Annotated in this window: 240 protein-coding genes, 1 other RNA gene, 1 pseudogene, 4 riboswitches and 1 other annotated feature (2 of these 247 running past the window's edge); of the genes and pseudogenes, 193 read left to right on the top strand and 49 right to left on the bottom strand. The window is 47.5% G+C overall.

Annotated elements, in window-relative coordinates:
- The 15 genes from ftsZ to HP567_RS21605 form a co-directional block, all read left to right on the top strand.
- Nucleotides 1-540, top strand: the end of a protein-coding gene (gene ftsZ, locus HP567_RS21675; RefSeq protein WP_106783052.1) for a cell division protein FtsZ. It extends 609 nt beyond the left edge of the window; 540 of the gene's 1149 nt are visible here — the last part of the coding sequence; its start codon lies beyond the left edge, outside the window; it ends in the stop codon at nt 538-540.
- Nucleotides 541-775: 235 nt separating this feature from the next.
- Nucleotides 776-1741: a sigma-E processing peptidase SpoIIGA gene (gene spoIIGA, locus HP567_RS21670; protein WP_173608203.1), complete on the top strand. Its 966-nt coding sequence runs from the start codon at nt 776-778 to the stop codon at nt 1739-1741.
- Nucleotides 1742-1743: 2 nt separating this feature from the next.
- Nucleotides 1744-2466 (top strand): RNA polymerase sporulation sigma factor SigE, encoded by a 723-nt coding sequence (gene sigE / locus HP567_RS21665; protein WP_007717727.1) that lies wholly within the window; start codon nt 1744-1746, stop codon nt 2464-2466.
- A gap of 149 nt (nt 2467-2615) precedes the next feature.
- Entirely contained in the window at nt 2616-3395 is a 780-nt protein-coding gene (gene sigG, locus HP567_RS21660) for an RNA polymerase sporulation sigma factor SigG (RefSeq protein ID WP_007717728.1), read from the top strand.
- Nucleotides 3396-3555: 160 nt separating this feature from the next.
- Complete coding sequence (locus HP567_RS21655) at nt 3556-3834, top strand: YlmC/YmxH family sporulation protein (RefSeq protein WP_015892085.1); 279 nt, start codon at nt 3556-3558, stop codon at nt 3832-3834.
- An 82-nt stretch (nt 3835-3916) separates the two neighbouring features.
- Entirely contained in the window at nt 3917-4747 is an 831-nt protein-coding gene (pgeF, locus tag HP567_RS21650) for a peptidoglycan editing factor PgeF (RefSeq protein ID WP_173608202.1), read from the top strand.
- A gap of 20 nt (nt 4748-4767) precedes the next feature.
- Nucleotides 4768-5466 carry a YggS family pyridoxal phosphate-dependent enzyme gene (locus tag HP567_RS21645; protein WP_087348010.1) on the top strand — a complete coding sequence of 233 codons (699 nt, stop codon included), beginning with the start codon at nt 4768-4770 and terminating at the stop codon, nt 5464-5466.
- Nucleotides 5467-5508: 42 nt separating this feature from the next.
- The gene (locus HP567_RS21640; protein ID WP_173605318.1) at nt 5509-5937 is read left to right on the top strand and encodes a cell division protein SepF; all 429 of its coding nucleotides are present in this window, start codon (nt 5509-5511) and stop codon (nt 5935-5937) included.
- Nucleotides 5938-5968: 31 nt separating this feature from the next.
- Complete coding sequence (locus HP567_RS21635) at nt 5969-6235, top strand: YggT family protein (protein WP_173608201.1); 267 nt, start codon at nt 5969-5971, stop codon at nt 6233-6235.
- A gap of 12 nt (nt 6236-6247) precedes the next feature.
- Nucleotides 6248-7021: a YlmH family RNA-binding protein gene (locus HP567_RS21630; protein WP_173608200.1), complete on the top strand. Its 774-nt coding sequence runs from the start codon at nt 6248-6250 to the stop codon at nt 7019-7021.
- A gap of 100 nt (nt 7022-7121) precedes the next feature.
- Nucleotides 7122-7613, top strand: a complete 492-nt coding sequence (locus HP567_RS21625; RefSeq protein ID WP_007717747.1) for a DivIVA domain-containing protein — start codon at nt 7122-7124, stop codon at nt 7611-7613.
- A 90-nt stretch (nt 7614-7703) separates the two neighbouring features.
- Nucleotides 7704-7970 (top strand) — a binding site (T-box leader).
- Nucleotides 7971-8015: 45 nt separating this feature from the next.
- Nucleotides 8016-10793 (top strand): isoleucine--tRNA ligase, encoded by a 2778-nt coding sequence (gene ileS / locus HP567_RS21620; protein WP_173608199.1) that lies wholly within the window; start codon nt 8016-8018, stop codon nt 10791-10793.
- Nucleotides 10794-10897: 104 nt separating this feature from the next.
- Nucleotides 10898-11671 carry a TraR/DksA C4-type zinc finger protein gene (locus tag HP567_RS21615; protein ID WP_173608198.1) on the top strand — a complete coding sequence of 258 codons (774 nt, stop codon included), beginning with the start codon at nt 10898-10900 and terminating at the stop codon, nt 11669-11671.
- Nucleotides 11658-12809 carry a mandelate racemase/muconate lactonizing enzyme family protein gene (locus tag HP567_RS21610; RefSeq protein WP_173608197.1) on the top strand — a complete coding sequence of 384 codons (1152 nt, stop codon included), beginning with the start codon at nt 11658-11660 and terminating at the stop codon, nt 12807-12809. Before HP567_RS21615 ends, HP567_RS21610 begins: the two co-directional genes overlap by 14 nt.
- 15 nt (nt 12810-12824) lie before the next feature.
- Nucleotides 12825-14198 carry an MFS transporter gene (locus HP567_RS21605; protein ID WP_173608196.1) on the top strand — a complete coding sequence of 458 codons (1374 nt, stop codon included), beginning with the start codon at nt 12825-12827 and terminating at the stop codon, nt 14196-14198.
- A gap of 74 nt (nt 14199-14272) precedes the next feature.
- Here the strand turns inward: HP567_RS21605 and HP567_RS21600 are convergent, their stop codons facing one another.
- Nucleotides 14273-14746, bottom strand: a complete 474-nt coding sequence (locus HP567_RS21600; RefSeq protein ID WP_173608195.1) for an NUDIX domain-containing protein — start codon at nt 14744-14746, stop codon at nt 14273-14275.
- A gap of 14 nt (nt 14747-14760) precedes the next feature.
- Nucleotides 14761-15690 carry an NAD(P)/FAD-dependent oxidoreductase gene (locus tag HP567_RS21595; protein WP_173608194.1) on the bottom strand — a complete coding sequence of 310 codons (930 nt, stop codon included), beginning with the start codon at nt 15688-15690 and terminating at the stop codon, nt 14761-14763.
- Between the two features lie 235 nt (nt 15691-15925).
- On the opposite strand from HP567_RS21595, the gene HP567_RS21590 reads away from it, so the two are divergent.
- From HP567_RS21590 to ppsA, 3 genes are all read left to right on the top strand, one after another.
- Nucleotides 15926-17284: an LCP family protein gene (locus HP567_RS21590; protein ID WP_173608193.1), complete on the top strand. Its 1359-nt coding sequence runs from the start codon at nt 15926-15928 to the stop codon at nt 17282-17284.
- Between the two features lie 84 nt (nt 17285-17368).
- Nucleotides 17369-17965 (top strand): Hsp20/alpha crystallin family protein, encoded by a 597-nt coding sequence (locus tag HP567_RS21585; protein WP_173608192.1) that lies wholly within the window; start codon nt 17369-17371, stop codon nt 17963-17965.
- A 210-nt stretch (nt 17966-18175) separates the two neighbouring features.
- Nucleotides 18176-20791, top strand: coding sequence for a phosphoenolpyruvate synthase (gene ppsA, locus HP567_RS21580; protein ID WP_173608191.1), 2616 nt, complete (start codon nt 18176-18178; stop codon nt 20789-20791).
- 85 nt (nt 20792-20876) lie between these two features.
- Here ppsA and HP567_RS21575 read toward each other — a convergent pair whose 3' ends face one another.
- From HP567_RS21575 to HP567_RS21550, 6 genes are read right to left on the bottom strand one after another with little or no spacing between them, the layout of a single operon-like run.
- Complete coding sequence (locus HP567_RS21575; protein ID WP_007717765.1) at nt 20877-21092, bottom strand: spore germination protein; 216 nt, start codon at nt 21090-21092, stop codon at nt 20877-20879.
- Between the two features lie 3 nt (nt 21093-21095).
- Entirely contained in the window at nt 21096-21488 is a 393-nt protein-coding gene (locus tag HP567_RS21570) for a spore germination protein GerPE (RefSeq protein WP_173608190.1), read from the bottom strand.
- Between the two features lie 14 nt (nt 21489-21502).
- Entirely contained in the window at nt 21503-21694 is a 192-nt protein-coding gene (locus tag HP567_RS21565) for a spore gernimation protein (RefSeq protein ID WP_173608189.1), read from the bottom strand.
- Complete coding sequence (locus HP567_RS21560; RefSeq protein WP_173608188.1) at nt 21691-22305, bottom strand: spore germination protein GerPC; 615 nt, start codon at nt 22303-22305, stop codon at nt 21691-21693. Before HP567_RS21560 ends, HP567_RS21565 begins: the two co-directional genes overlap by 4 nt.
- A gap of 47 nt (nt 22306-22352) precedes the next feature.
- On the bottom strand, nt 22353-22595 hold the full coding sequence (locus HP567_RS21555) for a spore germination protein GerPB (RefSeq protein ID WP_173608187.1): 243 nt from the start codon (nt 22593-22595) through the stop codon (nt 22353-22355).
- Nucleotides 22592-22843: a spore germination protein gene (locus HP567_RS21550; protein ID WP_173608186.1), complete on the bottom strand. Its 252-nt coding sequence runs from the start codon at nt 22841-22843 to the stop codon at nt 22592-22594. Before HP567_RS21550 ends, HP567_RS21555 begins: the two co-directional genes overlap by 4 nt.
- A 147-nt stretch (nt 22844-22990) precedes the next feature.
- Between HP567_RS21550 and HP567_RS21545 the strand changes: the two genes are divergently transcribed.
- Nucleotides 22991-23188 (top strand): hypothetical protein, encoded by a 198-nt coding sequence (locus HP567_RS21545; RefSeq protein ID WP_173608185.1) that lies wholly within the window; start codon nt 22991-22993, stop codon nt 23186-23188.
- Nucleotides 23189-23197: 9 nt separating this feature from the next.
- Here the strand turns inward: HP567_RS21545 and shc are convergent, their stop codons facing one another.
- Complete coding sequence (gene shc / locus HP567_RS21540; RefSeq protein ID WP_173608184.1) at nt 23198-25180, bottom strand: squalene--hopene cyclase; 1983 nt, start codon at nt 25178-25180, stop codon at nt 23198-23200.
- On the opposite strand from shc, the gene HP567_RS21535 reads away from it, so the two are divergent.
- The 4 genes from HP567_RS21535 (at nt 25153) to HP567_RS21520 (ending at nt 31532) form a co-directional block, all read left to right on the top strand.
- Nucleotides 25153-26286, top strand: coding sequence for a DUF2515 domain-containing protein (locus tag HP567_RS21535; RefSeq protein WP_173608183.1), 1134 nt, complete (start codon nt 25153-25155; stop codon nt 26284-26286). The two genes, shc and HP567_RS21535, sit on opposite strands and share 28 nt — an antisense overlap.
- Nucleotides 26287-26368: 82 nt before the next feature.
- Nucleotides 26369-28624: a type IA DNA topoisomerase gene (locus tag HP567_RS21530; protein ID WP_173608182.1), complete on the top strand. Its 2256-nt coding sequence runs from the start codon at nt 26369-26371 to the stop codon at nt 28622-28624.
- 809 nt (nt 28625-29433) lie between these two features.
- Nucleotides 29434-30324: a GNAT family N-acetyltransferase gene (locus tag HP567_RS21525; RefSeq protein ID WP_173608181.1), complete on the top strand. Its 891-nt coding sequence runs from the start codon at nt 29434-29436 to the stop codon at nt 30322-30324.
- A gap of 11 nt (nt 30325-30335) precedes the next feature.
- Nucleotides 30336-31532, top strand: coding sequence for an MFS transporter (locus HP567_RS21520; RefSeq protein WP_173608180.1), 1197 nt, complete (start codon nt 30336-30338; stop codon nt 31530-31532).
- Nucleotides 31533-31818: 286 nt separating this feature from the next.
- Here HP567_RS21520 and HP567_RS21515 read toward each other — a convergent pair whose 3' ends face one another.
- A complete protein-coding gene (locus HP567_RS21515) occupies nt 31819-32607 on the bottom strand; it encodes a nucleotidyltransferase domain-containing protein (RefSeq protein WP_173608179.1) in 789 nt (262 codons plus the stop codon).
- A gap of 345 nt (nt 32608-32952) precedes the next feature.
- On the opposite strand from HP567_RS21515, the gene HP567_RS21510 reads away from it, so the two are divergent.
- The 4 genes from HP567_RS21510 to HP567_RS21495 all read left to right on the top strand — a co-directional run bounded on the left by HP567_RS21510 (nt 32953) and on the right by HP567_RS21495 (nt 35430).
- On the top strand, nt 32953-33618 hold the full coding sequence (locus tag HP567_RS21510) for a PspA/IM30 family protein (RefSeq protein ID WP_173608178.1): 666 nt from the start codon (nt 32953-32955) through the stop codon (nt 33616-33618).
- Nucleotides 33619-33684: 66 nt separating this feature from the next.
- Nucleotides 33685-34089 (top strand): DUF350 domain-containing protein, encoded by a 405-nt coding sequence (locus HP567_RS21505; RefSeq protein ID WP_016740756.1) that lies wholly within the window; start codon nt 33685-33687, stop codon nt 34087-34089.
- Between the two features lie 25 nt (nt 34090-34114).
- Nucleotides 34115-34621 carry a DUF4178 domain-containing protein gene (locus tag HP567_RS21500; RefSeq protein WP_173608177.1) on the top strand — a complete coding sequence of 169 codons (507 nt, stop codon included), beginning with the start codon at nt 34115-34117 and terminating at the stop codon, nt 34619-34621.
- Between the two features lie 17 nt (nt 34622-34638).
- Nucleotides 34639-35430 carry a DUF4247 domain-containing protein gene (locus tag HP567_RS21495; protein WP_173608176.1) on the top strand — a complete coding sequence of 264 codons (792 nt, stop codon included), beginning with the start codon at nt 34639-34641 and terminating at the stop codon, nt 35428-35430.
- Nucleotides 35431-35506: 76 nt separating this feature from the next.
- On the opposite strand, the gene HP567_RS21490 is transcribed toward HP567_RS21495, so the two are convergent.
- Entirely contained in the window at nt 35507-38440 is a 2934-nt protein-coding gene (locus HP567_RS21490) for a collagenase (protein WP_217366859.1), read from the bottom strand.
- A gap of 337 nt (nt 38441-38777) precedes the next feature.
- Between HP567_RS21490 and HP567_RS21485 the strand changes: the two genes are divergently transcribed.
- The 18 genes from HP567_RS21485 (at nt 38778) to pyrE (ending at nt 63390) form a co-directional block, all read left to right on the top strand.
- Nucleotides 38778-39398: a DUF4912 domain-containing protein gene (locus HP567_RS21485; protein ID WP_173608175.1), complete on the top strand. Its 621-nt coding sequence runs from the start codon at nt 38778-38780 to the stop codon at nt 39396-39398.
- A gap of 10 nt (nt 39399-39408) precedes the next feature.
- The gene (locus HP567_RS21480) at nt 39409-42246 is read left to right on the top strand and encodes a 1,4-alpha-glucan branching protein domain-containing protein (protein WP_173608174.1); all 2838 of its coding nucleotides are present in this window, start codon (nt 39409-39411) and stop codon (nt 42244-42246) included.
- 30 nt (nt 42247-42276) lie between these two features.
- Entirely contained in the window at nt 42277-44682 is a 2406-nt protein-coding gene (locus HP567_RS21475) for a sugar phosphate nucleotidyltransferase (protein ID WP_173608173.1), read from the top strand.
- Nucleotides 44683-44700: 18 nt separating this feature from the next.
- Entirely contained in the window at nt 44701-46662 is a 1962-nt protein-coding gene (locus HP567_RS21470; protein ID WP_173608172.1) for a glycoside hydrolase family 15 protein, read from the top strand.
- A 19-nt stretch (nt 46663-46681) separates the two neighbouring features.
- Nucleotides 46682-48106, top strand: coding sequence for a phosphoglucomutase/phosphomannomutase family protein (locus HP567_RS21465; protein ID WP_173608171.1), 1425 nt, complete (start codon nt 46682-46684; stop codon nt 48104-48106).
- Nucleotides 48107-48950: 844 nt separating this feature from the next.
- On the top strand, nt 48951-49592 hold the full coding sequence (locus tag HP567_RS21460) for a serine/threonine-protein kinase (RefSeq protein WP_173608170.1): 642 nt from the start codon (nt 48951-48953) through the stop codon (nt 49590-49592).
- Between the two features lie 77 nt (nt 49593-49669).
- Complete coding sequence (lspA, locus tag HP567_RS21455) at nt 49670-50119, top strand: signal peptidase II (RefSeq protein ID WP_173608169.1); 450 nt, start codon at nt 49670-49672, stop codon at nt 50117-50119.
- 45 nt (nt 50120-50164) lie between these two features.
- A complete protein-coding gene (locus HP567_RS21450) occupies nt 50165-51094 on the top strand; it encodes an RluA family pseudouridine synthase (protein WP_173608168.1) in 930 nt (309 codons plus the stop codon).
- Nucleotides 51095-51114: 20 nt separating this feature from the next.
- On the top strand, nt 51115-51516 hold the full coding sequence (locus HP567_RS21445) for a VOC family protein (RefSeq protein ID WP_173608167.1): 402 nt from the start codon (nt 51115-51117) through the stop codon (nt 51514-51516).
- A gap of 99 nt (nt 51517-51615) precedes the next feature.
- Complete coding sequence (locus HP567_RS21440; RefSeq protein ID WP_173608166.1) at nt 51616-52977, top strand: PD40 domain-containing protein; 1362 nt, start codon at nt 51616-51618, stop codon at nt 52975-52977.
- A 224-nt stretch (nt 52978-53201) separates the two neighbouring features.
- Entirely contained in the window at nt 53202-53741 is a 540-nt protein-coding gene (gene pyrR, locus HP567_RS21435; RefSeq protein WP_007728461.1) for a bifunctional pyr operon transcriptional regulator/uracil phosphoribosyltransferase PyrR, read from the top strand.
- A gap of 165 nt (nt 53742-53906) precedes the next feature.
- A complete protein-coding gene (locus HP567_RS21430) occupies nt 53907-55256 on the top strand; it encodes a solute carrier family 23 protein (protein WP_173608165.1) in 1350 nt (449 codons plus the stop codon).
- A gap of 177 nt (nt 55257-55433) precedes the next feature.
- Complete coding sequence (locus HP567_RS21425) at nt 55434-56375, top strand: aspartate carbamoyltransferase catalytic subunit (RefSeq protein ID WP_173608383.1); 942 nt, start codon at nt 55434-55436, stop codon at nt 56373-56375.
- Nucleotides 56342-57622, top strand: coding sequence for a dihydroorotase (locus HP567_RS21420; RefSeq protein WP_173608164.1), 1281 nt, complete (start codon nt 56342-56344; stop codon nt 57620-57622). The genes HP567_RS21425 and HP567_RS21420 overlap by 34 nt, the downstream gene beginning before the upstream one ends.
- 55 nt (nt 57623-57677) lie before the next feature.
- The gene (locus HP567_RS21415; RefSeq protein WP_173608163.1) at nt 57678-58775 is read left to right on the top strand and encodes a carbamoyl phosphate synthase small subunit; all 1098 of its coding nucleotides are present in this window, start codon (nt 57678-57680) and stop codon (nt 58773-58775) included.
- On the top strand, nt 58759-61971 hold the full coding sequence (gene carB, locus HP567_RS21410; RefSeq protein WP_173608162.1) for a carbamoyl-phosphate synthase large subunit: 3213 nt from the start codon (nt 58759-58761) through the stop codon (nt 61969-61971). Before HP567_RS21415 ends, carB begins: the two co-directional genes overlap by 17 nt.
- A gap of 15 nt (nt 61972-61986) precedes the next feature.
- Nucleotides 61987-62724, top strand: a complete 738-nt coding sequence (gene pyrF / locus HP567_RS21405; protein WP_304502564.1) for an orotidine-5'-phosphate decarboxylase — start codon at nt 61987-61989, stop codon at nt 62722-62724.
- A 27-nt stretch (nt 62725-62751) separates the two neighbouring features.
- Nucleotides 62752-63390: an orotate phosphoribosyltransferase gene (gene pyrE / locus HP567_RS21400; RefSeq protein ID WP_087349934.1), complete on the top strand. Its 639-nt coding sequence runs from the start codon at nt 62752-62754 to the stop codon at nt 63388-63390.
- A gap of 32 nt (nt 63391-63422) precedes the next feature.
- On the opposite strand, the gene HP567_RS21395 is transcribed toward pyrE, so the two are convergent.
- Nucleotides 63423-64139, bottom strand: coding sequence for a hypothetical protein (locus HP567_RS21395; RefSeq protein WP_229088089.1), 717 nt, complete (start codon nt 64137-64139; stop codon nt 63423-63425).
- 367 nt (nt 64140-64506) lie between these two features.
- Between HP567_RS21395 and HP567_RS21390 the strand changes: the two genes are divergently transcribed.
- The 12 genes from HP567_RS21390 (at nt 64507) to HP567_RS21335 (ending at nt 74859) form a co-directional block, all read left to right on the top strand.
- A complete protein-coding gene (locus HP567_RS21390) occupies nt 64507-64983 on the top strand; it encodes a GNAT family N-acetyltransferase (RefSeq protein ID WP_173608161.1) in 477 nt (158 codons plus the stop codon).
- 54 nt (nt 64984-65037) lie between these two features.
- A complete protein-coding gene (locus tag HP567_RS21385) occupies nt 65038-65553 on the top strand; it encodes a phage tail protein (protein ID WP_173608160.1) in 516 nt (171 codons plus the stop codon).
- A 27-nt stretch (nt 65554-65580) separates the two neighbouring features.
- Nucleotides 65581-66090 carry a phage tail protein gene (locus HP567_RS21380; protein WP_173608159.1) on the top strand — a complete coding sequence of 170 codons (510 nt, stop codon included), beginning with the start codon at nt 65581-65583 and terminating at the stop codon, nt 66088-66090.
- Nucleotides 66091-66105: 15 nt separating this feature from the next.
- Nucleotides 66106-66630, top strand: coding sequence for a phage tail protein (locus HP567_RS21375; protein WP_173608158.1), 525 nt, complete (start codon nt 66106-66108; stop codon nt 66628-66630).
- Between the two features lie 183 nt (nt 66631-66813).
- Complete coding sequence (locus HP567_RS21370) at nt 66814-67992, top strand: ATP-binding protein (protein ID WP_173608157.1); 1179 nt, start codon at nt 66814-66816, stop codon at nt 67990-67992.
- 135 nt (nt 67993-68127) lie between these two features.
- Nucleotides 68128-68748 (top strand): arylformamidase, encoded by a 621-nt coding sequence (kynB, locus tag HP567_RS21365; RefSeq protein ID WP_173608156.1) that lies wholly within the window; start codon nt 68128-68130, stop codon nt 68746-68748.
- A gap of 98 nt (nt 68749-68846) precedes the next feature.
- Entirely contained in the window at nt 68847-70346 is a 1500-nt protein-coding gene (zwf, locus tag HP567_RS21360) for a glucose-6-phosphate dehydrogenase (protein WP_173608155.1), read from the top strand.
- 23 nt (nt 70347-70369) lie between these two features.
- On the top strand, nt 70370-71359 hold the full coding sequence (locus tag HP567_RS21355) for a Gfo/Idh/MocA family protein (protein WP_173608154.1): 990 nt from the start codon (nt 70370-70372) through the stop codon (nt 71357-71359).
- A gap of 21 nt (nt 71360-71380) precedes the next feature.
- Nucleotides 71381-72022 (top strand): cyclase family protein, encoded by a 642-nt coding sequence (locus HP567_RS21350; RefSeq protein ID WP_173608153.1) that lies wholly within the window; start codon nt 71381-71383, stop codon nt 72020-72022.
- Nucleotides 72023-72039: 17 nt separating this feature from the next.
- Nucleotides 72040-72603, top strand: a complete 564-nt coding sequence (locus tag HP567_RS21345) for a DinB family protein (protein WP_173608152.1) — start codon at nt 72040-72042, stop codon at nt 72601-72603.
- Nucleotides 72604-72628: 25 nt separating this feature from the next.
- A riboswitch (cobalamin riboswitch) is annotated at nt 72629-72834 on the top strand.
- Nucleotides 72835-72990: 156 nt separating this feature from the next.
- On the top strand, nt 72991-73128 hold the full coding sequence (locus HP567_RS21340; RefSeq protein WP_173607641.1) for a hypothetical protein: 138 nt from the start codon (nt 72991-72993) through the stop codon (nt 73126-73128).
- Nucleotides 73129-73223: 95 nt separating this feature from the next.
- Nucleotides 73224-73330: riboswitch (SAM riboswitch) on the top strand.
- Nucleotides 73331-73394: 64 nt separating this feature from the next.
- A riboswitch (SAM riboswitch) is annotated at nt 73395-73506 on the top strand.
- A gap of 87 nt (nt 73507-73593) precedes the next feature.
- Nucleotides 73594-74859 (top strand): homoserine dehydrogenase, encoded by a 1266-nt coding sequence (locus HP567_RS21335; protein WP_173608151.1) that lies wholly within the window; start codon nt 73594-73596, stop codon nt 74857-74859.
- A 62-nt stretch (nt 74860-74921) separates the two neighbouring features.
- Here HP567_RS21335 and HP567_RS21330 read toward each other — a convergent pair whose 3' ends face one another.
- Entirely contained in the window at nt 74922-76091 is a 1170-nt protein-coding gene (locus HP567_RS21330; protein WP_173608150.1) for a CapA family protein, read from the bottom strand.
- A gap of 78 nt (nt 76092-76169) precedes the next feature.
- Here HP567_RS21330 and HP567_RS21325 point away from each other — a divergent pair, with 78 nt between their 5' ends.
- Both HP567_RS21325 and HP567_RS21320 read left to right on the top strand, forming a co-directional pair.
- Nucleotides 76170-76985: a VOC family protein gene (locus tag HP567_RS21325; RefSeq protein WP_173608149.1), complete on the top strand. Its 816-nt coding sequence runs from the start codon at nt 76170-76172 to the stop codon at nt 76983-76985.
- Between the two features lie 25 nt (nt 76986-77010).
- Entirely contained in the window at nt 77011-77418 is a 408-nt protein-coding gene (locus tag HP567_RS21320; protein WP_173608148.1) for an NUDIX hydrolase, read from the top strand.
- Nucleotides 77419-77453: 35 nt separating this feature from the next.
- Here HP567_RS21320 and HP567_RS21315 read toward each other — a convergent pair whose 3' ends face one another.
- Together HP567_RS21315 and HP567_RS21310 are read right to left on the bottom strand one after the other, a co-directional pair.
- A complete protein-coding gene (locus HP567_RS21315) occupies nt 77454-77933 on the bottom strand; it encodes a CcdC family protein (protein ID WP_015892012.1) in 480 nt (159 codons plus the stop codon).
- A 97-nt stretch (nt 77934-78030) separates the two neighbouring features.
- Nucleotides 78031-79230: an MFS transporter gene (locus HP567_RS21310; protein WP_173608147.1), complete on the bottom strand. Its 1200-nt coding sequence runs from the start codon at nt 79228-79230 to the stop codon at nt 78031-78033.
- Between the two features lie 193 nt (nt 79231-79423).
- Between HP567_RS21310 and HP567_RS21305 the strand changes: the two genes are divergently transcribed.
- Nucleotides 79424-80104, top strand: coding sequence for a CPBP family intramembrane glutamic endopeptidase (locus HP567_RS21305; RefSeq protein ID WP_173608146.1), 681 nt, complete (start codon nt 79424-79426; stop codon nt 80102-80104).
- Nucleotides 80105-80128: 24 nt separating this feature from the next.
- Nucleotides 80129-80680: an RNA 2'-phosphotransferase gene (locus tag HP567_RS21300; protein WP_173608145.1), complete on the top strand. Its 552-nt coding sequence runs from the start codon at nt 80129-80131 to the stop codon at nt 80678-80680.
- Here the strand turns inward: HP567_RS21300 and HP567_RS21295 are convergent.
- A complete protein-coding gene (locus tag HP567_RS21295; RefSeq protein ID WP_173608144.1) occupies nt 80677-81210 on the bottom strand; it encodes a DUF309 domain-containing protein in 534 nt (177 codons plus the stop codon). The two genes, HP567_RS21300 and HP567_RS21295, sit on opposite strands and share 4 nt — an antisense overlap.
- A 91-nt stretch (nt 81211-81301) precedes the next feature.
- Here HP567_RS21295 and HP567_RS21290 point away from each other — a divergent pair, with 91 nt between their 5' ends.
- Nucleotides 81302-81553 (top strand): hypothetical protein, encoded by a 252-nt coding sequence (locus tag HP567_RS21290; protein WP_173608143.1) that lies wholly within the window; start codon nt 81302-81304, stop codon nt 81551-81553.
- Between the two features lie 50 nt (nt 81554-81603).
- On the opposite strand, the gene HP567_RS21285 is transcribed toward HP567_RS21290, so the two are convergent.
- Nucleotides 81604-81774, bottom strand: coding sequence for a YjzC family protein (locus HP567_RS21285; RefSeq protein WP_007728413.1), 171 nt, complete (start codon nt 81772-81774; stop codon nt 81604-81606).
- A gap of 281 nt (nt 81775-82055) precedes the next feature.
- Between HP567_RS21285 and HP567_RS21280 the strand changes: the two genes are divergently transcribed.
- The 5 genes from HP567_RS21280 to ssrS all read left to right on the top strand — a co-directional run bounded on the left by HP567_RS21280 (nt 82056) and on the right by ssrS (nt 85125).
- Nucleotides 82056-82307: a hypothetical protein gene (locus HP567_RS21280; RefSeq protein ID WP_173608142.1), complete on the top strand. Its 252-nt coding sequence runs from the start codon at nt 82056-82058 to the stop codon at nt 82305-82307.
- Nucleotides 82308-82403: 96 nt separating this feature from the next.
- Nucleotides 82404-82754: a DUF4870 domain-containing protein gene (locus HP567_RS21275; protein ID WP_007728403.1), complete on the top strand. Its 351-nt coding sequence runs from the start codon at nt 82404-82406 to the stop codon at nt 82752-82754.
- Nucleotides 82755-82885: 131 nt separating this feature from the next.
- Nucleotides 82886-84061, top strand: a complete 1176-nt coding sequence (locus tag HP567_RS21270; RefSeq protein WP_173608141.1) for a CaiB/BaiF CoA transferase family protein — start codon at nt 82886-82888, stop codon at nt 84059-84061.
- A 17-nt stretch (nt 84062-84078) separates the two neighbouring features.
- The gene (locus tag HP567_RS21265; protein ID WP_173608140.1) at nt 84079-84849 is read left to right on the top strand and encodes an enoyl-CoA hydratase/isomerase family protein; all 771 of its coding nucleotides are present in this window, start codon (nt 84079-84081) and stop codon (nt 84847-84849) included.
- 85 nt (nt 84850-84934) lie between these two features.
- Nucleotides 84935-85125: non-coding RNA, 6S RNA (gene ssrS / locus HP567_RS21260), on the top strand.
- Nucleotides 85126-85215: 90 nt separating this feature from the next.
- Here the strand turns inward: ssrS and HP567_RS21255 are convergent.
- From HP567_RS21255 to HP567_RS21245, 3 genes are read right to left on the bottom strand one after another with little or no spacing between them, the layout of a single operon-like run.
- Nucleotides 85216-85659 (bottom strand): hypothetical protein, encoded by a 444-nt coding sequence (locus HP567_RS21255; RefSeq protein ID WP_173608139.1) that lies wholly within the window; start codon nt 85657-85659, stop codon nt 85216-85218.
- Nucleotides 85660-85691: 32 nt separating this feature from the next.
- Nucleotides 85692-86033: a DUF2512 family protein gene (locus HP567_RS21250; RefSeq protein WP_047068205.1), complete on the bottom strand. Its 342-nt coding sequence runs from the start codon at nt 86031-86033 to the stop codon at nt 85692-85694.
- Nucleotides 86034-86069: 36 nt separating this feature from the next.
- Nucleotides 86070-87809: an Rqc2 family fibronectin-binding protein gene (locus HP567_RS21245; protein WP_173608138.1), complete on the bottom strand. Its 1740-nt coding sequence runs from the start codon at nt 87807-87809 to the stop codon at nt 86070-86072.
- Nucleotides 87810-87988: 179 nt separating this feature from the next.
- Between HP567_RS21245 and HP567_RS21240 the strand changes: the two genes are divergently transcribed.
- The 15 genes from HP567_RS21240 (at nt 87989) to HP567_RS21170 (ending at nt 103001) form a co-directional block, all read left to right on the top strand.
- The gene (locus HP567_RS21240) at nt 87989-88876 is read left to right on the top strand and encodes a YicC/YloC family endoribonuclease (protein ID WP_173608137.1); all 888 of its coding nucleotides are present in this window, start codon (nt 87989-87991) and stop codon (nt 88874-88876) included.
- A 24-nt stretch (nt 88877-88900) separates the two neighbouring features.
- Nucleotides 88901-89161 (top strand): extracellular matrix/biofilm regulator RemA, encoded by a 261-nt coding sequence (gene remA, locus HP567_RS21235; RefSeq protein ID WP_015891999.1) that lies wholly within the window; start codon nt 88901-88903, stop codon nt 89159-89161.
- Between the two features lie 16 nt (nt 89162-89177).
- A complete protein-coding gene (gmk, locus tag HP567_RS21230; RefSeq protein WP_047068199.1) occupies nt 89178-89798 on the top strand; it encodes a guanylate kinase in 621 nt (206 codons plus the stop codon).
- Nucleotides 89799-89802: 4 nt separating this feature from the next.
- Nucleotides 89803-90009, top strand: coding sequence for a DNA-directed RNA polymerase subunit omega (gene rpoZ, locus HP567_RS21225; RefSeq protein WP_106653312.1), 207 nt, complete (start codon nt 89803-89805; stop codon nt 90007-90009).
- 75 nt (nt 90010-90084) lie between these two features.
- Entirely contained in the window at nt 90085-91332 is a 1248-nt protein-coding gene (gene coaBC, locus HP567_RS21220) for a bifunctional phosphopantothenoylcysteine decarboxylase/phosphopantothenate--cysteine ligase CoaBC (protein WP_173608136.1), read from the top strand.
- On the top strand, nt 91329-93764 hold the full coding sequence (gene priA / locus HP567_RS21215) for a primosomal protein N' (RefSeq protein ID WP_173608135.1): 2436 nt from the start codon (nt 91329-91331) through the stop codon (nt 93762-93764). The genes coaBC and priA overlap by 4 nt, the downstream gene beginning before the upstream one ends.
- 16 nt (nt 93765-93780) lie before the next feature.
- The gene (gene def / locus HP567_RS21210; RefSeq protein WP_173608134.1) at nt 93781-94257 is read left to right on the top strand and encodes a peptide deformylase; all 477 of its coding nucleotides are present in this window, start codon (nt 93781-93783) and stop codon (nt 94255-94257) included.
- Nucleotides 94258-94261: 4 nt separating this feature from the next.
- The gene (gene fmt / locus HP567_RS21205; RefSeq protein ID WP_173608133.1) at nt 94262-95212 is read left to right on the top strand and encodes a methionyl-tRNA formyltransferase; all 951 of its coding nucleotides are present in this window, start codon (nt 94262-94264) and stop codon (nt 95210-95212) included.
- A gap of 3 nt (nt 95213-95215) precedes the next feature.
- On the top strand, nt 95216-96562 hold the full coding sequence (gene rsmB, locus HP567_RS21200; protein WP_173608132.1) for a 16S rRNA (cytosine(967)-C(5))-methyltransferase RsmB: 1347 nt from the start codon (nt 95216-95218) through the stop codon (nt 96560-96562).
- A 211-nt stretch (nt 96563-96773) separates the two neighbouring features.
- Nucleotides 96774-97844, top strand: a complete 1071-nt coding sequence (rlmN, locus tag HP567_RS21195) for a 23S rRNA (adenine(2503)-C(2))-methyltransferase RlmN (RefSeq protein ID WP_173608131.1) — start codon at nt 96774-96776, stop codon at nt 97842-97844.
- Between the two features lie 4 nt (nt 97845-97848).
- Entirely contained in the window at nt 97849-98604 is a 756-nt protein-coding gene (locus HP567_RS21190; RefSeq protein ID WP_173608130.1) for a Stp1/IreP family PP2C-type Ser/Thr phosphatase, read from the top strand.
- A gap of 5 nt (nt 98605-98609) precedes the next feature.
- Nucleotides 98610-100592, top strand: coding sequence for a Stk1 family PASTA domain-containing Ser/Thr kinase (gene pknB / locus HP567_RS21185; protein ID WP_173608129.1), 1983 nt, complete (start codon nt 98610-98612; stop codon nt 100590-100592).
- Between the two features lie 18 nt (nt 100593-100610).
- Nucleotides 100611-101501, top strand: coding sequence for a ribosome small subunit-dependent GTPase A (rsgA, locus tag HP567_RS21180; protein WP_173608128.1), 891 nt, complete (start codon nt 100611-100613; stop codon nt 101499-101501).
- Nucleotides 101495-102145, top strand: coding sequence for a ribulose-phosphate 3-epimerase (gene rpe, locus HP567_RS21175; protein WP_015891988.1), 651 nt, complete (start codon nt 101495-101497; stop codon nt 102143-102145). The genes rsgA and rpe overlap by 7 nt, the downstream gene beginning before the upstream one ends.
- A 391-nt stretch (nt 102146-102536) precedes the next feature.
- Nucleotides 102537-103001: a protease complex subunit PrcB family protein gene (locus HP567_RS21170; protein ID WP_173608127.1), complete on the top strand. Its 465-nt coding sequence runs from the start codon at nt 102537-102539 to the stop codon at nt 102999-103001.
- 146 nt (nt 103002-103147) lie between these two features.
- Here the strand turns inward: HP567_RS21170 and HP567_RS21165 are convergent, their stop codons facing one another.
- Both HP567_RS21165 and HP567_RS21160 read right to left on the bottom strand, forming a co-directional pair.
- Nucleotides 103148-103570, bottom strand: a complete 423-nt coding sequence (locus HP567_RS21165; protein WP_173608126.1) for an RDD family protein — start codon at nt 103568-103570, stop codon at nt 103148-103150.
- A gap of 128 nt (nt 103571-103698) precedes the next feature.
- A complete protein-coding gene (locus HP567_RS21160; protein ID WP_173608125.1) occupies nt 103699-104832 on the bottom strand; it encodes a M20 family metallopeptidase in 1134 nt (377 codons plus the stop codon).
- Nucleotides 104833-105076: 244 nt separating this feature from the next.
- Between HP567_RS21160 and HP567_RS21155 the strand changes: the two genes are divergently transcribed.
- From HP567_RS21155 to spoVM, 6 genes are all read left to right on the top strand, one after another.
- Nucleotides 105077-105883, top strand: a complete 807-nt coding sequence (locus tag HP567_RS21155) for a transporter substrate-binding domain-containing protein (RefSeq protein WP_173608124.1) — start codon at nt 105077-105079, stop codon at nt 105881-105883.
- A 53-nt stretch (nt 105884-105936) separates the two neighbouring features.
- Nucleotides 105937-106596 (top strand): amino acid ABC transporter permease, encoded by a 660-nt coding sequence (locus tag HP567_RS21150; protein WP_173608123.1) that lies wholly within the window; start codon nt 105937-105939, stop codon nt 106594-106596.
- Complete coding sequence (locus HP567_RS21145; protein ID WP_069849464.1) at nt 106589-107311, top strand: amino acid ABC transporter ATP-binding protein; 723 nt, start codon at nt 106589-106591, stop codon at nt 107309-107311. Before HP567_RS21150 ends, HP567_RS21145 begins: the two co-directional genes overlap by 8 nt.
- Nucleotides 107312-107439: 128 nt before the next feature.
- Entirely contained in the window at nt 107440-108000 is a 561-nt protein-coding gene (thiT, locus tag HP567_RS21140) for an energy-coupled thiamine transporter ThiT (RefSeq protein WP_173608122.1), read from the top strand.
- 191 nt (nt 108001-108191) lie between these two features.
- A complete protein-coding gene (locus HP567_RS21135; protein ID WP_007728365.1) occupies nt 108192-108365 on the top strand; it encodes a hypothetical protein in 174 nt (57 codons plus the stop codon).
- A gap of 23 nt (nt 108366-108388) precedes the next feature.
- Nucleotides 108389-108472: a stage V sporulation protein SpoVM gene (gene spoVM, locus HP567_RS21130; RefSeq protein WP_005831022.1), complete on the top strand. Its 84-nt coding sequence runs from the start codon at nt 108389-108391 to the stop codon at nt 108470-108472.
- 99 nt (nt 108473-108571) lie between these two features.
- Here spoVM and rpmB read toward each other — a convergent pair whose 3' ends face one another.
- Nucleotides 108572-108760, bottom strand: coding sequence for a 50S ribosomal protein L28 (rpmB, locus tag HP567_RS21125; protein ID WP_005831020.1), 189 nt, complete (start codon nt 108758-108760; stop codon nt 108572-108574).
- Nucleotides 108761-109008: 248 nt separating this feature from the next.
- Between rpmB and HP567_RS21120 the strand changes: the two genes are divergently transcribed.
- From HP567_RS21120 to HP567_RS21085, 8 genes are all read left to right on the top strand, one after another.
- Nucleotides 109009-109374 (top strand): Asp23/Gls24 family envelope stress response protein, encoded by a 366-nt coding sequence (locus HP567_RS21120; RefSeq protein ID WP_007728362.1) that lies wholly within the window; start codon nt 109009-109011, stop codon nt 109372-109374.
- 13 nt (nt 109375-109387) lie between these two features.
- Nucleotides 109388-111094: a DAK2 domain-containing protein gene (locus tag HP567_RS21115; RefSeq protein WP_173608121.1), complete on the top strand. Its 1707-nt coding sequence runs from the start codon at nt 109388-109390 to the stop codon at nt 111092-111094.
- Nucleotides 111095-111139: 45 nt separating this feature from the next.
- Entirely contained in the window at nt 111140-111997 is an 858-nt protein-coding gene (locus tag HP567_RS21110; protein WP_173608120.1) for a DegV family protein, read from the top strand.
- 104 nt (nt 111998-112101) lie between these two features.
- Entirely contained in the window at nt 112102-112599 is a 498-nt protein-coding gene (locus tag HP567_RS21105) for a hypothetical protein (protein WP_173608119.1), read from the top strand.
- 245 nt (nt 112600-112844) lie between these two features.
- Nucleotides 112845-113510 carry an L-serine ammonia-lyase, iron-sulfur-dependent subunit beta gene (gene sdaAB / locus HP567_RS21100; RefSeq protein ID WP_173608118.1) on the top strand — a complete coding sequence of 222 codons (666 nt, stop codon included), beginning with the start codon at nt 112845-112847 and terminating at the stop codon, nt 113508-113510.
- Nucleotides 113511-113548: 38 nt separating this feature from the next.
- Nucleotides 113549-114433 carry an L-serine ammonia-lyase, iron-sulfur-dependent, subunit alpha gene (gene sdaAA, locus HP567_RS21095; RefSeq protein ID WP_047068155.1) on the top strand — a complete coding sequence of 295 codons (885 nt, stop codon included), beginning with the start codon at nt 113549-113551 and terminating at the stop codon, nt 114431-114433.
- 1 nt (nt 114434) lies between these two features.
- The gene (gene recG / locus HP567_RS21090; RefSeq protein WP_173608117.1) at nt 114435-116489 is read left to right on the top strand and encodes an ATP-dependent DNA helicase RecG; all 2055 of its coding nucleotides are present in this window, start codon (nt 114435-114437) and stop codon (nt 116487-116489) included.
- Between the two features lie 158 nt (nt 116490-116647).
- A complete protein-coding gene (locus tag HP567_RS21085) occupies nt 116648-118144 on the top strand; it encodes a hypothetical protein (RefSeq protein ID WP_173608381.1) in 1497 nt (498 codons plus the stop codon).
- Here the strand turns inward: HP567_RS21085 and HP567_RS21080 are convergent.
- A complete protein-coding gene (locus tag HP567_RS21080) occupies nt 118141-118626 on the bottom strand; it encodes a GNAT family N-acetyltransferase (RefSeq protein ID WP_173608116.1) in 486 nt (161 codons plus the stop codon). The two genes, HP567_RS21085 and HP567_RS21080, sit on opposite strands and share 4 nt — an antisense overlap.
- A gap of 20 nt (nt 118627-118646) precedes the next feature.
- Nucleotides 118647-119009 (bottom strand): VOC family protein, encoded by a 363-nt coding sequence (locus tag HP567_RS21075; RefSeq protein ID WP_173608115.1) that lies wholly within the window; start codon nt 119007-119009, stop codon nt 118647-118649.
- A gap of 122 nt (nt 119010-119131) precedes the next feature.
- On the opposite strand from HP567_RS21075, the gene HP567_RS21070 reads away from it, so the two are divergent.
- The 5 genes from HP567_RS21070 to HP567_RS21050 all read left to right on the top strand — a co-directional run bounded on the left by HP567_RS21070 (nt 119132) and on the right by HP567_RS21050 (nt 122693).
- Nucleotides 119132-120001: an AraC family transcriptional regulator gene (locus HP567_RS21070; RefSeq protein ID WP_173608114.1), complete on the top strand. Its 870-nt coding sequence runs from the start codon at nt 119132-119134 to the stop codon at nt 119999-120001.
- Nucleotides 120002-120173: 172 nt separating this feature from the next.
- Nucleotides 120174-121415, top strand: a complete 1242-nt coding sequence (locus tag HP567_RS21065) for a DNA polymerase IV (RefSeq protein ID WP_173608113.1) — start codon at nt 120174-120176, stop codon at nt 121413-121415.
- The gene (locus HP567_RS21060; RefSeq protein WP_173608112.1) at nt 121412-121783 is read left to right on the top strand and encodes a hypothetical protein; all 372 of its coding nucleotides are present in this window, start codon (nt 121412-121414) and stop codon (nt 121781-121783) included. Before HP567_RS21065 ends, HP567_RS21060 begins: the two co-directional genes overlap by 4 nt.
- Nucleotides 121780-122130, top strand: coding sequence for a YolD-like family protein (locus tag HP567_RS21055; protein WP_007728326.1), 351 nt, complete (start codon nt 121780-121782; stop codon nt 122128-122130). Before HP567_RS21060 ends, HP567_RS21055 begins: the two co-directional genes overlap by 4 nt.
- A 281-nt stretch (nt 122131-122411) precedes the next feature.
- Nucleotides 122412-122693 (top strand): hypothetical protein, encoded by a 282-nt coding sequence (locus HP567_RS21050; RefSeq protein WP_047068137.1) that lies wholly within the window; start codon nt 122412-122414, stop codon nt 122691-122693.
- A 124-nt stretch (nt 122694-122817) separates the two neighbouring features.
- Here the strand turns inward: HP567_RS21050 and HP567_RS21045 are convergent, their stop codons facing one another.
- Nucleotides 122818-124128 carry an MFS transporter gene (locus tag HP567_RS21045; protein WP_173608111.1) on the bottom strand — a complete coding sequence of 437 codons (1311 nt, stop codon included), beginning with the start codon at nt 124126-124128 and terminating at the stop codon, nt 122818-122820.
- A gap of 218 nt (nt 124129-124346) precedes the next feature.
- Between HP567_RS21045 and HP567_RS21040 the strand changes: the two genes are divergently transcribed.
- A complete protein-coding gene (locus HP567_RS21040; RefSeq protein ID WP_173608110.1) occupies nt 124347-125945 on the top strand; it encodes an amidohydrolase in 1599 nt (532 codons plus the stop codon).
- A 125-nt stretch (nt 125946-126070) separates the two neighbouring features.
- On the opposite strand, the gene HP567_RS21035 is transcribed toward HP567_RS21040, so the two are convergent.
- A complete protein-coding gene (locus HP567_RS21035) occupies nt 126071-126967 on the bottom strand; it encodes a DMT family transporter (protein ID WP_173608109.1) in 897 nt (298 codons plus the stop codon).
- A 145-nt stretch (nt 126968-127112) separates the two neighbouring features.
- Here HP567_RS21035 and HP567_RS21030 point away from each other — a divergent pair, with 145 nt between their 5' ends.
- Nucleotides 127113-127991: a LysR family transcriptional regulator gene (locus HP567_RS21030; protein ID WP_173608108.1), complete on the top strand. Its 879-nt coding sequence runs from the start codon at nt 127113-127115 to the stop codon at nt 127989-127991.
- A 1-nt stretch (nt 127992) separates the two neighbouring features.
- On the opposite strand, the gene HP567_RS21025 is transcribed toward HP567_RS21030, so the two are convergent.
- Both HP567_RS21025 and HP567_RS21020 read right to left on the bottom strand, forming a co-directional pair.
- Nucleotides 127993-128739, bottom strand: a complete 747-nt coding sequence (locus tag HP567_RS21025) for a YwaF family protein (RefSeq protein WP_173608107.1) — start codon at nt 128737-128739, stop codon at nt 127993-127995.
- Between the two features lie 363 nt (nt 128740-129102).
- The gene (locus HP567_RS21020) at nt 129103-129612 is read right to left on the bottom strand and encodes a Gmad2 immunoglobulin-like domain-containing protein (protein WP_173608106.1); all 510 of its coding nucleotides are present in this window, start codon (nt 129610-129612) and stop codon (nt 129103-129105) included.
- Nucleotides 129613-129771: 159 nt separating this feature from the next.
- On the opposite strand from HP567_RS21020, the gene aspA reads away from it, so the two are divergent.
- Nucleotides 129772-131196 (top strand): aspartate ammonia-lyase, encoded by a 1425-nt coding sequence (gene aspA, locus HP567_RS21015; protein WP_217366858.1) that lies wholly within the window; start codon nt 129772-129774, stop codon nt 131194-131196.
- Nucleotides 131197-131266: 70 nt separating this feature from the next.
- Here the strand turns inward: aspA and pdaA are convergent, their stop codons facing one another.
- Nucleotides 131267-132052: a delta-lactam-biosynthetic de-N-acetylase gene (gene pdaA, locus HP567_RS21010; RefSeq protein WP_173608105.1), complete on the bottom strand. Its 786-nt coding sequence runs from the start codon at nt 132050-132052 to the stop codon at nt 131267-131269.
- 279 nt (nt 132053-132331) lie between these two features.
- On the opposite strand from pdaA, the gene HP567_RS21005 reads away from it, so the two are divergent.
- The 4 genes from HP567_RS21005 to HP567_RS20990 all read left to right on the top strand — a co-directional run bounded on the left by HP567_RS21005 (nt 132332) and on the right by HP567_RS20990 (nt 139135).
- Nucleotides 132332-132553: a DNA primase gene (locus tag HP567_RS21005; protein WP_173608104.1), complete on the top strand. Its 222-nt coding sequence runs from the start codon at nt 132332-132334 to the stop codon at nt 132551-132553.
- A gap of 102 nt (nt 132554-132655) precedes the next feature.
- Nucleotides 132656-135928, top strand: a complete 3273-nt coding sequence (locus HP567_RS21000) for a DEAD/DEAH box helicase (RefSeq protein ID WP_173608103.1) — start codon at nt 132656-132658, stop codon at nt 135926-135928.
- 183 nt (nt 135929-136111) lie between these two features.
- Complete coding sequence (locus HP567_RS20995) at nt 136112-137953, top strand: CotS family spore coat protein (RefSeq protein WP_173608102.1); 1842 nt, start codon at nt 136112-136114, stop codon at nt 137951-137953.
- A 33-nt stretch (nt 137954-137986) separates the two neighbouring features.
- Nucleotides 137987-139135: a glycosyltransferase family 4 protein gene (locus HP567_RS20990; RefSeq protein WP_173608101.1), complete on the top strand. Its 1149-nt coding sequence runs from the start codon at nt 137987-137989 to the stop codon at nt 139133-139135.
- Between the two features lie 243 nt (nt 139136-139378).
- On the opposite strand, the gene HP567_RS20985 is transcribed toward HP567_RS20990, so the two are convergent.
- Nucleotides 139379-139957, bottom strand: a complete 579-nt coding sequence (locus HP567_RS20985; protein WP_229088087.1) for a hypothetical protein — start codon at nt 139955-139957, stop codon at nt 139379-139381.
- Nucleotides 139958-140133: 176 nt separating this feature from the next.
- Between HP567_RS20985 and HP567_RS20980 the strand changes: the two genes are divergently transcribed.
- Genes HP567_RS20980 through HP567_RS20960 form a run of 5 tightly spaced genes read left to right on the top strand, consistent with a single transcriptional unit; the run spans nt 140134 to nt 145157 of the window.
- On the top strand, nt 140134-141171 hold the full coding sequence (locus HP567_RS20980; protein ID WP_173608099.1) for an ABC transporter ATP-binding protein: 1038 nt from the start codon (nt 140134-140136) through the stop codon (nt 141169-141171).
- Nucleotides 141164-141790, top strand: a complete 627-nt coding sequence (locus HP567_RS20975; RefSeq protein ID WP_173608098.1) for a DUF4129 domain-containing protein — start codon at nt 141164-141166, stop codon at nt 141788-141790. Before HP567_RS20980 ends, HP567_RS20975 begins: the two co-directional genes overlap by 8 nt.
- A complete protein-coding gene (locus tag HP567_RS20970; RefSeq protein WP_173608097.1) occupies nt 141783-142907 on the top strand; it encodes a DUF4350 domain-containing protein in 1125 nt (374 codons plus the stop codon). The genes HP567_RS20975 and HP567_RS20970 overlap by 8 nt, the downstream gene beginning before the upstream one ends.
- An 8-nt stretch (nt 142908-142915) precedes the next feature.
- Nucleotides 142916-143836, top strand: a complete 921-nt coding sequence (locus HP567_RS20965; protein ID WP_173608096.1) for an AAA family ATPase — start codon at nt 142916-142918, stop codon at nt 143834-143836.
- Nucleotides 143787-145157, top strand: coding sequence for a DUF58 domain-containing protein (locus HP567_RS20960; protein ID WP_173608095.1), 1371 nt, complete (start codon nt 143787-143789; stop codon nt 145155-145157). Before HP567_RS20965 ends, HP567_RS20960 begins: the two co-directional genes overlap by 50 nt.
- On the opposite strand, the gene HP567_RS20955 is transcribed toward HP567_RS20960, so the two are convergent.
- A complete protein-coding gene (locus tag HP567_RS20955; protein ID WP_173608094.1) occupies nt 145124-146104 on the bottom strand; it encodes a stage II sporulation protein M in 981 nt (326 codons plus the stop codon). The two genes, HP567_RS20960 and HP567_RS20955, sit on opposite strands and share 34 nt — an antisense overlap.
- A 78-nt stretch (nt 146105-146182) precedes the next feature.
- Here HP567_RS20955 and HP567_RS20950 point away from each other — a divergent pair, with 78 nt between their 5' ends.
- The 6 genes from HP567_RS20950 (at nt 146183) to HP567_RS20925 (ending at nt 152737) form a co-directional block, all read left to right on the top strand.
- The gene (locus HP567_RS20950) at nt 146183-147007 is read left to right on the top strand and encodes an RDD family protein (protein ID WP_173608093.1); all 825 of its coding nucleotides are present in this window, start codon (nt 146183-146185) and stop codon (nt 147005-147007) included.
- 138 nt (nt 147008-147145) lie between these two features.
- Nucleotides 147146-147652: a hypothetical protein gene (locus HP567_RS20945; protein WP_173608092.1), complete on the top strand. Its 507-nt coding sequence runs from the start codon at nt 147146-147148 to the stop codon at nt 147650-147652.
- A complete protein-coding gene (locus HP567_RS20940) occupies nt 147633-148712 on the top strand; it encodes a phosphodiester glycosidase family protein (RefSeq protein ID WP_173608091.1) in 1080 nt (359 codons plus the stop codon). Before HP567_RS20945 ends, HP567_RS20940 begins: the two co-directional genes overlap by 20 nt.
- A 169-nt stretch (nt 148713-148881) precedes the next feature.
- Nucleotides 148882-150915, top strand: coding sequence for a gamma-glutamyltransferase (gene ggt, locus HP567_RS20935; protein ID WP_173608090.1), 2034 nt, complete (start codon nt 148882-148884; stop codon nt 150913-150915).
- 27 nt (nt 150916-150942) lie between these two features.
- Complete coding sequence (locus HP567_RS20930; protein WP_173608089.1) at nt 150943-151824, top strand: NAD-dependent epimerase/dehydratase family protein; 882 nt, start codon at nt 150943-150945, stop codon at nt 151822-151824.
- Nucleotides 151825-151915: 91 nt separating this feature from the next.
- Nucleotides 151916-152737 carry a M15 family metallopeptidase gene (locus HP567_RS20925; protein ID WP_173608088.1) on the top strand — a complete coding sequence of 274 codons (822 nt, stop codon included), beginning with the start codon at nt 151916-151918 and terminating at the stop codon, nt 152735-152737.
- A gap of 62 nt (nt 152738-152799) precedes the next feature.
- Here HP567_RS20925 and lepB (HP567_RS20920) read toward each other — a convergent pair whose 3' ends face one another.
- Nucleotides 152800-153360 carry a signal peptidase I gene (gene lepB / locus HP567_RS20920; RefSeq protein ID WP_173608087.1) on the bottom strand — a complete coding sequence of 187 codons (561 nt, stop codon included), beginning with the start codon at nt 153358-153360 and terminating at the stop codon, nt 152800-152802.
- A gap of 387 nt (nt 153361-153747) precedes the next feature.
- Here lepB (HP567_RS20920) and HP567_RS20915 point away from each other — a divergent pair, with 387 nt between their 5' ends.
- The 4 genes from HP567_RS20915 (at nt 153748) to HP567_RS20900 (ending at nt 156314) form a co-directional block, all read left to right on the top strand.
- Nucleotides 153748-154173: a MarR family winged helix-turn-helix transcriptional regulator gene (locus HP567_RS20915; protein ID WP_015891940.1), complete on the top strand. Its 426-nt coding sequence runs from the start codon at nt 153748-153750 to the stop codon at nt 154171-154173.
- A gap of 74 nt (nt 154174-154247) precedes the next feature.
- Nucleotides 154248-154751, top strand: coding sequence for a hypothetical protein (locus HP567_RS20910; RefSeq protein ID WP_173608086.1), 504 nt, complete (start codon nt 154248-154250; stop codon nt 154749-154751).
- A gap of 118 nt (nt 154752-154869) precedes the next feature.
- A complete protein-coding gene (locus HP567_RS20905; RefSeq protein WP_173608085.1) occupies nt 154870-155052 on the top strand; it encodes a YozQ family protein in 183 nt (60 codons plus the stop codon).
- 146 nt (nt 155053-155198) lie between these two features.
- The gene (locus HP567_RS20900) at nt 155199-156314 is read left to right on the top strand and encodes an aminopeptidase (RefSeq protein WP_173608084.1); all 1116 of its coding nucleotides are present in this window, start codon (nt 155199-155201) and stop codon (nt 156312-156314) included.
- A gap of 17 nt (nt 156315-156331) precedes the next feature.
- Here HP567_RS20900 and HP567_RS20895 read toward each other — a convergent pair whose 3' ends face one another.
- The 3 genes from HP567_RS20895 to HP567_RS20885 form a co-directional block, all read right to left on the bottom strand.
- Complete coding sequence (locus tag HP567_RS20895; protein WP_026043151.1) at nt 156332-156652, bottom strand: hypothetical protein; 321 nt, start codon at nt 156650-156652, stop codon at nt 156332-156334.
- A 120-nt stretch (nt 156653-156772) separates the two neighbouring features.
- Nucleotides 156773-157300, bottom strand: coding sequence for an isoprenylcysteine carboxyl methyltransferase family protein (locus HP567_RS20890; RefSeq protein WP_173608083.1), 528 nt, complete (start codon nt 157298-157300; stop codon nt 156773-156775).
- A gap of 2 nt (nt 157301-157302) precedes the next feature.
- Nucleotides 157303-158367, bottom strand: coding sequence for a type III polyketide synthase (locus HP567_RS20885; protein ID WP_173608082.1), 1065 nt, complete (start codon nt 158365-158367; stop codon nt 157303-157305).
- A gap of 217 nt (nt 158368-158584) precedes the next feature.
- Here HP567_RS20885 and HP567_RS20880 point away from each other — a divergent pair, with 217 nt between their 5' ends.
- The 4 genes from HP567_RS20880 to HP567_RS20870 all read left to right on the top strand — a co-directional run bounded on the left by HP567_RS20880 (nt 158585) and on the right by HP567_RS20870 (nt 160893).
- Nucleotides 158585-159019 carry a GGDEF domain-containing protein gene (locus tag HP567_RS20880; RefSeq protein ID WP_370648027.1) on the top strand — a complete coding sequence of 145 codons (435 nt, stop codon included), beginning with the start codon at nt 158585-158587 and terminating at the stop codon, nt 159017-159019.
- Nucleotides 158943-159104 carry a hypothetical protein gene (locus HP567_RS30045; protein WP_232773361.1) on the top strand — a complete coding sequence of 54 codons (162 nt, stop codon included), beginning with the start codon at nt 158943-158945 and terminating at the stop codon, nt 159102-159104. The genes HP567_RS20880 and HP567_RS30045 overlap by 77 nt, the downstream gene beginning before the upstream one ends.
- A gap of 159 nt (nt 159105-159263) precedes the next feature.
- Nucleotides 159264-159881, top strand: a complete 618-nt coding sequence (locus HP567_RS20875; RefSeq protein WP_173608081.1) for a DUF47 domain-containing protein — start codon at nt 159264-159266, stop codon at nt 159879-159881.
- A complete protein-coding gene (locus tag HP567_RS20870) occupies nt 159874-160893 on the top strand; it encodes an inorganic phosphate transporter (RefSeq protein ID WP_173608080.1) in 1020 nt (339 codons plus the stop codon). The genes HP567_RS20875 and HP567_RS20870 overlap by 8 nt, the downstream gene beginning before the upstream one ends.
- Nucleotides 160894-160962: 69 nt before the next feature.
- Here the strand turns inward: HP567_RS20870 and HP567_RS20865 are convergent, their stop codons facing one another.
- From HP567_RS20865 to ligD, 3 genes are all read right to left on the bottom strand, one after another.
- Nucleotides 160963-161202, bottom strand: a complete 240-nt coding sequence (locus HP567_RS20865) for a hypothetical protein (RefSeq protein WP_173608079.1) — start codon at nt 161200-161202, stop codon at nt 160963-160965.
- A gap of 124 nt (nt 161203-161326) precedes the next feature.
- Nucleotides 161327-162124 (bottom strand): prolipoprotein diacylglyceryl transferase, encoded by a 798-nt coding sequence (gene lgt / locus HP567_RS20860; protein ID WP_173608078.1) that lies wholly within the window; start codon nt 162122-162124, stop codon nt 161327-161329.
- Nucleotides 162125-162197: 73 nt separating this feature from the next.
- On the bottom strand, nt 162198-163100 hold the full coding sequence (gene ligD, locus HP567_RS20855; RefSeq protein WP_173608077.1) for a non-homologous end-joining DNA ligase: 903 nt from the start codon (nt 163098-163100) through the stop codon (nt 162198-162200).
- A gap of 168 nt (nt 163101-163268) precedes the next feature.
- Here ligD and HP567_RS20850 point away from each other — a divergent pair, with 168 nt between their 5' ends.
- From HP567_RS20850 to HP567_RS20835, 4 genes are read left to right on the top strand one after another with little or no spacing between them, the layout of a single operon-like run.
- A complete protein-coding gene (locus tag HP567_RS20850) occupies nt 163269-164849 on the top strand; it encodes a spore germination protein (RefSeq protein ID WP_370646657.1) in 1581 nt (526 codons plus the stop codon).
- The gene (locus HP567_RS20845) at nt 164846-166012 is read left to right on the top strand and encodes a Ger(x)C family spore germination protein (protein ID WP_173608075.1); all 1167 of its coding nucleotides are present in this window, start codon (nt 164846-164848) and stop codon (nt 166010-166012) included. Before HP567_RS20850 ends, HP567_RS20845 begins: the two co-directional genes overlap by 4 nt.
- Nucleotides 166005-166241, top strand: coding sequence for a hypothetical protein (locus HP567_RS20840; protein WP_173608074.1), 237 nt, complete (start codon nt 166005-166007; stop codon nt 166239-166241). The genes HP567_RS20845 and HP567_RS20840 overlap by 8 nt, the downstream gene beginning before the upstream one ends.
- 12 nt (nt 166242-166253) lie before the next feature.
- Nucleotides 166254-167612: a GerAB/ArcD/ProY family transporter gene (locus HP567_RS20835; RefSeq protein WP_173608073.1), complete on the top strand. Its 1359-nt coding sequence runs from the start codon at nt 166254-166256 to the stop codon at nt 167610-167612.
- 115 nt (nt 167613-167727) lie between these two features.
- Here the strand turns inward: HP567_RS20835 and HP567_RS20830 are convergent, their stop codons facing one another.
- Entirely contained in the window at nt 167728-168609 is an 882-nt protein-coding gene (locus HP567_RS20830) for an alpha/beta fold hydrolase (RefSeq protein WP_173608072.1), read from the bottom strand.
- Between the two features lie 336 nt (nt 168610-168945).
- Between HP567_RS20830 and HP567_RS20825 the strand changes: the two genes are divergently transcribed.
- The 3 genes from HP567_RS20825 (at nt 168946) to HP567_RS20815 (ending at nt 172197) form a co-directional block, all read left to right on the top strand.
- The gene (locus HP567_RS20825) at nt 168946-169881 is read left to right on the top strand and encodes an ATP-dependent DNA ligase (RefSeq protein WP_173608071.1); all 936 of its coding nucleotides are present in this window, start codon (nt 168946-168948) and stop codon (nt 169879-169881) included.
- Between the two features lie 190 nt (nt 169882-170071).
- Nucleotides 170072-171402 (top strand): IS1182 family transposase gene (locus HP567_RS20820; protein WP_173608379.1). Its coding sequence is split into 2 segments (ribosomal slippage): nt 170072-170612 and nt 170612-171402, totalling 1332 coding nucleotides; the frame shifts between segments, so codons are not numbered across the junction.
- Between the two features lie 465 nt (nt 171403-171867).
- Nucleotides 171868-172197 (top strand): DUF1904 family protein, encoded by a 330-nt coding sequence (locus tag HP567_RS20815; RefSeq protein WP_173608070.1) that lies wholly within the window; start codon nt 171868-171870, stop codon nt 172195-172197.
- A gap of 50 nt (nt 172198-172247) precedes the next feature.
- On the opposite strand, the gene HP567_RS20810 is transcribed toward HP567_RS20815, so the two are convergent.
- Both HP567_RS20810 and thiC read right to left on the bottom strand, forming a co-directional pair.
- The gene (locus HP567_RS20810) at nt 172248-172418 is read right to left on the bottom strand and encodes a hypothetical protein (RefSeq protein ID WP_173608069.1); all 171 of its coding nucleotides are present in this window, start codon (nt 172416-172418) and stop codon (nt 172248-172250) included.
- Between the two features lie 15 nt (nt 172419-172433).
- Nucleotides 172434-174188 (bottom strand): phosphomethylpyrimidine synthase ThiC, encoded by a 1755-nt coding sequence (thiC, locus tag HP567_RS20805; protein ID WP_173608068.1) that lies wholly within the window; start codon nt 174186-174188, stop codon nt 172434-172436.
- A gap of 149 nt (nt 174189-174337) precedes the next feature.
- Nucleotides 174338-174450: riboswitch (TPP riboswitch) on the bottom strand.
- A 247-nt stretch (nt 174451-174697) separates the two neighbouring features.
- Here thiC and HP567_RS20800 point away from each other — a divergent pair.
- Nucleotides 174698-175579 (top strand): cation diffusion facilitator family transporter, encoded by an 882-nt coding sequence (locus HP567_RS20800; RefSeq protein WP_173608067.1) that lies wholly within the window; start codon nt 174698-174700, stop codon nt 175577-175579.
- 61 nt (nt 175580-175640) lie between these two features.
- On the opposite strand, the gene ku is transcribed toward HP567_RS20800, so the two are convergent.
- Nucleotides 175641-176600, bottom strand: coding sequence for a non-homologous end joining protein Ku (gene ku, locus HP567_RS20795; protein ID WP_173608066.1), 960 nt, complete (start codon nt 176598-176600; stop codon nt 175641-175643).
- Nucleotides 176601-176723: 123 nt separating this feature from the next.
- A complete protein-coding gene (locus tag HP567_RS20790) occupies nt 176724-176867 on the bottom strand; it encodes a hypothetical protein (RefSeq protein ID WP_016743266.1) in 144 nt (47 codons plus the stop codon).
- A 444-nt stretch (nt 176868-177311) separates the two neighbouring features.
- Between HP567_RS20790 and rsmD the strand changes: the two genes are divergently transcribed.
- Both rsmD and coaD read left to right on the top strand, forming a co-directional pair.
- On the top strand, nt 177312-177878 hold the full coding sequence (rsmD, locus tag HP567_RS20785; protein ID WP_173608065.1) for a 16S rRNA (guanine(966)-N(2))-methyltransferase RsmD: 567 nt from the start codon (nt 177312-177314) through the stop codon (nt 177876-177878).
- A gap of 47 nt (nt 177879-177925) precedes the next feature.
- Complete coding sequence (coaD, locus tag HP567_RS20780) at nt 177926-178405, top strand: pantetheine-phosphate adenylyltransferase (RefSeq protein ID WP_137028288.1); 480 nt, start codon at nt 177926-177928, stop codon at nt 178403-178405.
- Nucleotides 178406-178409: 4 nt separating this feature from the next.
- On the opposite strand, the gene ylbJ is transcribed toward coaD, so the two are convergent.
- A complete protein-coding gene (gene ylbJ, locus HP567_RS20775) occupies nt 178410-179639 on the bottom strand; it encodes a sporulation integral membrane protein YlbJ (protein WP_173608064.1) in 1230 nt (409 codons plus the stop codon).
- A 148-nt stretch (nt 179640-179787) separates the two neighbouring features.
- On the opposite strand from ylbJ, the gene HP567_RS20770 reads away from it, so the two are divergent.
- From HP567_RS20770 to HP567_RS20575, 40 genes and pseudogenes are all read left to right on the top strand, one after another.
- A complete protein-coding gene (locus HP567_RS20770; protein ID WP_173608063.1) occupies nt 179788-180582 on the top strand; it encodes a patatin-like phospholipase family protein in 795 nt (264 codons plus the stop codon).
- Complete coding sequence (locus HP567_RS20765) at nt 180579-181646, top strand: SepM family pheromone-processing serine protease (protein ID WP_173608062.1); 1068 nt, start codon at nt 180579-180581, stop codon at nt 181644-181646. The genes HP567_RS20770 and HP567_RS20765 overlap by 4 nt, the downstream gene beginning before the upstream one ends.
- A gap of 85 nt (nt 181647-181731) precedes the next feature.
- Nucleotides 181732-182250, top strand: a complete 519-nt coding sequence (locus HP567_RS20760; RefSeq protein WP_173608061.1) for a YceD family protein — start codon at nt 181732-181734, stop codon at nt 182248-182250.
- A 140-nt stretch (nt 182251-182390) separates the two neighbouring features.
- Nucleotides 182391-182561 (top strand): 50S ribosomal protein L32, encoded by a 171-nt coding sequence (gene rpmF / locus HP567_RS20755; protein WP_005834357.1) that lies wholly within the window; start codon nt 182391-182393, stop codon nt 182559-182561.
- A gap of 151 nt (nt 182562-182712) precedes the next feature.
- Nucleotides 182713-183474, top strand: a complete 762-nt coding sequence (locus tag HP567_RS20750; RefSeq protein ID WP_173608060.1) for a DeoR/GlpR family DNA-binding transcription regulator — start codon at nt 182713-182715, stop codon at nt 183472-183474.
- Nucleotides 183475-183658: 184 nt separating this feature from the next.
- The gene (locus HP567_RS20745; protein WP_173608059.1) at nt 183659-184438 is read left to right on the top strand and encodes an ABC transporter permease; all 780 of its coding nucleotides are present in this window, start codon (nt 183659-183661) and stop codon (nt 184436-184438) included.
- 4 nt (nt 184439-184442) lie between these two features.
- Nucleotides 184443-185231 carry an ABC transporter permease gene (locus HP567_RS20740; RefSeq protein ID WP_173608058.1) on the top strand — a complete coding sequence of 263 codons (789 nt, stop codon included), beginning with the start codon at nt 184443-184445 and terminating at the stop codon, nt 185229-185231.
- 11 nt (nt 185232-185242) lie between these two features.
- On the top strand, nt 185243-186211 hold the full coding sequence (locus HP567_RS20735; protein WP_173608057.1) for an ABC transporter ATP-binding protein: 969 nt from the start codon (nt 185243-185245) through the stop codon (nt 186209-186211).
- Nucleotides 186212-186338: 127 nt separating this feature from the next.
- The gene (gene fapR, locus HP567_RS20730; protein ID WP_088908224.1) at nt 186339-186929 is read left to right on the top strand and encodes a transcription factor FapR; all 591 of its coding nucleotides are present in this window, start codon (nt 186339-186341) and stop codon (nt 186927-186929) included.
- 13 nt (nt 186930-186942) lie between these two features.
- Nucleotides 186943-187950, top strand: a complete 1008-nt coding sequence (plsX, locus tag HP567_RS20725) for a phosphate acyltransferase PlsX (protein ID WP_173608056.1) — start codon at nt 186943-186945, stop codon at nt 187948-187950.
- A 5-nt stretch (nt 187951-187955) separates the two neighbouring features.
- Nucleotides 187956-188972: a beta-ketoacyl-ACP synthase III gene (locus tag HP567_RS20720; protein WP_173608378.1), complete on the top strand. Its 1017-nt coding sequence runs from the start codon at nt 187956-187958 to the stop codon at nt 188970-188972.
- A gap of 2 nt (nt 188973-188974) precedes the next feature.
- Nucleotides 188975-189925, top strand: coding sequence for an ACP S-malonyltransferase (gene fabD, locus HP567_RS20715; RefSeq protein ID WP_173608055.1), 951 nt, complete (start codon nt 188975-188977; stop codon nt 189923-189925).
- The gene (gene fabG, locus HP567_RS20710) at nt 189919-190659 is read left to right on the top strand and encodes a 3-oxoacyl-[acyl-carrier-protein] reductase (RefSeq protein WP_173608054.1); all 741 of its coding nucleotides are present in this window, start codon (nt 189919-189921) and stop codon (nt 190657-190659) included. The genes fabD and fabG overlap by 7 nt, the downstream gene beginning before the upstream one ends.
- An 81-nt stretch (nt 190660-190740) precedes the next feature.
- Nucleotides 190741-190974: an acyl carrier protein gene (gene acpP, locus HP567_RS20705; protein ID WP_005834336.1), complete on the top strand. Its 234-nt coding sequence runs from the start codon at nt 190741-190743 to the stop codon at nt 190972-190974.
- A gap of 136 nt (nt 190975-191110) precedes the next feature.
- Nucleotides 191111-192352 (top strand): beta-ketoacyl-ACP synthase II, encoded by a 1242-nt coding sequence (gene fabF, locus HP567_RS20700; RefSeq protein WP_173608053.1) that lies wholly within the window; start codon nt 191111-191113, stop codon nt 192350-192352.
- 54 nt (nt 192353-192406) lie between these two features.
- A complete protein-coding gene (gene rnc / locus HP567_RS20695) occupies nt 192407-193093 on the top strand; it encodes a ribonuclease III (protein WP_026043146.1) in 687 nt (228 codons plus the stop codon).
- Nucleotides 193094-193353: 260 nt separating this feature from the next.
- Nucleotides 193354-196926, top strand: a complete 3573-nt coding sequence (smc, locus tag HP567_RS20690; RefSeq protein WP_173608051.1) for a chromosome segregation protein SMC — start codon at nt 193354-193356, stop codon at nt 196924-196926.
- Nucleotides 196927-196971: 45 nt separating this feature from the next.
- On the top strand, nt 196972-197979 hold the full coding sequence (gene ftsY / locus HP567_RS20685; protein ID WP_144614433.1) for a signal recognition particle-docking protein FtsY: 1008 nt from the start codon (nt 196972-196974) through the stop codon (nt 197977-197979).
- A 143-nt stretch (nt 197980-198122) separates the two neighbouring features.
- The gene (locus tag HP567_RS20680) at nt 198123-198461 is read left to right on the top strand and encodes a putative DNA-binding protein (RefSeq protein ID WP_016743283.1); all 339 of its coding nucleotides are present in this window, start codon (nt 198123-198125) and stop codon (nt 198459-198461) included.
- Nucleotides 198462-198471: 10 nt separating this feature from the next.
- On the top strand, nt 198472-199884 hold the full coding sequence (gene ffh, locus HP567_RS20675; RefSeq protein WP_047067995.1) for a signal recognition particle protein: 1413 nt from the start codon (nt 198472-198474) through the stop codon (nt 199882-199884).
- A gap of 113 nt (nt 199885-199997) precedes the next feature.
- The gene (gene rpsP, locus HP567_RS20670) at nt 199998-200270 is read left to right on the top strand and encodes a 30S ribosomal protein S16 (RefSeq protein ID WP_047067992.1); all 273 of its coding nucleotides are present in this window, start codon (nt 199998-200000) and stop codon (nt 200268-200270) included.
- A gap of 23 nt (nt 200271-200293) precedes the next feature.
- Nucleotides 200294-200521, top strand: a complete 228-nt coding sequence (locus tag HP567_RS20665) for a KH domain-containing protein (protein ID WP_007719711.1) — start codon at nt 200294-200296, stop codon at nt 200519-200521.
- Nucleotides 200522-200607: 86 nt separating this feature from the next.
- Nucleotides 200608-201045, top strand: a complete 438-nt coding sequence (locus HP567_RS20660; RefSeq protein ID WP_173608050.1) for a YlqD family protein — start codon at nt 200608-200610, stop codon at nt 201043-201045.
- Nucleotides 201042-201569 carry a ribosome maturation factor RimM gene (rimM, locus tag HP567_RS20655; RefSeq protein ID WP_173608049.1) on the top strand — a complete coding sequence of 176 codons (528 nt, stop codon included), beginning with the start codon at nt 201042-201044 and terminating at the stop codon, nt 201567-201569. The genes HP567_RS20660 and rimM overlap by 4 nt, the downstream gene beginning before the upstream one ends.
- 12 nt (nt 201570-201581) lie before the next feature.
- Nucleotides 201582-202313 (top strand): tRNA (guanosine(37)-N1)-methyltransferase TrmD, encoded by a 732-nt coding sequence (gene trmD / locus HP567_RS20650; RefSeq protein ID WP_056486459.1) that lies wholly within the window; start codon nt 201582-201584, stop codon nt 202311-202313.
- 167 nt (nt 202314-202480) lie between these two features.
- Complete coding sequence (gene rplS / locus HP567_RS20645; protein WP_015891886.1) at nt 202481-202828, top strand: 50S ribosomal protein L19; 348 nt, start codon at nt 202481-202483, stop codon at nt 202826-202828.
- Nucleotides 202829-202963: 135 nt separating this feature from the next.
- The gene (gene lepB / locus HP567_RS20640) at nt 202964-203527 is read left to right on the top strand and encodes a signal peptidase I (RefSeq protein WP_173608048.1); all 564 of its coding nucleotides are present in this window, start codon (nt 202964-202966) and stop codon (nt 203525-203527) included.
- A 28-nt stretch (nt 203528-203555) separates the two neighbouring features.
- The gene (gene ylqF / locus HP567_RS20635) at nt 203556-204449 is read left to right on the top strand and encodes a ribosome biogenesis GTPase YlqF (RefSeq protein WP_007719698.1); all 894 of its coding nucleotides are present in this window, start codon (nt 203556-203558) and stop codon (nt 204447-204449) included.
- Nucleotides 204450-204534: 85 nt separating this feature from the next.
- Nucleotides 204535-205311 carry a ribonuclease HII gene (locus HP567_RS20630; protein WP_173608047.1) on the top strand — a complete coding sequence of 259 codons (777 nt, stop codon included), beginning with the start codon at nt 204535-204537 and terminating at the stop codon, nt 205309-205311.
- Nucleotides 205312-205351: 40 nt separating this feature from the next.
- Nucleotides 205352-207250 carry a hypothetical protein gene (locus tag HP567_RS20625; RefSeq protein WP_173608046.1) on the top strand — a complete coding sequence of 633 codons (1899 nt, stop codon included), beginning with the start codon at nt 205352-205354 and terminating at the stop codon, nt 207248-207250.
- Nucleotides 207247-207540 carry an EscU/YscU/HrcU family type III secretion system export apparatus switch protein gene (locus HP567_RS20620; protein ID WP_173608045.1) on the top strand — a complete coding sequence of 98 codons (294 nt, stop codon included), beginning with the start codon at nt 207247-207249 and terminating at the stop codon, nt 207538-207540. The genes HP567_RS20625 and HP567_RS20620 overlap by 4 nt, the downstream gene beginning before the upstream one ends.
- Nucleotides 207537-207914, top strand: a complete 378-nt coding sequence (locus HP567_RS20615) for a YraN family protein (RefSeq protein ID WP_173608044.1) — start codon at nt 207537-207539, stop codon at nt 207912-207914. The genes HP567_RS20620 and HP567_RS20615 overlap by 4 nt, the downstream gene beginning before the upstream one ends.
- A gap of 336 nt (nt 207915-208250) precedes the next feature.
- Nucleotides 208251-210101 (top strand): Ig-like domain-containing protein, encoded by a 1851-nt coding sequence (locus tag HP567_RS20610; protein ID WP_173608043.1) that lies wholly within the window; start codon nt 208251-208253, stop codon nt 210099-210101.
- Between the two features lie 97 nt (nt 210102-210198).
- Nucleotides 210199-210975 (top strand): nucleotidyltransferase domain-containing protein, encoded by a 777-nt coding sequence (locus HP567_RS20605; protein ID WP_173608042.1) that lies wholly within the window; start codon nt 210199-210201, stop codon nt 210973-210975.
- A 43-nt stretch (nt 210976-211018) separates the two neighbouring features.
- On the top strand, nt 211019-211573 hold the full coding sequence (locus HP567_RS20600; RefSeq protein ID WP_173608041.1) for an NADAR family protein: 555 nt from the start codon (nt 211019-211021) through the stop codon (nt 211571-211573).
- Nucleotides 211570-211707, top strand: a pseudogene (locus HP567_RS20595) (protein tyrosine phosphatase); the annotation flags it as partial. The gene HP567_RS20600 and the pseudogene HP567_RS20595, both read left to right, overlap by 4 nt.
- 130 nt (nt 211708-211837) lie before the next feature.
- Nucleotides 211838-212029, top strand: coding sequence for a hypothetical protein (locus tag HP567_RS20590; RefSeq protein ID WP_173608040.1), 192 nt, complete (start codon nt 211838-211840; stop codon nt 212027-212029).
- Nucleotides 212030-212045: 16 nt separating this feature from the next.
- Complete coding sequence (locus HP567_RS20585) at nt 212046-212201, top strand: hypothetical protein (protein ID WP_173608039.1); 156 nt, start codon at nt 212046-212048, stop codon at nt 212199-212201.
- Between the two features lie 35 nt (nt 212202-212236).
- Nucleotides 212237-212782, top strand: coding sequence for an RNA 2'-phosphotransferase (locus HP567_RS20580; RefSeq protein WP_173608038.1), 546 nt, complete (start codon nt 212237-212239; stop codon nt 212780-212782).
- A gap of 94 nt (nt 212783-212876) precedes the next feature.
- A complete protein-coding gene (locus tag HP567_RS20575) occupies nt 212877-213029 on the top strand; it encodes a hypothetical protein (protein WP_173607640.1) in 153 nt (50 codons plus the stop codon).
- 281 nt (nt 213030-213310) lie between these two features.
- Here the strand turns inward: HP567_RS20575 and HP567_RS20570 are convergent, their stop codons facing one another.
- Nucleotides 213311-213619, bottom strand: a complete 309-nt coding sequence (locus HP567_RS20570; protein ID WP_173608037.1) for a hypothetical protein — start codon at nt 213617-213619, stop codon at nt 213311-213313.
- Nucleotides 213620-213788: 169 nt separating this feature from the next.
- On the opposite strand from HP567_RS20570, the gene HP567_RS20565 reads away from it, so the two are divergent.
- The 3 genes from HP567_RS20565 (at nt 213789) to HP567_RS20555 (ending at nt 217478) form a co-directional block, all read left to right on the top strand.
- A complete protein-coding gene (locus HP567_RS20565) occupies nt 213789-214211 on the top strand; it encodes an HD domain-containing protein (RefSeq protein WP_173608036.1) in 423 nt (140 codons plus the stop codon).
- A gap of 77 nt (nt 214212-214288) precedes the next feature.
- A complete protein-coding gene (locus HP567_RS20560) occupies nt 214289-215833 on the top strand; it encodes a YifB family Mg chelatase-like AAA ATPase (protein WP_173608035.1) in 1545 nt (514 codons plus the stop codon).
- 439 nt (nt 215834-216272) lie between these two features.
- A complete protein-coding gene (locus tag HP567_RS20555) occupies nt 216273-217478 on the top strand; it encodes a hypothetical protein (protein ID WP_173608034.1) in 1206 nt (401 codons plus the stop codon).
- 114 nt (nt 217479-217592) lie between these two features.
- Here the strand turns inward: HP567_RS20555 and HP567_RS20550 are convergent, their stop codons facing one another.
- On the bottom strand, nt 217593-218807 hold the full coding sequence (locus HP567_RS20550; protein WP_173608033.1) for an IS256 family transposase: 1215 nt from the start codon (nt 218805-218807) through the stop codon (nt 217593-217595).
- Between the two features lie 73 nt (nt 218808-218880).
- Nucleotides 218881-219114 (bottom strand): helix-turn-helix domain-containing protein, encoded by a 234-nt coding sequence (locus HP567_RS20545; RefSeq protein WP_255675870.1) that lies wholly within the window; start codon nt 219112-219114, stop codon nt 218881-218883.
- A 34-nt stretch (nt 219115-219148) separates the two neighbouring features.
- On the opposite strand from HP567_RS20545, the gene HP567_RS20540 reads away from it, so the two are divergent.
- Nucleotides 219149-219376 (top strand): ATP-binding protein, encoded by a 228-nt coding sequence (locus tag HP567_RS20540; protein WP_229088086.1) that lies wholly within the window; start codon nt 219149-219151, stop codon nt 219374-219376.
- Complete coding sequence (locus HP567_RS20535; RefSeq protein WP_229088237.1) at nt 219361-219510, top strand: hypothetical protein; 150 nt, start codon at nt 219361-219363, stop codon at nt 219508-219510. The genes HP567_RS20540 and HP567_RS20535 overlap by 16 nt, the downstream gene beginning before the upstream one ends.
- Before the next feature lie 591 nt (nt 219511-220101).
- Here HP567_RS20535 and HP567_RS20530 read toward each other — a convergent pair.
- Nucleotides 220102-220410: a protease inhibitor I42 family protein gene (locus tag HP567_RS20530; protein WP_173608031.1), complete on the bottom strand. Its 309-nt coding sequence runs from the start codon at nt 220408-220410 to the stop codon at nt 220102-220104.
- Nucleotides 220411-220909: 499 nt separating this feature from the next.
- Here HP567_RS20530 and HP567_RS20525 point away from each other — a divergent pair, with 499 nt between their 5' ends.
- The 11 genes from HP567_RS20525 to topA all read left to right on the top strand — a co-directional run.
- Complete coding sequence (locus HP567_RS20525; protein WP_173608030.1) at nt 220910-221632, top strand: EAL domain-containing protein; 723 nt, start codon at nt 220910-220912, stop codon at nt 221630-221632.
- A gap of 29 nt (nt 221633-221661) precedes the next feature.
- A complete protein-coding gene (locus HP567_RS20520; RefSeq protein WP_017249346.1) occupies nt 221662-222018 on the top strand; it encodes a hypothetical protein in 357 nt (118 codons plus the stop codon).
- Nucleotides 222015-222827 carry a CBS domain-containing protein gene (locus HP567_RS20515; protein WP_173608029.1) on the top strand — a complete coding sequence of 271 codons (813 nt, stop codon included), beginning with the start codon at nt 222015-222017 and terminating at the stop codon, nt 222825-222827. Before HP567_RS20520 ends, HP567_RS20515 begins: the two co-directional genes overlap by 4 nt.
- Nucleotides 222828-222950: 123 nt before the next feature.
- Nucleotides 222951-223265, top strand: coding sequence for a YbjQ family protein (locus tag HP567_RS20510; protein WP_173608028.1), 315 nt, complete (start codon nt 222951-222953; stop codon nt 223263-223265).
- A gap of 72 nt (nt 223266-223337) precedes the next feature.
- Nucleotides 223338-223676, top strand: coding sequence for an SCP2 sterol-binding domain-containing protein (locus tag HP567_RS20505; protein ID WP_173608027.1), 339 nt, complete (start codon nt 223338-223340; stop codon nt 223674-223676).
- A gap of 84 nt (nt 223677-223760) precedes the next feature.
- The gene (locus HP567_RS20500) at nt 223761-224654 is read left to right on the top strand and encodes an AlbA family DNA-binding domain-containing protein (protein WP_173608026.1); all 894 of its coding nucleotides are present in this window, start codon (nt 223761-223763) and stop codon (nt 224652-224654) included.
- A 36-nt stretch (nt 224655-224690) separates the two neighbouring features.
- Nucleotides 224691-225746: a hypothetical protein gene (locus HP567_RS20495; RefSeq protein WP_173608025.1), complete on the top strand. Its 1056-nt coding sequence runs from the start codon at nt 224691-224693 to the stop codon at nt 225744-225746.
- A 186-nt stretch (nt 225747-225932) separates the two neighbouring features.
- The gene (gene sucC, locus HP567_RS20490; RefSeq protein WP_016743310.1) at nt 225933-227093 is read left to right on the top strand and encodes an ADP-forming succinate--CoA ligase subunit beta; all 1161 of its coding nucleotides are present in this window, start codon (nt 225933-225935) and stop codon (nt 227091-227093) included.
- Between the two features lie 44 nt (nt 227094-227137).
- Nucleotides 227138-228040 (top strand): succinate--CoA ligase subunit alpha, encoded by a 903-nt coding sequence (gene sucD / locus HP567_RS20485; RefSeq protein WP_015891769.1) that lies wholly within the window; start codon nt 227138-227140, stop codon nt 228038-228040.
- 135 nt (nt 228041-228175) lie between these two features.
- Nucleotides 228176-229294 (top strand): DNA-processing protein DprA, encoded by a 1119-nt coding sequence (dprA, locus tag HP567_RS20480; protein WP_173608024.1) that lies wholly within the window; start codon nt 228176-228178, stop codon nt 229292-229294.
- A gap of 106 nt (nt 229295-229400) precedes the next feature.
- Nucleotides 229401-230686, top strand: partial view of a type I DNA topoisomerase gene (topA, locus tag HP567_RS20475; protein WP_173608023.1) — the 5' portion only. It continues 793 nt past the right edge of the window; only the first 1286 of its 2079 coding nucleotides appear in the window; it begins with the start codon at nt 229401-229403; the stop codon falls past the right edge of the window.

Genomic DNA, 230686 nt, shown 5'->3' with positions numbered 1-230686 from the left:
CCTGGCTTGATCAACCTGGACTTCGCTGACGTGAAGACGATCATGACTGAGCGTGGTTCCGCTCTCATGGGAATCGGTGTAAGCAGCGGAGAGAATCGTGCGGCTGAAGCTGCTCGCCGTGCTATTTCCAGCCCACTTCTCGAGACTTCCATTGATGGTGCACGCGGTGTTCTCATGAACATTACAGGCGGTACCAACCTGAGCTTGTACGAAGTAAACGAAGCAGCAGACATCGTGGCTTCCGCATCGGACCCAGATGTGAATATGATTTTCGGTGCTGTGATTAACGAGGAATTAAAGAATGAATTGGTCGTGACAGTTATTGCCACAGGCTTTGAGCATGCTCAACGGGCTCCGGAAGCCCCTCGCCGTCAACAACAGGCGGTCAATACGCCTGGCAATCGTCCGACACCAGTTTCCAATACGAATAACAGCCGAGCGAAGGAAGAAGAGGAAGACAAATCCTTCTTCTCCATGGGCAACCTGGATAATCTGGATATTCCAGCATTCCTGCGCAATCGCCGCCGCAACAAAAACTAAAGTGAAAAACGACTGTCAAAAGCCTTGTTCCCGTCAGTGGGGACAAGGCTTTTTTTCGTTGATTAGCTGAAAAATGTTAGACAAAAAAACCAAAAAAACACCGTCAAGAATTGACAGACTTTACATACACATTGATATATACTGCTTTTACTGATAGAAGTCGTCCTACTATTTACCATTTTTGCTAGGACATATGCTTGCTGCCAAGTCGGTCAGAAGATGAGGGGGAAAGCAAGTGGTTGTGTATCTTGATATCATTCTACTCCTGAATGTAGCTATTGATACCTTGTTACTCTGGTTTACTGCTTATTTTCGTAAAGAGCGCATGGTGTGGTGGAGAATGATACTTGCCTCCCTGTTTGGCTCCGCGTATCTGGTCTTTTTCTTTTTTCCTGTGTTTTCTCCGATGTATCAATGGTGGGTCAAACTGCTCTTTTCTGTCATCATGCTGTGGATTGCTTTTGGGAATAGGAGGTTGTTGTCTTTTGCGCAAAACTTGATCATTTTTTACTTTGTCGCATTTGTGTTCGGAGGAGGAGTGCTTGGGCTACAGTATTTTTTGGCACCGCAGAGTGAAATTGTAAATGGACTGGTTGTCACGCATAATGATGGATTTGGCGTTGGGTTCAAGCCTACTTTGGCGATTGTTTTGATTGGGTTTATCCTGATCTTTTTCCTCGGGAAAAGGAGCTACCGCGCGATTCAGGAGCCGCGAAGAATCGAAACCTTTCTCGTTGATGTCGTCGTTACGTTAGCTGGGGAAAAAGTCATTTGCCGTGGACTTGTGGATACAGGAAACCAGCTCCACGAACCGATTACACGCATACCCGTCATGATAATGGAAAATCGCATGTTCGCACATTTGCTTCCGCCGTCGCTTCTCCGACAAGCCGATGAAAACGGTGGAGTGTGGGAGAAGCTGGACGGATCTTGGGACCATCTGCCGCTGGAATGGCAGTCGCGGGTACGCTTGATCCCGTATCGCAGCGTGTCAAGAGGGATGGATTTTTTACTCGCAATCAAACCAGACCATGTCATGGTCGTGCAAGATGGGATTCGTTTTGAAACAGAACGGGTGCTGATCGGGCTTAACCCCATCCCATTGGCCGCTGACGGTAAGTATCAGGCCATCGTGCACCCAGCCATGATGGAAACTTATGAAGCGGAAGAATCAACCTTTATTCTCAAACAGGAGGGCTAATCATGTATGTAAAACTTCGCCTACAACTCCAGTTGACCTGGTACCGAATCTTGCTCTGGCTTGGTGTACGCGCCGAAGAAGTCTATTATATTGGCGGGAGTGAAGCATTGCCTCCACCGTTGACCAGAGAAGAAGAGGAGCTGCTGCTCGGACGACTTCCGTCCGGTGATCCGGCTGTCCGCGGTATGTTGATTGAACGCAATCTTCGTCTGGTCGTTTACATCGCCCGCAAGTTTGAGAATACGGGAATTAACATTGAGGACTTGGTCAGCATTGGCACCATCGGCTTGATCAAGGCAGTGAATACCTTTGATCCAGACAAGAACATCAAGCTGGCAACATATGCTTCTCGTTGTATTGAAAACGAAATCCTCATGTATCTTCGCCGCAATAATAAAATTCGCTCAGAGGTATCTTTTGATGAACCGCTTAACATTGACTGGGACGGCAATGAACTGTTGCTCTCAGATGTTTTGGGTACGGAGAATGACACGATCTATAAAAACATCGAGGACCAAGTGGATCGAAAGCTGCTGAAAAAAGCACTGGATAAACTGTCTGACCGCGAGAGAATTATCATGGAGCTGCGCTTCGGCTTAGCAGGAGAAGAGGAAAAGACACAAAAGGATGTTGCGGATTTGTTGGGTATCTCACAGTCGTATATTTCCCGTTTGGAAAAGCGAATTATAAAACGGTTGCGAAAAGAATTCAACAAGATGGTCTAACGCATATTTTCCCAGCTTGGGGGGATACTGTTCCTAAACCGAAACAGATGGTGGTTTTTGCCACCTTCTTGGTCGGCTACGCGTCAGTTACGCGGCCTTTCAAGACAACCGGGTTAGGGACTTTTTTCTTGCTTCGAGGAGGGAAAGACGTGACGCGCAATAAGGTAGAGATATGCGGGGTAGATACCTCCAAGCTTCCGGTGTTGACAAACAAAGAGATGCGGGAATTGTTTGAGCGCCTGCAAAGTGGGGAGTTGGCAGCCCGCGAAAAGCTGGTCAACGGCAACTTGCGACTGGTGCTGAGCGTAATCCAACGGTTCAACAATCGCGGGGAGTTCGTGGATGACTTGTTTCAAGTGGGCTGCATCGGGTTGATGAAAGCGATCGACAACTTTGATCTCGGGCAAAATGTGAAGTTTTCCACGTATGCCGTACCAATGATCATCGGAGAAATTCGACGCTATTTACGGGACAACAATCCGATTCGCGTTTCCCGTTCTTTGCGAGATATCGCGTACAAGGCCTTGCAGGTGCGTGACAATCTGACCAACAAACATTCGCGAGAGCCTACCATTATCGAGATTTCTCAGGAATTGAACGTAGCCAAAGAAGATGTCGTGTTTGCACTCGATGCGATCCAGGATCCGGTTTCATTGTTTGAACCGATTTATCAGGATGGTGGCGATCCGATTTATGTCATGGATCAGATTAGTGACGAGAAGAACAAAGATGTCACGTGGGTCGAGGAAATTGCGCTTCGTGAGGGAATGCAGCGGCTAGGTGACCGAGAAAAAATGATATTATCCATGCGCTTTTACGAAGGAAAAACGCAGATGGAAGTAGCAGAGGAAATCGGTATTTCACAGGCACAGGTCTCCCGATTAGAAAAAGCGGCAATTGCCCATATGCAAAAGCACGTTCAATCGTAATGAGAAACCACATAGGTGACCCGGCGGTCTTGTACCGTTCGGGTTTTTTGTACGAGCGGAAGCATTCGTTTTCAATCGACTTACTTTTTGGCAAAGAAGCGGACATATTCCTCTTTGGACTCATATACTGTAAGTAACGGAGAAAAGAAGGTGAGGAAGAATGGTAAAAATCTCTGACTTCCAGACCAAAGAAGTGGTGAATATTCTTGATGGGAAACGGCTTGGGCAAATTTCAGATTTGGAGATCGATCTGCGTCACGGGCGCGTAGAGGCTATCGTCGTACCGGGACCAGGCAAGTTTCTCGGCTTCTTTTCTGCCGGGAACGATTACGTCATTCCTTGGCGCAATATTGTGAAGATCGGGAAAGATGTGGTGCTTGTTCGGATGGAAGAAGCACTTAAAGTTGAAGTAAAAACTTCAGGTGGAGATGAATACTAACGGAGTAAAGGGAGAAAGGCACGGATAGCCTTTCTTTTCTTTTCGGCTATGGTATGATTAGCCATATGAGGAAGGTGACAACATGAGAGAACCATTTGTCAGGGTAGAGGATAAGTCAATCTTATCGTTAACAGAGTGGGAGCATCAATTTCCTGGATTAGTGGCGGGGTTTACTATTCGCTCAGGCGGGGAAAGTGAACAACCGTACGGGTCTTTTAATATGGGGCTGCATGTGGGTGATGAATCTGCGAACGTGGTAGCCAATAGACGCAAGCTGGCAGAACAAGTCGGGATGTCATTTTCGGCGTGGACATGCGCCGATCAAGTGCATGGTAATCAGGTATGCCAGGTTACAGCAGGCGGTGCGGGAAAAGAAAGTCTGGAGGACGTCATATCTGCAACAGATGGTTTGTTTACTCTTGAAAAAGGAGTCATGCTGACCTCGTTTTACGCGGATTGTGTTCCCCTCTATTTTTTAGCCCCCCAATCAGGTGCAATCGGACTTGCACACGCAGGCTGGAAGGGGACAGTGGGCCGTATTGCCGAGGAAATGGTGAAGGCAATGACGAAGCACTATCAAGCAAAGCCAGAGGACATTCTCGTCGCAATTGGTCCATCCATTGGCGGCTGTTGCTATGAAGTTGATGAGCGAATCATGACGCAGGTACGCACTTGTGCAGGCAATTGGGAAAAAGCAGTGATCTCTACCACAGGGGATCGGTATATGCTGGACCTTCGTCAACTGAACACAGCGATATTGCTCGAAGCAGGAATTTCTTCTTGGAATATTTTAGCCACGAATTGGTGTACAAGCTGCAGAACAGACTTGTTTTTCTCTCATCGCAAGGAAGCCGGAATACAAGGAACTACCGGGCGCATGGCTTCTTATATCGGCTGGAAGGAAAACCTATAGAAGAAAGGGAAGGGTTCGTTATGACCAAGGAACAAGAATTGTTAAAAGAACGACTGCAATCCATCGAGGCAAGAATTCAGGCTGCTTGCGATCGGGCGAACCGCAAACGTGAGGAAGTAAAAATTATTGCCGTGACCAAGTATGTCGACGCAGATGCCATTGGGGACTTGCTCGCTGTAGGCGTTGAGAATATCGGGGAAAATCGCGTGCAGGATGCCCTGCCGAAGCACGAGCTACACGGCGATAAAGGGATCTGGCATTTTATCGGGCACCTCCAGACGAATAAGGCAAAAGAAGTCGTAGGAAGATTCCCGTACATCCATTCTCTGGACAGACTTTCTTTGGCACAGGAGCTAAATCGACGCGGTGAAGCGCTGGATCATGTCGTAAAATGCTTTTTACAGATCAATATATCCGGTGAAGAGACAAAATTTGGGCTTAGTCCCAATGACGTATTGGCTTTTTTGCGCGAAACCAGTAATATGAAACATATAAGTATCGTTGGATTAATGACGATGGCGCCTGTTGTCGAAAATCAAGAGGAAGCCAGACAGGTGTTCCGTGGCCTCTATGAGTGGAAGCAACGGATTAACGAGATGGCATTCCCGCACGCACAGGTGGAAGAGCTGTCTATGGGCATGTCTAGTGATTTTGAAGTGGCCATTGAAGAGGGAGCTACATATATTCGTTTAGGATCGGTATTGGTCAAGCCGGAGTAAAGGAAAGCAGACCAAACCACGGAGTAAGAGAGGAGGAAGAGTATGGGTGTTATGAATAAATTGATGGGGTTTCTGGGGTTAGAAAACGAGGAATACATCGAAGAGACAACAACAGTGGAAGAGGAAAGAGAAGAGCAAGAGTCCTCGCACAAACGCCAGCCAGCAATCGGCCGAACTAACAACGTGGTACCGTTTCAAGCACGGGAAAAGGAGGGAATCCGTTTGATTCTCTGTGAACCCCGTCATTACAGTGACGCACAGGATATCGCCGATAACCTGCGTCATCGTAGACCGGTTGTGGTCAACCTCCATCGCGTGGAAAAAGACCAAGCCAAGAGAATTATCGACTTTTTGAGCGGGACGGTCTACGCATTAAACGGCGATATCCAAAAGGTCGGAGACACGATCTTCGTGTGCACGCCCGATCATGTAGATATTCAGGGTACGATCTCCAGTGTGTTGGAAGAGTAGCCAATTAAGACGAATGTAAAAGGGTGAGCCAATGACTGCTGTCATTTCGATTTTAAATTTTGCCTTTACGGTATATCAATACATGATTATTGCTTACATTTTGATGTCATGGGTTCCTCAAATGAGGGGTACAGGCATCGGTCAGTTACTGGAAAGACTGGTTGAGCCTTATTTGGCGCCATTCCGCCGGTTTATCCCACCGCTCGGCTTCATCGACATCTCCCCGATTGTCGCATTGATTGCACTGCGTTTTGCCCAATCTGGCCTGTACGCCATTTTGCAACAAATCATGTTCTAGGCGAGTGAAACGATGAGCATATTTGACCATTTTTCAAAAGAAGAACGTCCCTTTGTTGAACGGGCGCTGGAAATGCTGACGCAAGTAGAGCGGAAGCAGGCCATGCGCCTTACTGATTTTGTAGACCCTAGGCAGTTGATGATTTTTCAGAGTCTATCCTCACAAGTAAGGGATGTGAAGGTTTCTCCTTATGGAGGCTACGAGGGTGCCGAGCGAGTTCGTATTATCATCCATCCGGAGTATATCCCTGTAGAGCCTGATGACTATCGCATTACCTTATTGGCAATCAAGGCTGATCAGCGCTTTCATGTGCTGGAGCATCGAGATGTGATGGGGGCCATGCTGGGTGTCGGGATGAAGCGGGAGAAATTCGGTGATATGCTGACAGATTCAGCTGGCAGCTATGCAATTGTAGCAGAAGAAGTTGCTGATTTTGTCTGTGCGCAGGTGACGCAAATTCACCGGACTTCTGTTCAGTTTGAACGGGTAGAATGGGAGGACTTTACACCTCCTGCTCCCAAGTTTGTTGAAAAAACGATCACCGTACCATCACCGCGAATTGACGCGGTCATCGGAGAAGTACACAATATGTCTCGCGCAAAAGCACTTGTGCCCATTCGAGCGGGAAAAGTAAAAATCAACTGGAAAGTAATCGAGGACCCATCGTATCAACTCCAGATGGGGGATATGGTATCACTTGCAGGATATGGTCGGTTCAAAATTCTTGAGGTAGCAGGTCCAACACGCAGCGGAAGACTCCGCATGATTGTCGGACTGGTTACATAAGATGGACCAAGGCGCAAAAAAATGTAAAATACGGCAGGAAACACTGCTATTCCTGTCGAAATAATTGAAGACGAATTATCGGGAAAAGTGGGGGGTTCATGTGCCATTAACGCCGTTAGATATACACAATAAGGAATTCAGCACAGGCTTTCGTGGGTATAATATTGACGAAGTGAACGAATTTCTCGATCAGGTGATCAAAGATTTTGAGCTCTTGATAAAAGAGAAAAAAGAACAGGAAGAGCGCGTAGCTATTCTGAATGAGCGCGTAGATTACTATAAGAGTTTGGAAGAAAATTTGAGCAAGTCGATTTTGGTGGCGCAGGAGACAGCGGAGGATGTGAAGTCGAATGCCCGCAAGGAAGCGCAGCTCATCTTAAAAGAAGCCGAGAAAAATGCAGACCGAATCGTCAACGAAGCATTGGCGAAGTCGCGCAAAATCGCAATCGAAATCGAAGAATTAAAAAAACGTGCTTCGGTTTACCGTATGCGCTTTCGTACGCTTTTGGAAGCGCAGTTGGAAATGCTGGAAAATGGCGACTGGGACAGCATTGAACAGCCACAAGTTGATTCCCCTGTAACAGTTGAATAAATCATTGACGTTCGAGCAATGATGGTATTATAATGAAAGACAACTTTTTCGAAATAAAGCACTTATAGAAGTTGAACACACTTAAACAAATCATAGACGATGAACGGGAAGAGTACGTGAGCCAGCACTGCCTAGAGAGTCGGGAAAAGGTGAAAACCCGGCCAGTTGCTTTCGCAGAAAATCACCCGGGAGTTCAATATCCGAAAACCGAGAACCTTGATGGTTGCACAGGTGAGTAAGTGAGCGCGTCATTCCCGTTACGAATGAGTGAAGTGGAACGAATCCGATGCAGGCTTTTTTGTCGTACGGGTTTGTTCAATCAGGGTGGTACCACGGGAGCTTTCTCTCGTCCCTTTATGGGATGAGTGAAGGCTTTTATTTATTTAAGGAGTGAATCAGGCCATGGATTACAGCAAAACCTTAGCGCTACCAAAAACAGATTTCCCCATGCGCGGAAATTTGCCAAGCCGCGAGCCACAGATGCAAGCGGTATGGGAAGAGCAAAATATTTACCAACAAGTGTTGGATCGTACAAAAGACCGCCCGTCTTTTGTCTTGCATGATGGCCCTCCATATGCGAATGGAGACATCCATATCGGTCACGCACTGAACAAAATCCTCAAGGATTTCATCGTTCGTTACAAATCCATGGCAGGCTTTTACGCGCCGTACATCCCAGGCTGGGATACACATGGTTTGCCGATTGAGCAAGCGATTATCAATGCACAAGGGCTGGATCGTCGCAGCATCGAAGTGAACGATTTCCGCCAACGCTGTGAAGAGTATGCTTGGTCCTATATCGACAAGCAACGTGACCAATTCAAGCGTCTGGGCGTTCGTGGAGATTGGGAAAACCCTTATGTAACACTCCTGCCTGAGTATGAAGCCAACCAAATTCGCGTATTCGGCGAAATGGCGAAAAAGGGCTATATTTACAAAGGTCTGCGCTGCGTGTACTGGTCTCCGTCTTCTGAGACGGCTCTGGCTGATGCAGAAATCGAATACAAAGACAAGCGCTCTCCTTCTATTTACGTCAGCTTCCAGGTAGCAGATGGAAAAGGCAAGCTGGACACAGAAACAGGCGTTGTTATCTGGACAACGACTCCTTGGACATTGCCAGCAAACCTCGCGATCAGCCTGCACCCTGAGCTCGAGTACAACGTCGTGAAGGTGGATGACCGCAAGTTCCTGGTAGCCAACGGTCTGATTGAAGCTGCGAGCAAAGAAATTGGCTGGGAAGGCGTAGAGATTCTCTCGAGCTTTAAAGGTCAAGATCTGGAAGGCGTAGAGACTCAGCATCCGTTCTACGATCGCAAGTCTCCGCTCATCCTTGGCGAGCATGTCACCTTGGATGCAGGTACTGGTTGCGTTCATACTGCTCCGGGACACGGCGAAGATGACTTTAACGTTGGTCAAAAATACAATTTGGGTGTCCTTTGCCCGGTAGATCACGAAGGTAAAATGACCATTGAAGCACCAGGCTTTGAAGGTCTGTTCTATGAAGATGCCAACAAAGTGATTACGGAAAAGCTGAAAGAAAATGGAGCACTCTTGAAGCTCAATTTCTTCACGCACTCCTACCCACATGACTGGCGTACGAAAAAACCGGTTATTTATCGCGCGACAGAGCAATGGTTCGCATCTATTGACGGATTCCGTGAGCAAATGCTCGAAGCGATTAAAAATGTAAAATGGATTCCTCATTGGGGAGAAACTCGTCTGGCTAACATGATTGCGGATCGTGGAGACTGGTGCATTTCCCGTCAGCGTGTATGGGGTGTACCGATCCCAATCTTCTATTGCAAATCGTGTAACGAACCGATCATTAACGATACGACGATCAACCATGTTGCTGATCTGTTCCGCAAAGAAGGATCGAAAGTATGGTTCTCCCGTGAAGCGAATGAGCTGGTTCCAGAAGGGCTTTCTTGCACCAAATGCGATTGCAAGGATTTCCGCAAAGAAACGGATATTATGGACGTTTGGTTCGACTCCGGCTCCAGCCATCAGGCTGTTTTGCGCGAAAGAGGGATTGCTTGGCCAGCGGATATGTATCTGGAAGGCTCTGACCAGTATCGTGGCTGGTTCAACTCTTCTCTCTCGACGGGGGTTGCCGTATATGGCACAGCTCCTTACAAATCTGTCCTGAGCCACGGTTTTGCATTGGATGGGGAAGGACGCAAAATGTCCAAATCCCTTGGTAACGTCATCGTGCCACAACAAGTTATTGACAAGATGGGCGCAGATATCTTGCGTCTGTGGGTAGCTTCTGTTGATTATCAGGCTGATGTGCGCATTTCCGATGCGATTCTCAATCAGATCGCTGAGGTGTACCGCAAAATCCGCAATACGTTCCGCTTTCTGTTGGGTAATTTGGATGGATTTAATCCAGCAACAGACCGCGTAGCGTACGAAGAGCTGGGTGAGCTGGACCGTTATGTTCTGGCGAAAGCGGCAAAAGTCGCGAAGCGCGCACGCAAAGCGTATGATGAATATCAGTTCCATACTGTATTCCATGCCGTTCACAACTTCTGCGTTATTGATTTGTCCGCATTCTATCTGGACATTTGCAAGGATCGCCTGTATGTAGAAGCACCTGACAGTCTGAAGCGCCGCGCTGCACAGACAGTAATGTACGATTGCTTGCTCAGTCTGGTGAAGCTGGTTGCTCCACTGTTGCCGCATACAGCTGATGAGGTGTGGGCGTTCATTCCAGGAGTGGAAGAGAAGAGTGTGCAATTGACGGATATGCCAGAAGGCGACGAGCAACATCTCAGCTTTGCAGCAGAAGCAGAGAGCAAATGGGATGCTTTCCTGGCGATCCGAGACGAGGTTCTCAAAGCCATGGAAGAAGCGCGCCGTAACAAGGTGTTCGGTAACTCTGTTGATGCGAAGCTGGCTCTGTACCCACAAACGGAAGAAGTTGCGAAAACATTGGCAGCAATGGACGATCTGGCTGACCTGTTCATCGTCGCTCACGTGGATGTATACAGCGCTTCTGCTCCGGCAGAGGCAGTACAACTCGAAGGAATTGCTGCTTTGGTCTCTGCCGCAGACGGTGGAAAATGCGAGCGTTGCCGCGTAGTAAAACCAGATGTTGGCACTCGCGAGTCGCACGCTTCACTCTGCGTACGTTGTGCTGATATCGTAGAACAACACTACGCACATGTAACAGAATAAACACGTTGATCAACCTGTCATTCCCTTAGGGGGTGGCAGGTTTTTTGCTGGTCATATTTCCTTCGGGACCAAGACATACTACCTGTTGAGGAAACCAAACAAAGGTGGTGTACAGCGTGGACCAAAAGATGGTGGCCAGCTTCCGGGAAAAGCTGCTGGAACAGAAAAAAGAACTGGAAGACCGCGTACAGGACCATTATGGCATGAGAGAACCGATGACAACCTCTTTGCAGGAGTTTGCCATGTACGATAATCATCCGGCAGATATCGGCAGTGAGATGTTTGAACGGGAAAAAGATTTGGCTCTTGATAGTCTCGATCGTGAGACATTAAAAGAGATTGATCAGGCGCTACTGCGTATGGAGGAAGGCACCTACGGCCTCTGTACGGTCTGTGGAGAGCAAATACCTGTGGAGCGACTGGAAGCATTGCCTCAGGCACAAACGTGCAAGGAGCACGCACCAGCGCCGATAATCAATGAGTCGCGTCCGATTGAAGAGGAGTTTTTGCAGCCACCCTTCGGACGAACGTCTTTGGATGAAAAAGAAGGACAGAACGGATTCGACGGTGAGGATGCTTGGCAAATTGTCGAGGCATGGGGGACATCCAGCACTCCTTTTTCGTACCAGGAACCTGACAAGACAGATTACGAAGAAATGTATATCGAGAGCAATGAGCCGGATGGCTTTGTTGAAGCCGTAGAGGAGATCGGTTACACCGATATTGAAGGCTATCACGGACCGGACAGTGTGCATTTTATGAGAAGCGGGACGTATGAGGAGTACATGAGAAAGGGAGAAGGGAAGGGCAACTTCCTCTCCTATGACGATTATGAGGGAGAGCAAGCCGAACGAGAGGGCATAGATGACTACTCATGACCAGGTAGAGATTTCAGACCTGCAAATTGAGCGCGTGGAAACGTATCCGCTGCTTCATCGTCTATCGCAAGCTTACGGTGATGCGAATGGGTACAAGCGTTATCGTACTAGTTATCTCATTCGGATTATCACACGGTCTGGAGTAGATGGCTGGGGAGAAATTATCGATTGGCTGCCAACGCTGCACAAGGGCTTTTGTGAGCGCATTATTCCGTACTTGCTGGGTAAGCAGGTGGATAACAGAGTAGCGATTGTCGATGTCATAGGAAAGTGGCATCAGCGATCGGCTTCAGGTGTCAGTATGGCACTTACGGAAATTTTGGCGAAAGTGGCGGGGCTATCTGTGTGCCAACTGTGGGGAGGCCAGATTCATTCTGGCATCCCGGTATATGCCTCCCTCCAATCCTACCGGGAAACGGAAGACTGGATGCAACAGTCATGGAAGCAAGTCAGCCAGCAAGTCGACGATGGCTTCAAGATGGTGAAGGTAAAGATTGGCGGACGCTCTGTTCTTGAGGATCAGACGCACATCGAAAAACTGATGAATTTGCTTCCCGAAGAAATTCTAGTAGCAGTAGATGCCAATCAGAGCTACGACTGTGCGACTGCAAGGAAGTGGGAGCGGCTTTTCTCCCGACATGGCAATTGGCTTTGGCTGGAGGAGCCGATGCCTATGGATCGTGCAAAAGAATATATCAAGCTTCGTTCATCATTATCCATCCCGCTTGCTGGCGGAGAAAACTTGATCCGTTGCGCACAGTTTTTGCCCTTGTATGAGGGGGGAGCCATTGATATTGCACAGCCTGACCTGATGCATACGGGGGGCATTGACGATTATCGAACGCATTTGCAAATGGCCCGTCAGTTTGGTTATCGCGTGTCTCCGCATTCCTTTGATGGCTCGCTGGCAAGATTGTATACGTTATTTGCACAAGCTTGCTTGCTGGCATGGACCAAGATGGATAGCCATCCCATTGAGCCAGTCGAATGGGACGTCATGGAGAACCCGTTTACACAATTATTTCCGCTACGACCCAGAAACGGCGAAGTGACTCTTCCTGCTGGCGTGGGAATAGGCGTTGAACCTGACTGGGAGATTATGAACGCGTTGCGCTGGGACGGAAGCGCTTATGCGTAGGATAAGGAGTTTCGTATGGCACAAAATGCGAAAAACCTGATTGGGCTTGTCGGGGTTCCATTAGTTATGGTGCTGGGCAACTCTATGCTGATCCCTGTACTGCCTACCATGAAAACGGAAATGAAGCTCACCTCCTTACAGTCGAGCTTATTGATCACCGCTTTTTCGATTGCAGCAGGTATTGTTATCCCTTTTGCCGGCTATTTGTCGGATCGATTCGGGAGAAAAATTGTCATTATCATCTCGCTTGCCCTGTATGGTCTGGGTGGTTTACTCGCAGGGCTTGCCGCGCTGTGGCTGGATCAACCTTACATGGCTATCATGGGAGGGCGTGTGTTGCAGGGGATCGGAGCCGCTGGGACAGCCCCTATCGCGATGGCGTTGGTAGGGGATTTGTTCGATGGCGCCTCGGAGAGTAGGGCATTGGGGCTCTTGGAGACATCAAATGGGATGGGAAAAGTATTAAGTCCGATTTTTGGCTCCTTGCTTGCTCTCATCTCTTGGTACATGGTCTTCCTAGCGTTTCCGATTATTTGCGGTGTCGTCCTCCTGATGTTTTTATTTCTGACCAAGGAAAAGAAACAGGAGAAGAAGCCGCTCCCCGTCAAGCAGTACATGCATTCAATCGCGCAAGTGTTCAAGCAGCATGGAAAATGGCTTGTCCCCGCGTTTTTTATAGGGAGCATCTGCTTGTTCACGTTGTTTGGTGTACTGTTTTACCTGTCTGATTTATTGGAGGAAAAATACAAGATTGATGGTGTCATCAAAGGCTTCTTTTTGGCGATTCCTTTGCTCGTGATGAGTATAGCGGCATATGTGACAGGGATTATCATTAAAAAGAAGCTGAAGCTGATGCGTCTGTTTGTGATTATTGGCATGTTTTTGCTGGCTACGTCTTATATTCTGGCCAGCTTTGTCCAAGGGGCTTATGTTCTGATAGGCATTTTGGTCATCGGCAGCGTGGGGACGGGGATGATTTTACCGTGCTTGAACTCCATGATCGTTGGGGCCGTACAAAAAACAGAGCGGGGCATGATTACTTCTTTGTATAGCGGAGTCCGTTTTATCGGTGTTGCGATCGGCCCGCCTATTTTTACCTGGTTGCTGGGAATTTCTCGGACGGTCATGTTTTTATCAATTGCAGGGTTATCGCTCGTTTTCGCTGTAGTTGCGATCTTTTTCTTGAGACCCAAGCAGGGCGAGCAGCAAGGACAGGGTACAAAAAATAGCGAAACGAAAGCATGGCGGCAAATATCAGAGGTACTGGGAATTGAACCAGAAACGGTACATGAGGAACAACGTGAGAGAGCCATTAAAAAGTATGGTTTTGATCCAAATGAGCTCGTCAAGCGTGTATTGTCGGGAAAAAAAGAAAAGGAAAAACAATAAACAGGCTGTCTCTGTCGGTTATTCTCACCGAATACAATGTCGGAGAGCGACAGGGACGAGCCTGTTTATAATGGCTAGGAGTCAGCGAAGGGATGGCGTAAAGCTCGTTCGAGTGCGAGCGGATACACATCATCTTGCAGAATGCGGCTAAACTCCGGATTGCCTTTTACATCTCGCGGGATATCCGCAAACACAATGGTGGCAAGCACGTCTGAGCCGCTTGGCTGGCTTGTATAATGCGCTACCTTGGCGATATAAATATCTTTTCGCATCGAGTCGTCGATGGTGTACTGTCCGATGCGCTCAATCCCTTCCAGTATGGCGCCGGTTTCTTCGTAGACCTCACGAACTGCTGCAGACAGGCTGTTTTCTCCTGCTTCTACTTTTCCCCCTGGTAGCTCCACACCGCGTGTACGATGGCGAGTAAATAACAGCTTTCCTTGATAAAAAGCGAAGATCAGCACGTGACCTGCTTGGTGGTTACGATACTCTTCTGGGGAAAAGGTTAGCTTGACAGGTAAGCCGAAATCGTCGTAAAAAGCGTACATGCAAAGCGCTCCTTCTACAGGCTCATTGATCTGTTAGTTTGAATTTGCAAGGAAATATGTTTGACTGCCTTCATTGCTTGCCCAACTGCCAGAGACAAACTCGCATAAGCAGCCCCGTTGCTCACGTCTCCGACTGCGTATATCCATGGAGAGTGGACTCGTTGATACAAGTCCGTTTGCAAGTACTTATCGCCAAACGTGTCCAACCCTTCGAGACCATCTGTGTTTCCATGAACACCAATTCGCGGCAGAATCCAATCCACTATGATTGCCTGCGGGTTGTTTTCGCGCGTAGTGGTGAGTGTCAGAACAGTCCGTGCCTCTTCTTCCTGATAGTCGCTGACTTGTGTTTCCCACAGGACTTGGATGTTGGGGAGGCCTGTGATTTTCTTTTGCCATTCGGGACGAGCACGCCAACGATTGCTCCGAACCAACAGATAGACTTGTCGGGCATGCGAACTCAAATTTGCTGCACTTTCTAATGCGCGATCTCCTCCGCCAATAACGGCGATATCTTGCCCGGCGATGGTATGCGCTTGGGCAGTTGTAGAAAACCAAGGCGACAGGACGCTCGGACAATCAGCTAAGGCCGGTATTTCATTCCAGCCAACTCCTGTGGCGATGAGTAAATAGTCGGCACGATAAACGGATTTCGAAGTGGTCACCTGTTTCGTTTCCTGATCAATGGAAAGAATGGTTTCGTTCAATCGTATGTTTTGCTGCTGGATGAAAGGATGTGCGATCAGTTCCTTTACAAGGGCAGCTCCCTGGTCATATACAAGGGGCGGAAAGTCGGTAATCTCGTTGTAAATGTGATGCAGTTGGCCGCCGAGTCTATCCGTTTTTTCGATAAGAAGACAAGAAAGACCTAATCGTTGGCACCATATTGCTGCGGACAACCCTGCGATGCCGCCACCTGCGATCAGCACCTGTATGTGTTCCACTCTCAAGTCCCTCCGATTCCCTTATTCATCTATCTGATTTTCCTCATTTTTAGACTACCTGTTTCGATTGGCAAGTGCAAGAACTCAGAGGGAAAACCGATCGAGTTGGATCGGCATGATTCTACAATTTACCGGAAGATTGTGGTAAAATGAGACGAAAGTTTTCCAGAATATATTGAAAATGAATAGCCCAAAGCACTATGGACCTCGTGATAGTAAAAGGAGTGAACCGAACGTGCAAGCCAAGAATGACAAGCCTCAAGCTCCTGCAAAACAGCCGCGTAAACGGATCAAGCGTGGCAAGCGAAGCAAGCGGATGTATCTGCTCTTGGCGGGTTGCTTATTCCTCTGTTTGTTGGCCGTAGGAGCAGGTTTCGCCCTCAACCAGGTAGACAAGACGCTGGAGATCGTAACAGCTGACCCTTACAAGCTGCCGGATCAACCTGTAGTAGAAAAGCCGTATGAACAAAAGAAGTCAATCGCCTTTGTCATCGTTGGAGTGGATACGCGCAAAAACATCGGTATGTTAAACACGGATGTTCTGATTGTCGCAGTCGCCAATCCCGTTACACAAAAGCTGAGCATGGTGTCATTGCCCCGTGATACCCGCGTTCAAATCCCAGGATATCCAGGCTATCACAAGGTCAATGAAGTATTTGCCTTAGGGGAAAATATCAGGAAAGATGCGGAAATCAAAGGGAAGCCTGTCACAGAAAATGGCATGACGATGCTCAAAAAAACGTTGAATCACATGCTGGGGATCTCGGTCGAGCATTATGTGCAGCTTGACTTTGAAGGTTTCACAGCGGTTATTGACAAGCTGGGCGGAATTACGGTTGACGTAGATCGCGATCTCGTATACGAATTGCCCAAGCAAGGGGTATACCGCAATTTGAAAAAAGGGAAACAAGTATTGAACGGAGAGCAGGCACTCGGCTTCGTCCGTCATCGCATCGACCGGCGTGGGGACGCTTACAACTCGAGCGACTTCGATCGCAACCGCAGACAGCAACAGGTGATTCGTGCTGTAGCAGAAAAGAGCATGTCTATGGATGGATTAACGAGTTTGACAGCTGTGCTGGATACCGTTGGCAAACATATCAAAACCGATCTGTCGACAGACCAAATAAAAGGATTGGCGCTCGATTTTGCCAGCTTTTCGTCAAGCAACATGGTTACTTTGGATAATGGGGCGATCTGGAGCTCTCCTTATTCCTTGTGGCCGAGGGAGAACATGCAAGCGGTTCGAACTGCCCTGCAAACAGAGGTGGGTGCAACTGGACCGAGCGAACAGCTCAGTGATGCAGCGGTAGCAGAAGTAGCCAAGGTCGAAATGAAAGCGGAGAAGAGAACGCAGGCTCCGAAGCCCAAGCCCACAACAAGTACAAAAGAGCAGTCAAAAACACAAAAACCAACGACACCATCAAAACCTGCTCCAGAACCAACCCAGGAGCCTGTGACACCGCCGACTATACCAGATGGCAATGGGGGCGAAACCAATCCTGCGCCGACGGATAGTAATATGCCGCCACCAGATATTTTGGCCCCGCCTGCACCGGCGACAGATAGTGCTGACATCGGGCAAACTGGATGATCTTGAGCACACCCCCAGGCAAAAGCACATATTCTATCGTACATAGACAGTCTTGCCTCTGCTGGGAAGGGGAGTGCGTATGTTATGAAAAATCTGCAAGAGACCATGAAGCAGTTGCAAAAAGCATCCGAAAGTTTGTCCAAGCTCGGTTTTGACCCAGATCATCCATGGAAAGCATTGAGCCAGATGGGACAGGTGCTGGATACAAATTTTTGGGAGAATATCGCGACGCTCAATAAGCAAGCAGCACAAAAGACGGCTGCCGCAGCCACGCCAACTGTACCACCCGTGAAAAAGGGGAAAAAAAAGACGAAGGAAAAACCGATGCGTTTCGTGCAGGTAGACGATTCGCATTTTTCCCCAGTCTCGGATATCTTCCAATCAGAGGAAATGGTCATTGTTTCCTGTGAACTGCCGGGCTTCGATCGCGATAGTCTGGAGATTACCCTCTTCGACCAACGTTGGTTGGAGGTTAAGGGGATTATCAAGGAAAGTGAGCACAAGGGGCTTCGTACACAAGGGGAGAGAAGCTACGGCCCTTTTTATCGAAAGCTGGCTCTTCCGGTTTCCGTCAGTTCAAAAGGGATGAGGGCTCAGTATCAGGACGGGGTGTTAGAAATTTATTTGATGCGTGGCAGGGCTGCGAACGAACGAAAAACCACATTTAAGGCGAGCTTGTAAAAGCAGGTAGCAGTGGAAAATGAAAAAAGAACCTGGATCTTCCTACCAGGTTCTTTTTATTGCACAGTAACAGACGCGATGATATAATCAGATCACGACTGATTTTGTCAATATAGTCAAAGTTATTGCATCCTACACTTTAATCGTACCATGCTGGTGAACTCTTGTCAAATGTTTTTTCTCAATTTAATGGATAGGGGAGATATTGAAATGAGTTCTTTGGTTCTCGGTTTTCAGGAAATGGAAAAAACGCAGCTTTATCTCGTTGGCGGAAAAGGATTACATTTAGGGGAACTGTCAAAAATACAAGGAATACACGTGCCAGAAGGGTTTTGTGTGACGACAGTGGGATATCAAAAGGCCGTCGAACAAAACGAAGTGTATCATGCTTTGTTGGATCGACTCACCATGCTAAAAGTACAAGACCGAGAACAAATTGGAGAAATCAGCAGGAAGATTCGACAAATCATTATGGATGCAGAGATTCCTTCCGATGTTGTGAAAGCCGTTACTCACTATCTCTCTCGGTTTGGAGAGGAGCATGCTTATGCAGTGCGTTCAAGTGCGACTGCTGAAGATTTACCACATGCCTCTTTTGCAGGTCAACAAGACACCTATTTAAATATCATCGGAAAAGAAGCAATCTTGCAGCACATCAGCAAATGCTGGGCTTCCCTCTTTACAGATCGAGCGGTCATCTACCGTATGCAAAATGGATTTGACCATAGTCACGTTTATTTATCCGTTATCGTTCAAAGGATGGTTTTCCCACAGGCTTCCGGGATTTTATTTACCTCTGATCCCATTACATCCAACCGGAAGTTGCTATCCATCGATGCCAGTTTTGGGCTTGGAGAGGCACTGGTCTCTGGCCTGGTATCTGCTGATTGTTATAAAGTGCTGGAAGAAGAAATCGTCGAGAAGAGGATAGCAACCAAACATTTGGCTATCCATGGACGAAAAGAAGGCGGAACAGAGACGCAGCAGATCGATCCCGATCAGCAAAAGACGCAAACACTTGCAGATGAACAAATTTTACAACTGGCACGCATTGGAAGACAGATCGAAGCTTATTTTGATTCCCCACAAGATATCGAATGGTGCTTGGTTGAGGACACCTTTTATATTGTCCAGAGCCGGCCAATCACGACTTTATATCCCATCCCTGAAGCGAATGATCAAGAAAATCACGTTTATGTATCTGTTGGCCATCAACAAATGATGACCGACCCTATGAAACCATTGGGACTGTCTTTTTTCCTGTTAATGACTCCCGCACCCATGAGCAAAGCGGGGGGAAGGTTATTTGTTGATGTTACAAAAATGTTGGCTTCACCTGACAGCAGACAAACCATATTAGATACCCTGGGACAATCCGATCCGCTTATCAAAGACGCACTGATGACCGTCCTAGAGCGAGGCGATTTTATACAATCTTCTCCTAATGATAAAAATGAACAGAATCCCGGTAAATGCAATAAAGGCATGTCGGCTTTTGGTTTTCAAGAACAATTCGAAAATGATCCGGCAATTGTTTCTGATTTGATTAAGCGCAGTCAAAGATCGATCGAAGAGGTAAAGCATAACATCCAAACGAAATCAGGACCGGATTTATTTGATTTTATTCGAGAAGACATCCAGCAATTAAAGAAGATTATATTTGATCCACAAAACATAGGTGTGATTACGGCTGCTATGAATGCTTCAAAATGGATCAATGAAAACATGAACATGTGGTTAGGGGAAAAAAACGTAGCAGACACGCTTTCTCAATCTGTGTCAAATAATATTACTTCGGAAATGGGTCTGGCGCTCATGGATGTTGCGGATGTCGTTCGTCCTTATCCAGAAGTCATTGATTTTTTACAGCATGTAAAAGATGATAACTTTTTAAATGAACTGGTTCACTTTGAAGGTGGACAGGAGACGCGAGACGCAATCTATGCGTATCTCACGAAATACGGGATGCGATGTTCCGGAGAAATCGATATAACGAAAACCCGTTGGAGTGAAAAACCAATCATGCTTGTCCCCATGATTCTAGGGAACATCAAAAACTTTGAGCCGAATGCTGGCAAGCGGAAATTCGAGCAAGGACGACAGGAAGCTTTGGAAAAAGAGCAAGAGTTAGTAGAGCGATTGAAGCAATTACCTGATGGTGAACAAAAAGCGAAAGAAACCAAACAAATGATCGACCTCATCCGGAATTTCATCGGCTATCGAGAATATCCAAAATACAGCATGATGAATCGCTACTTCGTTTATAAGCAGGCTTTACTGAAAGAAGCCGAACGACTCGTACAAACAAAGGTCATTCATGAAAAAGACGATATATACTATCTCACTTTTGAAGAACTTCATGAGGTCGTACGCACAAACAAATTGGATGATCAGATCATCAGCAAACGAAAAGACGAGTACAAGTTTTTTGAAAAACTGACTCCCCCACGTGTCATTACGTCTGATGGTGAAATTATTGTTGGTGAGTACAAGCGAGAAAATCTGCCAGCCAATGCGCTTGTAGGTCTACCTGTTTCAACCGGTGTCATAGAGGGGCGAGCACGCGTCATCTTAAACATGGAAGATGCTGACCTAGAAGATGGAGATATATTAGTCACCGCCTTTACTGACCCAGGATGGACACCATTGTTTGTATCCATAAAAGGCCTAGTCACCGAAGTTGGTGGACTGATGACCCATGGAGCAGTTATCGCGCGTGAATATGGCTTACCAGCAGTTGTCGGCGTGGAAAATGCAACAACACTGATAAAAGACGGACAACGAATTCGCGTGCATGGGACAGAAGGGTATATTGAAATATTGTAGTCAGGGGGCCTCGTGCCTCCTTTTTGTTTCGTTTTTCAGCCAAAATAAAAACAGTGTCAATGAAATAACATTAACACTGCAAGGATTAGATGTTCCCAAACATCGGTTGATCGACGACATTGGGGTCCAAAGTATTGGTTGCGTTGACACCATTGAGCGTATTTACGACGTTACCTGTGTTGCCGCCTCCTGAACCGGAGAATGTCTTGGCGGCGGTTTTTGGCGATATGTTGAGGGTGTCTCCGAAGTTAACAGTACCTGAATTGTTATTGATATTGACAGCTCCAATGACAGAAGGCACAGGCTATCTCCTCTCCCCAGTATGTGGTTCTTCGCGGAACAGGTGGCGAATGTTTACCACACGTGTTTCTAATGAAATGGACTCGTTTGAACCGATGTGGACAACAGAGGCAGCAGCTATGAAAGGGACGCTCACATTTCGAACAAAAATATAAGGACAGTCATGGAACGTATCGATGCAGATCGGTTCAGTCAGGCTAGGTGCGATTAAAGGAATGGAGTAGGCAGAGTAATTCTCGAACATAAATTCGTTTTCGTAAAAGATGGCCTTTTCACGCTGGACCGCCAAAATATTGGAAACAGCATCTAGGCACTGGGAATCACCTATTTGCAGAACCGATGAGCCATCTACTGAGAGGACATCTACTTTGTGGACATGGCTGGTTCTCCGATACATGGTGTCCCACTTCCTTACGAAGCAGGAATTGCCGTATCAACGGGAATAGTGGCACCTACAATCATTTTTTCAGGCGGTGTTTCATAAATCGATCGGAGGTTTACCGTCTGGGTGTCTCCGATAAATAAAGAAGCGGCAGAGGAGAGAGCTTCGATGGAGACGCGCTTCACACAAATGACTTCGTTTATCACCTGATACCTCATCATGGTTCGTTCACCTCACGAGGCAAATTTTTTACAAATGTTTCGCATGTTTTATCAATATCGCGTTTGACTTTTTGGACGATTGTTTGCACGAAAATGTCGAGATGCTCCGGTTCTAGTTCATCAGCAGGAAGCTCGTTTAAGTAATGCTTGATGCGTTGGTCAATCTGCTTTTTAATGTCATCTAAAATAAATGCTCGATAATTTTGGTCAAGTGGGTAATTGCACTCTGTTTCAATTTTTTCGAGAACGAGGTAGGCATCGCCCTCCAAATATTGATAAATCTCATTTTGTACACGGTCAAAAAGAGGAGCGCTGGTTTGGGGAGGATCAGGGATGTCCATCGACTGATTAATGGAGAAATCACCGATTCCAGAATCATTGCCTTTTGGATTTAATCCGATATTGAGAGTCCCTTCGAGGCGTTCAACTTTGAGCAAGTCGAATTTGTATTCATTTCTAATGACCGAAGGAATCTGCCTTTCTTTGAGGTCATTGACATCTTGTTGCAGTTGTTCAAGCATCTGCCTCATATTTTCGATCTTTTTGTTTTGCGATTGTATATAGTCATGTAACTGTTGAATATATTGCATCATTTCGTGTCCCATGTACATGACGACCATCCTTCTTCAGCTAGCATAAAGCGTAATTAGCGACGCCGCTAGGGCATGCGCGGGGTAATGCGTGACGGCTCTACCAACGGGACAAGTGGAACGAACTCCTCAGAAACAGCTTGAGGAAGTGGACCCGCTGGTGGTGCTGGTTCTGTGAATTCCCCTGTGTTGTAAAGCTTGGATAATGGCTTGATGATACCAGCACTTCCGATCTGGCACACAGAGGAGTTGGTAATGCCATCGATCTTAAGTGAGTTGATTACGATATGCTGCGTGACAAAAAAGTTCATGCGAAATCTCGTCCCTTTGCCCGGTAATCATTCGTTTCTTCTACAAAAAGCGGGATATCATTATCGGATTGTTCATTGACGTAGACGACGCTACGTGGAATTTTAAATGACAAATTTGTACCAGAATTGAATGATCCTCCACCTGCGAAGGTCTTGGCATAGCTGGTAGGAGCGATTTTACGGACGTCTCCGACATTGAAAACGCCGCCCACGTTGTTTACATTGATGACTCCAACGAATGCTGGCATGTTCGGCACATCCTTTTGGGAGAGATCCTCTCTGTATTGTATGTCGTAGGCCATTGGGTGTTCATACCTGTTTTTGCGACCGAACCAGTGCGAGTTGCATACGATGTATGGATGGGCGCGAGTTTTAGGAAAAGGAGAAAAAGTTCCATGAATATGAAGGTGACGAATAAAAAAATAGACGTCGGTGATTTCAGTTTTGGTGGAGTAACTAAGTCGTCGATTGTGCTGATTGGGGACACCGATGTCCTTTCCTGCTACTCTATATTTGATACGCCGCTACATGCCGTGATTTATTCACCCCAGGTTCCTATCCAGGCGTTAGACCTTGGTTTGCGAAGAGGGTAGCGGTGGTTTTTACGTGTTTGTGTATTTGGTCTGATAGTGGCTGAGAGCCAGCAACGGCCAAATCCAACGATAGCTGTGATAGGCAAAGTATGTGCCGCCAGGGCGTCCCCCGCCAGTCGGGTAGCGAGTCGTCCAGTCATTTGCTTGATTGTGAGTGAGCAAATAGTGAATCCCTCGTTGCAGCTCTGTCGTCGGCTTGGATGATACGGCTATCAGTGCATCGATTGCCCATGCTGTCTGCGAGGGAGTGCTTACTCCGAGGGGGATGTACGTTTTTTTCTGGTCACTCTGGCAAGATTCTCCCCAGCCGCCGTCGGGATTTTGGTTGGCAACCAGCCACGCAACCGCTTTTTGGATGGCGGGATCAGTAGGGGAAAAGCCAACCGCCATTAGCCCGGTAATGGCAGCCCAAGTGCCGTATAGGTAAGCAATTCCCCAACGTCCATACCAGGAGCCGTCTGACTCTTGATGTTTGAGAAGCCAGCGGACTCCTTTTTCTACATGTGGGTCAGTCAATGTTCGTCCGGCATCGTTTCCGAGGAATTCCAAAGTCCTCCCTGTCAAATCGGCAGAGGACGGATCTGTACTGACGGTATTAGCTCCTTCAATCGGCAGGTGGCGAATGAAATCAGCATCTGTATTTCGTTCAAAAGCAGGCCAGCCTCCATCGTCGTTTTGCATGGATAATAGCCATTCGAGACCGCGTTTCCAAGCAGCAGCGGCTGTCATATCCGTACGGGCGAGCAGGCGTAGAGAGCGCAGAGCAGCCGTCGTATCATCAATATCCGGGTTCATCGTGTTGTAGTCAGAAAAGCCCCAACCGCCTGGCTTTCCTTTTGGATTGCGGATTTTCCAGTCACCGTACGTATGCTGCTGTTTCTGGAGAAGGTAACGGTTTGCTTTTTGAATCGCGGGATGGGTGGTAGAGAGTCCGCTTTTTTGCAGAGAAGTAGTCAAGAGCGCCGTGTCCCAGACGGCTGATGTAGCTAGCTGCAAGTGTGCGCCGTTTTCGTAATCGCAGACACTGTTCGTAAGCCCTTGCATCGCCTTTCGAATAAGCGGATCTTTCGGAGAAAACCCCCGAGCGAGCAGCGCAAATATCATGAAAAAGGTAGAGGTCGAGTAATTGTACAGAGTACCATCTGGCTCGATTCGCGCCAGGATGTATTGTTCCAGGCGCCGCAGGGCGAGCTTGTGCAGTTGTCCGGGTAAAAAGGGGAGCCGCTGCAAGGAATCGTGGATGGTGGCGAGGAACGATTGGCCCTCCTTGAGGAAATTCTCCAGGAATCGATGCGGATATAGACCGCGTGAGATAGGCGTATCTGCGTATAGATCGGACAAGTCTGGTGCATTGTCAGGCTTTTTTACATATTTGCGATCAGCCACAATCATCATGGGTGCAAGATGGACACGAGCGTACCCGACAAAATCGTAAAAGCTGACAGGGAAGCTCGAGTGCAAGAGAGCAATCTCGACGGGAACGAGAAAATGCGAGGGCCACTGGTATTGGCCTGTCAAGGCTGTAGCAAATTTGGTGAGCATGTTCGCTTGTGTCAGCCCACCCTTTTCCAAAATAAACGAGCGAGCCAGAGCCATTCTTGGTTCGTTCTTCGTGTATTTGCCTGATAACAGCAGAGCGTAATACGAATCAATGGTCGTAGACAGATGGCCATCATGCTCGTCAGGATACAGCTTCCATGCCCCATTCTCGTGTTGGAGAGATATGATGTGAGCAGTGAGCTTCTCCATCAAACGCTCATCATGAATACCCAGTGTACGCAATAGGATGATCATGTGAGAATCTGTCATCGGTGAGCTTTCCAGACAAAAGCGCCAAGTGCCATCCTCTTGTTGGCGCTGTAACAAATAGGCTTGAATGCGGTTGATTTCTTGCTGGACTTCACGCAACTCATTCACCTCCCGATAAAATACGGCGTCTGAGGAAGAGAGGGGGAAGAGCATCGATGGGGTTGTCGTGGTACCAATACGCATCACGTCTGCCGCTTGCCATAAATATGGGGAAGGTCCGTACGGCGACAGCATTATTGCCAGAACAAGATCAAAAGACTGTAGAGCGGATTAGACAGGAGACACTCGCCCACAACCGCGACAACATAGACAGAACGCGCGCCTATTTGTCGTTTTATCAAAAACATCCACAAGTTCACTGGGCGCTATTGGCACATCTCGTATCACGTAATGCGGGATGGAGTATGACCGATTTGCGGGGAGAATTATTGCCTCGCTTGCTCCGAGCAAAAGAGCAGCAGGAATATTTTTCGTTCTTGGAGCGGGGAAACTGGCTGATTTTTCACGATGCATACCCTCAATTGTTACTGTATGAAGAGTGTGTCAGGCGACAGACCAACCTTTTTTATTTACTGCCTCATCTGGGCGTCTCTACTTTCATGCAGGCGATCTGGAATCATTTTTGGAAGACAACGGATAAAGATATACTCGCCATTGGTTTGATCATCAATGAACAAAACTACTTGGAAGAGCAGGTTATGAAAGACCCGACCTATCAAAATTCTGTTGTCCGCACAATCCCGTTTGCCCTGCAGGAGCTTTTGCAACTGAATATGATCTTGCTTCCTCAGCAAAAAAGGGTTGATGAGCAGGGAAGCTCCTTGCAGCTCGCGGGTGAGCGCGTGTTTCATTTTTCCTCCTTACCAGAGAGAATCAGCTTGGGAAAAAGGCTGTACAGTCTGCTGTTTGGGGCAATAAATAGGCAGGAGGCAGCGTACGCTTGGGCATTGGATCAGCCACACACAGGTTCGCGAAAAGATTATTGGCCCCATCTTTTTCACGATGTGAATGAGACAGTTCCTGGCAAGCCTTATCAGGTAAAACTAATGAACTGTCAGCTGCGATCAGGGGCAAAGCGGCTATTTTCCCCAACGCTGCGCCAAGTTTGGAGACCAGTCAACCATGAGCAGCCAAAGGAGTTAGATTGGTACAAAAACAAAGGCGATGTATGGCGTGTGTTGACTCGAACGGAGGAGACAGCCGATGCAACAGAGATGAGTGAAGCGTATTGCCAGGCGTTGGCAAAAATCGAGTGGGCTGTCGCAGCCAGAGCGAGAATACTTGGCTAACTTGTAGTAAAATAGAGAGGAATCCAAAACGTTAGACTGAACCTCGACAGGCTTAGAGAGTTTTAGAAGGAGCGATAACCATTTGAAGATATTAATTATTGCGGAGAAACCTGACATGGGACGAAATATTGCTGCCGCAATAGATCCTAAAGCGAAAAATCACCGTACCTATTTAGAAGGTGAAAAATACATTATTACGTGGGCAATCGGGCACCTAATTGAACTGGCGGAACCGGAGGCGTACGACCAAAAATATAAAAAGTGGAATATCAATGATCTTCCTATCATTCCCGAGCCATTTAAATTAGTGCCCAATCGGAAAACAATCGATCAGCTAAAAATAATCGGGCAGTTGGCCAAACGAAGCAATCTGCTGATTAATGCATGCGATGCCGGGCGGGAAGGTCAACATATCTTTTCACTCATTCAGCGACATCTAAAATTGCGTCAACCCGTTAAAAGACTGTGGATCTCGGACTTGACCCCTGAAACGATCAGGAAAGGATTTGCGGAGATGAAGGATGCCGCAGCCTATGAAAACTTAACGAGGGCAGCAAAAGCTCGTAGTGAAGCCGATTGGCTAATCGGGATGAATGGCTCACGTGCATTTACGACCAAACATAACGTGCTCCTTTCTGTCGGACGAGTACAGACCCCTGTCCTTGCTCTCATTTATGATCGACAGAAACAGATTGAAGCTTTCTCATCGGTTACGTTTTTTCAAGTAGAAGGGCATTTTTCGCAGGGGGAGAGGACGTACAAGGGGATTTGGCAAGGTGATCGCTTAACCGATCCATCTAAAGCAGAAATGTTGGCTCGTAAAGTGAAAGGAAAACAAGGGCGGATCGCGTCCTACGAAGTAAAGGATACCAAGGAGTACCCATTCAAGCTGTACGACCTGACATTGCTGCAACGTGAGGCCAATGGCAAGTACGGTTTTTCCGCCAAGAAAACCTTGGATGTAGCACAGGCACTCTATGAAAAACACAAGGTGATTTCTTATCCGCGGACGAATTCCAACTATGTGACGGAGCAAAATATTCCCGAAATGCACAACACCTTGTCGTCCCTGCAAGGCACTGGGTATGACGATCTGGTAAAGGGTGCAAACCGTAGTTTGGTTCATAAAGGCAACAAATTTATATGCAATCCAGCAAAAGTAGACGACCACCACGCTATCCTGCCGACAAATCGCAAGGCTTCAGGGTTAACGCCAGATGAGCAGAAATTATACGATTTGATCGTTCGTCGCTTTCTGTCACAGTTTTATCCGCCAGCGGAATATAAGATGCATACAGTCGTAACCGATGTCGAAAATGAATTTTTCAAAACATCGGTGAAAGAACGGAAAAGTCTCGGTTGGAAGATTATTTATGCTGACCAGCAGAAGGAAAAGCCCAAGAATGTAAAAGGTGCGGCCAAAGAAGAAGAGGATAAGGAAGAGATTGAAGTTAACGAGCCTTTTATCATTCAACCTGATGCCAGCGTATTATGCTCGGACGCCATAGCAAAGGAGAAAGAAACACAGCCGCCCAAGCATTATACGGAAGGAACGCTTCTAAAAGCCATGGAAAGCGCAGGCAAGCAAATCGAGGACGAAGAACTGCGTGATGCGATGAAAGAATCTGGTCTGGGAACCCCGGCAACTCGTGCCGCAACTATCGAACGGCTGAAAAAGGTCGGATACGTTGAGATGCAGGGGAAAAGGATTCAACTTACGCTAAAAGGCCGTACCGTTATCGAATTGATTAGGGGAGCAGGGATCGAACTATTAACCTCTCCTGAAATGACGGGGCATTGGGAGCGCCGCTTAAATGAGATCTCCCGAGGGACCGCTTCCGACGGGCAATTTATGGAGAATGTGAAGAAATTCGCTACGATGATCGTAGAAAAGGTTCGCGTGCAATCTCGTGCTGAGAAGACCTTATTTGAGAGTGAGAGTACCACGCAGAAAGGGTCTTCGAAAACAAGAGGACGAGCTGGCGGGCGAAGTACAGGCAGTTCAGGTAGCAGGAATGCCACAAAGACTGCAACTCGAACAGCAGCTAAGACCGCTAGTACTACTTCCAGTATCATCACCAAATGTCCACGACCGGGGTGTGGAGGCTCCATTTTCATGGGACGCAAAGGTTACGGTTGTTCGAATTACAACGTGGGCTGTAAATTCGTCATATGGAAAGAGAATTACGGGCGTATGCTGACGGATACACAGATTAAATCACTCATTGAAAAAGGCAAAACGGGTAAAATGAAGCTTGAACGTCAGGATGGAACACCATTTCAAGCAAAACTGATTTTGAAAAGCGTAGAATCGGGCGAACTTACTTTCGAACAGTAATTTTTTGTGACACGTAAATCAACAATTTGTTCATTCAAAATAGATCTCATCCCGTCGCTAAAACTGTTCACCCCCTACCTGTGGAAACCATGTTTAGGCTGGTTGGGACAAAAGAAGATCTCGCATCACTAGCGATGCTGTGGACTGCAAGCAGTTTAGGGGGTGCCGGCAATAATTCTTTGGAGTGATGGCCTTCACCGACTGGATATCCATTAATAGAAACACAATTGATCAGGTCTGTGGGCAGATCAATGGCTAACGGCGAAGAATGCGGGAACTAGGGATCTTGAAAGCAAGGGTAAAAAACTTTATCGAGGACTTTTCAACGAGGACGACCGCGTTTTAGCAGAAGGTTTGTGCGATCCAAAAAGTTCAAGCAAGATTGCCTTAACATGGTGAAGGACTTAAACTTTCTTACACGTTGAAAAAAACAATTGTAAGACTTCGGTACTTCACGTATAGTTGAAGGTAGTTATTGATTTTGTAAAAATAATGGAGGTGGGGAACATGACAATGACATACATGAGTTCTATTTCAGTATGCAATCATATTCCATTTCCCCATCTGGCGTACGTGAAATCCTCCTAGTTTATCTAGCAGGTTCTCTTAGCTGTGCCTAAAACACGGGGATTACCCGTGTTTTTTTGTATGGCAACGATGTACGCGTCAAAGGCTTGGTGTAGCCAAGTTTGTTTATGTTTGACGCCGTGGGGATCGAATATCCCCACGTTTTTTTTGCTATCTACTGCCGTGGGGATTGAAAGCTCCACGGCTTTTTTCTACTCACATACTAATTGGAGGTTGAGACGATGAGTACAATTAACAACGGTGCAGGACTTGTAATAGCAAAAGGGCTTTCGGAAGAGTGGTTGAAACAGATTGTCCATTTGGCAAAAATATGCGAAGCATACGATGAATTTGATTTATCCGTCAACCTGAACGTATCGATGCTCCAAAACCGCCAACCTGAACAAACGAATGATTTTCTGTACGTCCAAGATGGGCAACTGGTTGGATTCCTCGGTATGTATGCGATCGTCAGTCCGAAAGAAGTGGAGATCAGCGGAATGGTTCATCCAGACTATCGACGCAAAGGAATCTTCCGCGCTCTGTATGAACAAGCAAAAGCTGAATGTGAAAAGCGTGAGGTAACGCAAATTTTACTCGTCAGCAATCGCAAGTCCAAGGAAGCCAGTTCTTTTGCAGAAGGCGTAGCGGCCACTTATCAATTCTCTGAATACAAGCTGGATTACTCCGCTACAGCGCACGTAACTGCTGTGGAATCAGATAACCGTCTACAGCTTTTCCCAGCCACCACGAATGATTTTCAGACACTGGTAGAGATTGGCGTAAGCGGTTTTGAGGATACAACTGATCTCATGACTGCGCTAGTTACACGCAATTTGTCAGAGCCATCCTTCCAAACGTATCTGGCTCATTATGAGTCTGAACCAGTCGGGATGATTACCGTAAGCGAAGAGGATAACGAGTTTTTCATCTCAGGATTTTGCGTAAAAAAAGGGCTCCAAGGAAAAGGGCTGGGTAGAAAAATCCTCTCTCAGACAGTGGAAATCTTGAATCAAAGAGAACACATAGGAGGAATTAGCCTAGAAGTGGCTGTCGATAATCAAAACGCCTTGTCACTCTATCAATCTACAGGATTTGAAGTCGTCTCAGTCTACGACTATTATGTCGGGTGAGGCTTGATTGAATGAAAAATCATGCTTTGCTAGATTCCAATATGCTTATGATTTTCATCTATTCCTTTTTTACGAAATTTCATTTGTGGCTTCCCATCTATGTGCTGTATTTACAGCAGGTACGAGGCCTAAGTCTGGCCACAATCGGAATTGTAGAGGGATTTGGTTGGGTAGCTGCCGCTTTGGCTGAGGTACCGGCTGGAATCCTTGCAGATCGTTTCGGTCGCACCCGTTCTCTTGTGATAGGAGTCTTATTAATGGCTCCTGCCATGATCCTCTACGCATACACAGGCTGGTTCCCGATTCTTTGCTTGCTGCAAATCGTATGGAGCGTGGGAGGGAGCTTTATTTCTGGAGCTGACCAGGCACTCCTCTATGATTATCTACACGAGAAAGGTAAAGAAAATCTATTTTCCAAAGCGGTGAGCTATCAATTGGCAATAATGCGTATTGCCACTGCGTTTGCCGGAATCATTGGCGGGTGGTTAGCTACCTACTCGCTTGGTTTACCGTTTATTATTTGTGGGATTCTCTCCTTTGTTGCCGGGTGTGTTGCCTCTTTCATCAAAGAACCGAAACAATCGGGGGTGGGAACAAACAAAGAGCACGAACCTCTCATCCACTTCGTTTTCAGTACCTCAAGAAAGGTATGGAAGAGAAAGAGCTTGCGCAATGTACTGCTCTATTCTGCTATTCTGGCTGTTCCCGCTTTTTGCTTTACGTTTTTATTTGTTTCACCTTTCCTACATGAGAAAGGAATGACTATCGAATGGCTTGGCATTGTATTTATTTTCATACAAAGCACAAGTATTCTTGGTTCAGTCGTCTCCTATCACATGGAGAAACGATTGGGAGAGACAGCAACGGTTATCTTGTTCACCGTCATGATGGCTTTGAGTATTTTCATGCTTCCGTTGTTGCCTGAACTATCCGGGATCATCTGTATGATTCTCATCAGCTTCTTTTACTCCATCATCGAGCCTGTCTTAATCAATATGACGAATCAGCGAATCTCGGGGAATTCACGCAGTACGCTACTTTCTTATTCATCCATGATTAAGACGATCATCTTGGCGGTTCTGGTTCCTTTTTTCGGAAAGCTCGCAGAAGATGTTGGCTACCCTATTCTATGTACACTGATCTCTGTCGTTCTAATCGTTCTACCTTTGGTTTTCTTACGCAAAGAAAAGGATACGGCTACGCTATGATCTGAGCATACCTTTGAAGAGCCCCACAAAAAATGGCTATCCGATGCCGCGGCTGGTAAAAAAACTGAGCTAGCATGGATAGCCATTTTCTTCTACATCTGAGATGGACGATCCGGGAGTAGTTCAATAAATTTCTCCACATCCGTGCTGTCGTTGAACAGGTGAATGGAAGCCAGAGATCAGTCATTTTCATAAAAATAAACCCCTCCCAAGGCTAGTTACTATTAGCTTCACTAGGTTAGGGAGGGGTTAATCCATATTTCGAACCAGTTCGTTGAACAAGTTACTAGTGGGATTTTCCTGAAAATATACCGTCAAGAAACTCGATTGAGACGCGTTCTGCGTCCTTCCTAGGTTCAATTTCAGAACCTTGTCGTAGTTGTTGGTACATCTTGATCGTATTTTTTAGCGCGTGGTAGCAACTTTCAAAGCTGTGGATGGGAATCGTTCCTTTTAGTTCCTCCAGTTCCTTGAGAGCGTATTTCTCGAGCTTTCGAACCCCTCTCGGGGAATGACCGTTGCGAATGAGTACCAACGGCCCTAATACTGCATTGCGCATAAAAGTTAGCGTATCGATTAATTCGAATAATTCGCCTCTCCCTAATTTTGTGGCGCAGTAATGCACCCATACCCAGAAGCGATCTTCGATCCATTGAGGATGAGGGAAAGGGAGAGAGGGACTTGTTTTACTGAGTATCGTTGCAATACCAGAACCGCTCTCCCAAAGAATCAGTGGGTTCTCGACTCGGGATTCGAGCTCTTCCAGTTGAACAAATTTGAGGTCGACATGAAGAGGGGCTGGGCCATATAAACAAATAAGCAATCTCGGTTCCCCGACATGCTCGCCTGTGAATGCAGAAAGTAAATGACCGAGTCTTTCGGCAATTAGGAAGCGTTGTTCCATGATCTCATTTCGAAAAGCATAATTGTAGACGATTATTAAATCCAGATCACTATACTCATCCATTTCTCCGTACATCATAGATCCGCCTGCGAGGAGACCTATAAGTCGTTGATCTTGACTTACATACTTAATCGCTTGCTGAATGAATCGATCATGTAAAGGTAACTTCATGCGAAGCACTCCTTATAAAGTGACCCATAAAATGGGTATTATTTAAAAATAACATTTACAATTAGTGGTAGTCAAGGGTATGTAGGTCAATATAGCAACACATCGCACTATCGGACGAGTACATTGAAAAAGGCAAAACAGGTAGAATGAAGCTTGAGCGTCAGGATGGAACACTAGATGCGTTTTTGAAATGAAATACAGGTTGCGCTCTACGAAAAGTAAAGGTGAGCCAAATAAAAAATAAATTGTTGAAACTTACTTGCGTAACTATCGTAAATACATGTATAACGGGGACGGCTAATTCAGGCCGAACTACCTAGCACGTACTTTAAGGAGGAATAATCCATGTCCATTTTTAAAAGACTGCGTGATTTGACCATGTCTAATTTGTACGCTTTGATTGAGAAAGCAGAAGATCCAATCAAAATGACAGACCAGTATTTGCGTGATATGCAAGAAGACTTGAGTGAAGCAGAGAAAGCGGTTGCCGCTCAAATTGCTTTGGAAAAGAAATTCAAGGTGCTGTATGAAGAACAGGAAGCCTTGGTGAAAAAGCGTGATGAGCAAGCTCACATTGCAGCACAAGCACAGAACATTGATCTGGCTCGACGGGCTCTGGAAGAAAAGAAAGCTGCCGAGCAAAAAATGAACGAATACAAGGAAAGCTACGAGAAAAACAAGTTGGCAGCCGACGGATTGCGCGAGAAGCTGGCTGAGATGAAAAAACAGATAACCGAGCTGAAAAACAAGCGCGAAACATTAGTTGCTCGCGTAAATGCAGCAAAAGCGCAAAAGACGATCAACCAAGCGATGGGTAGCTTCGACACGAACTCGGCTATGTCAGGCTTGAAACGCATGGAAGAAAAAGCACTGCAAATGGAAGCAGAAGCAGAAGCGAGCGGCGAGATTTACAAAAAACAGAGCTCTTTGGATGATGAAATTGCGAAGCTGAATAAGGATCAAGCCGTTGAGGACGAATTGGCTGCTCTGCTGAAAAAATATGAGGGGTAAACCGCTTCAGGCGGTTTCCCTTTTTTTCAGACCTTAAACACCTTGACGGAAGTGGAGTGATTCGCTTTGACGTGGACAGAAATACTAGGGATGCTGGTTTGGACAGGAGCCGGCGGCATTTTACTTTTTGTTTTAATGTGGATCGATTCGTTGTTTACGAAATACAAGGACATCACGGAAATCAAAAATGGAAACATCGCGGTCACGACGCGTTTTGTCATGAAGCTGTTTGCGCAAGGATACATCTTATCGCAATCTATCATTACCTCCAACTCATTGTGGACAGCACTGCTCTTTTCTGTGGTTTCCTTTATTATTTTATTCCTTTTGGAAAGAATCGTGGAATGGCTGTTAAAGCAAGTAGCTGGACTGGATCTGGAAAAAGGGACGCAGGAAGGAAAGGTGGCTCATGCCATGATGGCTGGTTCATTCCATCTCGTGGGTGCCTTGATTTTGGCTGCATGTCTGTAAGACGTGAAAGGGAAGGGAGTACAGCATGAGTTTGATGAAGCGAATCCAAAACATTTTTGCCAAGCATGAGCCTCCTGCACCGGAGAAGAGTATCCTGACGGTGGGACCGGGTGATGTGGTCGATGTATCGCTCGTTACCTATCAAGTAATCGGGAAGGCGAGCAATGCGAGTCGCAAAGCCACGATGCTTACCTTGCAGGATGGAACGACCATTCGCTACCTGTATATCGAGGAACGGGAGAAGATCGTTTATCATCTGTATAGCGTCATTGATGGACGACTGGATTCAATAGACGAGGTACCGACCACAATCGAGATGGACGATGTCACCTACCATTTGGAGGAGCAATATAATGGCGCCATCCAGACTGTGGGAAAAGCGCCGTTTCACACATCAGGGGAGCAGTTCATTTGGCAATTCCAATCGGATCAACGCCAATTGCTGCGGATCGAGTGGCAGGATGGCCGTTTCATGCTCTATGAGGGAGAAAGTGTTCTACCAGCGGACGTGCAGGTATTGCGCGGCACATAGAGAGGAGGGACAAGTACATGCCAAATCCATGGATGAAATCAATCAAGCTCCTACTGATTCCGGCGTTGTTCCTCCTTACGCTAGCGGGTTGTGGCAGCCCTGGGGTTGGCGAGACATATCCGCTTGAATCTGTCTCTACGAAGGACAATGGACAGTCGTCACGCATCTACCGTGCGGAAAACAAGACTGTACCGGAAGTAGCCTCGGAGCTGGCGGAGCAGAATTCGCCAGATGAAATCTCCAAAGAAGATTCGCAGCATATGTTCCTCATTTATCCGGACGAGATCTACCATTTGCAGCAAGACGCTGCCAAGCCGACGGATACGTTGATCGAGGTCGACAGCAAAGAGTACGTCCGGCAAAACTACGATTCTTCGTTTTTGCAGGGATATATTGTAGCCAGCGTACTGGATGATTTGTTCGACGGACTTAAGAAAAGTACAAAGGGTAGCTATCGTGGCTACTCTAGCAAGGACATATACAAGCCTTCCGGTACGTATCGCGTGCCTACAATCGAGGACAAAAAAGTAGCGCCGCCAATTACCAAAGAGGGTACGGGAAGTATTTTCAAACGGGGTAATGCGAAGAACGCGGATGGTATGGTAGGTTCTGACGGCAACCTTTTCAAGAAGAAGGCGGATTCATCTTCTAGCGGTAGTTCAGGCAAGATTATTCGTTCTTCCAGCAGTCAATCGTCGAATTCAAGTGACTCTTTTTCATCCAAACGTTCGAGCTTTTCCCCGCCGAAAAGTAAATCGCCCCCACGAACGAAGGTTGGGGGTTCTGGGCGGATCACCAAGCGCCGATAACTGTAAAAACAAGAGAGAAACGAAGACCCCCAAACGATTTTGATAGCTCGTTTGGGGGTGTTTTTTGTTTTGCTGATTAACGCTGCTTGGTTTCTACCGTATACACAACGTCTTCATTTTGATATTTGTACACATACAAGAAGTAACGGCCTGGCTTTACTTGATAATGGGCACTTTGCAGATTTCCCTCCCGCTCTTGGGGGTACGTTACAGGCTGATCCAGATTTCCTTCATGGAATAGCATCCAAGTCACACCTTGTCCCTCTTGAGGGTTTAAAGAAATACGTAGTTCTTCTGGTTTATCTACTTGGAAGGCAAAGATATCTTGCCAATCGTTTCCTTTCATGTCCCCTGAAACAGTCGTGCCAATCTTTAATGGACCATTTGCTTGTTCGGTAGAATCATTGCTCTCGTTTTCTTGATAGAGCTGCTCTTGTAGGCGATCTTCCCCCGTAACCAATAAGCGAAACGGTTGGTCCTCTTGTCCTGTACGATACGTATAAGCAGTCACATAGTAAGTCCCCGGTTTCGCATCGAATGATCCGATCAGCTTGTTGCCTTCACGCTTGGTGGGATAGGAGATGTAGTTCTCTCTATCAGACTCGTGGAATACAAGCCACGCCACACTATCTCCATTCTTTGTTTCCATCTCTACTTGAAGCTGTTGGGCTGATTTCACATCGAGCCGGAACTCCTGACTCGGTTTTTGTGGATGGATGATACCCGTGATCGGCTTATCTAATGAAATTGACGATTCTTCAGGATTTGGGTTTGGATTTGGATTTGGCTGTTCCGTTTCGGAGCCATCTTCTTGAGCCAGCTTCCCGTGGAACACGACATCATAGGCAAAGCGTCCATCTTTTGTTGTACGATAATTGGTAAAATAGCTCGTAACCGTGTCATAGCCATTCCAGGAGAGATTCGATAACTCCTTGAGGAATCCATCGGTGAGGCGGTTCATTTCTTGCCAATCCTGATATTCTCCTTGAGAAGTTCCGCCCGTATAGACCCCGCGCAACGTGAAGCTGCGGAAATCCCCAGAGTCTTTTTCATCTGTTTTTACATCGGTCAGAGAGGCAACCTTTGCGATTTGACGATAAACCTCTTCTTTGCTCGTCACGTCTACTTTTTGTAGGTAATCATCTGAAACGAGAGGAACATCCAACTCTTCATACTGGTCGATCAAATCTTCTAACGTTTCTTGATAGCCACGTTCAAGTGCGCGATCATGGCTGAATTCTTCGATCAAGTCATCATAAGCAGATACATCATTGGAACGGATCGTATCATTGATTTTATCCAGACGAGCAAAATCATTCTTGAACAGATGGTACTGAAGCGCGAATGAGTAGTCGTAGAATGCCAGGGTTCCGTATTTGGCACGCATCATATCGGCCGCAGTGTAATCGAGATAAGGCGCTGCATTTCGAATATTGCCTACAACTGACTGGCGAGGTTTGATTCCTTCTGTTCGGGTAGCACCTGCAAAAAACTCGGCTCCACCTTCTTCATACCAAGGCAAGCGACTGTTTTCATAAATCTTTCCCTGTCCCCACATGCCCGGCACTTCATATCTGCCTTGCAAATAGTGGACGAATTCATGACGGAACAGCTCTTCCAGACTGTAGATGCTTTGTTCTTTTGTTCGATCGTAGGTGAAGAAAGTGCCGGTACCCTCGATGTAGATACCACCATTATCTGTGTCGTATCCGTACAAGAAGCGATTCATTTTATATTCATCAGGCGTATTGTAGATGACAATAGTCAGTACATCATCCGGATTGCCGCTCTCAAGCTCCTTGTCATTGCCGATGACACGATGAAATTGTGCCTTCACTTCCTTGGATGCCCAATACAAGCGCTCAACCTGTTCTTCTGTTAGGTTATCTCCTGTTTTGAACACAACCGCTCCGTCATCAAAAGTGAATTGCTGCGGAAGATAATGCTTTTTGCCTTCTTTTTTCATTTCCTCGAGGTCGATTTTTTTGCCATTGACATCCTCGCCATATGCTTCCACGATTTGTTGGGCCGCAGTGAAGTATGGCTCGCTCCACTTTTTATACGTTTTCATCGCTTTGGTCAATATGTCATTGGCTTTGTCAGGATCACTGTAGTAGCTTCCTAATTTCCCTGTGTAATATAGGGCATTGTTCGTCAACCATACATGATCAGCGGAGGTTTCCCCATTTTCGGCCATGTCAAAAATGGGGTCGAGAAATGCGTCGATGCTGCCTTTCAGCTCGTCTCTTTCTGAATCATCTACTCCCCAAATCAGAACGTAGCCGACACCTTGAAGGACGCTGTAAAAGGCCTCGCTTGCTTCGCGATCATCTGACCATTTATCCCGATTGTCGTTAAAGTCCTCCATTACTTTTGTCAGAAGACCGATTGTCTCTGAATCAACAGTTGTGTTGCTAATTAATTTTCCCGTAGAACTGATGATTTCATTTTGAGTCTTTGTACCTAAGACGAAATTTTCATTGGTAGTAATTGTTTGAAGGGCTGGAATAATCTTTTGCTTATACTTTGGCTCCATCAAATACTTTAATTCATTATGGTAGTACCCCAAGTAATACCCCGAACGCAAAACCTCTACATAGGTATGGATGCCCTGCTCGTCATCCTTAGTGAAGTTTTTGCCACTCTCTTGCAAGGCATCGATGATGGCCTGAACCCGCTCCCGATCCTCATAAAATTCCTGAGTGTCGTCGTTGTAAGTAAACAGCTCGGGGATTTGCGTCCAACTGATTTCCTTCAACAATTCAACAAGCTCTGAATTGTCCAATGTATTCAGATGCGAGATGCTGTACTTCTCCTGTTTGGCTGCTTGGCGTAATTGTGTTTTCGACATGTTTTCCTGAACAGGTGTATGACCAATCTGCGAATCAATGGGCTCTTGGGATGGGATTTGCGGTGTGCTTTTGGCTTGAGCTGCTAGTGGCAAGCCTGCCGCTACCGTTGAAATTGCAATTGATCCTGCTGTTACCATGCTAATCCATGAACGATTCATTTCTTTCGTTGACTCCTTTTTGATTCATTTTGGAAGTAGAAGTGAATATTTTATAGTATCGGTATCCAACATGAAAATCCTTACAAATAAAACAAAAGATGACGGAATATAGCTCTTTTTTCCTATTTGGCAAAAAGAAAAGAATGTCTAGTGAAGTAGCTTTGTAAGTATGGAAAGAGAGCGACTTTTGTTTGCCCATGACGAAAACATGATTGTTGATCGACAAAAGAAGAAGGGATGTGCATCCAGCATTCGACAGTCTTTGTTAGCCGCATTGGCTATGATTGACATTGGGAAAGCACAGATAGGCGAAGTTGGCGGAGGGGAGTGCTAGAAGATGCTGGAAAAAATTCTCGAACTGCGTTCACGATCCATGTCCATTGCACAAATTGCCAAAGAGTGCGGCTTAACGATCGGTCAAGTAAAGTATCGTCTGCAAAAAGACCGTGCCAAGCCAGAGGCATCATCTCCCGCTAGAAGAGAATTGGAATGGCAATTGCCTGGGTTTTATGGTCGGGACATTGTCAAAGTGATGGTACAAGGACCGACGGTGTTATTCATCTATTGGGAAATCACTTGGCCGCGCATGAGAATGGTCGCATCGTACCTGCAAGCCGATTATCGTCACATCCAGAAGGGCTTGCGTCTGTATGATGTGACCGAACGCTTATTTGATGGAAAAAATGCGCATTCCGTCCGAGATGTCTTCGTACATGAAGAGGCTCATTCCTGGTACGTGAAAGATGTAGAGCCAGGACGTACATACATTGTTGATTTTGGTTTATATGAACACAATCGGTTTTGTCCGATATTACGCTCGGAAACGGTAGTTACTCCACGCCATTCAAAAGCTAGCTGGGGGGAACCGCTAGTTGAGCCCGTCCACGATCCAGCTACACCTTCCTGGTTTGAGAACTTTTCCTCCTATTCGTTGTATACCAAAACATCAAATAAGTGAGGTGTCATTTGTGCACAAAGGTTATCTCTCCCTCGTGTTGCATGCCCATCTGCCTTATGTCCGACACGGGGATCGGGACGATCGCCTGGAAGAGCGCTGGGTGTATGAAGCCATGCTGGAATGCTATCTTCCTTTGCTCATGGTTTTCGACAAACTCCTCTCAGACGGCATCGCTTTTCGCATGACCCTTGCTATTTCTCCGACATTACTTTCCATGCTGGATGATGATCTGATCGTGACACGTTTTCGCACACATTTAGCGAAGACCGTTGAATTGGCTGGGAAGGAAGTCAAACGAACCGCAAGTCAACCCCGAGAAAACCGTATCGCCAAAATGTATGTGGAACGATTTCGAACCATCATTGCCTATTGCCGCAAGTGGGATTTTCAACTGATCAAGGCCTTTCGGCAAATCGCGGACAGTGGATGCCTCGAACTCATCACTTGCGCTGCCACACACTCCTTTTTGCCCTATGTAGAAACAGCAGAGGCGATTCGGGCACAGCTTCTGGTAGGCATTGATACACATGAGCGGATTTTGGGAAGACGTCCGAAGGGAATTTGGCTGCCAGAGTGCGGGTATACACCTGGACTGGATCGTTTGCTGAAAGAAGCCGGACTTCGGTATTTCTTTGTAGACAGTCACACGATAGAGCATGCGACGCCTTTACCTCGCAGAGGGGTGCTGGCTCCCTTGTTTACGCCGCATGATGTGGCTGCCTTTGCCCGAGATGAAGTGGCTTCCCGCCAGGTATGGAGCTCGATCGATGGTTATCCGGGGGACTATGACTATCGGGAATACTACAGGGATATTGGGTTTGACAGGGAGATGAGCTACATCGAGCCGTACATCCATCCTGACGGCATTCGCGTGCATACCGGTTTGAAATACTATCGGATTACCGGAAAAGAAGGGGATAAAGACTGGTATGAGCCAAGCTGGGCGCGCGAAAAAGCAGCGTCACATGCGGGCCACTTCCTGTATCACCGAGAGCGTCAAGTAGAGGAAGCCAGTCAATGGATGGATCGCAAGCCGCTGGTCGTCGCCACTTATGATGCGGAGCTGTTTGGCCATTGGTGGTTCGAGGGTCCGCAGTTTTTGGATTTTCTCATACGCAAAACGGTTTGTGATTCAAAAAAAGTGAAATTAATGACACCATCTGAATATTTGGAGGAGTATCCAGAACAGGATCGCGGTCACTTGCCGATGTCTACATGGGGAAGAAATGGCTACGGAGAAGTCTGGCTGAACGAGAACAATGGCTGGATATACAGGCATCTGCATCAGGCAGAGGGGGAACTGATCGGAGCGATTACTACCTATTCTGAAATGAAAGGAGATCAGCTTGCCTTACGGTGCCTCAGGCAGGCCGCACGCGAATTGATGCTCGCCCAAAGCAGTGATTGGGCGTTTATTTTAGACGGTCAAACGGTCACTCGGTATGCGGTACAACGCATTCATGACCATTTGGTTCGCATGCGCGCTCTCTTGGCGATGTATCGGGAGCATCAACTGGATGAAGAGGCTATTACACAAGCAGAAGCTGATTTTCCGATCTTTCCTGACTTGGATATCACGTTCTATTTGCCTAAACAAACGCATAGAGTGAACGTATCGCGTCAATTGGTAGCGGCTACGCAAGATCAGTCTTCGACAAAAACTGTTTTGATGCTTACATGGGAATTTCCCCCTCATGTGGTAGGGGGGCTTGGCCGGGCTGTCTACGATCTCGCCAGGCATCTTGTCCAGCAAGGAGTAGCGGTGCATGTGCTGACACGTGCGACAGATTCATGCTCCAAAGATGAGACGATGGAAGGGGTTCACGTACACCGTTTGCCTACGTATATTCCTTCTGAACAAACTGACTTTCTGGCATGGGTGTTTCAACTGAATTTGGCGATGGTCGATGCTGTCTCCCAACTATGGTCACTCGGGGTGCGGCCAGATCTTATCCACGCACACGATTGGCTGGTGAGTTGGGCTGCGATCGAACTGAAACAGAGGTACTCCCTTCCGCTCGTCAGCACGATTCATGCACTGGAACATGGTCGGCATCAAGGTATTCATACACCGGTGCAGCAAAGGATTCATGAGTGTGAACGTACGCTAACACAAAGCTCTGACTCGATGATCGTATGCAGCAAGTATATGGAGTCGGAAGTGATGCGCCTGTTCGGAACGCCATCGTCCCAATTACGTGTCATTCACAACGGTGTCGATCTCATTCCCCTGCCGGATGTAAATCGTGAACAGCTTCGGCAGGAGTTGGCGATAGGGGACGGTCCTGTTCTCTTTTTTGTAGGCCGCTTGGTCCGGGAAAAAGGTGTTCACCTATTGTTGGAGTCCATGGCAAGGCTGCGCGATGAGTTTCCGCATGCGAGGTTGCTTGTCGCTGGCAGAGGACCGATGCAAGACGAATGGGAGCAGTTGGTCCATCAGATGGGACTTTTTGAGCAAGTACGCTTCTTGGGCTTCGTAGATGATCGAAGGAGAAATGAGCTGTTCGCCTTGGCTGATGTGGCGGTATTCCCGAGCTTGTATGAGCCTTTTGGAATTGTTGCACTGGAAGCGATGGCTTTAGGTACGCCTATTCTGGTTGCGGATACGGGAGGGCTGCGAGAGATCGTTCGCCACGGCGAAAACGGCGTCATGATGTACACAGGTGACCCCGAATCGCTGACGAATCAACTCTGTTGGCTACTGCGCGACCCTGATCAGCGGCATAAACTGGCCCAGACCGCAATGCAAGATGTTAAACAGCTTTACAACTGGACACTTCTGGCTAGCCAAACCATCGATCTATACCGTTCGCTTGGCAATCCCGCGGAAATCGGCATGACAACATAGATTGCAACGATGAAGGAGGAAGAAAAAAAGATGAAGGCAGTAATCATGGCTGGGGGAAAAGGTACACGACTACGTCCGTTAACATGCCACACGCCAAAACCAATGGTGCCACTCTTAAACCGGCCTTGCATGGAGTACACGATTGATCTATTGAAAAAGCATGGGATTACAGAGATAGCAGTGACACTCCAGTATCTGCCTGATGTCATCCGAGATACGTTTGGTGATGGGTCTCGCTACGGTGTTTCGCTTGTTTATTTTGAAGAAACAATTCCGTTGGGCACGGCAGGCAGCGTGAAGAACTGCGCCGATTTTCTCGATGAGCGTTTTGTTGTGATCAGTGGAGATACGTTGACAGACATCGATTTGTCGGCAGCCATTCGTTTTCATGAGCAAAATAACGCACTGGCTACGTTGATTTTGACGCGGGTAGAAACACCGCTGGAATTCGGAGTTGTCATGACAGATGAGGCCGGACGCATTACCCGTTTTTTAGAGAAGCCGAGCTGGGCGGAGGTTTTTAGCGATACGGTGAATACCGGGATATACGTCTGCGAGCCAGAGGTCTTGTCTTCTATAGAAGAAGAGCGGGAAGTGGATTTCAGCAAGGATATTTTCCCGTCCTTTTTGCAGGCAGCAAAGCCTTTATACGGATATGAAGCAAGTGGCTATTGGTCCGATATTGGCTCTATGGAGGTTTATCAGCAAGCCCAGTTTGATTTGCTGGATGGACGCGTACATCTCGAAATAAAAGCACAGGAAATCGCGCCGCGCATTTTCCTGGAAAATGATGTTCGCATCGATTCATCAGTCCGGTTGGAAGGCCCTGTCTATATCGGTGAAAATGTACACTTGCAGGCTGGAGTTGCCGTCGGTGCTTATTCCATTCTGGGAAAAAATACGGTGATTTCTTCCGGTACGAAGCTGTCCAGGACGATTATTTGGGAAAACAGTGTCATTGGGAAAAAAGCAGAGATCACAGGAACGACCCTCTGCCGCAACACCCGAATTGCAGATTGCGTACAACTCGGGGAAGGGGCGGTCATTGGAGACCAGTGCCTCATTGGGGCGAAGTCAGTGGTAAAGGCCGGAATCAAAATTTGGCCGGATAAGGAAGTCGGGGAAAATGCGACTGTCACCACCTCGCTCATTTACGGTGCCAAGCAAACCAAAAACTTGTTTGGGACGCAAGGAATCAAGGGCATTGGCAATGTTGACATCACGCCCGAATTCGTCACTAGACTTGCTGCTGCCTACGCGTACTTACTACAAGCGGGGGATAAGATTGCGCTTTCGGCATGCGCACACCCATTTGCTCAGCTATTGAAGCATAGCATCATGACCAGTTTGTGCTCTTCCGGAATTGATACAGTCGATCTCGGGATTGGCAATTCACCTTTGATCCGGTACGGCGTGCGCTCTCTGGATTGCAAAGGCGGCATTCATGTTTATATGGCAGAGCCAGTCGATGATAAAGAGATTGTCATCCAATTCATCGATCATGCGGGCTTGCCGATTTCCCGTGAGATGGAGCGCAAAGTTGAGAATGCCTACTGGCAAGAGACTTATGTTCGCAACCTGCATCGGTTGGGAGCGCTGCAAGTCGAGCATCAAGTACAAGAGGCATATCTTCACGCTTTGGTTCAACAGTTGAACGTATCGTCCATCCAGCGTCAGCGCTTTCGACTGCTGATCGATTGTGAACAGCGTTTTTTTCCGACTTTTCTTGCGCCACTCTTGCATGCACTGGGAGTTACCGCCGATTACAGCTCCATACAAGAAGGTATTCGAAAAAAGGGTGCAGATTTAGGCGTTCGTCTCGATAAAAATGGCGAGCAATTTACCTTGTTTACCGAGCATGGAGAGAAGCTCTCGAATGAACAGATCACGGCACTGCAACTGCTGGCATGCAGTGGTCAACATCGGCGTATCGGCCTGCCAGTGAGTGCCCCGATTGAATTGGAGCATATGGCCCAGCTGTTGCAAATGGAGGTTGTACGCACCAAGGTCTCTCCGCGATCCATGATGGAGGTATCGAGCGAACAACGTTTTCATCCGATGTTCGACGCCGTTTACAGTCTCATGCGAATTCTTTCGTATCTTGCTTCTGAAGAAAAATCGCTCAGCGTTTTGCTGGAGTTGTTGCCAGCGTGCCATATGGAGAAAAAGACTGTCTTTTGCCCATGGGCAGCAAAAGGGAAGGTCATGCGCAGAGTGATGGAAGAAAACAAAGGCAAGCTGCTGGAGCTCGTCGATGGAATCAAGGTATACGATTCGAATGGCTGGGTGCTTATTTTACCCGATTCAGAGGATTCGCACGTAAAAGTGATTTCGCAAGGGGCGACGGCAGAGACCGCGGCTACGCTTGCTTCTTCCTATGCGAGGCGAATTGCCGAATATCAGTTTCACGAAAAGAGAGAGATCGACAGCCTATAACGAAAAGGACGTGAAGGCATGCCGAGACCGCTCGTCGTCGGGAATGGAAAACTGCTGATTAATTTTGATGACAAACTGCACATGCGAGATCTCTATTTTCCGTATGTCGGTCAGTTGAATCATGTCGGGGGACACTTTAGCAAGCTGGGGATATGGGTACAAGGTCGCTTTTCCTGGCTGGATGAAGACGGCTGGACGCGGCAGCTCGGATACGGACAGGAGTCTTTGGTGACAGATGTTCATGCGCATCATGAACATCTGGGCATCTCCTTGCAAATCGCAGATGGGGTGCATCAGCGTGACCCGATTTATTTGAAAAAGGTGTGCGTTCGAAATTTGACGAGCGAGATGCGGGAGGTCAGGCTGTTTTTTCATCACGATTTCAGCTTGAATGAGACGGAGGTAGGGGATACCGCTGTTTTTGATCCCATCCTGCGCACCATTTATCACTACAAGCGCAATGTGTACATCATGGCGAATGGAAAAACGGATACGGGTGGGATCGATCAATATAGCGTCGGAATCAAGCGGTTCAACTATGCGGAGGGGACCTGGAGGGACGCAGAGGATGGTCTTTTGTCTGGCAATCCGATTGCGCAAGGCTCCGTAGATAGTACAATCTCTTTTTCTCTCACGCTGCAACCCCAAGAAGAGAAGGCGTTCTTCTACTGGATGTGCATTGGTGAATCGTATGAGGCTGTCAAAGGATTGAACCAGTATGTACTCGAAAGTGATCCGGAACATTTGCTCAATCGGGTAGCGGTGTATTGGCAGCGTTGGGTCAATAAGGAAGGGCGTGACTTTGCTGATCTTCCGGCAGAGGTTGTCAATCTGTACAAGACCAGCTTGCTACTCGTGCGTACGCAAATCGATCAGAACGGAGCGATTCTCGCAGCGAATGACTCGGATATTCTTCAATTCAATCGCGACCATTACAGCTACATGTGGCCAAGAGACGGGGCGTTGATTGCGAGTGCGATGGCGAAAGCGGGCTACACGGGAGTCGTCGCACCATTTTTTCGGTTTTGTGCAGACGCCTTGAATAAGGAAGGATATTTGCTGCACAAGTACAATCCAGATGGGTCTGTCGGCTCCAGTTGGCATCCGTATATTGTTGACGGAGAAATTCAGCTCCCGATTCAGGAGGATGAGACGGCGCTCGTGCTGTATGCCCTCTGGGAGCAATACAAGAGCGGCAAGCAAATTGAAGATTGCCAGGCTCTCTATCCCACGCTGGTTCGTCCGGCAGCTCGCTTTTTGCTGGAGTATGTCCATTCAGAGCTGCAACTCCCAAAACCAAGCTACGACTTATGGGAAGAGCGACGGGGAATTTTTACGTTTAGCAGTGCTACGGTTTTTGCAGGCTTAATGGCTGCAGCTCGTTTCGCCCAGTTGTTCGGGGATGATCGGCGCTACAAACGCTACGCAGAAGGGGCAGAGCGCATTCGTGGGGCGATGGAAAAACATCTGTACGACCCTGAAAGCGGGCGTTTTCTGCGCGGGATTTATGTAAGAGCAGATGGGAGTGTCGAAAAAGATTTCACGGTGGAGAGCAGCTTGTTCGCCTTGTTTGCGCTTGATGTGTTTTCCGTAGATGATCCGAGGGTTGAGCGGACAATGGAAGCTGTCAAAAAAAGTTTGCGGGTAGACACGGCGATCGGTGGAATTGCCCGCTATCAAGGGGATTACTATTTCAAAAAATCACATGACACGGTGAAGGTGCCGGGAAATCCATGGATCATTTGCACTTTATGGGTGGCTGATTGGGAAATTGCCAAGGCAAAATCGCTCGATGAACTCCAAGAGCCAAAGAGCAGACTGGCTTGGGTCGTACGACATGCCCTACAAAGCGGCGTGCTCTCCGAACAGCTCGATCCGTATACAGGTGCTCCTGTGTCCGTTGCACCCCTGACATGGTCGCATGCTACTTATGTTGCCACTGTTTTGCGTTATTTGGAGAAGGTGAATGAGTTGCGGTAACGAGGGGAGAGATGAGTAGATGACAACGATCCGTTTCGGTACGGACGGTTGGCGCGACATAATCGCAGATGGCTTTACTGTCGAGAATGTCCGTATTGTCGCACAAGCCATCGCCAGCTATACCAAAGAAATCGGACAGCAGGAGCAGCCTGTTTTGGTTGGACACGACACGCGGTTTCTCGGGAGACGCTTTGCACAGGAGGTTGCAGCTGTCCTGACCGCCAATGACATTCGTACCTATTTGGTGAACGAAGCAGCGCCAACGCCTGCCGTAGCCTTTGGAGTGAAGCATTTTGCAGCGAGTGGCGCAATCATGATCACGGCCAGTCACAATCCACCCGAATATAACGGCATCAAATACATTCCGGAGTACGCTGGACCCGCAACGCCTGCGATCACGCAAAGATTGGAAGAGTGGATCAGCGAAACCTGCCAGACCAAATCGGTGCGTACGATTTCCCTCGCGGAAGCAAAGACCCGCAAGCTGCTGCAAGTCATTGTGCTGCGTCCTCATTACGAGGCGCATCTGAGACGGATGGTAAATATGGATGTTTTGAAAAACTCTTCCTTGTCCGTTGTTGTCGATGCCATGCATGGTGCCGGTATGGGCTATGTGAGTGGTTTTTTGTCAGAGGCGGGGGTGAAAAACGTCGGTATCCGAGAGGTACCGGATGCAGCTTTTGGCGGAGATTTGCCTGAGCCAAACGATAAGCATTTACATTTGTTAAAAAAAGAAGTCGTAGAACGCCAAGCATCTCTTGGTCTTGCCAATGACGGCGATGCGGATCGCTTCGGAGTCGTCGACCGCTTTGGACAGTATATCACGCCCAATGAAGCACTCGTGCTGCTAACCCATCATTTGCGAAAAAATCGTGGCTTGACTGGACGCATTGTGAGAACAGTAGCAACCACGCATCTGCTGGATCAGATGGCTACGCATTATGGTCTTGAGTTGGTAGAGACGCCAGTCGGTTTCAAGTACATTGGTGAGGAAATGCGCAAAGGCGATGTGCTTATCGGCGGAGAGGAAAGTGGCGGGGCGAGTATTCTCGGTCACATCCCGGAGAAGGACGGCGTACTCATCAATTTGTTGCTTGCCGAAATGTGCGCGTATGAAAACAAAGGAATCGATCAAATACTGCGAGACGTCTACGAGCAGTTCGGTGAGCTGTTCCATACGCGGCTTGATATGAAATTGCCGGAAAAAGATCAATGGGTACAGCAAATGATCGCCAAGCCACCTGCACTCATCGGTCCTTATCAGGTTTTGGAGATTCAAAGAGTGGATGGGGTCAAGCTGTTGCTCGAGGAAGGACATTGGGTCTTGATCCGTCCGTCTGGCACAGAGCCGTTGGTGCGTATTTATTGTGAAGCAACGAATGCGGCAGCCTTGCAGAAGCTGCAAGATGCGATTCGTGAATGGTTTTTGGAGATTAATGTGTAAATTATGAAAGGGAGAGCCTGCATGATGTGTCAGGTTCTTCTTTTTTTGCTGAGGAACCTGTTATGTGGCTGCGGAGAAGAGAAGAATATTTCCAGTCTAGGCTCCAGGCTTCGTCCCGCTGAGGGCAGAGACTGTCCGCTCCGAAGGGATTCGCGGGGAAACGCAAAAATGGTAGCCGCTTCCTAGCGCGAGCACGTTGCGTTTCTTTTGCCCGCGAATCCCTTCTGCGCTGGGTAGGACTCCACAAGTCGCTACGTCTGGAAATATTCTTCTCTGGCGAAACGATTACATTCTTCATTCTTTTAAAGCTTTAAAATGTGTGGTAAACACAGGAAGCTCGTAGGGGAAACAGGAGAAAAAAGCGAAGATCTTAGGGACACCGACCGAGGCGCAATGAAAAAAAGAGAAACAAGCTCTTAGCGTCCACCTCTGAGATACCTCCTGAAGGGACGACTTTGGACGCGGGTTTCGCTTTTTTTCATGGAGCCGGGCAGTCAATCTCCCAGCGGGTGGCCCTAGAATCTGAGCGTTTTCTCCTGTTTCCTCCCCACCACGACAGCACCATACAAGAGCCTTATTTTCCAAATGAATCAGTTAGAATCATTCGTTATACACTACATAAAAACAGGTACGATTGGTGGACATTCGCTACCCATTTACCAAATCAAAAAAATGAGGTATTCTTGTCCATATGCAATCCTTTCATTGGAATCGGACAGGACCTCCTGGCCCTACCAGTGCAAAGGATTTTTTGCCCCTTATAGGAAGTGTCTGAATGATCGTAGTAGTAATTTTGTTTTAACGTAGTTCGAAGTCGGTAACTGATGAGAGATGATGAGAAACGATGCGGATCGATCAGCATATATTGAAAGCTTTTTTACAGGAAGTTCAAGTGGAGAGTCTGTCGCCAGATGATCCAGTCGTCGTACACCACACGCCGTATCCGTGGGAGCTGGTCGGTACTGGCAATTATGCTGCCGTATTTGCCCATCCGGACTATCCGAAGGTAGTGATCAAGCTGTACGCACCTGGAAGACCAGGAGCCGAACAGGAAATCGAAGTCTATCGCAAGCTTGGCGAGACTCGTTCCTTCCCCATCTGTTATGATTATGGAGAAGGATACCTGGTCATTACGCGGATGAACGGCATACCCCTGTTTGACTGTGTGCGCTTTGGTATCCCGATTCCTCCGCAGGTGATTGAAGACGTGGAGGAGGCGCTAGAAGAAGCCCGCAGGAAGGGCTTGTTTCCACATGATGTCCATGGGAAAAACGTATTAATGGATCAGGGACGAGGGTATCTGATTGATGTATCGGATTACTATGTCAATGATACAGATACGAAATGGCGTGATTTACGTAAGGCGTATTACAAGGTGTATCTGCCGTTTATCAAGGATCGTGGATGGAAAATTCCATTGTGGATGCTGGAAGTCGTACGCAAAGGCTATCGACTGTACAAAAAAGGAAAGCGCTTGTTCACGTAGGCTGTCTCTGGTAAAATGATCATTTGACATTGTGTTTGTACAGTTGCTGGTCGAAGCAGAATAAGGAGGACATTCCATTGTTGTACTATCTCATTGCGGCAGTAATTATTGCGCTTGATCAGTTTACAAAGTATTTAGTCGTGAAGTATATGGAACTGGGAGAATCCATTCCTTTGATCGCGGACGTATTTCATCTAACTTCCCATCGAAACATGGGAGCGGCGTTTGGCATCCTGCAAAATCGACGTTGGTTTTTTATTGCCATTACCACTGTCGTTGTGATTGGGATTGTCATTTCCTTGATTCGCTTGGGAAAAAAACAACCTCGTGCATCGTTGGCGCTGTCATTTGTCTTGGGTGGAGCCGTCGGGAATTTCATTGATCGTGCGACGTCCGGTCAAGTCGTAGATTTTCTCGATTTTACGTTGATTCACTTCCCGATCTTTAACGTGGCTGATATGGCCATCACGATTGGTGTGGGGATTTTGCTTCTCGATGTTTTTCTGGATGGGAAGAAAAACCGATAGTCATGAGAATAATAGTGGGAAAGCTCGGATAGGTGGAGAACATACATGAATGACACGCAATTATTTGAACGTTACGATTGGACGGTAGACCCAGCGGATACGAGTGAGCGCATCGACAAATTTATCACGCTGCAAAATGAAGATTGGTCCCGTTCACAGGTGCAGGCTTGGGTAAAGGAAGGTCGTGTCACTGTAAATGGTGAACCGATCAAAAACAACTACAAGCTACAGGCAGAGGACGAAGTGACCCTCCGTGTTCCGCCGCCAAAAGAAATGGCGATCCAGCCAGAAGAGATGTCGCTTGATATTGTATATGAGGATAGCGATGTCGTGGTCGTGAATAAACCACGTGGACTCGTCGTGCATCCTGCTCCTGGTCATTACAGTGGGACACTCGTCAATGGGCTTTTGGCACATTGCAAGGATTTGTCCGGAATCAATGGCGTTTTGCGTCCGGGAATTGTCCACCGGATTGACAAGGATACTTCCGGCCTTTTGATGGTAGCTAAAAACGATAAGGCACATATGGGTTTGGCTGAACAATTGAAAGCACATACAGTCAATCGGAAGTATGTCGCGATTGTTCACGGTGTCATCCCGCATGAAATGGGAACGATTGAAGCACCAATCGGGCGCGATCCGAAAAATCGCCAGCAAATGGCGGTCGTTTTTGAAAACAGCAAGCCAGCTGTTACGCATTTTATCGTGTTGGAGCGCTTTAAGGAGTACACGTTGGTAGAATTGAAACTCGAAACAGGACGTACCCATCAAATTCGCGTACACATGAAGTACATTGGCTATCCACTGGCAGGTGACCCGAAATACGGTCCGAAAAATACATTGGAGCTCGATGGACAAGCTCTGCATGCGAAAACATTGGGCTTCATCCATCCACGTACAGGAGAGCAGCTCGAGTTCGAAGCGCCAATGCCGAAGGAAATGCTTGAGGTCATCGAAGTTCTCCGACAAGCGTAAAGAGAACAGGAGGAATAGCCGTGCTAAAAAGATTAGCGCATGTAACGCTGTACGTTCACGACTGTGAAGAGGCATTGCGGTTTTACACGGAAAAACTCGGTTTCGAAAAACGCATGGATTCGCGTATGGATGATGGCTCTCGTTGGCTCACCGTCAGCCTGCCTGGGCAGGAGATAGAGATTGTACTGCATGACCCAACTCATTGGCATCGGGAAGACGTTGCGCAGGAAATGCTTCGTCAAGTCGGCAAAAATCCAATGTGGGTTTGGGAGACGGATGATTTTTGGTCCACATACGAAACACTGCGTCAACGCGGTGTAAAGTTTGTGAGTGAACCAAACGAAGTGATGTATGGCATTGAGGTTGTTTTCGAGGATCTGTATGGCAATCGTTTTTTGTTGTTGCAGCCAGTCTTCCTATGACACTTACATAATGGCAGTTGGATTGGAAAACGCTAGTAGAGAGCTTATTACTTTCTTCTGGCGTTTTTTTCATCATTCAATAGAGCGTGTAAGGAGTGAATGCCTGTGATCGGAAAATGGGGGAAGCTGATCAGCCTTTTTGTCCTTTTGGCTGTACTTGTCACAGCAAACGGTGAAGCAAAGGTGGCAGCCCAAAGCCAGTGGCCAGAGCGAGTGAACAAGGAAATAAGCGTTCCGGCAAAAATTGCATTTACGAGCAACCAGCATTTGTTTTTGGTAGATGGACGGGATGCGACAGGAAAGGTAAGGCAAATCACCAAGGACGGCTATGCACAGATCGTGGGCTGGTCGCCAGACGGCAAGTGGCTCCTGTTTGTGAAATACAAAGGCAACGACAATTACTCGACACCAGGCTATGTGTGGATCGTCAGAGCTGACGGCAGCAAAGCTGTGCAAGTAGACGAGCGAGCGGTTTTTGAAACGCCAAAATGGTCTCCGAAAGCGAACAAGCTCGCGTACACCGTGAATGTTGGCAGTAATGAAGCACCGAGACTATTGCTGATCGTAAAAGACGTCCAAGAGCATGGAGAATTAGCTTTGCAAAGTACAACGAAGGCTGATTTCGCAGATTTTGTCTGGATGCCGGATGGGGAAAACATGCTTGTCTCGCTACCTGCCGAAAAAAATAAGCCGATGACACTGGCCTTGCGCACACTTGCAGGTAAACCGTTGGCTGCCTATCCGATAGCAGAACCGCCAAAAGTGGAAGAAGGCATATACCCATGGGCAGCGACAGGCTTAAAAGTATCTCCGGATGGGAAGGCTGTGGCCTACTTTGTCAGGTATAACTCAGGCTCCTTATCTGCTGATGGCGTACCTATTCAATGCTTTGATTTGACACAGCCTGCCAAAAAGCCATTAGAGATCGGAACAGGATTGGCTTATCCTGATTGGCTTGCCTGGACACCAAATGGCGAGCAGCTCGCTTTTGTCGATGGAACTGACCGGATCGCCACGACTAACAAGCAGTTGAAGCTGATGGATCGAGCAGGAAAGGTCAAAACAGTCAGCCCTGGTCCAGTGGTGGTAGACACTTACCCGGTATGGATTCCGAAAGCTCCGTACACGCTGCTTTTCACCAGAGGCTTGGCTACAGAGTATTCCTACGACCCAAAGAAGGTCATGGTACAGGAACAAGGCATCTGGCGGCGATCCGCGGATGGAGCGGAGCAGCAGGTGACAAAAGGGGAAGCGAATACAGCGGACTACTATCCAGCGCCGTCTCCAGATGGGAAACAGCTTCTTTTCTTGCGGTTGGATCGAGCGGAGCATGGCTCCCTGTTTATCCAAGGAATTGGCGAGAATGCGGACAAACAAATCGAGCTGATCAAAGATATGACAGGGGACATTGGTTATTATGCGAACTACTTGCCACCGTGGGTCAGCGTCTATTGGGAATAGTTAGACTTTTTCGGGCTGCATTGACACCCGTCCAGAATCGTGACATAATTCTACATGACGAATGGAACCTTTAAATCCAGTCCAGTGAGGCTGGCAAGGGCACGGAATGACAAACAGGCGGGACGTTTAAAAGTCCGGTCAGTTTGTCCGAGGGCTTCTTGTCTCCTGACAAGGAGCCTTTTTTCGTAAGGTCCACTGTTCCCGTCGAAAAGGGGGATATTGAGATGATCAACAAAAGCGTTATTATGGATGAAGCGGCGATCCGCCGCGCACTCACGCGAATCGCGCATGAAATTATCGAGCGAAATAAAGGCGTCGAGGATCTCATTATCGTGGGCATCAAGACCAGAGGGATCTACCTCGCGCAACGCCTTGTGGAAAGAATCGAAATGATTGAAAATGTGAAAGTCCCAGTCGGTGAGCTGGACATTACGTTCTATCGTGACGATTTGCAACACAAGTCCGAAGATGCCATTTTGCAAGGCTCCAAGCTCCCGGATCAAATCACAGGCAAGACCGTGATCCTGGTAGATGATGTTCTCTACACGGGAAGAACCGTGCGTGCCGCGTTGGATGCACTGATTGACAACGGTCGCCCACGGATGATTCAACTGGCTGTTCTGGTTGATCGTGGTCATCGCGAGTTGCCAATTCGCCCTGATTTCGTCGGAAAAAACCTCCCTACTGCCCGAACGGAAATTGTCGATGTACAATTGGCAGAAGTGGACGTTATGGATATTGTCTCCATCCGACAGCTACTGTAATAAAGAATAGGATTCCTCTTTAAAAACGATCCCGTGAGGTCGGCAAGAGGCAAGATACTTCCCATGATTATGGCGAAGCTAGCCTCTTTGTGTCCACACAAAGAGGTTTTTTGTATAAAAGACACTTTTTTGATATGGAAGAAACGAAACAGGGGGCATACAGGCATGAGCCAGAAAAATTACATCGATGTAGACGAAACACCACATATTTCGCGATTGCTGCCACTTAGTATCCAACACTTGTTCGCGATGTTCGGCTCGACTGTATTGGTGCCGATCTTAACGGGGCTGGATGTAGCAACGGCGCTCATGGCAAGCGGGATTGGAACCCTTTTATTCCTGTGGATCACCAAAGGAAAACTGCCAAACTACCTCGGTTCTTCCTTCGCTTTCATCGGTCCGATTATCGTCGTGAGTCAATCACATGGAGTAGGGACGGCACTCTTGGGTTGCTTCCTCTCCGGGATTGTGTACATCATCGTCGCCGGTATCGTGAAAAAAGCAGGAGTCAAATGGCTCGATCGGGTACTGCCACCTGTTGTCATCGCTTCTGTCATCGTCGTGATCGGTCTGAGCCTGGCTGGCGTAGCAGTAGATATGGCAACGAAAGTCACTGTAGACGGTCAATCGCAAATGTCGCTGACTTCGATTGAAATCTCGCTCGTAACTGTGGTCATAACAGTGCTTGCAGCGGTCATGCTGCGCGGATTCCTTGGTCTTATCCCCATCTTGATCGGTATGGTTACAGGCTATGTATACACGCTGCTGCGTCACCCTGAACTGATTAACTTTCAAAAAGTAGTAGAAGCAGACTGGTTCATCACGCCACAAAAAATGTTTACGGAGCACTTCAAATTTACCGAAGTCATGAGTGTGATCGGTGACGGCTCTGCATGGATCGCAGCACTGGTCATCGCGCCAGTCGCTTTCGTCACGCTGGCAGAGCATTTGGGGCACTTGCTGGTAACGAGCAAGGTCATGGATCGCGATCTGATGAAAAATCCGGGTCTGCACCGCAGCTTGCTCGGAGACGGGGTAGCGACCTCACTGGCAGCCATCATCGGAGGTCCGCCAGCAACGACATATGGAGAAAACATCGGTGTCCTTGCAATGACGAAGGTATACAGCCGAGTAGTCATCGGTCTGGCTGCTGTACTGGCAATCATGTTCGCCTTCGCTGGTAAGATTAGCGCCATTTTAATGACGATTCCAACGCCGGTACTTGGCGGTGTTTCCATCATCCTGTTCGGTATCATCGCAGCACAAGGCTTGCGGATGTACGTCGAGCACAAAGTGAATTTTGCAGACAAGCGCAACATGATTCTCGCAGCGGTCATCCTCGTCACGGGAATCGGCGGATACAAAATCAGTTTTGCAAGTACAGGTATCGCTTTCCTGAGTGATCTGACCATCGATAATATCGCACTCTCTACCTTCCTGGGAATTATTCTGCACCTGATCCTTCCAGGAAAAGAGACTGCGATGGGAGAAGCGCACCTTGAAGAACAAAAATAAATAGCCTAACGTTCCCAATCCTTTAAATCCAGTCCAGAGAGGCTGGCAAGGCAAAGAACGCTGTTTTGGCTGCCCAAAAAAGGCACTCAACCAGCTTCTTGTCTCGCTTGCCTCCAGATGCAAAGCGATGCCAAGAAGCTTTTTCTTTTGAAAAATAAAGAACCGGAGGGATTCATGATGAAAAATGTAGCGCATTTGATTGGCCTCAAAGACTTATCGAAAGAACAAATCATCCAGCTCCTCGAGCGAGCAGAGCATTGGGCTGCCAGACCAACTGAGCAAGCGGATATCCTGCGCGGACGGTTTGTCGCGAATCTGTTCTTCGAGGCCAGCACCAGAACACGCTTCTCTTTTGAAGTAGCTCAAAAGCGACTGGGCGCACATGTTTTGAACTTCATTCCGGAAACCTCCTCTACCGTAAAAGGCGAGACGGTCTATGACACGATTCGCACCTTGGAAGCAATGGGCGTGGAAGCAGCCGTGATCCGCACCAAAAAGGAAGGCCTGCTGCAAGAGTTGGCAGAAAGCGTTGACCTGAAGCTGATCAACGCGGGAGATGGAACGAATGAGCACCCGACGCAATGCCTGCTGGATCTTTTGACCATGAAAAGAAAGTTTGGCAAGCTCTCTGGTCTCACGGTAGCGATCATTGGAGATCTGCGCCACAGCCGCGTGCTCGGTTCTCATCTGCATGCGCTGCCGAAGCTCGGTGTGAATCTGCTGCTCTCAGGTCCTGCTACCATGATGCCAGCCCATATCCCGCAAGGTGTCAAAATCGTGGAAATGGAAGAAGCAGTTCAAACCGCAGATGTGGTCATGATGCTGCGCGTTCAGCTGGAGCGCCACGCGGAATCCCTCTATCTATCGAAGGAAGAGTATCACAAGGCACATGGGCTCACACTGGAAAGAGCCAAAATGATGAAGTCCGGCGCAGTCATCATGCATCCGGCACCCGTCAATCGCGGGGTTGAGATTCATACCGATTTGGTAGAATGCGAAACGTCCTTGATTCAAACCCAAGTGACCAACGGAGTCGCAGCAAGAATGGCAGTTTTAGAAACTCTTTTGAAAGGGAGCGAAATGACATGGGAATCATCCTTGGCAACGGCAACGTACTAAATCAGGCGGGGGAACTCACCCCGATGGAAATATTGGTGGAAAAGGGAAGAATCACAGCGATAGGGGAAACACTCGATCGCGAGGGACATGAATGGATCGATTGTCATGGCGGCATGATTAGCGCGGGTCTCATCGATGTCCACGTACATCTGCGCGAGCCAGGCTTTGAACACAAAGAAACGATCGAAACAGGGGCAAAAGCAGCGGTACAAGGCGGATTTACAACGGTAGCATGCATGCCAAACACACGACCGTCCATTGATAGTGTCGAGACCGTGACCTACATTTTGGACAAAGCGAGCGAGGCAGGTATGGCGCGCGTGATCCCGTATGGTGCGATTACTGTTCGCCAATTGGGAAAAGAGCTGACGGATTTCGCTGGGTTAAAAGAAGCGGGGATCTTCGCGCTGACAGATGACGGTGTGGGTGTGCAATCAACTGCGATGATGAAAAAGGCCATGCAAAAAGCAGCAGAGCTTGGGATCGCGATCGTCGCTCACTGTGAGGACGAAGACCTGTTGATCCCGGGAGCAGCTTTGCATGACGGGGTGGTTGCAGCTCGACACGGACTCCCTGGAATTCCGTCTGAATCAGAGTCCATCCACGTTGGCCGCGATATTTTGCTGGCAGAACAGACAGGTGTCCACTACCACGTATGTCACATCAGCGCGAAAGAGTCGGTGCGTCTGGTACGCGACGGGAAACGCGCTGGCGTGAATGTAACATGTGAAGTCAGTCCGCATCACCTCTTGCTGTGCGACGAGGATATCCCGGACAATCTGGATACGAATTGGAAAATGAACCCGCCGCTGCGCTCTCGTGAAGATCGTGCTGCACTGATTGCGGGATTAAAAGACGGCACCATTGATATGATCGCAACCGACCATGCACCACACACCCAAGAGGAAAAAGCAAACGGGATAAACCGTGCGCCATTCGGAATTGTCGGACTGGAGACAGCATTCCCGCTGTTGTACACAAATCTCGTACAAACGGGAGAGCTGACCTTGAAGAAGCTGGTTGAGCTGTTGACCGTGAAGCCAGCAGAAGCATTCAATCTGCCATACGGACGTCTGGAAGTAGGCGCGCCAGCAGACCTGACTGTGATTGATCTGGAAACGGAAAAAACAATTGACCCAAGCACATTCGCAAGTAAAGGAATCAACACACCATTTGCCGGTTGGGCATGCAAAGGCTGGCCGACCCTGACGCTGGTAGATGGGAAGATCGTATATCAAAACGTGTAAAAACGACTGACAGACAAGACAAAAGTTTTTACACGACAATGGAGGAGGAGCATAGATGCGTGCAAGATTGATCTTGGAAGACGGAACAGAATTTATCGGGACGGCATTTGGAGCGACAAAGGAGTCCTACGGGGAAGTGGTTTTCAATACAGGGCTGACTGGCTATCAGGAGGTTTTGTCCGACCCATCCTACTGCGGACAGATCGTCACCATGACATACCCGCTAATCGGAAATTACGGGATCAATCGAGACGACTTTGAAGCTGTTCGTCCATACATTCACGGCTTCGTTGTTCGCGAGCATTGCGAGGCACCGAGCAACTGGCGCAATACGAACACACTCGACGAACTGCTGAAAACATACGACATTCCGGGTATTGCTGGAATCGACACCCGGATGCTGACGAGAAAAATTCGTTACCACGGCACGATGAAGGGCATGATTACAACCAGTGAAGCCCCGTTGGCTGAATTGGTTGCTGCCTTAAACGGCACGACATTGATGACAGACCAAGTATCACGCGTTTCTACGAAAAGCGTCTTCAGCTGCCCGGGTACAGGTCATCGGGTAGTACTGGTAGACTTCGGAGCCAAGCACGGGATTTTGCGCGAGTTGACCAAGCGCAACTGCGACGTTGTCGTTGTGCCTTACAATGTGACAGCAGAAGAGATTCGCCGCATTCAACCGGACGGAATACTTTTGTCCAATGGCCCTGGGGACCCGAAGGACGTACCACAAGCCGTAGAGATGATTCGCGAAATCTTGGGTGAATATCCGCTGTTCGGAATTTGCCTCGGTCACCAACTGTTCGCGCTTGCATCTGGCGCTGACACGACGAAAATGAAATTCGGACACCGTGGCGGCAACCATCCGGTAAAAGAGCTGCCAACCGGACGCACCTATATCACATCCCAGAACCACAGCTATGCAGTCAAAGAAGACTCGCTCGCAAGCACGGAACTGGAAGTTACACATATCGCACTGAATGATGGCACCATCGAAGGCGTACGTCATGCCGCTAAGAATGCATTCTCAGTACAGTACCATCCAGAAGCAGCTCCAGGACCGTATGATTCCGGCTACCTGTTCGACCAGTTTCTTGCGATGATGGAAACCGCTAAGGAGGAAAAAACTCATGCCAAAACAAGATAATCTGAAAAAAATCCTCGTAATCGGCTCTGGACCTATCGTTATCGGGCAGGCAGCAGAATTTGACTATGCAGGCACGCAAGCATGCGAAGCGTTAAAAGAAGAGGGCATGGAGGTAGTTCTGATCAACTCCAACCCGGCGACCATCATGACGGATACAAACATGGCGGACAAAGTATATATCGAGCCAATCACACCTGAATTCGTAGCGCGCGTCATTCGTCAAGAGAAGCCGGATGGACTACTGCCTACACTTGGCGGTCAAACAGGCTTGAACATGGCTGTTGCCCTCTCAGAAGCAGGCGTTCTCGAGCAAGAAAATGTAAAGCTGCTCGGAACCAAGCTGGAATCGATCAAGCAAGCAGAAGACCGCGACCTGTTCCGCTCCCTCATGAATGAACTGGGCGAGCCAGTACCTGAATCCGTCATCGTGAGCACGGTAGAAGAAGCTGTCGATTTTGCAAACGAAATCGGTTATCCCATCATCGTTCGTCCTGCCTACACCTTGGGTGGTACAGGCGGCGGAATTTGTGATGATGAAGAAACACTCCGCGAGATCGTCGCAAGCGGATTGAAATACTCCCCGATTACGCAATGCTTGATCGAGAAAAGCATCGCCGGCATGAAAGAAATCGAGTACGAAGTAATGCGCGATGCCAACGACAACTGCATCGTCGTCTGCAACATGGAAAACATCGACCCAGTCGGCGTGCATACTGGTGATTCCATCGTAGTAGCACCTAGCCAAACACTGGCTGACCGCGAGTATCAAATGCTGCGCACATCCGCACTGAACATCATCCGGGCGCTCGGTATCGAGGGAGGCTGCAACGTACAATACGCACTCGATCCGCACAGCTTCCAGTACTATGTGATCGAAGTGAACCCGCGTGTGAGCCGCTCTTCTGCACTGGCTTCCAAGGCAACAGGCTACCCAATCGCAAAGATGGCAGCCAAAATCGCAATCGGCTACACGTTGGATGAGCTGAAAAACCCGGTGACAGGCCAAACTTACGCATGCTTCGAGCCAACGCTGGACTACATCGTCAGCAAAATTCCACGCTGGCCGTTCGACAAGTTCCAATCCGCCAACCGCAAGCTCGGTACGCAAATGAAAGCGACCGGAGAAGTGATGGCAATCGGTCGGACTTTTGAAGAATCGATCATGAAAGCCATTCGTTCCTTGGAAATCGGCAGTTATCACATCGAGATCAAAGGAGCAGACGAAATCAGCGAGGAAGATTTGAAAGCACGACTGGTACACGCGGATGACGAACGCCTCTTCCTGCTGGCAGAAGCACTGCGCCGTGGCTGGACGATCGAAGAACTGCACAACCTGACCAAGATCGATCTGTTCTTCCTGCACAAGTTCCATAAAATGATTGCCTTTGAAGCGGAACTGGCAAAAGGCTTGACGAGTGAGAAGCTGTACGAAGCAAAGCGCATGGGCTTCACGGACCGCAAAATTGCCGAGCTGTGCGGTGAGACAGAAGAAGCGGTACACGCAATGCGCAAAGAGAAAGGCTTTGTACCTGTATATAAAATGGTAGATACGTGCGCGGCAGAATTCGAAGCGCAAACACCGTACTACTACTCCGCTTATGAAGTGGAAGACGAGCGCATTGAGACTGGCAAGAAGCGCGTGGTCGTACTGGGCTCCGGACCAATCCGCATCGGTCAAGGAATCGAGTTTGACTATGCGACTGTCCACGCTGTCTGGGCACTGAGAGAAGCGGGCTATGAGGCAGTGATCATCAACAACAACCCGGAGACTGTTTCCACAGACTTCAACACATCTGATCGCCTATACTTCGAGCCGCTGTACATCGAAGACGTCATGAACATTCTCGATGTGGAAAAACCAGAGGGTGTCATCGTACAATTCGGCGGGCAAACCGCGATCAACCTGGCTGACAAGCTGGCTGCACGCGGAATCAAAATCTTGGGTACGAGTCTGGAAAACATCGACGCAGCAGAAAACCGCGAGAAGTTCGAAGCGCTGCTGCGCGAGCTGGAAATCGCCCAACCACCAGGCAAAACGGTAACTTCTGTCGAGCAGGCAGTCGTGGCAGCAGAAGGTCTTGGCTTCCCAGTCCTGGTACGCCCATCCTACGTACTTGGCGGACGTGCGATGGAAATCGTCTACAATCAGTCCGAACTGTTGGAGTACATGGAAAAAGCGGTGAAGGTAAATCCTGATCACCCTGTACTGGTAGACCGTTACATGGTCGGGGTAGAAGCGGAAGTCGACGCGATCTGCGATGGCGAAAACGTCCTGATTCCAGGCATCATGGAGCATATCGAACGCGCAGGGGTGCACTCCGGTGACTCCATCGCTGTATATCCTCCGCAATCCTTGTCCCAAGCGATCAAGGATGAACTGATCGACATGACAACGAAGCTGGCGCGTGCCCTGCAAATCAAAGGCTTGCTCAACATCCAGTTCGTCATCTATAAAGACCGCCCATACGTCATCGAGGTCAATCCGCGCTCGTCCCGTACGGTGCCATTCCTCTCCAAAGTAACGGGGATTCCAATGGCGAACATCGCGACGAAAGCGATCCTTGGTCACTCTATCATCGAACAAGGCTTTACACCGGGCTACCATCCAGAGGAGTCGATGGTTTCTGTCAAAGTACCCGTCTTCTCCTTTGCAAAGCTGCGCCGCGTTGATATTACGCTCGGCCCTGAAATGAAATCGACCGGAGAAGTCATGGGACGCGAGAGCACACTGGCAAAAGCGTTGTACAAAGGCTTGGTCGCAGCGGGGATGAATATCCCGACACAAGGCACCTTGCTCGTGACAGTTGCCGATAAAGACAAGGAAGAAGCCCTAGACATTGTGAAACGCTTCCGCCACCTCGGCTTCAAGCTGATGGCAACCGCAGGCACTGCCGATTATTTGGAGCAAGCGGGACTGCAAGTCACACGCGTGAGCAAATTGTCCGAAGGCACGCCAAACCTGCTGGATGTCATCCATACAGGCGAAGCGAACATCGTACTCAATACACTGACAAAAGGCAAAACGCCACAACGCGACGGTTTCCGCATTCGTCGGGAAGCAGTAGAAAACGGCGCGGTATGCTTGACTTCGCTGGATACAGCTTCCGCTCTCCTGCACGTACTGGAGACGATCACATTCTCTACAGAAGCAATGCCTGCCCAGCGTGCTGGTGCCAAAGTAGCAGTAACTGTATAAAAAGGGGAGAGCAGCGTGCAACAACAACTAACCGATATTCGCGAACGCATGATTGTTGCGCTCGACTTTTCCACACTGGATGAAGTCAAAAAGTGCATCGAGCCGCTTCAGGGGCATATCCGCTATGTAAAAGTGGGGATGGAGCTCGCTTACGCAGAAGGGCCAGCGATCGTTTCCTTTTTAAAGGACAAAGGATTCAACGTGTTCCTCGACTTGAAGGTTCATGATATTCCCAATACAGCTAAAGGCGCAATGAGAAGCCTGGCGCGTCTGGGAGCAGACATGGTTAACGTTCATGCGGCAGGCGGCGTAGCCATGATGGCGGCAGCGAGAGAAGGCTTGGAGCAAGGGACAGCGGCAGGTGCTGCTCGTCCCCTCCTGATCGGTGTTACAATGCTGACATCTACTGGTTTGCAAACGATGAATCAAGAATTGGCGATTCCAGGTGCGGTAGAGGATGTTGTCGTGCACTATGCACGGATGACCAAGCAAGCTGGTTTGGATGGGGTCGTTGCTTCTCCGTTAGAAGTACCGATGATCAAAAAAGCTGCTGGAGACGCATTTGTAACCGTAACCCCAGGAATTCGTCCACTGGGAGCAGATCAAGGCGATCAGACACGTATCACGACACCAGAACAGGCATTCCGCTTGGGCAGTGATTACCTTGTGATCGGACGCGCCATTACGGGTGCAAAAGATCCGGTAGGGGTTTGGCAAAGTATCGTCGCAGCAGTGGAAAAAGATCGTTCGTAAAGTAGCCAGCTGGAGGGAATAAGTGAAATGACGACAATGACAACCGCTAAACAAATTGCAGCGAATCTTCTCGAAATCGGGGCAGTTCATCTGCGACCGGAGCAACCTTTTACATGGACGTCCGGGATCAAATCCCCGATCTACTGCGACAACCGGATCACGATGTCTTATCCGCATGTGCGCCGTGCCGTTGCAAGAGCTTTTGCTGATCTGATCAAGGAGCAGTACCCAGATGCGCAAGTCGTGGCGGGAACAGCAACTGCTGGTATTCCACATGCTGCATGGGTTGCAGAGCTGCTTGATCTGCCTATGATCTACGTACGGGACAAGGCAAAAGGCCACGGTCGCCAAAACCAGATTGAGGGTGCATTGGCGGCTGGTCAAAAGGTCGTCGTGATTGAAGACCTGATTTCCACAGGAGGTAGCTCCTTGAAAGCAGCGCAAGCGGTACAGGCTGAGGGCGGAGAGGTACTGGGAGTCGTAGCCATTTTCAGCTACCAATTCCCGGATGCCCAAGCCTTGTTTGAGGAAGCTGGCATTCCTTGCTCGACCATATCGAATTACACAGCACTTTTGGAAGTAGCTTCAGAGCAAGGGGTTATTACGAGCGAACAGGAAAAAGTATTGGGCGAATGGCGGAAGTCCCCGCGTACTTTTTTTGAATAAAAAGGGATACAGGATGAAGAGTAGGGCGGCACTCAGACCGTCCTACTCTTTTTTGTTTCGTCGTGGATCGTAATCTGGACGCCTTCGGATCGATAGAACTGGAGGATATCGACGGCAGTCATTTCGAAATGGCCAAAATCCTCTGGAAACAGAATACCGGGCGTAACCGTTGAGTTTTCGCTTTGTCGAATAATTTGTTGCGCAAAAATGGCAGCTCCCAAAGCGGTCAGGTGAGTCTGCCCTTTCGGATCAGTAATCTCGACTTGGCGTTTCACGTTCATGCCATGCTGATTGCACCCGTTTATTTGGATGACAACATGTTGAGGAGATCCTGCGCCTGGATTGTACAGTATTTTTTGACGTGTGCTCTTGCCGAGCAGGTTCCATATCCGGCTTTTTACAAATGAAACAAGGGCAAAAGTAGGTGTGGTGACAGTAAAAGGAATATTCATACGATCCATATAGTCGGTGGAATCTGGACCCGCTTTGTCTTGAAGGGAATAAAGAGCGTGAAGATGAATCTGGACATCTTGCAAGGAAGAGGTATGTATGCTTGCAAGAAGGGATATAGTTCCCCCCATCCACCCTGAGGCGAGTATGACTGGAGAGCCTATGTTCTCCTTCTTTAATCGGTCGATGGACTTTGTAAATCGTTCTGTCCAACGCGTGACGTCAATCAAAGCGATCTGTCGACGAGCCGCAGCTAGCAGCAGTTTGTCATCTGGATCATTTACCGCACTGATAATCAAGGTCAAATCATCGGGAGCATGGGCGAGAGGATCAGATTTGGAGATGTCCAGAAGGAAAGGCTTTAGCCTCGTAGATGTAATATGGGGTCTTCCTTATTTTTGCAAGCGATAAAAACGCTTCTTCTCATTTTGGGGGACGAAGCGTTTTTCATATAAAAGAGCTAACTTTAGTTAGTGTTAGAAGGAATTCGGCTAATGATATCATGATTGATGATTGCTATTAAATCAGGCAGGATATCAGAAAAAGTTCGAAGGAGGAAGAGCGATACACAGAGGAAAGTGAAGTCGGTGTATCCAGGCCTGAAAGAATGCAAGCAGGTAACTGATCAAATGACAGAAAAGTACAACGATTGCTACAAGGAGGATTATGGTACATACCAGGCCTTTTGAATATGAGCAAGACGAAGCGTTTATTTGGGAATTGTACTGCTCTACTCGAACCGAAGAAATAGCTCTTTGGGGTTGGAGTGAGTCGGACAAGCTTGCTTTTTTACAGTCGCAGTTTATCATGCAGCAGAAATCTTACCACATGCAGTTTCCCGCTCAAAATCATCAAATCATTCTCCGATCCGGGCAGCCTATTGGTCGTTTGATCACGGATGCGAGCGGAGATGCACTGCATCTTGTCGATATTTCTTTGCTGCCTGCTTATCGGGGACAGGGTGTTGGTTCTGGCATTATGGGCGAACTGCAAAAAGAGGCTGAAGCTGTCCCATTACCGATCCGTTTACATGTTTTACAAGGGAATCCTGCCTTTCGATTATATGAACGACTTCATTTCATCGTGACAGACTCAACGGGGCTGTATATCCAAATGGAATGGCAGCCACTTTTGCAAAAATGACCAGGCTGGTCGCTTGACAAAGGGAATAACCACATTACATAAGGAGGAAGCAACATGGCAGAGCCATTTCTTGGAGAAATCAGGATGTTTGGAGGAGATTATGCACCACAAGGATGGGCATTATGCGAAGGACAGATCTTATCTATTTCTGAATACGACACGTTATTTAGTTTGATTGGAACCACATATGGCGGGGATGGACAAACGACTTTTGCGTTGCCTGATTTACGAGGACGTATCCCGCTCCATCAAGGGAAAAATCCGCGTACAGGAACTAACTTCGTGATAGGTGAAAAAAATGGTGTAGAATCCGTCACCTTAACCATCCCACAATTGCCCGCGCATACACATACGGTCCATGCATCATCGCAGCCAGGAACGCAGAACAGCCCTGCCAATGCTGTATGGGCAAAGAATACGCAGCTATATTCAACAAATGCACCTGATGGATTGATGAACGCGTCCAGCTTGAGTGCTGTAGGTGGAAATCAACCACACAGTAACCTGATGCCGTCTACGGTTATTAATTTCATCATTGCCCTGTATGGGATTTATCCTCAACAAAATTAACATTCCAATCGAACAGGAGGATTTTACATGGAACCATTTCTTGGAGAAATTCGATTTTTTCCCTTTCCATTTGCGCCAAAGGGTTGGGCTTTTTGTAATGGAGCGCTGTTGCCTATCAATACAAACCAGGCACTGTATTCCTTGTTAGGAGGTGCTTATGGGGGGGACGGGAAAAACACGTTTGCTTTACCGGATTTAAGAGGGCGTGTCCCTGTTCATGTAAACAATCAACAGGATCGCCCCATCGTTACGCGCGGTCTGTCAGCCGGCGAAGAAAGTCATGTACTTTCGACAAGCGAGATACCCGCCCATACCCATATGGCAACCGGCTCGAATGCAGCAGCCTCTGAAAAAATTAGCGCTGGGAACTACTGGGCACAAGCATCCACTACAACCTATGGGACAACCCCTGATACGACGATGAGTGAGAGTGCGTTGCAAACGGTAGGAAACAGTGCACCTCATACCAATATGCAGCCGTATTTGGTCGGGAATTTTTGCATCGCGATTCAAGGGATTTACCCGTCAAGAAACTAAAGGAGGCACTATCATATGGATCCGTATATTGGAGAAATTCGTATTTTCGCTGGCAGCTTCCCGCCAAGGGACTGGGCTTTTTGTGATGGACAATTGCTTACGATCTCTTCCAATCCTGTTTTGTATTCGATATTGGGTTCAAAGTATGGCGGAGATGGCAAGACCACATTTGCGCTTCCCAATTTAAGAGGCGCAGCCCCGATGAATCAGGGGGCAGGACCTGGCTTGACACCGCGTACGGCAGGTCAGACAGATGGCGCAGCCAATATAACACTTCTGCAAAACCAAATTCCGGTTCATACTCACGTTCCGAATGTGTGCACAGCTCCTACAGGGGATACGCCAACAGGGTCAAAATGGTCATCCACTGGTGGCCGGGGAGGTATCATTCCTTACTCCAACACGAGTGATGGGACACAGCTTAGTCAGCAAGCAATTGGAATCACAGGCGGGACTCAGCCTCATAATAATATGCAACCTTATCTCGGACTCTCGTTTATCATTTGTGTGGAAGGTGGAGCTTTTCCGTCGAGAGGATAGAGACTGGATCTTGGACGCCCGATGCTGTGTAGCAGGAGGCGTCTTTTTCGAATGATAGTCACAGCCCTTCTTCCATCTTTTCCTACTTTTCGTATTCTTCTTGCGAGACGTATGCATTATAATGGATATGTCCGTGATACTAAACGATCGCTTGAAGCAGAACGATCGCAGAGGATGAAGCAGATGACGAAGATAGAAATACTGAAAAGCATGTTGACGAGCGATCAACGCAATGCACCAGTATGGCTGTTGTTAGGGTTAGAGCATGCTGAGCAGGGGGATCGTACGGAGGCTTTACAGGCGTTTACGCAGGCCCTTGCCTATGGTAATGAAGCGATGAAGGAAAAAATTGTGATCGAGCTCAACAAGCTACAAAAAGAATTCCCCTATTCGCGGACGTTAAAAGGGATCAATCAGAAGGATTCCTCTACATACACTACGATGTTTTCACCTAAGATACGCGTCATTGAAGGGGGCAAAGGGAAGACCACCGCGAAATCGGTTCAACTCGTTGAGAAAACGGCGGGTTTTGGAACGGTCGGCGGGCATGGAAGAGTAAAAGAGATAATCTTTCAAAGACTCCTACAGCCTATCTCACAACGGCTGCCTCAAAAGAAAAGTACCCTTTTACTTTACGGACCTTCGGGGTGCGGAAAATCTTTGCTGGCAAAAGCAACCGCAGAAGAATGTCAGGCTCATTTTTTCTCTATGGCAATCACAGGCGGTCGAAGTATGTATACGCCGTCAAACAGACGTTTCAACATCCACGATTTACTAGCGACAGTCCCTGCCAATAAACCGTTTCTGTTCTTTTTAGATGAACTGGACGCTTCCAGCCATGATGAAGAGCATGCGAACTCCTATCCTAGACAGGGGATCGATTCCAAATGGCTTCAGCAGATAGCGGAGGCGGGCGAGTACGACGAACGATTCGTCCTAATGGGCGCAACCAATGTTCCATGGGAGTTGGAGCCTTCCATGCTTCGAGCGGCTGGGTTTGATCACTGGATTTTTGTCGGACCGCCAGATCGGCAAGCACGGGAGGATATTTTTCGCTTAAAACTGGAGGGCCGTCCCTCTGAGATGCTCGATTATGAGCAATTGGCAGGATGGACAGAGTTTTATTCGGGGGCAGACATCGAGTACGTGGTGGAGCTCGCGACGGAGCAAGTATGGCATGATATCGTAACAAAAGGGGTCGATCGCCCGATTCAAATGAGCGATCTGCGTGAGGCCATTGCAGCTACGTATCCAACAACCATTGAGTGGTTGAGGACTTTGAAAGAACATTTGAAGCAAGTGGATGACAACGGAATTTATGATGAAGTGTGGGACTACCTATCTCTTCACAGTAGAATCTGAAATCAACGAAAAGACTGTCGGCACGCTATCAAGCTGCGGTCTTTTTCGTGCAAATGTTAGAATATTGACTCAATACAGTCTTTTTTGTACGCTGAGTATAGGCGCTAACAGTTGCTGGAAGGTGGAGAATACGCGATGAAAATAATAGATATATCCCGTCCGTTCATGGCAGGTATGCCGACCTGGCCAGGTGACACTCCCTTTCACTATGTAGTAAACTGGCCCAAAACGGAGAGTGGCTCAGTCAATGTCGGTAAAGTAACCATGAGTGTTCACACAGGTACCCATGTGGATGCTCCGTTTCATTTCGATGACGATGGCCGAAAAATAGCTGAATTGCCCCTAGACTTGTACATCGGAGAGGCAAGAGTGGTGGAGCTTACTGGACGTTCTAGCATTGGCCCAGAAGATTTTGTCCAGGTTGATCTGGAGGGGGTCGAACGCTTGCTGCTCAAAACGTTATCATGGAGCGATCCCCATCAATTTCCGTCAACCATCTGTCATCTGCGAGCGGACTTGCCAGCGTTTCTCGCCCAAAAAGGCATTCGGCTGATTGGAGTAGATGTCCCATCTGTCGATCCGCTAGACAGCAAGGAACTGGCTGCTCATCATGGACTTCACCAGCAGGATATTCATATTTTGGAGGGGCTTCTGCTCGATCATGTCGAACCGGGAGATTACGAACTGATCGCACTGCCGCTGTCTTTGGTAGAAGCAGATGGAAGTCCGGTACGTGCAATCTTGCGTCGTTCGTAAGGCTGCATATTGATAAAGCAGTGATTTTCTCGAATAATAACAGGGTAACGACAAAAAACCATCATTACGGCGTACGTATGAAGGGAATGAAAAAGTAGATGGAAGCGATGACCTTTGTCCTTTTTGGCGCGACAGGAGATTTAGCAAAACGCAAAATTTTCCCTGCGCTCTTCAATTTATATGTCGATCAAAAGTTGCCTGCCGCTTTTTCGATTATCGGCGTGGGGAGAAGGGCGTGGTCTGATGACGAATTTCAGGAATCTGTTCGCCATTCTGTCCATGAGTTTTCCCGTCGGGCCCAGATTGATTCCCACGAACTAGATGCTTTCTTGTCTGCTTGTCGCTATGCGGAAGTAGATGTCATGGAACCGCGTGCTTATGTTACGTTACATGATCTAGTCCTGCAAAGAGAGCAAGAGCTGCAGATTCCGCAAAACCGGATGTTTTACTTGTCAGTGGCCCCGCAATTTTTCGAGGGAATTGCAACCAATGTCAAAGCCAGCGGGCTCGGTTCAACGACAGGCTGGAAGCGCCTGATCATTGAAAAACCGTTTGGACATGATTTGCAATCCGCGAAAGAATTGAATGAAAAGCTGGGGAAAGCATTTTCGGAAGAAGAAATTTATCGCATTGACCATTACTTGGGAAAACCGATGGTGCAAAACCTCGAGGCTCTCGAATTTGCGAACCCGGTCTTTCAGGCTCTCTGGAACAATCAGTTCATCGCCAACGTGCAAATTACGGCGAATGAAACGGTCGGCGTCGAGGATCGGGCTGGATATTACGAGCCAGTTGGAGCACTGCGTGACATGCTTCAAAATCACATGTTGCAAATGCTCATGATCATCGCCATGCAGCTTCCGAAGCGAATCACATCCGCTCATATCCGCGAAGAAAAACGCAAGGTAATGGCAGCCGTGCGTCCGATGAAGAAAGAAGAAGTCGGGACCCACGTTATTCGCGGTCAGTATAGCGCAGGACATATTCAAGGAACGCCTGTAGCTGGCTACAGGGACGAGCCTGGTGTCGATCCAGTTTCCATGACAGAAACGTATATTGCCACTCGTGTCTGGATTGATGACCCGTTTTGGCAAGGGGTACCTTTTTATATTCGCACGGGCAAAAGACTGCAAGAAAAATCAACAAGGATCGTCATTGAGTTCAAAAATCCGCACGAAAAGCTATATCAGGAGCAAAATGAAACGACATCGCCTAATTTGTTGATTATTAGCGTGAATCCGAACGAAGGTATTGCTTTGCAGGTAAATAGTAAGAATCCGACAAATAGCGGTAAGATTGAGCCGGTGACGGTAGATTTCAGTGCAGGGACAAAAGACGTGCCAGAAGCGTACGAGCTGCTCTTGTTCGATGCACTCCGGGGGGATTCCACTTACTTTGCGCATTGGGATGAGGTCCGGTTGTCGTGGGAGTGGGTGACACCGATTTTGGAAGCCTTCGCTGAAAATTTGGTACCGCTCTTTACGTATGAAGCCGGCTCATTCGGACCAAAGGCCGCAGAGCAATTGCTTGCAGCAGACGGATTCGTGTGGTGGCTGGATAAGGTCGAAGAACGAGTGCCAGTCACTGCAACGAGATAGAAAAAGAAAAGGGAGCGGATGAGATGCGATTTGGCGTAATCGGAACGAACTGGATCACCGAGGAATTTATCCAGGCTGGTCAAGAAGTAGAAGGATTTTCTCTTCAGGCTGTTTATTCACGTACCATCGAACGCGCCAAGGAAATCGCTGACAAGTACCATGCTCCATTCGCCTATAGCAGCCTAGAAGAAATGGCTGCAAGCAAAAATATTGACGCGGTCTATATTGCGAGCCCCAACTCCTGCCACGCGGAACAAGCGATCCAGTGCATGGACGCGGGGCTGCACGTATTGTGTGAAAAGCCACTCGCTTCCAATGCAATTGAGGTAGAAGAAATGATCGAGGCAGCGAAAAGAAATGACGTGCTTCTCATGGAGGCTGTCAAATCTACACTGTTGCCCAATTTTTTTGCGATACAAGACAACCTTCACAAGCTGGGAAAAATACGACGTTTTATTGCGAGCAATTGCCAATATTCTTCGCGCTATGACGCCTACCGCGAAGGGAAGGTTTTACGTGCTTTTGATCCTGCTTTTTCAAACGGAGCCTTGATGGACATCGGTATCTATTGTCTATATCCGTTACTCATCCTTTTTGGCAGACCAGACGACGTCAAAGCAGGAGGAATTGTGCTTGATTCTGGCGTGGATGGAGAAGGCAGTATGCTGTTGAAATATCGCCAGATGGATGCCATCATTAGCTACTCGAAAATTACGACCTCCTATCAGCCAGCAGAAATTCAAGGGGAGGACGCCACGATGGTAATCGATCGAATCAACCATCTCAAAGAAGTGGACATTCGTTACAGGGACGGACGAATCGAGCAAGTAACAAGGCCACAGACCCCGAAGACTATGCACTATGAAATAAGAGAATTCTTGCGCTTGGCAAGGATTGGGGCCAGACAATCCGCAACGAATTCGCATGAAGTTTCCAAAATGGCCATGCAGGTCATGGATGAAGCGAGAAGACAGATGGGCATTGCTTTTCCAGCGGATCGAAAAAAACAGTAGGCAAAGGGGAGTGGGTTTGGGATGAAAATGTATGATGTAACCGCCACCGTGTACGAAGGAATGACGGTATATAAAAACAAGCCGGAAAAGCAGCCGAAAATACATACGGCTACCAGTGGGTATGTAACCGAATCGAGAATCGATATGGACCTTCACACGGGTACCCATGTGGATGCTCCCCTGCACATGGTGAATGCTGGCGATACATTTGAGAGTATTTCCTTGGAGAAGCTAGTTGGCAATTGCAAGGTTCTCGATCTCACAGCGGTAGAAGACAGGATCACACGCGCTGACTTGGAGAGATTCGATCTTGCGCGAGGAGATTTTGTCCTGTTTAAAACGAAAAACTCTTTTGAAGAGGCGTTCTCTTTTGAATTCATCTTTCTGTCAGAGGAAGGTGCAGAATATGTAAGTGAGCTGGGGGTGCGGGGCATTGGCACTGATGCACTTGGAATCGAACGTAGCCAGGAGGGTCACCCCACACATAAAAAGCTGTTTGCAGCGGGAGTCATTGTCATAGAAGGCTTGCGGCTAGCAGAGGTCCCACCAGGCGAGTACTTTCTGGTAGCTGCCCCACTCAAGCTGATTGGCACCGATGCAGCCCCGGCAAGGGTCCTATTGTTTGAAGGTTTACATAGCAATTTGTCTATCGAAACTGAATGACGAGGAGTGGGAAACGTATGCTCAGACGACCAGAGCGGGATGAATACGCTGCTTATTTTGACTATTATATTGGACTTGTACCGGAGGGGGAGCTGCAAACGATCCTCACACAACAAGGAGAGAGGCAAGTCGCATTATTTTCCTCACTTGCGCCCGAGCAAATTGATTATCGGTATGCACCAGGCAAATGGACGGTAAAAGAGGTTTTGGGTCATCTCGTCGATACAGAACGCATCATGAGCTATCGCTTGTTGAGAATTGCGAGAGGAGATCAGACACCCCTCGTCGGTTTTGATGAGAATGCTTTTGTTGAACACGGGGGCTTTCAACTAAGAGACCTCTCAGATTTATTGGAAGAGTACAAGGCTGTTCGTGCTTCCACCATCGCGCAGGTCCGCGGAATCTCTCCGGAAGCATGGACGCGTACAGGACTTGCCAACGGAAACAAACTATCTGCAAGGACATTGGCCTACGTGATTGCTGGACATGAAGCTCACCACACTACCATTTTGAAAGAGCGGTATTTGGGGAAGGAATGGCAACTGGCCCACGAACAAGGTTCGCAATACACGGAAAAATAACTGAGGAGAGTAGCAAGAAAAGACAATTTCATAGGTGGAAACAGGTTCCTTAGGGCGTTACCAATTCGCCCCAAGGATAATAGGGAAGCTCGGTGCAAATCCGACACGGTCCCGCCACTGTAAGAGGGGAGTCAGCGTCCAACAAGCCACTGGTCTATCCAAATAGACGGGGAAGGCGACGCTAGACGATGAACCCATAGTCAGGAGACCTGCCTGTTTCGACAACACTGATAGACCTACGGGAGATAGGGAGGTGTTAGAGATGGCTTGCGAAAAACAGCGAGTGGACAAGTACGTCCCTCCTTTTCTGGCATTTTCTAACGATCGTCACGGTCGAGCGGAAAATGCTTTTTTTATTTTGGGCAGGATAAAAGAGGAGGAGGGCGTATGATGATTCAAGTTTTTATTTGCCAATGGTGCGGATATGTTGAGGAAAAGGAGCTGCCTGAGGACTGCCACGAGGGCGTGTTTCATTGCACTTGCTGCAGTATGGAAGAGGTAGAAAGCCTGTTCACCTACAACTGAAAGCTTTGCCAAAATCAGCTTGCAATCAGAAAAGAAAGAATTTTGTTGACGCTTGCCTTGGAATTTCTTAGAATAAAGCTCAACAGCATAAATGGTTCTTATCCAGAGAGGTGGAGGGTCTGGCCCGATGAAGCCCGGCAACCGTTGCATATAGCGACAAGGTGCCAATTCCTGCGAGACGTTTCGTCTCGAAAGATAAGAAGCGGGTTACTCCATTGGTAGATGAACCTTCTTCTTAGCGAAGAAGGTTTTTTAATTTCATATTTTCTTTATCCAGAGAGGTGGAGGGACTGGCCCGATGAAGCCCGGCAACCGTCACGCATATTTTGTGACAAGGTGCCAATTCCTGCAGGACATATACGTCCTGGGAGATAAGGAGGGGGAGCATTAGCTACTTACAAGCCTTCTTCTTATCGAAGATGGCTTCTTCTTTTTATCCAAAATTCGGGGTATGGGGTGGTTAGAATGAGTGCAGAAGTGGTACGCGTAGGATTATTGGGATTGGGGACAGTGGGTGGAGGCGTAATCAAAACGATTCGCTCGCAACAGGAGAAGCTGGCTACTCGTCTGGGTAAACGAATTGAAATCGTCAAGGCATTGGTGCGTGACTCGGAAAAAGAGCGGGCGGTTCATGTCGACCCGGCTTTATTGACAACAGATTTTGAGGATGTATTGAGAAGCGATGTGGATATCGTGGTGGAGGTCATGGGTGGTGTAGAACCTACCTATGACTACGTTCGTGCTTTGATCAAAAAGGGCTGCCATGTGGTAACTGCCAACAAAGAGCTCCTGGCGAAAAAAGGAACAGAGCTAGTCGATTTGGCAAATCAGCATCAAGTGCATCTTGCCTATGAAGCGAGTGTGGCAGGGGGCATCCCGATCTTGAGTGTGCTGAGGCAGTTCCTTCGCACGAATGATATCCAAGGTGTTCGCGGTATTCTCAACGGAACAACGAACTTCATCTTGACGAAAATGGAAGCAGAGCAGCTCTCATATCAGGAGGTGCTCAAGCAAGCGCAGGAGCTGGGCTATGCGGAAGCAGACCCTCGTTCGGATGTAGAAGGCTTCGATGCTATGTACAAATTGTATATCTTGGCACAGCTTGTTTACGGAGAATCGCTGCCTTTAGCGGATGTTGTTCGTAAAGGAATTGCAGATTTGTCAGTAGGTCACATTCGGATTGCAAGCGAGCTGGGGTATCGGATCAAGCTGATCGCACAGGCCTATCAAGCTGAGAAAGGAATTCGCCTATCTGTTGAACCAACCATGCTTCCGCTGAGCCATCCGTTGGCGCAAATCCACGACGCATTTAATGCTGTCCAGCTATCCGGCAACATCGTGGGAGACTTGCTGTTTACAGGAAGAGGGGCGGGAGAGCTTCCTACAGCAAGTGCAGTCGTGGAGGATTTGGCCTATTTATTGACACAGCCATTCACGCCGCATCCTACCTGGAAAGAAAAAACGGCTGACAAAGCTGGAGCTACATCGGACTCGGCAGAACACGTCCTGTGTTATCTTGAGGGCTCATGTCATACTGCGACGCCAGACCGAGTCTTGCATTTCCTTCAGCAGGCAGGAGTGAACGTACATAAGCTAAAAGTCCAATTCGATTTGGGTGGCGTCTTGCGCGCAGGCTTGATCGTGACAGGAATCAGTGAAGAGCATGAGTCTTTGTTGAAAAATGATTTTGGCTTAGAAGTGCGCTGCTTCCCTGTTCTTGAATCTGCGTAAGGAAGAGGAATCATATGAAGAAAAGCCGTATTTCTAGGTATCTGGAAACACGGCTTCTTTTGTCAGGGGGCAGTCTCCACTGCTTTAGCACGTGGCTGCACACGCCCGTCACTTTGAATGTCGACACTCTCAGAAATGGATTCGATGCGTTTTAGCAGGGCAGCGCCATTGCTTTCATTCATGGGTACGGCTTGTCCCAATTCTGCGTGAAACGGAAGCATCGTCAGTTCACAATCGCCGCTTTTCGTACAGCTTGCTTGCAGGACCATCGTTTCCCAAGTCTTGGGTTCGTTTGACCGTGTAAAAATGAAATTGCCAAGACTGTACGCAATCCATTTGTCGTTGTATCGTTCAAAGCCTTGAAGTACGTGGGGATGACCGCCGACAATCAAATCTGCACCAGCATCGATGTAGGCACGGGACAGCTCTTTTTGATGATCGACAGGATAGTCGGAGCGTTCCTTGCCCCAGTGTGCAATCACCACGACGAGATCAGCTTGGCTGTTCGCATCCTGGATCGCTTTCACTGCCAGTGTAGGATCATAGGAAGCGGCCATACCTGGCTGGGAATCTCCTGCAAACCAGCTCGTTTCGGGAATGACCCTGCTGAAGCCGAGAATCGCGATCTTGATGCCGTTCTTTTCTATGAATACAGGTGAATAGGCACGGCTGGCATCTTTACCGGCGCCGACGTATTCAATCCGGTTTTCGTCCAAAGCGTCAAAAGTATCCAACAATCCTGGAACTCCTTGGTCCATGGAGTGGTTATTGGCGAGATTCACCACATCAATCCCCGCGTTTTTCATGGCAGGAACAGCAAGTGGCGATGATTTGTAGACATACTCCTTGTTTTGAGCGGCAACACCTGTGACGGTGATAGGCGTCTCCAAATTGGCAATGGTGATATCATCTTGCAAAAAGAGCGAGCTTACATGTTTATATGGGTAGTCATAGCTGTTTGCGAGTAAGGTTTTCTCAACATTTCCTGACATCATGATGTCACCGACAAAGGTGAGCTGCACAGAAGTCTTTTGGTTCGCGGTATTGTCAGGAGTAGGCTGTGTGTTCGGGTTGGCATGTTCTCCATCCATGGCAATTTGGAATAGGTAGTAGGTTCCGACGACGAAGATGGCCAACAAGCTAAATAGGAGCGTGTTCTTTCCCATACGTACCCATTTTCTGCGTGAGCGCTTGCGCCGAGCATGTATCCGGCTTGATCTGTTCTCGTTCATTTTTCCCCCTTGTCTTTCTATCCTTACATAAATGAAGTTTGATATCCTATAAGTAATACGAAAAAGGGGCGAAAAAAGGTGCGATTAACTTTTGATCATTTGGTTCATTTTGTACATCGGACTCCACAGGAAGCAGCGGAACAATTTTGCCAAGCGGGTTTTCATGCGGTAGCTGGAGGGCGTCATGCGTCTTGGGGGACATGGAATAGCCTTAGTTATTTCGGGCTTTCTTATGTTGAATTTTTGGCGGTTGAACACCAGGAGCTTGCTCGACAATCAGAGAATCCGCTCGTACGTCAATGTATCGAGGATGAAGCAAAGGGGGAAGGATTCGGTCAGATTGCGCTTCGGACCAACGAGATGGATGCGTGGGCAGAGCGCCTGCGAAGCCAAGGCTTGCAGGTTACTGGACCTGTTGCGGGAAATCGTACGCGTGATGATGGTACGACGCTTCGGTGGCGGATGTTGTTTCTCGAAGATACAGATAGTGCTCTTCTCCCGCCATTTCTCATTGAATGGTCGCAAACGGATGAAGAGAGAAGAGAAGATTTGACGAATCGCGGTATGATTGCCGCACATCCGAACGGTGCAGCTCATCTCCAGTCAGTAGGCTATGCAGTAAAGGATCTGGAAGAAGCGACAGCCCGTTGGCAAAGCTGGTTTGGGTGGGAGAAGAGCGAAGTATTCCACGATAAAAAACTGGGGGCTATCTGCCAAGCATTTGAACTTCCGGGGGGAAATGTAGTGCTTTGCCAACCGACTGAGGAGGGATTGGCGCAGACGGCATGGAAAAATCGCGGGCAAAGACCGTTTTTTGCGAAGCTCGCAGGAGCATGCAAGAATAGCGAGTATAAGATTGGTGGAGGATCTTACTTTCTGGCAGCGCTGGAGTAGTCGTTTAAAAAAGGGAGGCGTACATATGGGATCACCTCGGCATACGATTTCCACAGCAGCGATTATTATCAATGAGCGTCAGGAGATTTTATTGATCAAGGGTCCGCGCAGAGGATGGGAAATGCCCGGTGGAAAAGTAGAAGAGGGCGAATCTCTCAAGGAGGCAGCCATTCGAGAGACGAAGGAAGAGTGCGGTTTAGAGATTGAAGTGACGAAATTTTGCGGTATTTTTCAAAATGTGAGGAAAAGCCTCTGCAATGCGTTATTTTTAGCCAAACCGATCGGCGGAAAATTGATCACGACCCCGGAATGCTTGCAGGCAGGCTTTTTTCCGGTAGAGGAAGCGCTGGAGATGGTCACCTGGAAAAACTTCCGGCAACGGATTGAGTTGTGTTTGCGAGAAGAAGAGCATCCGTTTTATGTAGAATTTTAAGAAAGAAACCACCTCGCATTGGAGGTGGTTTTCTATTAGGTACCAAACGTCTTTTTGGTTAAGTTCCGGTACATCACCAGCATCGCGATACGCCAAGGCACGAGCATACCGAATGCGAGCAAGAAGAACAGTCCACCTGTTTGAATCGGTGTAAAGCTATCATTGATCAACAGTTTAATAATCAGCCGGATGACCAACAGACCGGACAAAATGAAGAAAAACGCACGGGACCGTTTCAGATACACATCTTGCCCAATGATTTCAAAACGTGATGTCATAATCAACGGAATCGAAAAGATAACCCCAACCACAAAGGCTGCAATATCAAACTTGGGCGGTAATTGCGCCTCCGGGAACAAAAACATCGCAAACCCTGTCGCCATAAAGAATGGTGGCAAAATAATGCTTTTTGCAGAAGCCGGCTTTTTTTGCCGACGCATTCTCAAAAAGATCACTGCAATAGCCATCACGAGAGGCAGCAAGATTCCCAAAACGGGAGAGGAAAGTATCTGCATGGAAAAACGCCTCCATAAGTGTTCAACATACTTCAATAGTGTACACCAAAGCATGGTCGATAGGAAAGCGTTTGTCATGGTACGTTATATGCCGATACTAGGCAACTGCTTCATCGTGGGAGCGGACATCCAGCTTATGCTTTTTACTGTAGATGAAAGTCAACAAGCCAAAGAGCAATGTCAGCGAGCCGATGAAGAGGAGGTAGCCGCTAATGCCGAGAAGGTCCAGCCCAACTCCTGTAATTGCGAGAGCCAACAAGAAGAACCCACGATCCAGCATGCTTTTGAAAGAAAAGAATCGCCCTTGCTGGTGTGGAGGTAGGCGCTTCTGGAAAATCGTTGCGATGACCGGAAAGAAGAAAGCAACGACAAAGCCGAACACGGAGAAGGAAGCAAGCACCATGAATTTGTTATCCGCGAATGACATGCCAAACTGGGACAGCGCGAAGAAGAAGAGCATGATGGTGGACGCTGCCACGAGGTTTCTGCGGCCTATCCAACGTTTGGCCAAGAGCCCTCCAATCAAAATGCTGATTCCTTCTGCTGCATAGATCCATCCCATGAGCTGAGGTTCCTGCTGCAGCTCGCTAAAGTTCAAGATCATCAGGTTCACACCGCCAAGGAACAAGGTGATCAACCCATTATTAATCAACCCGACAAACAAAGCCGGGTCTTGCCGCGAGATCGTCAGTACTTCGCGGAACTCCACTTTTTCCTGAATTTTCCGAGAAGTGACGGGTGGAATGCGGAGAAAGAGCGTGACCACAGCGAGTACTGCATACGCGATGATAGAGCAGACATACAGCATGGACAGGTCCATGGATGCAACGAGTATACCGCCGATTGCTGTTCCCCCAATGCGCGAGAGGGTAGAAATATTCAAATATGCGCTGTTTGCCTTGAGTAACTCGTCCTGGGAAAGGATGGCTGGCAAGGAAGCCTGCACGGTCGGAAAATAAAAAGCAGCAGAGCATTGCATCACGATCAAAGATACGATCATCCACAGAAGAGAATCGTTTGCAAGAGCAGGGAACATGAAGACTGGGCTGAGTGTTCGGACCACACTGGCAAACAGCATGATCTTGCCTTTGTCGTACATGTCAATCACCACACCCGCTTTAGGGGCGAGGAGAATGCTGACCACCAATCCACACATCAGAATCAAGCCCTTCACCGTATCAGAAGGAACAAGTTTCTGCATGAACGCAAGATTGGCAATAATCGAAATCCACATGCCCGCTCCCGCGACGATCTCTCCGCTCATTAAAAGCAGAAAGGTACGATTACGCCATAACATGAGAGCCACTCCAAACATTCGTTAGATAGGTAAAAATTTGAATCGAACCATTTTTTGATAAAAAGCGATTTATCTAGTATAGCATTCATGCAAACGCTTGTATATTTATTGTCTCTGTGGGTATTCTTCGTATTTATAACGGACAAACTAACGCAATACTGCGGCCATTACGCACAAAAGGAGCTATTCGTAAATGGCGCGAAAACGAACGTTACTACTGTTGATCGTGTACGGATTTGCTGCGACACTCACGATCTTTTACGGACTGGTGGAAAAGCATAGCGTCATTATCACGTTCTTTTCTTTTCATGTGCTCGTTTGCATCTGTATTCCCGTCATTCACGCATGGTGGGAGGGAGATTTGCGAAAGCACTGGCGTTTCGCGTGGGGAAGTTTTGAATGGCAGGGTACTTTATACGGACTGGCACTTGGCGTTCTGATGTTGACAGGAGTGCTGGCTGGACTTTGGTTGCTCTTGCAGGAACCGGGAAGACCGGAAGTCGTTCGAGCAGGTATGGAAGCATGGGGGATTGAGCGCCGCTGGATTTTGGTTTTTGCTGGCTATCTTATTTTCATTAACTCGCTGCTGGAAGAATTGTTTTGGCGAGGCTTCGTATTGCAGCGGTTTCGTGCATCCTTGTCCCGCTTGATGTCCATTTTCCTTTCTGGCTTCTTTTATTCTTTGTATCACCTGATTATCTCTACGATCTTATTTGGTTTTCGAAACGGCTTGTTAATTACCTCGTTGGTTTTGGGCGCTGGGCTGATATGGGGATGGATGAAAGAAATGTTTCCTTCGATTTATCCAAACTGGATTAGCCATTTACTCGCGGATTTGGGTCTGGCAATAGCTGTGGTTCTCTGGATTTATTGACCGGATAGGAGGAGGGCGGAACGGATGCTGGCCATTCATGAAGAAACGAGACTTCGCAAGCGACTGCTCAGTATACTTCGGCAAAACAGTGAAGCATTTCAACTCTACTATGACACGTATGGGTATACCCCGGTCGAGCCGTTGCTGAAATATCTTCATACGCTGAAAGGGTGCGCATATATAACGAGGCAAGATCTTCATCAAGTCATGGAATTCGATCCGGAGCGAAGTATCGAATGGGACGGAGGAGCACTCATTCGAGTTACCTACGGCTTTTTGCCCTCGATTGCAAAAAGCAGGCTCATGGAGATCGTGCCACCTGACGTTCTCTACTACGGGACACATCGAAAGTTATTGAAACAAGTACTCACTGGCGGTCTGTTGCCGATTGCCAGTGAGTATGTGCAGCTTGCGGATAGACCGGAGCATATCGGAGAGCCGACAGACACATTGCGCCTCGTCACTGTGAATGCAAAGGAGGCCTATGAAGCCGGCATTTGCTTTTACCGAGTGGGTGAGCGCTATTGTTTGAGTGATGCTGTCCCAGCCACTTTTTTGCAGTTGTACGCAGATTAGCTTGACTCGTTGTTTCGACGTGCTTCGCGCATTTGTAGCTGGTGCTGGCGTTCTGCCAAAACGTCGCTGCGATCCCTCAAGGTATGCTTATTCAGCAAGTAGGCGTCTTGCATATCGCTTTCCCGATGTTCTGGGTGATTTTGCATCGTACAAGCCTCTTGATACGCTTTTTTCAAGGAATCGGACATGGGCAAGGACAGGCTTCGATAGGGCAGACCATTTTGCATTTCCGTCAGGCGCTCTTCAAGCAGGCTTACCAGACTGGAACTATCCAACCCGAGCTTCTGAATGTCAAGATGATGCTTTTTGACAAGGGAAATGGCGCTCGTGAGCATTTTGATTGCACCTGACTGATTCCCGCGTCTCTGGTGATAAAGAGCGACGGAGATTTGAATCAAACCTACCCACACTAGCTGTCGCTCATGGGGAGGAGCGCTTTTCCAATACTCCTCGAGAATCTCATGACACTCAAAATAATCGCGTTCTACATGAAATTGGATTAAATAATCCAGATATGGTTGCGGATACATGGTGATCTTCACCTCACTGCTTGGTTTTCAATGGTTCGTTTATGTACTATTATAAAGCATAGAGAGTAGAAAATGAGGTGTAAAACCATTTATGACAAGAGATGAACTCGTAGCCGTATTGGAAAAAAAGCGAATGACCGAAATCATAGAACTGATCGAGGATGCTGAACAGGGCGAATTGGAAGAGCTCGAGCTCGTGGAAAGCCTGGGATTGCTCATGAATCAGGAGTTGAACAAAGAAGTCCTTTCGTTGTTGGAGAGCTTGGGTGTCACCATTATTTACTTGAGCGGCGATGAAGAAGACGAAGAGGAAGAAAACGACGACGAAGACGACGACATTTAGGAAAAAAGAGAACCAACCTTGTGCATGTTGCCAGGTTGGTTTTTGCATTCTTACTTTTGTGTCCATACGCGATTTTTATTTCGTGTAGCGGGGAACTTTTCCCCTCTGGAAAGCTCGATGATCATCGGGTCCTGCACGCTTGCACCGGACTCACCAATCTCCATGTATACGGCATTTTTCGGAGACTTTTCTCCTTCACGAAAACGGCTGTGTTCTCCCACGAAGGCACCTTCTTCCTAAGGAATTGTCATCTGAATTAGTATGACCCCGTATACAGGCTTCATGCCCTCGCTCCTGTTGACGATAGATTTTGAATTCCTGTACGATCATTTCCATTCGCAGCGCCGGAAAAAGTGCGATCCAATCAGCGTTTGACCACTCCTGCTAGTGAATTGCCTACGAGACATCCGCTGATTTTGATTCGTATATAGACTTCTGTCCATGCCGATATGTCTTCACCTACATACCTTGTAGATGTAACGAACAGGAAGGGGTGAGGTTAATGAGTTGCGGATGCAGAAGATCTCGTCGCAGATGCTTTAAATGCTGCGAAAAGAAAGTGTACAGAAAGCATTGCTTCTACAAGCCACACTACAAAACCCATTGTAAACCATACGGTCGTAGCTGTGGACACGGTCACTTTGGTGGTTATGACCACTTCGGCGGCGGTTACGGCGGTTACGATGGTTACGGCTCCTCTTATGGTGGCGGATACGGCGGCGGTTACGGTGGAAGTCACGAGAGCAAGTATTAATAGAGAAAGGCGCCAAAGTGGCGCTTTTTTCGTTTTTTCGCAAGTTTTGCACAATTTGTCGTACAATAGAGGAAAAGGATTAATGGAGGTATGGGTATGCAATTCCTGAATGGGAAAGAGGAACGAATGTGGGCGATGATCGTACATCTATCTGCCTTCCTTGGTTTTATCGTTCCGTTCGGCAATGTACTAGGACCTTTAATCGTATGGTTGATCAAACGTGAAGAAGGAGCCTTTTTTTATCAGCATGGAAAAGAGGCCTTGAATTTTAGTATCTCGGTGACGATTTATGCCGCCATTTCAAGTTTGTTGATCATTATTTTTATTGGCGTACTATTATTGGGAGCCCTCTTTATTTTTTGGGCGATTTTCGTTATTATCGCTGCGGTGAAAGCGAATGAGGGAAAGGAATTCCGTTACCCGCTCACTCTCCGGTTTATCAAATAACCGTTCTTGGGAAAGTCGTTCCGCAGGGGACGGCTTTTTTTATTTGTTTGAATTTTCCATTAAAAAAGAGGGTGAACAGTCGTTCATCTCGAATTCCAAATGAGTGTAGTCGGTGAAGGGGGAGTCAAATCATGCTGACAGGAGTGACGATAGTCGATTTTTCTCGCCATCTTCCAGGTCCGATTTGTACGATGCGCCTGGCTGATTTGGGGGCAGAGGTCATCGAGGTGGAACCGTATCAAGACAATGCTCACTCATCGTTAACCAGGCCAACTCAATCCGAAGCTAGAGAGACGGGAGCGTTTTACCTGCGTTCACATCGCAATCATAAAAGTATTTCCTTGAATTTGCGGACAAATGAGGGAAAAGCGCTCGCGTTTGCTCTGGCCAGACAGGCTGATGTCGTGGTGGAAAGCTATCGACCCGGTGTGATGCGACATTTGGGACTTGATTATGATCGCCTGTGGGAGATGCACCCTGCGGTTATTTATTGTTCTGTGACGGGCTATGGTCAAAGCGGGGAGCTATACCAAATAGGGGGGCATGACTTGAATGTCCAGGCAGTAAGCGGATTTCTCTCGCTGGTTCGCGATCTGGAAGGAAAGCCCGTTGTTGCTGATACTCCGCTTACTGATTACGCACTTGGGCTGTATGCCAGTGAACAAATATGTGCGGCGCTTGTGCAACGTGCGCGGACAGGACGAGGAGCTTATTTGGATGTATCATCGGCTGACTTGTTTAGTTCTTGGACAGGGCTTCATGCGCTGTTTATGACATACAGTTCGTCGATTGGACGGGAAACAGGAAGAGGGAATTTGCTGGCGTACCAGGTTTTTGAGACAGCAGACGGTCAGTATGTCGCGCTTGCTGCCCTGGAAGAGAAGTTCTGGCTCAATTTTTGCCGCGCGGTAGGAAGAGCAGACTGGGAGCTATGCCACCTGGCGAGCGTTGCTGAGTATCCAGAAGTGTTTGACGATATGAAAGCACTGTTTCTGTCCAGAACCCAAGCCGAGTGGAGTGAGTTGGGCAGCGAAGTGGATTGCTGTCTGACCGCTGTTGAAGATTGGGAAAACTGGGCAAACAATCCGTACGTTGCGAACAGGGAGATAGCGTATACGCTTCCTTATTTGGAAAAGAAGTCGTTCAATCAAGAGGGGAGCTTCTCGCATCGTTACAGGGCAGAGAGGTTGTCACCCCCATGGCACACCGATTACACGCACGAACTGCTCAAACGCAAGCTGAACCTGACAGAGGAAGATCTGAACAGGCTGCACAGGCAGGGGGTTATACCTGCTGCTTCTTTATAGGAAAGGGTGAGAAAATCATGGAACAGGATCATCAAACGCAATTAATCGTAACAAAAGCTGGTGGAATCTGCACGATTACGCTCAACAGACCACATGTCCTCAATGCGATGACGGTAGAAATGTTTTCGCTTTTGCAGGACGCGATCGCAAAAGCTTCAGCCGATGAGGAAGTCGATATGCTTATTTTGCGGGGAGCAGGAGGGAACTTTTGCTCCGGTGCTGATTTGGGCGTGTTGACTGCGCTGACGGATAAGAGTGACGCTGATCAATCATTGACGATCATTAATGATTTCATCACCAATTTGCATCAAATGCCAAAGCCTGTGATTGCCGTTATCGAGGGAGTAGCTGTTGGAGCGGGACTCAATCTCGCGTTGCATGCTGATTTTGTCATTGCGACGGAAGATGCACTGTTGCAGGAGCCTTTTGTCCAGATCGGTCTGACAACGGATTTTGGTGGGACGTACCTTTTGCCGAAGCTTGTTGGTACCGCGTGGGCGAAGCGGCTCGCACTCCTGGGAGAAAAGATAACAGGGAAAAAAGCGGAGGAAATCGGCTTGATCTATCGAGCGGTAGAAGCAAGTCAAGTCGAAAGTGAGGTTGAAAAATTGGTTGCTGCGGTATTACGCCTGCCCAAACAAGCGTATGCTATAACAAAAGAAGGGGTGGGACGCTGCCACACAAACAGCCTAGAATACGCTCTGGCCTGGGAAAAGCAACAGCAGCCGTCCCTGATCGCACGTCCTGAATTTCAGACGCTTGTACAAGCGAAATTAAAGCGGACGTAGCGATAGGCTATTTTGCGCTCGGAAAAGTCCAAAGGGAACTTTATCCGTTGAGCAATGGACCATTCTGTGTTAAAGTAGGGATATCAAGATCCTGCGATGTACGATAGGCCGTAAATGTTTCTAACCTTATACGTGTTTTTTGGGAGACGGAAACTGTGATGGATGTCAGGCCCACCTCCTTTTTGGATGCATGGGAAGGCTGAAGTGCAGAAGGGTCGCCCACCTGTGTGAGCGCAGGTTATAGAAACATGAGGTCAACGGCAGAGCGGGGACTTGGCCGTTTATGAATGCAATGAATTGCCGATAGCACAAAAACAAAAACCACTTGGAATCAGCTTCCAGGTGGTTTTTGTTTTTGCCTTCAAATTAATGAGTGGTTTTGTTTTGCTTGCCCGAGCTGTGACCCTGCCCTTGTTTTTGTGAGCCCTGGTCTTGATCTCCGTGATCGACAATGGTCAGGTCTTTTTCAAGGGTTTGGGAGTCTTGGGCGTCTTGAAGAATTTGATACATTTGCAGGAAGTTTGCTTTTTGTCCCTCAGGAATTCCTTTAATGCGAACGGTCAACTCTTGCGGGCCGCCGCCATTTTGCTGCTGCCCACCTTGGCTGTTCCCTTGCCCGCTGTGTTCATTTGAACTCGGTTGTTCATCGAGAAAACTGAGAAACATCGAGTCGCTGTCTTGGTCTTGTTGGTTGTTTTGTCCGCCGTCATGTGATTGCTGCCCTTGTCCGTTTCCGCCTTGTCCGCCTTGCTGCTCAAACAGCACGTTGAATTCGTTAAGATCGGTCTGGATGATGCCAATGACGTTCATCCTGATCCTCCTTCCAAAATAGAAATGATGCTTCAGCCCGGATGTTTGGAATGGTGGACACCGTGCCGTTGCAGGTAACCATGGAAAAAGTATTCGACCACCGTAATGGCAAATGCCGTCAACAACAAACCAGATAAGGATATGGTTTGACCAAACAAGTAACAGCCAAGCCACAAGGAGGCATACACGAACAAGAAATCAGCGGAGCTCGCAAACGTATTGTTCGTACGTGGGAGGATTGTCAAATCCAGTACATAACCCAGTAAACTGACAATCACGCTTGCGAGCACAGCAAACATAAGGGACGTCCCCGACCACCAAAGCCCTGGAATGGCGATGATTCCGTTAAACAAGAGCTTGAGAACGATGTTCAAAGTGCGAACACCACCTTTCATGCCCTTAGTATGAACTTAGGTAGTCGCACTATTCGTAGAAGAGGTGTTTGATTTTAAACGGCGGATCAATGCTTCATCTGGTGTTACATACAGCGTTCGTTGCTGCTCGTAGATCACATAGCCAGGCTTGGCCCCGCTCGGTTTTTTTACATGCTTGACGAGCGTGTAATCTACGGGAATTTGGCTGCCTTCTTTGGCTCGACTGAAATAAGCCGCCAGATTCGCAGCTTCCAGCAACGTTTTATCCGAAAATTCCCGAGCGCGAATGACGACATGGGACCCAGGGATATCCTTGGTGTGCAGCCATGTTTCTTGCGACGATGCGAGCTTGTTGGTCAAGTATTCATTTTGTTTATTGTTTTTGCCGACCAAAATTTCAATGCCGTCCGAAGAAAGGTATGTATCAAGCTCAGGTCTGGTATCTTTTTTCTTGCGCGGACCGCGTTTTTTACGATCCCGCATGTAGCCTTGCTCAACGAGCTCCTCGCGAATTTCTTCGGCATCTTTTAAGGTGGCATGTTCCAGTTGAACCAATACGCCGTCCAAATACAAGAGTTCAGCCTGCGCTTGTTCAATCTGCTCACTCACGATGGAGAGGCTGTTTTTGGCCTTGTTATACCGCTTGTAATACGACTGCAAATTTTCCGACGGGGTCTTCAATGGGTCGAGAGGTATGGTGATGGTATCTCCCACTTCGTCATACCAGTTAACTGTGACGAGCTCTCGATCCCCTCGCTTCATTTGGTGCATATTGGCGGTGATCAATTCCCCGTACAAGCGGAACTGGTCTGCTTCATGCGCATCTTGCAGCGTTTGCTCGAGCTTCTCGATTTTCTTTTCATTTTTATTGCGCTCAGAGGTGACAAAGCGAATCAAATCGTGCGCACGTTGCTTGACAGTGTCACGGAGCGCCTTTCCTTCGTAAAATGCCTGCAAGCATTCTTGGACGGAAGGATAGGGGGTGGTAACCCCGTTTGAGAGATGAGTCAGCTCGACGACGTGAAAATACGCTTTGCCATTCGCCTCAACAATGGATGGTGCATATTCATGTTCGTTGATTGCCTTTATTACCTGTGAAAAGGCAGCCCACAATGTTTCACGATTCGCGAGCCCTGCTCTGTGCAAAATTTCTTTTGCCAGTAAGGGACTGATCCCGGTATAGCCATCTACGATTTGCTTGTCCAAACGACCGCTGTTCCAGTCGAGGGAAGAAAGAAACGCTTGCTCGGTTACAGTGAGAGGGTCGCGTTTATCTTGGTTCGGAGGAGAGACGTAAGGTCTGCCAGGCGTTACTTGTCTGTACTGGCTAATGGCCAGCGTCACATGCATGGCGCTATCCAAAATCACTCCGGTTGCAGGATCGATGAGGATGATGTTACTGTGCTTGCCCATGATCTCTACAATAATTCGGCGGACAGCCGTGTCACCCAGCTCATCCCGAGTGCGTACATCGATGTGAATGATTCGCTCCATCCCGATTTGCTCGACAGATTCAATGACGCCGCCTTCACAATGCTTGCGCAATAGCATGCAAAACATCGGAGCTTCCAGCGGATTCGTGAATTCTTCTGTCGTGATGTGAAGCCTCGGATAGGTCGGGTTTGCAGACAGGAGGAACTTTACTGTTTCTCCTTGTGTCCGTACTTGCATAACAATATCGCTATGGTGGGGCTGGTGGATTTTCGAGATGCGTCCTCCTACCAGTTTATGTAATTCCCGCGCAACGGAGCGGGTTACTACGCCATCAAATGCCACAAAAGTCACCTCAGATCAAAAAAATGGCTAGAATAATAGATAGACAGCTGCCAGTCACAGTGTAGCATAAGTCAGAGCAAGGAGGAATCTTCTCAATGGTGGGGCTGCTTCGGTTGACACTGCCAAGAGTTGTCTCCTATAATAAATTAACGATTTTGCGTCTATGGAAGTGAAAACTTGTGATTCGAAGCATGACTGGTTACGGTAGAAAAGAAGATAGCAAGGGCTCCATTCGAGCAACAGTCGAGATTCGTGCAGTGAATCACCGCTTTTCTGAGATTGTCGTGCGCCTGCCCAAAGCATGGAATATGCTTGAGGATTCGATTCGTAAGCTGGTCGCACAGTACGTCAGAAGAGGGCGTGTCGATGTCACTGTCTCAGTGGAAGGGAAAAATTCCTCTGCTACGGTTATGGACATTGACTGGGATGTAGCTGAACAGCTCGTCTCCATTTCCCGCGAGATGACTCAGCGTTTTTCGCTAGAGACGCCTTTAACCGTCAAGGATCTGTTACACTTTCCTGGCGTGATACATACCAAAGAGTCAGAGGACGACAATGTGGAGGAGCTGGCAGAGTGGCTCCAAGACCTGGTCAGGGCCGCAGCAATGGATCTCGTTTCGATGAAAGAGACCGAGGGTAAACTGCTGCATGCTGATCTAGCCAGTCGCCTGACTGCCGTCAACACATGGACCCGGGAGATCTCCCAGTTGGCCCCACTTTGTAGGGAAGATTACAAGGGCCGACTTGAGCAACGCGTTAGTGAGTGGGTCGGTTTGACACCTTTTGAATTGGACCCTGCTCGTGTAGCGCAAGAGGTTGCCTTTTTCGCTGATAAAAGTGATATTAGTGAAGAGTTGACCCGTTTAGATAGTCATTGCCAACAGTTTGCCAATCAATTAGGCAAAGAAGAAGCAATTGGTCGAAAACTGGATTTTCTGCTCCAGGAAATGAATCGGGAAGCCAATACGATTGCTTCCAAAGCGAATCATTTGCGCATTCAGCATTTGGCTGTCGAGATCAAGACAGAACTGGAGAAAATGCGGGAGCAAATACAGAATGTCGAGTAGCATGAAAGGATGGGCTGGGCCGTCATGGCAATCAAGCTAATCAATATCGGTTTTGGCAACATCGTCAATGCCAACCGCATTATTTCAATTGTAAGTCCGGAGTCCGCTCCTATCAAACGGATCATCCAGGAAGCGCGCGATCGCAACATGCTAGTGGACGCTACCTATGGGAGACGTACACGTGCGGTCATTATTACAGACAGCGATCACGTGATTTTGTCAGCGGTACAGCCAGAAACAGTGGCGCAGCGCTTGACTACGAAGGATGACGAATCGGACGAATAAAGTAGGAGTGTAAACAATGAGTATGGTTGATCGTGGTCTCCTTTTGGTTCTTTCCGGACCAGCTGGTGTGGGAAAAGGAACAGTATGCAAGGCACTTCGTGAAGTGATGCCTGATCTGGTGTATTCGGTTTCTGCTACCACACGCCAGCCTCGTCCTGGAGAGGTAGAAGGGGTTAATTACTTTTTTAAAAGCCAGGAAGAGTTCAAGCAGATGATTGAAGAAGATGCTCTCCTGGAATGGGCAGAATACGTAGGAAATTACTACGGAACCCCTCGTCAGTTCGTGGACGATATGCTCAATGAGGGTCGCGATGTCATTCTTGAGATTGAAGTTCAGGGTGCTCTTCAAGTAAAAGAGCGCTTCCCGCAAGGTACATTCCTGTTCCTGGCTCCGCCTGATTTAAACGAACTGGAAAACCGGATTGTGGGACGCGGGACAGAATCGCAAGAGATCATTCGCAAGCGCATGGAAGTAGCGCGTGCTGAAATCGAGCTCATGGACCACTACGATTATGTTGTCGTAAATGATGTCATCGAATCGGCTTGCGATCGAATCCAAGCAATTATTACAGCGGAACATCTGAAAAAAGATCGTCAGGTTCACAAATATCGTAAATGGTTACAGGAGGTTGAATAGAATTATGTTGTATCCATCTATTGACGAATTGACCCAAAAAGCGGAGAGCAAGTACATCCTGGTGACAGTCGCATCCAAGCGTGCGCGTCAGCTTCGCGAAAACAGCGAAATTCAAGTGGTGAGACCAAAATCCAAAAAGTTTGTAGGTTTGGCACTGGAAGAGTTCATCTCCGACGAGCTCGTTCATGAGTTTTTGGACGGTCGCAAATAAGCAGTCACCTTTAAAAACAACCTCACGAGGTTGTTTTTTTCGGATTTCGGTTAGGGGAGAAGGGAGAGAGTGCAGATGCATTCGCTTGCAGGAAAACGTATTGTTCTTGGGGTATCTGGCGGCATCGCTGCTTACAAGGCTGCTGCACTGACCAGCAAGCTGACACAGGCAGGTGCATTGGTACATGTCATTTTGACAGAGGGCGCCTTACAGTTTATTCAGCCTTTGACGTTTCAAGCCTTGTCTCACCTGCCTGTTTATACAGACACATTTACGGAGCCAGACCCGCATGTGATTAGCCATATTGAACTGGCTGATCGAGCTGATCTCGTATTGATCGCGCCAGCAACAGCCAACGTGATCGGCAAGATGGCGAATGGCATTGCGGATGATATGCTGACGACGACTGTACTGGCTACGAAAGCTCCTGTCATGGTCGCGCCTGCCATGAACGTCAATATGTACAATCACCCGGCGGTTATCGCCAATATGGATAAGCTTACCGCCTATGGTTATCGGTTTGTTGAACCGGGTGTCGGGCTATTGGCATGTGGCTGGATTGGCAAAGGACGTTTGGCGGAGCCGGAGGAAATCGTCGAAGCTGTGCGTCAATGGTTTGCTTCCGATGAGACCAGACAAACGATCCGAGAAAAGGATTTGCAGGGCAAGCACGTACTGATCACAGCGGGACCGACTCGTGAAAAAATTGATCCCGTTCGTTACATAACCAATCATGCTTCAGGAAAAATGGGCTACGCCATTGCGGAAGCGGCACGAGACAGAGGGGCAAAGGTCACACTGATTAGTGGGCCGACTACCTTGGCACGTCCTGATGGAGTAGAATTCATCGCGGTGGAATCGGTACAAGAAATGTTTGATGCCGTCATGGAGCAATTGCCGCACTGTGACATCGTCGTCAAATCAGCAGCCGTTTCCGATTATCGACCAAAGCATGTAGCTGAACATAAGATGAAAAAAGGTGACGGTCCACTCGACCTTGTGCTAGAGAAAGCACCCGATATTTTAAAAACGGTTGGTGAGCGGAAAACGAAGCAATTCGTCGTAGGCTTTGCAGCAGAGACCCAAAATGTGTTACAGCATGCCCAGTCCAAGCTGGAGCGAAAAAATCTCGATATGATTGTAGCCAATAATGTATTGCTGGAGGGAGCAGGCATGGGGAGCGATACGAATATCGTGACCTTGCTAACCCGTGGCGGAGAGCAACTGGCGTTGGATAAATTGAGCAAGCGGGCTGTGGCAGACAAGCTGTTTGATGCTGTCCTTGCCGTGCAAGAGCATAGACCGCTCCGAGACCTGTCATGATTGCCCAAATTATCGTGGACGTTCCGGTCAATCGGACGAATCGACCTTTTGATTACCATGTTCCGCCTTGGTTGCGTCCACTGATTCGCATTGGCAGTCGTGTGGTTGTGCCGTTTGGCCCCCGTCAACTGCAAGGCTATGTCATCGGGATCGTAGAGGATGATGAAGCTATACCAGACCGTTCGCGACTAAAAGATGTCGTGCAGGTACAAGACGATACTCCTCCTCTAACGCCAGAACTGCTAAAAATGAGCGAATGGATGTCCAAGCAATACTTGTGTCCGTGGGTAACGGCTGTACAGGCGATGCTCCCTGCTGTGCTCAAAGGGAAGTCGGAGAAGTGGCTGACGGCGACAGACGCATTAGACGAAGAAGCATGCGGGAGATCCGGGCTTCTGTGGGAATTGTTTCGCAAACGGCAAATTCCGCTCTCAGAAGTGGAGAAGCAATTTGCGGAGGAGTATTTGCTTGTTCCGGGTTGGATACAGAGTGGTTTGCTTGCAACGGAGTATCAGGTAAGAGACAGAATTACCCGCAAGCAGCAATCATTTGTCCGAAGCTTATTGGATGAAGGTAAGCTGGAAGAAGCGATTGGTTCGTTGCCAGCACGGGCAGAGCAGATGCGCCGTGTCCTTCAACTGATGCTTATGCACAAGGAGCAGTCCTTATCTGTACAAATGCTGCGGGATGAATACGGAATTACGCGCTCCCCGCTAAAAAGTCTGGAATCAAAAGGCTGGATCACGATCGAGCAAGTGGAAGTTTACCGGGACCCGTACGCCAATCGACGATTCCAGGACAAGCAGAAACCCGTCTTTACTCCCTTACAGGAAGCGGCACTGACCCCTATCTTGCAATCGATTGAGTCGGGAACGTATGCTTCTTACTTGCTGCACGGCGTTACCGGAAGCGGTAAGACCGAAGTGTATCTCGAAGCAATCGAACGCGCTTTGGAAAAAGGGCGCGAGGCGATCTTTCTCGTTCCGGAAATTTCACTGACTCCGCAAATGGTAGAGCGCTTCAAAGCTCGTTTTGGCGCAGACGTAGCTGTTTTGCACAGTGCGTTGTCACAAGGAGAGCGCTATGACGAGTGGCGCAAGATCATCCGCAATCAGGTCAAAGTGGTGGTAGGGGCACGCTCTGCCATCTTTGCTCCGTTTCGGAATGTTGGGTTGATAGTGATCGATGAAGAGCATGAGAGCTCGTATAAGCAAGAAGAGACGCCGCGTTATCATGCGCGGGAAGTAGCCCTGTGGCGAGCGAAAGAGAATCAGGGTGTCCTCGTCATGGGAAGCGCCACTCCTGCTTTGGAGACGTATGCATTGGCCACACGTGGGCGATACGAGCTGTTGCGCATGCCGGAGCGTGTCGGGAATCGCCCGATGCCAGAGGTTCATGTTGTGGATATGCGCGAGGAGCTTCAGGCCCAGAATCGCTCGATGTTCAGCCGGAAGCTGCATGAGATGATTGCAGACCGACTGGCAAAAGAAGAACAGATGGTCATTTTCCTTAACCGAAGAGGTTTTTCTACCTTTGTCATGTGCCGCTCCTGCGGCTATACGATGCGCTGCATTCATTGCGACATCTCGCTTACTTATCATAAAACGAATCATACAGCACGCTGTCATTACTGTGGATACACCATCGCACAGCCCAAGCATTGTCCAGAGTGTCAAAGTGAGCATATACGCTTTTTTGGTACCGGAACGCAAAAGGTGGAAGCGGAGCTGGCAAAACTATTCCCCGGAATCCGGGTCATCCGAATGGACGTGGACACGACCTCGCGAAAAGGCTCTCACGAAGAGCTGCTAAACAAATTTCGTTCGGGTCAAGGCGACGTTTTGCTCGGTACGCAGATGATTGCCAAGGGGCTTGATTTTCCACGAGTGACGCTGGCGGGCATCATTGCAGCGGATACATCCTTGCATCTGCCTGACTTCCGTGCAGCGGAGAAGACATTTCAGCTTTTGACGCAGGTAGGTGGACGTGCAGGACGGCATGAGCTGGACGGAGATGTCGTGATTCAGACGTATACGCCGGAGCACTACAGCATTGTTCATGCGACCAAGCATGATTATCCCGCATTTTATCAGGATGAAATGATGCAGCGCAGACGAACAGGCTACCCGCCGTATTTCCGTCTCGTTTTAATTACGTTTAGCCACGAAGAGGTACCTGTTGTGATCCGCGGTGCGCATACGATGGCTGACTATTTGCGACAGCGTTTGGCACAGACGACGATTCTCTTGGGCCCTGTGGCTTCGCCCATTGCAAGGGTGAAGGATAGATTTCGTTTTCAGATCATGCTAAAATATCGTGATGAACCGCAACTGTCGGACCTGCTCGCTCAGGCGACGGCTGCGTTTGAAGAATGGAACAAACAGCAGAAAGTATTGATGACGATTGACGTCGACCCTTACGTACTGCTTTAGGGAGGATATGAAACACATGGCGATTCGCACAATTGTAAAACATCCAGATCCGATTTTGCGTGAAAAAGCAATGGTCGTAACCAAATTTAATGCCAATTTGCACAAGCTGCTTGATGATATGGCAGACACGATGTACGATGCTGACGGTGTAGGCTTGGCTGCTCCACAGGTGGGCATCTCCAAGCGTGTCATCGTGATGGATTGCGGTGATGGACTGATTGAAATGATCAATCCGGAAATCATTGAGCATGAAGGGGAGCAATACGATTATCCAGAAGGCTGCCTCAGTATTCCTGGCCTGCAAGGAGACGTTCGTCGCCACAAGTGGATCAAGCTGCGCGGTCATGATCGTAACGGGAATGTGGTTGAGCTCGAGGCAGACGACCTGTTGTCACGTTGCGCTCAACACGAGATCGATCATTTAAACGGCGTCCTCTTTATCGATGTAGCTGACAAGGTGTACAAAGTAAACCCGAACCAGGAAGGGGAATAACCATTTGAAAGATGCTCGCATCCTGTTTATGGGTACGCCTGACTTTGCTGTATCGAGTCTTACGGCAGTACTCGAAGCAGGCTACAACGTGATTGGAGTCGTAACACAACCCGATCGTCCCGTTGGACGCAAGCAAGTATTGACGCCGCCCCCCGTGAAGGAGGCGGCTTTGCGTCATGGACTTTTGGTATTGCAACCGGAAAAAATCAAGGCTGAGGATGCACTTGAAGAAGTGTTGGCCCTCGAGCCCGATCTGATCATTACAGCGGCGTACGGGCAGATTTTGCCTAAAAAACTGCTCGATGCCCCGAAATATGGCTGCATCAATGTACACGCCTCTCTTTTGCCGAAATATCGCGGGGGTGCCCCGATTCATAAATCGATTGTCGAGGGAGAAGCGGAAACAGGCGTGACCATCATGTACATGGTCGAAGCTCTCGATGCAGGGGATATGCTGTCCAAGGTAGTCGTGCCGATTGAGGAGCGCGATACCGTGGGGACCTTGCATGACAAATTGGCTGCGGCAGGCTCTGAGCTGTTGATTGCTACCGTTCCGCCCCTGCTGGCTGGAGAGCTTGTAGCAGAGCAACAGGATCATTCAGCAGCGACTTTTGCCCCGAATATCAAGCGTACAGACGAGAAAATTGACTGGAGCCGTTCTGCGGAACAGATTTACAACCAAGTCCGTGGCTTGAATCCGTGGCCTGTCGCATTTACAACATGCGAGGGCAAGATTTGGAAGTTGTGGTGGGTAGAAAAAATGCCTGTGTCCGGCGATGGCAAAGAGCCGGGAACGATCATCGCTCGCGAGGAAGACGGTATTGTTGTCACTTGCGGTAGTGGTGCAGTGAAAATAACCGAATTGCAGCCAGAAGGCAAAAAACGTATGAGTGCTCTCGACTTTTTGCGTGGAGCGGGCAGCAGCATTGAAATCGGCACAAAGGTAGGAGAATAGTCCGTGGCAAAAAAGGGAGCTCGCGATATCGCCCTCGACGTTTTGAATAGGGTAGAAGAACATAAATCCTACAGCAATCTTGAACTGCGCAATGTCCTTGATCGGGAAAATCTCAGTGCAGCAGATGCAGGGCTGGTGACAGAGCTTGTTTACGGTACCATTCAGCGAAAAATGACGCTGGATCATGTCCTGTCCCATTTTGTCGGGAATAAAAAGGTCCAAACCTGGGTCCGCAATTTACTGCGTCTCAGCTTGTATCAAATTCGTTTTTTGGACCGTATTCCTGAACGCGCTGCCGTACACCAAGCAGTTGAAATCGCCAAGAAACGCGGTCATCAAGGGATTGCTTCGATGGTCAACGGTGTTTTGCGCAATGTGCTGCGCCAGCCGGATGTGTGGGAGCGTCAGCCAAAAGGCGGTCGTGCCCTGCAAATCGCTGTAGCCTATTCTCATCCAGAATGGCTTGTGCGTCAGTGGCTCGCCGTATATGGCGAAGAGACGACGATTGCGATTTGCGAAGCGAACAACAGAACGCCGCATAGCTCAGTCCGAGTCAATGCATGGAAAACGACGAAGGAACAAGTGCTGGACAAGCTGGCGGAAGAAGGGCTGGAAGGACAAACGTCGTCTGTCAGTCCTCACGCGATTCTGATGGAAGGCGGACATGCAGCAGGCTCACGCTTATTCAAGGAAGGCTACTTCACGATTCAGGATGAGAGCTCTATGCTCGTAGCACCAGCTCTTGCAGCCCAACCAGGCATGCGTGTATTAGATGCCTGCGCGGCACCTGGTGGAAAAACAACGCACATAGCGGAAATGATGGAAAACCGCGGGCAAATCATTGCGAGTGACGTGCATCCGCACAAACGCGATCTGATTGCTGGTGCAGCGAAAAGACTCGGGATTACGATCATCGAGCCAATTGTTAGTGATGCACTGGACCTACCTGAAAAAGCGTTGGGAACTTTCGATCGAATCTTGCTGGATGCGCCATGCACCGGATTTGGCGTAATTCGTCGCAAGCCTGACCTGAAATGGAACAAAACGCCGGAAGATGTCCGTGCGATTGCTCAGCTACAGTACGAACTGCTCAAGACATTGGCGCCGATGCTTGCTCAGGGTGGTGTCATGGTTTACAGCACATGTACAATTGAGCCAGCAGAAAATCAGGAGATTGTTCGCCGCTTTGTTGAAGAACACCCTGATTTCGTATTCGATAATACACTGGCACAAGACCTGCCTGAGGCCGTTAGAGTGCATGTCGATGAAACCGGAGCCTGCGTACAAATTTTGCCTCACCATTTCGAGAGTGATGGATTTTTTATCGCGCGATTGAAACGAAGAGGATAAGGTAATGGACGTACAAGCAAGGGGTGGCGCACCAACAGGTGGAAAATGCCACTCCTTTGCCTTTGTTTGCGAGCGCTTAGATTGGTTTACACTAGGAAAAGTGACGCATTTATGAATCTGGATGTCAAAACCGTTTGAAGCGAGACGCCCCACGAGGTACAATGATAGAATGGATTTAGGCAAGCAATGATTTTGAGGATGTGGAGATAGAATGCCGTTAACGACATTTACTGGCGCAAAGCCGCTTATTTACAGTTTGACGCAAGATGAAATGAAGGAATGGCTGGTTAGTGCCGGCGACAAAGCATTTCGTGCGCAACAAATTTTTGACTGGCTATATGTAAAGCGCGTCACTTCTTTTGAAGAGATGAGCAATTTGTCCAAGGAGCTGCGCCAAAAGCTGGCGGATACATTCCGCATGGAGCCACTCAAGGAAATCACACATCAAGAGTCGCAGGACGGAACGATCAAGTTTTTGTTCCAGCTTGTCGATGGGCATGCGATTGAGACGGTGATTATGCGTCATAACTACGGAAACAGCATCTGTGTTACGACGCAGGTGGGCTGCCGTATCGGATGTACGTTTTGTGCATCTACATTAGGGGGACTAAAACGTAACCTGGATGCAGGTGAAATCGTCTCTCAAGTATTGACGGCACAACGCAGATTGGATGCGGAAGGTGAGCGCGTCAGTCACGTTGTTGTCATGGGGATCGGGGAGCCTTTCGAGAACTTCGAGAGCCTGATGGCGTTCCTGTCTGTCATCAACGATAACCGTGGCTTGAATATCGGTGCTCGTCACATTACAGTTTCCACCAGTGGAATTGTGCCGAAGATTTACGAGTTTGCTGAACGAGGCGGACAAGTGAACCTGGCGATTTCCCTGCACGCTCCAAACACGGAGTTGAGAAGCCAGCTAATGCCGATCAACCGCGGCTTCCCGCTCGCTAAGCTGATGGAAGCATGCCACCATTACATTAACAAGACAGGGCGCCGCATCAGTTTTGAGTACGGTCTATTCGGCGGGAAAAACGATCAGCCCGAGCATGCAGAGGAGTTGGCTGAACTCATTGGCGACATGCTTTGCCACGTGAATCTGATCCCGGTGAACTACGTACCAGAGCGTGATTATGTACGCACGCCACGCAATGAGATTTTTCAGTTCAAACGCATCTTAGAGGAAAAAGGAATCAATGTGACCATCAGACGCGAGCAAGGCAGTGACATTGCTGCTGCTTGCGGACAATTGAGGGCACAACACGCTAAAGAAACCGTGGGGTAATGCCATGGAAATCGCGATGAAATCCCATGTTGGCCGCGTTCGTCAGGTTAACGAGGACTATTATGCCTGTGTGACCGATTTAAACGGACGCGTGCTCGCCATTGTAGCAGATGGTATGGGTGGCCATCAGGCTGGTGATATTGCCAGTCGCCTAGCTGTTGAGCGAATAGTAAAAGAACTGCGTCACCTAGATGGGGACCTCGAAGCAGAGGATGTGCGTGAGCAGTTGATGAACGCCGTCCTGCTTGCAAATAAAGAAGTCTATGAATATGCGGCTGAACATCCGGAGTGTAGTGGCATGGGCACAACTGTGGTTGCTGCCTTGTTTGACCAATCCTCCGTGATTACCGCGCATATTGGCGACAGCCGTCTGTATTTTTACAACCAAGACGGACTGGTCATGAAAACAGAAGACCATTCTCTTGTCAATGAGCTGGTGAAAAGTGGACAGATTACAGCCGAGGAGGCGTCTGTCCACCCTCACCGCAACGTTATCATGCGTTCGCTCGGGACAGAGCCGGATGTGCTCATTGATCTTGGACAGTTTGAATGGTCAGAGGGTGATGTCGTCTTGATTTGCTCAGATGGATTGAGCAATAAAGTCAGTCATCCTTCCTTGGAAGAAAATTTGCAGAAACAGATATCGTTACAAGCGAAGGTGGACGGTTTGGTGCAGGAAGCACTGGATGCCGGTGGGGAAGATAACATAACGCTGGTTGCCGTACGAAATACGCTTGATGCCGGTCAGAAAGAGGGGTGAGAGAGATGGAAGGTCAACGACTGGGAGGACGATACCAAATAGAATCCCGCGTCGGTGGGGGCGGTATGGCCATTGTATACAAGGCCAAAGATTTAATTTTGAATCGTCCAGTGGCAGTCAAAGTGTTGCGTTCACAGTTTGGTACGGACGAAGATTTCGTCAATCGTTTCCGACGTGAAGCGCAGGCGGTGGCGAGCTTATCTCACCCCAATGTGGTTGGGGTGTATGATGTCGGTCAGGATGGCGATACCCATTATATGGTGATGGAGTACATAGAAGGCTATACGTTGAAAGAGGTCATCATTCAACGTGGCGCGCTGCCGGTAGAAGAGGCAGTGCGGATCGCCGAGCAAATTTGCGATGCACTTGATCATGCGCATCAAAACCAGATCATTCATCGAGATATTAAGCCGCATAACATTATGATTGGAAAAAATGGTCGGGTGAAGGTTACGGATTTCGGGATTGCGCGAGCCGTTACTTCCGCAACGATTACGCATACGAATGCGATGCTTGGCTCTGTCCATTATTTTTCGCCAGAGCAGGCACGCGGTGGGATTACCGGGGAAAAATCTGATATTTACTCACTGGGGATCGTCTTGTACGAAATGGTGACAGGTGAACTGCCGTTTTCCGGTGATTCGCCTATATCAGTGGCGCTCAAGCATTTGCAGGAGCCGCTTCCAGAGCCGCGCCAGGTCAATCCGGCTATCCCACAGAGTGTGGAAAATGTCATTTTGAAGGCGCTGGTAAAGGATCCATTTCTCAGATACGCATCCGCGAGTGAAATGCTAGAAGATTTGGAGACCTGCCTGTTCCCGGAACGATTAAACGAAGAAAAGCTGACGTTCCCGGTGGATGAAGAGATGACGCGAGTGGTGCCGATCATCACACCTGACATGCTCGAAGGCCACACCAATGGCAAAACCGGAGGAGCGGGGCGTAGCCGCTATGAGCAGCGTACAGAAGAAGAGGATGTCAAACCAGCAAAGAAACAATGGTGGGTCAAGGCTCTGCTGTGGGTAGGCGGTATCGGACTGTTTTTCGTACTGGCATTCTTCGGATTTAACTTACTGTTGAATCTGTTCCCGTCAGTACCAGAGGCACAGGTCCCTCATGTAGAAGGGATCGAAGTGACTCTCGCTGAGAAAAAGATTCAGGATGCCAAACTTGTTGCCCGTATCGTCGAGGAAGCCAACGATACGATAGAAAAGGGAATGGTGATTCGTCAGGACCCTGCACCTCCCATGCGATTAAAGGAAAATTCCGTTGTGACCTTGTTTGTAAGCAAAGGACAACAAGAGATCAACATGCCAAATCTGGTTACGTTGCCGCGGGCAACAGCAGAGGAAGCATTGAAAAGCAATGGTTTTAAACTGGAGAATGTCACTTTCGTAGAGGAAGAGGACGACAAGGCCGAGGTAGGAACGGTTATCAAGCAGTCCCCAGCCGCCAATGAAAAGGTGTTCCCGATCAAAACGAATGTGACGGTCACGATTAGTAAAGGAAAAGCCTTCGTGAAAATGCCGGATGTCCGGAATAAATCCGTAGAGGCTGCGCAAGTAGAATTGTTCAAAAAAGGGCTGTCTGTCGGGAAAATCACCGAAGTGCCTACTTATACAACCGACAAACCAGGCATTGTTCTCAGCACTCACCCATACGATCCAGGAATGGATGTGCAAAAGGACGTAGCGATTCCACTTGAGGTCAGCAATGGCCAATATCCGCAGGACGCCAAGACCGGGACTTCACCTGTCTATCTCGATGTGATGCCTGGTGATACATTGGAAGTGCAAATTGAAGTAACGGATGCCAGCGGTACGAAGGTTGTGCAGACTGAGACGGTTACTGAAAGCAAAGAATACAACGTGCAATACGTAGTGTCGCCTCAAAAAGATGCGTTGATCAGGCTGTTGGTCAAAGGGCCGAACATGAACAACTTTATGGAGGCACAAAAGTATTCGATTTCCTATAGCAGCTTGCCATAGTGTAGTGGAGGGACATGAATGCCAGAAGGACGGATTGTGAAAGCGCTCAGCGGTTTCTATTATGTAGCCGACGAAGGGCGAATCTACAGTTGCCGTGCACGAGGGCTCTTCAAGAAAAAAGACGCAAAAGTAAACCCACTGGTTGGGGATTGGGTCGTCTACGATGTGATCAATGAGGAAGAAGGCTATATCATGGAGGTGGGCGAACGGACGAATGAGTTGGTTCGTCCGCCCATTTCCAATGTGGATCAGGCGGTACTTGTCTTCTCGATGTACAAGCCGACGTTCAGTCCGTTGCTGTTGGACAAGTTCCTGACGCACACGGAGCATGCAGGGATTGATTCCGTGATTGTCTTATCCAAAGCCGATCAAGTGTCGGAAGAAGAGGTAACCGAAATCGTGGAGAAGTATGAAGCGATCGGGTACCGCGTGATTCCGACCTCCACGGCCGATGAGCGTGGTGTAGAGGACGTGCGTGAGATTTTGCGGGACCGTATTTCGGTTTTTGCCGGTCAGTCAGGTGTAGGCAAATCCTCTCTGATCAACATGCTGTTCCCGGGTGTCAGCCTGCAGACAGGAGATGTCAGCCAAAAGCTCGGACGTGGAAAGCATACAACGCGTCATGTCGAGCTGATTCCGCTTGCGGGCGGCGGCTATGTGGCAGACACACCGGGCTTCAGTTCACTGGAATTTATCGATTTCTCCGAGCTTGACCTGGCGGAATCCTTCCGGGACTTTGCCGATCGCAGCTCGGAATGCAAGTTCCGTGGCTGTCTACACGTAAGCGAGCCAGCTTGTGCTGTTCAGGCCGCGCTGGAGGCTGGAGAGATCAGCGAACAGCGCTACGAGCACTACAAACAATTCCGCGACGAGCTAAAAGAATACCAACGGAGGAACAAACCATGGTAAAAATCGCACCTTCTATCCTATCTGCTGATTTTGCCCGTCTGGGTGAAGAAATTCTCGATGTCGAGAAGGGAGGAGCTGACTGGATTCACGTGGATGTGATGGATGGACACTTCGTTCCAAACATTACGATCGGTCCTCTGATTGTGGAGGCGATTCGCCCAGTGACCAAGCTGCCTCTCGATGTGCACTTGATGATTGAGGAACCAGATCGCTACATTCCGCAATTCGCGAAAAGTGGGGCAGACTGGATTACAGTTCATCAGGAAGCATGCCGTCATCTGCATCGCACGCTGTACTTGATCAAGGAGCAAGGGGTGAAAGCGGGAGTGGTATTGAACCCGGCTACACCGATTTCCACGATCGAGCCAGTCCTCGCTGATTTAGATATGGTTCTCCTTATGACAGTGAACCCTGGTTTTGGTGGACAAAAGTTCATTCACAGCGTTGTGCCAAAGGTTGCCCAGTTGCGTCAAATGCTGAACGAGCGTGGCTTGGGGCATGTGGAAATCGAAATCGATGGCGGTGTCAATGCACAAACAGCACGTTTGTGCGAGGAAGCAGGTGCCACTGTCCTCGTTGCGGGAAGCGCCGTATTCAATCAGGAAAATCGCGGTCAAGCAATCGCTGCAATTCGTGGACAATAAGAAAAACACTTAGCTCCTGTAAGCTGACGACGATATGCAATCGGCGTCAGCTTTTTTGTGCCTTCCTCTGTTTATAATCGGTTTGTAATCATCTGAATATTATAACTAATTATATGATAAATCAATTAATAATAAAAATAAAAGTATAATTATCGTTCGTATTACAAATTGAATAAAATTGAATTATTCTTGCTATAACAAGGATTTTTGGGTATATATGGTAAAAGTTAATTAACAAAAATAAAACATTTTGGAAAATATTGCTTTTTAATAAATATAATGATTAAATCAAACTATCCAGATAGATGGTAAAAATTTCCTATCTGAGAGATACTGGCCAGTATCAAGAAATGTTTCTCGCCCTCTAAAAAAAATCAGGAGTTGATCATGTATGAAATCGTTATGGAAAAACAGTGTAGCGGTTCTCACCATTCTCTCCATTCTGCCATTTTCACAAGCTGCCGTGCATGCTGAACAAAAACATTCGGAGTCGATCACGGCTTCTCAAGTAGACGTGCAAACGAAAAAATTGTCTATCGAAAAAGAAAGTACATTGTCAGCGGCTGAACGAGCTTTCGTAGGGAAAGTAAAGGCGAAGAAGGGTGTACATCGCCAAGGTGACTTGTATGTAGTCTCCCGTGGTGAAGTGCCTACCTCTGGCTATGGTTTGAAGGTTGTTGGAACAGAGCAAGGATGGGAAATGCTCACGGTATATGTAGAGCTGACAAATCCTGCTCCAGAAGATATTACAATGCCAGCGGTGCACACACCTTATATCATAGTACGGGCAAGCCTACCGCCTTACACAACAATGGTGTTTATGGATGCAAAAACTGATAAGGTGCTGTTCCAATAAACGTGAAAAAGGCCGGATGATTATATCCGGTCTTTTCTAGTCGGGACATGCTGTTGTGGGCGCCAATCTAATAAAAATGCCCCTTTGGATTTGATTCCAAGGGGGCTCGTCGCAGAGTTGCTATTTTTATGTATGATGAATGGTAATTAAGGCTGATTCGAGGTTACATACGTACCGGCGATCAAATCATGGATCGAGCGTTTATCCTGGCGAACAGCAATCATGATGGCGCTGACGATGATACCAAGACCGAGTGTAATGACGTACACGATTCCTCCGACCAAGTTGCGTAACAGCATAGTTCCGACTCCTACCGGCTCTCCATCGATTCGGGCGATGCGAATACCGACAATTCTTTTTCCCACCGTATAGCCATGCCAAAATACAGGTACGAGTAGGCTGTAGAGCGAGGAGATAATATTGGTAACAAGATTGTCTTCTGTATTGCCTGTAATGATATAGGTGATCAGTAGTAGCGGTAGTCCGACAATGATTGCATCTAGCAGACCGGCACCGAGTCGGAGCCAAAATCCTACGGGATTGCTTGGCGATGTGGTGATTGATTCCATGTTTTCCCTCTCCTTGTTATTCGAATAGGAATATATATGATTGCCCATTCAAAAATAGTGCAGATAAGGCTCCGTCGTTAAGTAGACGGAGCCTTAATTTTCCATAAAATTATACACCTGTAAAATTATTATGACAAGGTTAAAAACATCCGAAGCATGACGGCAATCCTGCCAGGAATAGCGTCAATGACGATATGCTCATGAGAAGCGTGGGCTCCATCACCAACAGGTCCCAAACCGTCAAGTGTTGGTGTTCCGGCATCAGCGGCGAAGTTTCCATCGCTTGTTCCACCGACACCTTGCTCCGTCAATTCAAAACCTTCCAGACGCGCTTGTTCCTGTGCGTGCAAGAACAGTTGCTCGGTACCAGCGGTTCGTTCCATAGGAGGTTTGGTGATTCCGCCTTCCACGAACAGCTTGGCTTCCGGATGGACAGGGGTCAGTTGATTCATCAATCGGGTAATGCGTTCGCTTTCCTCGCGACTTTGGATACGGACATCAATTTCAGTCATGGCAAAGTCAGGCACGACATTTGATGCACTTCCACCTGTAATGGTGCCGACAGACAAGGTTGTGCCCGCTTCATAATTCGTAAACGATTGAATCGCGAGGACGTGGTGAGCCAGCTCAGCAATCGCATTGATCCCCTTGGCGTGATCATTGCCTGCGTGTGCAGCGCGGCCTGTTACTTTCAGAATGAAGTCTCCGCCGCCTTTGCGGCTTGTTTTCAAAGAGCCATCTCCAGCAGCGGGCTCCAGTACCAATGCATATTTACTTCTTTTTGCTTCCTCTCGAATGAGCATTTCGGAGGAAACACTGCCGATCTCTTCATCGGTGTTCCAAAAAAAGACGAGCTTATGTTTGGGCGAAAGATTATGTTCCATCATGGCACGCAGGGCGAAATAGCTAAAAACGATCCCTGCTTTCATGTCGTATGTACCAGGCCCATAGAGTCGGCCATTTTCCTCGCGACAAGGCTCAACAGCTAATGTTCCAATCTCTTTTACGGTATCGAAGTGACCGAGAATGAGGATTTGTTCATCGCCATTTCCATACTCCATGCGCAGCTGATTTCCGTATTGCTCTTGTGGCAAGCTCTCCACCCGACATCCCAATTGGCGAAAGCGTTCTGCGATCAGGCTGCCTAATTGATCGACAGCTTTCTTGTTATGGGTGGGTGTTTCCATCTCTACATATGTACGCAGTTCCTCAATAATTTCTGGGAGCTGCTGCCGAAAATAGGACGTCCAATTTTTCTCCATGTCAGCCTCCTGTAAATCCTTTTACTAGCACTATAAAGCCTTGTTTGATTTTCTGCCACAAAAATAAAGATTTGTACATAAAATTCTGTATATTCCGTGTTTAAAACACAAGTAAAAAATGATTGAAATTGTTCAGATTATGAGTAAAATAATCATTGTGATGCATAAATATAAGTTTTCATGCAAATTAATGCTACGAATAGACTGCTTTATGCGTAAAAATCATAACAACGGGGGTTTCATCATGAAGAAAACAAAATCATTTATTTCTCTGGCACTTACTTCCATGCTTGCGGCAGTGGTAATCGCCGGATGTGGTACAGGCAATCAAACCGCAACAGGACAAGCACCTGCACCTTCTGCTGGAGACAAGAAAACATTGGTCATGGCTACTTCTGCGGACTATAAGCCGTATGAATATCACGATCTGAGCAGTGGAAAAGACGAGATTGTCGGCTTTGACATTGATATCGCGAAATACATTGCAAAAGAGCTCGGCTACGAACTGCAAATTAACGACATGAACTTTGACGGACTTATTCCGGCGCTGCAAACGAATCGCGCGGATTTCGTTATGGCGGGCATGACAGCAACACCTGAGCGCGAGAAGAACGCTGATTTCTCTACCATCTATTACGATGCGAAAAATACAATCGTAGCAAAGAAAGACAGCAATCTGACCAAGCCTGAGCAATTGGCTGGCAAAAAAGTGGCGGTACAGCTCGGCTCTATTCAGGAAGGGGCAGCAAAAGAACTTGCAAAGACTGTTTCCGGCTTGCAGATCACTTCACTGAACAAGCTGCCTGAGATCGTCGAAGAAGTAAAAGCGGGCCGCGTAGATGCTGCCATTATTGAGGACACGGTAGCGAAAGGCTTCGTGGCAAACAATGACTCTCTGCAATTCACCACAATGGAAGAAAATGAAAAGAATGGCTCCGCTGTTGCGTTCCCAAAAGGATCGCCGCACGTACAGAAATTTAATGAAGTGATTAAAAAGATGCAAGAAAACGGAGAAATGGACAAGCTGATTCAAAAATGGTTCGGTCAATAATCTCTCCAGACAACGAAGAATAACTGTATAAGCAGCAAGAGGGGAGAATGGGCATGAATTTGGATTTTGAACAAATCGTGCCCTATATTCCTTTCATATTGGAAGGGATAAAGGGCACGCTACTTGTTACCTTGATTTCGGTTGTATTAGGATTTTTCTGGGGCTCCATCCTCGCACTCATTAAAATTTCGAATGTAAAATTGCTGAACTGGCTCGCGGTTGCCTACACGTCTGTTTTCCGCGGGACACCTTTGATTTTGCAGCTGACTTTTGTATATTTTGCAACGCCACAGCTTACTGGCTACAATATTTCACAACTGGAAGCAGCTGTTTTGACGTTTACATTAAACTCAGGTGCATACATTTCCGAGACTATTCGTGGTGGAATTTTGGCGGTGGATAAAGGGCAGTGGGAAGCGGCCAAAGCGCTTGGGGTACCTTATCACCGGATGATGCTCGACATTATTTTGCCGCAGGCTGTCAAAAATATCTTGCCTGCTCTTGTCAATGAAACAATTGCACTCTTGAAGGAATCCGCACTCGTTTCCACGATTGGTCTTGCAGACATCATGCAGAACGCGAATGTGGTCAAAGGCACCATCTTCCGCTATTTTGAGCCATACATGATGGCCGGTATCCTGTACTATGTCATGGTTATGATCCTGACTTGGGTAGCTCGCGTACTGGAACGGAGGATGAGACTCAGTGATTAAGATCGATAACATTACGAAGTCATTTGGGCAACTGAATGTGTTGAAGGGCATCACGACGAACATCGGTAAAGGGGAGGTTGTCGCCATCATCGGTCCATCTGGATCGGGGAAGTCTACGCTATTGCGTTGCATCAACCTGATGGAGACACCAACGACGGGTACCATTACAATCAACGGACAGGAAATCACCGCGCCAAAAGCCGACGTGATGGGCATTCGCCAACAAATCGGGATGGTTTTCCAGCATTTTCACCTGTTTCCGCATATGACAGTGTTAAAGAACTTGACCTATGCTCCGATGAAAGTAAAAGGCATGTCTGCGGCGGAAGCGGAAAAAAAGGCGAGAGAACTATTGGCGCGCGTAGGACTAGCAGACAAAGCGGATGTCTTTCCATCACGTTTGTCAGGTGGTCAGAAGCAGCGTGTAGCCATTGCCCGATCACTTGTGATGGAACCGCAAATCATGCTGTTTGACGAGCCGACCTCTGCCCTCGACCCAGAGATGGTCAAGGAGGTTTTGGAGGTTATGAAGGGGCTCGCTGATAGCGGAATGACCATGGCAATCGTCACGCATGAAATGCGCTTTGCCGAAGAGGTGTCAGATCGTATTTTATTCCTCGATGATGGTCGTCTCTTGGAGGATACGCCACCAGAAGAGTTTTTCCAAAAGCCAAGAAGTGAACGTGCCCAGCAGTTTTTGGAGAAGGTTCGGTAATACAACTAGCCGCAGCGCCGATGAGGCAGCGGCTTTTTTCTTTGACACGAGCATAGACTTGGGCTAGAATCAGAAACATTATCAGTGTAAAAAATTTTTTATTTATTCTATTTTGGGGAGTGACTATTTTGGATCGTCAACGATTGGTCATTTTGTTGGAAATGGCGATGATGGCGGCTCTTGCAATTGTTTTTAGTCAGATCAAGGTCTTCGATATGCCACAGGGTGGCTCTGTGTCCCTGGTGATGGTACCAATCGCGTTGATCGCTGTTCGCCGTGGACTCGCTGCTGGTGTCATGACAGGGCTTGTTGTCGGATTTCTTCAATTGTTCTTGGGCAGTACAGTTGTCCATCCGGTTCAGCTGTTGCTGGATTATCCTCTTGCTTTTGGGGCGCTTGGTCTCGCTGGGCTTTTTCGCTTGTCTGGCTACGAAGGAACGAAGCAACGAATCATGGTACTGTGGAGCGGCTTGCTCATCGGCGTGATTGGACGATTTGTCTGCCATTTTCTATCGGGTGTTATTTGGTTTGGCAGCTACGCGCCAGAAGGTGTACCAGTCTGGCAATATTCCCTCATTTATAACATCACGTATCTGTTGCCAGAAATGATTATCGCGGGAGTCGTCTTGACAGTTGTGCTTAGCAGCGCATCGCAGCTGCTGTTTCCTGCACGCGATCGAGTTGCGTAAGAAAAAGGAAAAAATCGGTATCATGTACAAACTATCCACATAATGTAATCAGGCAGCGAGTTTTCGTTGCCTGATTTTTTACTTCTTAGACATATACTTTTTTCAGGTGGCAGGATACATGTTTATCCGACAGCAGAATATGATGTAATATGCACGTTTTTGAGAACACCTAAAGGAGGTGCTTACGCGAAATGGGATTGCGCTCCTATCGCCTGCGACAGGGGGGCGCCTTGCGACGTGTTCTCGGGGTAGCGTTGGCTGTCGGGGGAATCACCATTTTCCTGTATTGGGCACCTCCGTGGGTTTGGTATAGCCTATTGGCATTAGCACTCATAGGGGCCGGCGTGTATTTGTATCGTGTGTAGTAATTTCGGTGAGGAGGGGTAGCATGCGGTTTTACACCATCAAGTTGCCGAAGTTCCTGGGTGGCATGATTCGGGGCATCATCGAGGCGTTCAACAAGAAAAAGTGAAGTCTCGGCCCCGAGCCTCCTTTGGGAGAAGAGTGGAGAAACGGGAGGAAATGCAAAAAAGCACCTCGAGGGTGCTTTTTTTCGCATAGCTGAGATTAACTATACGCGAGTTACGAGACCGGATTTCAGTGCTCGAGTACTTACATAAACGCGCTTCGGTTTTCCATTTACGAGAATGCGCACTTTTTGTACGTTGACACCCCAGGTGCGGCGAGTTGCGCGCATGGAGTGGGAGCGAGCGTTTCCAGCTTTAGCAGATTTACCTGTTACAAAGCAACGACGTGCCATTACGATCCACCTCCCTTGTTACATCTAAACGGGATTTCCTTTGTGGGAAATACAAATACTCGACTATATTAGCACAACATTGCTGTCAATTGCAATACTTGACAAGATGATTTACCCAGTCTTTCTCGTAGGGTTGATAGGATTGACAAAACGCTTCATTTCTATTAAGTGTTAGTGTAGAATTGTAAGGAAGCATGGTTACGCTTACCTATGACGGTCAAGCTGTTTAACAGAGGAGGAGTCCTTGCATGACGGTGGAAATGAATACATCGCTAGGAAAGATCGATGTTACAGAAGATGTGATCGCACGGATTGCTGGAGGCGCGGCCATGGAAGTTTTTGGACTTGTGGGCATGGCTTCTCGCAAAGCGTTGAAAGATGGAATCGCTGAGCTGTTAGGAAGAGACAACCTGAGCAAAGGTGTCGTCGTTCATAACACAAATGGCGAAGTAGTATTGGACATGCACATTATCGTCAGCTATGGCGTGAAAATTTCCGAGGTGGCAGGCAACGTTCAACGCCGTGTTCGATATACCTTGGAGCAAACGGTAGGCATTGATGTGACTGCTGTTAATATTTTTGTGCAGGGAGTTCGTACAGACAGGGATATGTAAGGAGGAACATCAGTTGGTACATACGCGTCTAGATGGCGTGCTGTTTAGCCGGATGGTTTACCTGGGGGCGAACCTTTTATCCGACAACGTCAGAGTAGTGGATGGATTAAACGTCTTTCCTGTGCCGGATGGCGATACGGGGACAAACATGAATTTGACTTTCTCTTCTGGTGTGGAGGAGCTGTCTCGAAAGGAATCCCCCCGAATCACTGAATCGGCTGCTGCTTTGGCAAAAGGTCTGTTAATGGGAGCGCGCGGTAACTCCGGCGTGATTTTGTCCCAGTTATTCCGCGGCTTCAGCAAATCAGTCAATGGAAAAGATGAGGTTAACGCCCGTCAGTTTGCCGATGCCTTGAAAGCTGGTGTTGACTCTGCGTATCAGGCAGTGATGAAGCCGGTAGAAGGCACGATTTTGACTGTTGCCCGTGAAGCGGCGGAGATGGCTGTGCGTGCAGCACGCACGTCAGATGACATTATCTCTGTCATGGAAAAAACATACGAGCAGGCGCAAGCTACGCTGTTGCGTACGCCGGAAATGCTGCCTGTTCTAAAAGAAGTGGGCGTAGTCGACTCAGGTGGACAAGGTCTCTTGTTTATTTATGAAGGGTTTTTGCGAGCATTGCGCGGGGAAGAACTATCCGCCGATCGCGAGCGTTCGGTACCCAAAATCGGTCAGGAAGAGTTGGACAAGCTCATTTCTGAGCAGCATCATGCACAAATCCACATGAAAACAGAAGACATCACGTACGGGTACTGTACGGAGTTTATGGTTCATGTCGCGCATAGCACCGAGCCGAACAAAAAGCCGTTTTCAGAGGCACTGTTTCGCAGTCATCTGGATACAATGGGTGATTCACTACTGGTCGTCTCTGATGAGGAAGTTGTCAAGGTACATATTCATGCAGAGCATCCGGGAAGCGTACTGCAATACGCTCAGCAATTCGGCAGCCTGCATCGACTGAAGATAGAAAACATGCGCGAGCAGCATGCGAACATTCTCAAAGCGGAGGAAAACAAAGGACAGGCGAAGCCAGAAACAGCTGCTAAACCTGCTACAGAGTTGCTTCCATACGGATTGATCGCGGTAGCTGCTGGTGAGGGAATCGCTACGATTCTGCGCAGCATGGGTGTGCATGTGGTAGTAGAGGGCGGCCAAACGATGAACCCGAGCACAGAGGACTTCATGAAGGCCGTCGCAGGACTGAATGCCCAGCACATCATCATCCTGCCAAACAACAGCAATATCATCATGGCAGCACAGCAGGCATCAGAGCTAGCTGAAGTTCCGGTTTCTGTCATACCGACGAAGAGCATTCCGCAGGGGTTGGCAGCACTTGTCAGCTTCCGTGCAGATGCCCAGCCGGAAGCGAACGTGCAAGCGATGACCAAGGCGATTGCTCAGGTGAAAACCGGAATGGTGACGCACGCGGTTCGCGACACGCAAATGGGTGAGGTAGAAATCAAAGAAGGCGATTTTATCGGCATGGCCGAGAAAGAAATCGTCACAGCAAATCCTGACTTGTTAGCTTGCGCAACGACGCTGCTCTTGGGAATGGTGGATGAAGACTCCGAAATCATTACGATTTTCTTAGGGGAAGATGCGACAGAAGATCAAGCTCATGCTTTGGAAAAAGCTTTGTCCGATTCATACCCGGATGTGGAAGTTGAGATCCAGGCAGGCGGTCAACCGTTGTATCCATTCATTTTTTCTGTCGAGTAAAAGCCTATTTTTTGAACGAATGAACAGGGAGAGGAGCGATCGAGAATGCCAATTGTGATTCTTACCGACAGTGCGTCTGATATCGATGCGTCTGTGAGGCAGTCATTGGGGATCGTGGCCGTCCCGTTAAAAATCATGTTTGGGGCGGAAACGTATGTGGACGCGGTCACTATCTCGTCTTCGGAGTTTTTCGATAAGCTGAAGCAATCGAGCGTGATGCCGACAACCTCGCAGCCGTCTCCGCTTGAATTTGCTGAAGCGTACAAAGCGATCCATGAGAAATATGGCAAGGACGTGCAAATCATTGCCATACTCTTATCGGGTTCCTTATCGGGTACGTATCAGTCAGCGATGATCGCCAAGTCGATGTTGGATGAAAATATCGACATTACGGTGATCGATTCTCGCAAAGCCTCATTTGTTCACGGAATGATCTGCGTAGAGGCTGCCAAAGCCGCTCAAGCAGGCAAGAACAAGGAGCAAATTCTGGATCAGATTGATCGTTACTTGGATGAGGTGCAGGTATACTTTATTGTGGATACACTGGAGTTCCTGCAAAAAGGCGGTCGAATCGGCAAAGCATCTGCTGTCATCGGTTCGCTCTTGAACATCAAGCCGATTTTGACACTGGATCCTGCCGGGTACGTCTCTGCTTTTGACAAGGTACGAGGAACGAAGAAAGCTCTGAATCGCGTATTTGAAGCGTTGCAGGAATACGCGCAAGGCGAGCCAGTGAAAATCGCTGTGCTGCACAGCAGTGTTCCCGATCAAGCGGCTGAGCTCTTGGAGCGACTCAAGCAAGAGTTTGCGGTAACGGATTCTTGGTTGGAACAGATTGGTCCGGTGATCGGTACGCATACAGGTCCCGGTCTACTCGGGATCGTCATGGTAAAAGATAGGTAAGGCATATTCAGTATGGAGAGGAGCTTCCCTGAGGCAGGGGGCTTCTTTTTTATACAGAGGTTCTATTAAAACGATTTAAAAGTTATGAAAAATAGGGCGGGGTTATGGTGAATAAGGACGAATTCCTTATTGAGTTGGAAGATATTGTGTATGACTCTCTATTTATTGGCGCTCAGAAAGATGATTTGAATAAAGAAATTTCTGCCAATATGTGGTCTATTTCTTTAAGTATGCAGTTAGCTAGTCAGTTTACAGTTTTTGATTTCCTGAACTTTTTCCATAAAGTAATAGAGAATAGACAACAGCAAATTTTAAAATCAAATAGTGATCATGGAATGCTGTTATATGTTTGGTTCGATTGGCAGGCATCCCAACTAAAATTTAATCTTATATCTCAAATTCATGAAAAACTCCCTTTTAGCGGAAAGATTGAAATCCTTGATGAGCTTGAACCAATCATTAACGAGTTTATTCTCTTTCCTTATCATGATGGAATTCCAATAGTAGAAACAGCAAACGAAGGAAATGATGTTCAAGCAGATTTCGACGGTGAACTAGGCCCCGTAAAGGTATTCCTAATTTCACTTCCAAAGAAAAAATGAAACCGATGAAGTTTGAACGCTTACCGCTGGTTGTGGGACTCAGAGGATTACCGGCTTGACTATCGTTGACGCCCCCTATCTTCTTAGTGGGAGTTTTTTCATTTATCCTGATTTGACCGCATGTTGCCTCCGGAAATCGGTTATGATTGCTTTACGTACAGTTTCCTCTGTAGCGCTTTCAAAGGCTGTAGGATACAATGAGAGTGAATCTTGTTGAACCCCTTGTGATTCGGGAGGAGAACCGGTTGAAGTACAAAAGCGTATTTGATATTATCGGTCCAATTATGGTTGGACCATCTAGCTCCCATACGGCTGGTGCAGCCCGTATCGGTCGTGTGGCTCGCAAGCTGTTTGGCAGAATGCCTTTGCGAGCAGAAATTGTTTTTTACGGCTCATTTGCAAAAACGTATCAAGGACATGGTTCTGATGTGGCGACTGTTGCAGGAATTCTTGACTTTGACACGTCGGATTTGCGTCTGAAAAATTCGCTGGTGATTGCAGAAAAAGCTGGCATGGAAGTGGAGTTGTCCACTTCTGACGTTTTGACAGAGCACCCGAATACGGCGCGGATCAAGCTGTCTGATGATGAGCGTCAGATTGAAATCGTTGGTGTCTCCATTGGTGGCGGGAAGATCGAAGTGTTGGAAGTGAACGGGTTTTCCTTTCAGTTGGGCTTCGATACACCGACGCTCTTGGTTCTGCATGAAGATCGCTTCGGGATGATTGCGGCTGTGGCAAAGGTGCTGACGCAGCACAACATTAATGTGGGACTCATGGAAGTGTCTCGACATACACGCGGTTCGCGTGCTTTGATGGCAATCGAAACGGATTCGACGATCTCCCCGGAAGTACTGGAGGAAATTCGTCAAATTCCCCATATCTTTGACGTATCCCTGCTCGCATTGAACTAAGCAAAAGGACGAGCAGGATTAGAGGAGTGAACAACCAGATGTTTCGTAATGTGGCTGAACTAGTAGAGTTGGCCGAATCCCAGGGGAAGAAGATCTCCGAGGTGATGATTGAAGCAGAAATGGAAGTTTCCCAGCGCAGTCGGGATGCCATTATGCAAGATATGTACGCCAACCTCGATGTAATGGAAAAAGCAGTGCGTCGCGGGCTTACCGAAGATATTCGCTCGCATAGCGGGTTGACGGGCGGCGATGCGAAGAAGCTGCAAACATACATGGAGACCAAGACGTTTTTGTCCGGTCCCACACTTTTGAATGCGGTCTCGATGTCAGTGGCGGTTAATGAAGTAAACGCAGCAATGGGCACGATTGTCGCAACGCCTACAGCAGGAGCATGTGGCATTGTACCAGGCACGTTGTTTGCCGTATCTGACAAGCTGCAGCCGACCCGTGAGGAAATGGTCAATTATTTGTTCACGGCAGGCGCTATCGGGTATTGCATTGCCAATAACGCGTTTATTTCGGGTGCTGCGGGTGGTTGCCAGGCAGAGGTAGGCTCTGCAACAGCTATGGCTGCTGCGGCGATTGTAGAAATGGCTGGCGGTACGCCTGAGGAATCTGCCCAAGCAGTAGCGATCGCGTTGAAAAATATGCTCGGTCTGGTCTGTGACCCCGTAGCCGGACTGGTTGAAGTACCATGTGTCAAACGAAATGCGATGGGAGCAGCGATTGCGACAGTAGCCGCAGATATGGCAATGGCAGGCATCAAGAGCGTAATCCCAACAGATGAAGTCATCGATGCCATGTACCGAATCGGTTGCGCTATGCCGACTACGCTGAAGGAAACCGCACAGGGTGGTCTTGCTGCCACGCAAACGGGTCGCATGATCGAAGCCAAAGTGTTCGGCGTACGGATGGAGAAGTAAGATGGCTGGTGCATATCAATCGCCCGTCTCCCTTTTGCACGGGGTAGGGGAAGAGCGAGCGAAGGCATTTGCAGGACTGGGAATCAACAGCATTGGCGATTTGCTGGAGTATTTCCCGTCTCGCTATGAAGATTACCGTGTGCGCGATTTGACTGAAGTAAAAGACGGAGAGAGGGTCACGCTGGCAGGTACGGTGTACGGCGAACCCTCTGTTCGTTTTTTTGGAAAAAGAAAATCACGACTGTCCGTCAAGGTTGTCATGGACCGTGTCGTGGTGACGGCTGTCTGGTTCAATCAGACGTTTGTCAAAAGCAGGCTGTCGCCAGGCAAGGAAATACTCGTCACGGGAAAATGGGACAAGCACAAGCTACAAATCACAGTGAGCGAAATGACAGAAGTAGACTCCGAACGCGCGACAAAAAGAGGCGAGCTCGCCCCTGTCTATCCACTTGGCGGGGATGTGACGCATACACTGCTGCGCAAAACCATTCAACAGGCGTTGCGTCAATATGGCAAGGAGATACCTGAGATCCTTCCTGCGGATATCGTGGAGCGCTACCGATTGATGCCGCGGAAGGATGCCTTTCATTCGATTCATTTTCCTGAAAATGCGGAAGATGGTCGTCAAGCGCGGCGACGGATTATGTTCGAGGAGCTTTTCTTATTCCAGTTGAAAATGCAAACATTGCGCAAGATTAATCGGCAGCAAACGGAAGGCGTTGCTTTGGCGATTCCGATGGAAGAGGTCCGGGAATTTGTCAAAGGGTTGCCGTTCCCACTGACAGATGCGCAGAAACGAGTAGTAAAAGAAATATTGGACGACATGCGGGCCCCTCATGCGATGAATCGATTGCTGCAAGGGGACGTAGGCTCGGGGAAAACCGTTGTAGCCGCCATCGCGCTGATTGCTGCGGTGAAAGCAGGTTATCAAGGAGCGTTGATGGTACCGACGGAGATTCTCGCCGAGCAGCATGTGCAGTCGTTGACGAAGCTCCTATCCGATTACGGCATTCAAGTTGCGCTCTTATCGGGCTCGCTGACGGCGAAACGTAGACGCGAAGTCATCGGCTCTCTGCAAATGGGGTTAATCGATGTCGTAGTCGGTACCCATGCGCTCATTCAAGAGGATGTCTTTTTTTCTCGTCTTGGTCTCGTGATTACGGACGAGCAGCACCGATTCGGTGTGGAGCAGCGGCGAATTTTACGGAATAAAGGCTTGTCCCCTGATGTCTTGTTTATGACTGCAACGCCAATTCCGAGAACACTGGCAATTACGGCATTTGGCGACATGGACGTTTCTACGATTGATCAAATGCCTGCGGGGCGCAAACCGATTGAGACGACATGGAAAAAGCATGATCAGTTTCCGGCTGTGCTGGAGCAAATGCGGGATGAGCTACGAAAAGGACGACAGGCCTACGTGATTTGTCCGCTTATCGAGGAATCCGAAAAGCTCGATGTGCAAAATGCGATTGATGTACATGCTCAGCTCACACACATTTTCCCTGAATTCGGCGTAGGCCTGATGCATGGGCGACTGCCCGCGAAAGAAAAGGATGCCGTCATGCAAGCCTTTCTTGCCGCAGAGCACGCTGTCCTGGTCAGTACAACGGTCGTAGAGGTCGGTGTGAATGTGCCGAATGCTACCTATATGGTCATCTATGATGCGGAGCGGTTTGGTCTTGCTCAGCTTCACCAATTGCGCGGGCGCGTAGGACGTGGCTCTGAACAGTCATATTGTGTGCTGATCGCCGATCCGAAATCCGAGATTGGAAAAGAGCGGATGCGTGTCATGTGCGAGACGACGGATGGATTTGAGCTGTCGCAGCGCGATTTGGAATTGCGCGGACCGGGTGATTTTTTTGGAACCAAGCAGAGCGGCTTGCCGGAGTTTAAAGTCGCTGATTTATTAAGTGATTACAAAGCGCTGGAGGTAGCGAGACAGGAGACGGTCAAGCTGGTAGCAGAGGACTCCTTCTGGCGTGACGAAAAGTATCACTGGCTGCGTGACTATTTGAAGAATGAGGGCGTACTCGACGGTGTCGTCTTCGATTAAGAAAGGAAAGTCTTCCCACGTTCAAGCGCGTGTGAGAAGGCTTTTTCTTTTGTGGGGTGAAACCTTAAGCAAGCTCTCGACGTCTATCCTCTGTAAGGTAAATTTTTCTAGGAAGCGAGGCGAGTTTTTTGTCTTTGCGAAAAATTCGGGGAATGAGTATGTCCATTGTGTTCGCATTGCTTATCATGACAGGATCCGACTTCGCGCAAGCAACTTCCACGGACAGTCGGATTGCTCAGACTGGCCCATCTCATACGACTAGCCAAACGACAAAGGAATGGAAGCAAAAGGAACTGCCTTACGACTACGCGGCGATGAAAGAAGACGTGGTTATACAGCTAAACGATGCACCACAGCTCCGCTCTCCTCGAAGAACGGTTGTGGGACCTGCACCACAGGCGTACACTATCTTTTTTAAGGAAGCCGTGAACCGTGGAACAGTCGAAGAGGCCATCCGCAAAAATGCCCAGGAAGAGACCAAAAAAGAGGATTTGGGTTTCGTGGAGCCGATTTTTACGTTTCACTGGGTGCACGACCGTCAACTGCAATTGCTGGCTACCCTTCCTGAGCTTGCCAAGGACAGAAGCTGGACGGAATATGTTGTCAGCGTAGCAGGAGCGAAGAAGGTAAAGGGAACCGTCTTTGGCGATACAAATGATTTCTCGGCGGTGGTGTTTGCTCCGTCTCAGATTTGGCGAGTCTCAGTCGATGGCAAGGTGAAAGAGAAAATGACGGACTTTGCCGTCAGGACTCCCATGCAGTTTATCGACCCCGAGGAACGGTATGTGCTACTGGAGCGATTTACAGAATATTGCGAGTGCGATGCCCGTTTCGCCATGCTGTATTCGATTTATGACACACAGACAAAAGAGCTGACTGCTTATCCAGTGGAGCTGACTGACAACTACAGCGGTGCAGGCGATTTCATGGCAGATCGTCGCGGCTTCTTTTTCGCTCATCCACCGAAAGGGACAGAAGTACCGAAAAGCGAGTTTGCCATTCGTGTCAAGGTAGATGGATACGTACATGGAGCCAGCTTTAGCCATGATCGCAAGCATGTATTGATGGCAGTGGGCAAGACCGAACAGAAAAAGGACCTCGATCTGATCGTGTACGATTTGGAGACTGGAAAAGAACGGCGCCTCCCAGGTGTCATCAAAGGATGGGTTCCAACAGACGAGATGAATGGGCAAGTCCAGCCCGTTAGTTTTATGGATGGTGGACGTTACGCGACGTTTGAAATGAGAACAGAGGAAGATAGCTTCGAAGAGCTTCGTCAACGCTACGATTGGCAGTCAGGCAAGGTGATCAGCTGGAATCCACCGGTTCCCAAAGAAGCGTGGTCTGGCTATATTCAGTCGACGGATGGCGCCTATCAAATGTATTGGAATGCAGGAGTGTTTAAGGGCGACGTCAAACTGATGGAAATGAAGCCAGAAGCGGTATGGATTCCAGGCACTCACCATTTGGTTTATATCGATTGGGAAAAAGCTGAACAAGGGGCGGAGTCCGTTTCGTCGCTCTTCCTGTTCGATGCCGATCGTAAGCAACAATCTGTGCTGGTGAAAGGACTGCCAGCAAGTGTATCGATTCTGGGAGCGAGCAACGATGGAAAATGGCTCTACGTCACGACTCCGGACGCATTTGCCCCTTAAGCGTCATATTCCGTTGCCAGCATCGATAAAATGATCAAGGATTCGTAAGTATCGCCTGCTTTTAGGCAATCGCGCAAGGTGCCCTCTATGTGAAACCCTTCGGATACGTAAAGGCTGCGGGCGCGGTCGTTCGTTTCTTTTACATCCAGCCAGAGCCGATGGGCCTTTTGCTCGATAAATGCCCACTGCTTGATCTGACGCAGGATGTTGCGACCGTAGCCGTTCCCCTTTGCTGCGATTGTGATACGGATGAGTTCAATACTTTGATGAGGATTGGTCAGCCCGGCGATGATGACGTAGCCGACGGGGTGGCCTGTTTCTTTTTTCTCGGCAATCATATGGAGGATGTCCGGGTCGCCAAGAGCGTTATGGTGCCGATCTGCGCTCCACGGAATAATGAACGGGGCATTCTCTGGTGCATTTTCTACTTCGCATACGAAAGGAATGTCTGCCGGTGTAGTTCGGCGCAAGTGGATGGTCATGCGTGTATCTCCTCTTTCATTTAACATTGGCTTACCATAATCAGATTGCCGTCGGGATCGCGGAAGTTGAACCAGTGGCCATGCTGGATAGGGGTGACGACTTCGACTCCGCTCTCTTTGAGAAAGGCATAGGAGGCTTCGATATCCAGTGTGTTGAAATGAAACAAGGGGGCATCATCTGTGATACGCTTCGGAAAGATTTTGCTGTCCAGGACGAGTGTCAGTCCACTTTGCAAAGGAATGCAGTATATATGCCCGAACATAATTTCACCGTCTATGGGAATGCCCAAGAGACGGCAGTACCAGTCGCGTGCGCGCTCGATGTCGCTGACGGCTACAAAAATAGCTCCGATTTGGGGGAGCAGAGGGGAAGTCGTTGTCATGTGATAGAGCTCCTTTCAATAGGCGTTTTTTTCACAAGATCGACCCGTCATCATCGTGCACGAAATGTCGGATCGCCCGATTTTGCATCTGCTATTCTGAGGAGGAAAGGGAGGTCATTACCATGGATTTGCTTGTAAAGCTGAATGAGGCTCTGGACTACATCGAAGACAATTTGACCAGCGAGATTGACTATAAAGAAATCGCCCGGGTAGCTTGCTGCTCCGAGTATCACTTCAAAAGAATGTTTTCTTTTCTCGCTGGTGTTCCGCTATCCGAGTACATCCGGCGTCGGCGCATTACGCTTGCAGCTTTTGAGCTTGCGGACAGCAACGAGCGGATCATTGACATTGCGATCAAATACGGATACGGATCGGCTGATTCCTTTGCCAGAGCTTTTCAGAATGTGCATGGAGTCACTCCGACAGAAGCCAGACATATCGGCCAACCCTTGAAGGCTTATCCACGAATGACCTTTCATCTATCCATAAAAGGAGGCAGTGCCATGAACTACCGCATGGAAGAAAAAGAGGCATTTCGTATTGTGGGTCTGAAAAAAAGAGTCCCGCTGATTTATCGTGGAGTCAATCCAGAGATTGCGGCTATGTGGGCTTCATTAGATAGGGAGACGATCCAGCAGCTGAAGTCGCTATCCGATATCGAACCACTAGGACTGATCAGTGCGTCCACGAACTTTTCAGAAGGTCGGCTGGAATATGGCGAGCTCGATCATTATATCGGCGTAGCCACTACAAAAGCTTATCCAGACAACCTGGCAGTACTTGAAGTTGCTGCTTCCACCTGGGCGGTCTTCGAAGCAGTGGGTCCTTTTCCCGATACGCTGCAAGATGTCTGGGCCCGGATTTATTCGGAATGGTTTTTATCCTCTGGTTATGAACAGGCTGAGGGTCCGGAGATTTTGTGGAACGAAAATAAAGACACTTCATCCCCAACCTTCCGAAGCGAAATTTGGATTCCTGTCGTGAAAAAGTAACCCTTTATTGGATTCGCTCTCGCTTGCGGAACACCTACCGATGTGTGCTTATCCGAGAGGAAATAATTACTAGCTTTTTTTTGCGCGAGACAGGCATAAAAACGAACGTTTGTTTGCTATAATAAGAACAAAGCAACAAGGGAACATAAGTTCTTATTTAGGGGATGATCGTATGTCCAATGCGAACAAGCGGATCGTATTTTTGATCGACATGCAGAGCTTTTATGCCAGTATCGAGAAAGGGGCCAATCCAGAGCTGCGAAACAAACCGATTGTCGTCGCGGGTGATCCGGAGCGGCGCAGTGGAGTCGTGCTGGCAGCGTGTCCGATTGCCAAGTCATACGGAGTGGTCGCGGCCGAAGCGCTGTGGCAGGCGCAGCAAAAGTGTCGCCAGCTCGTCGTTGTTCGTCCGCGCATGGAGATGTACATTCGCATCTCCATGCAAATCACTCGCATATTCGAGGCATTTACCGACAAGGTGGAGCCGTACTCGATCGACGAGCAGTTTCTCGACGTGACAGGCAGCGTTCACCTGTTTGGTGATCCGATGCAGATGGCTGCACAGATTCGGCAGCGCGTCTGGATGGAGACAGGAATCAACTGTCGGGTAGGCATCGGGGAGAACAAGGTATTGGCCAAGATGGCCTGTGATAATTTCGCCAAGAAACGGGAAGAAGGCGTTTTTTGGCTCAAGCGGGAAACGTTAGCGGATACGCTCTGGAAGCTTCCGATTGAAAAGCTGTTCGGCGTAGGCTCACGCATGAAGCGTCATTTTCATCGAATGGGCGTCTATCAGATCGGGCAGCTTGCAGATATGAGGCCAGCCATCCTCACCCGGCATTGGGGAGTAAACGGGGAAGTGCTGTGGCGCACGGCTCACGGAATCGACGATTCACCTGTGGCTTTGGATTCCTATGATTCACAAAAAGGGATCGGTCATCACATGACGTTGCCGCGGGATTACCATACAGCAGCGGAAATCAAAGTGGTGCTTTTAGAGCTGTGCGAAGAAGTGTGCCGTCGGGCGAGGAAAAAGGAGCTGATGGGCTCCGTTCTGTCTGTGGGCTGTCGTGGAGCTGATTTGGCTGCTGGAACGGGCTTTGGACGGCAGATGAAGCTCACGGAGCAGACGAATGATGCCATGACTTTGTACGAAGCGGCCTGCTTTCTGTTTGACCGCCACTGGCAGGAAACGCCCGTCCGCAGTATCGGGGTCAATCTGGGGCAGCTTGTCCCTGACAACGTGGTACAACTCAATCTGTTCACGGACAATCACAAGCGGCGTTCGTTGGCACAAGCTATGGATGATATCCGGACCCGATACGGTCAGGACGCCATCCTGCGCGCCACCTCTGTATTGGAAGCAGGACAGGCGAAAGAGCGTGCACGTAAGATCGGAGGACACTACAAGTGACGGAGCCGATGGTGTCTGACGAGCAGGAAATGATACGCCAGTATATTTTATTTGGCATTTTGTTTCGGGCGGTCATGGCCGATCTGGGGCAGATGCGGATTGTGCCGTTGAAGTTTTCTTATCAGATGATGTTCAATGAGCTCTCGCGGTGGGCGGAGCGGCAGCATCACCAGCTGCGTCGCATCCTGCGGCAAAGAGGGTGCACAGTCGTCAGCTCACGACGTCAGGGACATATGTATGTCGTCCACTATCGACAACGCGGGTATGTGCGAGAAGCGATCTATACGATTGAGGTATTGCGGGCAGAGTGTCAGGAGCTCGTCCATTTATGGACCCGATATGAACAGCGAGGAGAGAACAAGCAATGAGGGAAAAACGCGTGTCCAAAAAGGAAAATGTATTCGTGGCCAGTCGGTTTGTGCTGCCGGAGCATCGGGAAATGTATTTGCGGATCAAGGAAGAAGAGCGCCGCTATGTACCACCCGAGCTGGATCAGGAGCAGCTCAGCGCCTTGAGCGAGCTGGTATGGCAGGCGTTTCAGACAGAGAGTATCCTGACACTGACCTATTATGACGGGCGAGAGCCGCGACGCCTGTCTGCCCACATTATCCATATTGATCAAGCGGCGAGACGCCTCAAGCTTCGGGCAGGCTCCGAGATTCACTGGGTTCCTTTTGCCCGATTGCTGCATGTGGAGCTGGCAGCGAGCTTCTAAATCGAAGAAATGCAGGTACATGATGGGCAAGATATGAGAATTACTCAGGAAATCGGCAAAAATAGGCCTCTTTTTCAAAAGCAAGCGGCAAAAAACAGCGTGCCGCGTTGAAACGGTGTGTGCGAGGAAGATGTGAGATTCCTGAAACGAAAAGCGGTCAAAAACAACCGTTTTTCGTGTTTTTTTGGCTTACACGGATTTTGCCAGAAGGGAGGTTTCCCTGTATTGTTAGATTATCTTTTGAAGCATATATTTGACGGATAGAACAAAGGAGATTTTGCATGCTAGCACAAGAAATGGGTGTCATATTCACCAAGCACGCCGATCAAATTACTTCCAAGCGTTGGGGAGAATTCATGCAACAATTGGAGGAAAAAGGCCTGTACGTGCTCATTGAGACAGACACGATCGGAAGAGTGATGAGTCCATTGGGCGGATTGATGCCCATGCCGTGTAAAAGTGAGACGCTCCATATTGTGACAGCGGATGAGCTGGAGCAGCGCGGCTTGCCGCTCGGTCACCACATCGTAACGAAAGCGAAAGAAAAAGTAGCCCAATCATAATCGAAAAAACCAGCGCAACCTTTCCTGGGAGCTAGCCTCCGAGTGGGAAAGGTTTTTTGTTGCTAAAACCCGCCAGGCAAGTCAGCCGAAGCGGGTTTTGTTTTCTCCTGGGTGCACGCTTCGTTCAATTGTCTGCTTTTTTAGCAGCAGGAACGTGACGGAATAGCTTGGTCATGCAAAACCATGCGATGAGTGGGCCGATTCCGATACACAAAATCAACCAATTCAGTGTAAGAGGAGAGACGCTCAAAGACGTTACCAGCAGAAAGATCAGAATCCCCACCAGCCGACCAACGTCCAGAGCGAACTCTCGCAGCACGACATACTCGACTCGATTGCGGGCGCTCTCTTCGTTCGTGCCAATCAGATCAAAAATCGTGGAAAGCATGGGCACTGAAAACAGTGGATAAGCAATGGACACGGCAATCCCGAAAATAAGCAGTGTTGTAAAGCTCACCTGCCAAAAAAATACGAAGAGAATCCCCCACATGATGACAGAACCAGTGAGCATTCCCCACTTGCGAAAGCGGGGAGTGAACCATTTGGAGATCAGGAAGTAGCTCACAAGTCCGACGGCAGATGTAGTCAGCCAGTAGTTGCCGAGAGTCATCTCGCTTTTCGTGGCGATGTAGACGAGTAGACCGATCACAAAGCCGAATACACCTTCACGCAGTCCTTGACCAGCTAAAGCCCCTGCTGCCCAGCGCCACTCGCGCTCCTCTCGTAAACAACGTAAGGAAAAGCTCCAGGAATACGTCCCTTCCGATTGGCGTTTTTTCAGAAAAAAGCTGATGAACACGCCGATGACAAAAAGCGCAAGAGAAATCCCGAAAATAAGGGAGTAGCCGCTGTTGCCCGGAAGCCGTGTAATGAGCAAGCCCGATATCCATGGAGCGAGCATGCCGCCAAGTGAAGCGAGCAGCCCTGCCGTACCGTTGAATAGGTCGCGGTTATCCGCATTCGTGATTTCGAAGTACACCACGTTGAAGGACAGCCAAAAAAATCCATTCGCCATACCCTGAACGAGCCCAAGCGGTACAGCATAAGAGACAGCTTTGGGACCTGCCAGAAGAACGAGCAAATAAAAAAGGGCAGAAACGGCCATGCCAGCGCGCAGGACATTCATTTTGTTCAGACGCTTCACGTACCAGCCCGCAAGCCAAAAGGTAAGCGCACCCGCGAGATGAGCGGAAAAAGTAAACCAAGCGATCGGGGCAAATTGACTTTTTACCTTCCACAAATAGACGTTTACAAACGTGCCAGAAAGGGCGCCAGCGGCAATAAACACAGCGTTGACCAGGAGCAGCAGCTTGGCTTGATTGTCCAGACGGCCTGATGACTTTTGGTGAGAAGGCTCATGGTGCGACATTTTCAGACCAGTGGACTCCTGTATGGGAAGGAAGGGTGGAAGGCGTTTTTTTGTTTTTTGTTGCATACGTTCCCTCCGCGCAAAAATAGGACATGAACATAACGTGCCCTACCGCTGCTGCTTTCAACAGGAAAGTGAGTAAACACCATGTTTTCCCAAATGAAAAAGAAGGTCGTAATTTTTTGAACGTTATTTCATTTCAGGGAGGAAAACGACTACAAGCAAACAAATTAAGAGGGGAGGCATACGAAAAATACAGAAGCGAACAGAAAAGAGGTCACGAGATGGCGACAACCATTTTCAGAAATGGACGCATTTACACAGGAGATTCCCGGCATTTGTTCGTACAAGCATTAGTCGTTCGAGATGGAATTGTGCATGACCTGGGCAGCGATGCAGACATGCTTCTTCAATACGGAGGCAGTGATGCAACGGTCATTGATCTGCAAGGTTGTACCGCTACCCCGGGATTGATTGACAGCCACTTGCATTTGGGATGGCTCGGTCTGACCTTTTTGCAACTGGATTTGAGCAAAGCTCGCTCCAAGGATGAGCTGCTGTTTCTCTTAAAAGAAAAAGCGCAAGTCACACCTGAAAATGCGTGGATACAAGGTTATGGCTGGGATGAGAATTTGTTCGCGGATGGTGGCGGCATTCCTACCATCGAAGAACTTGATCAAGCAGCACCACATTGCCCGATTCTTCTGGCGCGAATATGTGGACATGCGAATTTGGTCAACAGCAAGGCATTGGAGCTAAGTGGCTATCATCGTGACATGGAGGTGCCTGCGGGGGGAGTCATCGTACATGATCCTATAAGCGGAAAGCCAACAGGCATGTTGTTGGAAACTGCCTCCAACCTGATTACGAAGCATATTCCAAGACCTGACTACGATCAGTTGAAGCAAAGCCTGCGCAACTCGATCCACTATGCAATGGCGCATGGATTGACAGGGGCGCATACGGAGGATTTGCGTGAATTGGGCGGACTTGCGCAAACGTATCGACTCTATGATGAGCTCATCAATGGCGAAGAGCTTGCGCTGCGCAGCAACCTGCTTGTCTACTACCCGCATATGCATGAGCTGCGCGACTTAAAGATGACGGCTGGTTACGGCAACGCTCATGTGCGAATCGGTGCGGTGAAAATTTTTGCAGATGGGGCATTAGGACGCAGGACGGCTTACCTGTCAGCTCCGTATGCTGATGATCCGAGCACCAGCGGTTATCCTGTGCATGAGCAAGACGAGCTGACAGAGCTGGTACGACAAGCACGTGGACTCGGGATGCCCATTGCTGTACACACCATTGGCGACAAAGCACTGGAGATGGTGCTGGATAGCTTGGATCAGTTTCCGGCAGTGGCCTACCGGGACCGCCTCATACACACACAAATCTTGCGGCCGGACCTGCTGGACCGCTTGAAGCATCCTCATCGGATTGCAGATATCCAACCGCGTTTTCTCGCAGGAGACTTCCCGTGGGTAATGGATCGCGTAGGACAGGAGCGGATTCAACACTCGTACATCTGGAAAACGATGATGGACTATGGAATCATTTGCGCTGCGGGCTCGGATACACCAGTAGAACCCATCGATCCTCTGTTGGGGATACACGCAGCCGTCACACGCAAGGCACCGGGGGAAACCCACGATGGATACTTCCCACAAGAAAAGCTGACGATGGAGGAAGCGATTCATCTGTTTACATTGGGCAGTGCACAGGTGACGAACGAAGATCATGTAAAAGGCACGCTGTCTCGTGGAAAATATGCGGATATGACTGTATATTCCAAAGACCTGTTTACTATCGATCCAGACGAGTTGCTCTCGACAAAGGTCATGATGACCATCATTGGTGGAAAAGTTTGCTACACGTCTTGAAAAAATAACCCGAAAATCAGAGCAGCGGCGCCCTGGACAAGAAAGGAAGTCCTGGACTGCCGCTGGTTTATGGCGTCGATTTGCTTCAGATTGCGCTCTTGCCTAACCCATACGCGAAACCCGACTCAGGATAGATGAGTCGGGTTTTTTGTCAGCTGCTTTCCGCGCAGCAAGCTCTTCACATCGATTTCCGCAATCAGCACACTGATCAAAACGAGACCTGCGCCTATGTACCCGCGAACAGACAGTGTTTCGCCTGTGACCAAGAAGGCAAACAGGGCAGCGAAGACTGGCTCCAAGGAAAAAATAACACCCGTGTGCGTGGCGGTCGTATATTTTTGAGCCACCGTTTGAACGACAAAGCCGATTGCGCTGCACAATACGCTAAGGGCGAGGACGGCGATCCAAGCCTCTGTAGTCTGCGGCAATACAGGGGTCTCCAGTGCAAATGAAAAAACAATGCCGAGCAGCGCCGTAAAGCCAAGCTGGTAAATCCCCAACTGAATCGTATCCGACTGGTTGGCCCATCTGCCCGTTACGGTAATATGTGTAGCATAAAAGAGGGCGCCAGCGATGCACAAAAGGTCTCCTTGGCTGATTCGAAATTCAGCGCTTAGTGTGAGAAGACCGATGCCGATCATGGCCAGTCCAGCGCCCACGAAGACTCTTTTTTCCGGGCGGTTGCGCAAAAGAATAGATAAGAGCGGAACAAAGATAACAGTCAAGCTAACGAGAAAGCCTGCCTGGGAAGCTGTCGTCGATTTCACTCCGTTCGTGACGGTGGCAAAAACCCCGAAGAGGAGCGCACCGAGTACGAACGCATGGAGCAATGTTTTTCGATTCGTGCCACGCAAGCGTTTATGGAACAAGGCGGCAGCTAGTAGAAAAGCAATGCCAAAGCGGATTCCGATCAAATTGAAGGTCTCCAAATCCTTCAATCCCATTTGCATAAACACATACGAGGTTCCCCAAAACAGGGTGACCAAAATCATAGCCAAATCGGCTTTCACTTGCGGTTTCATGATGAGATAAGCCTCCTTGCCCGAGAAAATCGGGTCCTAATCCGTGTTGCGCCATAAACAGTATACGAGTATCGTTTGAATAAGAAAAATGAATGTTTGTGATGGTTTTCATGAATCGAATTCATGAAAAAGGAGGCGAAGAAGGGTGAGTTTGAACAAGTTTGAGGTAGTGATCACCGTTATTGAGTCGGGGAGCTTAACCAAAGCTGGAGAAATACTGGGTTTGACACAATCAGCGATTAGTCATGCGATTGCGAGTCTCGAGCGGGAATATGGGTTTTCGCTTTTGACAAGGGGACGATCGGGCATTAGCCTCACGAGTAATGGGGAGCGACTGCTTCCATTCATGCGCGAGACCTTGCGCTGTCATGTGAGGATGAAACAAGAGGTGTTTGCCATCAATGGGTTAGAGGTCGGGACGGTGAGAATTGGAACGTTCACGAGTGTATCCACACAGTGGCTTCCGGGAATCCTCAAGCGGTTCCAAGACCAGTATCCGGCGATCGAGATTAAGCTGATGGAAGGGTATTACGATGGAATTGAGAGCTGGATTCAAAGTGGAGAGATTGATTTTGGTTTCGTCTCCTTACCGACAACAGAGGATTTGGAATGGATTCCTTTGAAAAAGGATCAGATGTATTTGCTGGTGACAGAGGAACACCCGCTCTACAAAGAGGAGCGGGTGCATGTGAGCCGATTGGCAGAAGAGACATTTATCATGCCGAAGACGGGCTGTGACAATGATATACAGCGTTTGCTGACCCAGTATCAGATCGAGCCGCGAATCAAATATGAAGTGGGAGATGATCACGCGATTATTGCCATGGTGCAAAATGGGCTCGGGATCAGCATCCTTCCGGAAATGATCTTGTTCCGCTTGCCTGCAAATATCCGGATGATCCCGCTCGAAGGGGAGCATTACCGTTCGCTGGGGGTGGCAGCAACCTCTTTTTCCAAGCAGTCACCGGCTGCCAAACGCTTTTTGCAGTGTGTCACCGATTGGGTAAACGAGCAGCAGGCGTAATTCAGACAGACAAATCGCTCCTGACTTCCTTCGTCATCGGCTGCTTTCGGACAAAGGGCAGGTACAACAAGAAAAACAAAGCGAGCGCTACTCCTTCCAATGAAACGATGTACCACGGATACGGGCCCAAAAAGTCAATCAGGCTGGGATTGTCCGGTTTGCGTGAGACAAATAAGTAATTTCCGCCCGTCCATTGGTTGACGAAAAGTGCAACGAGCAAAAGCAGGTTTAAAAAGCCCATCGTTTTCCATATCGAACGGACGGTCGGACGGTAGTCTTCTACCCACGTCATGTACAGGCAAGCAAGGACAATTCCTGCATGGGCTACAAAAAAATGCACAAAGCGAAAATGTGGAAATGGATAAAACAACTCAGGTGTAAGCAATGCCTGCATGGCGCCGCCAATCCCGGCAAAAAACGTAATCTCATACAGACCGTAGCTTCTCGTCATTAGCATCACGGTAGAAAGAATGAGGGTCACGCTACACAGCTGCAAGGGCAATGTGTAAGCAGCCGTCCAACTCTCGGTATAAACATGCCAAAGCTGATAACAAACCTCTGACAAAAGCAAGACACCCGCAAGTACGTAACGGGTGGTGAGTCGGTTTGTCGGGGCTTGGAGTTTTTGCCGAAATAAATAGGTGAGCACGACCAGACAGAGCACAAGAATCAAAGTGATAATGTGAGAAGGGGAAAACAGCCGAAACGGCTCCCCTGTCAGGAAAAGTGAAAAATAGGGTGAGGTCATGATGATCTCCTCTTTGTTTATTATTTTTTATATTTGAAAATTCACGAAATTTTAACAGATAGCTGTTTGTCTGATATAAATCTTTGGTTATAATATAAATAGACTACGTTACATCATTGAGAGGAGATATAGTCTTGAACTTAGTGCTCACGGAAAAACAATGCAAGTCTTGCCAGGCTCGCTTGACCGAGTATGAAATCGAGAACAATGGTGCACTCTGCATGGAATGCTTCAAGGAAGAACAAGGCGAGTAAAAGTAAAAGCAAGGCATACGGCAACTGACTGTCTACTGCTATCTAATAATAGACCCTTTCAATCAGACCCTCTCTTTTTAATAGAGAGGGTCTGATTTTTTTGCAGGCTTTACTCCGGGAGTGGAATGATGAGCTCCATTCTTCGGCTGCCGTCTTTCATGCTTGTTTCAAACAAGATCAGTGTTAGTGTGCTGTTCTGCTCCGCTTTTTTCACTTTCAGTGTATGGGTAAAATCTCCCCAATCAGGAGCAGCGGTCGAAGCCTGCACGGAACCTTGCGTAAGCTCGTTATGTCCATCTTCTACGACATAATTGAGTACAGCTTCGAACACGCGCGCCTGTCCTTTGATTTCAAACGTGTCCTGACCGGTTTTCTTCACAGTGACATTGCGGAAAATGTCATTGCCATAGACAGCCTCCGGTTGAGCTGGTTGTTCCGTTGGTGGCTTCTCAGGCGTTGTAGGTGGTTGTGTGGTTGCGGGTGGCTCAGAAGCAGGTGTCTCGGGCTGGGCTGTAACGGGTGGCTTCTGTTGTTCTGTTGGAGTGGAAGGGCTATCTGTGCCACTCGTGCATCCTTGCAGCAAGCCGATCGTCAACAGCAGCAAAAGCATTTTTTTCATGGTATCCCTCGATTCTGTCTGGTATGAAATGGTACCTACACATAGTAAGACGTAAAAACAAATAATAGTGTTTCAGGTGGATGAGTCTTCCTGCATAAAACTGTGGTAGAATGGAGAGGATGTAGCAACCATTATTCCTAGAAGGCTGGTCTGATAAGAATGGAACAACAGACGTTTCGAGTGGAAAAAGACTTTCTTGGCGAGAAGCAAATTCCAGTAGATGCTTATTATGGCGTGCAAACGATGCGAGCAACGGAAAACTTCCCAATCACCGGGTATCGTCTTCATTTTTCCCTCATCAATGCAATGGCAATGGTAAAGAAAGCAGCTGCGATGGCAAATATGGAAGTCTCCAGATTGAATCCGCGTTTAGGAAATGCGATTGTCGCTGCGGCGGAAGAAATCATGCAAGGAAAATGGCATGATCAATTTATCGTCGATCCGATCCAGGGCGGAGCAGGTACTTCGATCAATATGAATGCCAACGAAGTAATCGCGAACCGCGGTCTTGAAATGCTTGGTGAGAAAAAAGGGGACTATTTCCACTTAAGCCCAAATACACATGTCAACATGTCTCAGTCTACCAATGATGCTTTCCCAACAGCCATTCATATTGCAACACTCACTCTGTTGGAAAAGCTGCTCGTGACGATGGATAAGATGCATGATGCATTTGGCCAAAAAGCAAAAGAATTCGATGATGTCATTAAAATGGGCAGAACGCATTTGCAGGATGCGGTTCCGATTCGTTTGGGCCAAGAATTCGAAGCATACCGTCGAGTACTTGAGCGCGACATCAAGCGTATCAAGCAATCACGTCAGCATTTGTACGAAGTGAATATGGGAGCAACTGCGGTAGGAACGGGATTGAATGCTGACCCGAGTTACATTACAACAGTAGTCAAGCATCTTGCCGATATCACGGGCTTCCCGCTGACAGGTGCAGAGCATCTCGTGGATGCTACACAAAACACAGATGCATATACAGAAGTATCAGCAGCACTGAAAGTTTGCATGATGAACATGTCTAAAATCGCGAATGACTTACGTTTGATGGCATCAGGACCTCGAGCTGGACTGGGAGAAATCTCCTTGCCAGCACGTCAGCCAGGTTCCTCGATCATGCCAGGAAAAGTCAATCCTGTTATGGCAGAGCTCATCAACCAAGTAGCGTTTCAGGTCATCGGAAATGACCATACGATTTGTTTGGCATCTGAGGCAGGTCAGCTAGAACTGAACGTTATGGAGCCTGTGCTTGTCTTCAACTTGCTGCAATCGATCAGCATTATGGACAATGCATTCGATGTCTTTACGCGTCACTGCTTGGAAGGAATCGAAGCAAACCGCGAGCGCATGAAAGAATACGTGGAAAAAAGCGTAGGCGTCATCACCGCGGTGAATCCTCATCTCGGTTATGAGACTGCTGCACGCATTGCCCGCGAAGCTATATTGACAGGAAAGTCTGTACGTGAGCTGTGCTTGCAACACAATGTACTGACAGAGGAAGAGCTGGATCTGATTCTCGATCCATTTGAAATGACGCATCCAGGTATTGCTGGAGCATCCTTGCTGGATCGCGACTAAACCCAAAAACTCCCGCGCTTTGCACATGCGAAGCAGCGGGAGTTTTTGCTTGCAAAAGGGAAGGCTTGCGCTACTTTTTCGGAAGCTGATCCAAGCTCTTGAATTCATAGCCTTGCTTGCGTGCTTCATCGATCATCATCCCGAGAGCCTCTGCATTGTCTTTGGAGACAGAATGCAGCAGAATAACAGCGCCGGGATGCAATTGGGCCATCACGCTATCATAGGCATATTTTGCTCCCCGCTGGGCTTTGGTATCCCAATCCTTGTACGCGACCGACCAAAAGACATTGGTATAGCCCAAATCTTTGGTTACAGCAAGTGTGCGATCGCTGAAAATTCCTCTGGGAGGCCGCAAGTAACGCATGTTAGCCTGCCCGGTCACTTGCTGGACGGCATTGCTTACCTTTGTCAGTTCGTCTTTGATTTTTTGATTCGGTACGGTTGTCATATCGGGATGGCTCCAGGAATGATTGCCGATCAGATGTCCCTCCTGTGCCATCCGCTTTAACAACTCGGGCTGTTCCTTCACAAAGTGCCCTGTCACAAAGAAAATGGCAGGGACTTTTTTTGCGAGAAGTGTGTCTAAAATCTTTGGTGTAAAGCCATTTTCATACCCGTTATCAAACGTCAAGTAAAGCTCTTTTTTCGTGGTATCCCCTAAAAAAACCGCACCGTGGCGATCCACAATGCTTTTAAAGCCTTCCTCATTGATCGAGGGTAATTGACCATTCTTGCTCTTTTTAAATCCAAAATGGTAAGGATGATCTGGTGAGGCCATAATCGAGTCAACCGGCAAGGCACTTGTAAGCAACAAGCTAATCCCGACCAACAAGCTTTTGATCCATCGTCTGTTCAATAATAAGCTCTCCCTTCTGTGGCGAAGTCATGGTGTATTTAAGTCGATTCCATCAAAAGTTTGTCCAGTCTACTTCCAAATATGTAAACGATACGTAGGCAATAGGTGCTTCTTGGGAGACGCATTACTTGCGAGGGCAAGTTGTGTAAAAGTCTACTGTGAGGACGGGGACAGCTGTCCAAACATGAAAAAGAAACTCTTCATATAGTATCAATGTCGACAGTAAACCTGTTGGCAAATGCTGCCAAGAGATCATCTATACCCAGGAGGTGTGGTAATATGGACGAATGGTTGGAGCAATTACGACAGGCACTCGGTGAAGGTGCAGAAGAAATGGAAGTAAAAATCGAATACGAAGATGGCACTACGAAAAAATTATACTTTGGCAATAATGACGACGATGAAGATGATGAAGAAGATGAAGATGAAGACGAAGACTATGCTGGAGAAGATTCCGAGGATGAAGATTCCGAGGACGAAGATCCTGACGACGAAGCCTAATTGATTTTTATAAGTGTGGGAAAAGATACGCTTTCTTGCGTATCTTTTTTCAGTTGCATTCTGTAATATTAAACATATTTCAAGATGAGGATGGAACAGAAAATGAGCTTTCAAGTGAGCCATCAAATGATAAAAGAATGGTGTGGTCGCCTTTCTTATGAGAGAGGAAAGGCTTTTTACCGTTCTGGGAACGTGCTCGTGGAGGATTTTCAACCGGAACCTGCTTGGATCAGAACGAGAGTGAATGCAGGGAAAAATAACTATCAAGTAACCATTGAACTGGACGAGTCTGGTATGGCAGCCGTGTGCAGTTGTCCTACTTTGACGTCGTACGATCACTACTGTCAACATATCGCAGCCTCGTTGCTAATCATGCGTGAACTGCAAGTAGACGAGCATCCTGGCAGCTATTCCACTTCCGTTACAACGAGACAAGCAGGTATGGCAACACAGGCTGATTCCCAACTGACAGAGGGACTGTTCGGCTTGTTCGTGGACCGACCGATTCGGACAAGCCATAATCGCGTGTTGCTGGATTCCCGAACAACGCTTGCCTTGGAAATCATATGTAAAATCGTACCGTACGGCTTTCGCAAGAGTATGATCGGAATAGAGCTGAGGCTAGGGCCAAAGAGGCTGTACATTGTAAAGGACATTCGCGCGTTTTTGGAACGGGTGGATAAGCAGCAAGTGTATCGATTCTCTAACCAATTTACTTATGACCCGAATTTGCAACGCTTTTTGCCAGAGCATGAAGCCATCCTCCGCGAACTCCTGCAAATTTACCGCACGGAAAAAATATATCGAGAGACAGCCAGCTACCAGTATCAGGAACAGAAGCATGTGGGTGGGGAACGGGTTCTTCTGGTTCCACCATTTACGTGGGAGCGATTATTTGCTTTGCTACTTACCGCACGGTCTGTACACATCCAGCATCATGATCAAGTGTATCCAACATTTGTCTGTATAGATGAACCGCCGCCACTCCACTTCGAATTTGACCAGACAAAAACCGATCAATATCAGCTGGAAGTCCAAGGATTCAAGCAAATCACTGTCTTGGAAGCTTACGGATTGTTACTCGTGGATGGCAAATGGCACAAACTGCCAAAGGAACAATGCCACAGTTTGGCTGAGCTGAAGCACTTGTTAGAATCTCATAGCAGTGAGCGGATTCACATTCCCCCAGAAAAAATCGAGCCATTCATGGTGCAAATTGTTCCGGCCTTGATGAAACTGGGCAACGTACAAATTGCAAAGGCCGTCTCCGAACGAGTCGTGCAATTCCAGTTAAAAGCCAAGCTGTATTTGGACAGGGTAAGAGACCGGCTACTGGCGGGGCTTGAGTTTCAATATGGCGATATCATCATCAATCCGCTGGAAGGCTATGAAGGCGGAGGGCAACGTGGCAGTGAGCTGATTCTGATGCGTGACGGGGAGAAGGAGCGGCAGATTTTAGAGCTGATGGAGGAAAGTACCTTTACCCGCACAGAAGGAGGCTATTTTCTGGATGACGAAGAAGCTGAGTACGACTTTCTTTACCACACCGTCCCTAAGCTGGAAAAGCTGTTAAAGGTATACGCGACCACTTCCGTGAAAATCAGGATTCAGCCTCTTCACCTACCACCAAAAGTTAAAGTGGATGTCGATGAGCGAACCAATTGGCTGGATTTTCGTTTTGATATAGATGGCATACCCGAGTCTGAAATCCGAAGTGTTATTCAATCGGTAGAAGAAAAGCGCAGATATCATCGGCTGTCGAATGGAGCACTTTTGCCGCTGGAGACAAAAGAATTTGAGCAAATCAATCGTTTTTTGGACGAGATGGGCATGCAATATGCTGAGCAAATGGGGAGTGGTTTTCAACTGCCTGCATTTCGCGGGCTGCGTTTGCTTGATATCCCCATGCAGGGACAGTCTGTTCAGCTAGGCAAATTGTTGCGCCAGTTTTTGGAGAATATGCGTAACCCAGATAATCTTGATTTTCCCGTACCCGAATCTTTGCAAGGGACACTTCGCGATTATCAGAAGTATGGCTATCAATGGATGAAAACACTGGCACACTACGGCTTTGGGGGAATTCTCGCAGACGATATGGGCCTGGGGAAGACTTTGCAAAGTATTACTTTTCTGCTCTCAGTTCTGCCCGAAATCCGAGAACAGAGGCTCCCGGCGATTATCGTGGCTCCTGCCTCGCTTTTATACAACTGGCACAATGAAATCAAAAAGTTCGCGCCAAATATCCGTAGCGTTATTGTGGATGGCACGAAGGAAGAGCGGAATCAAATCGTGAATGAGCTTTCAGAAATCGATGTGCTCATTACTTCGTATCCGCTCTTGCGTCGAGATACTGCCCAGTTCGAGGAGCATTCCTTTCACACCTTGATCTTGGATGAAGCACAGACCTTCAAAAACTATGTGACCCAAACAGCCCAGACAGTCAAACGGATAAAAGCCAAGCATCGCTTTGCGCTTACGGGAACACCTGTGGAAAACAGGGTAGAGGAGCTGTGGTCCATCTACGATGCTGTTTTCCCGGAGCTTTTTCCGGCACGAAAGGAATTTCTCGACTTGTCGCGAGATACGATTGCGAAGCGGACGCGTCCGTTTTTATTGCGCAGGCTCAAGACGGAGGTACTGAAGGAATTACCAGCCAAAATTGAAACACTGCAAAGCGCGAGACTGTTGCCAGAGCAGAAAAAGCTGTATGTCGCCTATTTGGCGCAGCTCCAACAGGAAACAGTGAAGCACCTGTACAATAAAGGCTTTCAAAAAAATCGGATCAAAATTCTCGCAGGCTTGACGAGACTTCGCCAAATATGTTGTCATCCTGCGTTGTTCGTCAAAGAGTATGACGGAGGGTCAGCCAAGCTCGAACAGCTATTCGAGATCATCGGTGAATGCAAAAACGCAGGGAAGCGCGTTTTGCTCTTTTCTCAATTTACAGAGATGCTGGGAATAATCGGACGCGAGCTGGGGTATCATGGTATCCCGTTTTTCTATCTGGATGGACAGACACCAGTAGCAGAGAGACTAGATTTGTGTAACCGATTTAACGAGGGAGAGCGGGATTTGTTTCTCATGTCTCTGAAAGCTGGTGGAACAGGATTGAATGTGACAGGCGCTGACACCGTAATCTTGTATGATCTGTGGTGGAATCCCGCCGTCGAACAACAGGCGGCGGATCGTGCCCATCGTATCGGGCAAAAGAACGTCGTCCAAGTGATCAGGCTTGTTGCAGAGGGAACGGTCGAAGAGAAGATGTACGAGCTGCAACAAAAAAAGAAAAACTTGATTGAAGAAATCATTACACCGGGACAAGAGGCAATCTCTTCTTTAACCGAGCAGGAAATACGTGAATTACTGATGATTTAACATGAACAGCTTGACTGTCGCAACCATGCGAGGAGTCAAGCTGTTTTTTTGCGAGACTTTATCTCTGTGCGAATAACGAATTGGCAGACTCCCAATGATATTTGTCCGGTTCGAGAAAAGGACATAGCGAATAGCTTATGGAGAAGGACGAAGGCATCACCACAGAAGTGTGGGGGGAATGGAATGGAACAATATGTGATTAAGCCATGGGATACCCGAGAAGGGAATGCGGAAACACCGGCTAACTGGGATATGACAGTGCCACCGGAAGTAGATGCGATCGCAGAACAAGTGATCAAGGAGTATGACATGTCGGTAAAGAGTCGTACACTCATTACTTCCAAGCCAGACAAAGGCGGGGCTATTTGGCGCATAGAAACAGATAAAGGTCCGCGCAGCCTAAAGGTACTGCACCGTACGCCTGAACGGAGTCTCTATAGTGTGGCTTTCCAAGAATACGTTGTCAAACAGGGGGCAAGGGTACCAGCACTGATTCCTGCCCGAAATGGAAGTCTTTATGTGGAAAAAGGCGGGAAACTATGGATTGTTACCGATTGGATTGCTTTGCAACCGGCAACAAAAGTAGATTTGGTAGGCGCGCAAGAGCTCTGCTACGGCCTTGGTGAATTCCATCGGCATTCGAAAGGCTATGTTCCGCCCGCAGGAGCCAAAAATTCTTCCCGTTTATATCGTTGGCCCAATCATTATCAAAAGATTGCCAAAAAAATCGGGTGGATGCGGGAAGTAGCAAAAGCCTACAGTGAAACACCAGCAAGTAAATCCATTTTGGCCGTCGTCGATCACTATGAACAGCAAGCATGGGCAGCCTTAGAGAAATTAAAAGCATCTGCCTATCCGAAAATGATCAAAATGGGAGAGGCTCACTGGGGATTGGTGCACCAAGATTATGGCTGGTCAAATGGTCAAAATGGTCCGGGAGGGCTTTGGGTCATCGACCTGGATGGCGTGTCGTATGATTTGCCGTTTCGGGATTTGCGCAAGCTCATCACCAGTACGATGGATGATATGGGCGTCTGGGATGTTACCTGGATGCGCGGCATGATCGAAGCCTATCATAAGGCAAACCCGCTGGATCGTGAATCGTTTGAGGTGCTCTTGAATGATATGGCAGTGCCAAACGAATTTTATAAGCACCTCAAAGAGATGTTTTATGATCCCGAAATCTTTCTGTCTACGGAAGCGGAAGGCATTCTGCAGCGAGTTTTGACGGGGGATAAGACGAAAGATGCGGCATTGGCAGAGCTCGCAAAAGACATCAGCAAATACGAACCGGGCAACTATGACCAAATAACGGAAGTGGTGGAACCGCAAAGGTTAGCATCCGGTATCAAGGAATTCATACCTGTTGCTGTATCCACTCCAACAACAGAGTCTTTGGTCGAGGAACCGAAAGACAAAAAGTCTACTAAGCTCAAGGTGTCTAAGGATAAAGAGTCCAAGGTCAAGGTATCCAAGGAAAAAGTGTCTAAGGTGAAGGAATCCAAAGACAAAGAGTCCAAAGTCAAGGAGGCTGCAAGCGATAAAGTAGCCACTTCACTTCCGACTTCCCGGAAGACGCCAGTAACACGGGAAGAAAGCCAGCAAAAAGGGGCAGAGGCAGAACAAAGTAGCACTACCCGCAGAACTCGAATTGCATTTTCGGGAAATGTTCCTTTTACGCCATCAGCGCCATTCGTTGCAAGTGAACCACAAAAACTCGTTCGTCGAAACAAAAAGCGGGGCATGATCTCCGCTGTGTCAAAAAACAGCAGCAAAAAGTCGAGTAAGCTTCAAAGTAAAGTAAAGGTCCCTATCAATGTAAAGGCCAAATCACCACAAGCAAAACCTGCAAGTCAAGCAGAGAAAAACAAAAAAGGAACTGTGTGGACATCTAAACAGCAGTCCCGGACCGTCACTTCCAACAAGAACAAGAAGGTTGCCAAGGCGGCGAAACTAAGCCGTAAACTCATCAACAATCAGTTGAAGAAGCAACGTCCAAATTCAAAGAAGACGAGAGGCAACTAATGTAAGAAGTCGGAACGGGAAAGGAGAATACGGATGAAAGTTATCATGGTCTGTACAGAAAAATTGCCAGTCCCTCCTATACGAGGGGGAGCGATTCAGACTTATATTGCAGGGATTGCAGATATTCTAGGGAGGCATCACGAACTGACTATCCTGGGAACGTCGGATCCCACGCTACCAAAGGATGAAAAAGTTCACAATGCGCGTTATGTGCGAGTAGATGGTCAAGGTGTGTTCGAGATTTATGCACGCGAAGTAGCCGCTTTTCTGAGTGCGAACACCTATGATGTCATCCATGTTTTTAACCGACCGCGGATGGTTCCCATCATTCGTGAAGTATGCCCGAACGCACGTATTATTCTAAGTATGCACAATGATATGTTTGATCCGGTAAAAATAGGGCAGGCAGAAGCTGCTAGAGCGGTTGCTGAAACAGAACGGATCATCACCATCAGTGATTATGTCGGCCGGGTCATTGCCTCGTTGTATCCCGAAGCCGCAAACAAGCTTCGTACGATTTATTCCGGTGTAAACCTGGATACATTCGTTCCGGTAGAAGGATCCAAAACGGCGCAAAAGATTCGTCAGGAACTTCGGGCTACCCACAATCTGGGCAACAAACAAGTGATCTTGTTTGTTGGGCGATTGACGCCGAAAAAAGGGGCCGATATTCTGGTTCGTGCGATGAATGAACTCCGCTCCTACCATTCCAACATTGCTCTCGTTTTGGTTGGAGGGTCCTGGTACGGTGAAAATAAAATCAGTGACTATGCAGCATATGTACGCTCATTAGCGAATCGTTCGCCTGTTCCGGTTATTACAACGGGTTTTGTTCCGGCAGATCAGATTCACCACTGGTTCTGGGCGGGGGACATTTTTGTCTGTCCTTCGCAATGGGAGGAACCACTGGCTCGTGTCCATTATGAAGCGATGGCTGCCGGTCTGCCTTTTGTCACGACAAAACGGGGTGGAAATGCTGAGGTGATCATCGGAGGCAATGGACTGTTGGTCGAGCAGCCGGAGGACCCTCAAGCGTTTGCTGTACAGCTAAAACAACTATTGTCCAGCCGCGACCTCCAACGTCAAATGGGGAGAAGTGGACGCCAGCTTGCCGAACAAAGATTTACATGGGATCGGGTCGCAAGAGATGTGCTAGACGTATGGAATAACAGGGGTATGTAAAACCAAAAAGTGAATGCTAGTGGCCCACTTCCCTAAAGTAAGATCGGAGAAGTGGGCGTTTATTCATATCTTCGAGACGAAAGAATCATGTAATGTCTTGCGCCAAAGTGGACAGGCCCGTTGAACAAAAGGGCTTGTCCCACATGCGTATTGTACGAAATGGGGTAAGATGAGGGGAATCTACTACGCACAGACTCCCCTCATCTTTAGTCCCTCCTAAAGCCTCGCAGAATATCAGCTTGTTCAATTGGGTTGTACATTTGGAATAATCGCGACGATGTGGGTGATAGGAATAAGAATAGAGGCTCCGTTGGTACGTGAGGAGGGTAAGGTCTGTAATTCAATGATTCCTTCGTCCACTCTCAGAAGCTTGCCGACTCGATAAGATCGACCCTCAGGTCCCCAATCCGTCGTAAGTAAGACCTCCACAAGTTGATCGTTTCTCATGCATTTGCCAAGTTCCTGACGAAGCCCTTCTATACATGCTTGGTCCGCTGATTCTTCCCTCTCGACATCTACCTTCACTAACGGTGCCGGGATGACGATTGGCTTTGGAGCTTCTACTTGTACATAAGGCGCCTCTACTTGTACAACAGGCGGTTCTACTTGTACAACGGGAGCATCTACTTGCACAACAGGCGCTTCTACTTGAGGGGTGGGGGTGGTCACATTCACTTGAGGTGCGCGAACGTGGATACGCACAAAACGACGTAACTGCCTGAGCAGACTATTGGATTTGCGTTTGGTAGATCGCTTCTTGCAGCGGCAGCGGGCTTGCTTTGCTTTTAGCTGCTTCTTTCTCAATGCTTTCAAAGGCAACACCCTCCTAACTATGCATGCAATATCATATTCAACAGGGTGGCGACCGCATTGGACTAACACCTGATTTGACAAAATCAGGCAGGAAAACATTAGCAAAATTAGATGATTTTTTTAAAAAAACAGGAAAATCGTGTATACTTATCAGGTACTCTCAAAAAGAAAGATGGAGGTTTCTCATGAATCGTACGCCGATTGCCCCCATGGGAGTGGGGAAGCTGTTGGACAAGAGCTTTTCAGTGTATCGCCAGCATTTTGGAGCATTCTTTTTGTTGGCTTTAATTTGGTTCGGTCCATTATTACTCCTGCAGCAACTGCTTCTGGTTGACCTTACCAGAGTGCCTTTGCTCGCACAAGATACAGAAGGTATGGACTTTGCAGAATCGTTAGGCGCAAGATTTGCCGGACAAGAAGAATTTATGACACAAAGCTTGCCTATGTTGCTCATATTCATATTCCTTGTCGGACCGATTCTTTTGATCATCGCCTATCCGCAAATGATTTCCGGTTCGATTTTACTGACGAAGGCTGCTCTCGAGGGAGAGACCTTGAGCTTAAAAGATGCCTTGAAGGGGGCACTTCGCCGATTTTGGCCGCTCGCGGGCAGTACTTTCCTATATGGAGTAATCGCATTTGCAGTGTCGACAGCATTTGTCATCGTATATGGATTGATTTTCGTTATGATCGCCTTCGCTGGTGGAATGACATTGGAAACTATGTTTGATCCGTCAGATGAAGGCAGTATTGTGCTTATGATCGTTCTGGTTTTATTTGGCTATTTATTCTTAATTGCCGGGATGATGCTCGTACCGGGCTTTTTCTTAATTCGGTGGGGTTTTTATATGCCGCTCGTTCTGTTCGAACGCGATGGTATCGGAATCGGCGAGAGCTGGAATTTGACAAAAGGAAACTTTTGGCGTTTATTCGGTATTTTTGTTGTTTTGAGTGTGATCTACTCGATGTTCTCTAGCGGCATACAATTAGTACTCACGGGCGTATTAGGCACATCTATTCTCGCGCAAATGATTCTGGTTGCACTTACCTGCCTCTTGAGTCCTTGGATGGCCATTGTTTACGCTTTGGCTTACTTTGATCTTCGTGTGAGAAAAGACGGGACAGATTTACAAGAGCTCGTAAGCCGTCAGCTTGCCACATCTGCACCAGTAGAACCAGCAGCTCCTACCCCTGCACAAGAGCCGGGAGTTACACATGATTAGCACGAGTCCTTGGGTAGATGACAAGGAGCATTTACAAGAGATTCTAGCCAGAGACGAGTTTAATTTGCCCCAAGGCAGTGGAGAGAACTGGATTCAAAGAGCCATGGAGTTTTTGATCGAGTTGATCGCCGATCTTTTTGAGTGGACCTATATTCCAACTGGTGCGGCAAATACCGTATCGACACTCGTGCTCATCCTGGCAGTACTGGGACTGGTCGGCATCATTTACTGGTTGTTCCGCAGGATGATTTGGGAACAGAAGAAGCATCGACCGCTGTTTATGGACGGTGAAAAAATACGTTCTCATGCAGATTATTTGCGTGATGCGAAGGAAAAAGCAGCGCGAGGAGAATGGCGGGAAGGAGAACGCTCGTTGTTTTTGGCGTTGTTGGTTTATTTGCAAATGAAGTCGTGGGTTCGTGTGGAGAAATGGAAAACGAATTGGGAATACGCAGAAGAAATTGAGGTAAATCAGCCGAGCTTACGCGATGTGTTCGGCAGTTTCGCACGAGAATTCGACGCTGTTTGGTACGGGCAGGCACTTGTTGATGAAGGGTCATTCTGGCAGCGTGTGAACGAACTGGAAGGCATCTGGCGCGAGGAGGGACAGCATGGATAGTTTGCGCACTTATCGCGTCGGAATCGTTGTGGCTACCTTGTTGCTCGTTATCGTGGGCTGGTTGATCGTCAAGCCTGCAGCTGAGCCTCTCCCACCGTACTTGGCTTCATCTGCACAGCCGAGTGGAATTAAGGCGGTGCTAGTACTACTGGAGGAAAAAGGCAAGCAGGTAAAGGAATGGCGTCAGCCGATGCGTTTTTTACCGACAGCAACTGGGCAGGCCATGCTCGTGGTAGAGCCGGAAAGGCTGATGCCAGAGGAACAGATAGATATTCTGGACTGGGTCAGTGAAGGCAATGACCTGATTCTCTTTCACTCGAGACCAGAGTGGGAAGATCTTCCCTTTGATACGGAGTACATCCGAGGTAAAGAAAAGCAGGAGCGGAACATTCAGGGACCTCTCGTTCAGGGCAGCTTCATGGGCAAAGCGGAGACCTCATTGAGATTTTTAGAAGAGGACGACATGGAGCCACTTCTCTACGACGATCAAGGGATACTCGGAGGAAGAACAGAAGTGGGAGATGGCAGTGTCACGTTTTTTCTCGTACCGGAATGGCTAACCAATCAAAAAATTGATCGACTGTCCCACTTTGAAGCGATCTGGCCGTATGTACAAGGGGATTGGTCAGTTCTTTGGGTAGATGAATACCATCACGGCTTGCAGGAAAAACCAGGTTTTTTGGCGATCTACCCGGGGTGGCTCATAGCCGCTTGCATCCAACTCGGTATCCTGCTTTTGCTGTATGTGTGGTGGAGAGGAAAACGATTCGGACCAGTCTATACGCTTAGGGAATGGACGGTGCGACGTGGTGATGAGACGTTGCTTGCCGTGTCTAGCTGGTATGAGCGAAGAGGGCTGGCAAAGGATGCGTTGCGACATCGAGAAACGTACATGCGACATCTGTTGTACGATCGATGGGGAGTGCACCTGCGAGCTGATCGTGTGGAAATCGTGCGATATGCCAAAACAAGATGGACAAATCAAGAGGTAGAGAAATTCGCTCATCTGCTGGAGCGACTGGAGCAGGCAAAAAACGAAGGGCGATACTCGCCGAAGAGCTTGCTTGCAGACAGTCTTTTGTTGGATGAGATTACGAAGCGTCTGGAGAAGGAGTGACAACTACCGTGGAGCAATTGTTGCAACAAATGGAAAAAGAGCTGGTTGGTCAAAGGCAAAATATTCGGTTGCTGCTAACCGCTTTGGTTGCCGGTGGACACGTTTTGCTAGAAGGTGTACCCGGTATCGGAAAGACGAAAATGGTAAAGACCTTGTCGGAGTTGATGGGGGGCGCGAGTAAGCGCGTCCAGTTTACGCCTGACATGATGCCATCGGACATAATTGGTCATGTGGTGTTCAATATGCAGCAGAACCAGTTTGAGACAATCAAAGGTCCTGTTTTCGCCAACTTGCTGCTGGCGGACGAGATCAACCGGACTCCCCCGAAAACCCAAGCGGCCCTTTTAGAAGCCATGGAGGAGGGGCAAGTGACGATTCATGGTGTCACCTATCCTTTGCCAGATCCGTTTTTTGTCGTCGCTACGCAAAATCCGGTGGAGTATGAAGGAACGTATGTATTGCCGGAGGCTCAGCTCGATCGCTTTTTGTTCAAGCTAACGATGTCGTATCCTTCCCATGAAAATGAAAAGCAAATTCTCGCCAAACATATTCCCAACAAGCGCAGCCACGAACGTAATCAAGAGCCGCTCTTTACATGGGAGGCAATTTTGGAGAAGCGACGCGAATTAGAAGAAGTGGTTGTGGATGATTCGATTCTGGAGTACATTACGACATTGATTCGCAACACACGCGAAACGAAACGATTGCTCTTAGGTGCCAGCTCTCGTGCTGGAATTGCCGTGTTGATGGCGAGCAAAGCCTGGGCGCTTTTGGACAATCGCAAGTTTGTGACGCCGGATGACGTGAAAATGGTGGCCCGACCTGCATTGCGGCACCGACTCATTCTGTCACCGCAGGTAGAATTGGAGGGGGGTACCAGTGACCACATCATCGAAGAGACGCTGGCGGCTATTCCAGTTCCTCGCTGATTTTTTGGCAGACCGTTTTGTCTTGCCATCCAAGCGACTGCTCGTGGCAGTTTTGCTGGGCACGCCCATCGCGATCGTCGGATTCCTACTGGAAATTGGCTATTCGCTCTTCTTTTTGTACAACGGCTTGCTCCTGATTGCTAGCGTCTTGGATTGGGTTACTATCCCCAAACGCCGGGACTTGTCGATCCAAAGAATCTTGCCTGAGCAGACGGATATCGGACAATCGTTTTCGATCGAGCTTGAGCTTGCCAATAGAAGCGGACAATCCGTATCGTACGCCATCGTGGATGATCTTCCGCTGTCATTTGAAGAAGCAGGACCAGTCACGGGTGTGATGGAACAACCCTTAACCAACATCAGTTTTGAAACAAGAGGAAAAGAACGCGGAGAGTACGTGTTCCGCTGGCTTTACATGCGGTGGCATGGCAAGTTCGGCTTGTGGTATCGCCAAAGCCGCTTTGCGTGCGAACAAACGATCAAGGTATACCCCGACCTTTCAGCCGTTCGAGGCTATTTGGCTTCGTTGCAGGAGAGCTTGATCGTCGACGGGAAAAAAATCATGCGCAGGGCGAAAGCGGGTACGGAATTCCATGCGATCCGCGATTACGTGCCTGACGATGATCCTCGGATGATTAACTGGTCCGCTTCAGCACGCTCCCGACGTCTGATGACGAATCAATATCGACCAGAGCATGGCAAGGTAATAACCATTCTGATCGATTGTGGCAGGTTGATGGGGGTCGAGCTGGATAACCAGACAAGACTGGATCGATCACTGGAGTCTGCGCTCACATTAGCGGCTGTGGCATTGCGTCAAGGAGATCAGGTGGCGTTACTAGCCTATTCGCATGAGATCAAGACGTACATACCTCCAGGCAGAGGGCTGCGCCACTTGCACACTCTGTTGGAGGCGACCTACAACCTGACGAGTGATTTTGTAGAGGCTGATCCGGCGAAGGCACTTGAATTTTTGAATCGCCAGCAGAAGAGAAGGAGCTTGATCGTTCTTTTTTCTGATATGGAAAACTACCTCGTCGAAGATCAGTTGAGCAATTATTTGTGGCGGATGCGCCGTTCGCATTTGCTCTTGCTGCTGTCTTTGGCAGATCCGCTGCTGCATGAATGGAGTCATATAGACACGAGCAACAGTAGCTTGGCGTTTACGAAGGCGGTAGCTCAACGGTTCCAGCTCGATCGCAGGGCGTTTCAACAAAAAATGATCGGCGCGGGTATCCAGGTACTGGACGTTCCGGCCGATCAATTAACGCTGACGGTTATCAATACTTACTTGGACATCAAATCAAGAGAAGCTTTGTGAGAATCCGGTCTGTATCCGAGTAAGTACCAGGCAATTAGCAAAAGCAATGTGCCAATAGCTACAATGTACTTGGCTTCGAGCGAAAGACTCGATGGAGTAATATAGCCCTCGATGATTCCCGCGATGAACAAAAGTGGAATGGTAGCCAACAGCAAATGCGCAGACTCTTTTGCCGCCTCCAAAAATTGATGTCTTCTTGCGTAGCGGCCAGGCACAAGCAGGCGGTAGCCCATGTGAAGACCTGCTCCGCCAGCAATGAAGATGGCAGTCAGCTCGATTACGCCGTGTGGCAAAATGTAGGCCCAAAAAGCATAGCTGCTATCTGCTTGATAGTACACGGCAGCCAAAGCTCCAACCAGAAGGCCATTGAATAAGAGAAGGTAGATGGGGACGATTCCAAATGTAATTCCACTGACAAAGGCCAGCATCGCGACTTTGATGTTGTTGGTCATAATCATCGTGGAGATGACCGGACTGTCTAGTGAGTCGTGCCCTTCTCCCAGCCTGGATGGATCGATCTGCTCAGCCATCCCTTGTGGTAATACATAATACAGGTTGAGTGGATCGACCATGACGGCGGCAAAGCCAGAAATACCACCGATGATGAAAAGAAGGGCTGCGACACCAATGAAGCCCATTCGCTTATGTACGAGACCCATCAAGTAGCTGCCAAAGAAATGCTTGAGCTGCTGCCAACTGCCTATTCGCTGCTTGTAAGCCAAATTATGTGCACGTAAGACGAGTTGGTTTAAGTAGAGGGTGATCTCGTCTGCGGGATGGTAGGAGCGTACATAGGCCAAATGGGCAGATGTTTTCTTATATAGTTGTGTCAGGCGATCAATATCGGTAGCACTGATGTGCCGAGGTTGTCGGGTAAAACGCTCTACTAATTGTTCCAGTTCGGCCCAAGAGGCTTTATGCTTGTGCCAAAACGAGGTAATATCCATGTATAATGCCTCCTTCATTAGCGCGTGTGTAATAAACTCGAAAAAACCTCAAAGTTTCGAGGGGGGAAGAAAACTATCATGAATGAACCGACATACGTCAGTGGGTCAAATCGAGAAGCGTCTGTCGTGACACCCGAGCATGTGATGCTGCGATTTCAGACGGCAGGTCTAGGCAGCCGCGCCACTGCGATGCTGATTGATACAGGAATCTTGCTCCTGGTTAATCTTACTGTATTTCTATTGTTTGGTATAGTTTTATTTGGAAATGAAGATGATCTTTTCCTGGATTCTGGCAACTATGCGTTGGCCATCGTCATCCTGGCTATCTTCGTGGTGAATTTTGGCTACTATTGGTTACTGGAAGCGTTCTGGGGTGGACAGACCGTTGGTAAAAGGCTGGTGGGAATCCGGGTCATCCGTGATAATGGACAGCCTGCGACGTTTGTTTCCTCGACGATCCGGAATCTGTTTCGCATCATTGACGCAATGCCAACTGGTTATTTTCTGGGGGCGCTCGTCTGCTTTTTCCACCCCCGTGATAAGCGACTTGGCGATATGGTGGCGGGGACGATTGTCGTGATGGAGTCAGGACAGCGCTCGACTCTTTTTCAGAAAAAGAAAGACAAACAGCCAAACGGCTTTGATTTGAATCATGCGCTACTCGTGCTTGATGAGCGCCAAAAACAGGCGATTACCCGAGAGGACTGGCAGCTGCTTTCCTCCTTCATCAGCAGATTATCTTCTTTATCTCAAGCGAAAAAATATGAACTCGGGAATCAAATTGCCAGCATCATGCGCAAAAAATTAGAACTTGTCGAAGAACAGAACACCAAAGAAGACCCGATCCTGTTTTTGCAAAGACTGCACAATCAGCTGCAAAGCGAATTTCGGCTTCGAAAATAAAGTGAAGTACCGCCAAAAATGTTGGCGGTATTTTCTTTTCTGGACGTATTTTTCCATTATTCCGCAAAAGGCTGCTTCAAAATCTTTCTATGTTATAATGAAACCTCACTCTATGTCACAGAAAGGAGGAGGGAGCCGATGGACGACAAATACATGGGAGCGTCTTCGACTTCGTCACCGACACTGCCACTTCCGGCAAACGGGAAGCAGAAAGGAAGACGCAGAAGAGGCAGTCTTTTTCAGGCATTGATTCCCTCCCAGACAGAAGGTAAGCGTCCTTTACTACCCATCGTTTTGGCCGTTCTGGTCTGGGTAGGACTTGCCTATGCTGGATATGCCTTTGCTGTTTATACGTTGGACAAGCAACAACAATTTGTGAACCAACGAATTGATCAAATTCAGGAAGACAATCAAAAGCAGATGAAGGCATTGGGAGATCAACTGACTCTGGTGCAGGAAGAAATGCAAAATGTCCAGAAGGGTTTGGGAAATCTGGAAGAAGATTTGGCATTGACGGGTGAAACCATTGGTGGCACCAACAAGACAAAAGAAGCCCTGCAGGATCGGGTTGACCAGCTCAACAAACAGCTGGTTGATTTGAAAGCATCTCTGAAAAAATTGGAGGATGCTGCCCGTGCTTGGTAAGATAAACCGTTTCTTTCTCTTTCTGTTGGCGCCTGCTCTCGGTTTCTTGGTCGCTTTTGCGCTGGACAATCCAGTGGACAAGCTCCAGACAGAAGGCTTGAAGCTCTCTTCTGCCGTAGCGAAGAGCCAAGCAGATGAGCTGGGGGAACGGCTCAACGACACCAAGGTGCAGCTTCGAAACGTGGAATTCGTCATCGAAGACATCCGGGATCGCTCGAAAAAGGAACAGAAGGAATACGAGCAACAAAACAAGAAGATCAGTAGCGCACTGGAAGCGAGTAAATCCCAGACACAAAAATCTGCGGATGTATTGGACACGATTTTGTCCAACATGCTTGGCAAGCCGATCGGTCAACACTTCGGGAAAAACGCGACCGTGAAAGTTTATTCCCTGCAAGAAGGCGGATACCGCGGTTATATGGCCAAAGTTCGCCTCAATGATCCGAAAGCGCTGAAAATGGTGCTGGCCAACAACTCTGTGAAAAGTAAAGGGGAAACGACGACTCAAGCTGGTAAGCGTACTGGAGCCATTCTTGCGATTAATGCAGGCGGCTTTATGTCGGACAAGCAGGGCAATCTGACTCCATTAGGCATTACGGTTGTTGACGGCAAGATTCGAACCTTTTCCAATAATGCGAAGCTGAGCTTTGTCGGTTTCAACAACAAAGGTCATCTGGTTGGAACAAGCATCAAGACGCAGGCACAAATTACGCAACAAGGGATATTGCAGGGCGCGAGCTTCTTGCCGCGTCTCTTGCAGGACGGCAAGCGATTGCCTATTCCTCGCGAATGGGCGAATGCACGTCAACCGCGAACGCTGATCGGCCATTTCGACAACGGCGATTTGTTGCTGATTGTCATTGACGGAAGACGAGACGGCTGGAGTAATGGGGTTACGCTGGAGGAAGCGCAAAGAAAGCTGCAAGAGTGGCATGTCGTGGATGCGTATAATCTCGACGGCGGTGGCTCCAGTGCGTTTTATTACAATGGCAAGCTGTTGAACAAGCCTTCAGGCGGCAAAGAACGGCGCGTGGTGAGCAATTTGGTCATCATGCCATAAGCAAAAATCGCAACACTCTTCTGTGAAGACGACAAGTCTTGCTGCAGAAGGGTGTTTTTTTTCTGTAAAGAAAAGTTTGCCTAAGGCAACTGTCAATGTGGGTTGACCTTAAAAAATGCTGAAAATTATAATAATAGAAGAAGTAATGAAATGGAATAGGAGGGATCGCATGAAAAAAGGGATGTTGGTTGCCCTCTCGATTGTTTCCGTGCTTTCGTTTCCGCATTTTGCTGTGGGAAAAGTCCCAGGTGTGCCAGCAGGTGTGCAAGGAGCTACCAAAGGAATTGTCGCGGTCTCTCATCCAGCAGCGGCGCAGGTCGGTAGAGATATCCTGGCAAAGGGCGGCAATGCGATTGACGCTGCGGCTGGAATCCAATTTGCGTTGAATGTGGCCGAACCGTATATGTCCGGCATCGGCGGCGGTGGTTTTATGATGATTTATGTCAAGGATCAAAACAAAGTGACGGTAATAGATAGTCGAGAAGTGGCTCCTGCTAAGGTGACTCCCGATATGTTTTTACAGGCAGATGGTAAGCCGATCCCATTTGAGGAGAGACATACGAGCGGTCAGGCCGTAGGTGTCCCAGGTACATTGCTTGGCGTAGAGCAGGCGTTGAAATCGTATGGGACATGGGACTTGGAAAAAGTGATAGAACCGTCGATTGAATTAGCGGAAAAAGGAGTTCGCGTCAATTGGGTGTCCGCTCAATTTATTGCCAATTCCATGGAAAAGCTGAAGAAGCACGAGACGGCTGCACAGGTGTTTGCGCCAAACGGAGTTCCACTCAAAGAAGGCGAGATGCTGGTTCAGCCCCAATTGGCGAAAACGTTGAAGATCATCCGCGACAAAGGGGCAGATGCCTTGTATGAAGGGGAAATTGGCAAGGCTCTCGTTGAGGAAGTACAAAGAACGGGTGGCTCTATGAGTCTCGATGATTTGCGGGCGTATCAAGTAAAGGAGCGTGAACCAGTCCGCGGCATGTATCGCGGATATGAAGTGATTTCGATGGCACCACCCAGCTCTGGCGGCTTGACACTCATTCAGATTTTGAAGCTGATGGAAGGCTACGATAACAAAAAGGACGGAATCGGGTCGGTAGCCTATTTGCATCATCTGATCGAAGCCAACCACCTCGCTTACGCAGATCGGGCGGCTTTTATGGCGGACGAGGATGTTTATCCAGTACCAAGAAAGGGGCTGATTGCGGACAAATACATCAAGGAACGGCGTCAGCTCATTCATGAAGAGACCGCGAATGCCGATATAGTGGAAGGCGATCCTTGGAAGTACGATCCCGGAAAAAAGCCAGAGGTGTCGATAAAACTGAGAGATCAATCTCCGGTCAAGCAGACTACGCATTTCTCTGTGATGGACAGATGGGGGAATATCGTGGCGTATACGACCACCATTGAAGATATTTTTGGAAGCGGTGTGATGGTTCCGGGATACGGCTTCATGCTCAATAACGAGCTGACAGATTTTGACGCGATTCCTGGCGGAGTCAATCAGGTCGAGCCCGGAAAGCGTCCGCGTTCCAGTATGACGCCAACCATGGTGCTAAAAGACGGGAAGCCTTTTTTAGCGATTGGCTCACCTGGTGGTTCCACGATTATCGCCTCTGTATCGCAGACGATTCTCAATGTGATCGATCATGGAATGGAAATTGAGGATGCGATCCGTGCGCCACGCATTTTTTCGAGCAGCTATCCGAATGTGACGTGGGAAGCGGGCATTGACCAAGATGTCATCCTGCAATTGATGGCAAAAGGTCACGTCTTTGCTGAGGAACCGACGAACATTGGCAACGTCCAAGCGATTGTGTACGATTTTGAAACAGGCAAAATGTACGGCGGGGCGGATAACACACGCGAGGGCACTGTACTCGGGGTCGATGCCATCGCGTATACGGCTGCTCAGCCAATCCAGTCTCCAAAAGAAAAAGATGGCCCTTTTGATTTACAAGTAAACGGCCATGTTTACCCATACACAGCAGAGCAAAAAGTGATGATAGATGGAGTAGCACATGTTCACGCCAAAAAGCTGCTGTTAGGGTTGGGACAAAAAGTGACGTCCTTCCAGTCTGATGTGGTCATGGTGAAGGGAATCCCTTACTTGCCTGTCAAAAAAGTTGGCGAGAAGCTGGGCTATACAGTCGTGTGGAAGGAAGGAGAGCGAACCATCGAGTTGAAAAGCAAAAAGTAGGCTGATCAAGGAAAGGATGTAGCAAAAATGAAGAAAGTACTTGTACTCGGCGGAACGCGATTTTTTGGAAAGCGATTGGTCCAGCTTCTCGTTGAAACGGGGGCAGATGTTACGGTGGCAACGAGGGGACTTACCCAAGTGGAGTTACCTGCCGCTGTCAAAAGAATAACGCTTGATCGCGATGACATCCACTCATTAATGGCTGCAGGGGAAGAGCAGTGGGACGTGGTGTACGATAATATCTGTTATTCCTCTCAAAATGCAATGGATGCGTGTAAGGTTTTTCGGGGGAAAGTGGGAAAGTACGTTTTGACCTCAACCTTGTCCGTCTACGATTATGCCGAGGAACCGCTACAGGAAGAAGCATTTGATCCATACACGTATGCAATCAACCGGAAAACGAGAGACGAGATAACTTATCAAGAGGGGAAGCGTCAAGCAGAAGCCGTCTTTTTTCAAGAAAAAGCCTTCCCTGTCGTAGCTGTTCGTTTTCCAATCGTACTGGCGGAAGATGATTACACACGGCGGCTATGGTTTCATATTGAGCATGTGCAAGAGGAGCGGCCGATTGGGATCACGAATCCCGCTACCCAGATGTGCTTTATACATGCACAGGAAGCAGCTCAATTTTTGGAATGGGTGGCGACAGCGTCCATCACAGGGCCAGTGAATGCGTGCTCGGATGGGACTGTTTCGCTTGCTGAGCTGATGGAGACAATTGCGCAAACAGTCGGAAAACCTGTCCGAATCGAGAAAACGACAGATGCTTCTGATGCGTCTCCCTTTGGATTTGCAGCTTCCTTTTACATGAATAACGGTAAGGCTAAGGCAGCGGGCTTTCCATTTTGGTCGCTGGATGAATGGTTACCGGCGCTTATCCAAAGCCTAAACGAGGAATATACCTTTTGAAAAAGCGTGACCTATCTACCTTTTCTTTCGTAGTACTCCGTGGTAAGGTAGAGCAGACATATGTGTCTGTAAGGAACCAGGAGGATCGATCATGAACAAAAATCGCACCAGCAGCCTTGCGATCGTCGCAGCATTATCAGTAGCACTACTCAGTGGATGTGAACCTCCCTCATTAGGCGGATTGCTATCCAGTGAATCGAATGGACAGCCGGCAGCTGAGGGAACACAATCAACGACAGTTGAGCCAAATAAAGAGGAGAAAGCACGTCCCCAACGGGCATCTCTTGCAGAGACGATAAAAGATGTGGATGGAGTGCCAACCGTTACGAATGCTACAGATCTCTCGGTTGTCGTAAATAAACAGCGGGCATTGCCTGGCGATTATATTCCACCGGATTTGGTAGAGCCGAATGTTCCATTTCCTTTTGATGAAAAAGTGGAGAAGCGATTGCTGAGAGCAGAAGCCGCACAAGCTTTAGAAGAACTGTTTGCCAAAGCAAAGACAGAAGGCATTGAACTGTATGCCGTTTCTGGCTACCGCTCGTATAAGACCCAAAAATCGCTGTACGAAACGTATGTAAGGACGCAAGGTGCTGAACATGCTGCTGCTTACAGTGCGGTACCTGGAAAGAGCGAGCATCAGACTGGCTTGGCTATGGATGTGTCCGGATATGATGCAAGCACACGCTTGGAAGAATCATTTGCTGAGACACCAGAAGGTATATGGCTGGCAGCCAACTGTGCAGACTATGGGTTTGTTATTCGTTATTTGAAAGGCAAGGAAGATACGACTGGATATGCGTATGAGCCTTGGCATTTGCGTTATGTAGGGAAGGAAATGGCGAAAGAAATTATGGCAAGTGGTCTTACTTTGGAGGATTATTTTTCGGAAGCGACCATTGCCCACAAATAACGCCATCGAAAACGAAAAGAGCCGCCCCGATAAGGAGCGGCTTTTTGCTGCCTGAATAAATGTTAACGTGGGAGGCGAATCTGGGACAGCGGCCAGTATACAACCTCTGCTCGTCCGACTACATGATCCAGTTGAACAGGGCCAATAACGCGGCTGTCCATACTATTGTTGCGATTATCCCCCATGACAAATACACTGCCTTCTGGAATCTTTACAGGATCAAAATCTTCGGTTAACGTTACACCAGCTGTAGAGGTTTTTAGCTTGTTTTCGACCAAATACTCTTCGCTGAGGGGTTGGCCATTGACATACACTTGATCATTTTTGGCTTCAACGGTGTCGCCAGCTACTGCGACCACGCGCTTGATCCAGTTGTCACCAGTTGCATCCGGGTGAATGATGACGATATCGCCAGGTTGCGGTTCTTTTAGGTAGTAAATCGCTTTGTTTACGATGACGCGCTCGCGGTCATGCAACGTACTTTCCATGGAACGCCCTTGGACGACGTAGGGAGCCATGACAAATACGTAGATGAAGGCAGTCAATCCGCCAATCAAGACAAACGATTTTAACCAATCAAGCAATTCCACTTTCCATTTTGGTGTAGGGTTGGTTTGTTCCATTGAAATTCTCCTATGTATGTGATTTCTTTGGCAAACATGCCTGAGTCAAATGCCTCGTGTGTGTAAGGCTGTCTTCCCATTATACATGCTTTACGAATAGATACGAAAGATGATTCAAGGAAATAATTGGCTTCGTGGATAAAACGGAAAAAGTCGTAACATTATTTTACAAGCATATCTATTGTCAGTTTTTCCTGTTTGAGTTAAGATGTTCTTGAAATAAGTTTTACAATAAAAATATTAAGTGGTAAACACTTTGTCTGGCTCATACATATCTTTCGTGAAAAGAAATAATTTCGGGAGTGCTATTGATCTTCCGGTACTTAGGCTATATAGTTTTATAGTAAAAGTACTTATATTATTAATTTTCCGAAAATAGGTGATGTCGTGAGCAATATGTCCCGTGCCAGTAAACTTGAGGAACTGGATCGAGTTTTTGTCGAGATTGCTCGTTTCTTTATTAACAATTGGCTAGAGGAAGAGTCAATCAGTCCGAAGCAGTTTATCTTGTTGCGTGTGCTACATCAAAAAGGACGAAGCACAGTTTCTGAGCTGGCGACTATTTTGAAGTTATCCAATAGTGCCACCACAATCGCACTCAATCGGTTGGTTAAGGCCGGTTTTATTGACCGGGTTCGAGACGAACAGGATCGACGTGTCGTGTGGGTCACTTTGTCACAACAAGCCGTCCCAACTCTGGAAGGACTTCTGTGCCACAGGAGAGCACTAGTGGGAAAGCTGCTGGAGAATCTGACTGACGACGAATTAGAGCAGTTTACGTATTTTCTCAGGAAAATGCAGCAGTGCATATAGCATACCTTCAAGTTCGGGTTTGGGGACATTCGTGTAAGACAAAAGTGTGTACCGCGGAATGGGAGTGTACACATATGAAAAAGAAAAGCACACTGATCATGAGTTCTTGTATCTTAGGAGCAGCTCTCTTCACACAAGCTGCATTTGCTGAAGAGGCAGTAAAAGCTACTGAAACGACTACTGCAACAGAAGCAAAAACAACTGCAACTGAAGAAAAACCGGCAACTACTGAAGAAAAACCAGCGACTACTGAAGAAAAACCAGCAACTACTGAAGAAAAGCCGGCAACTGATGCAACAACAACTGCACCAGCAACTAAACCTGAAGTAAAACCTGCGACTCCACAAACCGTTACTCCAATTCAAGGTTTGACTCAACAAGGTGGCTGGGTTATCATGCCAGGTAAAGATGAGTATGTATGGGTAAGTGGTCAATATGTTCCAGTCATCTCTAACGTAGCTGGTTGGGCAATGATGCCAGGAGTAGATCAATTTGTTACAACTGGTGGCGTAACTCCTGTGAGTGCTCCAGCAGCTGGTTGGGCAATGATCGCTCCAGAATCCGATAACGAAAAATAAGCATAGCTGATAATAAAGGCGCTTTGTCCCTCGAATTGGGCAAGGCGCCTTTTTGGCTAAAGCTGGAGATTCCCGTACAAACTAAAGCGGATTCAACCAAAGGGAAGGAGGAATGAAAATGGCAGGTTATGATAAGGATCAGGCTCGATCCAGGGCGAGAGAGTTGGGCATGGAGGATGCAGGCGGAGCCGTCTACTATCAAGCGGCAGACGAATATACGGCTGGACTGGCAACGACACGGGAGCTGGTCAGTGACATGTACAAGATGGGAACCATTGAGGACAGGAAACAGACGATGTAAAAACGGAAGAAAAGAGCAAGGCCAGCCTGGATGTAAGAAGGCTGGCCGCTTTTTGTTTCGTTGATAAAAAATTTTTTATTGACTTAGTAGATTGTATCGGTAAAAATACAAGAGGAATCAGAAAATTTAAAAAGGGTGTGCCACGAATGAGAGACTCACGATTAGATCAATTAGCGTACAATCTGGTTAACTATTCTGTACGAGTACAGCCAGGGGAAAACATTTTGATCAACGCGAAAGGGGACACACCGGATTTGGTGCAAGCCCTCGTGCGTGAGATTTACAAAGCAGGCGGCAGTCCTTATGTTCAATTGATTGATCCCGCCGTAAGCCGAGAAATCGCAATGAATTGCAATGAAGATCAGTTAAAGACCATGGCTCAACATGAAGTTGAACTCATGGAGAAAATGCAAGGTTATATCGGCATTCGTGCAGCGAACAACATCAATGAGATGGCTGATGTTCCAAGTGACAAGCTCGGCATCTATTCTCGCCTGTATGAGCTGCCCGTGATGAATGTGCGCGTGCCTAAAACGAAGTGGGTTGTTCTTCGTTATCCGAATCCTTCCATGGCACAGCTTGCGAACATGTCTACAGCAGCTTTTGAAGATTTTTACTTCCAGGTATGTAACCTGGATTACGCGAAAATGGACAAAGCAATGGACAGTCTGGTTGACTTGATGAATCGCACAGACAAGGTACGCTTGGTAGGACCTGAAACGGATCTCACCTTCTCAATTAAGGACATTCCTGCTGTAAAATGTGCTGGCCTGCGCAATATACCGGATGGTGAAGTGTATACAGCACCTGTAAAGGATTCCGTAAATGGCGTTATCACTCATAATGCGCCAACACCATACCACGGCTTCACATTCGAAAATGTCCGCCTGACCTTCAAGGACGGCAAAATTGTGGAAGCAACAGCGAACGATACCGAACGCTTGAATCAAATTTTGGATACGGACGAGGGAGCGCGTTTCGTTGGGGAATTCGCTATCGGTGTGAATCCTTACATTCGCAACCCGATGAAAGATATCTTGTTTGACGAAAAAATAGACGGAAGCTTCCACTTCACGCCTGGTCAATGCTATGACGAAGCTTACAATGGCAACAAATCGTCTGTGCACTGGGACATGGTTTCCATCCAGCGTCCAGAATGGGGCGGAGGGGAAATCTGGTTTGATGACGTCCTGATTCGCAAAGATGGTCGTTTTGTCATTGCAGAGCTTGAATGTCTGAATCCAGAAAACTTGAAAGGGTAAGGCAAAGCCTACCCAAATCATTTGTCGTACTGACGGAGCCTTTCGTGGGCAAGCATAATATCCATTTCTAGCTGAAATAGCATGTGCAAATTGCTTGAAGGAAGGGTAATTCTGCGTGCCGCGTGGTAGAGAAGTGGCTTGTTTTGTTTGATAACCGTCATGATTTCCACAACGGGAGGAACGACTTGCTTGATTCTTAGCAGGCTTTGCAAATAGCGGAGAAATGTTTGAATACTAGCCTGGTCATCCTTGTTCGGTACCGTTTCAATCAAAGCGAAAAAGTCTCGGACGATGATACGTTTCGTCTCTTGAGGCTCCACTATGGTTGTGCGATTCACTAGATCCACCTCACGGGAAAGAGTAACAGCTTCTTTTCTTTTCCCGCTGAATGACAAGGAATAAACCTTTTGTCTGATAAAAAGTCTTTGGCATGTGCGTGTGCCAAAGACTTTTTGTTTTTATGACTCACGATGACCATCGTAGACGCTTGCTTCTTCCATTGGAATCCGTATGCGCAGGAGCAGCCAGGCATTCAAGAGAGAAAAAGTCAGAGCAGTAGCCACAGCGGAAAATGTCAAGGGCAGTAGGAGTAGCTCAAGCGATACGACCAAGTAGTTGGGGTGACGAATGAACCGATAAGGACCTCGCTTGATCGGAGCCTCGCCCGGGAGTATGAAGATGCGTGTATTCCACCGTTTGCCCAAGCTTCGAATACACCAATAACGTAGTCCTTGGGCGATCAAAAACAGGCTGAACGGAACCGCCCACCAAGAGGGCAGAACCATGGAACTGCCTTTTCCCACCACTTCGAAAATAAGCGAGAGAAAAAAGAGAAAATGAAGAAGGACGATGTATTTGTAATGACTCGCCCCAACTTCGTAGCCCCCTTTTGAGCGGATATAGCGGGCATTCCTCACGGCAACGAGTAGCTCCACCAGTCGCTGCAACACGACTCCAGCCATGACAAATCCAAAGAAGAGCAACATGACTATCTCGCCTCCAGAAGTAAGAGCTCGGAGCTAAATCCAGGTCCAAGCGCAGCGACCAATCCGCGATCTCCTGGCTCCCACGCCTTCTCCATGCTTTTTTCCAAGACGAACAGAACCGTAGGGGAAGACATGTTTCCAAAATTGGTTAGGACATCTTCAGAAAAACGAGTGGCTTCGGTACCAATGCCCAGAGAACGCTGGTAAGCCGTTAATACCTTGGCTCCACCTGGATGGAAAATGAAGTGACGTAGATGGTCAATAGACATCCCATGCGGTGACAAAAAACTCTCCACGTTTTCTCGCATCGAAGACCGGATGAGAGTAGGGATATCGCGAGAGAAAATCACTTTTAACCCAGGATCGGTCAATTCCCATCCCATGACATCTACGGTGTCCGGCCATGTTGTCGTTCGCGCATCACAAAATTGAACCTTAGGTGTGTCCGAAGAGGACGAGACTTGGTCTCCTTCAATTAATACGGCTGCAGCTCCATCTCCAAAGAGGCACGTTGCGACCAAATTGCTTTTAGACAAATCTTGTCGGATAAAGGTCAAGCCGCATAGTTCTACGCTCACAAGCAATACTCGCCGGGAGGGATAAGCCTGGGTGTACTCACATGCGCGAGACAATCCCATCGCTCCACCGGCACAGCCAAGACCCCACAACGGAACACGGGTTGCTTGCGATCGGAGTCCCAAGCGGTGGAGCAAGCGGGAATCAAGGCTTGGGGTCGCAATGCCAGTGCTTGATACAAACATCAAACAATCGATGGATGCCGGCTCAACTCCAGCTTTCGTTAAACACTTTCGGGCTGCTTCCTCTGCCAAAGCTTCCGCATGTTCGATATACAATTGATTTTTCTCTGCAAATGGCCGGTCTTCCAAAAACCAATCCATTGGCATACTAAAATGTCGTTTTTGAATGCGACTGTGTGCAAACACGTGTAACAAACGGTCTATATCGGGAAAGGCATCTTGAAAAAATAGGCGCGCCAGCTTGATGGAGTCCTCTTGTGTAATCTCATGGGAAGGTACTGCTGTAGCCACGGCTTCTATACGGGGCATACATTCATTCACTCCCGTCTATTTTTATTAGGCATTAGCTTATCCCTTCCAATTGGTTCCAATTCATGCAGCACCATGTGCATAGACCACAGGCTGATTGTCAGGAGCTTTCGATGATTCGCTTGATTGAATAAGTGGCAGTTTCGTGGTTTTGCTTGATAGGTCTAATGTACGAATAGAAAGAAGGTTACATCGGATGGATCGGGGGTAGTGTACTTTGGGATCACGCTGGATCAGCTTGGGTGTGTCCTGTGTGATCATCTCGGTTTGGCTGATCGGTTACGGATTGCCGAGGGATGAGAGCATGATTGTCTTTCTTTTACTTGTGGGTGTCATTCAGTCGGTTGCTGCCTATCAAATAGGGAAATATGTAGAGCGGTTGCGGCAGATGGCTTATCATGATTCACTTACAGGCGTTCTCGTCAATCGCAGATTTCTGGACAAATTGGTTGAAGAAGTAGAGTTGGCAAAAAGCAATCATCAATCTGTTACTTTATTGTTTATTGATTTGGATAATTTCAAAATATTCAATGATTCATTTGGCCATTTGGAAGGCGGCAGGTGTCACGGTCAGTATCGGAGTAGCCTCGTATCCACACCATGCTGCAACAGCGGAAGAGTTAGCGAAAAAAGCAGATATGCTTATGTATGAAGCGAAAAAAAGGAAAGATTGCATGATGGTCGCTTCGAATGAAATGATAAATATTGGCAAGACTAACACTCGTCATCTCTCTTGACATGGGTGTTTTTTTTTATTGTAAAGAGCATTTACAAAAACTTAATAATTCCTTAAAGAAAAATATACACATTTGACCTTGATTTTAAATTTACGGAAACATTAACATTCGATATAATCTGTTAGGTGTGATTTATTCAAAGGAGTGAAGAAGTCCCATATGTTGAAATCAAACAAGTATATCTTCTTTGATCTGTTCGAACAGCAGATTGCCACGGTACACAAAGGAACTCATCTTTTCTATGAAATGATAGGAAATTATCATGATCTGGAAACAAAGGTTAAGGCAATCAAGGCTGTCGAGAAAGAAGGAGACGAAATCGTTCGTCGCATCATGAACGAGTTGAACTCTACTTTTATCACTCCGCTTGAGCGTGAAGACATTCACCAACTCGCTCATACGATGGACTCGATGATCGACTACATTGACGGTGTTGCTGATCGTATGTATTTGTACCAAGTGACTCAACCAGATCCACGTGTATTGGCACAAGCCAATATTTTGGTGAAATGCTCGGCTAAGCTGATCGAGCTGATTCGCACACTGCGCAAACTGGATCATAAAGTCGTTACACAAATCGCTGGGGAAATTAAAGATTTGGAGCATGAATCTGACTCCAACTACCGTAAAATGGTATCTGATTTGTTGAATTCTCCTGATACCAACCCAATGGAAGCGATCAAACTCAAAGAGATTTACGATAAGCTCGAAGACTGTGCTGACTTCGCTGAGGACGTCTCCAACCTGGTAGAAGGGATCGTGTTAAAGAATGCTTGATCTTTCGCCAGAGGTGATTATTCTCGTACTCGTCGTCATCATGGCGTTAGCATTTGACTTTATTAATGGTTTTCACGATACGGCGAACGCGATTGCGACTTCTGTTTCCACGCGCGCATTAAGTCCAAAAACGGCGATTATTATTGCATCCTTGTGTAACCTGATTGGTGCACTCTCGTATACGGGGGTAGCGAAGACAATCGGGGGAGGCATTACTGATCCATTCAAGCTGGAAAATGGATTGGTCGTCGTTTTGGCCGCGTTGACATCTGCGATTTTGTGGAACCTAATCACCTGGTGGTTCGGAATTCCTAGCTCGTCCTCGCACGCGATTATCGGCGGCGTTGCAGGTGCCGCTTTTGGTGCCGCAGGAAGTGGTGCCATTAACTGGTCAGGCTTCATTAGCATTATCCAAGCGTTGATCGTATCGCCGCTTGTTGCCTTCGCTGTTGGTTTTGTGGTGATCAAGTTGGTGTCTTGGTTCGTTCGTAACTCCGCGTATCACAAAACCAATAAAGGTTTCCGTTCGATGCAAGTATTGTCAGCGTCTTGGCAGGCTTTCAGCCATGGAGCCAACGATGCGCAAAAAACAATGGGCGTAATCACCCTTGCTTTGATTTCTGGAGGATTCTTGGTACAAGCACCGGGCGAATTCGTTATTCCACTGTGGGTAAAACTTTCAGCTGCTCTTGCAATGGCTTTAGGTACAGCCTTTGGTGGATGGCGAATCATCAAGACCTTGGGTGGTAAGATTATGAAAATCAAGCCAATTTCCGGTTTCTCAGCAGACCTGTCTTCTGCCTTGATTATCACAATCTTTACAGCTTTGAAACTGCCAGTGAGCACAACGCATGTGATCACATCCGCCATCTTGGGGGTAGGGGCATCGCAAAAGCTGAACGCAGTAAAATGGGGCTTGGCTGGCCGGATTTTGGTCACTTGGGTCATTACCCTTCCGATTACCGGACTTTTGGCTGCTGCCTGCTACGTCGTGTTTGACGTATTCCTGTAGAGCTACATCTTTATCCAATAGATAACAGACACCTTTCCGTGTAGAGTACGCGGGGAGGTGTCTTTTTCATTAGCTTGATCCAGTTAAACGCTCCCATAAGCCAGGCTTAGGTTTAATTTGCACGAGGCGAATGGCAGAGAATGGGATATAGTCCAGCGAGCCGTCCCGTTCTTCAATTAATATGCCATTGGGGCTGTAATCATACAATTTACCTTCTGCATATGCAGATAATCCTTGGCCGATCATATCTGGAGCAAAATGAATACGTACATAACGATCGAGATACTCTTCCAAAATTCCATCATCCATGTTATTCCCATCCTTTTTTATTCTTTCTCCTAGTTATTGCCTGCATTGCGACAATTCAGACAAGGCAAAGAAAAAACCACCCAGTCGTGCAGACCTGAGTGGCAATGGATATGGCATGTTGACGTTATTCGATCGAGTTTTGGGAATGTCCGGCCTGCTTGCTTTTGCGTGCAAACACGAGTAGCAAGATGACACCGGCAGCAATCAAGCACAGACTGACTAATTGAGCGACACGCAGGGTATCGGCTATCAACAAACTGTCTGTACGCATGCCCTCAATGAAGAAGCGTCCAATCGAATACAGGATCATGTAGCTGAACAAGACCTGTCCATCGAATTTTTTGAATCGGTACAGTATGAGCACGAGAATGCCAAACACGATAAGGTTCCATATCGATTCATACAAGAATGTAGGATGGTAGTACTGTCCGCCGATAAACATTTGCTCGCGGATGAATGCGGGGAACTTTTCCATAAACTCGGCAGAGACTGGACCACCATGAGCTTCCTGGTTGATAAAGTTTCCCCAACGCCCGATGGCTTGACCCAAAATGACACTCGGCATAAAAATGTCAGCCAAGCGAAGGAACGGCAGATTATGCTTTCGAATATACCAGGTTCCTGCCAGAACACCACCGATTAATCCGCCGTGAATAGCCAAGCCGCCTTGCCAAACTGCGAAGATGTCCAGTGGGTTGTCTTTGTACTGCTGCCATTCAAACGTAACATAATACAATCTTGCACAAACGATGGCTGCTGGAATGATCAGAACCACCATGTTCAAGACGTGATCAGGATCAATGCCAGAACGTTTGGAATTGTAGCGCGCGAGATAAGTACCCAAGAAAAACGCCAGCCCCATAATAATGCCATACCAGTGAATCTTTAAGGGGCCGATTGCAATTGCGATCGGATCGATCATGAATGTGCCTCCTTGCCTTAAAACATCTGTGCCAAGTATAGCACAAATAGACTGCAGGATTCCAACTAATGGCTTACCGGGACTGCAAAAAGCCGAGGATGCCATCAAGAGAGGACCGCTTTGTCGGAGCAGAAATGGATGAGAATAAATCTCCGATTGTTTCCAGGCGTTTGGGTACCGTATAAACGGTGAAGTCTGTGGGATGACAATGGGGAACCTCTTTCCACAGAAGTGGCGTTGATACGGTAGCCTGTGTTTTTGCGCGGGTTGAATAAGGGGCTGGCAGTGTCTTACCGCGCCAGTGTTGCAAATAATCAATGTATAGCTTATTTCCCCGATTCTTCACGAAACGCTCGATGGTTAAAAGTGAGGGATGCTTGCTGACTAAATAGGATGCGATGAAATGTCCGACTTGGCGGGTCTGTTCAAACGTATAGCAAAGTTCGATCGGAACATAAACTTGCAAGCCGCTCGAACCAGATGTCTTGACCCATGAAGGCAACTGTAATTCATCGAGCAGCTCTTTCAATAAGAGGGCAGACTCTATCACAACACCAAAATCATCTGTGGAAGGATCGAGGTCAAACACGAGCTCAGTCGGAGTCTCATCCTTGGCGAGATGAAAAGAGACGTGCCACTCCAATGCTGCTTGATTCGCCATCCATACGAGTGTCGCTCGGTTATTGCACAGTACGTAACGTACGTTTTCCCATGTATGCGTTTGTATCCAGTCGGGTGCATAGTCTGGGGCATTTTTTTGATAGAAGTGCTTGTCACCGATTCCGTGCGGGTAGCGAATGACGGTTAAGAGCCGATCCTTGCTATACCTGAGCAGTGGGTCTGCAACAATCAGCAAATAGCGCAAGTAATCTAGCTTGGTTACCTCGGCCTCTGGCCATAGAGGCTTGTCAGGATTTGTGATGGACAATACGTGATTGTCGATCGTCAGCTCGTACTCTTTTGTTGCAGGACGCAATGACGTTTTCACCTTCTTTTGAAACGGTATAGGTGTTCCTACTATCTCCCACCCACGATTCTCTATGTATTGAGAATTCCTCTTTGCATATATTTCCTGCCAATCAACCATAATACGGGTAGCTTTCCAGTGGTTGGTGATGAAATGAAATTCAAGAAGAAAGATAAAATGAAGGACCTGATTGAGACGATGAATGCCTGCAGCTTGATTGATCTGGAGGGTATACCGATTTCGCCTCAATTGGGAGAGAACATTGATCTGTTGAAAAAAATGTTCGCTGATTGCTCCGATTTTGTCATACGGGAATTCCGCCAAAAAAACAGTGTCCGTGCAATTGCTGTCTTCGTCGATGGGCTGATTGATACCAAAGAGGTCAATTCTGCACTGAAATCGTTAATGGTGCTTGAAGACGGCGATGACGATATAAAAGTGATAGAAGAGTCACTTTTGCCTGTTTCCCAGATGGGAAGAGTAGACGATTATAAAAAGCTATTACAGGCTGTGCTTTCAGGTGATACAGGCATTCTTGTAGAGGGAAATACAGAAGCACTTACGCTCGGCATTCGTGGAGCAGAAAAACGCTCCGTAAACGAACCGGAAGGAGAAGCGGTCGTACGGGGGCCGCGTGAGGGTTTTATCGAAAATATTCGCACGAACACGTCGATGCTACGGCGAAAATTGCGAACACCTCGATTGAAAATGAAGTCCTTGGTAGTTGGACGTGAGACAAACACCAACCTGGTGGTTGCTTTTCTGGATGGGATTGCTGATCCAGAGATCGTTCAGGAGGTCACTGCTCGAATCAGTAAGATCAATTTAGATGCTGTGCTGGAAAGCGGATATATCGAAGAGATGATCCAGGATAATACATACTCGCCTTTCCCTCAGGTTATGTATTCCGAGCGCCCAGACACGGTCGCTGCGGCATTGCTGGAGGGACGTGTCGCGATATTTGTGGATGGGACACCGATGGTTTTAATCGTGCCTGTTACGTTTTGGATGATGATGCAGGCCAGCGAGGATTACTACGAGCGATTTCAAATGGCTACGCTTGTACGACTACTGCGTTATGTATTTCTCATCATTTCACTCATTACCCCTGCCTTATATGTGGCCATAACGACTTATCACCAACAGATGCTGCCAACCACGCTCCTTTTAAGTATTGCGGCTGCGCGCGAGTCCATTCCTTTTCCTGCTATTGTAGAGGCTTTTATCATGGAAATTTCTTTTGAAGCCTTGCGAGAAGCGGGGATTCGTCTCCCGAAAACGGTCGGGCAAGCCGTCAGTATTTTAGGCGCGCTGGTCGTAGGTCAAGCAGCTGTGCAGGCAGGGATTGTTTCTGCCCCCATGGTTATCGTTGTATCGCTCACAGGGATAGCCTCATTTACCATCCCGCATTTTAATGCATCGATTTCATTGCGAATGCTGCGCTTTCCGATCATGATTGCGGCTTCGATCCTCGGCATCTATGGAATGCTGGTAGCGTTATTGCTAGTCCTCGGACATATGGCCAACCTACGTTCTTTTGGTGTCCCATATTTATCTCCGCTGGCACCGATGTCAATCGGCGATCTCAAAGACGTCCTGATAAGAACGCCATGGTCGATGATGGAAAAACGCCCGAGCTTTTTGGGAGTTCAAAACGCAAGGCGTATGAACGATGGTTTTGCTAATTCTATGCAGCAAAGAGGAGGGCAATCAGGGATGACAGGAAACCGTCATCCAAACGAGGAGGGACAATCGTGAAGGCTGTGACCCGCATATTGGTGGTGTCGCTCTGCATGTTCCTGATTTCTGGTTGTTGGGATCGGCGCGAAGTAAATGACATGGCTATCGTCATTGCAATGGCGATGGATAAGGAACCAGACGGAAGGTATCGGTTCTCCATTCAGGTCCCCCTGGTCAGCAGCCTAGGCGCACAGTCTGGAGGGGGTGGGGGGACGAGTGGTGATAAGAGTTATTACGTTGATTCCGCAGTGGGCAGGACAATTCGGGAAGCAAATGGCTTGATCCAAGCAAGAATGTCTCGGAGAATTTACTACTCCCATCACCGGATGATCGTGATAGGGGAAGAACTGGCGAAGGACGGAATGTCCGATGTGCTCGATATTGTGGCACGCTTTCCGGAAAACAGACTGACAGCATACATTGTCATGACAAAAGGCAAAGCAATCGAATTACTAACCGCACAGCCGCAATTTGAACGTTTTTCAGGAGAAGCGATGCGTGAGTTGGTCAAGATGGGGGGCATTAGTGTAACGTTGAAGGATGTGGCCCAGATGCTCGGTACACCAGGGGTTGATGCCATCTTACCCGTTCTAGCGGCTGTGGATTCCCATCCGAAAGGAAAGTCAAAAGAAATAGAGGCGACGGGGGTAGGGTTATTTCGACAAGACAAGCTCGTAACCATCGCGAAGCCCAAAGAGCTGCTCGGCTTGCGATTGTTCCAACGCGAATTTACACCGTTTTCTATTGTGCTCCCCCTTACCAAGCACGAACGGCTTACGATAACTCTTTCGAAAGGAAGGGCGAATATCAAGCCTGTGATTAGGAAGGACCACATCCATTTCAAAATTGACTTATACACTTCTGCCGTTGTGGTGGAGAATCAGTCAAACCTCGATCTCGAGGAAGAGAAAAATATTCGAATGCTGGAAGCGAAGCTCGTCGAGCAAATCAATAACGGTGTGAACCACATGATGCAAACGATCCAAAAGAAACAATCAGACTTCATCGGGTTAGGAATCGCGTTGTCAAGGAATTATCCGCGAGAGTGGCGGGACCGATATCGGAACAGGTGGTATAAGGAACTTCCGAAAATCACATACGAAATACGATCCAAAGTGAACGTGGTCAATTTCGGACAGACAACGAAGAATATAACCAAAGGTGAAGATGATCATGAATAGAATATTTCTGGTTTTTTTTGTCTTCATGCTGTTACATTCCATTGGAGAATTCATCCTGAAGCGAAAAGGCATAGATGGAAGACAGCAACGAGTCATTGTTATTTTTTACACCCTAACGATTGTTTATCTGATCGCTTTGCAATTCCAGTATTATCAAATCCTACCCACGAGTAACATCATGAACATTTTCTCTCCCCATGTGAAGTGGTGGGTGGATCAGTTCGTATAAGGAGGACCAAGTATGATTCACAAGCAAGTTGTCAATCATCGGCAAATTGCCTGGCTCGTCGGCAGTGTCTTGATGACAGGGATGATGATCGGTTTCTTGCGGTCTGTCGTTCAGGTAGCGAGGATGGATGGTTGGTTCTCTCAAATTTTCCCCATCTTTTATGCGATTTTTGTCGCCTACGTTTTGAGTGGGCTGGTGGAGGCCTACCCTGGGAAGAATATCTTTGAAATCTTGTTTATTATTGGCGGGAAGTGGATTGGTGGAGCTGTCAATCTACTCATTTTGTTTTATATTTGGATCATCCTGGCGATCGATATTAAAGGGGCTGCTGATTTTTTACATATCTCGTTATTGCCAAACACGCCATTGGAGGTCATCTTACTCGTCTTCGTCCTACTGATAATGTACTATGGTAAAACGAGCCTTGAGGTGGCGGCGCGAGTAAATGAGCTTTATTTTCCTCTTTATTTCCTCATGTGTATATCGTTATATTTCCTGCTAATGAATGAATACAACGTAGAGCGATTGGAACCAATTTTAACGAATAGATTGGATCGGATCGTGATCAGCAACTTTTTTCCAGTGGGTGTATATGGTGATGTATTTCTCATTGGGGCATTCTTACATGCCATTGTAGAGCCGCGGCTATTTTATGCTGCGATGAAGCACGGGGTCATTATTGTTGGTTTTGGAACGACGATTATGTTGCTCGTTTTGCTCGGGGTGATGGGCTACATTATCGCCGGTCGACTGAATTTCCCTATCTATATTCTCGTCCAGCAAATTCACATCACAGATTTTCTGGACAGGGTCGAAATGATCCTCTTTAGTGTTTGGTTTCCTGCTTTCACAATTAAAGTCATAGTCGCTTACTTGGCGTTTTTAGTGGGGGTGGGATCGTTTGGGGGACAGAGGCATTACAATACACTCAATGCACCGTGTGGATGGTTTATCGTTGTATCGTCCATATTCGCGTTTCCAAATATAGCACATATCGATCAATTTATTAGCTATAGCTTGCCGTTGATCGTGCTCGTCTTTCAATTGCCGCTGGCGCTCTTTTTGCTTGTTCATGTAAGGCGAAAGAATAAAGGAAGAGAGCAAAGCCTCATTCCCGAAGGAACGAAGCTTTATCGATTTTACAGGTCCATGGTATGGACCACGACAGTCTGTTTAAGTGGTTGTGTGATCGTGATAGTGGTTGGGGACTTTTTTAAGGATAAATCAGCGATAGCTGGGGGAGCGACCGCTGTTGTCTACATTGTCCTCTTACTGATAGCGCTGTTGACAAGCTACGGGGAAATGCAGGCCCTTAATCATGGCAAGCAAAGGCTGGGGAGAACAAAACAGGCTGGGTCGTTTCGACAATGAGGTCAAAAGTCAAGGGGTTCCTTACTCCAAAACACACTGACGAGGGGCTGGATTCTTTCCGGGAAAGCGCGCCAGCCTTTATACATCTTTGCATTCAACTTTTTTCTGTCTTTCATTAATCTAAAAATCTCAATACACGTCCATTAACGTATTCTGGCTGTTCCATCGACAAAACGTGGCCAGCATTTTTTACGATTTCCGCTTCTATACCGGGAACAAAAGTCGAAGCGCGATGTAAGGCCGATTGTGGGTCATAAATGACTTCGTGCTCGCTAAGCAATAAGAGAATCGGAACTTTTACTGATTTTAATTCGTCGTCAGTGAAAACATACGGGAATCCATCAGCTTTTGGTTGTGGATTTCGTAATTCATCCTCCCACATCACTCCCGCTTGAAACTGCTTTGCAAAATGTGGGTGTAACACGTAACGATCGCCCATCATCCACTTTAAAAAATTCTCAACGCCGTTAGGCAGAGTAAGACCAAGAGCATATTTGTAGAAATCTGGATGAAATGATACGAATGTTTCCGCAGGACTAAGTAAAACTGCCTTTTCGACTCTCTCGACTGCACGTAAAACAAAATTCATAACATGAAGCCCACCAAGCGAAAGTCCAACCATATTTGCCTTTTTGATACCTAGATTGTCAAACACATCGAGAAGCCATTCGGCATAACCCGCTCTCGTACCGTTTAAATCCTCAGGAATACTTTTGTTCTTATCGCCCATGATATCAATTGCATATGTCCGGTATTTGCGGCTCCAATCAGCAATATTTGGATACCACATGGTGGAACTAAACAATGCTCCGTGTAGCAATACGAGTGGTGGTGCATCCTTTGGTCCACTTGCAATAATATGCGTTTGTCCGAAACGGGTAGATACATAAAATGCTTCGTAAGTAACTGGCCAAAGAGTAAGGCTTTCTTCATAGGTTTCGTAATAGTGAATGCCACTGTCATTTCGTGATGCATTGAACGATGTATGGTTAGACATACAATGCTTCCTCCTAAAGTAATACAAATGTAGTTTTAAATATAATACAGGTTGTTAAAATCGTCAATAATACAAATGAATAGAGGTTTATATGACTATAACAGATGGTAACAAAAAATATAACAGAATGATATCCTTGGTAATTCCTTGAATTGCAGTATTAAATATTGAAGCAGATGTTCCGCCACAAGCCACATTGTTCCCTCGCGGGCGGTGGGACTGAGCGTGGCATTATTTTCAAGAATACTCTTCTTTAATTGGGACAAACTCAAGCAAGGAAGTTTCTCAAAACTTAAGTATTCTTAAGGAATTTTGCCCCCTTTTCTGAGGTGAAAAATGAATCCAATTATACCTATGGAGCCAATTAGCTGTGAGAATATACCCCAAGGGGACGAGTGGATTGCCCAAGTTAAATGGGATGGGGTTCGAATCCTGACTTACTTTGATGGACAGGGAACTCGTTTATACAATCGGAGAATAAATGAGCGGACCCACCAATACCCAGAGTTAGCTCACATACAGACGTATTGCAATGCTCGCTCGGTGATCTTAGATGGAGAAGTGATTGCATTAGGAACTGACGGAAAACCGTCATTTCATGAAGTGATGCGGCGGGATGGGATTAGACGATTGGAGAAAGTCAGCCAGGCACAGAAGGCTGTCCCCATTACCTATATGATCTTTGATGTCATATTCACAAATAATGAGTGGAAAATCGATCTTACATTGAGCGAACGTATCAACTTATTACAAGAAATCATTATTCCCAATGACCATGTACAATTGGTTGATGGTCATGATAATGGAAATGCTATGTATGAGATCATTAAGCAACACGGTATGGAAGGCATAGTTATGAAGAATCTTAACAGCAAATATGTCATTGGTGGGAAAGAGAAGCAATGGCAAAAGAAAAAATACTATCGTGACACCATAGCTGTCGTTGGGGGAGTTACGCTGCGTGATAACGTTGTGAATTCCCTCTTGTTAGGGCTGTATGATCTGGAAGGGCGCTTATTTTATATAGGCCACGCAGGAACAGGCAAATTAACTCGAAATGACTGGATGGTCTTGACGGAAAAGATTGTACCTTTGATACAAAATGATATGCCATTTGTAAATACCCCAGCAAGGTTCAAGGGTGCTGTGTGGTTAAGACCAACTGTCACGGTTAAGGTACAATTCGCGGAATGGACAGATGGCTATACGTTGCGGCAACCGAGTATTCAAGCAGTTGTTGATCTACCTGTTGATTACTGTGTATTGGAGTAGAGTCTCTTGGTGCAACACAGAACAAAAAACATCCCATAAATAGTGGGATGTTCAGGCTGTCGAGAAAGTCGACAGCCATTTTTGTTTCACTTAATTTTAAAGCGACACCGCGTTAATTTGTTATAATTCTTATAATTACATTTAACAGTAGGTGATAATTGTGCTTTCCTCCAATGATAAAAATCCGCAAATGCATTACGAATTTGTGTGCCTCGATGAATTGGTCCCAGAGGACCATTTATTAAGGGTCATCCAAAAACATATAGATTTCTCTTTCATCCGAGAAAAAGTACGTCAATATTATTGCGAGGATAACGGTAGACCTTCCATTGATCCTATTGTTTTATTTAAAATGATTTTCATTGGATACCTTTACGGTATCCGCTCAGAGAGGCAGCTCGAAAAAGAAATCCAGACTAATATCGCCTACCGTTGGTTTCTTGGCCTTTCTTTAACAGATCGAGTTCCAGATCACACAACAATCAGTTGGAATCGTCGAACCCGTTTTAAAAATACAAATGTTTTTCAGGAGATTTTTGATGAAATTGTGCGTTTGGCGATTCAGCATCGAATGGTCGCTGGACGTGTATTGATAAGTGATTCCACGCATCTTAAAGCAAATGCGAATAAACGAAAATTTAAGAAGCATGTCATCGAGAAAACGAGTCGTGCCTATCTCAAAGATTTAGAGGCAGCAATTAATGAAGACCGCGAAGTACATGGAAAAAAGGATTAAAGCCTAGAGAGGGTGTGAAGGAAGAAAAGGAAATCAAGGTGAGTACTACTGATCCAGAAAGTGGCTACATGGTTCGAGACAGCAAGCCCGAAGGCTTTTTCTATCTCGATCACCGGACCGTCGATCATAAGTACAATATTATTACCGATGTCCATGTCACTGCTGGCAATGTCCATGATTCCGTTCCTTACATAGATAGGCTGAATCTCCAAATCGAGAAGTTTGGGTTTAAGGATACAATTGAAGCAATTGCATTAGATGCTGGTTACTTAACTACTCCAATCTGCAAGGCACTTCACGATATAAATGTATTTGCTGTCATCGGTCATCGTGCCTTTACACCTATTAAAGGCCTTTTTGCTAAATGGCGTTTTAAATATGCTCTGGAGTCCGATGTGTACATATGCCCTCAAAAACATAAGCTTACTTATTCGACTACTGATCGAAACGGATACAGGATGTATAAGTCCAATAAAGAAATTTGTAAAACTTGTCCAAGGCTTACTGAGTGTACCCGATCTAAAAATCACCAAAAGGTGATAAGCAGGCACGTTTGGGAAGAGAGTAAGGAATGGGTTCGACAGAACCGTTTAAGTAAATCAGGGAAATATTTGTATAGATTAAGATACCAAACCATAGAGCGAAGCTTTGCAGATGCTAAAGAACTGCATGGGCTTCGCTATTGTAGGTTACGCGGACGTGAAAATGTCCAAGAGCAGGTATTGATGACAGCAACAGTTCAAAACATTAAAAAGATAGCACTACACCTAGCGAAAGCAAGTTAGGTGCAGGCTATCCTCTTTTTCAGCACTTCGTGCTGGAACAATACCAAAAAGAAATCCCCAAAATGGGGGTTTCTCTTCAGTCTGAACATCCCATAAATAGTGGGATGTTTTTAATATTGCTTCTTTGTGTTTATCATCCTATGTATGTGGAACTGGGGGATGCATTCCTGTTAGAATTTTACGAAACTTTTTTATTGATTAAGTATTAAATTCGAGCTATACTACCTGTATAAAGTAACTGGGTTAGCGGGTTGGGCTGTATCTGGTTGAGCTGCTTCCTCCTTCCGTGGTACGTCCACCACACCTCATGGAAGGGAGCTGCTCTCTGATATGGCCCTCTTTTTGTCCCTCGCCCCAGTTGGGAATGTTTGTTGTTCACTTTCTTTAATCCTTTTTTCGTTGATATACAATTAGAGACTTGTTTATAATGACTGTGCGAACTCATTTACGAAAGAAGGAATTGACTTGCCGTTTCTTCGGTTTAAAGGCTTTGCGAAGCAAGACATAGAGCCCATTTCTCAGATTCTTATAGAAGAGTTTTCCAAAATTGCTGAGGTAGCTCAAGAAAAGGTGAAATTGGAGCTGCTTCAGGTAGAGCAACTAACGAACAGTCCTTTGTCTGTAGAGATCATGATGTTTCCCCGTGAACAAAAGCAACATGATGCGATTGCAAACGCCGTCCACGGCATTTTGAAGAAGCAAGGCTTTTTGCAAGTCCATATTTTCTTCATCCTGTTATCGCCCACTCTCTATTATAAAGAAGGACTTCCGTTGCAAGTCGGAATGGCGAAATAAGCAAGAAAAAAAGGTCGAGATCCTCCAAAAGGATTTCGACCTTTTTCTATTTAATAATAGAGGCTTTCGGATTGCAGGCACTTGGAGCATGTACGCGTAAGTGGCGTTTCGATATAGACGTGACTGCAATCCTGTTGAATGAGTCGCAATTGTTGTTTAGAGTGCTCTAGCTCAGCCTCTAGTCGAAGGATTTTTTCGCGTAAACGACTGGCTTCCTCCATATGAATCCCCCTTCATTACGACTGATACAAACGGCTTCCCTGTTCGCGGAACTCACGCGATTTTTCCTGCATCCCTGCAAGAATGGCGGGATCTTGCGCACCCCCTTGTTCATTGGCGATGTGACGAATGTCGTGCGATATTTTCATGCTGCAAAATTTAGGACCGCACATGGAACAAAAATGGGCAGATTTGGCGGCTTCTGCTGGCAACGTTTCATCGTGATATTCGCGGGCGCGCTCCGGGTCCAGCGACAAATTGAATTGATCGTTCCAGCGAAAATCAAAACGAGCTTTGGATAAGGCATCGTCTCGCTGTTTTGCCCGCGGATGTCCTTTTGCGAGATCAGCGGCATGCGCAGCGATTTTGTATGCGATTAAACCGTTGCGGACATCCTCTTTATTCGGAAGGCCGAGATGTTCCTTGGGCGTTACGTAGCAGAGCATCGCTGTTCCGAACCATCCAATCATGGCAGCGCCAATCGCTGAAGTAATGTGATCATAGCCGGGGGCAATGTCTGTCGTGAGCGGCCCGAGTGTGTAAAAAGGGGCCTCATGGCAAATGGATAGCTGTTTATCCATATTTTCGCGAATGAGATGCATGGGGACGTGACCGGGGCCTTCTATCATGACTTGTACGTCGTGTTCCCACGCAATTTTTGTGAGTTCCCCCAATGTTTCAAGCTCCGCGAACTGTGCCTCGTCATTCGCATCCGCGATAGAGCCAGGACGTAGTCCATCTCCAAGGGATACACAAATGTCATAGGCCTTCAGAATTTCGCAAATTTCAGCGAAATGCGTATACAGAAAGTTTTCCTCGTGATGGGCCAGGCACCATGCCGCCAAAATCGATCCGCCGCGAGAGACGATACCGGTAACGCGGTTAGCTGTCATGGGGATGTAGCGCAAAAGAACACCAGCATGAATCGTGAAGTAATCGACGCCTTGCTCCGCTTGCTCAATCAAGGTGTCTCGGTAAACCTCCCATGTCAAATCCTCGGCTTTCCCATTTACTTTTTCAAGTGCTTGATAAATCGGGACAGTACCTACTGGAACGGGACTGTTGCGGATAATCCACTCCCGCGTGGTGTGTATATGTTTTCCCGTCGAGAGGTCCATAATGGTGTCGGCACCCCAACGGACAGACCAAATCATTTTTTCGACCTCTTCTTCCATGGAAGAGCTGACGGCTGACGTTCCGATGTTGGCATTGATTTTGACATGAAAGTTGCGGCCAATGATCATCGGCTCGCTCTCAGGATGATTGATGTTAGAAGGGAGGATCGCACGTCCAGCGGCGATTTCTGCCCGTACAAATTCAGGAGAGACCCCCTCGCGAATGGCAACGTATTCCATTTCCGGTGTGATGATATTTTTTCGGGCATAATGAAGCTGGGTAACATTTTTGCCTGGCTTTGCCCGTTTTGGTTTGTAGCCCTCTCGAGGGAAAGTGGGGAGGGTGACAGCCTTCTCTTCGTTTCGGATGCCGTCGTCGACTAGTTGTGGTTCGCGACCGACATACGTTTCCACATCATTTCGCTCATCAATCCATTGGTGGCGAATGGAGGGGAGTCCTGCTTGAATGTCAGGGACATAACCGGATGCAGTATACTCGCCACTCGTATCATACACGCGAATGGGAGGATTGGGTGTGGAGCCGGACAATCCTTCGGTAGGATGAAGAGAAATCTCGCGCATCGGGACACGGATGTCCGCACGACTACCTGTCTCGTATACTTTGCGACTACCTGGAAAAGATGACACCAATGACATAAGAAAAACCTCCTTGTTTTGGTTGCACGAAAGCGAGAACCGTTTAGGGAGGCGAAAGAAACATCCCGCGAAAAAGCGCCGCATAAACAACATGCGACGCCAACGCGAGAGTAGAGAAGAAACGGGTATCCTAAAAATACACGTATCTTTTCGTGTCGTATATGACATTCCTCCGCTGGCATTACCCAGTTCAGGTTCAACGGTCGATGGCACAGTACCATCCTCTCAGCCTGGTGAATTCCAAGCTCCCGTGCTTTTTTATTTTTGGATTGCAACAATAGGATAACGGGAAGTCAAGTTAATTTCAAGGATAATTTTCTAGTGAAAAATTGCAGGTGTGCAACACATTTTCCTCCCCCCTATTCTCATGAATCGGACTAAAACTGTTTCTGTAGACCCACATGATTCCTATCTGTTACGATGAAGTTCGAAAAAAAGCAACTGCTTCCAGCGCTTTGATTTTCCGCGTTGTCGAAGCAGGATGGAGAAGTATTTTGAGGTGATGAGGTATGGATGTTTATTCGGATCTAAAACAAGGAGAACGTGGAGCGTGGGTGAGTATTTTTGCCTACATTTTCTGCTCTGTATTAAAAATAGGAGTTGCGTATGTCACAGCGTCGGAAGCTTTAATGGCCGACGGTCTTAACAACTCAACAGATGTGGTCGCATCAATTGCTGTTTTGATCGGGCTGCGTATTGCAAGGAAACCACCTGACAAAGATCACCCGTATGGCCATTTCCGGGCAGAGACTATTTCAGCACTTGTCGCATCATTTATCATGCTATTTGTCGGAGTTCAGGTCATTACGAATGCCGTACCATCCTTGTTTGATCCACAACATTCGGCTCCTAACCTGTTAGCAGGATGGACAGCACTTGCAACTGCCGTTATTATGCTTTTTGTCTATCGCTACAATAAAAAGCTCGCCATCAAAACAAACAGCCAAGCACTGGATGCAGCGGCCGCTGACAACCGTTCAGATGCATTCGTCAGTATCGGGACGTTTATCGGGGTAGCTGGCGCACAGTTTCAATTGCATTGGCTCGATCCATTAGCTGCTTTTGTTGTTGGTCTCATTATCTTGAAGACTGCGTGGGACATTTTCAGAGAAGCAACCCACCGTTTAACAGATGGCTTCGACGAAAGTGAGCTTGCGGACCTGCGGGCAACGATTTCCTCGATTTCAGGAGTAAAGGATATCAGTGACATCAAAGCCCGCTACCATGGAAGCAGCGTGCTGGTTGATGTTGTGATCCATGTAGATCCAGGGCTGAATGTGGTAGAGAGCCACACCATCACCGAAAAAATTGAAGAACAGATGCGCAAGATTCACCGCATTAACGCCGTTCATATCCATATTGAACCGTGCAGGAAAATGGCGCCTAGTTAGATTCCATCATGGGAATACAAAAAACCTGTCCAGTGTGGGCAGGTTTTTTTGTTATGTGCTGCTAACCAGAGGTAGCCTTCTTTTTGCGCAGTGTTTTGGTTGTAGAAGTAGTCGTAGTTTTTTTGGGATCGGCTGCGGTCGGCTTTTTCGATGCTTGCTCTTTTTCGGAAGAGGAGGCAGCAGTGGTGCGTTTTCGCGCAGGCTTTGAAGGAGTCGGTTCCGGTTCGATTTTGATGGGTACGGCGGCTTGACCGGCTGTAGACTCCAAGCTTTCTTTTAGGGCTTGCATGAGATCAATAACATTGGTTCTTGCCACAGTAGGTGCAGTGGCGATTTCCTGACCCTCCAATTTTTTCTCAATCAGTTTTTGCAGGTCGGATCGATATTCATCCGTATATTTTGCCGGATCAAAAGGGAGCGTCATATTGCTAATGAGCTCAGTTGCCATTTTCAGTTCGTTTTCGGCCAACGTTACATTGGCCTCAGGCAAGGCGGGCACTTGATTGACGGGGCGTACCTCATCCGGATAGAAGATCGTCTCCAGCATGATGCAATGTTCATACAGTCGGATAACGGCCAGGCTTTGCCGATTGCGCATCGTTACCTGTGCAACGCCGATCTTTCCTGTTTGTTCCATAGCCGATCGCAGCAAGGCGTATGCTTTTTCGCCGGTGTCTTGTGGAGATAGGAAATAGCTCTTGTGAAAATAAACAGGATCAATCTCCGACAAGTCTACGAAGTCGATAATTTCAATGGCTCTGCGTGTTTCTGGCGTAATGGCTTCCAGATCATCATCGTCGATCATGACAAAATGTCCTTTTTCGTATTCGAAGCCACGGACGATTTCATTCGTATCGACCTCGCGCTGGCAGTGTGGGCACATTTTCGTGTACTTGATCGGGGTATTGCACTCTTTATGCAGTTGGCGAAAGCGAATATCGCGCTCTTCCGTTGCAGTAAACATGCGAACAGGTATATTGACGAGGCCGAAGCTGATTGAACCCTTCCACACCGTATGCATGCGGATACCTCCTTCACAGTCATTTTTGTATAGTATCTGTATCCGCTTAGAAGAAGTGCCGAGGGAATTGAAGGTGGAAAAGTAAAAAGCCAGCCGATTCGATGCGGCTGGCTACATATGCAACTATTGTCCATGTTTGACGATGTCCGATTGATCTGCACGCGATTGCATGTCACGCGCCAGTTCGACGTCTTTGCCTGTGCGGTCTGCAATGGACTGGGCTTTGGACGCCTTCAGCTTTTGTGCGGACGGTCGCTTTTCTGCCATGATTGACTCACTCCCTTCAGGCAATCTACATGTAGAGGGTTTTGCAGGTACATGTAGTATGCGCTGGACACAAAAAAATACCCCATCGCCAAATGACGAGGGGCAGCCGTTCAACTCCTCCCGATGAAGGGAGCGATGGCACGAAATGCTCCTATCAGACACGTCGTGCGCCAAAGTGAACAGCCTTTCAATTATGGGAGAGGAGAAACCGGAGGAAGAGCTTATGGGGAAACGTAAGTCTTCTCCGCGGTTGTCAGCGACACCGTTGCGTCGCTATTCATCATCTTTTCCAATAGAATGGGGTTGTATACCTTCTTGCGCATAAATTTTTCCAGTTGCTAATTTTACGGGTGTATGCAGTTGTGATAGTATGATATCATTCTCAGTCTTAGAAAATCGCGTCTTAAAACATACATATCAGGAAAGCAGACAGGTGAAATGAGTATGCGAGTCATCGCTGGAGAACACAGAGGAAGACGGTTGGCAGCAGTTCCGGGCAAAGGAACCAGACCGACAACCGATAAAGTCAAAGAATCGATTTTTAATATGATTGGCCCCTATTTCGATGGTGGTTGGGCATTGGACCTATACGCAGGAACAGGTGGTCTCGGGATCGAGGCATTGAGTAGGGGAGTGGATCGAGCTGTTTTTGTGGAGCGAGATCCGAAAGCGTTTGCCGTGGTAAAACAAAACGTCAGCACTTGCAGGCTGGACGATTATGCCGAGCTATATCGCATGGATGCGGAGCGCGCCATTCGCACGCTGAGTACCCGCCATCAAAAATTTGATCTTGTCTTTTTGGACCCGCCATACGCCCAGCAAAAGATTGTTGAAGAAATTGCGATGTTACAAGAGCTGGGAATGTTGGCGGACGGAGCTTGGATCGTGGCTGAGCATGATATCGCAGACTCCTTTCCAGATGCGATTGGTTATTGTGTGAAGGATCGAGCAGCGAAGTATGGGGATACGGCCATTACCGTGTATTATTACGATTTGGAACCACAAGCCTAACTTTCAAATTAAGGTGCGTAAAGAGCATCAAGGGAGGATAACCCGCTATGGCAATCGCCGTATGTTCAGGAAGCTTCGACCCTGTTACTTATGGGCATCTCGACATTATTGCGCGGGGTGCCAACGTTTTTGATAAGGTCATTGTCGCCGTCTTGATCAATTCAAAGAAAAACTCATTATTCAGCGTAGAAGAGCGTGTCGAATTGCTTCGTCAGGCAACGGCTGACATGAAAAATGTAGAAGTGGACTCATTTGACGGCTTATTAATTGACTATATGAACAAAAAGGGCGCACAGGTGATCATTCGTGGCCTTCGTGCTGTTTCTGATTTTGAATATGAGATGCAAGTCGCCTCGATTAATAAAAAGCTCGATGAAAATATCGAAACGTTTTTCATGATGACGAACAATCAATATTCGTACTTGAGTTCAAGTATTGTGAAGGAAGTTGCGAAATACAAGGCGAGTGTCGCAGATTTGGTGCCGCCAATCGTAGAAGAGGCACTGAAGCGAAAAATGGCCGAGTAGATTATCACGTCTTACTGCGGTTCATGCGCGAAAGAGCCAGGCTGGTACACAAAAGAATTGCACCAACGCCGATGGCGAGTCCCCCTGATAATAGCAAGGTCTCCCACCAACTCGTAGCAGGGACCTCAGGTTTCGCATGCACAAATACAGGGACGGCTTGCTCCACGAACCAGGAGCTGACTGTGGCAAGTGGCCCCCAAAAGACGAAGGTCAAAATCGCAGCTAGCAAAGCATGCAGGGATCTGGCAATCAAGTAAGGGGCGACACGAATATCCGTTTCACTCAAGATACTTGCGACCTGCGCGTGAACACTCAAACCGCCCCAAGACAATATCGCACTGGCAATGGCTGCTTTCCAGACCAAGGAAACTTCATCAGGGACAATGCTCGCTGCCTGTGCGCCGAGGGTTACTTCGAACAATCCTGCCACAATTGCTTGGGAAAAGGCTGGCGGAAAACCAAAGGGACCGAGAAAAATCGAGAGAAGCGTACTGATGATTTGTGTCAGATGAATCGTGGAGAAAAGTTGGATTAATACCGAAAAAACAATGATGAAACCACCGATCATCAGCAAGGTATTCAGAGCGGATTGAACTGCTTCTCCCATTAATTTTCCGAACGGACGTCCGTCACGGACACGTGCCCGATGCATCGCTTGCAAGGCTCGTAAAGGAAGAGGCAATGAATTTTTCTCCAATGGGGCTGAAGTTATGGCAAAAGGCGCATGAAAACGATAGACCACACCCATGAGTACAGCTGACAAATAATGAGTCAGAGCTAGAATGATGCCCATTTGCTCACTGTGGAAAAAGCCGATTGCCACTGCTCCCATGACGAACAAAGGGTCTCCCGTCGTTGTAAAAGAGACGAGTCGTTCACCCTCAGCCTTCGTCACATTGCCTTGCAGACGCAGGCGTGTTGTCAGCTTTGCGGCTACCGGATAGCCGGACGAGAAGCCCATTGCCAGCACGAACCCGCCAGTTCCCGGAACGTTAAACAGTGGGCGCATGAATGGCTCCAGTAACACGCCGACGAAATGAACGACGCCCAGACCCATCAACACCTCAGACAGCACAATAAAGGGAAGAGTAGAGGGAAAAACTACCTCCCACCATATTTTCAGACCGCGTACGGCAGCTTCAAAAGAAATCTGTGAGTATGCGATCAACGAAATAACAATGAAAACTGTCGAAATGGCGAGCAACAATGTAAGTACGGGTGAGTGGCGTGACATGGATTCCTCCTGAATCGAAGAAAAGTAGTAGTACATGTCTACGTGGCAGGCGGGAGAACTATGCGTAAGCTTGGTCGACGAATATCTCCCAAGTGTGAAAGGAACAGAGATTTACCACATAGGCTGGTTACAGGGAGGGGTTTTTTCCATGCAGACAAGACGTAAACCAATCGTGGGTGTAGCCTTGGGTTCTGGGGGCGCTCGCGGTTTTGCGCATATTGGTGTATTGAATGCGCTAGAAGCACATGGTATTCAGATTGACATGCTCGCTGGCTCCAGTATGGGCAGTTTGATTGGAGCTGTCTATGCCAACGGAATTGAACCGCACATGATGGGAAAGCTTGCCTTGAATTTAAAACGCAAGCATTGGCTCGATTTGACCGTACCCAGCATGGGCTTTGTTACGGGGGAAAAGATCAAACAATTGATTCGTCTGTTAACGCACGGAAAGCGCTTGGAAGAGCTGAACAAGCCGCTTGCCATTGTAGCGACGGATATTGAATCAGGGGAGCGCGTCGTATTTCGTGAAGGCCCGATTGATCAAGCGGTGAGGGCGAGCATATCCATTCCAGGCATCTTCGTCCCTGAAAAAGTAGGAGGACGGCTTTTGGTCGACGGAGGAGTGATTGATCGTGTGCCGGTGACGGTGCTGCGTGAAATGGGTGCCGATATCGTGATTGCGGTAGATGTCGCCCAATTCGACACTCGGATGGAGGTCAAAAGTATTTTTGATGTGATCGCCCAAACGATTGATGTCATGGAAAGGGAAATTCTGCGACATCGAATCATTGCGGCAGACATCGTAATCAGGCCTGATGTTGGACACTATAGCAGTATCGCGTACACGGGTGTCGAACAAATTATCGAGCTAGGCGAACGTGCGGGTACTGAACATATCGAACGCATACAGGAACTAATTGCAAATTGGGAGGCACAAGAATGAGTGAGGAACAGCTTTATGCCAACAGACGCAGATCTACAGGAACCAGAGGCTTTAGCTGGATACTTGCCTTGGTCTTTGTCTTGTTGGGCATTTCCTTTTTTGTACCGACGAATTATTACGTGAGTCGTCCAGGGTCAGCGATTGAGTTGGGGCCGATGATTCAAGTGGAAGGCGGCAAGAAAGACGAGACCGGCTCCTTCATGCTCACGACGGTACGAATGGGCGAAGCGAATTTGCCGTGGTATTGGTATGCAAAAATGACGCAGGATGTTGAGCTATTGCCCAAGGAGTTGGTTGTCAGCAAGGGAGAAGACAGCGAAGATTTTATCCGTCGAGAACAAGCGGTCATGGACAATTCACAAAAAATTGCGGAGGCAGTCGCATTCCGTCTTGCCGGCTTCGAAGTGAAAATCGAGAAGCAGGGTGTGTGGGTGATGGGTACCTTGGAAGGGTTTCCTGCCCATAAAGTATTGCAAATCGGAGATGTCATTACGTATGTAGACGGGGTTCGCACATCTGAGGCAAAAGATTTGCTGACAGCCCTCTCTGCAAAAAAAGCAGGCGACCAAGTCGAGATTACGTACACAAGAGATGGACAAGAGGCCAAAACGATGTTAACCTTGGAACCACTGCCTGAGTCCAAGTCAGTTGGAATTGGTGTACGCCCTGACAACAAACAGGAAATCATCATTCCAAAAGAAGTTACCATTGCCTCTCAAGGGATTGGTGGTCCTTCTGCTGGGTTAATGATGACCCTGGAGATTTATGACCAGTTAAATACGAAGACGGATTTGACAAAAGGCTATAAAATTGCAGGAACAGGCACGATTTCGTTAGACGGAAAAGTAGGCAGGATCGGTGGCATTAATCAAAAGGTAATCGCAGCGGACAAAGCGGGCGCAGAGATCTTCTTTGCTCCACAGGATACGCCAGATACGACTTCCAATTACGAGGAGGCGTTAGCGACTGCCAAGCGGATTGGAACTTCAATGAAAGTGGTTCCGGTCAAGACGGTGGAAGAAGCGATTACGTACTTGAATGGACAAAAACCGAAATCTACCTGAGCAAACTAGCTGTCAAGCAAAAATGGTTGACAAAGCTTTGGGCAGGGTCTATAATCATCTTTGTTGTGCATGAGGTGAAAATGCTATGAACATTAAGTTAGCAGAGTTAGAGCACCGAAAAGGAGAGCCGTTGCCATTCCAGGTAACCTTAGAAGCAGATGAGCTAAAGAAGCGTCATCATGAGATTCGCGGGATTAGTCCTGTGACTGCGAGTGGTGAAGCTGTTCAGCTGGGCAATCTCTTTTACGTAAAAGGAAGCATGAAGGCAGACGTGAATTTTGTCTGCGCGAGATGCTTGAATCCTTTTGTCGATCAGGCAACAGTAGATTTCTCTGAGACATTTGCGCTTGCGGATGATCCAATCCTGCAAGATGACGAGGACAGCGATATCCTTCCTTTGGAAGGCGATGAAATCGAGCTGGACTCGCTGTTGCAAGAGGACTTCTTACTGGCAATGCCGACCTTCCCGCTTTGCGAGGAGGATTGCAAAGGTCTGTGCCCGACTTGCGGTGTGAACCGTAACGAAGTGGCATGCAGCTGCAAGAATGAGCGTGTTGACCCGCGTTTGGCTGGGTTGGCTGACTTTTTCAAAGACAGCAAATAAGTATTCTTACTGTATTCAAGATGATTCGCCGACCATTCGTGGCAGCGTCTCATTTTTGAAGGATGGCATAAGCATTTTGCCTATACTGTCCACCCAATAGAGCTTCTTAGCATTTGTCAGTTGAAGGAGGTGTAAGGAAGATGGCAGTACCTCAACGGAGAACTTCCAAAACCCGTAAAAGAATGCGTCGTACGCACTTCAAATTAGAGATTCCAGGCATGATCAAATGCGATAATTGCAGCGAATACAAGCTTGCGCATCGTGTTTGCCCAAGCTGCGGTCACTACAAAGGCGTGAAAGTAGCGAAGTAATATTCGCTGCTAAGAAAGCAAGGTGAGAAATCGCCTTGCTTTTTTTGTTCCTTCCTATTGCTTATCATTACTTGCAAATGCTTATTATCACTTGTGTAAATAACTTAAATGACTTATAATGTAGTCAAGATAAGGATGGGGTTGAGGCTTCGTGTTTCAAGAGGAGAGGTTGGATGCAATTCTTGCGTATCTGCAGGAGCACCAGCGAATCAGTGTGCAAGAAGTAGTTGAGCAGTTTGGGGTTTCCCGTGACACAGCGAGGCGTGATATCGTCAAGCTGGAGGAGCAGGGACAAATCCTGCGGACCAGGGGAGGAGCAGTACTGCCCAGCCTCAACAAAAAGAACTACTCCCATCAGGAACGAATGCAGCTTGATTTGACAGGAAAGCGCAGTATTGCGACAGCGGCGGCCCGTCTGATCAAAGATGGCGATTATTTGCTGCTCGATGCGTCCACAACTGTTCAGCTTACGGTGGAATCGTTGCAGACCCGCGATCATGTCATCATCACGAATTCATTAGCGACTGCCGCCAGTATGTCCCGAAAAGATGGCGTTCTTGTCAAGCTTTTGGGCGGAGACGTACATGCAGAGGATCAATGTGTGCTCGGTACACGCGTGATTCAAAACCTCGCTGATTTTCATGTTGATAAAGTGCTGGTTGGTGCATGCGGTCTTACAAAGGAAGGGCTCATGTCCACGCAGGAGGATCACGGCTTTCTGATCAAAGAAATGATCAAGCGGGCCGATCAAGCCATCATCCTCACTGACCATACCAAGTTTGGAAAAAGTATGTTGTATCGCGTTGCAGGTTTTGACCAGATCGATATTATCGTGACTGATAAGCTGCCTGAAAAGGAAATAGCTGAGGCTTTGCACGCTAACGATGTAGAGGTGATTGTAGCTTCCACATGAAGCTATTGATCCATAAAAAAGAGGATAAGTTCCATTTGGCTGGCGTGAATGGGTGACCAGCGTGACAGCAAATGGATTTATCAGAAAGAGTCCTTCAAATGGGAAGGACTCTTTCTTTTTTTCTTGCATTTGTGTACCGCCCCTGCTATTCTGGTAATCCTGACTTTTCCAAGAGGAGGGTTCTATGGTCTATTGGCGGATTATTCGCAAGAGCTATCGTCGAAATCTTCAGTATCGTTTATCGCATGTCGTCAACAATGTCGCAAGCTCGATTTTTGGGCTTGTTTTTATTGCCATTTGGACGGGTGTCCTTTCTGGAAAACAAGTATATGGCCCGTATGATGTCAAAACGATGGGGTATTACATCGCGATTTGCCAAAGCGTTCTCTGGATGACAACTTTTCTGTCCCCAGGTCTGAATGTGCAAATAGCGGTAAGGAGCGGGGCTGTCAGTCTGGATATGATCAAGCCTGTTCATTATCTCTGGTACATGCTCAGTCAGGAGTTTGGACGACTTTTGTACAATGCTTGTTACCGAAGTGTTCCGATTGGCTTGCTGCTAGGATTAGCGGTAGGCTTCTTTTTTCCCTCCCATCTGTTCACTTACTTCTGGTTTATCCTCTCGCTTCTGCTAGGAACGTACGTAGGCATGTTACTCTTTTATCTCGCGGGCATTTCTTCCTTCTGGACCACAGAAATCCGCTGGGTACATCTCATTCTTTTGTCGTTGATCTTTGGGTTAGGTGGACAAATGATTCCGATCGACTTGATGCCCGGGATGATTGGAAAGGTAGCGCCTTATTTGCCCTTTTCCGCGATGATTTATTATCCAGTCATGACCTTGCTAGAGCTTGCTCCTCCTTATGGCATGCTAGTCCAAGCTGGATGGGCGCTCGCTTTAACGGTAGTTGCTTTATTGGTGACGAACATGGCAAGAAGAAAGCTAGAAATTCAAGGAGGATAACCATATGTTTGCCCTCTATCGCAAACTGATTGCGGCCAGCATTCGCTCGCAAATGCAATACAAGATAAATTTTGTCACGAGCGCTGCCACGACCGGAATGATTATGGTGCTTGATTTTATTATTCTCTCTGCGATTTTGTACCGATTTCACGATGTGGTCGGGTGGAATATTTACGAGGTTGGGATGCTTTACGGGATTTCCTCGGCATCTGTCTCCTTGTATCGACTGTTTGCTCCGGAAATTAACGACTTTGAGAAGTACATCGTACAAGGGGAGCTCGATCAATTGCTCATCCGGCCTGTTTCACCTTTGCTTCTGCTATTGACACGTAATCTTGATTTATCGAGAGTGGGAGGGTTGGTGCAAGGGGTGTCTGTTTTGGTCATCTCCTTGTCGGGTCTTGCGGCGGAAGGGCAATCGATCATGGGGTTGGTGCTATTCTCACCGGTTGCCATTTTGTCTGGCGGAGTGATCTATTTCTCCATTGGTCTTGCTACGGCAGGGGTCGCCTTTTGGACGCATCAGATAAAAGACATGCTGACCTTTACCATTTATGCACCAGCCAATGCTTCCAATTATCCGATCGGGCTATATCCAAACTGGCTCAAATGGCTCTTTTTCTCAGCGATTCCGATTGCTTATATGAATTATTTGCCAATGTTGACGCTGTTGGGCAAAGGGGGCGAATGGTTTTATCCGATACTCACCCCAGTAGCTGCAGCGAGTGCTTTTTATTTCGCTCGTATGCTGTGGAATGTCGGGATTCGACACTACCATAGTACAGGGAGCTAAGGAGGGGTAACATGATTGAAGCAGAGCACATCGAAAAATCATTTTTCCTGAATCAAGCGAAGGAGGGGCGCTTTGCTTCTCTACGAACACTCTTTTCTCGTGAACGAAGGGAAGTCAAAGCCGTCCACGATATCTCCTTTTCCATTGACAGAGGCGAGTTCGTGGGATATATCGGGCCGAATGGCGCTGGAAAATCGACGACAATCAAAATGCTGGCGGGAATTCTTCATCCCAGTCAGGGGGAAATACGAATAGGTGGATATAGTCCGCAGCGGGAAAGAATTCAAGTAGCCTCGCAGATCGGAGTAGTATTCGGGCAGCGAACACAGCTTTGGTGGGATTTGCCAGTCAGAGATTCCTTCGAAATTTTGCAAGCGATGTACAAAATTGACGACAGCGCGTATCGGCGATCGATGGAGGTGTATCAGGAACTGCTGGACCTCCATGAATTCCTTGATACGCCAGTGCGTAAATTGTCGTTAGGACAGCGGATGAGAGCTGATTTGGCGGCGGCGCTGCTGCATGATCCGCCTGTCCTGTTTTTGGACGAGCCTACGATTGGGTTGGATGTGGTCGCGAAGACTCGCATCAGAGCTTTTTTGAAAGAAGTGAATCAGACCCAGAAGAAGACGATTCTTTTGACGACTCATGATATGGATGATATTGAACAACTCTGCAACCGGATTATCGTGATCAATCATGGCAAAAAGATGATGGATACGAGCTTGGCTGATTTGCGACACCAGATAGGGCTGCCAAGCCTCATACGAATCGAATTTCGACAACCGCCTGAAAAGCTTTACGAGCTAGAGGGAATTGAGCGGATGGAGCTATCTGAGAATGTGCTTTCGATTTACTTCGACAAAGGAAAAATTTCTTCGCCGCGAATCCTTGCCGAGGTGGCGAGTTGGGGTGAGCCTTTGGACATCCAGATGAAAGAACCGGGGATTGAGGAGATCATTCGTCTCATTTACCGTTAGGGATGGCTACCTAATTTCGTGATCGATACTTGTAATTCCACATCTTCTCCCGTATACTGTGTTTTGGTACCAGGTATTAAAAACAGATCGCAATCATACATAGTACAACTGAATCCTGCTTAAGGGGGTGTTCAGCATCGCCCGCTTGCCAAAAAAAGATCGCCAGTCCCGCTTAGTGCAGTATCTGGCGGATAACCCATTTGCGACGGACGAAGATCTGGCTGAGTTATTTCGTGTCAGTATTCAAACCATACGCTTAGACAGACTGGAATTAGGCATACCGGAGCTGCGTGAACGAATCAAGACAGTCGCAGAGAAAAGTCTTGATCCTGTAAAATCATTGGGCATCGATGAAATCATCGGTGAGATTATTGATCTACAGCTCGATTCACAGGCCATTTCCGTATTGGAAATTAAAGAAGAGCATGTTTTTTCGAAAACACAAATTGCCCGAGGGCATTATATATTTGCTCAGGCCAACTCATTGGCAGTTGCCGTAATCAACGCAGAGGTAGCGTTGACAGCTACAGCGAGAATCCGCTTTGTCCGTCCTGTACGAGCAGGGGAAAAGCTGGTTGCAAAAGCAGTGGTGAGGAGCCGTAACGGCGACGAATGCAAGGTGCGTGTAGAGACGAAGGTTCAGGGTGAATTGGTCTTTACGGCAACCTTCCGTGTAGTAGAAATGTCGAGCTACCATAACAGCATGGATGAGGAGTAAGGAGGAGTCACGGTTGCGAATTGCAGTGGATGCGATGGGCGGCGATCACGCACCGAAGAGTACAGTATTAGGGGCGCTTGCTGCCATCAAGGAAAACCCGGCCATTACAGTTGTATTGGTGGGAGATGAACAGGCTATTCGGAACCACTTGCCGCAGGATATTCCGGCAAATATTGAAATTGTTCCTGCAGCGGAAGTGATTTTGCCAGATGATGAACCGGTTCGAGCAGTTCGGCGTAAGAAAAATTCTTCGCTGGTTGTAGCTGTTGAGATGGCGCGCGAGAAAAAAGTCGACGCGATGATCTCGGCTGGGAATACGGGTGCTTTAATGACAGCGGGCTTGCTGTACGCAGGTCGCATGGATGGAATCGAGCGCCCGGCGCTTTGTGCCTATATCCCGAATACAAAAGGCCGTGTAACACTGACGCTGGACGTCGGAGCCAATATGGATGCCAAGCCGCATCAGCTTGTCCAGTACGCGCTGATGGGGAGCTTGTACGCTGAAAAAGTGTTGGGCTTCAAGCAGCCGACAGTAGGCTTGCTGAATGTCGGAACGGAAGAAGGAAAAGGGAATGAATTGACGAAAGCCGTTTTTCCTCTCCTTCAAGAAGCTGACTTGAACTTTGTAGGAAATGTGGAAGCACGCGATGTTATGCAAGGAGCCTGTGATGTGCTCGTATGCGACGGCTTTGTAGGAAATGTTTTGTTAAAGGCCGTAGAGGGTGCTGCCTCCACAATCTTTTCGCAGTTAAAGCAGGAGTTTACTTCCAGCCTGATTAATAAGCTAGGAGCTGCCATTCTGAAACCAGGATTGGTACGCTTTAAAAAGAAAATGGATTATGCGGAATACGGTGGTGCTCCCTTGCTGGGACTGAAATCCCCTGTGATCAAGGCCCACGGTTCCTCAAATGAGCGTGCGATGAAAAACGCGATTGTCAGTGCAACGCGGTTTATTCAGCAGGACGTGAACGAGATTATCCAGCAATCATTACAGAAAAATACTTTGGGAGAAAGCGAGTGAAGCAGATGAGTACAAAGCGTTCAGTAGGAATTTTGTCTACAGGCTCTTATACCCCGGAGCGGGTGTTGACGAACTTTGATCTGGAGAAAATGGTGGAAACCTCTGATGAGTGGATTGTTTCCCGTACCGGAATCAGAGAACGCCGCATTAGCTCACCGGAGCAAGCTTCCTCCGACTTGGCTTACGAGGCTGCCAAAGAAGCGCTCGAGAAAGCAAACATCAGCGCGGAACAGCTGGATATGATCATTGTCGCAACTGTAACGCCTGACATGTCGTTCCCGTCTACTGCTTGCTTGCTGCAAGAAAAGCTGGGTGCTACACGTGCGGCTGCCATGGATCTTTCCGCGGCTTGCACAGGCTTTTTGTACGGAATTACAACAGCGACTCAGTTCATCCAAAACGGTTTGTATAAAAAAGTATTGGTCGTAGGCGTTGAGACCTTGTCCAAAATTACGAATTACAAAGATCGAAATACATGCGTCTTGTTCGGAGACGGTGCAGGTGCGGCTGTTATCGGTGAAGTTACTGAGGGATACGGCTTCCAGTCCTTTGAGCTCGGTGCAGATGGATCAGGCGGGTCCCTCTTGTGCTTGCCAGCAGGTGGTTCCAGAACGCCTGCATCTGCTGAGTCTGTCGAACAAGGCCTGCATTATCTCTACATGGCAGGCGGAGAAGTTTTCAAATTCGCCGTTCGCGTCATGAATTCTGCAACAGAGGCTGTCTTGTCCAAAGCGGGCGTATCGAAGGATGAGATCGACCTGTTGGTACCGCATCAGGCAAACAAACGAATCATCGACTCTGCCGTACAGCGCTTTGGTTTGTCTGAGGATAAAGTAGCGATCAACCTGGATCGTTATGGAAACATGTCCTCTGCGTCTATTCCTGTAGCGTTGGATGAAGCAGTAAAGGCTGGTCGTGTAAAAGAAGGCGATAACCTGATCCTGGTTGGGTTTGGTGGCGGCTTGACTTGGGGAGCGACGCTCTTGAAGTGGTGCACGACTCCGGCAGAAGGGAGCAAGTAGGAATGGGAAAAGTAGCCTTTGTTTTTCCGGGGCAAGGTTCACAATTTGTAGGAATGGTGCAAGCTCTCTCCGAACAATCGGAAGCGGCCCGTCATATATTTGAGCAGGCTGATGAAGCACTCGGCTTTTCCTTGTCGGGACTGTGTTTTGCAGGACCAGAAGAGGAATTGAAGCTGACAGCAAACACACAGCCAGCTATTTTGACAGCAAGCATCGCTGTTTTCGCAGCATTGAAAGAAAAGTTGCCTGACTATAAGCCTGCGTTCGTAGCAGGTCATAGCTTGGGTGAGTATTCTGCTTTGGTCGCGGCAGGGGCTTTGTCCTTTGCAGATGCAGTCAAAACTGTGCGAGCTCGTGGTCAGTTCATGGAAGAAGCGGTGCCAGCGGGACAAGGTGCTATGGCTGCTGTCTTGAACATGGATCGCGCGGCACTGCATGCGGTTTGCGAAGAGGTAACAGCAGCTGGACATCCTGTTCAATTAGCGAACATGAACTGCCCAGGGCAAATTGTCATCTCTGGTTCTGCTGAAGGAGTGAAGTTGGCCGGTGAAAAAGCGAAGGAAGCGGGCGCAAAGCGTGTCCTTCCATTGAATGTAAGCGGTCCGTTCCACTCGAGCTTGATGCAGCCGGCAGCAGAGAAGCTGCAAGCTGTCTTGGCTGGCGTTACGGTACAAGAAGCGACCGTGCCTGTTGTGGCAAACGTAACGGCTAGACCAGTATCTGAGGCTACAATCATTGTAGATCAATTGGTTCAACAAGTTTCCGCTCCAGTTTTGTGGGAGGATTCTGTACAATGGATGGTCGAAGCAGGGGTGACAACCTTTGTGGAAATCGGTCCAGGAAAAGTTTTGGCCGGTTTAATCAAGAAAATCGCACCAGCGGATACGACGATTATCTCTGTGCAGGACATGGATTCGCTTACTGAGCTTTTGAACGGAGGGGTACTATGTTAACAGGAAAAACAGCACTGGTCACAGGGGCTTCCCGTGGTATTGGGCGTGCAATTGCATTGAAGCTGGCAGAAGCTGGCGCGAATGTAGTTGTCAATTACGCAGGTAGTGAAGCGGCAGCGAGTGAGACTGTTTCCCTTATTAAAGAAATGGGCCGCGATGCCATCATGATTCGTGCGAACGTTTCTTCTACAGAAGATGTCAACGACATGTTCAAAGCTGCTTTGGATCATTTTGGTGCAATTGATATTCTCGTGAACAATGCGGGAATCACTCGCGACAACTTGATTATGCGCATGAAAGAAGACGAGTGGGATGATGTCATTGCGACGAATCTGAAGGGTGTATTCAACTGCGTAAAGGCAGCGACCCGCCCAATGATGAAGCAGCGTTCAGGCAAAATCATCAACATCACTTCTGTGGTAGGTGTTTTGGGGAACGCTGGACAAGCTAACTACGTAGCTGCAAAAGCTGGGGTTATTGGCTTGACGAAGACAGCTGCTCGTGAGCTCGCAAGTCGCAATATCACGGTGAATGCTGTTGCCCCAGGATTTATTGATACAGAAATGACTGCTGTATTGCCGGAGGATGTCAAAGCAGGACTCACAAGCCAAATTCCGCTTGCCCGCTTGGGACAAACAGATGATATCGCATCTGTCGTGTTGTTCCTGGCATCCGACGCAGCCAACTACATGACAGGGCAGACCCTGCACGTAGACGGCGGAATGTACATGTAGGAAGAAAACCATCGCGCGTTTTCTGAAAACTGGTTTTTTGAAAGCTCATCCACTATAATACGGGAGAGGGGGTGAAGCAAGATGGCAGATACTTTGGAGCGTGTGAAGAAAATCATCGTCGATCGTCTGGGTGTAGATGAGTCCAAAATTACTTTGGAAGCTTCTTTCAAAGAAGACCTGGGCGCTGACTCCCTGGATGTGGTTGAACTCGTAATGGAACTCGAAGATGAGTTTGATTTAGAGATTTCCGACGAAGATGCTGAAAAGATCACTTCTGTTGGTGAGGTTGTTAAATACATAGAATCTCACAAGTAGGTTGATCTGTTGGAAGTCCCGTACCATACGGGACTTCTCCTTCAATAGCCACCTGTACATAATTCAAATAAATACACGTTTTGCATGCAGTGAATGTAAGAAGCTGACTGCTGACTTTCATATAGAGGTGATTGTAATGAAACGCAGAGTGGTGATTACTGGCGTTGGTGTCGTTTCTCCAGTAGGGAATGACGCGCAGACTTTCTGGAACAGCTTGCTGGAAGGAAAATCAGGCATTGACCGTGTGGCTGCCTTTGACGCTTCTGATTATCCAACACAAATTGCAGGCGAAGTGAAAAACTTCGATCCTGAGCAGTATATGGACAAGAAAGATATCCGACGTACAGACCGATTCGTTCAGTTTGGATTAGCTGCTGCCAAAATGGCTGTAGAAGATGCAAAACTGGAGATCACGCCAGAAAATGCGGAACGAGTGGGTGTATACATCGGGTCCGGAATCGGTGGTCTGACTACATGGGAAGAACAGCATTCCGTCTTGTTGGAAAAAGGACCGCGTCGTGTGAGTCCATTCTTCATACCGATGCTGATTGCGAACATGGCGTCTGGTGCAGTATCTATTCAATACGGTGCAAAAGGACCAACATCCAGTGCGATTACCGCTTGTGCGACAGGTACAAATGCGATCGGTGATGCACTGCGTCTGATCCAGTTCGATCACGCAGATGTCATGATCGCAGGTGGAGCAGAAGCAACGGTGCGTCCAATGGCATTTGCAGGCTTTTGCTCGGCAAAAGCGATGTCCACCAGAAACGATGAGCCGCAAAAAGCGAGCCGTCCGTTTGACCAAGATCGCGATGGCTTCGTAATGGGCGAAGGTGCTGGTGTTCTGATTCTGGAAGAGCTTGAGCATGCGAAAAAACGTGGAGCAACGATCATCGCGGAAGTCATTGGCTACGGGATGAGTGCAGATGCTCACCATATTACTTCTCCATCTCCTGGTGGCGAAGGGGCAGCGCGTTGCATGGCGAGCGCACTGAAAGACGCTGGCGTTGATCCAACAGAAGTCCAATATATTAATGCACATGGTACTTCTACTGACCAAGGAGATATCGCAGAAACACAAGCGATCAAGCGTGTGTTTGGCGAGCACGCATACAAATTGGCTGTCAGCTCGACCAAATCGATGACAGGCCATTTGCTGGGTGCTACTGGTGGAGTCGAGGCAATCGCGACGGCATATGCGCTGCGTGATCAAGTACTGCCTCCAACAATCAACTTGGAAAACCCGGATCCAGAATGTGATCTGGATTATGTTCCGAACCATGCGCGCAAGGCGACCGTCCATGTGGCTGTTTCCAATACATTTGGATTCGGCGGTCACAACGCAACGATTGTCCTGAAGCGATACGAAGCATAAATGAGCCCTACTGATAGAAATAGTAGGCAGTCTCCTGGAATGGTGGTGAGGGTGATGAATTTTGCACAGCTGCAAGAAACGATAGGCTTTCGCTTTCGCGATGAAAGCGTTTTGCGGCAGGCATTCACCCATTCTTCCTACGTGAACGAGCAACGCGGCAAACGAATATCAGACAATGAGCGGCTAGAGTTTTTGGGGGATGCTGTGCTGGAGTTGACCGTCTCCCAGTTTTTGTATAAAACTTTTCCGAAGATGAGTGAAGGGGAAATGACGAAGCTGCGTGCAGCCATTGTCTGTGAACCTTCTCTCGTCAAGTTTGCTGAACTGTTGAATTTTGGCGATCTCGTATTGCTGGGAAAAGGGGAAGAGCTGACAGGTGGACGTCAGCGACCAGCCTTGCTAGCGGACGTTTTTGAGGCGTTTGTAGGTGCGCTTTACTTGGACCAGGGGTTGGACGCAGTCTTTTCCTTTATGGAAAAATACGTGTACCCGCGCATCGACAAGGGAGAGTTTGCCCAGGTAACCGACTTCAAGAGCCAGTTGCAGGAATTTGTTCAACAAGACAATCTGGGAGACATCCATTACCGAATTGTAGAAGAAAAAGGACCAGCTCATAATCGAGAATTCGTATCTGAGGTGCTTTTGAACAATCGTTCGCTTGGCATCGGCTCTGGCCGCTCCAAAAAAGAAGCGGAACAGCAAGCTGCTGCACGAGCGTTGGTCAAGCTGGGGGATAAATAATCACTCGTCAGCGAGAAGGGCTGCATCATCTGCTACAAGATGGTGCAGCTTTTTTCTTTCGGGTGGGAAACATAGGGAAAATACTGCGAGATGACCGCTATCTATGATACACTTACCTACAGATGACCATGTAGGCTCGTAGTAGGTAGCTCCTGTTCGATGCAGGGGCTTCTTTTCGGGTACCATCCGTTCCTTGCATGTTTGTAAGTCTGTCAATTTGACAGGCAGTCTTGGATGGTTTCTTAAGGAGGACCGTACGTATGTATTTGAAACGCCTGGAGCTGGCTGGATTCAAATCCTTTGCCGATCGCACGGAATTGGAATTTGTACCAGGGGTAACAGCCGTAGTGGGACCGAATGGAAGTGGGAAAAGTAACGTTTCTGATTCGATCCGCTGGGTGCTGGGGGAACAGAGCGCGAAGTCGTTGCGTGGAGCGAAAATGGAAGACATTATTTTTGCGGGCAGTGACAAGCGCAAGCCAGTGAATTTCGCAGAAGTGACACTCACCTTGGACAATACAGATCGTTCGCTCGATGTGGAATATTCGGAGGTATCCGTTACCCGCAGAGTGTATCGTTCTGGTGACAGTGAGTATTACATAAACAACAGATCCTGCCGTCTAAAAGACATTATGGAGCTGTTCATGGATACGGGGCTGGGTAAAGAAGCGTATTCCATTATCGGTCAAGGAAAAATTGAGGAAATTCTCAGTACCAAGTCCGAGGATCGCCGTGGAATATTTGAAGAAGCGGCCGGAATCGTCAAATACAAAACACGCAAGCGCGAGGCGGAGAAAAAGCTCGATGACACCGAGCAAAATCTGGTGCGTATTCACGATATCGTCAGTGAAATTACGGAGCAGATCGGGCCTTTGCAGGAGCAGGCAGAGACAGCCAAGACGTACAAGGAGCTTCATCGCCAGCTGGTTGAGCATGAAGTTGCTCTTTACGTGCAGCAAATTGAAGCAGCTCATACGAAGTGGGAAGCAGCCACCGGACGGGTAGAGGAACTCAAGCACCTGTTAATCGGACAAACGACCGAAGCATCCAAACAAGAAGCTGATCTGGAGCAAGCGCGTTTTCATGTCACCCAGATCGACCAATCTATCGAAGAACTGCAACAAGTACTTTTGACAGTCAGTGAAGAGACGGAAAAAGTCGAAGGACAACGTGAGGTATTGCGAGAGCGTATGCGCAATCTCAATGCCAATCGCCAGCAGACGATGGAGCAGATGCATCGGATTACCGAGAAGCAGCACGGGCTTGAGGCAGAATTGGCAGAAGAACAAGAGCGGGCCAAGGAAGCGGATCGCCGCATGACCGAAGCCCACGCTTCGCTGCAAGAAGCAGAAGGTCAATTTTTTTCCATGGTGCAATCACTGACAGATGACGTGGAGCGTTTGAAGAGTGATTACTTCGAAAAGCTCAACGAAATGGCGAATCTGCGCAACGAAAATCGTCATCAAGAGCAGCTACTCAAGACAAGCGAGGCCAGAGTCGAACGTCAATTGTCTGGAAAAAAACAGCTTGATGAAGAAGAAGAGCAGCGATTAGCTCAGTTGAGCCAACTCCAAGATCAGCTGGAGAACATCGTTTCTACCATTCAAGAAACTGGCGTCAGATACAAAGAGCTGGTCGAGGGTATGCGTGAAGGACAAGCCCGTCTTGAAACAGCCCGTCGGGAGCTGCGCAACTGGGAACAAAAGCGGGAAGCAGCGAAGTCTCGTTTTGACCTGTTAAAAGAAATGCAGTCGGAATTCGCAGGGTTTCAGCAAGGGGTAAAAGAAATTTTGAAAGCACGCGAGCGGGGCTTCAAAGGGATCCATGGAGCGGTCGCTGAGCTCGTTGTTGTGCCACAGCAATATGAGACAGCGATGGAGGTCGCATTGGGTGGCGCACTGCAAAACGTCGTCGTGGACAACGAAGCATCTGGTCGTGCAGCCATTGCTCACTTGAAGCAACACAATGCAGGTAGGGCAACATTTCTACCGCTCGATGTCATCCGTCCTCGTACCTTGCAGGCAAGCGATAAGCGCCAGCTTGAGGAGGAGAGTGGAGTCGTCGGAATCGCGAGTGAGCTCGTGACTTTTGAAGAAGCGTACCGACCCATCCTCGAAAGTCTTTTGGGGAATGTCATTATTACGGAAAAGCTGGAGCAGGCAAACCGTGTAGCCCGTACGCTTGGCTACCGCTATCGCGTCGTGACGCTGGAAGGTGATATCGTAAATGCTGGCGGTTCCATGACAGGGGGGGCATTGAAAAAGAACAGCACGAACCTGCTTGGGCGCAACCGTCAATCAGAAGAGCTGGAAGCGCAGCTGGTAGAAATCGACCAGGCAATTTCTGGGCATACTACCCTTATGGAGCAGCTGACGAAGGAACTGGCGCAAATGCAGCAGGAGCAAGAAGCTCTGCGGACAGAGGGCGAAAGTCTGCGACTGAAAGAACAGGAAGTAAAAGGACTCTTGCAGCAAAAGGAATCGGAAGGCAGATCCTTAGGCGAGCGAGCAAAGCTTGTTGAACAAGATATTGAGAGCTATCGCCGCGAGATGGAAGAAGCCAAACGCAAGCAAGAGCAGCTGCAAGCCTCTTTGACTGCCATGGAGCAAGAGGAAAAAGAGCTCAGTGCACAGATCGCAGAAGCAGAGGCGAAACGTCAAGAGCAGCTCGAATCCAAAGAAGAAATGAATCAAAAAATAACAAGTCTCAAAGTATTGAATGCGCAGGTCAAGCAAGAGTATCAATCACGCTTGGAGCAAACAGAACGATTGCTGGAGCAAAAAAGCCAATTGCAGCGAGAATGGGAAGAACAAAACGCGAATTTGGCATCTCTTGATGAGCTGGAGCGTACGAACGAATCGTCCGGGCTAGAGCTGGATCAGCGCATTAGCGAATTGCGCCAGGATAAAGACCGTGTAGCTGGTTTGATTCAAGAGCGGAGAAGTGAGCGGGCGACTCTCTTTTACAAACAGGAGCAAGTAGAACAGCAGGTGAAAGAAATCCGCCGCGAGGTTAAATCGCTCGAGGAAAAGCTTCATCAGGAAGAAGTAAAAGTCAACCGCAACGAGGTAGAGCTCGACCATCTGTTGAATAAACTCTCCGAAGAATACGAAATGAGCTACGACCTTGCGAAGCAAAAATATCCGGCACGTGGCGAGATTCAGGAAGAGACACAAGTGGTCAATCGTCTCAAAAAGCAAATTGGGGCACTTGGCACTGTGAACCTTGGTGCGATTGAGGAATATGAGCGCTTGGCCGAGCGTCAGCAGTTCTTAAGCTCGCAGGAAGCTGATTTGAATGAAGCAAAAGATATGCTCTATCAAGTGATCCAAGAAATGGACGCAGAGATGTCGCGCCGTTTCAAAGAAACATTTGATGCGATCTCGGAGCAGTTCCGCGACGTGTTTGTCCAACTGTTTGGAGGAGGACGCGCAGATCTTGTACTCTCCAACCCAGATAACCTGCTTGAGACGGGCATCGATATCGTGGCGCAGCCACCTGGCAAGAAGCTGCAAAATCTTGCGCTCTTGTCCGGGGGCGAACGTGCTTTGACTGCGATGGCCTTGCTATTTGCCATCCTGCGTGTGAAGCCAGTGCCATTCTGTGTATTGGATGAGGTAGAAGCCGCTTTGGATGAGGCGAACGTTAACCGTTTCGCCGAGTACATGCACCATTTCAGCAACCAGACGCAGTTTATTTGCGTCACACACAGAAAAGGCACCATGGAGAGCGCAGACGTGCTATACGGTATCACGATGCAGGAGGGCGGCGTGTCCAAACTCGTCTCCGTCAAGCTAGAGGACAGTGACAAGTTTGTTGAATCTGCCTCTTAAAGGGATCTGCTATTCAATCGATATTACCCGCAAAGGAAGATGAACATGAGTTTTTTCAAGCGCCTTCGTGATGCTATTGTCCAAAAGTCCGAAGAGGTCACCCAGAAGTTTACGGATGGTTTGGCTAAGACGAGAGACCTGCTAGTAGAAAAAGTCGAGGATCTGGTACGTCGCTACAAAAAGATCGACGATGACTTTTTCGATGAATTAGAAGAAATTTTGATTACGTCCGATGTGGGCGTCAATACCGTCATGGAGCTCATTGACGACCTGCGGACAGAAGTGCGCAAGCAAAAAATCGAGAATGCGATCGACCTGCAGCCCATTCTCTCAGAAAAACTGGTTGCCCTTTTGAAAAATGATGATGCGGCGGATACGTCTCTGAATGTAGAGGACGGTCGTCTGAACGTCATTTTGTTCGTAGGGGTAAATGGAGTAGGGAAAACGACTACGATCGGTAAAATGGCGCATATGTTCAAGCAGCAAAACAAAAAAGTGCTGCTGGCAGCAGGTGACACGTTCCGCGCAGCAGCGATTGAACAGCTGGAGGTTTGGGGAGAGCGTGTAGGAGTTGATGTAATCAAGCAGCAACAAGGCTCTGATCCGGCTGCAGTGATTTACGATGCGATTCAGGCAGCGAAATCCCGACAGGTTGATGTGCTGTTGTGCGATACCGCAGGCCGCTTGCAAAACAAAGTCAATCTGATGGAAGAGCTGGCGAAGGTACACCGCGTATTGCAGCGCGAATTGCCAGGAGCTCCGCACGAGGTTTTGCTTGTTTTGGACGCTACGACTGGGCAAAATGCGCTTTCACAGGCGAAAACGTTTGGACAGTCTGCTGGAGTAACAGGTTTAGTCCTGACCAAGCTGGATGGTACAGCAAAGGGTGGTATCGTCATTGCGATTCGCAACGAGCTGAACATTCCGGTGAAATACGTCGGGTTGGGTGAAAGAATGGATGACTTGCAGCAGTTTGATCCTGAGCAATTTGTTCATGCCCTATTTGCTGGATTGATCCAAAAAGATGAAACAGAAGAGCAGGAAAATGCGTAAAAACATAGTGTTTCAAAGATAAAAAAATGATGTCAATAAAAAACCTTGACACTAGGTGTGGAATTAGGTACTATAATCTACGTGCTGTAAAGAAAAAGTCTTTACAGTTTGAAACGAGTACCTCATAGCAAAGGATTGGTTTCATGTTAGAAAAGACCAATCAAGTCAATCTCTTGTTTGACTTTTACGCGCCGCTACTCAAGGGCAAGCAGCGAGAATATCTTGAGCTGTATTATCTGGACGATTTATCGCTCGGAGAAATTGCCGAGATGCATGAGGTCAGCCGCCAAGCTGTTTATGATCATATCAAGCGAGCAGAGAAGCAACTGTTTGAATACGATCAGAAGCTTCGCCTCGCTGAGCGTCATGAAAAACGCATGGACGTGTTGAATCGCATGAATGAACTTGTAAATGAGCTTTCGGAGAGCGAGACAAGAGACGAGCTGAACACTTTGCTCCACCAACTGTCAGAGATGGATTAGGAGGGCTCGCATGGCGTTTGAGAGCTTAGCCAATCGGCTGCAAAACGCGTTTGACAAACTGCGCGGCAGAGGGAAAATAGACGAGACCATCGTGAATGAAGCGATGCGTGAAGTTCGTCTGGCCTTGCTGGAAGCAGACGTTAACTTTAAAGTAGTAAAAGACTTCGTTGCTCGTGTCAAGGAGCGCGCAGTCGGTCAGGAAGTCATGAAAAGCTTGACGCCTGGTCAAATGGTGATAAAGATCGTGAATGAAGAACTGGTCGCTCTGATGGGTGGCAACGTCGCTCAGCTCACGATGGCTCACCGCCCGCCGACCGTCATTATGATGGCAGGTCTGCAAGGGGCAGGTAAAACAACCACAACCGGTAAGCTGGCCAAGTATTTGCAAAAGCAAAACCGCAAGCCGCTTCTGGTAGCGGGCGACATTTACCGTCCTGCTGCGATCAAGCAGCTTCAGGTTTTAGGGGACCAACTCAATGTTCCCGTCTTCACTCTCGGTGATCAAGTCAGTCCTGTCGATATCGCTCGCCAAGCGATTGAACACGCGAAGACGAATCATCTCGACGTAGTCCTCATCGATACTGCAGGTCGCCTGCATATTGACGAAGCGCTGATGGACGAGTTGAAGCAGATTCGCGAGGTAACCAAGCCCGATGAGATTTTACTCGTCGTGGACGCGATGACAGGTCAAGATGCCGTCAATGTAGCAGAGAGCTTCAATAGCCAGCTCGAACTGACTGGTGTGGTTCTCACGAAGCTCGATGGTGATACTCGAGGCGGTGCGGCACTGTCCGTCAAGGCTGTCACTGGCAAGCCGATCAAATTCGCGGCGATGGGTGAAAAGCTAGATGCGCTCGAACCGTTCCATCCGGATCGTATGGCTTCTCGTATTTTGGGTATGGGGGACGTACTCAGCCTGATTGAAAAAGCACAGGCATCCGTGGATGAAGACAAAGCACGCGATATGGAACGCCAAATGCGCCAAGGTGAGTTTACCTTCGACATGTTCCTGGATTCCATGCAGCAGCTTCGCAACCTGGGTCCTTTTGAAGACATTCTCGGCATGCTGCCAGGAATGAACAAGATGAAGGGCAAGATGAACGTGGATGAAAAGCAGATTGCCCGCGTTGAAGCGATCGCCAAATCCATGACCAAACAAGAGCGCGCGAATCCTGATTTATTGAATGCCAGCCGTCGCAAGCGCATCGCAAGCGGAAGCGGAACGAGTATTCAAGAAGTCAATCGTTTCCTCAAGCAGTTCGAGGAAATGAAAAAGATGATGAAGCAATTCTCAGGCGCTGCTGACAAAATGGTCAAGAAGTCGAAGAAAAAAGGCTTCGGATTACCTTTCATGGGAAAAGGCGGAGGCAACAACCAGGGCGGGATGAACTTCCCCTTTAACTTCAAGCCGCCGTTCAAGTAAGTAGGCATGATCTCTTCGCGACACTGACTTGTCAGCTGGCCGCGATGGTTCAGATATAGTAGCACCAACGCAGATGCTCTTCTAGCGTTGATTAATACAGGAGGTGACACAACATGGCAGTAAAAATCCGTCTGAAGCGTATGGGTTCCAAGAAAGCTCCTTTCTACCGTGTAGTAGTAGCTGACTCCCGTTCCCCACGCGATGGCCGTTTCATTGAAGAAATCGGTTACTACAATCCGGTTGCACAACCGGCAGTGGTGAAAATTGATACCGACAAAGCGGTACAATGGATCCTGAATGGTGCAGCTCCAACTGACACCGTTCGTAACCTTCTCTCCAAAGAAGGCGTACTCGCAAAAGTACACGAAACCAAATACGGCAAATAAGTCGGTCTTCTGGAGGTTTGATGATGAAAGCGCTGGTCGAAACGATCGCTAAAGCTCTCGTCGATCATCCGAATGAGGTTCGTGTTAACGCAGTGGACAAAGAGCGAACTCTCGTCTTTGAATTGTCGGTACACCCTGATGATATGGGGAAGATTATTGGCAAGCAAGGTCGAATCGCGAAAGCCCTGCGCACGGTCGTGATCGCCGCATCCGTGGAAACGGACAAGCGTGTCACGGTTGAAATTGTATGAAAAAAGACTGGGAGCTTTCCCAGTCTTTTTTCTAGTATCCAAGATGCTCATAGACCATGATGATTTTTCCGAAAGGAGTGGCGAAGGTGCTTACTATATTTCGGACGGTACAGGTTAAACTGATCATTACGGAAGCATCACGGGCTGCTCTCATTGATCAGTATAGCCAGCGACTTCGTTTGCAGCGTAAAGAATGGGAGCAGTGGCAGTTTCAATCCAAAAAGTTATTAACCGAGGCGAAGAAAAAGTCTGCGGATACATATGCGTTGGCCCAAGAAAAAATCGCGCAGGAAGAGCGTCGACGCAAGGAAAAGATAGATCACCTGACATATACCCTCCAGCAGGTAGAAAATCTTCCAGAGGGAAGCGAGGTCGATTACCAGACAGTTCAAAGCCCTGTCTCGATTCAAGAGGGCGATGTCTGGGATGAAATGATGTCCGGAACGGAAATCATGATAAAAGATGGCCTGGTACATGAGATTCGGCTACAAACAAAAAATGGGAACAAAGAAAAGGAGGAATGAACACGTTGAGCCAAAATAGTTTTTACGGAGTAGGCAAACTGGTTAATACGCATGGCCTGCGTGGTGAAGTGCGCGTAACACCAACGACTGACTTTCCAGATCAGCGTTTTCGCAAAGGAAATGAGCTGTACTTGTTCCACCCGACACTTAGTGAGCCGCTAAAATTGAAAATCGCTTCTCGTCGCCCGCATAAAAATTTTGAGATTGTGAGCTTTCAAGGCTATGAGCATATTAACGATATCGAAAAGTACAAGGGCGGAGAATTGAAAATTCCAGAGGAAGCCCTGATGGAATTAGAAGAGGACGAGTTCTACATTCATCAGCTCGTCGGCTGCGTTGTAGTAACCGACGAGGGCGAAGAACTGGGCAAAATCGTGGATGTTATGCAGCCAGGAGCAAACGATGTGTGGGTAGTGAAGGGAAAACGCGGAGAAATCCTGTTGCCGTATATCGACGAATGCATCAAGGAAGTGGATATCGCGAACAAACGTGTGGTCTGCCATCTAATGGAAGGCTTGCTGTAGGAGGAACTTCAGATGCGGATCGATATTTTTACGCTCTTTCCCGAAATGTTTACAGGTGTTTTATCCAGCAGCATTTTGGGCAAGGCAAGCGAAAAAGAACTGGTTGATTTTCACGTCACCAATTTTCGCGATTTCTCTGAGAGTAAGCACGGTACGGTAGATGACACCCCTTATGGCGGTGGCGGAGGAATGGTCCTGAAGCCCGAACCGTTGTTCCGGGCTGTAGAAGCCTTGACGGGAGAGAAAAAACCCCGAGTGATTCTGATGTGCCCACAGGGTGTGCCTTATCATCAGAAGCTGGCAGAAGAGCTAGCGCAAGAAGAGCATCTTGTCTTCATCTGCGGTCATTATGAAGGGTACGACGAGCGAATTCGGGAGCATCTCGTCACGGATGAAATCTCGATTGGCGATTACGTTCTGACCGGGGGAGAGCTTGCGGCGATGGTGGTCATTGACAGTGTCGTTCGTCTGCAACCAGGAGCGTTGGGAAACCAAACGTCAGCCGTTGAGGACTCCTTTTCAACGGGACTGCTCGAATACCCACATTACACACGACCAGCTGAGTTTCGCGGCTGGAAAGTGCCAGACGTACTGTTGTCAGGCCATCACGCCAATATTGAAAGCTGGCGGTTAAAAGAGTCGCTGCGTCGAACAAAAGCACGGCGCCCAGATTTGTTGGAGAAGCTCGCGCTGACAGATGAAATGAAAAAGCTATTGGCTGAATTAGAGCAGGAAAAAAAGTAGGGAACAAATAGGGGAAGAGTCTTGTAGTTTTGTGCCCGCTATGTTAATATACTTCTTGTGGCAATTTTGCCCGCTGACTAAGGCGGTCCGCTACTCGTAACGCAGCCCAAGCGGCTGGACCTATGGGTTAGACGAGTAAGAACGTCTATCGGAAGGAGGAAATTCAAATGAACCAAATTATCCGTGAACTGGAAAAAGCGCAATTGAAACAGGACATTCCTGCGTTCCGACCTGGTGACACTGTTCGTGTACACGTTAAGGTTATCGAGGGTCAGCGTGAGCGTATCCAGCTGTTCGAAGGCGTATGCATTCGCCGTCGCGGTACAGGTATCAGCGAAACATTTACAGCTCGTAAGATTTCTTACGGCGTAGGTGTTGAGCGTACATTCCCAGTACACACGCCTAAGATCGACAAGATCGAAATCGTGCGTCATGGTAAAGTACGTCGTGCGAAACTGTACTATCTGCGCGATCGCGTAGGTAAAGCAGCTCGTATTAAAGAAATTCGTCGATAAGCGTAACGCTTAGAAAGAGGACTGGCCTGCTTGCCAGGCCTCTTTTTTCCATTTAGCGATCTTGAAATAAAATAGTTCATCTTGACATATGTTACAGCTAAGGTTGGACGAGCTTTCATGGGAGGATCGTAAGTCATGAGCGAAGAAATTACCTCCAGTCATAAGAAGAAAAATGAACTATGGGAATGGATAAAGGCACTTGGGATCGCCTTAATCTTGGCGTTTCTCATTCGTACCTTTTTGTTCGCCCCGTTTATTGTAGAAGGCGAATCCATGGAAAGTACATTACATAACAGCGAAAAATTAGTGGTGAACAAGGCGCTTTACTTTTTGCAAGATCCGAAGCCAGGTGAAATCATCGTGTTCCATGCTGAAAAGGAGCGAGATTACATCAAAAGAGTCATTGCTGTTGAGGGTGATACAGTAGAGGTCAAAAACGATCAGCTGCTTGTCAATGGCAAAGTGATAGAGGAACCGTATCTTGCACAATCGAAAGAACAAGCGAAGCAGCAGGGAGAGCCGTTCTTCACCCACGATTTTCCCCCGGTTCAAATACCAGCAGACCATATCTTTGTGATGGGCGACAACAGGTTGAACAGTCATGACAGCAGAGCCATCGGTCCTGTTGCCGTCAGTACGGTTGTTGGCAGAGCTGAATTTACTTTTTGGCCGGTTGCGGGAATTCGCTTGACAAGATAACGCAAAGCTTCAAGGTAGGTGAGACATCATGACGATCCAATGGTTTCCTGGCCATATGGCTAAAGCACGTCGTCAAGTAACGGAAAAGCTGAAATTAATCGATGTAGTCATCGAGCTTCTCGATGCACGTCTGCCGCTTTCCAGCCGAAATCCGATGATTGACGAGATTGTCAGTGATAAACCACGTTTGATATTACTAAACAAAGCAGATTTGGCAGATGAACGGGCAACAGATGAGTGGATTGCTTATTTTCGCAAGCAAGGCATTCGTACGTTGCCGATTGATGCCCTGAGTGGAAAAGGTGTCAGCAAGCTGCCAGAAATGTGTAAGGAGCTAGCAGCTGACATGCTGGCAAAGCGCAGTGAGCGTGGGATGCAAGGTCGTGCCATCCGCATCATGATCTTGGGTATTCCGAATGTCGGCAAGTCTTCCCTCATTAACCGCTTGTCCAAGCGCTCGGTAGCAGCCACTGGTGATCGACCAGCGGTAACCAAGGCGCAACAATGGGTAAAAATGGGCGATACACTGGAGCTTCTCGATACGCCTGGTATTCTTTGGCCGAAATTTGAAGATCAGATGGTAGGCCTGCGATTGGCGGCAAGTGGGGCAATTAAAGATGAGCTCATCGATTTTACGGAGGTAGCATTATTTGTCATCAGCTACATGATGCATTACTATCCGGAACGCCTGATCGAACGCTTCAAGCTAAAAGAATTGCCTGAGGATCGAGTAGAGATGCTCGAAGAAATCGGGAAGAAGCGCGGATGTCTCGTTTCTGGCGGAAATATCGATTACGACAAGGCAGCGGAAATTTTCCTGCGTGAGCTGCGTTCCGGTAAGCTGGGAACGATCTCTGTCGAGCGCCCGATTGACTGGGAAATGGACGAACCGATTGGTAAGCCAGTGTCTTTTCCAGAATAAGCTTCCCAGCCATCAAAAACCTGTCTATCGACATATGCGGTAGGCAGGTTTTTTACTATGAGGATCGATAAGGAGAAATGAGTCAATGAATCTAGCGGATATGTCGATAAAAGAAATACGAGTGACGATGGAAAAGTTGGACGAGGTACCCAAAGATTTTTTACAATTGCTGAAAGAAGACAAAAGAGCGGGTGTACAGGCTCTGGCGAAGCAGGCAGAAGCAGCGCTTGCACGGCAAGAAAAGCTCGCGCAGATGTGGGCTGACATGACCGTCTATGAAAAAGCGATGTTTGATAAAGGCCATCAATACATATTCGGGGTAGATGAGGTCGGACGAGGACCATTGGCTGGACCAGTTGTCGCGTGTGCCGTGTGCCTGCCCAAGGATTTTTACTTGCCAGGCCTGAATGACTCGAAGAAGATACCTGTATCCACTCGCGAGGCTTTTTGCGAAATCATTCAAAGAGATGCACTTGCTGTGGGTATCGGAATTGTCGATGCGGCAAGAATCGATGCGATCAATATATTAGCTGCTACAAAAGAGGCGATGAAGCTGGCAATCCAGCAGGCAGGGAAATCTCCAGATGCATTACTGATTGACGCCGTGCAGCTAACCGGAATGGATTGCGAGCAGGTTCCGATTATCGGTGGAGATGCCAAGAGTGTCTCGATTGCGGCCGCATCGATTGTAGCGAAGGTCACCCGTGATCGATTGATGGCCCAGTATGCCGAACAATATCCAGCCTATGGCTTTGACAAGCACGCAGGCTACGGCACTCCTGAGCATCTGGCAGCAATCGCTCGATTTGGACCTACGCCGATTCATCGCAAGACATTTACTGGTGTAAAAGAACACGCATAAAAAGGGCTAGTAACATACCGCCCACAGGAGGAGGATCTGCATGTTTTCCCCGTCGCAACTTATTCAATCATTCGTGCAAAAAGCACCCATATCCGCTCCGAAGCCGGTTGAGCTTACTCCCGGACAAGTGTTTAAAGGCACGGTAATCAAGCATTACCCGGACAATATGGCGCTCGTACAAGTCGGGGGAATGCAGGTTCAGGCTAAAATGGAAGCAAGTTTGGAACCGGGCCAAAAAGCTTGGCTGCAAGTCCAGCCATCAACAGGTGTCGTCACGCTGAAGGTTTTGGAAAGCGTCGGGGAAGGAGCAGGCAAAGAAGCATCTCTAGAAGGGCTAATGCGCTCACTGGGGATTGCCGATACAAAAGAGAACAAAGCGATCGTGCAAGCGCTGCTTGGTGCCAATCTGCCTGTGAATAAGGAGACAATACAAGCTTTTTCAGCTGTTGCGCAGCGATTAGGTGTAGACAATGCCACTATTGAGGCATTCATGACTGCCATGAAACGAAATTTGCCACTGTCTCCCGATACAATCGCAGGGCTCAAAGCTTTTTTATCGGACAAGCCAATGGGTCAACTCATTCAGAACCTGCTGCAGCAAGCCTCGCTCTTTTTAGAAGGAGAGGGCCAGCCTTCGCAGATGACGGGTCAAGTTCCTCAAAGCCAATCACAGCAAGTCCCCGGACAAGCTAATGCGGCAACGGGAGATGTCAAACAGCTTGTTAGTCAGTTAAAAGATAAGTTGACGGGACTCTCTATACTTATCGCGGGCAACGATGGTGCAGACGAGGGACTGGCGGTCAAACAAATGCCACAAGGAAATCAGCCCAATCAAGGTGCTTCGCAGAATGCGACTGGAGGAAACCAGACACAGCCCCTGCCTGCGCAGAGCGGTCAGCCTTCATCGCAAATGCAGACATCTCCCCAACCATCAACGGTGGTTTCCAGTAACACGCCAACGCCATCACAACCTGTTTCGCCTAATGCTTCTACTGCTACAGGGACAGTACCTGCACCAAACACCGCCGGTAAACAGGTAGACTCGTTGCAAAACGCTATGACCGGAAAGAGTAATCAATTGATGTCTAACCAGACCAGTAGTCCAAGCATCGATTCAAAGATTGCTCGAAACGAGCCATTGCCTACTCCTCAGTCAATACAGATGAATCAGGAGCCGGTCCAAAACAAGCAGATGGCGGAGCAAAGGGCAGTAGTGAACGACGCGGGGCAAAAAGTCATGCCACAAATGGTGTCGCAAGCATCTGGTGCAGTGAATGGCGCCACAGCTGCTAACCCGATTGCTGAATTGTTTCGTCATTTAGGCGTAACCCACGAGAGAGAATTGATGGGACAGGCATTTTCACAAGGGGCAAACGATTCGCATTCATTAAAGCAGATGGATACAGTCAAATCCCTCTTGCTGCAAATCAGTCAAGCGCCAGCTCAGGCAATCCCAACCGCCTTGCGTGAAGCAGCAGATCAACTGCTGCAACAAGTGACCGGACAACAGTTGATGATGGTACAACCCTCTAACCAGGCTTTGTCTCAAATCGTTATGCAAATTCCGATTCGCAAAGATGAGGGGGATGAGACCGCTTTCGTCCAAATTGAATCGAAAAAGAAAGGCTCTGGACAGCTTGATCCGGAGAACTGCCGTCTTTTCTTTCATTTGGAACTCCAAAGTATGGGGACAACCATGATTGATGTAAGTATCGTGAATCGAATCGTTAACTTGCAAATATTTAACGATACGCCATGGGTGGAAGCACTCATTCAAGGGTCCAAGGATCGTTTTGCTGACCAATTACAGGATGTTGGTTACCATCTATCGGCTATGCGTGTGCAGCCAGTCCCGGCCGATCGCGGGAAGTCGACAAGTCCGATCCAAACCAAAGGCCCCATCCTGGCTGACTATAAAGGGGTGGACCTTCGCGTATGAAGCCGCCATCCTCATCAGAGCAAAAACGAAAACAGGCAGTTGCACTAAAATATCAGGCGGGTACCATGGAAGCGCCAAAGGTTGTGGCAAAAGGCAAGGGGTACGTGGCTGATAATATCCTGAAGACAGCGAAGGAGCATGATATACCGGTTCAGGAGGATCCATCACTTGTAGAGGTTTTGGGCAAGCTGGATTTGGATCAACAAATACCCCCGGAGCTGTATCAAGTTGTGGCAGAAATCCTTGCTTTTGTCTATCGCATCGATAAAGGCGGAGGAACCAAATCATGAGCGATCGCCGCCGTCTTCTTGGTCAAAGAGGAGAACAGCTTGCTGAAGGATATTTAGTGAACAAGGGTTTCCTCATTGTTGATCGAAATGTTCGAACAAAACGTGGGGAAATGGATTTGATTGCTCGAGACGGTAATTGCTTGGTTTTCATTGAGGTTCGAACGAGAAGCAGCCAATTTTTTGGAACAGCGGGCGAGTCCATTACGTGGAAGAAGAAACAGAAGCTGCGTGAGCTTGCCATCGAATACTTGCAAAAAGCCTCACAGCCAATCCCGGCCTTTCGTTTTGATGTCATTGCGATTTACACCGGTACATCAAAGCAAGGTGGAGACTTCACGAACCCAGTCATTGAGCATTATGAGAGTGCTTTCTAGGAAAAACGGGCTCTTGACCACGGATATATTGGGGATACGTCTACAGCATCAGTCGCAGAGCCAGCGTACTATGTACTGTACTCGACGCGATGAAACTCCTCCAAGCATCAATATCCGCTTTCCGGCTCAAAAGCTGGGAAGCATTTTTTTTGATGAAACGGATTGATTCGCACGGACAAGCCCATCACTAGTATCACTGTTGCTTTTGAATCCCGGGATACCAACAATTATTTAAAAGAAAAACAAATGTTTTTCAAAAAAATATCCAATTTGGTGTGACATTTTTCCATCTCATTCGTCAATAGAAGTATAGGAAATAATTTGGAGGTAAAAAACATGAAAAAGATTAAGAACAGTTTAATGAAAAACGTCTCCTTAGCGGTAGCAACTATTTGTACTGTTCAGTTTTCAGTTGCAGGCATTGCTTCTGCTCAAGTCACGACACCACAACCTATTGAAGCTTATAGTATGGTAGCAAGCACTACAGGCCTGAAAGCAAACGTAGGCTCAGTGAATGTTACGATTGGGGATACAGAAACCATTCGCCTTACTTATAATGGCAGCCCTATCGATAACGCATTGGTTGATTGGGAAATTGGCAGCTCCAGCATCGCTTCTGTCAGCAATGGGGTTGTTTATGGTAAGAAAGTAGGAACGACTGTTGTTACTGCTAGATACAACGGTTATCGCGCTACCGTTAGAGTGACTGTTGACAGAGCACAGACTCTCGAAGCTACGAAAACAGAGGTTTCTGTTAAAAAAGGTAAAAAAACAAACGTTAGTTTGAAATTTGCGGGCAGCAGTCTCCCTGGATCAAGAGCAACTTGGAAAACCGCAGATAAATATGTCGCAACTGTTGACGATGGTGAAATTAAAGGTGTAGGCGAAGGAAGCACAGTCATTACTGCTAGTTACAAAGACCAAGAGGTAGAAATCCGCGTTGATGTTGAAGGCGGCGGAAATTCAGACGGTAAGCTAGAAGCAGATGTTACCAAACTGAAAATGGAAAAAGGCGATAAAGAAACAATTAAGTTGACGTATGACGACGATAAACTTTCTGGATCAAAAGCAACCTGGAAAACTTCGAAGTCCTCTGTAGCAACTGTAAATGATGATGGTGTCGTTACGGCAAAAGGCAAAGGTACAGCAACGATCACTGCAAAATACAAAGGCTACGAAGTAGAAGTTGATGTTTATGTAGATACTGACAGTTCCGGTAAACTGGAAGCAGATGAAACCAGCATCTCCCTGAAAAAAGGCGACAGAGACACGATTCAGCTAAGATATGATGATGAAAAATTGTCTGGATCAAAAGCAACCTGGAAAACATCCAACTCCAGCGTGGCAACAGTTGACGATGGTGTCGTTACGGCAAAAGGCCAAGGAACAGCTACTATTACAGCATCATATAAAGGCGATAAGGTTGAAATTCGTGTAAAGGTCGATTACAACAACTCTGGTAAACTGGAAGTAAACGACAGCACTATCTCCTTGAAAAAAGGGGAAAGAGAAACATTAACATTGAAATATGATGGTTCCACCATTAGCAACTCGAATGCATCTTGGTCCACATCCCGATCCTCAGTTGCAACAGTAAGCAGCTCTGGTACGATTACAGCAACAGGTAAAGGTACAGCGACCATTACTGCTCAATACAAAGGCGAAAAAGTAGAAATTGAAGTGACTGTTGATGGCTCCTCCTCAGGAAGCCTGGAAGCAGACGATACGAGCATCACCTTGAAAAAAGGCGAGAGAGAAACTGTAAAACTGAGATATGATGGCGACACAATTAGCAATTCAAAAGCATCATGGAAAACCTCTAAATCTTCTGTAGCAACCGTTACCAGCAGTGGTACGATTACAGCAAAAGGTAAAGGTACAGCAACCATTACAGCTACGTATAAAGGCGAAAAAGTAGAAATTGAAGTAAAAGTAGACAGCAAAAGCTCAGGCAAGCTGGAAGCAGATGACACAAGCATTACCATTAAAAAGGGTGACTCCGAAAAAATCAAGCTCACCTATGATGGCGATGACATCAGCAGCTCTAAAGCAAAATGGAAGTCCTCCAAGTCGTCCGTAGCATCAGTATCCAGCAGCGGTTCGGTAAAAGGTAAAAAGAAAGGTAAGGCCACTATTACTGCTGAATACAAAGGCTATGAAGTGGAAATCGAAGTAACGGTAAAATAATAGTTGACAAGAAACTCGCTGAATCGTTATTGGTTCAGCGAGTTTTTTTCCCAGAGAAGGGGTACCTTGTTATTTGTTGTAGGAGGAGGAATGAATCTTGAGAGAGATCATCTTGGAAAAGTTAAAAGAAATCGAGCAAGCGCACGAGTTGAAAATATTGTTCGCTGTTGAATCAGGAAGCCGGGCATGGGGATTTCCGTCCAAAGATAGCGATTATGATGTACGTTTTGTCTATGTGAAGAAGCCGGAATGGTATTTGTCCATTGACGACAAACGGGATGTTGTGGAAGTACCGATCAACGACCTATTAGATATAAACGGCTGGGATATTCGAAAAGCACTCAAGCTATTTCGAAAATCGAATCCGCCCCTACAAGAATGGCTTGTATCAGACATTGTTTATCTCGATACACTTGGCTTTCGGAATGAGCTGCTAAGGTTGCAAGGGGAAGTATTCTCGCCAAAGGCTTCCTTGCATCATTACCTCAGTATGGCCAAAGGGAATTTTCGGGACTATCTGCAAGGTGAGCAAGTCAAAACCAAAAAATACTTTTATGTGTTACGCCCGATCCTCGCATGCATCTGGATCGAAACGTATCATACGAATCCTCCCATTGGATTTGATCAGCTAGTTGGAGAGCTAGTAACAGATTCTATACTAAAAAGTAAAATTTCTGAGCTGCTCCAAAGAAAAATGGCTGGGAATGAGTTGAATTTGGAGCCAAGAATCGAAGAGCTTCACCGTTTTATTGAGGAACAAATAGGGCGTCTGACTGCACTGGCGAGCCAATATACAAATGATTTGGAGGACCCAACTGACAAGCTGGATGAGATATTTCGGAATTATTTACAGAAGGCGTGGATTATCAGTTAGTCATGATGGAAACGTTACGATATATAGGGAGGTACAAATTTTCATGCAGGATCATATCCGAAAACATATACAGCAACCTCTCGAAATTCATTTTGACCAGCCAGACAAACCTTACGGCTGCTTCTCCAACTTCTCCTGTCATCCAATAGAGTTGGAAGGGGAAATATGGACAACCTTGGCACACTATCTGCAAGCCAAAAAAGTTTTAGGGACTGCCCTAGAAAAAGAAATCATGCGCAAGGCATTACAAGCAAAAGTGGAACAGTATCCTGTCATTCGTGAAATTCTGCTCTCTACCGGGGATGCAGCCTTAATCGATCGTTCGAGTAACGATCCAAACTTACTCGGAAAATTGTGGATGGAAGTACGTGAAAGCTTAGATGGGTATCAACCGCATTTCTATTTGCCGCCATGGATTGAGTTTCCAGAAGAGCATCCATATAGTTTGTTTTGGCGGATGGGATTTGGTGAGGACTATGTCATGCATTATTGGCCGTGGCTAGAGGAAATGAGTGTGGATGCTAGGAATGAGTATGACGCTTATTTTCCGGTACCAGAGGAATGGCAGTTTGAAGATTTCGATGAGGAGGAAGAATGAAGCTATTGTTTATTTGTAGCAGAAATAAATGGAGCTTGACGGCAGAAAAGATTTTTCACGGGATCAATGAATATGAAGTTAGATCAGCAGGTACTGAAACTGGGGAGCGAATCAGAGTAACAAGTCGAGTGCTTCCGCATATTTAGAGATTCCGGAATAAGCTGTTATTCGACATGGTCGATGTATGCCGGATTATTTTGTATAATGGGGATGATATGGCTCGATCGCACTATCCATACTTATCGTAAAGCGAGGATTTTCACCATGAAGAAAAAACTTGTACTGGTTCTAGATGTTGAAATAGCAGACAAAGCTGATATGCAGCAACTGGCCGATTCGATGTCCACAGCAATTCAATCCGTGGAAGGGATTGCCTTGCAGGATCTGGTTATGTTTGATAACGATGAAAACAACGCTGACAAGCTAATTGCGAACATAAAAAAAGAAATGGCCTAAAAAGGAGAACAGTCTGGTGTTTCTCGTTTATGTTCTGGCTTACTTGATCGTTGCTCTCCTTTATGGATTTTGGACGATGAAAAGCCAACAGCTCTGGATTCGACTAACAGGAAATTTCATCGTTCACCTATTTATTGCTTCAATCGTGAGTCTTGGTTACTTTTTTGTGTAAAGAAGTGGCTATGACCTGTAATGGGAGATGAGTGTATGGATTATCAAAGATTGAGTAAAGAACTGTCCTATGCGCTTCGTCATGCCCCCCATGAATATGAACTTGAATTAGACGAACAAGGATGGGTACCTATCAAGCAATTGCTTATGGCCCTTCATGAACAGCGCAAGTGGCGAGCGGTTACCGAAGAAGATCTACATACGATGATTGCGTTATCAGAAAAAAAGCGCCATGAGATCAATCAAGGTAAAATTCGCGCACTCTATGGACATTCAGTGCCGCAAAAGGTCCAAAAGGAAGAAAAAGAACCGCCTGCATTTCTTTTTCACGGCACGCCGCAAAGATTCCTTGATTCTATTTTGGCAAGCGGACTTGTTCCCAAAGGAAGACAGTATGTGCATCTGTCTGAAGACGTCCAAACAGCACAGCAGGTTGGGAAAAGACGAGACGATCATCCCGTACTTTTACGAATCGATGCGAGGCAAGCTTGGCAAGATGGTGTGAAGTTTTACCATGGAAATGAGCTCGTTTGGTTAGCAGATCATGTGCAAAAAGAGTATATCTCTGTCTATCAGAAGTAGCTCGACTTGCTCGAGAGGAAGCACACAGCATGGGAAAGACTCGCAGTCGAACGCGGGTCTTTTTTGTACCAATGAGCATAGTAAGGAGGTGAAAGTGGTATGGATTTTGTTGTTTGCTTTTCTACTGTTGACAGGACTTTTTGCAATCTACGACGCGATTCGGAGGCTGAACCAGAACATCGTAACGCAAGTGGATCAAAACCAACGGATCATTGAACTCCTGAATGAATTGAAGAGAAAGCAGTGAGGTAAAGGGTGAATGAGCGTGAGTGCGTAGTTGTCACGATGGAGTATCCATGGTAAGACGGCTAGATATTTTGGAATCAGGACGGAGATAACAAAAACCGTATTGTATTTGTCTTGTTCGTAGTCAATATGTGGTCTTGATCATAAGTTATCGTTTTCCCCATCGTATTCAAAGGGTTTCAGCAATCATACCCGTTCTAAATCGTTGGATAAAGTGATAAGGTCCAGGTCGCTGTAAAAGGAAATGCGTTCAAAAATTTTCAATCCAGTTCACCTTCGATTTTACGCTTTTTCATAAAGATAAAGAATACCGTCGTCGATCGACCAACTACATAATGAATGCCTCCAATCGCTTGCTTGCGAAGGTAAGTATTTTTCGAGGTCATTTACGATTTTTTCCCAATTTTTATCACTATCATTAATCTCGATGAACTCGCCGAATACCAAGTCAAAAACGAGATAACCCATTTCATACTCAATGCAATCGATTTTGTAGTAAGAAACACTGTATACTTCGTCCCAGTCGATCTGAACAGGTTCAGCATGTTCGTAGTGGATGGAAATTTGATGGGGATCAACTGTGAAATTCAAATAGAACCAACTCCTTAGCTGTTTAATTGAAGTATAACTGCTGGAGTGAAAGTTTTCCAGAAAGGTGTGGGGAGCTGGTGGAACTAAGTTATTAAGTGATGAGTGTCTATTGGGCTTTTTAATAAATGTTCAATAAAATCGGTAGTTCATTAGAAAAGGGGAAGTGTTGATGAGTACGTTAGAAAAAGCGATTGTAATTGCAACCAATGCACATACTGGACAACTTGATAAAGGAGGAAATCCTTACATACTTCATCCATTAAGGATAATGATGAAGATGCCAAGCAAGGAATCGATGATCGTTGCCGTCCTCCATGATGTACTGGAAGACACAGAGGTAACGAAAGAAGATTTATTTCAAGCGGGGTTTTCAAATGAGATTGTTGAGGCTGTATTAGCTGTTACCAGAGATGAAGAAGAAACTTATATGGAATTTGTCAAAAGAGCAAAACGCAACCCGATAGCAAGGCGTGTTAAATTGGCAGATCTGGAAGATAATTGTGACTTGAGCCGTATTCCAGATCCAAAACCAAAAGACCATGAGCGGTTGTTGCTTTACAAAGAAGCCATTAAAGAATTGCTCTCGACATAAACGTTTAGGCAAAAGCTCCAATTTACTTGCCCACCCCCTCTATCTTTTCCTACCCTATAACCAGAGGGGGTGAGAACATGTACGCATGCAGTTATTCAGGCACGGTGCTCGGCATAGACGGAATGGTCGTCACTGTAGAAACAGACATAGCAAATGGTTTGCCTCAATTCGATTTGGTCGGACTGGGCGGTTCAGCAGTAAAAGAAGCGAGAGATCGTGTTCGTGCCGCCTTGCGCAACGCAGGCTACGACTACCCAATGCAGCGGATCACCGTCAACCTGGCACCAGCAGACCAGCGCAAGGAAGGTTCAGGCTTTGACCTTGCTATTGCCTTTGGAATTTTACTAGCCTCGAAGCAAATGCTCCCTAGACCAGAGAGAATCCTTGTTCTAGGAGAGTTGGCATTAGATGGTTCTCTTCGCCCTGTAACGGGTGTACTCCCCATCCTGCTAGAAGCTAAAAATGCAGGATTTACTCACGTGATTCTCCCCAAACAAAATGCAGCTGAAGCACGGCTCGTCGACATTACCGTATTGGCTGCGAGTAATCTGGAAGAGGCCGTGAACTATTGGAAAAAAGGACTTCATAGTAAAAACTCAAACTTGATTTTTCTCGAATCAGAGATAGGCAAGACAACGGCAAACCAGCTGCCTCCGGACTTTGCCAATGTTTACGGACAGCAATTTGTAAAACGTGGCTTGGAGATTGCAGCAGCTGGGTTTCATAATGTGATATTGGTGGGGCCCCCAGGTTCAGGGAAAACTCTTTTAGCCACTTGCCTACCTGGTATCATGCCGAACATGACTATTCATGAATCATACGAAGTGACGAAAATATACAGTATTGCTGGTCAATTAAAGCGGGAGAGTGGGCTTGTCGAGGAGAGACCTTTTCGTTCCCCGCACCATACGATTACAGCTACTGCCCTAATTGGCGGCGGTGCGCAAATCCCGCGTCCCGGAGAGTGTAGCTTGTCTCACGGTGGGATTCTCTTTCTGGATGAGATGCCAGAGTTTTCTCGGCATGTATTAGAGGTACTGCGTCAGCCGCTTGAATCAGGGGTTGTCACGATTGGACGATCTAAGCAGGTTTTTACCTTTCCTGCTCGGTTTCTGTTAATCGGTTCGTGCAATCCTTGTCCTTGTGGATTCTTCGGTACTCGAGAGAAGCAAACCTGCTCATGCTCCCCCCAGCAAATCTACAAATACCGCTCAAAGCTCTCAGGTCCCTTGCTAGACCGCATCGATCTGCACATCGAGGTGCCGAGAGTACCCGTTCAACTTCTTCACAACAGAACAGCAGAGGAGTCCTCAAAAGACATTCAGCAGCGAGTAGAACAAGCGAGGGCTGTCCAATGTGAAAGATACCACTATCGTCCGGGATGTCCTTTTAATAGTGTGATGAATGGTGAAGAGCTCCGTCAATTTGCCCACTTAGATAAGGAAGGACAGGAGATGCTGCAGTTAGCTTTCGAGACTCTCGGTTTAAGTGCCCGAGCTTACGACAGGATAGTCAAAGTAGCAAGAACTATCGCTGATTTAGATGGAGCTTCCAACGTAGAGGTAGCACATGTAGCTGAAGCGATTCGTTACCGAGCATTGGATCGTGGATTACTTTTTTGATGCTAAATAAATTATGAATGTTGAACACAATGTTCATCTAGTCGTGGACGCTACAGTAAGAGACTCTCTAATTGACAAAATAGTTAAAGAAAATCCCTTTATATTTTCTAGCCTTAGAATTTAACTAACCCGTCTCTTTTAAGGAGACGGGTATTCAACTATTATCTGCTTGAGTAACGATAGCATATCTGGTCTCTTTACTAAAAAACAAGATGAAAAATTCACGAAAATAGTATATCTGTCACATAGTTTTCGTAATTTGAAATACCATTTTACATGTTTTGTCAAATCGTGCGAGTGAGTAAATGTCAAATAAATAGTAATACTAGGAAACGTATTGTCAAAAAAGCGGAAAAGTGTCGAAACATTAAACTTTATCAAGATATAAGGTTGATAGTAATATATTGAAGCTAAATTGTAAGTGTTTGGAGGAGTATTTATGGGGTTATCTCGAAGCGAACGTAATGAGGACAGAAGAGATGCAAGATTAAAACGCCGTCAAGCTTTAGAGGCAAAAGCCCAAGCAGAAGCAAAAAAATCGACTTCTAGTCGCGCTCAACAAAGCAATACAAACTTATCGAAATCATCCGTGCAAAAAGCTAGTGTAGATAGAGTTGACATTAGCGAAGCGGCAAGAAATTTAGCAGCTACGGTGCCTAAACAAGCTCAAACATCAAATAACACAGGAGTAAAGCACGGTCCACCAATTCCTGCTAAAACGGAAATGACATGGGGTGAGGCAAGTAGTGAAGCCTCAGTTAGTGCTTCGCTTTCAACACTTACAAATAATGCAGCTGAAAAAATGTTAAGCAGCATTATTAGTGATTCAACTCTTCCAGGAACAGCGGGGAAAATCGTTGCAGTAGGTACGTCAACTGCAGATGTTTATTACGATGCCGCAGCTAATCTCTCTAAAGGTGATACCAAGTTTGGGAGTAATAAATCGATTTCGCAATCTTTTACAGAGGCTGTTACAGGCGCTATAATCTCTAAACTAGGTTCATCGGCATTGGTGAATGCAATCGCAGTATCACCAGCTTATATGAAACTAACACCACAGAAAGATAAAACTATTGCATTAATGGCTTCATTAGGTACCGGGTATGTACTTTCGCTTGCAGATTCAAAGATTGGAGTATCACCAGGAGTAGCCGAGTTTGTTGAGAGAGAGAAAGGCCGAGTTAAAGAGTCAGGTAAAAAAATTAATGAATATATAACTCAAAGTAATAAAAAAACTTATCGTGACTTTACATATAAGGAAAAACAAGCGATTGATAAGTATATGAATAATGTAACGTATCAAAATGATCGTATACTAAAAGCAAAGGTAGATTGGGAAGCCGCTAACCGAATAGGTGATAAAGATGGAAAGGAAAAAGCAAAAGCAGTTGCTAAAGATGCACGAGAAAAAGGCGGTATGTTAAGTAGAGAGACAAGTATAGATCGTATTAAAGAATTGAATGAAAAAATACAAAAAGAAAAAGAAAAATATAGAGAGGCAGAAAAAATCAAAGACAAAGCAAAACGAGAAAAGGCTCAAGACGAAGCGCATGAACGAGCTAACGCATATAGAACCCAAGGGGGTCTGTCAAGATTTTTGTGTAAACTCAATCAACCGATATATGAAAAGGTTTCATCCCCCTAATTAGGACATCTTTTTCGAAGCCAACAGGGTCAAGGGCGTAAGGCAAAGCGAACCCTTGACACGTGGGTGTAGAAAAAGACAATCCCTTCGGGGATGAAGCCTTTCTTTTACTTGTTAACGGATGTGTGGCCGTACGCGATCCTCAAAGAAAACAGATAGCTGCATGAGAATCTGTCCCCAATTGTGGACCCTTCCCGTCCATTTTCGTAAGACATCCATGGTTACGAGATATAACATCTTTAGAAGGGCATCGTCTGTCGGAAATATAGCTCTTCCCTTCGTTACTTTTCGAAGTTGACGATGGTAACTTTCAATAACATTAGTTGTATAGATCAGCTTTCGAATCTCTGGAGGATATTTAAAGAAGGTCGCAATCTCCTCCCAGTTGGAACGCCAGGAGCGTACCATTAAGGGATATTTACTCCCCCAAGTTTGCTCAAACTGATCGAATTCTTCCAGTGCAGCTTGCTCCGTTGGAGCCTTGTAAATAGGCTTTAATTCAGCTGTCACTCTCTTTAAATCCTTATAGGAAACATATTTAATAGAGTTACGTATTTGATGGATGACACACTTCTGAATCTCTGTCTTTGGATAACATGCTGAAATAGCCTCCGTAAAGCCTCGGAGGTTATCGACGCTAGTAATGAGAATATCCTGGACTCCACGGTTTTTCAGTTCATTGAGTACATGTAGCCAGAATTTAGCCGACTCATTCTCGCCAACCCAGATACCAAGGACATCTTTATGACCGTCAAGGTCAATGCCAATGACCATATAGGCAGCCTTGTTGACGATAGCCCCGTCCTGTTTTACTTTAAAGTGAATAGCGTCTAAGAAAACAACGGCATATACCGATTGCAAGGGGCGATTTTGCCACTCTTTAATCAGTGGAACGATTTTGTTCGTGACATTAGAAATGAGTGTTGGTGAGACTTCGATGCCATAGAGCTGCTGTAGATGATCTTGAATATCACGTGTGGATACGCCTTTTGCATACAGCGCGAGGATTTGATCTTCGATCCCTGTTACATTGGACTGGTGCTTCCTTACGATGGCAGGCTCAAATTCTCCCTCACGATCACGAGGAATTTGAATATCGACTTCGCCATACTCGGAGCGAACCGTTTTTTTGCTATAACCGTTGCGGCTATTGGTTGTTCGCTTGTTTTTCATGTCATGCTTGGCATATCCAAGTGAGGACTCCATCTCAGCTTCGAGCATTTCTTGGATCGTTTCAGCAAACAAATCCTTCAAGGCTGACTGAACATCGTCCACAGACTTCATGTTTTTCTCCTTGATCCACTGCTTGATCTGCTCTTTTGACATCATAAAAATCTCCCAACCTTTCTAAGACTAATTGTAGTTTAGAGGTTGAGAGTTTACACAGAATATTTTACAGACTCTATCTCTCGATAATGACTCTTTGTTCTTCGGGTGGGATCCTGCGCCCATGTTCCCATTCGTATAGAGTGCGCTCACTTATTCCTAAAAGCGCAGCAAATTCTCTCTTTGTGTACCCATTGTACAAGCGCGCTTTAATAATACGTTCCCTTAAAGTTGATTCAAGATCGACCAAGTACATCTGTTTTGCTGTACGTGCTGCTCTAAGACGGCCACCAGGACTATCATCTTTCATGTCCATAAAAGGGGAGAATAGTTTTCCTTTTTGAGTGATATTTCAAGGGTGTTATCTTCAACCTTGTCCTTCTGGATTCTTCGGTACTCGAGAGAAGCAAACCTGCCCATGCTTTCCTCAACAAATCTACAAATACCGCTCAAAACTCTCAGGTCCTTTGCTAGACCGCATCGATCTGCACATCGAGGTGCCGAAAGTACCCGTTCAACTTCTTCACAAAGAAAAGCAGAGGAGTCCTCAAAAGACATTCAGCAGCGAGTAGGACAAGCGAGGGCTGTCCAATGCGAAAGATACCACTATCCTCCGGGATGTCCTTTTATAAGTGTGATGAATGGTGAAGAGCTCCGTCAATTTGCCCTACTAGATAAGGAAGGACAAGAGATGCTGCACATGTAGCAGAAGCAATTGGCTACAGAGCCTTGGATCGAGGGCTACTTTTTTAAACGTGAGGGATTTTAAAATGCTAGATAGAATGGAAAATCCAATTCCTTTAGCAGTAACTACCTTGCGATAGCGAGCAATCCATAAGAAAAAAAGATCCATACGATCAGCAATGATCCAATAACGGCATTTCGCCTATAATCCTTGTTATTGACAATTTTCTTCATAATAAATGTAAAGTTAACAAAGAACAAAATAGCCAGAATAGGGTTAAGGTACAAAGCAGTTAAAACAATGAATCCCATATTATTCACCTCATCCAAATTATACCATATCCCGCTGGATGATTATCAATATATGCAGTTTAAATCAGTATCCAGATCATGCTCCTTCTTTGTTCCTCGACTATTTTGCCTTTGATGCACACAGTTTGCTTTGCTGCATGGTCACGTCTGCAAAGATGTCAACGCCTGTCCAAATGTAAATAGTCAAGTTTTAGAACAGAATCGTTTAGTCTGTATGTGCCTCATAAATGAAAACCTAACACATACAGACTAACCGCTTCACTTTCAATTCAGTAACAGTAAGTAATTTTGAAACATAACCCTACACAATCGTAACTACATAAAACGCAAACTCCCCGCATTCACCACTATCCCAAGGCCGACAATACTTCACTGATATCGACGTCATTCCACGCCGCAAAGCTTGAAAAGATATCACCTGATGCCCCTCTTGCCCAATACGAGCAGGCGAAGATGGGGGAACAAAATGATTCGCATGCAACGATAAAAAGCGAGCATCCACTGGATTAGACAAGTCCCACTGGTAACCGGTTGAGGGATTTGCCGCTAGCGTAATCGTGAACAAGTGGCCTTCCTGCACTTGCAGTGTAAACGTTGAAATCTTGACCACTGCCTACCTTCCTCCCTTTGGATGAGGACGATACCCATTTTTCATACGATATGAAAAAAGCTCTATAGCTGCTAACGACGGAACAAGCAGTAAAATTTTAATTTTTTATTTATATAACGCGTAACGCGATTCAGAACAGTTTACAAGTTGTGGAATTACTTGATACATCTATCATTTTACGGAAATATAACGATAGAAAATAGGCATTGTACATACAATGTTCCTAATTAATTTGAAACAATTAGTATGATCTGGAAAGGAATATGCAAGATGCTGGCGAATAAGTAGGGACAAAGACATAAATTGTCGAAATGTCTGCTGATATTTGTAATCTTTATTACCTAGTTATTGTTATGACTAGAAATATCCACAGAGAGTAGAATTTCTTTTGCTCGTGCATGTAGGTACATTTCCCGGCACTTCCATGGTTCAGAATATCTCGCATGGAAGAAGCTTTTTCTTTGTGTTCATACTTGCTAGGAAAGGGAAAGGAAAATTGATGGAGAGCATTGCAGAATTATTTAAGAAAAAAGAATACTACCACGCATTTCAGCCAATATGTCAACTTCCTGAGAAAAGTAGGATAGGGTATGAAGTATTACTTCGCAGTAAAGCGGGGATCCATCCAGAGGCATTGTTTTCTTTGGCGAAGGAAAACAAAATGCTGCCAGAACTCGACTCCCATTCCCTGCATTATGCGCTCTTGACTTTTTTTCATTCGTCGACTGAACACAAAAACGAGCTTTTATTTGTGAATATTTTTCCTTCTACCATAATAGAAGACACATTTCCTGGGTTCATTCAAAAGATCGCTCGTACCTTCCGTCCCTATTTAACCCAAATCGTATTGGAGATCAACGAATCGATTATGGAAGGGGAATGCTGGAGCGAACCCATTTTTACGCGACGCATAGCTGAATTGAAAAAGCTGGGTTTCTTAATTGCGTTGGATGATGTCGGAGATGGCGCAAACATATTCAGTAAAATTGAAGATATCTCGCCAGATTACATCAAGATTGATCGTTTTTTTTCGCAAAAGCTCTCGAGTTCAATAGAAAAGCAAAAGACTGTAAAACTGTTTGTCGATTTTTGCAAAGATGCACCTCAACTCATTCTCGAAGGAGTTGAAGAAGAAGAGGATTTTGCTTGTGCTTCTTTATTGGGCGTTGCAATCGGCCAGGGATACTTGTTTGGTAAACCAGGCAGTTTGCCGGACGAATAAGAAGGCAATGCAGAATTGGAGGAATTTTTATGGCTAGTGATAACAACGTATATTCTCGGAAAGCAACGCTTTCCTTAAAAATATCCGAGTTTGAAGTCCCTCCGATGCAGGATTTGTTGATCATCGGACGGAAAGCACCAATTGGTCCTGAGGCTGTAAGGAGAATGGCGGATGCACTTTCTCCAGAGCAATTTACATTACTAAAGATGAATCATCCGAAGATTGAGGCAGTCTTGTTAAGAAATACTCTTTTGCAAATGATTGATGAAAAATTATTGATGAAAATTATTCTGGAAGAGGCAGAGCGTATGATTAGCGACTCTATGGTTCTGCGATCTGAATTGAAAATAGCACTGTCTGTCCAACGAGAGGTGGATCTATTATGAACATCTCCGACATCATGACGACGACGATTTGTACCATCACCTCTGACAAAAGTGTCTCTTATGCGGCGGAGCGAATGAACGAATCTCATGTTGATTCGTTAGTTGTCATGGATCACGGAGAGGTGCTGGGAATGGTTACGACGAGAGACGTGCTGTCCGCTCATCCAAACCGAATCGTTGCCGATGCCATGAGCAGTCACCCGTTCTACCTATCTGCCAACCACAATGTTTGGGAGGCTTATCACGCGCTTCATCAAGAACAAAGTGGTCTGGCTTTGATCAAGGAAGAGGATCAACTAATCGGATTCATCACAAAAGAAATCGTAGAGATGAAAATAGCAGAATATCGAGACCCATTATCGGGTTTGTATCGCGCTCCCTACATTCAGTTTATTGGGGAAAATTTTTTAAAGGAGCGTAAACCTTTCCATTTGCTTTTTATCGATTTGAACGACTTTGGCCGAATTAATAAGCTGCATGGCCATCCATTCGGGGATGATGTCATCCGCACCTATTCATCGGTTCTTTCTTCTCTGGCTGAAGAACAGGGGGATTACTTATGTCGTTATGCAGGGGACGAGTTTGTTTTGATCTCTACGATTTCCGATGAACAGATTCAGGAATACATTTCGCTTATTACACGTCCAACAAATGTTCTGGATATCTTTGTATCTGCAGCTGTTGGCCATGTAAACGGGTTTCAAACCCCAGACTTTTTCGATAAATCTTGGCGGGAATTAATCGCTGAAGCAAGTTTAGGCTCCTCAGCTGCCAAATTATCCAAAACAATTACTTCCACAGTAGGATAGGAAAAGTATAGTTTGTTAGCAATGCGCATACACTTTTGGACAGGTTTAGATCCTTCTTTGCAACCGATTATTTTATGGTACGTAATATATATTGTGAAAAGATCGATATGAGGAGGAAATGACATGATCGTAACTACTACCAGCATGATCCAAGGAAAAGAAGTGGTGGAGTATTTGGATATCGTCAGCGGAGAGGTAATCATGGGCGCAAACGTAGTCCGTGACTTTCTTGCAGGAATTACGGACATCATCGGAGGCAGAAGTGGCTCGTATGAGAGCAAGCTCTCAGAAGGGCGTGAACTGGCCTTGCGTGAAATGAAAGAAAAAGCACGGGCATTGGGTGCAAACGCAGTGATTGGGGTTGATCTCGACTTCGAAACATTGCGGGAAGGTATGATGATGGTTATTGCCACAGGCACAGCTGTCCGTGTAAAGTAAGCCGGTAAACACCCGGCTTTCTTTTTTTACAGAAAAGCGGTCCACATACATAGCAAGCAAGGAGCAGTGAGCATGCAGGTACAAAAAACTCTTCAGGATTTATCGAATAGAATAAACGCCCAACCACAAGGGATCATTGGATTACATGCTGTGTACCATTTTGTCCTAAGTGGAGAAGAGGGTGGCACCTACGAGGTGGTTTTATCCGATAATCAAGCGGACTATTCAATGGGTGTGACAAGGGAAGCGGGCTGCAAACTGGAGTTGTCTGACCAAGATTTTGTTAAGCTCGTAGAGGGACGCTTGAATCCCACCGTTGCTTTTGTAACGGGTAAGCTAAAAATTAGCGGAGAAATGGGACTTTCGTTTAAATTGCAAACAATCTTGCATCACTATCAATCACGAAAATAACGAAAAAACTAGTCAATTCTTAAAAGGTTGCGTTAAAATATGACCAAACAATGACACCTACTCTAACACAAAACGAGGGGAAACATGCGCCATATTTGTTCATTGATTGCGATGGTAAGCCAACTGGAAGAACAATCTGTGCGTTTTGATTTTTATCAAGAAATCAGACGACCCAAGCCAGAACGTCAGTTATTAAAGCATCATGTACAATTACCGCGTCATTATTTCGATTATTTAATTCATTCAGGAGTATTGGAAGTGGAAACAGATGCCCCATATCAGCCGGGGAAGACTATGCCTGCTTCCATTGGTATGAACATACGCTCGCTCGGTGGAAACGTATTGTTTGACATGTGCTTTGCTCCGCAAACATATAAATTGTGGCAAAACACAGATGCAAGCATAGAAGACCTTTCCCTACCTGCTGATATATTTGAAGAATATGTCTATCGCTTAGGCGCCATCAGTCGTTTTCGCTATTTAGGCCGAATTGACGATCCTGTAACAGCAACAAAACTTGGTGAGAACGACATGATTGAATTCAAACGCGACTTTCTTTATTCAAAGACGGGGATTATTAAGTCTATTGTGGCGTTTGCGAATTCAAACAACGGAAATTTATTTTTAGGCATTACAGATGAGGGGACAGTGTGCGGGATTGATCATGAGATCGAGCAGTACGGAGACCCGGACAAATACATCCTGGCCATTACGCAATACATCCAAGATAAGACGTCACCGTTTGTGACCCCATTTCCAAAAATTTCGTTAAAAAAAATAGATGGGAAAACAGTGGTAGCTATCTTTGTCGAAGCCTCGTCTGATTTGATCTGTGGTTTGGACAAAAACAATGAAAAGTATGTGGTGATTCGTACGAACAATCGCTCCGTTATCGTGAAAGATCCGCACCAAATTGGTGAAATTTACGTGAAACGAAAGCTAGGCAGTGAGATCAGCCGTCGATTGGGACTTCTGTAGCGTTATCTTACAGGAATACACGAGGAGGGTTACTGCGTGATAGCGTCTTTACGTACGTGTCTACTGGTTATGATGGTGAGTAGTTTGTTCGTCACTGGCTGTGCACAGTCAGGCAAGGTTTCTGACGACATGAAAGATCATATCGAGAAAGAGCTTGGTGCGGTTGAAAAAGTAACGGTGATGTCAACGGATGGACAGGAAGTATTATTGGACTTGGGCTTGTTTTTGCAAGAACTGTCCGGACAAGGACAAGATTTACAAGTATCATCGGAGGCTTTAAAGCAAGAAGATGTACGTTTCACGCTCGTCCTTTATCGAACACAGCAGGCGCCACTCGTCGTGACAGTGGGTGAGTCGGCAAGTGAGTTTGGGGGACACACGTATCGTGGAGCGGGGGCCAGCTATTTTTATCAGTGGGTAAACAAGTTAACTGGAAAAGGAGTGCTCTCACAAAAAATTCAGAGCGTGCGTTTATCGGCAGAGGACCTTGGGCAGGCGCGCGTGTTGAACGAATCAGAAGCAGAATACATCAGGAAAGTAATGGGATCGGCAGTCCCGGAGGTGGACACGCGCAGCAAGCAGTATCCACTCTACCCGAACTATCAGATGAGAATGAATTCTGCTGACAGGCCAGTTGAAGTGGCCATTTTAACGCCGACGCTGATTGCGGTTCCTTTTGGGAGAGAAACGTTTTTCTTTCACGTGGAAGGTAGTCTCTTTTCGCGGTTAACGGAATGGATGCCGCCAAGCAATCGTAAGGACGACAAGATTGACCCGTTATTTAAATCTACACGGATTCGCGTCACAGCAAATGGCGAAATGAATGTCCAAGACACAAAGTTGGATGTCACCCAAACGACAATCGAGCAAGGAATTGCCCATCAATCTGTCCGATTGCTAAAAAATGCCGATCCACTAAATGTTCCACCCAAAAATCCGGGACAAAAACAATACGAACTTCATTTTTTGGTGAATGATATCGATCAGAGAATGGAAGTATATCCACGTTACTTTAAGTATGACCAAACTTGGTATATTCAGGATGAACTCGCTGAAAACGTGTGGAAATTGTTTCAATCTCTACGAAAATGAGGGATTTCCTCATGAAGTTTCGCATTTCTGGTCACGATAAAAAGAACATATTACTACCACTTTTGCAGTTTTTGTCGTAGAATAGTTACGTTGCACTGATAGTGGAGGTTATGACCGGAAAAAGACAGACGTCTTTGAACCGGTCTAAAAGCCTGCCGATCTTTATCTGCCATAGGAGGATGGAGAATGAACATTCATGAGTATCAAGGTAAAGAGATACTTAAGCAGTACGGTGTAAAAGTTCCTGAAGGACGCGTAGCTTTCACAGTGGAAGAAGCTGTAGAAGCAGCAAAAGAACTGGGCACCCAAGTAAACGTAGTAAAAGCGCAAATTCACGCTGGTGGCCGTGGTAAGGCTGGCGGTGTAAAGGTTGCAAAAAATCTTGATGAAGTTCGTACATATGCCAGCGAAATTCTTGGCAAAGTACTGGTTACTCATCAAACAGGTCCAGAAGGTAAAGAAGTTAAGCGCCTTCTGATCGAGCAAGGCTGCGACATCAAGAAAGAATACTACGTTGGTGTAGTTGTTGACCGTGCTACTGGAAGTGTTGTAATGATGGCTTCCGAAGAGGGCGGTATGGACATCGAGGAAGTAGCAGCAAACACTCCAGAAAAAATCTTCAAAGAAGTAGTTGATCCAGTAACAGGTCTGAATGGCTTCCAAGCTCGTCGCCTGGCTTACGCAATCAACATTCCAAAAGAATTGATTAACAAAGCTGCCAAGTTCATGATGAGCTTGTACCAAGCTTTTGTTGATAAAGATGCTTCTATCGCTGAAATCAACCCACTGGTTGTTACTGGCGACGGTGAAGTAATGGCACTGGATGCGAAACTGAACTTCGACAGCAACGCTCTCTATCGTCACCCTGACATCGTAGCTCTGCGCGATCTGGATGAAGAAGATGAGAAAGAAATCGAAGCTTCCAAGTTCGATCTGTCCTACATCGCACTTGATGGTAACATCGGTTGCATGGTAAACGGTGCAGGTCTGGCGATGGCAACAATGGACATCGTGAAATTCTACGGTGGAGACCCAGCTAACTTCCTTGACGTTGGTGGCGGAGCTACTGAAGAGAAAGTAACGGAAGCGTTTAAAATTATTCTCCGTGACGAAAAAGTAAAAGGTATTTTCGTCAACATTTTCGGCGGCATTATGAAATGCGACGTTATCGCAAACGGCGTAGTGAATGCAGCAAAACAAATCAAATTGGACAAACCTCTCGTTGTACGTCTCGAAGGTACAAACGTAGATTTGGGTAAGAAAATCCTCAATGAGTCCGGTTTGAACATCGTAGCTGCAGAATCTATGGCGGATGGCGCTGAAAAAATCGTATCCTTGGTGAAGTAAGATATTTCGAGTAGATACGTAAAAAAAGGTGGGAAAATTACGCGATGAGTATTCTCGTTAATAAAAATACAAAAGTAATTACGCAAGGGATTACGGGTGCAACTGGTCTGTTCCACACTCGCGGAGCCGTTGAATACGGTACACAAATGGTGGGCGGTGTAACACCTGGTAAAGGTGGAACCGAAGTTGACGGTATTCCAATTTTCAACACAGTTAAAGAAGCGGTTGAAGCAACTGGTGCAACTGCATCCGTTATCTACGTTGCTCCTCCTTTCGCTGCTGACGCGATCATGGAAGCAGTTGACGCTGAACTGGATCTGGTAATCTGCATTACAGAAGGTATCCCAGTTCTGGACATGGTGAAAGTTAAGCGTTACATGGAAGGCAAGAAAACCCTTCTCGTAGGTCCTAACTGCCCTGGCGTAATCACTCCAGGTGAGTGCAAAATCGGTATCATGCCTGGTTACATCCACGTTCCAGGTAAAGTGGGTATCGTTTCTCGCTCCGGTACCTTGACTTATGAAGCAGTTCACCAAACTTCTACTCGCGGCCTTGGTCAATCCACAGCTGTAGGTATCGGTGGAGACCCAGTAAAAGGTATGGAGTTCATCGATGTACTGAAAATGTTCAACGAAGATCCAGACACTGAAGCAGTTATCATGCTGGGTGAAATCGGTGGTACTGCGGAAGAGGAAGCAGCAGAGTGGATCGCTGCTAACATGAAAAAACCAGTTGTAGGCTTCATCGGCGGACAAACTGCTCCTGAAGGAAAACGTATGGGCCACGCTGGTGCGATCATCTCTGGCGGTAAAGGTACAGCTGCTGAGAAAATCGCGAAGCTCGAAGAATGCGGTATTCGCGTAGCGAAAACACCTGCTGTTATCGGTGAAACACTTGTTGAATTGCTGAAAGAGCGCGGTATGCTCGAGAAAGTAATGGGCAAGTAATCAGATAAGACAGAAGTGGACAGGCTTAGGCTTGTCCACTTTTTTATTTTTGAAGCAGCCTCTTTCTTTCGATAGAATAACTTTCAAATGCTGTCCGCTGTGACAATTGTGGTCGGGATGAAGGAGGATTTTGGTGTGGAAAAGGCGAAGCTCGACGAGAGAGACTGGTTGTATGTGTTAACGATGATCTCGGGTTTGGGAAGAAAGAAAATCCGAGAGATGTTTGAAATCACAGGTTCTTTTCAGATTGCCATCGAAAATTGGCAGGAACTGGCTCGTGAGCTCAGATTGACTCCTTTGATCACTGGGCATGTTGACAAGCAAAGCAATGAAGCTTCAGCTATGGCATTATTGGAAAAGCGTGAGGAAGAGGGAACGCGCTTTTTATGTCCTTTGGACGATGCTTATCCTGTTTCGCTCCGCAATATTCCCGATTCTCCGTTGACGTTGTTTTATCGTGGCGATCACACATTATTGGATAAATTGTCGATTGGCGTCGTTGGTTCGCGCAAACCGACACCATATGGAAGAGCGAGCTGTAGCTTTTTTGTCCGAGAGCTGGTACAAGCAGGTCTTGTCATTGTCTCTGGGGTAGCATATGGAATTGATGCAGAGGCTCACCAAGCAACCTTGAAAGCAGGCGGTAAGACTATAGGCGTACTCGGTTGCGGAATGAATCATGTTTATCCTTCTCGACATCGAGAGCTTTATCGTGAAATTGAATCTTTTGGCCTACTCCTCAGCGAATATCCTCCTCATATTCCACCTGTTTCTGGATTATTTCCAGAGAGAAATCGAATCATAAGTGGACTTTCTATCGGTGTATTAGTGGTGGAAGCAGCAGAAAAAAGCGGATCGTTGATTACGGCAGACTGTGCACTTGAGCAGGGCAAGGAAGTTTTTGCAATTCCTGGACCGATTTTTTCATTGATGAGTGCGGGGCCGCATAACTTGATCAAACAAGGAGCAAAGTTAGTAACGTGCAGTAGCGATATATGGGAGGAAATCAAGCATCATCTTCCCGAAGCAGAGAAGATGCAGCAGGTGGAAAAAAGCAAGGCAACCGATGATGTTCCCTTATCTAATGAAGAAAAAGCGATTGTGGAAGCCGTAACCTATGATGGGATTCATCTGGATGAGTTAATGAGCAGCTTAGAAAAAGACCAACGCAGGATGCTCCATCAGCTGGTCATTCGTTTGGAAGCAAAAGGAGCCATAGTGGCACTTCCTGGCGGTTATTTTGCACGGCGATAGCATATCCGCTAGCTTTTTGGCAATGCCTAGAGGCACAAGTGTTTGACAAACCGGATGAGGGTATTTAATAATAGGGAAGATTCCTTACTAAAAGGGGAGGAAAAAAATGGCTGATACGCTAGTAATCGTAGAATCCCCTACGAAGGCCAAAACCATTGGAAAATACCTGGGTAGTAAATATATCGTGAAAGCGTCTATCGGGCATGTGCGCGATTTGCCGAAAAGTCAAATGGGTGTAGACGTTGAACATAATTTTGAACCCAAATACATAACCATTCGCGGCAAAGGCGATGTATTGAAGGGCTTAAAAGATGCCGCTAAAAAAGTAAAAAAAGTATATCTCGCAGCCGACCCGGATCGCGAAGGGGAGGCAATTGCTTGGCATTTGGCACAATACTTGGGGCTCGATTTGAATCAGCCACTTCGTGTGGTGTTTAATGAGATTACCAAAGATGCTATCAAAGAAGCGTTCAAGCATCCACGACACATAAATATGGACTTGGTAAATGCTCAACAGGCACGTCGCATTCTCGACAGACTCGTGGGGTACAATATCAGTCCAATTTTATGGAAAAAGGTTCGAAAAGGCTTGAGTGCCGGACGTGTACAATCTGTTGCGGTAAAGCTTATCATGGATCGTGAGCGTGAGATCCAAGAGTTTATCCCGGAAGAGTATTGGACGATTGCAAGTACATTGATTAGCGACGGTAAAGAAATTAACGCGAAATTCTATGGTTATGGCGATGAAAAGGTGGAGCTTCATTCGGAAGATGATGTAGCAGCGGTATTAAAACGAATGAAGAACAAACCATACGTGGTACAAAAGGTAACGAAACGTGAGCGTAAGCGCAACCCTGCACCTCCTTTTATCACGAGCTCTTTACAGCAAGAGGCAGCGCGTAAGCTGAACTTCCGCACGTCTAAGACCATGCGGATTGCTCAAGAGCTCTATGAGGGGATCGACGTTGGCAATAAAGAAGGCGCAGTTGGTTTGATCACCTATATGCGTACAGACTCTACTCGCCTATCTGTAACGGCGCAGAACGAGGCAAGGGAATACATACTTGAGAAATATGGTCCAGACTATGTGTTAACTGAGCCACGCAATCAAGTGAAAAACGAGAATGCTCAAGATGCTCACGAAGCGATTCGTCCAACAGGTGTGATGCGTACACCGGATGAAATCAAGGAATACTTGTCGAGAGATCAGTTGCGCTTGTATCGATTAATCTGGGAGCGTTTCCTTGCCAGTCAAATGTCATCTGCTGTTCTTGATACGATGAGCGTAGATATTGACGCAGGTGGAGTTACCTTCAGAGCAACAGGATCAAAAGTGAAGTTCCCTGGATTTATGAAGGTATATATTGAAGGAAACGATGATGGTGCAGAAGA

This window comes from Brevibacillus sp. M2.1A (genome assembly GCF_013284355.2).
GTDB lineage: Bacteria > Bacillota > Bacilli > Brevibacillales > Brevibacillaceae > Brevibacillus.
Note: the sequence above shows the minus strand (reverse complement) of the source record. Positions and strands in the feature narration are given on the sequence as shown.

What these genes read in the sequence shown, in the direction of transcription:
- sigE (WP_007717727.1), top strand. Translation starts at nt 1,744, where the DNA reads ATGTATGTAAAACTTCGCCTACAACTCCAGTTGACCTGGTACCGAATC.
- HP567_RS21655 (WP_015892085.1), top strand. Translation starts at nt 3,556, where the DNA reads ATGGTAAAAATCTCTGACTTCCAGACCAAAGAAGTGGTGAATATTCTT.
- pgeF (WP_173608202.1), top strand. Translation starts at nt 3,917, where the DNA reads ATGAGAGAACCATTTGTCAGGGTAGAGGATAAGTCAATCTTATCGTTA.
- HP567_RS21645 (WP_087348010.1), top strand. Translation starts at nt 4,768, where the DNA reads ATGACCAAGGAACAAGAATTGTTAAAAGAACGACTGCAATCCATCGAG.
- HP567_RS21640 (WP_173605318.1), top strand. Translation starts at nt 5,509, where the DNA reads ATGGGTGTTATGAATAAATTGATGGGGTTTCTGGGGTTAGAAAACGAG.
- HP567_RS21635 (WP_173608201.1), top strand. Translation starts at nt 5,969, where the DNA reads ATGACTGCTGTCATTTCGATTTTAAATTTTGCCTTTACGGTATATCAA.
- HP567_RS21630 (WP_173608200.1), top strand. Translation starts at nt 6,248, where the DNA reads ATGAGCATATTTGACCATTTTTCAAAAGAAGAACGTCCCTTTGTTGAA.
- ileS (WP_173608199.1), top strand. Translation starts at nt 8,016, where the DNA reads ATGGATTACAGCAAAACCTTAGCGCTACCAAAAACAGATTTCCCCATG.
- HP567_RS21610 (WP_173608197.1), top strand. Translation starts at nt 11,658, where the DNA reads ATGACTACTCATGACCAGGTAGAGATTTCAGACCTGCAAATTGAGCGC.
- HP567_RS21605 (WP_173608196.1), top strand. Translation starts at nt 12,825, where the DNA reads ATGGCACAAAATGCGAAAAACCTGATTGGGCTTGTCGGGGTTCCATTA.
- HP567_RS21600 (WP_173608195.1), bottom strand. Translation starts at nt 14,746, where the DNA reads ATGTACGCTTTTTACGACGATTTCGGCTTACCTGTCAAGCTAACCTTT.
- HP567_RS21585 (WP_173608192.1), top strand. Translation starts at nt 17,369, where the DNA reads ATGAAAAATCTGCAAGAGACCATGAAGCAGTTGCAAAAAGCATCCGAA.
- ppsA (WP_173608191.1), top strand. Translation starts at nt 18,176, where the DNA reads ATGAGTTCTTTGGTTCTCGGTTTTCAGGAAATGGAAAAAACGCAGCTT.
- HP567_RS21570 (WP_173608190.1), bottom strand. Translation starts at nt 21,488, where the DNA reads ATGTATCGGAGAACCAGCCATGTCCACAAAGTAGATGTCCTCTCAGTA.
- HP567_RS21565 (WP_173608189.1), bottom strand. Translation starts at nt 21,694, where the DNA reads ATGATGAGGTATCAGGTGATAAACGAAGTCATTTGTGTGAAGCGCGTC.
- HP567_RS21560 (WP_173608188.1), bottom strand. Translation starts at nt 22,305, where the DNA reads ATGTACATGGGACACGAAATGATGCAATATATTCAACAGTTACATGAC.
- HP567_RS21555 (WP_173608187.1), bottom strand. Translation starts at nt 22,595, where the DNA reads ATGAACTTTTTTGTCACGCAGCATATCGTAATCAACTCACTTAAGATC.
- HP567_RS21550 (WP_173608186.1), bottom strand. Translation starts at nt 22,843, where the DNA reads ATGCCAGCATTCGTTGGAGTCATCAATGTAAACAACGTGGGCGGCGTT.
- HP567_RS21545 (WP_173608185.1), top strand. Translation starts at nt 22,991, where the DNA reads ATGAATATGAAGGTGACGAATAAAAAAATAGACGTCGGTGATTTCAGT.
- HP567_RS21535 (WP_173608183.1), top strand. Translation starts at nt 25,153, where the DNA reads ATGGGGTTGTCGTGGTACCAATACGCATCACGTCTGCCGCTTGCCATA.
- shc (WP_173608184.1), bottom strand. Translation starts at nt 25,180, where the DNA reads ATGCGTATTGGTACCACGACAACCCCATCGATGCTCTTCCCCCTCTCT.
- HP567_RS21525 (WP_173608181.1), top strand. Translation starts at nt 29,434, where the DNA reads ATGAGTACAATTAACAACGGTGCAGGACTTGTAATAGCAAAAGGGCTT.
- HP567_RS21520 (WP_173608180.1), top strand. Translation starts at nt 30,336, where the DNA reads ATGAAAAATCATGCTTTGCTAGATTCCAATATGCTTATGATTTTCATC.
- HP567_RS21515 (WP_173608179.1), bottom strand. Translation starts at nt 32,607, where the DNA reads ATGAAGTTACCTTTACATGATCGATTCATTCAGCAAGCGATTAAGTAT.
- HP567_RS21510 (WP_173608178.1), top strand. Translation starts at nt 32,953, where the DNA reads ATGTCCATTTTTAAAAGACTGCGTGATTTGACCATGTCTAATTTGTAC.
- HP567_RS21500 (WP_173608177.1), top strand. Translation starts at nt 34,115, where the DNA reads ATGAGTTTGATGAAGCGAATCCAAAACATTTTTGCCAAGCATGAGCCT.
- HP567_RS21495 (WP_173608176.1), top strand. Translation starts at nt 34,639, where the DNA reads ATGCCAAATCCATGGATGAAATCAATCAAGCTCCTACTGATTCCGGCG.
- HP567_RS21490 (WP_217366859.1), bottom strand. Translation starts at nt 38,440, where the DNA reads ATGAATCGTTCATGGATTAGCATGGTAACAGCAGGATCAATTGCAATT.
- HP567_RS21485 (WP_173608175.1), top strand. Translation starts at nt 38,778, where the DNA reads ATGCTGGAAAAAATTCTCGAACTGCGTTCACGATCCATGTCCATTGCA.
- HP567_RS21475 (WP_173608173.1), top strand. Translation starts at nt 42,277, where the DNA reads ATGAAGGCAGTAATCATGGCTGGGGGAAAAGGTACACGACTACGTCCG.
- HP567_RS21470 (WP_173608172.1), top strand. Translation starts at nt 44,701, where the DNA reads ATGCCGAGACCGCTCGTCGTCGGGAATGGAAAACTGCTGATTAATTTT.
- HP567_RS21465 (WP_173608171.1), top strand. Translation starts at nt 46,682, where the DNA reads ATGACAACGATCCGTTTCGGTACGGACGGTTGGCGCGACATAATCGCA.
- HP567_RS21460 (WP_173608170.1), top strand. Translation starts at nt 48,951, where the DNA reads ATGCGGATCGATCAGCATATATTGAAAGCTTTTTTACAGGAAGTTCAA.
- HP567_RS21450 (WP_173608168.1), top strand. Translation starts at nt 50,165, where the DNA reads ATGAATGACACGCAATTATTTGAACGTTACGATTGGACGGTAGACCCA.
- HP567_RS21440 (WP_173608166.1), top strand. Translation starts at nt 51,616, where the DNA reads ATGCCTGTGATCGGAAAATGGGGGAAGCTGATCAGCCTTTTTGTCCTT.
- pyrR (WP_007728461.1), top strand. Translation starts at nt 53,202, where the DNA reads ATGATCAACAAAAGCGTTATTATGGATGAAGCGGCGATCCGCCGCGCA.
- HP567_RS21430 (WP_173608165.1), top strand. Translation starts at nt 53,907, where the DNA reads ATGAGCCAGAAAAATTACATCGATGTAGACGAAACACCACATATTTCG.
- HP567_RS21425 (WP_173608383.1), top strand. Translation starts at nt 55,434, where the DNA reads ATGAAAAATGTAGCGCATTTGATTGGCCTCAAAGACTTATCGAAAGAA.
- HP567_RS21420 (WP_173608164.1), top strand. Translation starts at nt 56,342, where the DNA reads ATGGGAATCATCCTTGGCAACGGCAACGTACTAAATCAGGCGGGGGAA.
- HP567_RS21415 (WP_173608163.1), top strand. Translation starts at nt 57,678, where the DNA reads ATGCGTGCAAGATTGATCTTGGAAGACGGAACAGAATTTATCGGGACG.
- carB (WP_173608162.1), top strand. Translation starts at nt 58,759, where the DNA reads ATGCCAAAACAAGATAATCTGAAAAAAATCCTCGTAATCGGCTCTGGA.
- pyrE (WP_087349934.1), top strand. Translation starts at nt 62,752, where the DNA reads ATGACGACAATGACAACCGCTAAACAAATTGCAGCGAATCTTCTCGAA.
- HP567_RS21390 (WP_173608161.1), top strand. Translation starts at nt 64,507, where the DNA reads ATGGTACATACCAGGCCTTTTGAATATGAGCAAGACGAAGCGTTTATT.
- HP567_RS21385 (WP_173608160.1), top strand. Translation starts at nt 65,038, where the DNA reads ATGGCAGAGCCATTTCTTGGAGAAATCAGGATGTTTGGAGGAGATTAT.
- HP567_RS21380 (WP_173608159.1), top strand. Translation starts at nt 65,581, where the DNA reads ATGGAACCATTTCTTGGAGAAATTCGATTTTTTCCCTTTCCATTTGCG.
- HP567_RS21375 (WP_173608158.1), top strand. Translation starts at nt 66,106, where the DNA reads ATGGATCCGTATATTGGAGAAATTCGTATTTTCGCTGGCAGCTTCCCG.
- HP567_RS21370 (WP_173608157.1), top strand. Translation starts at nt 66,814, where the DNA reads ATGACGAAGATAGAAATACTGAAAAGCATGTTGACGAGCGATCAACGC.
- kynB (WP_173608156.1), top strand. Translation starts at nt 68,128, where the DNA reads ATGAAAATAATAGATATATCCCGTCCGTTCATGGCAGGTATGCCGACC.
- zwf (WP_173608155.1), top strand. Translation starts at nt 68,847, where the DNA reads ATGGAAGCGATGACCTTTGTCCTTTTTGGCGCGACAGGAGATTTAGCA.
- HP567_RS21355 (WP_173608154.1), top strand. Translation starts at nt 70,370, where the DNA reads ATGCGATTTGGCGTAATCGGAACGAACTGGATCACCGAGGAATTTATC.
- HP567_RS21350 (WP_173608153.1), top strand. Translation starts at nt 71,381, where the DNA reads ATGAAAATGTATGATGTAACCGCCACCGTGTACGAAGGAATGACGGTA.
- HP567_RS21345 (WP_173608152.1), top strand. Translation starts at nt 72,040, where the DNA reads ATGCTCAGACGACCAGAGCGGGATGAATACGCTGCTTATTTTGACTAT.
- HP567_RS21340 (WP_173607641.1), top strand. Translation starts at nt 72,991, where the DNA reads ATGATGATTCAAGTTTTTATTTGCCAATGGTGCGGATATGTTGAGGAA.
- HP567_RS21335 (WP_173608151.1), top strand. Translation starts at nt 73,594, where the DNA reads ATGAGTGCAGAAGTGGTACGCGTAGGATTATTGGGATTGGGGACAGTG.
- HP567_RS21330 (WP_173608150.1), bottom strand. Translation starts at nt 76,091, where the DNA reads ATGAACGAGAACAGATCAAGCCGGATACATGCTCGGCGCAAGCGCTCA.
- HP567_RS21320 (WP_173608148.1), top strand. Translation starts at nt 77,011, where the DNA reads ATGGGATCACCTCGGCATACGATTTCCACAGCAGCGATTATTATCAAT.
- HP567_RS21315 (WP_015892012.1), bottom strand. Translation starts at nt 77,933, where the DNA reads ATGCAGATACTTTCCTCTCCCGTTTTGGGAATCTTGCTGCCTCTCGTG.
- HP567_RS21310 (WP_173608147.1), bottom strand. Translation starts at nt 79,230, where the DNA reads ATGTTATGGCGTAATCGTACCTTTCTGCTTTTAATGAGCGGAGAGATC.
- HP567_RS21305 (WP_173608146.1), top strand. Translation starts at nt 79,424, where the DNA reads ATGGCGCGAAAACGAACGTTACTACTGTTGATCGTGTACGGATTTGCT.
- HP567_RS21300 (WP_173608145.1), top strand. Translation starts at nt 80,129, where the DNA reads ATGCTGGCCATTCATGAAGAAACGAGACTTCGCAAGCGACTGCTCAGT.
- HP567_RS21295 (WP_173608144.1), bottom strand. Translation starts at nt 81,210, where the DNA reads ATGTATCCGCAACCATATCTGGATTATTTAATCCAATTTCATGTAGAA.
- HP567_RS21290 (WP_173608143.1), top strand. Translation starts at nt 81,302, where the DNA reads ATGACAAGAGATGAACTCGTAGCCGTATTGGAAAAAAAGCGAATGACC.
- HP567_RS21280 (WP_173608142.1), top strand. Translation starts at nt 82,056, where the DNA reads ATGAGTTGCGGATGCAGAAGATCTCGTCGCAGATGCTTTAAATGCTGC.
- HP567_RS21275 (WP_007728403.1), top strand. Translation starts at nt 82,404, where the DNA reads ATGCAATTCCTGAATGGGAAAGAGGAACGAATGTGGGCGATGATCGTA.
- HP567_RS21270 (WP_173608141.1), top strand. Translation starts at nt 82,886, where the DNA reads ATGCTGACAGGAGTGACGATAGTCGATTTTTCTCGCCATCTTCCAGGT.
- HP567_RS21265 (WP_173608140.1), top strand. Translation starts at nt 84,079, where the DNA reads ATGGAACAGGATCATCAAACGCAATTAATCGTAACAAAAGCTGGTGGA.
- HP567_RS21255 (WP_173608139.1), bottom strand. Translation starts at nt 85,659, where the DNA reads ATGAACGTCATTGGCATCATCCAGACCGATCTTAACGAATTCAACGTG.
- remA (WP_015891999.1), top strand. Translation starts at nt 88,901, where the DNA reads ATGGCAATCAAGCTAATCAATATCGGTTTTGGCAACATCGTCAATGCC.
- gmk (WP_047068199.1), top strand. Translation starts at nt 89,178, where the DNA reads ATGAGTATGGTTGATCGTGGTCTCCTTTTGGTTCTTTCCGGACCAGCT.
- rpoZ (WP_106653312.1), top strand. Translation starts at nt 89,803, where the DNA reads ATGTTGTATCCATCTATTGACGAATTGACCCAAAAAGCGGAGAGCAAG.
- coaBC (WP_173608136.1), top strand. Translation starts at nt 90,085, where the DNA reads ATGCATTCGCTTGCAGGAAAACGTATTGTTCTTGGGGTATCTGGCGGC.
- priA (WP_173608135.1), top strand. Translation starts at nt 91,329, where the DNA reads ATGATTGCCCAAATTATCGTGGACGTTCCGGTCAATCGGACGAATCGA.
- def (WP_173608134.1), top strand. Translation starts at nt 93,781, where the DNA reads ATGGCGATTCGCACAATTGTAAAACATCCAGATCCGATTTTGCGTGAA.
- rlmN (WP_173608131.1), top strand. Translation starts at nt 96,774, where the DNA reads ATGCCGTTAACGACATTTACTGGCGCAAAGCCGCTTATTTACAGTTTG.
- HP567_RS21190 (WP_173608130.1), top strand. Translation starts at nt 97,849, where the DNA reads ATGGAAATCGCGATGAAATCCCATGTTGGCCGCGTTCGTCAGGTTAAC.
- pknB (WP_173608129.1), top strand. Translation starts at nt 98,610, where the DNA reads ATGGAAGGTCAACGACTGGGAGGACGATACCAAATAGAATCCCGCGTC.
- rsgA (WP_173608128.1), top strand. Translation starts at nt 100,611, where the DNA reads ATGCCAGAAGGACGGATTGTGAAAGCGCTCAGCGGTTTCTATTATGTA.
- rpe (WP_015891988.1), top strand. Translation starts at nt 101,495, where the DNA reads ATGGTAAAAATCGCACCTTCTATCCTATCTGCTGATTTTGCCCGTCTG.
- HP567_RS21170 (WP_173608127.1), top strand. Translation starts at nt 102,537, where the DNA reads ATGAAATCGTTATGGAAAAACAGTGTAGCGGTTCTCACCATTCTCTCC.
- HP567_RS21165 (WP_173608126.1), bottom strand. Translation starts at nt 103,570, where the DNA reads ATGGAATCAATCACCACATCGCCAAGCAATCCCGTAGGATTTTGGCTC.
- HP567_RS21160 (WP_173608125.1), bottom strand. Translation starts at nt 104,832, where the DNA reads ATGGAGAAAAATTGGACGTCCTATTTTCGGCAGCAGCTCCCAGAAATT.
- HP567_RS21155 (WP_173608124.1), top strand. Translation starts at nt 105,077, where the DNA reads ATGAAGAAAACAAAATCATTTATTTCTCTGGCACTTACTTCCATGCTT.
- HP567_RS21150 (WP_173608123.1), top strand. Translation starts at nt 105,937, where the DNA reads ATGAATTTGGATTTTGAACAAATCGTGCCCTATATTCCTTTCATATTG.
- HP567_RS21135 (WP_007728365.1), top strand. Translation starts at nt 108,192, where the DNA reads ATGGGATTGCGCTCCTATCGCCTGCGACAGGGGGGCGCCTTGCGACGT.
- spoVM (WP_005831022.1), top strand. Translation starts at nt 108,389, where the DNA reads ATGCGGTTTTACACCATCAAGTTGCCGAAGTTCCTGGGTGGCATGATT.
- rpmB (WP_005831020.1), bottom strand. Translation starts at nt 108,760, where the DNA reads ATGGCACGTCGTTGCTTTGTAACAGGTAAATCTGCTAAAGCTGGAAAC.
- HP567_RS21120 (WP_007728362.1), top strand. Translation starts at nt 109,009, where the DNA reads ATGACGGTGGAAATGAATACATCGCTAGGAAAGATCGATGTTACAGAA.
- HP567_RS21110 (WP_173608120.1), top strand. Translation starts at nt 111,140, where the DNA reads ATGCCAATTGTGATTCTTACCGACAGTGCGTCTGATATCGATGCGTCT.
- HP567_RS21105 (WP_173608119.1), top strand. Translation starts at nt 112,102, where the DNA reads ATGGTGAATAAGGACGAATTCCTTATTGAGTTGGAAGATATTGTGTAT.
- sdaAA (WP_047068155.1), top strand. Translation starts at nt 113,549, where the DNA reads ATGTTTCGTAATGTGGCTGAACTAGTAGAGTTGGCCGAATCCCAGGGG.
- recG (WP_173608117.1), top strand. Translation starts at nt 114,435, where the DNA reads ATGGCTGGTGCATATCAATCGCCCGTCTCCCTTTTGCACGGGGTAGGG.
- HP567_RS21085 (WP_173608381.1), top strand. Translation starts at nt 116,648, where the DNA reads ATGTCCATTGTGTTCGCATTGCTTATCATGACAGGATCCGACTTCGCG.
- HP567_RS21080 (WP_173608116.1), bottom strand. Translation starts at nt 118,626, where the DNA reads ATGACCATCCACTTGCGCCGAACTACACCGGCAGACATTCCTTTCGTA.
- HP567_RS21075 (WP_173608115.1), bottom strand. Translation starts at nt 119,009, where the DNA reads ATGACAACGACTTCCCCTCTGCTCCCCCAAATCGGAGCTATTTTTGTA.
- HP567_RS21070 (WP_173608114.1), top strand. Translation starts at nt 119,132, where the DNA reads ATGGATTTGCTTGTAAAGCTGAATGAGGCTCTGGACTACATCGAAGAC.
- HP567_RS21065 (WP_173608113.1), top strand. Translation starts at nt 120,174, where the DNA reads ATGTCCAATGCGAACAAGCGGATCGTATTTTTGATCGACATGCAGAGC.
- HP567_RS21055 (WP_007728326.1), top strand. Translation starts at nt 121,780, where the DNA reads ATGAGGGAAAAACGCGTGTCCAAAAAGGAAAATGTATTCGTGGCCAGT.
- HP567_RS21050 (WP_047068137.1), top strand. Translation starts at nt 122,412, where the DNA reads ATGCTAGCACAAGAAATGGGTGTCATATTCACCAAGCACGCCGATCAA.
- HP567_RS21045 (WP_173608111.1), bottom strand. Translation starts at nt 124,128, where the DNA reads ATGCAACAAAAAACAAAAAAACGCCTTCCACCCTTCCTTCCCATACAG.
- HP567_RS21040 (WP_173608110.1), top strand. Translation starts at nt 124,347, where the DNA reads ATGGCGACAACCATTTTCAGAAATGGACGCATTTACACAGGAGATTCC.
- HP567_RS21035 (WP_173608109.1), bottom strand. Translation starts at nt 126,967, where the DNA reads ATGAAACCGCAAGTGAAAGCCGATTTGGCTATGATTTTGGTCACCCTG.
- HP567_RS21025 (WP_173608107.1), bottom strand. Translation starts at nt 128,739, where the DNA reads ATGACCTCACCCTATTTTTCACTTTTCCTGACAGGGGAGCCGTTTCGG.
- HP567_RS21020 (WP_173608106.1), bottom strand. Translation starts at nt 129,612, where the DNA reads ATGAAAAAAATGCTTTTGCTGCTGTTGACGATCGGCTTGCTGCAAGGA.
- aspA (WP_217366858.1), top strand. Translation starts at nt 129,772, where the DNA reads ATGGAACAACAGACGTTTCGAGTGGAAAAAGACTTTCTTGGCGAGAAG.
- HP567_RS21005 (WP_173608104.1), top strand. Translation starts at nt 132,332, where the DNA reads ATGGACGAATGGTTGGAGCAATTACGACAGGCACTCGGTGAAGGTGCA.
- HP567_RS21000 (WP_173608103.1), top strand. Translation starts at nt 132,656, where the DNA reads ATGAGCTTTCAAGTGAGCCATCAAATGATAAAAGAATGGTGTGGTCGC.
- HP567_RS20995 (WP_173608102.1), top strand. Translation starts at nt 136,112, where the DNA reads ATGGAACAATATGTGATTAAGCCATGGGATACCCGAGAAGGGAATGCG.
- HP567_RS20990 (WP_173608101.1), top strand. Translation starts at nt 137,987, where the DNA reads ATGAAAGTTATCATGGTCTGTACAGAAAAATTGCCAGTCCCTCCTATA.
- HP567_RS20980 (WP_173608099.1), top strand. Translation starts at nt 140,134, where the DNA reads ATGAATCGTACGCCGATTGCCCCCATGGGAGTGGGGAAGCTGTTGGAC.
- HP567_RS20975 (WP_173608098.1), top strand. Translation starts at nt 141,164, where the DNA reads ATGATTAGCACGAGTCCTTGGGTAGATGACAAGGAGCATTTACAAGAG.
- HP567_RS20970 (WP_173608097.1), top strand. Translation starts at nt 141,783, where the DNA reads ATGGATAGTTTGCGCACTTATCGCGTCGGAATCGTTGTGGCTACCTTG.
- HP567_RS20955 (WP_173608094.1), bottom strand. Translation starts at nt 146,104, where the DNA reads ATGGATATTACCTCGTTTTGGCACAAGCATAAAGCCTCTTGGGCCGAA.
- HP567_RS20950 (WP_173608093.1), top strand. Translation starts at nt 146,183, where the DNA reads ATGAATGAACCGACATACGTCAGTGGGTCAAATCGAGAAGCGTCTGTC.
- HP567_RS20945 (WP_173608092.1), top strand. Translation starts at nt 147,146, where the DNA reads ATGGACGACAAATACATGGGAGCGTCTTCGACTTCGTCACCGACACTG.
- HP567_RS20940 (WP_173608091.1), top strand. Translation starts at nt 147,633, where the DNA reads ATGCTGCCCGTGCTTGGTAAGATAAACCGTTTCTTTCTCTTTCTGTTG.
- ggt (WP_173608090.1), top strand. Translation starts at nt 148,882, where the DNA reads ATGAAAAAAGGGATGTTGGTTGCCCTCTCGATTGTTTCCGTGCTTTCG.
- HP567_RS20930 (WP_173608089.1), top strand. Translation starts at nt 150,943, where the DNA reads ATGAAGAAAGTACTTGTACTCGGCGGAACGCGATTTTTTGGAAAGCGA.
- HP567_RS20925 (WP_173608088.1), top strand. Translation starts at nt 151,916, where the DNA reads ATGAACAAAAATCGCACCAGCAGCCTTGCGATCGTCGCAGCATTATCA.
- lepB (WP_173608087.1), bottom strand. Translation starts at nt 153,360, where the DNA reads ATGGAACAAACCAACCCTACACCAAAATGGAAAGTGGAATTGCTTGAT.
- HP567_RS20910 (WP_173608086.1), top strand. Translation starts at nt 154,248, where the DNA reads ATGAAAAAGAAAAGCACACTGATCATGAGTTCTTGTATCTTAGGAGCA.
- HP567_RS20905 (WP_173608085.1), top strand. Translation starts at nt 154,870, where the DNA reads ATGGCAGGTTATGATAAGGATCAGGCTCGATCCAGGGCGAGAGAGTTG.
- HP567_RS20900 (WP_173608084.1), top strand. Translation starts at nt 155,199, where the DNA reads ATGAGAGACTCACGATTAGATCAATTAGCGTACAATCTGGTTAACTAT.
- HP567_RS20890 (WP_173608083.1), bottom strand. Translation starts at nt 157,300, where the DNA reads ATGTTGCTCTTCTTTGGATTTGTCATGGCTGGAGTCGTGTTGCAGCGA.
- HP567_RS20885 (WP_173608082.1), bottom strand. Translation starts at nt 158,367, where the DNA reads ATGCCCCGTATAGAAGCCGTGGCTACAGCAGTACCTTCCCATGAGATT.
- HP567_RS20875 (WP_173608081.1), top strand. Translation starts at nt 159,264, where the DNA reads ATGTTGAAATCAAACAAGTATATCTTCTTTGATCTGTTCGAACAGCAG.
- HP567_RS20870 (WP_173608080.1), top strand. Translation starts at nt 159,874, where the DNA reads ATGCTTGATCTTTCGCCAGAGGTGATTATTCTCGTACTCGTCGTCATC.
- HP567_RS20865 (WP_173608079.1), bottom strand. Translation starts at nt 161,202, where the DNA reads ATGGATGATGGAATTTTGGAAGAGTATCTCGATCGTTATGTACGTATT.
- lgt (WP_173608078.1), bottom strand. Translation starts at nt 162,124, where the DNA reads ATGATCGATCCGATCGCAATTGCAATCGGCCCCTTAAAGATTCACTGG.
- HP567_RS20850 (WP_370646657.1), top strand. Translation starts at nt 163,269, where the DNA reads ATGAAGGACCTGATTGAGACGATGAATGCCTGCAGCTTGATTGATCTG.
- HP567_RS20840 (WP_173608074.1), top strand. Translation starts at nt 166,005, where the DNA reads ATGAATAGAATATTTCTGGTTTTTTTTGTCTTCATGCTGTTACATTCC.
- HP567_RS20835 (WP_173608073.1), top strand. Translation starts at nt 166,254, where the DNA reads ATGATTCACAAGCAAGTTGTCAATCATCGGCAAATTGCCTGGCTCGTC.
- HP567_RS20830 (WP_173608072.1), bottom strand. Translation starts at nt 168,609, where the DNA reads ATGTCTAACCATACATCGTTCAATGCATCACGAAATGACAGTGGCATT.
- HP567_RS20825 (WP_173608071.1), top strand. Translation starts at nt 168,946, where the DNA reads ATGAATCCAATTATACCTATGGAGCCAATTAGCTGTGAGAATATACCC.
- HP567_RS20810 (WP_173608069.1), bottom strand. Translation starts at nt 172,418, where the DNA reads ATGGAGGAAGCCAGTCGTTTACGCGAAAAAATCCTTCGACTAGAGGCT.
- thiC (WP_173608068.1), bottom strand. Translation starts at nt 174,188, where the DNA reads ATGTCATTGGTGTCATCTTTTCCAGGTAGTCGCAAAGTATACGAGACA.
- HP567_RS20800 (WP_173608067.1), top strand. Translation starts at nt 174,698, where the DNA reads ATGGATGTTTATTCGGATCTAAAACAAGGAGAACGTGGAGCGTGGGTG.
- ku (WP_173608066.1), bottom strand. Translation starts at nt 176,600, where the DNA reads ATGCATACGGTGTGGAAGGGTTCAATCAGCTTCGGCCTCGTCAATATA.
- HP567_RS20790 (WP_016743266.1), bottom strand. Translation starts at nt 176,867, where the DNA reads ATGGCAGAAAAGCGACCGTCCGCACAAAAGCTGAAGGCGTCCAAAGCC.
- rsmD (WP_173608065.1), top strand. Translation starts at nt 177,312, where the DNA reads ATGCGAGTCATCGCTGGAGAACACAGAGGAAGACGGTTGGCAGCAGTT.
- coaD (WP_137028288.1), top strand. Translation starts at nt 177,926, where the DNA reads ATGGCAATCGCCGTATGTTCAGGAAGCTTCGACCCTGTTACTTATGGG.
- ylbJ (WP_173608064.1), bottom strand. Translation starts at nt 179,639, where the DNA reads ATGTCACGCCACTCACCCGTACTTACATTGTTGCTCGCCATTTCGACA.
- HP567_RS20770 (WP_173608063.1), top strand. Translation starts at nt 179,788, where the DNA reads ATGCAGACAAGACGTAAACCAATCGTGGGTGTAGCCTTGGGTTCTGGG.
- HP567_RS20765 (WP_173608062.1), top strand. Translation starts at nt 180,579, where the DNA reads ATGAGTGAGGAACAGCTTTATGCCAACAGACGCAGATCTACAGGAACC.
- HP567_RS20760 (WP_173608061.1), top strand. Translation starts at nt 181,732, where the DNA reads ATGAACATTAAGTTAGCAGAGTTAGAGCACCGAAAAGGAGAGCCGTTG.
- rpmF (WP_005834357.1), top strand. Translation starts at nt 182,391, where the DNA reads ATGGCAGTACCTCAACGGAGAACTTCCAAAACCCGTAAAAGAATGCGT.
- HP567_RS20745 (WP_173608059.1), top strand. Translation starts at nt 183,659, where the DNA reads ATGGTCTATTGGCGGATTATTCGCAAGAGCTATCGTCGAAATCTTCAG.
- HP567_RS20740 (WP_173608058.1), top strand. Translation starts at nt 184,443, where the DNA reads ATGTTTGCCCTCTATCGCAAACTGATTGCGGCCAGCATTCGCTCGCAA.
- HP567_RS20735 (WP_173608057.1), top strand. Translation starts at nt 185,243, where the DNA reads ATGATTGAAGCAGAGCACATCGAAAAATCATTTTTCCTGAATCAAGCG.
- HP567_RS20720 (WP_173608378.1), top strand. Translation starts at nt 187,956, where the DNA reads ATGAGTACAAAGCGTTCAGTAGGAATTTTGTCTACAGGCTCTTATACC.
- fabD (WP_173608055.1), top strand. Translation starts at nt 188,975, where the DNA reads ATGGGAAAAGTAGCCTTTGTTTTTCCGGGGCAAGGTTCACAATTTGTA.
- fabG (WP_173608054.1), top strand. Translation starts at nt 189,919, where the DNA reads ATGTTAACAGGAAAAACAGCACTGGTCACAGGGGCTTCCCGTGGTATT.
- acpP (WP_005834336.1), top strand. Translation starts at nt 190,741, where the DNA reads ATGGCAGATACTTTGGAGCGTGTGAAGAAAATCATCGTCGATCGTCTG.
- fabF (WP_173608053.1), top strand. Translation starts at nt 191,111, where the DNA reads ATGAAACGCAGAGTGGTGATTACTGGCGTTGGTGTCGTTTCTCCAGTA.
- rnc (WP_026043146.1), top strand. Translation starts at nt 192,407, where the DNA reads ATGAATTTTGCACAGCTGCAAGAAACGATAGGCTTTCGCTTTCGCGAT.
- smc (WP_173608051.1), top strand. Translation starts at nt 193,354, where the DNA reads ATGTATTTGAAACGCCTGGAGCTGGCTGGATTCAAATCCTTTGCCGAT.
- ftsY (WP_144614433.1), top strand. Translation starts at nt 196,972, where the DNA reads ATGAGTTTTTTCAAGCGCCTTCGTGATGCTATTGTCCAAAAGTCCGAA.
- HP567_RS20680 (WP_016743283.1), top strand. Translation starts at nt 198,123, where the DNA reads ATGTTAGAAAAGACCAATCAAGTCAATCTCTTGTTTGACTTTTACGCG.
- ffh (WP_047067995.1), top strand. Translation starts at nt 198,472, where the DNA reads ATGGCGTTTGAGAGCTTAGCCAATCGGCTGCAAAACGCGTTTGACAAA.
- rpsP (WP_047067992.1), top strand. Translation starts at nt 199,998, where the DNA reads ATGGCAGTAAAAATCCGTCTGAAGCGTATGGGTTCCAAGAAAGCTCCT.
- HP567_RS20665 (WP_007719711.1), top strand. Translation starts at nt 200,294, where the DNA reads ATGAAAGCGCTGGTCGAAACGATCGCTAAAGCTCTCGTCGATCATCCG.
- rimM (WP_173608049.1), top strand. Translation starts at nt 201,042, where the DNA reads ATGAACACGTTGAGCCAAAATAGTTTTTACGGAGTAGGCAAACTGGTT.
- trmD (WP_056486459.1), top strand. Translation starts at nt 201,582, where the DNA reads ATGCGGATCGATATTTTTACGCTCTTTCCCGAAATGTTTACAGGTGTT.
- rplS (WP_015891886.1), top strand. Translation starts at nt 202,481, where the DNA reads ATGAACCAAATTATCCGTGAACTGGAAAAAGCGCAATTGAAACAGGAC.
- lepB (WP_173608048.1), top strand. Translation starts at nt 202,964, where the DNA reads ATGAGCGAAGAAATTACCTCCAGTCATAAGAAGAAAAATGAACTATGG.
- ylqF (WP_007719698.1), top strand. Translation starts at nt 203,556, where the DNA reads ATGACGATCCAATGGTTTCCTGGCCATATGGCTAAAGCACGTCGTCAA.
- HP567_RS20630 (WP_173608047.1), top strand. Translation starts at nt 204,535, where the DNA reads ATGAATCTAGCGGATATGTCGATAAAAGAAATACGAGTGACGATGGAA.
- HP567_RS20625 (WP_173608046.1), top strand. Translation starts at nt 205,352, where the DNA reads ATGTTTTCCCCGTCGCAACTTATTCAATCATTCGTGCAAAAAGCACCC.
- HP567_RS20620 (WP_173608045.1), top strand. Translation starts at nt 207,247, where the DNA reads ATGAAGCCGCCATCCTCATCAGAGCAAAAACGAAAACAGGCAGTTGCA.
- HP567_RS20615 (WP_173608044.1), top strand. Translation starts at nt 207,537, where the DNA reads ATGAGCGATCGCCGCCGTCTTCTTGGTCAAAGAGGAGAACAGCTTGCT.
- HP567_RS20610 (WP_173608043.1), top strand. Translation starts at nt 208,251, where the DNA reads ATGAAAAAGATTAAGAACAGTTTAATGAAAAACGTCTCCTTAGCGGTA.
- HP567_RS20600 (WP_173608041.1), top strand. Translation starts at nt 211,019, where the DNA reads ATGCAGGATCATATCCGAAAACATATACAGCAACCTCTCGAAATTCAT.
- HP567_RS20590 (WP_173608040.1), top strand. Translation starts at nt 211,838, where the DNA reads ATGAAGAAAAAACTTGTACTGGTTCTAGATGTTGAAATAGCAGACAAA.
- HP567_RS20580 (WP_173608038.1), top strand. Translation starts at nt 212,237, where the DNA reads ATGGATTATCAAAGATTGAGTAAAGAACTGTCCTATGCGCTTCGTCAT.
- HP567_RS20565 (WP_173608036.1), top strand. Translation starts at nt 213,789, where the DNA reads ATGAGTACGTTAGAAAAAGCGATTGTAATTGCAACCAATGCACATACT.
- HP567_RS20560 (WP_173608035.1), top strand. Translation starts at nt 214,289, where the DNA reads ATGTACGCATGCAGTTATTCAGGCACGGTGCTCGGCATAGACGGAATG.
- HP567_RS20555 (WP_173608034.1), top strand. Translation starts at nt 216,273, where the DNA reads ATGGGGTTATCTCGAAGCGAACGTAATGAGGACAGAAGAGATGCAAGA.
- HP567_RS20550 (WP_173608033.1), bottom strand. Translation starts at nt 218,807, where the DNA reads ATGATGTCAAAAGAGCAGATCAAGCAGTGGATCAAGGAGAAAAACATG.
- HP567_RS20545 (WP_255675870.1), bottom strand. Translation starts at nt 219,114, where the DNA reads ATGAAAGATGATAGTCCTGGTGGCCGTCTTAGAGCAGCACGTACAGCA.
- HP567_RS20525 (WP_173608030.1), top strand. Translation starts at nt 220,910, where the DNA reads ATGGAGAGCATTGCAGAATTATTTAAGAAAAAAGAATACTACCACGCA.
- HP567_RS20520 (WP_017249346.1), top strand. Translation starts at nt 221,662, where the DNA reads ATGGCTAGTGATAACAACGTATATTCTCGGAAAGCAACGCTTTCCTTA.
- HP567_RS20515 (WP_173608029.1), top strand. Translation starts at nt 222,015, where the DNA reads ATGAACATCTCCGACATCATGACGACGACGATTTGTACCATCACCTCT.
- HP567_RS20510 (WP_173608028.1), top strand. Translation starts at nt 222,951, where the DNA reads ATGATCGTAACTACTACCAGCATGATCCAAGGAAAAGAAGTGGTGGAG.
- HP567_RS20505 (WP_173608027.1), top strand. Translation starts at nt 223,338, where the DNA reads ATGCAGGTACAAAAAACTCTTCAGGATTTATCGAATAGAATAAACGCC.
- HP567_RS20500 (WP_173608026.1), top strand. Translation starts at nt 223,761, where the DNA reads ATGCGCCATATTTGTTCATTGATTGCGATGGTAAGCCAACTGGAAGAA.
- sucC (WP_016743310.1), top strand. Translation starts at nt 225,933, where the DNA reads ATGAACATTCATGAGTATCAAGGTAAAGAGATACTTAAGCAGTACGGT.
- sucD (WP_015891769.1), top strand. Translation starts at nt 227,138, where the DNA reads ATGAGTATTCTCGTTAATAAAAATACAAAAGTAATTACGCAAGGGATT.